This window comes from Polaribacter sp. PL03 (genome assembly GCF_033875165.1).
GTDB lineage: Bacteria > Bacteroidota > Bacteroidia > Flavobacteriales > Flavobacteriaceae > Polaribacter.
Genome location: NZ_JAWZSV010000002.1, coordinates 1 through 230,686, shown reverse-complemented (window position 1 = coordinate 230,686; position 230,686 = coordinate 1). Strand labels below are relative to the sequence as shown.

Below are 230,686 nucleotides of genomic sequence, written 5' to 3'. Positions count from 1 at the left end.
AAAATTTATGAAGAAATTAAATGAAGAGTTTGATGGCAAATTAACATTGGCAATCGAAATTTTTGAAGATAAAAACCCACGTAAATTCTTAGGACAATTAATTTCTAGTCAGCTAGATATCGATCGATTAGATTATTTAAAAAGAGATAGTTTTTACACAGGTGTTACAGAAGGTAACATTTCATCAGACAGGTTAATTGCTATGATGAATGTTAAAAATGATGAATTGGTTATTGAACAAAAAGGAATTTATTCTGTAGAGAACTTTTTAATTGCTCGAAGATTAATGTATTGGCAAGTATACTTACATAAAACAGGTTTAGTTGCAGAGAATATTTTAGTAAATGTCTTAAAAAGAGCCAAAGAATTAGCAGAAAAAGGAGTAGTGTTATATGCTAGTTCTGCTTTGTATTATTTCTTATACAAACAAATTTCTAAAGATAATTTTACAGATGAAACTTTAGAAATGTTTGCCAAATTAGATGATTACGACGTGTTTTCTGCAATAAAAGAATGGGTTAATCATGATGATAAAATTTTATCGCTTTTAGCAAAAATGATTGTTGATAGAAAATTATTAAGAATAGAGATTCAGCAAGGAGAATTTAAGCAGGGTTACATTAATAAAAAAAGAGAGAAAGCAATTAAGAAATTAAATATTACAGAAAAGGAAGTAGGTTATTTTGTTTTTCATCAAGAAATTAGCAATCAAGCTTATAATTTAAAAACACCAATTTATATTTTAAATAAGAAGGGTAAATTAAAAGATATTGCAAAAGCATCCGATCAATTAAACCTTCAAGCACTAACAATACCGGTTGTAAAAAACTTTATTTGTTATCCAAAGTAAGAAGAGATTAGAGAAAACGGTATAATTTTTATATTTTTGCCTTTGATGAAATTTAAAGCACAACAAATAGCAGATATTCTAGAAGGTGAAGTAGTTGGGAATCCTGATGAAGAAGTATCTAAACTTTCTAAGATAGAAGAAGGAGAAAAAGGATCTCTAACGTTTTTATCGAACCCAAAATATAATTCTTTTTTATATACAACAAATGCTTCTGTAGCAATTGTTAACAAGAGTTTTGTATTAGAAAAAGAGGTTAAAACTACATTAATAAAAGTAGATGATGCCTACAAATCTTTTTCTAAATTATTAGAATTCTATAACGAGGTTAAGAATAATAAAACAGGTAGAGAACAACCAAGTTTTATTTCTGAATCTTCTAAAATAGGTAAAGATGAATATATTGGTGCGTTCGCATATATTGGAGAAAATGTAAAAATAGGGAATAATGTAAAAATTTATCCGAATGCTTATATTGGAGACAATACAACTATAGATGATAACACCGTAATTTTTGCAGGCGTAAAAATATACTCTGATACACAAATAGGTAAAAACTGTAAGATTCATTCTGGTGCTATTATTGGTGCAGATGGTTTTGGTTTTGCGCCAGATGAAAACGGAGAATACAAGGCAATTCCTCAAATTGGAAATGTTATAATAGAAGATAATGTAGATATTGGTGCTGCTTCTACAATAGATAGAGCTACTTTAGGTTCTACTATTATTAGAAAAGGAGTTAAACTAGACAATCAAATACAAATTGCACACAATGTAGAGGTAGGTAGAAATACCGTTATCGCTTCGCAAACTGGTGTTTCTGGTTCTACAAAAATTGGTGAAAATTGTATGATTGGCGGGCAAGTAGGTGTTGCTGGTCATATAAAAATAGGTAATAACGTAAAAGTTTTAGGGCAAACGGGTGTTACCAAAAGTTTAAAAGATAATGAAATGGTTTATGGTACACCGGCATTAAATTCACGTGAGTTTAATAGAAGTTATGTGTATTTTAAGAATTTACCAAAAATAGCATCAAAGATTAATCAACTAGAAAAAGAGTTGAAGACTCAAATAAAAGAATAATGAGTAAGAAACAAAAGACAATACAAAAAGAGATCAGTTTATCTGGTGTAGGTTTACATACAGGAAATACTGTGACAATGACATTAAAACCAGCACCTATAAATCATGGTTTTGCTTTTAGCAGAATAGATTTAGAAGGTTCGCCAATAATAGGCGCAAAAGCAGAATATGTTGTTAATACACAAAGAGGAACAAATTTAGAGAAAAATGGTGTTCAAATTCAAACTTCAGAGCACGTTTTAGCTGCTGCTGTTGGTTTAGATATTGATAATCTTTTGATAGAAATAAATGCTTCAGAGCCTCCAATTATGGATGGTTCTTCTAAGTTTTTTGTTGAAGCTTTAGAAAAAGCAGGAATTGAAGAACAAGATGCAGATATTGAAGAATATGTTGTTAAAGAAATAATTTCTTACAGAGATGATGTTACTGGTAGCGAAATTATTTTAATGCCTTCAGATGAATATCAAGTAACAACTATGGTAGATTTTGGTACTAAAATATTAGGTACACAAAATGCTACTTTAGATAAAATGTCTGACTTTAAAGAGGAGATTGCAGATGCTAGAACATTCAGTTTTTTACATGAAATTGAAATGTTATTAGAAAACGATTTAATTAAAGGTGGAGATTTAAATAATGCAATTGTTTATGTAGACAAAGAATTGTCTGACAATACAATGCAGAAATTAAAGAAAGCTTTTAACAAAGATAATATAGCCGTAAAGTCTAATGGAATTTTAGATAACTTAACCTTACACTGGGCAAATGAAGCAGCAAGACATAAATTATTAGATGTTATTGGTGATTTAGCTTTGGTTGGTATTCGTATTAAAGGAAAAGTAATTGCTAACAAACCTGGGCATTTAATAAATACATTATTTGCAAAGAAATTAGCTAAAATTATTAAAGCAGAAAAAAGGAATAATGTTCCTTCTTACGATTTAAACTTACCACCACTATTAGATATTCATCAAATAATGGAAATTCTACCTCACAGACCACCATTTTTATTGGTAGATAGAATTATAGAACTTTCTGATACACATGTTGTTGGGATGAAAAATGTTACAATGAATGAAAATTTCTTTGTAGGTCATTTTCCAGGTGCACCAGTAATGCCAGGAGTTTTACAAGTAGAGGCAATGGCACAATGTGGTGGCGTTTTAGTTTTAAACACAGTTCCAGATCCCGAAAATTATTTAACATATTTCATGAAAATGGACAATGTTAAATTTAAACAAAAAGTTTTACCAGGAGATACTGTAATCTTTAAATGTGAGTTAATAACACCAATAAGAAGAGGGATTTGTCATATGCAAGCATACGCTTATGCGAATGGTAAATTAGTTGCAGAAGCAGAATTAATGGCTCAAATTGCTAGAAAAAAATAAAATATGAATCAACCCTTAGCGTATGTACATCCGCAAGCAAAAATAGCAAGAAATGTAGTAATAGAACCTTTTACTACAATACATAACAATGTAACTATTGGTTCTGGAACTTGGATTGGTTCTAACGTTACTATAATGGAAGGCGCTAGAATTGGTAAAAATTGTAGAATTTTTCCAGGTGCAGTAATTTCAGGAATTCCTCAAGATTTAAAGTTTGATGATGAAGAAACTACAGTAGAAATAGGAGATAATGTTACCATAAGAGAATGTGTAACTATAAACAGAGGAACATCAGACAGAATGAAAACCAAAATTGGTAACAACTGTCTTATAATGGCTTATTGCCATATTGCTCACGATTCTTTTGTGGGAGATAATTGTGTTTTTTCAAACAATACAACACTTGCTGGTCATGTTACAGTTGGAGACAATGTAGTTTTAGCTGGTATGGTAGCTATACACCAATTTGCTTCCGTAGGTAAACACGCTTTTGTAACTGGTGGTTCTTTGGTAAGAAAAGATGTGCCTCCTTATGTAAAAGCGGCAAGAGAGCCTTTATCTTATGTTGGTATTAATTCTGTAGGATTAAGAAGACGTGGTTATTCAACAGAAAAAATTAGAGAAATTCAGAATATATATAGAATTTTATTCCAAAAAAATTACAATTATACGCAAGCAATTGATATCATTGAAGCAGAAATGGAAGCAACTCCAGAAAGAGATGAAATAATTCAATTTATAAAAGATTCTCATAGAGGAATTATGAAAGGGTATTTTAACTCAAACTAATTTTTGAGTTAAAAAGAATATTTAAAACAAACGAATAGATTAATTATAATAAAATTATTATAATAAAAAATAAACACTAGAAATGGCAACAACATCAGATATTAGAAACGGATTGTGTATAAAATATAACAACGATATTTATAAAGTCGTAGAATTTTTACACGTAAAACCAGGAAAAGGACCTGCTTTTGTAAGAACAAAATTAAAAAGTGTTACCAATGGTAAAGTTGTTGATAATACATTTCCAGCTGGAAGAAAGATAGAAGATATTCGTGTAGAAACTCATAAATTTCAGTATTTATATAATGAAGGAGAAACGTATCACTTTATGAATGAGAAAGATTATTCTCAAATTCAACTACAAAAAAGTGCTTTAGATTCACCAGAATTAATGAAAGAAGGAGAAGTTGTAACTATTATAATTAACTCTGAAGATGATATGCCACTTTCTGTTGATTTACCAGCAAGTGTTATCTTAGAAGTTACGCATGCAGAACCTGGTGTAAAAGGTAATACTGCAACAAATGCAACAAAACCTGCAACTGTAGAAAGTGGTGCTATTGTTAATGTACCATTATTTATTAATGAAGGAGATAAAATTAAAGTAGAAACTACTAAAGGAACTTACCAAGAAAGAATAAAAGAATAAAGATTTGTAAGTCGTTTTCAATTTTAAATAGATTTTACTTATTAAAATTGAAAACGATATACAATCTAATAGTTAATAATGAAATTCAAGAATACACAAACACTTCAGCAAATTGCAAATCTAATAGATGTAGAATTTATTGGTGATGAAAATTTTAAAATTTCAGGAATTAATGAAATTCATGTTGTAGAACAAGGAGATATCGTTTTTGTAGATCATCCTAAATACTATGATAAAGCATTAAATTCTGCTGCAACAACAATTTTAATCAATAAGAAAGTAGATTGTCCGATAGGGAAAACTCTATTAATATCTAACGATCCTTTTCGCGATTTTAATAAAATAACAAAACATTATAACCCTTTTATTGCCTCTAAAGTTAGTATTTCTGAATCTGCAATAATTGGAGAAAATACAATTATACAACCAAATGTATTTATAGGAAATAATGTTTTAATTGGTAAAAATTGTGTAATTCACCCTAATGTTGCTATTTATGATAATGCTGTAATTGGTAATAATGTAATTATTCATGCAAATACAGTTTTAGGTGCAGATGCTTTTTATTATAAAAATAGACCAGAAGGCTTTGATAAATTAATTTCTGGAGGAAGAGTAGTTATAGAAGATAATGTAGATTTAGGAGCATCTTGTACTATAGATAAAGGTGTTACAGGAGATACAACTATTGGTAGAGGAACAAAGATAGACAATCAGGTTCATGTAGGTCATGATACTAAGATTGGCAAAAAATGTTTAATCGCTTCACAAACAGGTATTGCAGGTTGTGTAATTATTGAAGATGAGGTTACAATTTGGGGACAAGTTGGTACAAATAGTGGTATTACAATAGGAAAAGGAGCTGTAATTCTTGGGCAAACAGGTGTTACAAAATCTGTTGCAGGAGGAAAAAGTTATTTCGGAACTCCGGTTTCTGAAACAAGAGAAAAATTAAAAGAAATGGCAGAAATAAAACGTTTTTTGAAAGACAGAAAGAATTCTTAAAAAATTTTTTTAAAAACAATCAATAAACTATTTTTGCGTAACAAAATAAAATATCAAACCAATGAGTGTTTTAGTAAATAAGAATTCAAAAATTATAGTTCAAGGTTTTACAGGTAGTGAAGGTACTTTTCACGCAGGTCAAATGATTGATTATGGAACGAATGTTGTTGGAGGTGTAACTCCAGGAAAAGGAGGACAAGAGCATTTAGGAAAACCGGTTTTTAATACTGTATTAGAAGCTGTAGAAAAAGTAGCTGCAGATACTTCAATTATTTTTGTACCACCAGCTTTTGCTGCTGATGCAATAATGGAATCTGCTGATGCAGGAATTAAAGTTATTATCTGTATTACAGAAGGAATTCCTACTGCAGACATGGTAAAAGTGAAAGCTTATATAGATAATAGAGATTGTAGATTAATTGGCCCTAACTGCCCTGGTGTAATTACACCGGATGAAGCTAAAGTTGGTATTATGCCAGGTTTTATCTTTAAAAAAGGTAAAGTAGGTATTGTTTCTAAATCTGGAACATTAACATATGAAGCTGCAGACCAAGTTGTAAAACAAGGTTACGGAATTACTACTGCTATTGGTATTGGTGGAGATCCAATTATTGGAACTACTACAAAAGAAGCTGTTGAGTTATTAATGAATGACCCAGAAACTGAAGCAATTGTTATGATTGGTGAAATTGGTGGAAATTTAGAAGCTGAAGCTGCACAATGGATTAAAGCTGATGGAAACAGAAAACCAGTTGTTGGTTTTATTGCAGGACAAACTGCACCAGCAGGAAGAACAATGGGGCATGCAGGAGCAATTGTTGGTGGAGCTGATGATACAGCACAAGCAAAAATGAAAATTTTAGCAGAAAACGGAATTCACGTTGTGAGTTCACCAGCTAAAATTGGAGAAATGGTAGCAAAAGTTTTAGGTAAAAAATAAGAGGTTATTGGTAACTAAATAATCTTTTTATAAAATTGATTAATTTGTTATAAAACAGTAACAATAATATAGAATTCCCGTGAAAACGGGAATTTCTTTTTTATATTTGAATATCAACTAAATACTACAATATGAAATTATTAGAAAATAAATCAGCAATAATTACAGGAGCAACAAGAGGAATTGGTCGAGGAATAGCTGTTGAGTTTGCAAAACAAGGTGCAAACGTAGCTTTTACATATAGTTCTTCTGTAGATGCAGCAATTGCACTAGAAGAAGAATTGAAATCTTACGGAGTTTCAGCAAAAGGATATCAATCGAATGCAGCAAATTTTGATGCAGCACAAGAATTAGCAAAAGAAGTACATAAAGAGTTTGGAGCTATCGATATTTTAGTAAATAATGCAGGAATTACCAAAGACAACTTGTTAATGCGTATTTCTGAAGATGATTTTGATAAAGTTATTGAAGTAAATTTAAAATCTGTTTTTAACTTAACAAAAGCAGTAATAAGACCAATGATGAAACAACGCTCTGGTTCTATTATTAATATGAGTTCTGTTGTTGGTTTAAAAGGTAATGCAGGTCAATCTAATTATGCTGCTTCTAAAGCAGGTATTGTAGGTTTTTCTAAATCTGTAGCATTAGAATTAGGTTCTAGAAACATTAGAAGTAATGTAATTGCTCCTGGTTTTATAGAAACAGAAATGACAGCAAAATTAGATGAAGCAACTGTACAATCTTGGAGAGATGGAATTCCTTTAAAAAGAGGAGGACAACCAATAGATATTGCAAATGCTTGTGTATTTTTAGCATCTGACATGAGTGCTTATATTACAGGACAAACATTGTCTGTAGATGGTGGTATGTTGACATAGAATTAAACTTTATGAAAAAGTTATATAAATTATTATGGTCTCCATTTGTAATTCTAATCTTAATTTATGTACTTTTAATACAAGGTCTATTTTTACCATCACAATTACAATTCTATAGATTTTCTGATGAGTATTTCTATATTTATAAGTATGGCAAATTTATATCTAAAAGTTTATTGTATATAGCTTTTACGTTATCTTTATTTTATCCTTTAATAATATGGTTAAAGGAAAAAGAAAATTTTAGAAAAAAACAAATTCTTATATTCTTAGGAGTAATACCGGCATTATATTTTTGTCTTTTATTAATATTACCTTTTATTTTAAAAATATTTGAATATAGTAACTAATAAATATTAAAAACCTGTAACAATTAAACGTTGCAGGTTTTCTTTTTTTAGATTGTTATTTATATCTTTCACACAAATAAAAAAATAATTGCAAACAACAACCATCTTATACATTACAATAGCACTTCTACTAAGTGTTATAGTTGCTTATTTTCAATACTTTTTTAAAGTGAAGAGTAAAGCTAAAATTAATATATTACTTTTTACATTAAAGACATTTTCTTTATTTTTATTGATACTATTATTAATAAATCCGAAGATAAAAACAACAGAATTAGAAAATACTAAACCAACTTTATCTATTTTGGTAGATAATTCTAGTTCTATTCCTTTTTTTAAGGAATCTGAAAATATAAAAGAATTAGTTTATAAGTTGAAGAAAAACAGTGCTTTAACTAATAAATTTACTTTAGAAATCTTCAATTTTAGTAATAATTTAGATGTTTCAGATAGTTTATCTTTTATAGGTAACCAAACAAATATATATAAAGCACTTACAACTGTAAATAAGTTAAATAGCAATAAAAATGCACCCATTTTATTGTTAACAGATGGTAACCAAACCATAGGTAATGATTATGAATATATAAATTCTAAACAAGTAGTGTATCCAATTGTTTTTGGAGATACAACAAGATATAAAGATTTAAATGTTAGTCAGGTAAACGTAAACAAATACAGTTATATTAAAAATAAATTTCCTGTAGAAGTTATTTTAAATTATGATGGAAATGAAACTGTAACAACTAAATTTTCTGTTTTTAATAGAGGGAAAACAGTTTTTTCTAAAAAGTTACAGTTCTCTAAAGAAGAAAAATCTAAGATAATTACAACTAACCTTACATCAACAAAAGAAGGGGTTAATTATTATACTGCATCTATTCAGAAAATAAAAGATGAGAAAAATATAAGAAATAATAGTAAGAATTTTTCTGTAGAAGTTATTAATGAACAAACAAAAGTATTAATTCTTGCAGCTGTTTTACACCCAGATATTGGCGCGTTAAAGAAAGCAATAGAAAGTAATAAACAACGCTCTGTAGAAATTAAAAAATTTAATAATTTTAAAGATAAATTATCTGATTTTCAATTAATTATACTGTATCAACCAAACAACTCGTTTAAGTCTATTTTAAGCGAAATAAAACAATCTAATTCTAATTACTTATTGGTTTCTGGTGCAAGTACAGATTGGAATTTTATCAATAAAGAACAATTAGATTTCTCTAAAAAAGCGATCAATCAAACAGAGAATTACGGGGCAATTTACAATACTAATTTCTTAACTTTCTTACAGAAAGATATTGGCTATAATCAGTTTGCACCATTAAAAGACAAGTTTGGTGAAATTACTTTTACTAAAGATCATCAAAATTTATTGCTTCAAAATATAAACGGACTTGAAACACAACAACCTTTAATTTCTTTGTTAGAAAAAAATAATCAGAAAGTAGGTGTAATTTTTGGTGAAGGAATCTGGAAATGGAGAGCGTCTAGTTTCTTAAATACGAATTCGTTTCAAGATTTCGATCAGTTTATAGGTAATTTGGTTCAGTATATTTCTTCAAAGAAAAAAAGAAATCGTTTAGAGGTAAATAACGAAAATCTCTACCCAGCAAATTCTATTATTAACATATCTGCCTTTTATACAGATAAGAATTATCAATTTGATGCTAGAGCATCTTTAGAAATTCAGCTAACAAACAAGGCTACTAAAGAGGTTACTAAGCTTCCCTTGTCTCTAATAAATAATTCTTATCAAATTGAATTAGAAAACCTTTCTTCTGGTGAGTATAGCTTTAAGGTAAATGTTTTAGGTCAAAATATTTCGAAATATGGTAGTTTTAAAATAACAGCATATAAAATAGAAGAACAATTTACACATGCAAATGTAATTAAGCTTACAAAGCTAGCTAATAAAGCAGGAGGAAAGTTGTTTTATAAAAATGATTCAGAAAAACTAATTAAGAATTTACTTGATAATAAAAACTATTATACGGTTCAAAAAACAACTATTAAAGAGCAGAATTTAATAGATTGGAGATGGATTTTATTCTTTGTAGTCTCTTTATTTACTGCAGAATGGTTTATCAGAAAATATTATGGTAAGATTTAAAATAGCAATTGATTTTACTACAGATATCTTTTAAAAAGCATGAAATTTGGTTTAGAAATAAAAAAATATATTTATGAAATTTCACACTAGAAAATGGGTAAAACCAGAAGATTTAAATCCGAATGGGACTTTATTTGGCGGTAGATTATTGCAATGGATTGATGAAGAGTTGGGTATTTATGCAATTATTCAATTAGAGATTTCTAGAACTGTTACAAAATACATGTCTGAAATTGATTTTGTTAGTTCTGCTAAACAAGGTGATATTATTGAAATTGGTATGGATGTTATTGCTTTTGGAAACTCTTCTATTACTTTAAAATGTACTGTTAGAAATAAACTTACACACAAAATTATTATTGAAATAGATAAAATTGTAATGGTTTCTTTAGATGAAGAAGGAAACCCTAAAAAACACGGTAAAACGAAAGTAGAATATGTTAAAGATAGATTAAAGTCTTAATAATTTTTAGTTTGTAATTTTCCTTACAGATCATTGTAGAAAAAAATAGACCTTTTATTAGTTATCTATTGATTGATAAACTATTACAGGTACATTTAGCAGATGTTATAGTTTAATTCTTAATAGTGAATTTCTAAGTAATTCTAATAGAAAATTATTAAAACTGCTGATTCGTAAAATTTTATAGGTTAATTTTTATATAGAACATGTTACTTTAGAGTTAGAAATGGCTAATGAAGATTGTACCTATATAGATTGTGTTTCCTAAACTTAAATTGTAAATTTGAATGAATTTAAATAGATAAAAAAATGGCAAATAATCAAATGGATATAAAGTTTCCAAAAGGTGGAGTTTTCTTTATAATATTAGCAGTAGCAGTTTTAATTTTATTTTCTAAATCTACAGTAACAATTGGTCCTGGAGAAGGAGGTGTTATTTTTGAAACTTTAGGAGATGGTATTAATACAGAGAAAACATATGGAGAAGGTTTTCATATTGTTGCACCTTGGAATCGAATGATTGTAAGAAAGGTTCGTCAGCAATCTATTTCAGATGAAATGAATGTACTTTCTGTTAATGGATTAGAGGTTAAAGTAAACGGAACAATTTGGTATGAGCCAGAATTGGCTAATTTAGGTTCTTTGATTAAAACAAAAGGAGAAGATTATGAACGTGAATTATTAGATCCTGCAATTAATGCAGCAGCAAGAAGTGTTGTTGGTCGTTATACGCCAGAACAATTGTATTCTAGTAAAAGAGATGTAATTGAACAAGAAATTTTAGACGAAGTAACTAAGTTGTTAGAAGGTCAATATTTAACTGTTAAGAAAGTTTTAGTAGAAGACGTTAAACTTCCACCAACTATTAAACAAGCAATTGAAAGAAAATTAAAGCAAGAACAAGAATCTTTAGAGTATGAATTTAGATTAGTTACAGCTTCAAAAGAGGCAGAAAAAGTAATTATAGACGCTAAAGGTAAAGCGGAATCTAACCGTATTTTAAGTGCATCTTTAACAGATAAGATTCTTCAAGATAAAGGTATCGAAGCTACGGTTAAGTTGTCTGAATCTTCTAATAGTAAAGTTATTATTATTGGTTCTGGTAAATCTGGAATGCCAATTATCTTAGGTAATCAATAAGAAATTATCTTCTTATAATTTTAAAAAAAATCCAACTGATGTTGGATTTTTTTTTGTGAAATATTTTAAGGGATTTAGCCAAAGTTATGTTAAACAAAAAAACAATTGTAACTTATTATAGATGTTGTCGTCTTATGGTTATAGAAGTAATTATAAATAGCTAGTAAAGGATTATGATCTAATTTATTATAACAATTCTAGTGTGAAGTTTATTTAGAAAATAGATATAGAAAAAAAGACTCAAGTAATTAAGAAAAAGTATAATTATACCTGCACAACAACTGTATTTATAATTGTATTTAGTTAGTTTTTAATAGTTGATTAAGGTCAGAAGCGTAATGTTTCTGACCTTTTTCATTATAAAACTTAATTCTTTACAGGAATTTTATCACGATCTATCTTACCTTTCTTTAATGCTTTGTAATTTTCGTAACAATCTAAAACAGCTTCTATCATTTGTAAATCAGATGCTTTTTTGATAAAATAATCAGAGTAGCTACAATCTGTAAGTAATTCAGAAAGTTCTTGTCTATCCATGTCTAGATATTCCATCATTACTTCTCTATCAAATTTACCTGCAAGCATTTTACGCAAATCATCTTCTGTTTTTAATTTTTGAAGTTTCTTTAACTGTTTAGGTTTGTTACCAAAAAGATTGTATAAGAAATCTACTGGCTGAAACAATGCTGCAATAGGAGAGGAGAAGTCTTTAGCTTTAGGTTTACCAATTTCATAAGTTTGTGGTAAGCCATTAATGTGTATTCTTGTAAACCTGTCTTTAGGAACTTGTTTTACATCTATTTCTAAAACACCAATTAGTTTAGTAGATCTAATAACAACTTCTTTAATATTTTGCGGTTTTTCATATAAGGCAATTTCTAGCTCGTTTCCTTTTAATAAATCGTTTGTTATTTTTAATTTAATAGAAGAATACCCTAAATAAGAAACTAAAATTGTATCATTTACTTTTGTTGCTAGTTCGAAAAAACCTTTATCGTTTGTAATGGTTCCAGAAACTGTGTTTAAATTTAATACATGCGCTGCACTTAGAACACTTTTATTTTCTGCATGAATAATTTGCCCTTTTAAAATTTTAGTACGTAAAGTATCTATCTGAGAGAACGTGCTTAAAGAGGCAAATAAGCACAAAATAATTATTAATTTTTGCATGTTGCAAAAATAATGATAATCTTATATAGTTTGGTTAATTATTTGTGAAAGAAGTTAAAATAATAAAAAGTGCGCACGAGAAGAGTCGAACTTCCACTTTCTTGCGAAAACAACCCCCTCAAGGTTGCGCGTCTACCAATTTCGCCACGTGCGCTAATGTTATAAAAATAAAAAAAGCTAAGCGTAAGCTTAGCTTTTTTGTGACCGGGCTGGGGCTCGAACCCAGGACCCTCTCCTTAAAAGGGAGATGCTCTACCAACTGAGCTACCAGGTCTTTTTCTTAAATCGATTGCAAATATACTATCAAACATTGGAACTATTAGCATAAAAATGATTTTTTTTTATCGATATTTGTAAAAAAATAAAAAACATGCAAATTATACTCTTAGGTTATATGGCTTCAGGAAAATCTACCATAGGTAAACAGGTTTCTAAAAAGCTGTGTATGAATTTTATAGACTTAGACGATTACATTTCGGAAAGAGAAAACATGAGTGTTTCAGAAATATTTAAAATTAAAGGAGAAATTTATTTTAGACGAATTGAGAACACATATTTGCAAGAAATTCTAAGTTTTGAAGAAGGTTTTGTACTTTCTTTAGGTGGGGGAACGCCATGTTATGCAAATAATATGGAATTAATAAATAGTTCTAAAGCAAAATCTATTTACATAAAAGCAAGTATTAAAACTTTAGTAACTAGAATAATTGAAGAAAAGAGTAAAAGACCTTTAGTTGCTAATTTAGAAAATGAAAAAATAACAGAATTTGTAGCAAAACATCTTTTTGAAAGAAGGTTTTTCTATGAGCAAGCTTCAATTACTCTTAATACGGACAATAAAACACTAGATGAGATTCTTCTAGAATTAGAAAACAAATTAGATTAAATAAGCGATTGCATCTTTTTCGTTAAACTCTACTTGTACATGTTCTTTTATAGATGTTGACAAAGAGATACCTTTAAAATCTGCTTTTACAGGGTATTTTTTATGGTTTCTGTTTACTAAGACTGCTGTTTTAAATCTTTTTAGAGGAACATCTAAGAAATGTTTAATTCCGTATATTAAGGTAGTACCAGAATTTAGAACATCATCTACTAAAACTAATGGTTTGTTTTTATACTCGTCTACAGAAATAGAGGTTGTTATTGGTAATAATGGTTTTTTCTTATTAATAACAACTTCACAAAGGGTAACCTTTATAGTTGAAATATCTTCTAACACTTCGGCTATTCTTTTAGAAAAAGTATAACCGTTACCAACTATACCTGCAATAATTACTTCTTTTTCAGAACTATTGTTTTCGTAAATTTGGTATGCTATTCTTTTAATCTTTTGATTTATTTGAATATTATTTAATATTATATTGTTTTCTGCAATCATAAATCTTCGGTTGTATCGTCTTGATAATTATCTATATCTCTTCTGTCTTTTTTGGTTGGTCTACCAATACCTTTTTTTCTGTAATAATCTTTCGCATATTTTAAGAGTTCTGTCTTTTCAAACTCTTCTTTAGGCGTTACATCTTTTCTGTATTGATCTACCAATTTGGCACCAACTCTACTTTCTGGTAAACTTAAAGCTTTTATTTGATAATTAATTTGGTTTTTTCTAACCACTATTAATTCTCCACCAAAAATTTCTTTAGATGGTTTTACGCTTTTAGCATCCATCTTAACTTGTCCTTTTTTACAGGCTGTTGTTGCTATTGTTCTCGTTTTAAAAACGCGAATACACCACAAATATTTATCTATTCTCATAAAAAAAGTTAAAATATAATGTTTGTCTTTTTACAAAGGTATAAAAATGGTAAATTGCAGCCTTAAATTTTAAGATTATAATGAATAAAATAAAAAATATTTTTTTACTTCTTTTTTTAGGAGTCGCTGTAATGTATTCTTGTGATGATGATTCTTCTGGTTTTGTAAATCCGTTTGCAGATATTAATTATGAAGAATTAGCTATCTCAGATAATGATTCTCTAGTTAAATTTTTAAAAAACAATTACTATGATGAATCTTTAGATTCTGTAAAAACGTTAGTCTCTGGTAAAACTTCATTATTTGATGATAAAGATAATTTAAAATCTCTAACGGTAATAGATAATGACATAGAACACACATTATATGTATATAGTAGAGAAGAAGGGAAGCCTGTGCCAACAAAAGAGAGTCCTACGGTAATGGATTCTATTTACGTTAAGTATTCTGGACAAGCAATATTAAACACAACACTTCAAACTACTAATTTCGATTCAAATGAAGTTGGTGTTTGGTTTACTTTAAATGCTGTTATTAAAGGATGGACTCATGGTTTTACCGAATTAAAAGGAGGTGAATTAAAGAAAGAGGCAAATGGAGATGTTTTTAACGGACCAATTACCTATTTAAACACAGGTAAAGGTATTTTATTTATTCCTTCTGGTTTGGCTTACCCATCTAGTAATACAAATAACTTTACAAGTAATCTTGTAAATACAAATTTAATGTTTTACATCGAATTATTAGATTTAGTAGAAGATACAGATCATGATAACGACGGTACACCTTCTATAAATGAAGATGCAGATGGCGATGGCGATCCAACAAATGATTTTAGTGACAATAGTAATCCTACTTTACCAGATTATTTAAATCCTAACATTAAGTAGAAACATAATTATATTTATATTAAAAAAGGCTCTTGAGAAATCAAGAGCCTTTTTAGTTTAACTAGATCTATTTTTAGATAGATTGATAACAACTAACATTGGAATTTATTTATAGTGCTGTTAAACGCTGCCAAAATACTTATTATAAGTAATTGAAAGATTATAACTGAATTAAACTTTTAATTTTTTTACTTTAATTTTAACTATAATATCTATGAAGGTATTATAAGAAAGACTGCTGGTTGTAGGTTTTCTATAATCATATCATTTTAGCGCTTCTAAGCAATTTAAAACAGATTAACAAATCCTTATTTAATAGTAATAATTCTAACAAAAAAAGACTCTTGATTTCTCAAGAGCCTTTTTATATTAAATAGTTTATTTTCTTACAATTTTAAAGAAAGACCAAATATTATTTGGTTTGTTCTATTATCTACAGTTAATCCATTTACAAATTTTGCTTCTGTATTAGATAAACCTCTTTCCCAACGAACATCTACACCAACTCTTCCTAATTCTATTCCAACTCCCATTTGAAGTCCAACAGAAAACTTATCAAAATCATCTGTTGTTACATCATTAAATTCGAAATCATCTTCTAAAATATATTGAAACGATGGACCAATAAAAGCATTAGCAACACCTAAAAATTTCTTTCCAATTAAAACAGGAACATCAATTTTCTTAAATTCATAGTCTGAAGTTACATTTTGAGTATTTGTATATTCATTTTTTACTTGTGTATATACTAATTCTGGTCTTAAATATAAACCAACTATTGGTATTTTACCACGAAACCATAAACCTGCATGAAAACCAGATTTAGATTCCCCACCTTTAATTACATCACCTCCTGTTGAAGAAAATGTTGCATCACCATTATTATTGTAGTTTATACCACCTTTTACACCAAAATCTATTTGTGCATTTGATGTCTGGCTAAAAGCAAATGCCAAACACATTACTAAAATTACTTTTTTCATCCTTTTTTTTATTTAAAATTAATATTAAAAACTATCTAAAGATTTAAACGAAATTATTTTCTAGAAATTACTTTTTTAACAGCTTTTACAACTGCAGCAGCATCTAAACCATATTTTGCCATTAATTGTTCTGGTGTTCCAGATTCTCCAAAAGTATCATCTGTTGCAACAAATTCTTGCGGAGTAGGAACGTTTAATGCTAATGTTCTAGAAACACTTTCACCTAAACCACCTAATTTGTTGTGCTCTTCAGCAGTAACAACACAACCTGTTTTAGCTACAGATTTTAAGATAATATCTTCGTCTAAAGGCTTAATTGTATGAATATTTATAACTTCTACAGAAATACCTTCTGCTTCTAATTGTTCTGCAGCTTGTAAAGATTCCCAAACTAAATGCCCAGTAGCAACAATAGTTACATCTGTACCTTCTGTTAATTGAATTCCTTTACCAATTTCAAACTTTTCATCTGCCGGCATAAAAACAGGCACTTTTGGTCTACCAAAACGTAAGTATACAGGACCATCAAAATCTGCAATTGCAATAGTTGCAGCTTTTGTTTGGTTATAATCACATGTATTAATTACCGTCATACCAGGTAACATTTTCATTAAACCAATATCTTCTAATATTTGATGTGTTGCACCATCTTCACCTAAAGTAACACCAGCATGAGATGCACAAATTTTTACGTTTTTACCAGAATAAGCAACAGATTGACGAATTTGATCGTAAACTCTTCCTGTAGAGAAGTTTGCAAAAGTTCCTGTAAAAGGAATTTTACCTCCAATTGTTAAACCAGCAGCAATACTAATCATATTTGCTTCTGCAATACCAATCTGGAAAAATCTTTCTGGATTTTCTTTTATAAATTGATCCATTTTTAAAGAACCAATTAAATCTGCACATAAAGCAACCACATTTGGGTTAGTTCTACCTAATTCTGTTAGACCGTCACCAAAACCTGAACGTGTATCTTTTTTTTCTGTGTACGTGTATTTTTTCATTATAAAGTTGTAAGATGTTGTGTTGTAAATTTCCGTAAAAATAAACTTTTATTTCTCTTAAGAAAAGAAAAGAGAGCATAGAAGTTAGACTTTTTAACATAATATATCTAATACCTATATATTACTTAGATAATTAAAGGTTTTTAGAGGTTCATTAACTCTTTGTAAAGTTTATGAACAGGCAAGCCAACTACATTAAAATAGCTTCCTTCTATGTTTTCTATTCCAATATAACCAATCCATTCTTGTATACCATAAGCGCCAGCCTTATCAAATGGTTTATAATTATTAATGTAATAATTAATTTCATCATTAGAAAGTTCTTTAAAAGTAACGGTTGTTATATCGTTTATAATTTTTTGAAAAGAATTATTTTTAATCGATATCGAAGTAATTACTTCATGTTTTTTACCTGAAAGTGCTTTTAACATGTTAAAAGCATCTTTAGCATCCTTTGGTTTTCCTAATGCTTTGTTTTCTAACCAAACAATAGTATCCGAAGTAATTAAGATATCTTTTTCTTGTAAATCTTTAAAAGCTTTCGATTTTAAATCAGCTAAAAAATCTGTTATTTCTGCACCTTTTAATTCTTTTGGATATATTTCTTCGATTTCTTTTAATTTAATTGAAAAATCGATATCTAAATCTTTAAAGAACTGTTGCCTTCTTGGAGAACCAGAAGCTAAAATAATATTAAATGATTTTAATTTTTGTTTTAACATTTGTGTTAGTTTTTCATTTAAAAACAGACAAATTTAATGATAAATATAAAATAGACTTTAATAATTTTGTTAGAATACGATATGAGTTCAAATTTGAATCGTTTACGCAAATGAAATAATAGAAATATTGTTAATTTTACAATAGAAATTTTAATTATTAATTAATAAATGCAAGAGATTATGAATATTAACTTTGAATACCACAATGTAAACGCTAGTAAAAGATTAGAAGAATTTGCAAAAGAGAAACTAGAGAGCTTATATACTAAATTTCAAATAATTATTAGAGCAGATGTTTTCTTTAAAACAGAAAATACATCTTCAGATGAAACAGGAATGATTTGTAATATTCGATTAAGTGTTCCAGGACCAAGATTATTTGCAGAAGCAAGCAATAGTAATTTTAAAACTTCTATTACAGAGTCTATAAATGATTTAGAAAAACAATTAACAAAGAAAAAAGGAAAATTGGCTAACCATTAAAACCTATTTCATAAGATTATAATTTTAAAAAAAAACAGAAAGAAAATGCAGAAAGAATATTTACTACAAAAATTTAATAATATTACAGATTTACCATTACAAAATAGAGTAGTAATGGCGCCAATGACAAGAAGTCGTGCAGATAATAAAGGAAACATACCTACAGATAATTTACAAGGTTTGTATTATGAACAAAGAGCTTCTGCAGGTTTAATTATTACAGAAGGTTCGCAAGTTTCTAAGCAGGCAGTTGGTTACATTAATACGCCTGGTATTTATAGTAAAGAACAAGTACAAGGCTGGAAAAAAGTAACAGAAAGAGTGCATAATAAAGGAGGTAAAATTTACATACAACTGTGGCATGTAGGTAGAATTTCCCATCCAGATTTTCATGATGGCCATTTACCTTTGGCTCCTTCTGCTATTAATGCAAATGTAAAAGTATTTACGCCTGAAGGCCAAAAAGATACTGTTACACCTAAAGAAATGACTAAAAAAGATATTCAGCAAACAATTTTAGATTTTAAAAATGCAGCTGAAAATGCGGTTGAAGCTGGTTTTGATGGTGTAGAAATTCATTCTTCTAACGGATATTTATTTCATCAATTTTTCAATAAAACATCAAACACAAGAACTGATGAATATGGAGGAAGTATTGAGAATAGAGCTCGCTTTTTCTTCGAAGTTTTAGATGCAATGAAAGAAGTTATTCCAGAGCATAAAATAGGAGCACGCTTCAATCCGTCTTTAAACGGAATTTTTGGAATGGAAATAACTGAAGAATCAATTCCTACGTTCGAGTATATTTTAGAGAAATTAAACAGTTATAATTTAGCATATGTTCACCTTTCTGAACCATTTACAGATGTTTCTAATGTTGCGTATGCTGTAAAAGATGTAGCAAAACATTTTAGACAAATTTATAATGGTACTTTAATGATAAATGCAGGGTTTAATGAAGAATCTGGGAATAAAATTATAGAAGAAGGTTATGCAGATTTAGTTGCTTTTGGTAAACTATTCATTTCTAATCCAGATTTAGTAGAACGTTTTAATCAGAATACAGCCTTAGCAGAATGGGACAACGATACGTTTTATACAACCGGTTCTAAGGGATATACAGATTATAAAAAAGATACCGTAGATTTAAGTGAATTAAAAGAATAATTTTAAACAAAAACCTTACAGAATGATAAAGCCAAGAGAAAAAGCACCTGAATTAACAATAAAGTTAGTAAACGACGCAAAATGGAGTTTACAAGATCAAAAACCAGAGAATTTTACATTAATTTTTTTTTACAGAGGTAAACATTGCCCAGTTTGTCAAAAGCAATTAGAGCAACTGCAAAAAAAGATTGGAGATTTTAAGGAACGTGGCGTTAATCTTATTGCAATAAGTGCCAATACAGAAGAGATAGCAAAAGAAACTTATAAAGAGTGGAATATTGAAGATTTACCTATTGGTTATGGTTTAACCATCGAAGAGGCTAGGAAATGGGGTTTGTTTATTTCTAATGGTATTAGCGATAAAGAACCAAATCAATTTACAGAACCAGGTTTGTTTTTAATTGATAAAGAAGGTAAAGTTTATTGGGAATCTATACAATCGATGCCTTTTGGTAGACCGCTTTTAAATGATGTTTTAAATGGAATAGATTATATTCTAAAAGCTGGTTATCCTGCAAGAGGTGAAGCTTAAAAATTAAAAAACTTCCAATTAAAAATTGGAAGTTTTTTTTATTAGTAACAATAAAGAGAATAGTTTATTTTTGATTTAAGCATTAACCAAATAAAAAAATAGAAGTGCAAATTAAACGAGTAATAAAAGATTTTCCTAGTTTATTAAAAAAAACAGGAAGTAATTGGTTAGATAGCAATCCTTTCGAGCTAAGTGCTATTGTTGCGTATTATGCAATTTTATCTTTGCCAGCACTTGTTGTAATTATTCTTAATTTGGTAGGTAATATTTGGGGAAGAGAAATTGTACAAGGAGAAATGTTAGATGAAATAACTAAAGCTGTAGGCGTACAAACAGCAGAATCTATTCGTTTAATGATGCTAGATAGAGGAGATGAAACAGTATCTGTATTTACTACAATTATTGGTTTTAGTACACTTTTATATGGTGCTACTGGTGTTTTTCATCAATTACAACTCGCTTTTGATAAGATTTGGAAAGTACCTGAAAATAAAAATACAAACGGATTCTTACAAATGGTTTTTGCTAGAATTAAAAGTTTTGGTTTTATACTAATTATTGGTTTTTTATTATTGATTAGTTTTGTTTTAACAGCATTAATTAGTGCTTTTAGTAATCGAATTGAGAAATTTGTACCCGACAATTTATTTGAATACATTTTTATAATAGATTTTTTAATGTCTATCCTTTTTATTTATATTTTGTTTGCAGCGATGTTTAAATACCTGCCAAGTAAAACTGTTCGTTGGCGAGCAGTTAAAGTAGGGGCAGCAGTAACAGCTGTTTTATTTGTAATTGGTAAATATTTAATGGCTTGGTATTTTAATGAAATGGATCCTGGTTCTACATACGGAGCAGCTGGTTCTGTAATTTTAATTATGCTTTGGGTTTCATATTCTAGTTTAATTCTATTTTTTGGTGCTCATTTTACCAAGGTATATTCAGATGTATATCTAATTGAAAAGAAGTAATAAGTAGAATGTTTTACATATTAATTTATTAGTTTTTAAAACTATTATTTTATTAAGAACCTCTTTTTGCATCTTTAATATAGTGCTGTTTTTATTAATTTAATGAAAACAACTACAATTCTTTAACAATTTTATACAATACAGCTCAAGTCTGACTATCTTTGTAGATTATTAAAAAATAAAAGAAATTCCAAAGTAATGGCAAATCATATAAAAGGACAAGAAGAAATACTACAAAAACTGAATATTAGTCAGTTAAATCCTATGCAAGAGGAAGCTATTGCTACGATAAAGAAAAATGTTAATACTATTTTATTATCGCCAACAGGAACAGGAAAAACCTTAGCTTTTGCTTTGCCTTTATTAAATTTCTTAGACCCTAACATCGATGAAATTCAGGCATTAATTCTGGTACCATCAAGAGAATTAGCAATTCAGATAGAACAAGTAATACGTTCTATGGGTTCTGGTTATAAAGTAAATGCTGTTTATGGAGGTAGACCAATGTCTAAAGATAAAATAGAATTAAAACATTTGCCAGCAATTTTAATTGGAACTCCAGGAAGAATTTCAGATCATTTTGCTAATGAGAGATTTTCTAAAGATCATATTAAAACTTTAATTTTAGATGAATTTGATAAGTCTTTAGAGGTTGGTTTCGAATATGAAATGAGAGGTGTTATTAATCAATTAATCTCTTTAAATAAAAGAATATTAACGTCTGCAACACAAGGTGTTGAGATTCCAGATTTTGTAAGATTAGATAAGCCAAATACTGTTAATTATTTAAAAGCAACTACTTCTAAATTACAAATTAAAACAGTTGTTTCTCCTGCAAAAAATAAACTGAATACGTTATTGCATTTACTAAATCATTTAGGTAACCAACAAGGAATTATTTTTTGTAACCTAAAAGATACTATTAATAATGTTAGTGCTTTCTTAGAAAGTAAAAACATTAAACATGGTAATTTTAGTGGAGGAATGGAACAGAAAGATAGAGAACGTTCTTTAATTAAATTTAGAAACGGTACCAATCAACTTTTAATTGCTACAGATTTAGCAGCTAGAGGAATAGATGTACCAGAAATGAAATATATTATTCATTATGAATTACCTAAAGAAGTAGAAGAGTTTACGCATAGAAATGGACGTACAGCAAGAGTTTCTGCAAAGGGAACAGCATATGTATTAAAATGGAAAGAAGAGCGTTTACCAGACTTTATGAAGCATGCAGATTTAGAGAACATTTCTAAGCAAGCAGATAGAAAACCTGTCTTCTGGGAAACTTTATTTATTTCTGGGGGTAGAAAAGATAAAATTTCAAAAGGTGATATTGCTGGTTTATTTATTAAACAAGGTAAATTAACAAAAGATCAGTTAGGAGATATAGAACTAAAACAAGATTGCGCATTTGTTGCAGTACCTGCTACTTTAGCAAAAGAATTAGAAGAAAAATTGAATAATTCTCGTCTAAAAAAGAAAAAAGTTAGAATTTATGGTGTGTAAATAATTATAATTCAGATAATTCCTACTTGTTTGGCTAGTAAAACCTAAATAAATGAGGATAATTAGAAGTTTTATGAGATTTATACTTGATTTCTAATTTATTGGAACCATCTTTGCAATATAATATTACAAATTAAATTATAATAAGATGAGTAAAGGTACAGTAAAGTTTTTCAATGAGTCTAAAGGATTTGGATTTATTACAGAAGAAGGAGTTGATAAAGATCATTTCGTTCACATTTCTGGATTAGTAGATGAAATCAGAGAAGGTGACCAAGTTGAATTTGACTTACAAGAAGGAAACAAAGGATTAAATGCAGTTAACGTAAAAGTTATCTAATATAAATTCATATTTTTCAAAAAAAGCCCATCTTTAAAAGATGGGCTTTTTTATTGCATATAATTTAAGGTTTGTTCCTGTTTTTTTGAATTTCTTTAATTGTTATAAATAAAACTTTTATTCATCAATAAAAAACATCTTATAAACCCAAATAATACTGCATATAAAAAACACAATAAATTAAAACAGTCATTATCTTTGCATAAAAATATTTTCATGTCAAAACAGTTTTCAGATTTAGGAATTAATAAAGAATTACAACAGAGTTTAGCAGATTTAAACATTGCAACACCAACTGAAATTCAAGAAAAAGTAATTCCTATTGTTTTAAATCAAAAAGAAGATGTTGTTGCATTAGCAAAAACAGGAACTGGTAAAACAGCTGCATTTGGTTTGCCACTGTTGCAATTAATTGATGTAGAAAACCCGGATATACAAGCAATAATCTTAGCACCAACAAGAGAGTTAGGGCAACAAATTTCTAGTAACTTAGAGTCATTTGCAAAACACAGTCCTAAAATATCTATAGCTACTATTTGTGGCGGAATACCTATTAAACCTCAGATAGACCGTTTAAAAGAAGCAACACATATTGTTGTTGCAACTCCAGGAAGATTAGCCGATTTAGTAAAAAGAGAAGCTGTTAATATTAAAAATATTTCTTACTTTATTTTAGATGAAGCAGATGAAATGGTAAGCGCTTTAAAAGAAGGTTTAGATAGTATTATTGCAGAAATTCCTAAAACTAGAAGAACGTTGCTTTTTACTGCAACAATGCCAGGAACTATTAAACAGTTGGTTCAGAATTATATGTCTAAACATGTAGTGCAAATTGAAGCAGATATGGCATCTGTTGGCCACCAAGGTATAGACCACAAATACGTTGTGGTAGAGCCAATAGAAAAGTTAGAAGTTTTATTACATTTTCTAAACTCTAAAGCAGGTGAAAGAGGTATTATTTTTTGTAAAACGAAAGCAGCTGTAAATAAATTAGCAAAAAACTTAGCAATTAATAAATTTTCTTCAGGTGCAATTCATGGTAGTTTAACGCAAGGTATTCGAGACCGTATAATGGGGCAATTTAGAGAAGGACATATAGATATTCTTGTAGCTACAGATTTAGCAGCACGTGGTATAGATGTTAAAGATCTTTCTTATGTTGTAAATTATCATTTACCAGATACGTATGATGCGTATGTGCATAGAAGTGGTAGAACTGCAAGGGCAGGAGCAAGCGGTTTATCTTTAACTATTATTCAGAAAGAAGAAAGACAAGATATTGGCGATTTTGAAAAAGCATTAGATATTCGTTTTGAGGCTTTTAAAAAGGCAGATGCTAAAAGTATTGAAGAAAGTAATGGATTAATTTGGGCGAATAAGATTTTTAAAACGAAGCCAAATCGTACCGTTTCAGAAGATTTTAAATCTCAAATAAAAACCATTTTTCATCATTTAACAAAAGAAGAATTAGTAGATAAAATATTAGCTAATTATTTAGCGAGTACAAAAGCTACTAATACAAGTTCTGATGTTATAAAAAAGAAGAAAAAGAAATAGTGCTATTATTTTATGAGCGATAAAAAAACAAATGAGGAAGTAGCATCTTGTATTGCTACAATTCAGAAATTATTGGAAGATACCAATCAACTTTTTGAATTACCGGAAGCGCAAAGAGTGTCGCTTTTTAAAGTAGCAGGAGAGTTGTCTAGACCAAATCGTGATGAATTTCAACGACGAAGAAAAGATGCTAAAAAAGCTGCTAAACGTAAGCAAATAGAAAGCGATAAGCATGCCAGAAAATCTACAGGAATTCGTTCTGCCAGAGAAGCTAAATTATTTGTTGCGCCTAAATTACTTGCTGCAGCTTCAATTTCTTCTGAAGATACACCTGAATTAGAATCATCGAGAAATTGCTATGTTTGTAAAGCTGTTTTTACAAAATTGCATCATTTTTATGATACAATGTGTACAGATTGTGGAGACTTAAATTATGCGAAACGTTTTCAAACGACAGATTTAAAAGATCAGGTTGCTGTAATTACAGGATCTCGTTTAAAAATAGGATATCATATAACATTAATGTTATTACGTTCTGGGGCAACAGTTGTTGCAACCACACGCTTTCCTGCAGATTCTGCTATTCGTTTTTCTAAAGAAGAAGACTATAAAGATTGGAACCATCGTTTGCATATACATGGTTTAGATTTAAGACATATACCAAGTGTAGAGATTTTTTGTAATTATATAGAACAAAAATACAATAGATTAGATATTCTAATTAATAACGCTGCACAAACTGTAAGAAGACCTTCAGGTTTTTATTTCCATTTAATGGAAAATGAGAAGAAACCAATAGATCAATTACCACTATTAGCACAGACTTTATTAAAAGAACATGCAGATTGTTTGGTAGAACTATCTAATTTAAGTGTTTCTACTTCAAAAACAAGTAAAAATAATGTATTGCCTGTTACTTGGCACGGACCAGAACCAGGAATTGGTTTAAGAAATTCTGCTGAGTTATCTCAAATACCGTATAGTTTTGATAATTCTTTGCAGACGGCAGAAGTTTTTCCTGAAGGAGAATTAGATGCAGATTTACAACAAGTAGATTTAAGAAAAACAAATAGTTGGCGTTTAAGATTAGGTGAAATTGAAACGACTGAAATGGTAGAAGTACAGCTAGTAAATGCTGTAGCTCCTTTTGTTCTGTGTAATCGTTTGTCTAATTTAATGATGAAAGAAAATACGGGTAAAAAACATATTATTAATGTTACTGCTATGGAAGGTAAGTTTCATCGATTTAAGAAAGTAGACAGACATCCTCATACTAATATGGCAAAAGCTGCTTTAAATATGTTAACACATACTTCTGCTTCTACATTTGCTAAATCTGGTATTTATATGAATGCAGTTGATACAGGTTGGGTTACAGATGAAGACCCTGCTGAGTTATCTAAATCGAAAGTAGAAGTGCATGATTTTCAGCCACCATTAGATATTGTAGATGGTGCAGCAAGAGTTATGGATCCTTTAATTGATGGTATTAATACAGGTAAACATTGGTCTGGTAAATTTTTAAAAGATTATTTTCCAATAGATTGGTAAAAATTAGATAGAATTCACATAAAATAAAAAGCCCATCTAAAAGATGGGCTTTTTTTATTTAAAGTATAAGTTTTATTTACTCTGCTTATTTAGTAAACCTCCTTTGGCACTATCAACAGTAATTGTAAATTTAGAATTCCCCTTAACAATCCAACGAACTTTTACAACACCACTTCCAGGAATATTATTAACTCTCATTTTAGATGGGTTTACTTTTTGCTCTTCAGTAACATTAAAATCAGCATCTGTTACCAACATACCAGCCACTACTTTTACACCAGAGATACTTACAAAATCGGGTCTTGTAATTTTGTATTTTAAATCTTGACTAGCATGAGTTGGCATTAATCTGTCGTTTTTAATTGTTACAGTTATTTCCTTTAATCCACCACCCATTTTCTTTTCAGAAATATCTGAAATAGATAAATTAGGCATGTGATGTGCATGATAAAATGTAAATGCCATATTTCTATGAGCTTCTTCTTCTAACATAAAACCAGGTGTAGCTCTACCAAAATTCTTCTTAAAGCCACCAACTTCTATTTTACCATATGTAGGATGGTCAAATTCTTGCCAAGGTGTAAAAGCATCTCCCATTAACAATTCTTTATCAAAATCATAAGTTTGGTTTCTATCTCTTCCTTTCTTTTTATAATAAGCAAACGGAGTGAAAATTTCGTTCGTAAAAGTGTAAATTCCTCTACTACCATAAAACCAATCTAACTCACCACCAAAAACAGAATATAAATCTTTGTAAACAGTTAAATAACGATAACCTGGTAACATTTTTTCTCCTTTTTTACCAATTGCATCATATATTCTAATGTCTTGTCTGTTGTATGTTGCAAGGTCTTCTTGTGCACCAGGACCACGTAATATCATTCCGCCAGAGTTATGAAAACTTTGTGCTCCAGAAATGTTTGGGTGTGCTAAAACAAAATCTGCTACAGCTCTGGTTTCTGGTAAAGAAAAAGGATGTCTGTATGCGCCACGTTGTACATAATCTGGTTGCCATTTCCAACCCCAATCTCTATTTGGGTCATAATAACCATGTGTATCTTCATTTATTCTTCCATCACCATCATTGTCAATTCCTTCGTTTCCTAAATACTCGTAACGTTGGGTTGTTACTATATCATCTGGCCCAATAATAATCATCTTTCTTGGGTCTAAAGGATCTACAATATAGTTTCCGTCATCATTTTTTCTACGCATTCTTGTAATAGAACCATCGCCATTAATATCATCATAACCATCTTCATCAAACTTTCCGTCTCTATCATCATCTAAAGCAATCATACCAGATCTTGGACTACTACCTGTATTTGGCTCTTTCATGTAGTCGTTTCTAGCATCAGGATTTATTGTTGGTACAATGTAGAAAACACGATCATTTAACATATTTGTAATATAATCGTTATTGTTAAAGTTTTCTGTTAAATACCAAGCTGTATAGATACTAATTTCTCCTCCTTGTATTTCATTAGAATGAATGTTTCCATCTAAATAAAATCCAGGTTTTCTATCAGCTTTTCCTTCTTTGTAATTGGTAACAGCAAGCATCCAAATATCTTTTCCTTTTGCAGATTTACCAATAGATTGTCTTTTTACTAAATTAGGATGTGCATCTGCAATTTTTTTACCTAATGCAGCTAATCCTTCCGAAGTATAATATCTATTAAATGAAATTTGAACTTTTGGGTTATGTGGTGTTCCTGCTGCTCTAAATATTTCTGAGCTATTTTGTGCACCAATTGCTAACGGAAATAAAAATAGTAGCAACAATGATTTTAATATATTTATATTGGTTTTCATTTTTTCTAATTTTTATTTTAATTTTATTGTTGCTGTGTCTATACCTGTATGAGAAGTTCCTGCTTCTATACCAACACTTCCATTTCCTTTAATTAACCAAGAGAATTTTTTAGTACTATCTCCATCAATACTATTTACCAAAGTAATTTCTCTACCACTTATAATTTGCTGATTTTTATTTAGAGTAACGGCAACTTTAATTTTTCTTAACCATCTAGATTTTTTACCCATGGCTGTATGTGTTGGTAATAAACCACTGTTGTGTACGTCTACAGAAATTCTTGTTATTCCATTTCCTACAGCTTCTGAAGTTAAATTTTGTAGCGTAATATTTGGTTGCATTTTAGCCAATTCTAAGATAAAATCTGTGTGCTTTTTACTAATTTCGGTAACCATCTGATAAGGTGGATTAATCATTTTATAAGGTGCAATTCCACCAATTTCTACTTTCTGATTTGGGAAATCTGGGTGATTTACTTGTTTCCAAGTTACAAATGCATTGCTAATATTTTCTTTTTCTGCCCAGTTTAAATAATTTGCAACATTATTTTTTGAAGCTTTCTTTGTAGAATCTTTTACTTGAGGAACCCACCAACCAGGAGTAGACAAGGCTAGTTTACCAAAGTGAAAATAAGACCATTCAAAAAAGCTACCACCTTTTCCTTTAGAACTAGGTGCATCTTTTGTTTTTGTAATTGTATTGTATTTATCTGATAAAAATTTATTTAAAGCAGCATCTTCTTTTAAAATACTACTTACAACTCTCTTTTTTGCGCCAGAAGCATTATATTTTACAGGAGTAGAAAGGTTGTTTTCTGGGCCTAAAGTTACAATTGCAAAAATATTCCATTGGTCATATAAGAAAGCTAATAAATCTCTATGCTCTTTTTCTGAAACAGGATGTTCTCCTGCACCAGCCGTAAAATATTTATAGTTGTAACTAAAGTTTTTGTTAAATAAAATTCCGCCTTTTCCATCTTCATTAAATAGACCATCTTTATCATTATCTATTCCTTCAGAAAAAAGTTTATAAGTACCTTTTTCTCCTTTATTATTATCTGCTTTAACAAGCACTCTTTCATCTTCTTTTAATTTTGTGTAGTCTCCTGTAATATCTTCTACACGCATCATTGTAATTAAACCATCTTTATTTAAATCATCAAAAGGGTCTTCATTTACTTCTCCATCTCTATCATCATCTGTATTTTTAGCATTACCATTATTATAATGTTTTAATGACGAAAAGTAGTTTTCTGTAGCATTAGGGCTCATGTTTGGGAAAATATAGAAAGTAGTATTTTCTAAAACATCTGCATGCTCTTTTAATATGTTTTCAGCAATATTAACAGCCATTTCTGGTCCTAGAATATGAGAACCATCTACACCACTTACAATTGCTATTGCTGGTTTATTCTTAGCCTCTCCTTTAGATAATGTTAAAGCCCAAATTTTGTGACCTCCAATTGTTGTAGTTAATTCTTCTAGTTTACTGTTAGAGGAATTTGCTCGTTGTAAGCTTTTAATTTTTTGTGTGAGTTTGCTGTAATTACTATAATCGGATTGTGCCGAAATTTGTAGTGAGGTAAAGCAAATAGTTATCCCTATAAAAAAGAGAAGTGCTCGTTTTTTATTAAACATAATAGTTAAGTTTGGTTAATTTAAATAATTATGTTTAAAGATATAGAATTCTCTATATAAACAGATGTTTACTTAAGTTAAGATGAAAACATTAGGTTTTCTTTAACATATTTTAACTTTAAGATTACATTTTTTACTAATAATGAATCTTAAAGTTAATACATGTACCAAATTATGTTTAGGAAAATCTATTTTTTAAGGAATAGCTTATAAATAAGTTATTTTTTTATAACAACAGGTTTCAATTTTATAAAACCTAAGAAATCTAAAACTCTTATAATTAAATAAGTAACATCTACTTCATGCCATTTTACACCAAAGTTAGCGCTACTAGCATGTTTATGATGATTGTTATGATAACCTTCACCCATCATTAAAAAATCGAAATGAAATAGATTTTTACTCGTATTTGTCATTTTATAATTTACATAACCATAAATATGACCAAACCAATTAATAATTACTCCGTGAATTGGAGCCATTAAAAGAGCAACTGGTAATAAAACCCATTGCCATAAAGCTGTTGTAAAATATGCAAAGAATACAATGTAAAAAGTTATCCAAAGAATTCTAGAAAAACGAGAACTTGCAAAAGCATCAAAGCTTTTCCATTGTGGTACATTTTTAGTGAATTTTGCATCTACAGCAATATTTTGATCATTTATGTCTTGATAAATCGTTTTTGTTTTCCACATCATAGCAAATAAATTAGCATCATATGAAGGAGAATGAGGATCTTTTTCTGTGTCTGTATATGCATGGTGCATTCGATGCATAATACCATAACCATAAGCACTTAAGTAACTAGAACCTTGAAAAAACCAAGTTAAAATAAAAGTAATACGCTCCATTGTTTTAGACATTGTAAAAACTTGATGAGCAGCGTAACGGTGTAGAAAGAAAGATTGAAAGAACAAACCTCCATACCAAAGCACCAAAACAAATATAATTATAATCATTTATTTTTTTTACAAAGATAATTCGATATCGAGTATTAAACAATGAACCCAAGTCAATAAAACAACTGTTATAAACGTTTTCTAATTCTACTTAATGCTTGTGCAGTAACACCAATATAAGAGCTAATATATTTTAAAGGAATTATTTTTATAAGCTCTGGACGTTCTTTAAATAATTTTAAATAACGTTCTTCTGCAGTAAGATTTAATAAGTTTTGTTCTCGCTTAGATTTTATAAGAAAAAGACGTTCTGCAGTTAATCTACCTATTAAATTTCCTATTTGAGTTGTTTTGTAAACCTCTTGTAAATCTTTATAACTAATACTTAAAAGACTTGTTTCTGTAAGAGTTTGTAATTGATATAAAGACGGTTTCTGAGTTAAGAAAGAATCGTATGCGCTTATAAATTGATCTTCGAAACTAAAACCAAAAGTAATTTCTTTATCTGGGTTTTCTTTTGGAATATATAATCTTACTACACCAGATTCTATAAAAGAAATATGGTTTTCTACTTCGTTAATTTTTAAAAAAATAGTTTTTTTTGGAATTGTACGACGCAGTAATTTAGAACTAAAAAAATTCCAATCGCTTTTAGAAATGGCAGCTATTTGATCTATGTATGTTTTTATTTGCTCCAATTTTTTTGTTTCATATAATTGAAGTGCTAAGATATGATTTTGATAAAGGAAGTTGTTAATCATTTACATATAAAAGCATTCTTTTTTTAATATTTTAAACTTCGCTATTTTATTGTTTTACATAAGAATATCAATAATTAAAAGAATTAAATATGATAAATTATAGTAATTTTGCGGCAAAATTAAAACCATGAAAATATTTAAATGTGGTCATTGTAATTTCGCTATTTATTTCGAAAACTTAACATGCGAAAATTGCGGACATTTATCCGGTTATAGAGACGTAGATCGTAAAATGTTAACGTTTGCTCCTCATAAAGAAACATTAGTTTCAGATAGAGAGAAAGTTGAATATAAATATTGTAAAAACAAAGAGTTTGATGTTTGTAATTGGGTAATTAAAAAAGATTCTACAGAAGAATATTGTAGTGCATGTGTATTAAATAGAACAATACCTAATCTTTCAAATTCAGATTCAGATAATTTTGAGAATTGGCAAAATTTAGAAGTTGCTAAGCATCGTTTAATTTATCAGCTTCAAAAATTAGGTTTAGCTTTACCTAGTAAATTAGATGATGAAGAAGGTTTGTGTTTCGATTTTGTTGCTAGAAAAAACAATCCTAAATTAATGACAGGGCATGCAAATGGTGTTATTACAATCTTAATTAGTGAAGGAAACTCTGTATTAAGAGAGAAAGCTAGAAAGCAAATGAAAGAACCTTACAGAACTCTTGTAGGGCATTTAAGGCATGAAGTTGGTCATTATTTTTGGAACCAATTGGTAAGAGATAATCCAATTGTTTTATCAGAATTTAGAGCTATTTTTGGTAATGAAGACTTAGATTATGGAGAATCTTTAAAGACTTACTACAAAAATGGTTCACCAGAGAATTGGCAAGAAAATTTTATTAGCGAATACGCAACCTCTCATCCATGGGAAGATTGGGCAGAAACTTGGGCACATTATTTACATATTATGGATATGGTTGAAACAGCTTTCTTTTTTAGATTGAATGTAAAACCAGCCGTAAATAAAAAAGCATTAAAAACAAAAGTTTCATTTGATCCTTATACTAAAGAAAATTTTGATGTAATTGTTCAAAAATGTGTTCCTTTATCTTTTGCTGTAAATAGTATTAATAGAGCAATGGGAGTTCCAGATGTATACCCGTTTGTAATTTCACCTGCTATTATCGAAAAATTAAGATTTATTCACAAACTTCTTTTGCCAAAACGATAGAATTTTTTGTTTTAATTACTAATGCTATAAAATTTATAATGTTAAGTGAATATTTTAATAAAAGTCTATTTTTATTAAAATATTCTCACTAATTTGGTAAGTGTAATTTATATTTACTAAAAATTAAGATTTGAAAAAAACTAATCATTTACCACTATTTTCCTCATATGAGTTTGATCCTAAATTTTATGACGAACTTTTTGATAAGGACAATGAATTAAGAAGCATATATAAAACGTTATTTGATATTTTTGGAACTTTTTCTGTTGATGAATTTAACCGTTTAAACAAACAGGCAAAAGATTCTTTTTTTAATTTAGGAATTACGTTTCAGGTTTATGGAGAAAAAGAAGTGAAAGAACAAATTTTTCCTTTTGATTTATTTCCTAGAATTATAAACAATAAAGAATGGTCTACTATAGAAAAAGGTGTTCTGCAGAGAAGTAAGGCTTTAAATCATTTTCTTTGGGATATTTATCATGATCAAAAAATAATTAAACAAGGTATAGTTCCTTTAGACTTAATAAATTCTTCTGTTAATTTTTTACCAGAAATGAAAGGTTTAAATCCGCCAGGTAATATATACAATCATATTTCTGGTACAGATTTAATAAAACATTCAGATGGTAAATACTATGTTTTAGAAGATAATATAAGATGTCCTTCTGGGGTCAGCTATGTTGTTGGAAATAGAAATGCAGTAAAACATGCTCTTTTTGGTGTTTTTAATCAGTATAACACACATACGGTTGTAGATTACGGTTCTAAATTATTAGAAACTATGGAATCTGTAAAACCACAAGGTGTAGATGCACCAGTTTGTGTAATTATTACACCAGGAGTTTATAACTCTGCTTATTACGAGCACTCTTTCTTAGCAAAAGAAATGGGTATTGTATTGGTGGAAGGTAGAGATTTATTTGTAGAAAATGGTTTTGTGTATATGAGAACTATTTATGGCCCAGAAAAAGTAGATGTAATCTATAGACGAGTAGATGATTTATTTATAGATCCGTTAGTGTTTAGAAAAGATTCTCTTTTAGGTGTTCCTGGTTTATTTTCTGTTTATCAAAAAGGTAATGTTACCTTGGTAAATGCTCCTGGTACAGGTGTTGCAGATGATAAAGCTGTTTATACTTATATGCCAGAAATTATTAAATATTACTTAGACGAAGATCCTATTTTAAGCAATGTGCAAACTTATCATTGTAGTAGAGAAAAGGAAATGAGTTTTGTTTTAGAAAATATAGATAAGTTAGTAATTAAGCCGGTTGATGAATCTGGTGGTTATGGAATTTCTATAGGAAATAAACTTACAAAAGCAGAAATAGAAGTAGTTAAGAAAACAATTAAAGCAGAACCAAGAAAATACATTGCACAACCAATAATGTCTTTATCTACACATCCTACATACATAGATGACCAAGAATCTTTTGAATCTAGACATGTAGATTTAAGAACCTTTACTTTATTAGGTAAAGATGATAACGATTTTGTTTTAAAAGGAGGGCTTTCTAGAGTTGCTCTTAAAAAAGGTAATTTAGTTGTAAACTCTTCTCAAGGTGGAGGATCAAAAGATACTTGGGTTTTAAAAAAATAGAAAATATATGTTAGCAAGAGTAGCCAATAACCTTTTTTGGATGGGAAGATACATTGAAAGAACAGAGCATTTAGCCCGTTTCTTAAATGTAAATTATTTTTCTTCTTTAGATGCACCAGATGAATTATCGCAGTCTAGACAATTTGTACTTAGATCTATAATGTACATGACCGCAAATGATATTACTGAAGCAGATATTACGCTAGATGAAGAAGAAGTTTTATATAATGTTGGTTTAAATTTAGAAAAACCATATTCTATTATTAACTCTTTTATAAATACACATGAAAATGCAAGATGTGCTAGAGATTTAATTTCAACAGAACTTTTTGAGAATATCAATAGAATTAACCATACAATTAAAGCGTACTCTGTAGATAGTTTTGTTAAAAGCGGATTGTATGATTTTACAACCTTGGTTACAAAATCTTCTTCAGAAATTAGAAGTAAAATTCAATCAACACTTTTACATGATGAAGTTTATGCAATAATTATGTTAGGTGTAAACCTAGAAAGGGCAATACAAGTTGCAAGAATTATTAATACAAAAGTAAGTGATGTTTCTGCTGCAAAAGCAAAAGAAGGTGATTCTACTGTTAGTAATTATCAATGGACAACTTTATTAAAATGTGTTTCTACTTATGATATGATGCGTCGTTATTATAAAAAAGCACCTTCAAGAAAAAATACTTTAGAGTTTGTTATTTTAAATGATAGATGCCCAAGATCTATTAAAAGTAGTTTAAATCAAATTTATAAATACATTTCTATTATTTCAAAAAATAAAGACATACCAACTGATTCTGCTGCATTTTTAATTAGTAAAATGAAATCTGAATTTGAGTATAAATTAATTGAAGATATAGAAGTTGACTTAGAAGAATTTACAGCCGATTTAATTAAAAAATTAGTATTAATTGCAGAAAAAATAGAAGACAACTATTTTAATATTTCTGATGCGGTTAAGAAACAACCCGAAATACAAAAACAAACACAAAAACAAAGTAAAAAATAAACTTTAAGATTGAGATTGAGATTGAGATTGAGATTGAGATTGATTTTGAATTGGAAATGTTTTTGCAGGTCTTAAGTCTACAGAGACATCCATTTCATTTTTTCCCATACTAAATATAACTCCTTTTAAAGGTGGTACATCATAATAATCTCTTCCATGAGCAACAACAATATGTTGGTTTTTTGGAATTTGATTATTTGTTGGGTCAAAATCTACCCAACCATACGTGGGTATATAAACAGAAAACCAAGCATGCGAAGCATCTGTTCCTATTAATTTTTCTTTTCCTTTAGGAGGTAAAGTTTCAATATAACCACTAACATATCTTGCTGGTAAACCCATAGAACGAACACAAGCAATAGCTATTTGTGCAAAATCTTGACAAACACCTTTTTTTGCAGTCATAACTTCTTTTAACGGTGTTGCTATGTTTGTAAAACCAGGTACAAAATCGAAGTCTGTAAAAATGCGCTGCATTAATTCATAAGAAGCTTCATATAAAGATCTTTCTGGTTGAAATGAAACAGCAGCATATTCTTTTATTTCTTCACTTATATTAGAAATAAGTGGAGATGATAATACATATTGCCTTACATCTATAATTTCTAATTCCGTACTTTTTAAATGTTTTATAGTTTCTTCGATAGTTACTTTTTTACCTTCAGAAAAATCAACTTCATTAATTTGCAAGCTGTAATCTCTAGAAACTTTACTTCTAGCAATAACTATTAATTCTTCATGATGCTGCTGTATAGAAAAACGGGTTACAGAATTACCAAAGAAATCTAACCTTTCAGAAATATCTGTAGGAGTAGGTGATATTTCTAAACGATACTCTAAAAGCTCTTGCCCTGGGAAATTTTTAGGTTTTATGGTTGTAATATTATGACAAAATGAAGCACCATTTTCGTACGAATATTTAGTTTTATGCCAAAGGTCGAAAATCATATTAATTAGAAATATTTCTGTTTACCAACTGTTTTTGTGGTTGAGAATGGTTAAAGTAAGTATCTGAAATTGATAAAGAAGTTATATGTAATAAATCACTTAAATCTGATAGTAAATTATCTAGTTTTTTACGCATGTTAGATTCTAAATCGACTACCAACATCTCTTTTAAATCTAAACTTTCAATTTTATTAATAACTGCCATAATATTATCTTGACAAACAGTCATTTCAGAATTTTCATTTGTATTTGGTAATTTATCAATATCTTTTTTTAATCTATGCATTTGGTAGGTTAAAGATCTTGAATACTCTTTATCTAAAATTAATAAATTAACTACGTTTTCTACACTTAAATAAGATTTATAACTATATCTATAAATATTTAAACTTTCATGACTATTTAACAAAGATTCTAAAACTTCATATGTTAATTCTTCATCATAATTTACAATTAATAAAGCTCTAAATTTTTCAATAGACATTGCACTAATTTCTATTTGTAAACCAATAAAGTAGAGTAGAAGCCCTTGTCTTACCAATATGCTTTCTTCTATAAGTGCCATAAAAGCAATAAGCCTTGTAATAATTTTATCAAAATAACTAGTTAAACTATAAATTGTATGACTTTCTTCTTCTTTTAATTTTTTAACATGTTTTTGAATTCCATCAAAAACACGCCACATATCTTTAGACCATAAATTTCTTAAAGAATAATAAGAATTATTAAAGCTTTGCATAGATTGTGCAAAACCACCAATTTTAGTTACGTCTAGAATAAGACTTTCCATCTCTTTTAATGGATTTTTTAGTGCTTTTTCTTCGTTTTCTCCTGTAAAACCAGGAAATGTAGATGTTATCTTTGTTATGGATTGATAAAGTATTTTTAATTTTTTAGAATCAGTTTTTTTGTCTTCAAAAGGTACATTAGTCATCTGGTTTAAAACCATTCTTAAATACCTTGCTGTCATTAAAGTTCTTCCTAAATATCTACCAGACCAGAATAAGTTTTCTGCAGTGTTACTAGGAACATCGTTTATATTTATTGAAGAATTAGAACTTGTATTATTCCAAGAGTAGTTTTGTAAGCTAGATTGAGGTTCATTATTAACAACCCAAAAATCTTTACTAGTTCCACCACGTTGATTTGACACAAATAATTCTTCTCTTTCTGGTGCAACTCTAACCAAGCCACCAGGCATTACGCTATAACCATCTTCTTTAGCGATAGAAAATGTACGACATAAAATCTTACGAGGTTCTAATTTATCATCAACAAAATTTGGCGCTGTAGAAAAAGATATTTTATCTTGAGCAACAAATTTATATGGATTTTCAAGAATTTCTTTTTTAAGGTTTTTAAGAGCTTCTTTGCTTAAAAACTCACAAAAATAAATGTGTTCTCTTTGAGATCTATCTATTCTTTTAACAACAAAAGAAGGTAAATCTGCCAAAACATGTTTTCTTTCTTTTTCTTGGCCACACCACCAAGAAGCAATTTGTGGTAGTATTAATTTTTCGTTTAGAAAATATTTACAAATATTTTCCATAAAAGGAACTAAAGCTGGGTTTTCTAAAACACCGCTTCCTATAGGATTAACAATAGTAACGTTCTGTAAACGAACAACTTCTAATAAACCAGCAACGCCTAAATAAGAGTCTTCTCTTAATTCTAATGGATCCATAAATACGTCGTCGATACGTCTTAAAATAACATCTACTTGTTTTAGACCTTTTAAAGATTTTAGCCAAACTTTACCATTTCTAACAACTAAATCATTTCCTTTTACAAGAGGATATCCTAAAAAAGAGGATAGGTAAGAGTGTTCAAAATAAGTTTCGTTGTGCGGCCCTGGAGTTAAAATTACAACCATTGGGTTTTCTACATTTGTAGGTGCAGCATTTAATAATAACTTGTTAAAGTCATTAAAAAAGTTAGAAGGTTGAGATACATTAATATTCGTATATAATTCTGGTATAATTTTACTTGTAGAAAATCTATTTTCTAAAGCATAACCCATGCCAGAAGGTGCTTGTGTTCTGTCATTTACAACCCACATTCTACCATCTGGCCCTCTTGCTAAATCTGCAGCATAAATTAAAAGTTGCTTAGAAGTTTTATATTTTATTTGATCACAAGAACGTAAAAAACCACTGTGAGCATAAATAACTTCTGGAGGAATAATACCGTTTTTAAGCAATTTCTTTTCTCCGTATAAATCTTTTAAAATAAGATTTAAAACTTCAGATCTTTGTTGAATTCCTTTTTCAACTATATCCCATTCTTTCTTTTGAATTATAAAAGGAACAATATTAAGATCCCAAGGTCTATTTAAACCTTTAGGATCATTATATACATTATAAGTAACACCATTTTCTGCTAAAAGCCAATTAATGTCTACTTGTTTCGATGCTAACTTTTTAGCATCGATTTTTAATAAGTTTTGTAATAAGACTTTCCAATCTTCTTTAATATCCATTTTAGGAGAAAGTAACTCATCATAGTTATCAGACTCTAAAAAATAATTTTCAAATAATTTCTTTGTTATGGCTTCCATCTAATGAGCAACGTCACTCTTTATTTTTTTCGTAAATCTAATGTGTAAGGAAACTCGAAGTTAATAGGTAATTCTTTGTATGTAAACTTTTTAGAACTACCTTTTTGTTCAACATTTCTTGTAGGATTATCTACGTCTAAGTTTATATTTTCTATCGGATTAATTTCACCTTGTGTATGACCAAATTCCCAGAAACGATTTATTCTTCTTGATTCTGCTTCATAACCATTTATAGGATATGCGTCATAAGATCTACCACCTGGATGTGCTACAAAATAAGTACAACCACCAATAGAGCGCTTGTTCCATGTATCTACAATATCAAAAACCAATGGTGTGTCTACAGGAATTGTTGGGTGTAGGGCAGAATATGGATCCCATGCTTTGTAACGTATACCAGCAACGTATTCTCCTTTTACTCCTGTATTTTTTAATTGAACTTTTACGCCATTACAAGTTAATACAAACCTTTCTTCTGTAAAGTTAGAAACTTTTACTTGTAACCTTTCTAATGAAGAATCTACATATCTAGCAGTTCCTCCACCAGTCATTTCTTCACCTAAAACATTCCAAGGTTCTATTCCTGCACGTAATTCTAAATGTACATTGTTAATCTCTACCATTCCGTGTAACGGAAATCTAAATTCAAAAAATGGATTAAACCAATCTTCTTGAAAATCGTAACCCGCTTTGTTAAGTTGAGAAACAATATCTTTAATATCTTCTCTTACATAGTGTTCTATTAGAAATTTATCATGTAATTCTGTTCCCCAACGCACAAGATTATGTTCGTATGGTTTTTTCCAGAACCAAGAAACTAAAGTTCTTACCAATAACATTTGTACTAAACTCATTTTTGGGTGAGGAGGCATGTCAAAACCACGAAGTTCTAAAATACCTAACCTTCCAGTAGAAGAATCTGGTGAGTACAATTTATCGATACAAAATTCTGCTCGATGTGTATTACCTGTTAAATCTGTTAATAAATGTCTAAAAAGTCTATCTGTTAACCAAAAAGGAACTTCGCCATCTTTAGGAATTTGACTGAAAGCTATTTCTAATTCGTATAAATTATCCATACGAGCTTCATCTATCCTTGGAGCCTGACTTGTAGGTCCTACAAAAGAACCAGAAAATAAATATGTTAATCCTGGGTGATGTTGCCAAAAAGTTAATAAACTTCTTAGTAAACTTGGTTTACGTAAAAGTGGACTATCAGCAGGTGATGTTCCTCCTAATGTTACATGATTTCCTCCACCAGTTCCTGTATGTTTACCGTCTAACATAAACTTTTCTGTACCTAGCCTAGAGAGTTTTGCTTGTTCATAAAAGGTAAACGTATTTTTACATAAATCTGTCCAATTAGTAACAGGATGCACATTTACTTCAATAACCCCTGGATCTGGAGTAATCTTTAAAGATTCTAGCCTATTATCTTTTGGTGGGTCGTAACCTTCCATAATAACAGGAACATCTAGTTCTTTGGCTGTAAACTCAATTGCAGCAATTAACTCTAGAAAGGTTTCTGCTGTTTCTAAAGGTGGCAAAAACAAATACAATTTACCATCTCTTATTTCTGTACAAATTGCAGTTCTAACAAAATAATTTGGTTGGTTTTTATCCAATCCATTATCCAAATAATCTTTATGCCTATTTTTTACTATATTTTTAAAACTTGGTAGGCGTTTCTTTTTAGAGAATAAATCTGGTTCGTATACAGGAAAAACTTCTGATTCTGGTTTTTCTAATAAAGAACTAAGAGGTAACCTTAAACCCATTGGAGAATTTCCTGGAGTTAAGAATAAATGTTGTCTTCTAAAAGACCATTCGCTAGTAAACCATTTGCCTTCTGTATTGTTTAAAGGCAGTAAATGCCCAACAGGAGTAGAAGTACCGTTTTCTAAAATATCTTTTAGTTTATTTTTTACCAAAGAATTGTCTTTATCTTTAGTAGGATCTATATCTATTGGTAAATTACCTTGTTCCCATAAAAAATAGAAAGCATCTTCGAAACCGGGTATTATATGTTGTGTAGAAACACCTAAATATTTAGTTAGAGTTTCTAAAAATAATTTATCTGTATTTGGTGGTACCACAAAATCATCTGCAAAAGTTGCTAGATACTTTTTATTAAACCAAATTGGTCTGCCATCTTTTCTCCAACAAATTTCTATTTGCCACCTTGGTAAAGGTTCACCAGGATACCATTTTCCTTGTGCGTGATGCAAAACAGCACCATTACCAAACTTATCATATAGTCTTTGAGATAAATCTTTTGCAAGCTTTTGTTTGTGTGGGCCATCTGCAGCAGTATTCCATTCCGGAGACTCTAAATCATCTACCGAAATAAATGTAGGTTCGCCTCCCATAGTTAAACGAACATCGTTTTTTTGTAACTGTTTTTCTACTTTATGCCCTAACTTATCAATATCTAACCATTGTTCTTCAGTATATGGTTTTGTAACTCTTGGCGATTCAAAAATTCTTGTAACAGAGTTTTCAAAAAAGAATTCTGTTTCACATTTATCTGTCATTCCAGAAACTGGTGCAGCACTTTCAAAAGAAGGTGTACAAGCTAACGGAATATGACCTTCACCAGCTAATAAACCAGAAGTTGCATCAAAACCAATCCAACCTGCACCTGGTAAATAAACTTCTGCCCAAGCATGTAAATCTGTAAAATCTTCTGCAGGACCAGAAGGACCGTCTAAAGATTTTTCATCTGACTTTAATTGAACTAAATAACCAGAAACAAAACGAGCACCAAAACCTAAATGACGTAACGTTTGTACAAACAACCAAGCATAATCTCTACAAGAACCATTTTTTTGCTGTAATGTTTCTTCACAAGTTTGAACACCAGGGTCCATTCTAATGTTATAATTTAAATATTCATAAATTTTCTGATTGATATCAATTAGAAAATAAATGGTTTTTCTAGGCGTGTAATCTAATGTTTTTATAAAGTTTTTTAATAGTTTTCCTTTATCTGTAATTTCTAAATATGGCTGTAATTCTTTTTTAATAATATCTGTGTATACAAAAGGAAATTCCTCTGCATACTCTTCAATAAAAAAATCAAACGGATTTATGGTCTTTAAATCTGCAATAATTTCTACATCTATAGACAGTTCATCTGTTTTCTCTGGAAAAACTAAACGTGCAACATAGTTTCCAAAAGGATCTTGCTGCCAATTAAAAAACTGGTTTTCTGGAGTTATTTTTATGGAATAAGATTCTATTGGTGTTCTAGAATGAGGTGCAGGTCTTAATCTAAAAATATGAGGAGACAAAGATACTTTACGATCATATTTATAAGTAGTCTTATGAGAAATTACAATTTTTAATGCCATAGGTTTTCATATTATTTGTCAGTAATTTTATTACTAAAATAACCACAAGGAGTAATTACAAACTTAGCTTTTTTAATTACTAAATAGAATTAAAAGGTATAAAAAAAGTATTGATAAATCAAATTTTATTATAATATTCGTTTTATCATATTTAAAATATCAATTTAACATTTTTTAGACTTTATTAAATTGTTATTAATGATTAAATTTAGATTTAATCTTATAGATAGAAGATAATTACACTTGTTTTCGATCTACATAAAGTTAAAATATTAAAATAGAGGTTGCGTACTACTTTTTATGAATTAGAAGCATATAAAATTAAAAAAACACCAATCATAATTCCTGCTAAAGGAACTAATTTTTTGCGTTTGTTTTTCTCTTTAAAAACAATACCTCCAATAACTACCGCAATTATTAATTGACTCCTTTTTATAGCAGATAGTAACATAATTAAAGCATCTGGATCCTGTAGTGCTTTAAAGTAAAAATAATCTGCTGTTTGTAAAAGAAACCCAACAGCAACAATAGTCCAACGAAATTTAAAAGCTTTTCGTTTTGCTGCATTAGGAAACCAAGTAATCGATAAAATTACCAATAATATTAAGACTGTATACCAACAAAACCAAAATTGTAAGGTTTGTGGATTTAATTCTAAACTCTGAATTAAAAACTTATCATACAAACCACTCGAAGCACCTAAGAATGTTGCACCAATAATAGCAAAAACCCATTTATTACGTTTAAAATTAATACCTTCTTTTTTACCTATTTTAGAATATAAAATAACTGAGAAAATAATAAGAAAAAAACCAATCCATTGTAAAAAATTGGGTTGTTCTTTATAAATTAAAATAGCACCAATAAAAGTAAAAAATGGTCCTGCAGAACGAATAGGAGCAACAATAGTTATTGGTAAATGTTTTAAAGCTTGGTATGCTAAAACCCAAGAAGCGGCCATTATCATCGATTTTATAAATATAAAACCATGTGTTTCCCAAGGAATAGGTGTAATGTAAAAACCGATTTCTTTTGTGTATTCAGGAAAATAAATTGAACCAATAAAAAAGGGTAATAAAAGTAAAAAACCAGAGAGTATTGTACCTAAAAGTACAGGGAAAACTTCATTTCCTTGTACTGCGTGTTTCTTACATAAATTGTGTAATCCTAAAAAAAGTGCGGCCAATAAGCCTAAATACATCCACATGGCGCGAATATAGTTTTTTAAGACATTCTGTAATTATAAAATGATATGATTTTTGAAGCATTTAATATAAAATGTAATTTCTTTTAAACAAAAAAAGGGTTGTCTATAAATAGACAACCCTTTTTAAATTATTTAAATTTAAATTATTTTAAACTCTCTAATAATTTTTCTGCTACTAATTCAGATGAAGCAGGGTTTTGACCTGTAATTAAATTACCATCTTGAATTGCATATGCAGCCCAATCTTCTTTTTTAGAATAAATTCCGCCATTTTTGGTAAGCATGTCTTCTACTAAAAACGGAACTACAGATGTTAAACCAACAGCATCTTCTTCTGTGTTTGTAAAACCTGTTACTTTTTTTCCTGTTACTAAAGGCGTTCCATCTGCATTTTTAACATTTTTTAAAGCAGCTGGTGCATGACATACAAAAGCAACTGGCTTGTCTTGATTATTAAATTTTTCTATTAATGAAATAGAAGTTGCATCATTAGCTAAATCCCATAATGGTCCATGTCCACCAGGATAGAAAACTGCATCAAAATCATCTGCATTTATATCAGATAATTTCTTTGTATTTGCAATTTTTGCTTTAGCATCTGCATCTTTATTGTAACGATCTGTTGCTTCTGTTGCAGCATCCGGTGCATCACTACTTGGGTCTATAGGGGCAGCGCCACCTTTAGGAGAAGCAATTGTAATGGTTGCTCCTTTATCTAATAAAGTATAATATGGGTTTGCAAATTCTTCTACCCAAAAACCTGTTTTTTTTCCTGTATCTCCTAATTTATCGTGAGATGTTAATACAAATAATACGTTCATTTTTTTTGTTTTAATTAATTCTTTTTTTTCTTCTGAAACTTTTTCTGAAGATACTTCTTTTTTTGATTCTTTACAACTTGATGCTGTAACAATTGTAAGCGCTAAGGCTATTATTTTTGTGATTTTCATATATTTAATTAGTAAGCCATTTTTACTATTTTCTCTACTTTTTCTGGTGTTAAATTTTGGTGTTCTCCTAAACCTAACCAACCTCTATCTGTAAAACGTTGTGCTATCTTTTCTGCGGTTCCTTCATATTCTTTCGTATAATCAGATAGTTTAGTATCGATACCTAATTCATGAAAGAAATCTACTGTTTTTTCGATAGCAGCGTATGCTTTGTCATCTATACTTCCATCAGTAATATTCCAAATACGTTCTCCATATTGAGCTAACTTTTCTTTTTTAGCTTCAAAATTATATTTGTAATGACTTGGTGCAATTACTGCTAAAGTGCGCGCATGATCTATACCAAATAAAGCAGTTAATTCATGTCCCATTGCGTGTACTGCCCAATCTCCAGGAACTCCTTTTTGTATCAATCCGTTTAAAGCCATTGTACAACTCCACATAAAGTTTGCAGTAGCATCATAATCTGTAGGGTCTTTTAATACTTTAGGAGCAACTTCTATAATGGTTTGTAAAATGCTTTCAGCAAAACGATCTTGTAATAACCCGTTAACTGGGTACGTCATATATTGCTCTAAGACGTGCGTAAAAGAATCCATTAATCCGTTTGCCAATTGGCGTTGTGGTATAGAACTAATTACTTGTGGATCTAATATTGAAAATACAGGAAATAAACCTGGACCACCCATTGCTAATTTCTCTTTAGTTTCTGCTCTTGTTATTACGGCACCAGAATTCATTTCAGATCCTGTTGCAGGCAATGTTAAAACAGTAGCAAAAGGCATTCCTTTTTCTGTTCTAATATTTTTAGTTAAGATATCCCAAGGTGTTTCACCATCATATACTGCAGCAGCAGATAAAAATTTAGTTCCGTCTATAACAGAACCACCACCAACAGCTAATAAATAAGTAATACCTTCTTCTTTAATAACATCTAAAGCTTCAATTAGGGTTGCGTATTCTGGGTTTGCAGGAATCCCTCCAAACTCTACAACTTCATAAGCTGTTAAAGCTTTTTTTACTTGTTCGTAAATTCCGTTTTTCTTAATACTACCACCGCCATACAATAATAATATTTTGGCTTCTTTAGGAATTTCTGTTTCTATTTGTTTAATTGTATCCTTTCCAAAAATAATTTTGGTTGGGTTTTTTAATTCAAAATTGTTCATTTTTTTCTCTTTAAATTTTAACGATCATTTTTCCTTTGTTTTTACCTTCAAATAAGTCGATAAAAGCATTAGGGATATTATCGAAACCATCTACAATAGTTTCTGTGTACTTTAATTTTCCATCTGCTAACCAACCAGATAAATGTTGCATTGCTTCAGGAAATTTATCAGCATAATTAGAAATAATAAAACCCTGCATTAAGGCACTATTTTTAACTAAAAAGGGCTGTACACTTAAGCTTGTAGGTAATTCTGTATTGTTATAAACAGAGATTGCACCACAAATTATCATTCTAGCAAAACGATTAATATTAAATAAAACTGCATCAGATACTGGTCCACCAACATTATCGAAATAAATATCTACACCATTTGGCGCTGCTTTTTTAATATCAGCATTTATATCTTTACTTGTATTGTAATTAATACCAGCATCGAAACCAAACTTGGTTTTAAGCATTTCTATTTTTTCATCTGTACCAGCAATTCCAATAACTCTAAGTCCTAGTATTTTTGCTATTTGCCCAACAACAGAACCTACAGCACCAGCAGCACCAGAAATAACAATAGTTTCTCCTGCAACAGGTTTACCAATTTGGTGTAAACCTAAATAAGCAGTTAAACCAGTCATACCTAAAACACCTAAATACGTACTTAAAGGAGCTTTAGAACCATCTACTTTTAAAAGTCCTTCTCCATTAGAAACTTGTTTTGTTTGCCATGATAACATTCCAGAAACAAAATCACCTTCTTTAAAATTATCATTTTTAGATTCTAAAACCTTTGCAATAACGCCAGATTGTACTGGTTTATTTAATTCAAAAGAAGGAATATATGATTTAGCATCACTCATTCGTCCTCTTAAATAAGGATCTACAGAAACATATGCTGCCTCTAAAAGAACTTCTCCTTTATTAATTGTAATTTCTGTGTTTTCTGTTTTAAATTCAAAATTTGAAACAGTTGGTTTCCCTACAGGTCTATTATTTAATACTATAGTTTTAATCATAATTTTTTATTTATTCGATTACTGTAACTAAGTCTTTCATTGGTTTTCTAACTTTTACTAAATTAACTAACCAATCTTTGTCATCTGCTCTGTAACCTAATGGTAATAATACTGCACTACGTAATCCTTTTTCTTTTAAACCTAAGATTTCATCAACTGCACTAGGATCAAAACCTTCTAGAGGAGTTGCATCTACACCTTCATAAGCTGCTGCAATTATAGCATGAGCAAAAGCTATGTATGCTTGTTTAGCTGCATGATTAAAGTTCTCTTCAGCATCTTTTTGAGGATATGTATTTAGTAACATTTGACGGTAATCTTCCCAACCTTCATTTTTAAACCCACGAATTTCGTTTGTTAAATCGAACATATAATTAATACGTTCTGGCGTATATGTGTCCCAAGCAGCAAAAACTAGTAAGTGAGAACAGTCTGTTATTACAGATTGATTCCAAGCAATAGGTCTAATTTTTTCTTTTATTTCTTGATTTTTAACTACAAAAATCTCAAAAGGTTGTAAACCACTAGAAGTAGCAGCTAAACGTGCAGCTTCTAAAATTCTCTCAATTTTATCTTCAGCTACAACTTTACCATTCATTGCTTTTGCAGCATATCTCCAATTTAATTTATCTAATAATTCCATGTTTTCAAATTTATTTTTTAATGTTAATGCATCACTTTTATACTGTTCCACGCAGATTGATATGCTTCTTCTATATGTGTTTTGTCTAGTTTAAATGTGCCTCTTTTCTCTGACATCATTAAGAATGATAAAGGGTTTATTGAATAAGCGTACAACAAATAATCTGACATTGGCTTTATAATTCCTTCTTCTATTCCACGAAACCAAAGATCGAGTAGGGGTTGTAAATGTTTAATTCCTTCTTGTCTACTTGGTTCGTCGATCATTGGAGTATTATCACATTGTGCTAAAAACATTGCATTTTCACATTCTTTTAGCTTAAAATTTGCAATCCTTTTCCAAATTAATTCAAACCCATCTTCTACAGACATAGTAGCATCATAAGTTTCAAAAGCATAATCTGTATATTTTGCCTTAACATCTATATATGTCTTGTTTACTAAATCTTGCTTGTTTTCAAAATACAAATAGATAGTTGCTGGAGATACATTTGCCATTTTCGCTATTTTACTCATAGGAGTTGCGTGGAAACCGTTATTGTTTACCAGTTCGATAGTAGCTTTAATTAATGCATTTCTTTTATCTATACTTTTCTGAAGCTTCGCCATATTTTTTTATTCTGATGCAAAGATATAATAAAAAATGAATGTTCATTCTTTTTTAACAGAACTTTATATTTATTTAAAACATTGAAGTAGGAGTTAGTACAAAATCCTAGTAATTTTTAAAATTGTAATTATAAATTAATTGAAAAATAGTGTCTAATGTTTTGGTATAGATGTTTTTAATTAAAATTTAAAATTGGGTAAGTCTAGTGAAAACTCCTTTTTTTATTATCTAAAGAATATATATATATATTTCGTTTAGATTTGTGAAATCAATTTTAAAATAACAAAACATGACAGGTAGTATCCTTTTTCAAGCCATTATATTTTTAGCGGGTGCTATATTATGTGTCTCAATAGCTAAAAAATTAGGCCTAAGTTCTGTTCTTGGATATTTATTAGCAGGTGTATTAATTGGTCCTTATGCTTTAGGTTTTATAGGTGAAGAAGGGCAAGATATTATGCATTTTGCAGAATTTGGAGTTGTAGTAATGCTATTTTTAATAGGACTAGAGATCGAGCCAAAGAATTTTTGGAACATGCGAAAAACCATTGTAGGATTGGGAGGAATACAAGTTGCAGGAACCATGTTACTTTCTTATTTTTTATTCACTTTATTGGGTTATGATTGGAAGGTATCACTAGTAATATCTATGGCAGTTGCATTATCATCTACAGCAATTGCACTACAAACAATAAAAGAAAAAGGATTAATGGATACCAATTTTGGTACATCTGCATTTTCTATTTTATTGTTTCAAGATATTATTGTAATTTTTATGATTGGTGCAATACCTTTAATGTCTAATTCTAGAGAAGTTACTACTAAAGAAAGTACTCTAAATTCTACAAATTTATTAGATAGTTTACCATTAGGTTTTCAAACACTTGCTATTATTTTATCTGTTGTTTTAATTATAGTTGCAGGTAAATATTTAATAGTACCTATGTTAAGAAAAGTAGCAAAAACAGATGTAAGAGAGCTGTTAATTGCTGCTGCTTTTTTAATAGTTTTTGGAATTTCATTTATTATGGAATATGTTGGTTTAAGTCCGGCATTAGGTGCTTTTTTAGGCGGAGTAGTATTGTCTAATAGTGAGTTTAAACATGAGTTAGAAAGTACATTAGAACCTTTTAAAAACCTAATGTTAGGTTTATTTTTTATGGCAGTTGGTGCTTCCATTAATTTTATTGTTATAGCAAATAATCCGTTTACTATTGGTGGTGTTTTAATTGCTATTGTAGTTATAAAGGCTCTTGTATTGTTTATTGCAGGTCGTATTTTTAATTTAAAATTAGATCAAAATTTATTACTAACATTTAGTTTAGCACAAATAGGAGAGTTTGCATTTGTATTGCTATCCTTTGCTTTTCAATCTAATATTTTAGAACAAAAAGAACTAGATATGATGTTGGTTATAACAGCATTAACAATGGCACTTACACCTATAATTGGCTTGTTAAATGAACGCTTAATTCTTCCTAATTTAGGTACTAAAGAGTCTATTAAAAGGCCGATGGATCATATTGCAAAATCTCAGAAAATTATATTAGTAGGATTTGGTCATTTTGGAAGCACTATTGGGCGCTTCTTAAGATCTCATGGAGTAGAGGCTACCATTTTAGATCATGATTCTAATAGGGTAGACTTTCTAAGAAAAATGGGGTTTGAAGTGTATTACGGTGATGCTACACGTTTAGATTTATTAGAATCTGCAGGAATTGCAGAAGCTAAAATAATTATTTGTGCAACGAACAAATTGTCTGTATCAAAAGAAATTAATAAAATAATTAAAGCTAAATACCCACACGTAGAACTTATGATTAGGGCAAAAGATAGGTACGATGCTTATGAGTTATTAAACCTTGGTTTAGAAAATATTTATAGAGAATCTTTAGAAACTTCTTTAACATTAGCAAAAGATGTTTTGGGCAAAATTGGTTTTAAAAAAGAGACCTTAACTCAACAGGTTAAGAATTTTATAAAATATGATGAGGAAAGTTTAAGACGTTTGGCATCTGAACCAGAAAGGAATGAAACTTATATTTTTAAAGCACGTAAAGAATTAGAACAACAAGAAAAATTCTTAAACGAAGATTTTAAAAGAGGTTTGGTAGAGTTTGACGAACATTCTGATTGTAAAAATATTAAATAGGTCTATTTACAAATATTACACGGTTAAGAATATATTATTACTCTAGTTGTTAATTACATGCTTCAGAAAAAGTAAAATTATATAGTTAAAGCACGGTTTAGATGCAGAAACCATTGCGTTAAATTATTATTTAGATCACAAAGCAAAATTGTAACTAACAAATACAATAGTATTACTTCAAAAAATAAATACCAACGGAGTCCTTTTACTTACTGATGTAGTATGTTTTTTCTTATTTTAATTAAAATGTATGGCGTTGTTCATCTATAGAAGAAGCGCTTAACAGTTTATTAAATTCTTTAATAATATCAAAATTCTTAGTAATTTCTTCGGAAACTCCAATACCAGAAATACCAGTTTCTAAAATAACTTTCACATCTTTTGTTGTAATGCCTCCAGCTCCTAAAATTGGGGTTTCTGTTTTTAGAACATCTAAAATTGCTTTAAAACCGTTTAAACCTAATGTAGTAGGTAAATTATCTTTAGTAGCAGAAACTCTAAAAGGACTTAAGCTAATATAATCGACCTCTTTACCAAGTAAAGTTTCACAATCTTGTAAAGTATTCGCAGTACCACCAATAATTTGCCAAGTATACAAATGCTTTCTAGCTGTTATTGGGCATGCATCTAATTGCCCTAAGTGTACACCATCTGCTTTTACTTCTCTGGCTATTTTATAATCGTCATTTATAATTAAACGAGTTTGAAAGTAAGATGTAATTTCTCTTGCCTCTTTAGCTATTTTTAAATATTTTTTTTCAGAAACATTTTTTAAACGCAATTGTACTAATTCTGCACCTGCAGAACATGCTTTCTGAATGTTTTCTATATGCTCTTTAGGAGAATTTCCTTGAGAAATATAATGTAATTTAGGTATCATGATGTGTTCTTTTTTAATAGTAAATTATAGCTATATTTTAAGTATAAATCTATAAAATCTTTAAATAGCAACTGTTCTAGAATATTGCATAAACTGAGATTCTAAACGTTTAAGAATAGGATGATTTGTTTCTGAGTACACCACATATTGACATTTATGAAGACTCTGTGTAACAGCCATAAGTGCTGTATATGAAGTTGTTTTAGATAAAAAAGCTGCATCATCGATACTAAGAATTTTTAACTGAGTGGTATTAACACCTTCTAATAAAAGTAATTTATTCATTGTTACAGGTGTAGAAATAAGAATATCAGCACCTTCAAATATTTCCGATTTTAAAACATCTATATGTAATTTATCATCACACATATAAACACGTAAAGAAGAATGTCTTGTGTATTTTAAAAATAGATCAGATAATTCTATTACTTTTTCTCTATTCTCTACTAAAACAATAGCTCTTGGTGCAACACCAACTTCTTCACATTTTAATTTTTGTAAAGTTGTAATTAAAAGTGTTGTAGATTTACCGGCATTTTCTGGAGCAACACAAAATAGATTCGCACCACTTTTTATTACAGGAATACTAGCTTTTTGAAATGGAGTAGGAGCTGTAATTTCGTGAGATTCTAACTTTTCTAATATATGTGAGTGTAATTTTTTAAAAGGCATAGGAAATAGTAAGATAATTGATACTTAATTTTTAATATTAAAGGCAAATATACAACTAAATAGGCGTACTTAATTTTCTATTAGTACTAGTAATCAATTTTTAATTATCAGAAATAATTAGATGTATTTTATTAAAAAATATTGAATTTATTATTAATTATATTCCCTTATATTTTCCATGTGAAACTAATTTTTATTCCTTTTTTCTCTTCAGATTCTAGTGAGATTACACCATGATTTTCTGCTATTATTTTCTTAACAATTGCAAGACCAATACCAGTACTTTCCACATCGTTTTCATTGATGTCTAACTGACTAAACATTTTAAAAATCTTATGGTGGTATTTCTCATCTATACCTGGGCCATTATCCTTAACCGAAAATAAATACTCTTTAGATTTTTTAGACACTAAAATATCTATTACAGCTCGTTCTTTATCGTTGTGCTTAATAGAATTACTTATTAGATTTTGAAAAGCATGTTCTAATTCAATTTTATTCGCATAAATTTCTAAATCTTCTTTAGGAACATTAATTGTACTTTTATTTTGATGATCTACAATATTTATAACATCTTTTAGCAACTCATTTAAGCTAAACAATTCTTTATTTTTATTTCCTCTTGCAATTTTAGAATACTTTAAAAGTCCATTTATTAAAGCATCCATTTTCGAAACTACATTTTTTAATAATTTTAAATGATTTTTAGTTTCATTGTCTAAAGTAGCTTTAAGATCTTCTTCAATAAAAGAAGCCAATGCATGCACAGCAACAAGTGGCGATTTTAAATCGTGAGACACAATATGATTAAAATCATCTAATTCTGTGTTGTAATTTTCTAACAGTTTTAAATTCCCTTCTAATTCTAAATTAACACTAGACAATTGATTTGATTTTATAGAAATCTCTTTTTTCTGTTGTAAAGCTAGTTCTTTAGAATTTTCTAGTTCTTTAAATGAATTAGAAAAACGAGTCATTAAAAGCATAGAAAGTAGAAGAAAAACTAATACATATCCAAAGTTTACGTAAATTATTGCGTATCCATTTTTTTCTAAAAAGAAAAAGATATGAACATAGAAAATAATTGACCCTAATAGCATACTTACTAATAACAAAAGAGACTCATAGCGCTTAACAAGTACTGCCTTAATAATTACAAAGGTTATGTAACTAAAGTTAATAACCATACATATTAGAAAAGGTAAAAGTAACTTCGTAAAATAAGGTGGTGGCAGAAAAATATCTAGAAGACCAAGTAAAGAAAAACTATAAATTATAATTTTTGTGTAGTTTTTGTGAATAAAATTAGTGAAAATATTTTTGAAAAATAGACTAGCAGACACTCCGGAAATAAATAATGATAGGTATTCTATTTTTGTTAAAATAATCCAATTTACAGAAGGAAAAATTTCTGTTAAAGGTGCATATCTATCACTTAAAGCCATGTAAGATAGAGAGATACAAAGTGTTGCAAAGTAGAGTACTGCTTGGTCTTTATTCCAATAAAAAATAAAGAAAAACAGAAAGAATACTCCTATAAAGCCAATACAACCAATAAAAATCATGTCGGCAATTATTCTTTTAGATTTAATGTTGTAAAGATGATAGCTAGTACCTAATATTAGAGGCTCATTAATACCACCTTTATTATGGTAAAAATTTGAAACCTGAATAACAATTTCAAAATCAGTTTCATTCGTATTTAAAGGAATAATTTGTGAAAACCTTCTGTGTTGTGTTGTTGATTTTAACTTACTAACACGACCAATTTCTGATATAAACTCACCATTTATCCATAATTTAGAAGAAGAATATGCTGCAGGAATGTATAAAGAAACATGTGGCCTTTCTTTTGTAATAGAAATCTTTTTTCGATAAGTCGCATAACCAAAAGAAGGTAATTTATTACTGTTAGAAAGTTTGAATTGAGTCCAATTATTAAGTGAAACTAAAGCAAAAGACTTATGTTTAGTAAAATTATTAGGTGCTATTAACTCATTCCAATAAAACTCCCAATTAGTATCTAATTTTATTTCTGTTTCGTTATTAATAGTAGTGTTTTTAATATCTATTGGTGTAACATTCTTCTTTTCTTGCTCGAAACCATATGAAGCAACATTTAAAAAGAACAATACAAGAAAACAACATATCGTTTTTACATGCTTGTAGTAAAATGGCCTACTATTAGTTAGTGATAGTTTTGTATGTAATTTTGTTTTCATATTTAAGAAATCTAATGTAGGCATAATAACCCTCATTTTCTTTAATTGCAATTATATAACATAATTATCATTGATAAATAATTATTTTTTAGGGAGCAAACATATTAAATCCATCTTAAAATATTTTTATTATAAGAAATTAGTTCATTTTTATTTTTAAAAAATGAACTAATTCATTTTTATTATATTCGTGAAAAAAAAACAAAAAAAAATGAGAAAATTAGTACTCTATTTATTCTTACTATCATTTATTTCAGTTTCTTCTCAGGAGATTTCAGAAAATGATAAAAATGCACTTCTTGCTCTATACAATACAACAGATGGTGCAAATTGGGCAACTCCTTGGGATCTTAATGCAGATCCAACTACTTGGTATGGAGTTGTTACAGCTGTTTATTTTCCTTCGGGAGGAACAGGAGCAGAAAGACATATAGATGAAATAAATCTATCTAATAACAATTTAGTAGGTACAATTCCTGTAGAATTAGGTAATTTAAAAAGTCTTAATAAGTTAGATCTTTCAAACAATAAAATTACAGGAACTATTCCAGGAGTTTTAGGGAATGCAAACGATTTAAATTATTTATACCTTCAGAATAACCAATTAAGTGGAGATATACCTGTTGCTCTTTTTACATTAAATGAAAGACATTTTGTAGAAATTAATTTAAGTTATAATAAACTTACAGGAACATTACCAGTAGAAATAGGTAATTCTATTGCTAATGTAGGTGAAGTTAATGTTTCTAATAACCTTTTAACAGATTTACCAAATTACACTTTTGTTACATTATTTAGAATTAAAACTTTAGATATTAGTAATAATAACCTTTATTTTTCTGTTTTTGGTAGAGTAGTTTCTTTTAATAAAATTGCTAAAATTTTAGAAGATAATGTAGATAATTTAACTTACGAAACTCAGAATCCTATTAATAATATTGAAGATGTTATTATCTTAGAAGGTGAGAATACTACATTAACAACTTCTGGCTTAACACATGTAAGTAATACGTACCAATGGTATTATAACAATGTAATTATAGCAGGTGCTACAGGCATGTCTTATGATATTGTAAATGCATCACTTGCAAACTCTGGTAACTACACTTGTAAAATTAATAATGTAGATGTACCTAATTTAACTGTAGATAGAAATGTAATAACTGTAAAAGTAATTAATGAAAGAAACTCTTTAATTGCAATTTACAATGCTCTTGATGGTGCAAATTGGACCAATAAATGGGACTTAAACGCAGATATAAGTACCTGGTATGGTATTACATTAAATAGTGCAAATAGAGTAGTAGGTATCGATTTATCTCGTAATAACCTTTCTGGTGAATTACCAGATGAAACTTGGAATTTTTTAATGTTAGAAATATTAAACCTTACAAATAATAGATTCTTAGCTGGTACTTTATCTGCAAATATTAAATATTTTACCAATTTAAAAAAAATAGATATTGTTAATACTGAATTGTCTGGTAATTTTCCTTCAGAAATTTTTGCTATTACACCTTTAGAAATTTTAAAAATAGGTGATGATTTTACAGGTAGTTTAGTTGGGATAGAAAATCTTATAAATCTAAAAGAAATATCTATTAATGAAAGTTTATTTGATATACTTCCAGAAGGTTTTTGGTTAATACCAGGACTTGAAAAAATTTTAATAGTAACTCCTGCAAGTAATCTTATTGCATATAATATACCAGCTACTATAAATCAACTTACTTCATTAATTTCTTTAAATATTCATGGTAATAGTTCAACAGCTATACCTGCAGAAATTACAGAATTACCAAACCTTAAAACGTTATCTATTTCTGGTGTAATAACGGGTGAAATACCTACTAATATTGGTAATTTAACAAAGTTAGATTATTTATCTCTTAATGGTTCAAATAGTAGTGGTTTAACAGGGGAAATACCTACAAGTATAACAAACTTAGTAAACCTTAGAGTTTTATCTCTTAATAAAAATGAGTTAACAGGTGAAATACCTTCTCAAATAGGAAATTTAATAAAATTAACCACATTTGTTTTAAATAATAATAAACTTTCTGGGGCTATTCCTAAAAGTATAGGGCAATTAACCAATCTAAAAACTGCATGGTTAATGGATAATGAATTTTCTGGCGTTTTACCCGCAGAAATAGCAGGTTGTATTGCTTTAGAAAGACTGTTGCTTTATAATAATAAACTAGAAGGCAATATACCTAGCACAATAGGTGGTTTACAATCTTTAGATTACTTAAGTCTTCAGAATAATAAATTTACTGGTACTATACCAAACAGTATTACTTCTATAGCTACATTAGAAAAATTATATTTAGGAAGTAATAATTTTTCGGGAGTATTACCAGATTTTACAGTTTTAAACTTAAATACTTTAGATATTAGAAATAACTCATTTGTTTTCGAAGATTTCGAAAATATGTTTTCTTCTTATAATGCTAATATAGCTTCTTTTAGATATTCGCCTCAAGCTTATTTAGATACAGAAGAAACAATATCTAATACTGTAGGAGAAGAAATTACATTTACTGTAATGGGAACACAAAGCAGTAATAATTTATACAGTTGGTATAAAAATAATATATTGATAGACGGAGCTACAGAAAGCACATACACAATATCTAATGTAAGTTCTGAAGACATAGGTGAATATACATGTAGAATAGCTAATAGTATTATTACCGATTTAATATTGATAAAAAATAAAATAACTTTAGATGTAACTTTAGGTGAAGAAGATTTTAAAATTGCAGGTATTAAAGCATATCCTAATCCTACAAAAGGAAATCTTGTTTTATCTTTAGGTGCTATTAGTGGCGAAAACATAATTGCTTCTGTATTTGAATTAACAGGAAAACTTATTATTAAACAAAAAAATATAACAGACAACCAGACGTTAGATTTAACAAGTTTAAAAAGCGGAACCTATATTCTTAAGCTTACATCTAATGCAAAAACATATGTATCTAAAATTGTAAAACAATAACATTTACTATAAGACACTATTTAACAAAAAAAAGCCCTGACTTATCAGGGCTTTTTTTTGTAATAAAAAATAATTATATTTTCTTGTTAGCACCTTCAAACTGGTAAGTAACACCTAAGTTAATTCCGAAAGAAGAATAAGGTACTTTTTGTGATAATTTCTTTGAAATATCTGTATTCGTATTAGATAAATTATCTACATAAGTAGTTTCTTTTACAAAACCTGCAGGCAAATTATCTAAAGAATAAAAACCACTAGCAGTAACTGTTCCGTTAGGTAAAACTACATCTGTATTAAATGCTGTAATTTCAGAATCTTTTCTTTTTAAGCTAATTCCGTAATATTCTGCTTCAACAAAAAGAGAGAAATTTGCATCTAAATCGTATTTGTAACCAAGAGCACCAACAAAACCTAAAGGAAAATGACCATGGTAATCTTCTACATAATTTGTTTCTGAATAAGAACCTAACGGTACACCTAACGCATCTGCTTCAGCTTGCGAAAAAACAGACTTTCTAAATACAACAGCTTCTGTTTTTCCACCAATTTTTAATAAGGCACCAAAACGGCCATAAATATTATTAGTAAAACGATATACCATTGAAGCAGAGGCACCAAAAGCACGAGCTCTAGCAATAGCATCAACATTCATACTTGGTATATTAACCTCAGAAACTGTTTTATCTGCACCTCTTAAATAACCAACTGCTACATCTAAACCAAACGATTCATTAAAAAAATAGGTACCTCTTACTTGAATGTTAGCACCTTCACCATAACTACCATAGCTGTTTTCAGTTTCAGATACATTAACTTTTTCTCCTAATTTCATTCCGGCGCTGCTTAATGCATATCCTGTACTAACGGAAACTTGAACTTGCCCGAAAGAAACGGAACTTATTAAAATAGTTGTAAATACTGCGATTAAATGTTTCATAATTTATTAATTTTAAGTTGTTTATTTATATAAGAAAGATTGAACTTTGTTTTTTCTAATCAGGTTGCTTAGAGAGATTAAATGTAGCCGTTTAGAATATAAAAAAACATAATTTATTCAATAAAATTAGTACACTTTTTCAGGTTCCTTTTTTAGCCTTTTTTAGCCTTTTTTATTCTTTTTTTGATTAAAAAAAATCAAAGGTACATGCTTTTTATATAACTATTTCACCTTTTATGAAATTGATAAATTAACAGTAGGGTAAAAGGTTTAAAACCAATTCGTAAGATTTTATAACCAATAAATTAAAACCTTAATTTAATTATAAAACTTAAAATTAAAATGTATTATTTTAAAGAAAAAAACGACTATTATTTAACAGAGAACTATTACATTTAAATATCTAATTGTTTTATAAAGAATACAATACATTTATGAAAAATCTACATACATTATATTCTATATTAGACCTTGCATTGGTGTCTAAAGATCATACATTAAAGGAAACTTATAATAACGCTCTGCAATTAGCACAAAACGCAGAAACATTTGGCTATACACGTTATTGGTTAGCAGAGCATCATAATTCACCCAACATAGCTAGTAGTGCTACTTCTGTATTAATGGGGTATGTTGCATCTGGTACAAATACTCTTCGTATAGGTTCTGGCGGTATTATGTTACCAAACCATTCACCTTTAATTATAGCAGAACAATTTGGTACGTTAGCATCTATATATCCTAATAGAATAGATTTAGGCTTAGGTAGAGCTCCAGGAACAGACAGGGAAACAGCAGAAGCTATACGGTCTAATTTTATGGAAGCGGCTCAATCTTTTCCTAACGAATTAGACAAAATTCAGCAATATTTTTCTAAAGAAAATGCATTTTCAAAAGTACGTGCTACAGTTGCAGAAGGAGTAGAGGTACCTATTTATATATTAGGTTCTAGCACAGATAGTGCTCATTTAGCAGCAAAAAAAGGATTGCCTTATGCATTTGCAAGTCATTTTGCAACAACTCATTTATTGGAAGCCATAGAAATTTATCGCCAAGAATTTAAACCTTCAAACGATTTTAAAAAACCGTATGTAATGGCTGGTGTAAATATAATTATAGCAGATACAGATGAAGAAGCACAACGTTTATCTACCTCTTTAATACGCATGATTGTTGGCATATTTACTGGTAAACGAGATTTCGTACAACCGCCAACTGATATGACTAATGATCTTAAAGAGGTTTTGCAAAATCCACAAATACATCAAATGCTAAAATATTCTTTTATAGGAAGTAAAGCTACAGTTAAAGCTCAAGTAAAAGATTTTATAGAACTAACAAAAGCAGATGAACTTATTGCTGTTGCTAATATTTATGACGGTAAAGAAAAAATACGCTCTTTTGAATTATTTTCTGAAATTATGAAAGAATTAAATCCTATTTCATAATACCTATTAGTTGCTTTATAGTTGATTGAACCATATAATTAAAAAAAAATATATAATATTTTTAGGACATTTATGAAAACTTTGTATATTCGCAATCCTTTACAAAAAGGGTTGCTTTTTATATGAAAAGCCAAAGTAGTTAATTCGTTTGGTTATAGTAGTAGATTAGCTTGTTCATTGAAATAGTAAATAAAAGGGGAGATACTCAAGCGGCCAACGAGGACGGACTGTAACTCCGTTGACTACGTCTTCGCAGGTTCGAATCCTGCTCTCCCCACAATTTACTTTTTTGATTTCTAAAATGAATTAAATTTCTTTATAATTCATTCAATAAAACCCAAACACAGAAATTCTTATTTTAGTTTTTACTATAAAACTACGATCTTATTTTTATAAGAATTTCAACAGCTTATTTTATTCTTAAAAAAGTCAATTTCATAAAACTTAGATTACAAAGTGTTCTTAAAACTAAAATTATTCTATAAATAATGAATAAAGTAGAAGTAATTATGAGAGAAAATGTGCAGTTATGTACGCTCACAAAAAGCCAAAATTGATTTAGTCTAATTGTATAAAAATTAGTATCTATTTTAAGTACTTAGTGATATCTAGCAATTTTTATAGTATTGAAGCATTAAAAAGAAACTTCCTCTATTTTTTTAGTAAATTAGATTAAAATTCATAAAAAATGAGCCAGTTTTATAAAAAAATTATTTATTTATTAATTATAGTTTGTTTACCATTTTGTTTAAATGCCCAGTCTGTATTGTATGTTTATGGAGACGTTTCTGCAGATGGAAAGATTCCTTCTGGAGAACAAGAACCTTTTCATCAAATGAGATTGAATGATACCGATATTTTAGGTATGAGTCAATTTTTAGAAGCATTAGAAGAAGTTAATTTAGATGTAAGAGAAATTTATGATCAGGAATTAATATTAAATTCAAAAACTTTAAAAACAGTTGATGTTTTAATTTTAGCATCTAACCAACGTGTGTTTTCTAAAGAAGAAGCAGAAGTTGTAAGGGTTTGGGTTAAAAAAGGTGGTGGTTTGGTTGTTTGGTCAGACAGTGGTTTTGGTGGAGAATATAAACTTGTTGGAGTTGATAACCCAACGGGTAGAATTTCTGATAATAGTATAACAGAACAGTTTGGAATGCATTTTTTAACAGATAATGGTGCAGGAAATTACTTAGTACAAAATTATACTGAAGATCATTTTTTAAACAATTTTAATAAAAATGGTGGAATTCGTTTTAGAGGTGAAGGGGTTAGTTTTATTAGAATCTCTAAACCTGCTAAAATGTTAGCGAATGCGCAAGATGGTGGTTTAGTAGGAAAACTTATAGTGATTCCGAATTTAGCAAATTTGCAAAAGATGTTATTTCAAAAAGGTTAAGCATTGCAAAAATAGATTTAAGTGTTGATGAATTTTTACCTGAAAGTAAAAGTTTTCGAACAGGACTTGATGAAGGAAAAGCGAAAGCAAAAAAGAAAGCTAAAGAAAAATACCCAAATCCAAAAGGGACTCAAATTAATGATTATGTAGCTAAATACGGTAGAGCAATATATTTTAGAGAAAGAGGTAATAAAACTAATATACCTGTCTTCTCTGGTTTTGAAACTCTAGTAGATATTTCTACAGGAGTTATTAGAAATTTATTGACTCCTGTTTATTTTATGTACGAAAAGGAACGTGCAAACTCAAGTTCAAATTCCATAAAAGAAATACCACCTACAATTCAAAGGGATATAATTCTAAATAGGAGTGAAACATTTTGGGAAAAGATAAAAGATATAGATTCTGAAATAGAGAATTGTCCTGAAGAATTAGGAGAAAAAATAAATAATTTCTTTAATCAATTAATTATTTATTTAAAAAAGAGAATTAAAAACGAAGACATATCTGAACCAAGAGCTTTAAATTTTATAATTTCGAAAATCTCCTCTATTACTGATGAAGAGCAAAAACAAATTGATGAAATAATAAATGCTTGTTTAAGAAGTACATTGTTATACAAAAGAATGGTAGGTCATAAATCGACTGGAGTTAGATTACCTTTGTATGTTCCAAATAGAATGATGTTACCAATACATGGGTTAGATTCTCATGGTCAATATTCCCATTTTCCAATCCCTGCAAAAGCTTTTTTAGATGCTGCAATAAGTAATAAAGAAATTCCATTTTTTGCGGATGAAAATGAAGAAATTAATAATCAACTTGAATTACTTTTATAATGGAAAATAAAACTTTAATAACAGTTTTAGGTTGGGAAGATAGATTTATTTCAGGAACTGAAATAATTCTAAATGAAAATAATATTCAAAAAATTGTATTAATCTCATTTACAGATTATGCTGAAATGAATATTAAAAACAAATCTACTTTCCTTGAAAAAGTGAAAGATTTAAATATTGAAATTGAAGAAATTGAATTAAACTATTCTGATTCAATAAAAAATTGGAAAACTTTTGATGCTTATTTTGAAAAACATACTCGCACTAGTGATATTTTATTAAATATTACTACAATGCCACGTGAAACAATTTGGGCTTAATTGTTCTTTCTAAAAAAAGCACATAGTAGTATCAATTATATATATTTTAAGCCTAAAAAATATTGTGATACTTGGTTAACTAAGAATCATAAAACCCCACGTTTATTATTTAAACATTCAGGTATTTTTGACTTAAATAAAAATCTTGTTTTATTTATAATTACAGGGTTTGATGATGGTCGTTTAAGTTCTCTTATAGAATATTACGAACCGTCAAAGGTAGTCGTATTAAATCAGGTAGGAAATCAATTTGATAATGAAGAAAGGAATAACGGCTCTAATAAAGATATTTTTCTAAATTTAAATCATGAAAAAATAGAATTTGATAGCTATGATGTTACAAATGCTTCAGATATTTTAAATAAAAAAATTAAGGAATATAAAGATTGTAATATAATTATATCTTCACAGGGGCCTAAACTTTCTTCTCTTAGTACTTATAAAAACTACCTTTTAAATAATAATATTGCTTTAGCTTATGTTTCTGCTAGAGATTTTAATGATAAGTATTCTATTGGTATTGATGAAAATTATATATCTGGAAGTTTTGATTTTAATATAGAGTAAACGTGAAAATAAAAAAAATCCTAGTATCAGAACTAAAAAACTTTGATTTAGAATTAATTCCCAAACAAAATGGGAGGGAAGGAGTAGATTTTTTAATTGGAGAAAACCAATTATATCTACAATCTATTGATTTAGATACTTTACAACGAAATATTAAAATTAAAAAACAAGATTTAGGAGAACTAAAAGACAACTTGTTTGTAGCTTTAGTTTTAGTAATAGATAAAGAACCGAAGGTTTTTTATTTAATTCCTTCAAAAGTTTTACTACAATCAAACAGTAAAATTTTCATCGAAAATAATGTTAGTTTAATGCCAAGTTTATCAAATTGGGAGATTAAAGTTTCTACTAATAATATCCCAGAATTAGTAAAATATACTATAGAAAATATGATTGATAAACTTAAAGTTTAGATTATTATGTTAAATAGACTAACACGTATTTACCCAGATGAAGCGTTGGCAAATGGCCTAATATAAATTTGGTAAAACAATAGGCGAATGAGCGTAATATTTTAGAGAATTAGCAATAAATAATATTGATAATCAAAAAGTTAAAACCATTACAAAGTAAACTTAATCTGTTACAATTTATTCTAAAATATAACAATTGAGCCGTAATTGTTTCCAAATTTATATGTGAGCCTTGATTTTTTTGTTTCTTTTTTTATCAAGAAAAAAAGATAATAATTAACTCTTAATACTAACAATTTCTAATTCCAATTCTAAATTTCATTAAATTCTAAAAACCAGAAAATGTTATACAAATGCAATATTAGAACAAGTGCATAGAATTTTATTTTTACTCACTTTATTAATTAATTCTTACGATTTTAAAGGAGTTCGTGAATCTCGTAAAAACTCAATTTCATAAAATTTATGCTCTTGTGGAAAGTTGACGAAAATTTTATTGGAAAAAAAATACAACGAGAACTTAATTTATACTACAACTTTTGAAGAACTCTAAAAATTTGCTTTTGTGCGGCTGCAAGCGTTGGAAAATTGTGTTTAGAAAAATTACTGCGTAGCATAATTATTTATAAAAAACAATCGAGCGTTTTTTGCAAGAGGCAATTTAACATAATGACGAATTATAGCTACAAATTATTATAGTTCGAATGTTTGTTAGAATAACGTATTTAAAAAATGTTATTGAATAATACCAAATACGAGATTCTACGGAATTATAATTGAGACTTGTTGACGAATGTTAAAACACCCCCAAACGAATGTTTATTTAGCTTTCAAAATTTTCTGGGATATTTTACATAATAGAGAATTATAGCTATCAAATAAATCTAGAAGTTAATTAGCCGTAATTTCTTTTAACATAATATCTATCGATATAAACCTAAAGGTGTTATATCTGATATTATGATTAAATAGCCGTAAAAACGGCTATACAGAAATTACTATATAAATGTATTATAATTTATATTATGTTAAATAGAATATTACAAAGCATACTCCTTACATGCTTTGTGTATAATAATTATAATCTTTAAGAACAACATCTATAAATTCGTTATCGGTTTTATGCACAGATTTAATGTCTGTAACTTCTAATATTTTAGAGCGAAGTTTAATTAATGTTTTAAAATCATTATTCTTTTTGGCAATATGAAAAGTACTTTTAATAATACGAGCATCATTGTCAGACAATCTTATAACATTTGGGTATGTTGGTTTGTATACATTAGAAATGTTTTCTAGAATTGTATCAGAAAATTTAGCAGCATCTTTTAAATAAATTACAACGGTGTTTGCGATTATATCTCCAAAACGCTGACTTTTATTTGTAAAAATAATTAATAAAAAACCAATTAGCTTACCTGCAACAAATGCTAATCCTAATAAAAAATCTTGATTATTAGAATCTACAGAATAAATATAAACACCAATTAAGACAACCAAGTTAAAATCTACAATACGTAGAAACCAACGCATTACATAATCTGTAATAGATGGTTTAAAACCATCTTCATTAATAACTTTAATGTTAACTAATTTTTTACCTAAAGTTTGTCCGCCTAATAAAATTTCAGAATATAAAGAGTAAAATGTAACCGGAATTAAAACAAGAATACCAACGGCTTTAATAGTCCAATTATCACCAGAAAAAAGGCGTTCTACAGCCTGAAAATCAAATACATAATATACAAAATATAAGTATGCGAATTTAATAATGTTATCTAAGAAAAATGCTAACAAACGTTGCCCAATATTGGCAACCGTAAAATTAATGTTTACATTTTGTGCTGTTTTTATTTGGAGTGTTTTCATGCAATGGTTAAATTCGCTCTTAATGAGAGAGGTCGCTTTTATAAAGCAAAATAAAGAAAAATGGCTCGAATTTGAACAAGTAATTTCAAATAAAAAGAAAAAAAGTCCAGATGAGATAGCCAACTTGCATATAAAAATCATGAATGATTTGGTATATGCACAAACCTATTACCCTAAAAGTAAGGTTACTACCTATCTAAACAAGCTTGCCAAAAGTAGTTTCGACACTGTTTATGACGCTAAAAGAAGAGATCAAAATATTTTATTATACTTCTTTTTTGATCAAGTACCACTACTCGCCTATCAATACAGAAAATACATCTATTTATCATTTGTTTTCTTTTTCATCTGCTTTTTCATCGGTTTGTTATCTACTTTTAATGATGAAACCTTCGCAAGACAAATTCTAGGAAACGAATATGTAGATCTCACTTTAGAAAATATAGAAAGTGGCGATGCCATGGCAATTTATAAAGGTGGTAGCAATTGGGGAACTTTTATTGGTATTTATAATAATAACCAAAGAGTTGGTTTAAATATGTTTCTTTCTGGTTTGTTTTTAGGTATTGGAACTGGCTTTTATATTATAACAAACGGAATTATGGTTGCCGTTTTTCAAGCATTTTTCTATCAACAAAATAGTTTTTTCGATAGTTTAAAAGGAATATGGATTCATGGAACTTATGAAATTTTTGGTATGATTATAGAAGCTGCTACAGGTTATATAATTGGCGCAAGTATTTTGTTTCCAGGAACTTTAAAACGTTTAGAATCTTTTACAAAAGGAGTTAAAGATGCTTTTTATATCTTTATAAGTACCATTCCTTTTACCATTGCAGCAGCTTTTTTAGAAGGTTATGTAACAAGGTTTTCTAATACAATGCCAACCATTATTTGTTTTGCAATTATACTATTTAGTTTAGTGTCTATTGGTTATTACTATTTAATTTTGCCTTTTAAAGTGGCTAGAAAACACCAATTGCGTTAATGAAAAAACTACTTGTACTTTTTATAATAACACAATTTACACTGTTTACTAATGCACAAGAAATTGTCTTAGATAGTGTACCTGCATTAAAAGATACTACCAAATATATTAAGACTTTAGATTATGCTGTAAAACGCACTTTTAAAGAAGATTTAAAATCGAGATATTCTGAAGAAGATTTTATATATACAGAAGAAGATGCACCAGAAGAAATTAAAGAATCACCTGCAGATTTAAGTTTTCTTAAAGGGTTTGCTTCTTTTATGATGCTAATTTTCCCGTATTTATTAGGTGCTTTTATTGTATTTATTATTCTGAAATTAGCTTTAGGAGCAGAAATTGGTTTTTGGAACTTTAATAAAACCCAAAAGAAGGTTGCAGAGAAACTCGTTTACGAAGATGAAGATATTCATGAAGTAGATTTAGAAACGCTATTACAACAAGCTATTTTAGATAAGAACTATAGATTGGCGGTTCGGTATTCTTATTTATTAACTTTAAAAGAACTATCTAATAAAAAACTAATTGATTATCATAAAGATAAAACGAATTCAGAATATAAGTTCGAGTTAGAAAAAGGAACGATTAGAGATAATTTCTCTTATCTTTCTTATATCTACACATATGTTTGGTACGGCGAATTTCCTATTGATAGTAGCGAGTTTAGTAGAATTAAAGAAACCTATTCATCATTTAAAAACATGTTAAAGAAATGATGAAACTTCAAAATATATTAAAAACAATTCTTGTACTATCTATTGTAATTTTTACTAGTTGTAATAAAACAGATTGGGTAGAAAATTATAAAGAAAAAGAGAAAAGTCCGTTTGGAACTTATATTATTTCAAATGAAGCAGAATCGTTATTTAAAGATCAAAAAATAACAGTTTTAAAAGAAAATTTCTATGATTATTCATTATTTAATATAGATTCTACTAAGACAAATAATTACATTCTAATAAAAAATGCTGCTTATAAGCAAACTGCAGCTGGTACAGCAGAACTATTGGAATTTGTAAAACACGGTAATTCTGCGTTTATAGCCTTAAATTTCTTCAAAGAAAATTTTAAAGAAGAATTAGAGTTTACTACAAATAATTTAGATGAAAATAAATCTTCTGTTGCAGAATTAAAAAAACTAAAAGGAACGTTTTATTTAAAACAAACAGATTTTGGTAACAAAACCTATAGTTTCGATAGAAACATTCGTAGAAACTACTTTTTACAATACAATAAAAATAAAACCATTGTTTTGGGAACAACTAAAATAGACGGAGAAGAAGTACCTAATTTTATTAAAATATACCATGGTAAAGGCGCTTTTTACTTACATACAAACCCTGTTGTTTTTACCAATTACTATTTGTTAAATAATAAGGAAGCGTATGTAGAGAACCTTCTCTCCTATCTTCCAAAAGATAATGTTCTTTGGGATGTTCATATAAAAACAAGTAAATATTCTAATGAGAATAACAAGAAACCATCTATCTTTAAATTCTTTCTACAACACAAAACCTTAACTTGGTTTTTATTTGTTTCGTTAGCCGGTTTACTGTTATTTATGCTTTTTAACGCACGTAGAAAACAACGCGCAATTCCTATTATAGTTCCTTTAAAAAATACTACAGTAGCATTTACACAAACCATATCTAATTTGTATTTAAGTGAAGCAGATCATAAGAATTTAGTTGATAAAAAAATCGCTTATTTCTTAGAGAAAGTCCGTTCTAGATATTTAATAGAAACCTCTAATTTAAATGCAGCTTTTATGGAGAAATTGGCTGCTAAATCTGGTAACGAAGTTCAGAAAACAAAATATTTAGTAAATACAATTATTGCTTTAAATAAGAAGGTAGAATGTTCTGAAGAAGAGTTGATTGTATTACATAAAATGATAGAAAATTTCTTAAAAAAATAACTATGGAGACACCAAATATAGAAAACATAAACAACGAAAAAACAACAGATAAAATAGCGTTTGAAAACAGAATAGATTTGTCTGAATTACAAGAGAATGTATTTAAAATTAAAGCGCAATTAAGAAAGGTTATTGTTGGGCAAAAAGACATGTTAGACTTGTTAATTGTAGCATTGCTTTCAGACGGTCATGTTTTAATTGAAGGTGTTCCTGGAGTTGCAAAAACCATTACAGCAAAGCTATTATCTAAAACAATTGCTGCAGATTTTAGTAGAATTCAGTTTACACCAGATTTAATGCCTTCAGATATATTAGGTACTTCTGTTTACAACTTACAAACATCTGAGTTTGAATTTAAAAAAGGACCCATTTTTTCTAACATGATTCTTATTGATGAAATTAACAGAGCACCAGCTAAAACACAAGCTGCTTTGTTTGAAGTTATGGAAGAAAAACAAGTTACTATAGATGGTAAAACGTATAAAATGACAGAGCCTTTTATGGTTTTGGCTACTCAAAACCCAATTGAGCAAGAAGGAACATACCGTTTACCAGAAGCACAATTAGATCGTTTTCTATTTAAAATAAACGTAGCATACCCAAATGCAGAAGAAGAATTTGAAATTATATTAAAAGAACAAGCATTAAACAACACAACAAAATCTAGTAAAGTAGAAACGGTTATTTCTGCTGCTAAGATTATTGAGTTTAGAAATTTAGTAAATCAGATTGCAATTGAAGAAAACTTATTAAAATACATTGCAAATATTGTAGTAAATACACGTACTAATTCGTTTTTATATTTAGGTGCTTCACCAAGAGCAAGTATTGCAATTCTTAATGCTTCTAAGGCATTTGCAGCAATAGATGGTAGAGATTTTGTTACGCCAGAAGACATTAAAAGAGCAACAATACCAGTATTACAACATCGAGTAATTGTTACGCCAGAAAGAGAAATGGAAGGTTTAGGTAGTAAACAAATTATAGAACAAATTATAGAAGCTGTAGAAATACCTAGATAATTTAGAAACATAGGCAACAACTTAAACAAACAACTATTTTAATAAATTTACTTACTTGAAACACTTTTACAAAACTCTTTTTTTAAATAATCGTTTTTTCTACTTTATAGCAACTGTAGCTGTATTGTTTGTGGTTGGTTTCTTTGTTCCTATCTTTTTTGAAGTTTCTAAAGTGTTATTATTTATAGTTTCAATATTGGTTTTTGTAGATATATTTCTTTTATACAATACAAAAAAAGGCATTTCTTTAGAAAGAGTGCTACCAGAAAGATTATCTAATGGAGACATTAATAAAGTAACATTAACAATTAAAAATAACTACTCATTTACCAACCATTTATCTATTATAGAAGAGCTTCCTTTTCAGTTTCAAAAGAGAAATTTTATTTTTCCTTTGGTGATTGCATCAAAAGAAGAAAAGAATATTTATTACGACTTAAAACCATCTGAAAGAGGTATTTATAGTTTTGGTAACAGTAATGTATATGTAAACTCTCCGCTTCAATTAGCTACTAAAAAGTATGTTTTAGGAGAAGAAAAAGAATTAAAATGCTACCCTTCTTTTTTAAAATTAAGAGAATTCGATTTTAAAGCTTTTACAAATGATGCTATTTCTTACGGATCTAAAAAAGTACGTAGAATAGGACATTCTTTAGAATTTGAACAGATTAAAGAATATGTTTCTGGTGATGACATTAGAACTTTAAATTGGAAAGCTACTGCGAAGAGAAACCAATTAATGGTAAACCAATATGTAGAAGAAAAATCGCAACCCGTTTATAGTATTATAGACAAAGGGCGTGCAATGCAAATGCAATTTAACGAGTTAAGTTTGTTAGATTATACAATAAACGCAACATTGGCAATTAGCAACATTATTCTTAGAAAACAAGACAAAGCAGGCATGTTGTCTTTTTCTAAAAACTTAGAAGATTGGGTTGTTGCAGAAAAGCGAAATTCTCAAATGAGTTTAATTTCTGAAGCTTTATATAACTTAAAAACAGATTTTTACGAATCAGATTTTAGTACGTTGTACGCTGTAATAAAAAGAAAAATTACACATAGAAGTTTGTTAATAATTTATACAAATTTCGAAACTATGGATGGTTTAAATAGGCAACTCTCCTACTTACGTGCCTTAGCTAAAAATCATTTAGTATTGGTTGTTTTCTTTAAAAACACAGAGTTACAATCTTTAATAAATACAAAAGCAGATAATATTCAAGATGTGTATGACAGTATTATTGCTGAAAAGTTTATGTACGAGAAAATAAGTATTGTAAATGAATTAAAAAAATACGGAATTCAATCTGTTCTTACTTCTCCAGAGAATCTTACAGGAGATACAATAAATAAATATTTAGAATTAAAGTCTAGAGGTTTGTTTTAAAAATTACTATTTTCACAAAAAAAACTATGAACTGGTACATTCACTGTATAAAAAATTACGCCAATTTTTCTGGTCGCGCAAGAAGAAGAGAATATTGGCTTTTCTTATTATTTAATTTTATAATCTTTTTAATTTTAGGGTTTATTGGCGAATTTATTAATGAATATACAGAAACAAACGAAGGTTTTATCTTAGTAGGAATTTACGGCTTGTTTATAATTATACCACATTTAGCATGTGTAGTTAGAAGATTGCATGATATAAATAAGTCTGGTGGTTATTGGTTTGTCCGTTTTATTCCCTTTATTGGATCTATTTGGTTGTTAATATTATTAGTAGAAAATAGCTGGGACGGACAAAATAAATATGGTTTAAATCCTAAAGAACCTTATGGTAAAGAAGAAATAGATGCAATAGGAAGAGAATAAAATCTCCTAATTTAATAAACTTAATAATTCAATAAATATTTAGGTTTAAATCTAGACGATAGTTCTATTCTTTTAATTATTTTCGCGGGACTATTAACAAATTAAACAAAAAAAAATGAATTGGTATTTAAAAGTAATTAAAGAACATTACGCAGACTTTAACGGTAGAGCAAGAAGAGAAGAATATTGGATGTTTACTTTATTCAATTTTATATTTTCTATAGTAATCTCTCTTATTTTTACAGGTATTGGGTTTGCAATAGATGTTCCTGCAATAGCAGCAATTACCTACGTTTATACTTTAGCCCTATTAATACCAAGTTTAGCTGTTCTTGTAAGAAGGTTACATGATGTTGGTAAAAGTGGTTGGTTTTTCTTAATTTCACTTATCCCATTAATAGGACCTATTTATATATTGGTCTTATTATGTACTGATAGTGAAAACGGAACAAACAAATGGGGAGATAACCCAAAAGCACCAAGTAATAGAGAAATAGATGCAATAGGAAAAGAGTAATTTTTCTATTATAATATTATATAAAAAGGACTACAAATTGTAGTCCTTTTTTTTTATTTAAAAAACGAATATTTACATAGATTTATAGCCTAAAAAACTACTTTTGCCCAATGGAAATTAAGCAAAAAACGGAATTAGAATTTATTATAGTAATGGCTTCTTTAATGTCTTTAGTAGCACTATCTATAGATGCATTATTACCAGCCATTACAGATATAGGTCATTCTATAAACGTTCTAGATTCAAAAGACAATCAGTTATTAATTACTATGATTTTTTTAGGATTGGGTGTTGGTCAATTAATTTCTGGCCCATTATCTGATAGTTTTGGAAGGAAACCAGTTATTTATGGTGGTTTTGTTGTTTTTGTACTAGCAAGTTTAATATGTGTATTTTCTACTAATTTAGAAATGATGATTTTTGGTAGAATATTACAAGGAATTGGTCTTTCTGCACCAAGAACTATAAGTATTGCAATGGTAAGAGATCGTTTTAGTGGTAATTATATGGCCAAAGTAATGTCTTTTGTAGTTGCAATTTTTATCTTAGTTCCTGTTGTGGCACCTGCAATAGGTAAAATTATGTTAGATTCTTATGGCTGGAAATCTATTTTCTACAGTCAGTTAATATTTGGTCTTTTTGTAATGATTTGGTTATGGAAAAGGCAACCAGAAACGTTAAAACCAGAAAACAGAAAGAAGCTAAAAATGTCTCTTTTTATTGAAGGAATTAAAGAATTTGTAAAACATAAAAACGCCATTGTTTTTACTTTATTCTCTGGGTTTATTACAGGTTCTTTTATGGTTTATTTAAGTGCTAGTCAACAAATATTCGAGCAGCAATACGACTTAAAAGAAGAGTTTCCTTTTATTTTTGCTGCACTTGCAATTGGTGTTGGTTTTGCTACTTTTTTAAACGGAACTTTAGTTGTAAAATTAGGTATGTTTAAATTGGTAAAGATTTTTACAATTATTTTTACGTTAATTCCTATTGCGTATATCTTTTTATATGCAGGAGAAAGCAACCCAAATATTTATATTTTAATTACTTTTTTCTGGTTGCAGTTTTTTGCAATTGGCTTTTTATTTGGTAACACAAGAGCATTAGCAATGGAACCAATTGGCCATATTGCAGGTGTAGGTGCTGCAATTAATGGTTTTATTTCTACAATTATGGCTGTACCAATAGCAACTTATATTGGTGGTTTTTTAGATAAAACCGCTTTACCTCTATTTGTTGGTTTTTTTATATGTGGTGTAATTGCTTTAGGTTTAATTCAGTATTTAAACTTTTCTAACAAGAAAAAAGTAGCCTAAAAGCACTAGTTTACTTAGCGGTTTCTTTCATTATTTCCCATTCTCCACGATAAGAAATATTTGTTCTATGGCTGCTACTTACACTTAAATTACTTTTATTACTTGCATACAAAGTTAGTACAACATTATAACTTTCATCCTTTGCTTTTAGAACGTATTTTAAAATGTAAGCGGCTTTTTTAGAGTTGAATACTTTTTCGACACTATCTGCGCTACCTTCAAACTTTATACCTCCATCAGAATTATAACCTCTAGAAAGTTGTTGTTGGCCATAATATGGTAAATCTATATGAATACTATCTTTATTAATTCTAAAAAAATTAGAATTCCCCATTAAGTTAATATTACCAGAAGAACTTCCTGGAGGCAATAATGCTTCTAAACCTCTTACATTATTATTTAAAGCTAAAGGTTGCGCCCAATTAAAGGTTGCTTCAATTAAATTAGAATCAATTTTTTCTTTTAAACTGTTTATTTCTGATGTAGTTAATGCCTTTTTAGTAGTTGCACAACTCATAAAAATCACTAAAAAACTTAAAATTATTATTCTCATACTTTTTTATTTTACTGATAATTAACACTATAAATTTACGAAATTCACTTTAAAAATCTTTTAAAGATATTACAAATTAAATAGTATTTTTGAAATCTAAAAAATAGAAATGAGTATGCAAGTCGTTTTTGAAGATGAATACCTATTATGTGTGAGTAAACCAAACAATATGTTGGTGCATCATGCACATCATTCTAGAAATGTTGCAGATGAAACTTCGCTTTTGCAATTAATACAAGAAGAAAAAGGAATTAAAGCATATCCTATTCATCGATTAGATAGAAAAACATCTGGTATTATTTTATTAGCAAAAGACACAAGCTATGTTTCTAAGTTTCAGGAGTTGTTTACCAATAATGAAATTGAAAAAACTTATTACGGAGTTGTAAGAGGTTTTTCACCAGAAGCAAAAACAATAGATTCTCCTGTTAAAGGACGAGATGCAAACGTACACAAAGAAGCTTTAACATATTTAAAAACATTAGCGCAAGTTACCTTAGATGTTCCTGTAAAACCTTATGATTCTTCTCGTTACAGTTTGGTAGAAATGAAACCAAAAACAGGTAGAATGCATCAATTAAGAGTTCATACAAATAAAATTAGTCATCCTTTAATTGGTGATGCTAAATACGGTGATAAAAACCATGATGTAATGTTCGATGAAAATTTTGGATGGAAAAACATGTTCTTACATGCAGGTAAATTAGAATTTAAACATCCTTTCTCTGAAGAAGAATTGGTCTTAAAAGCGAACTTCCCAGAAGATTGGATCTCTTTATTTAAAGAATTTTCGTGGAAAAATCCTTTGCTACAGTAAGTCTCTTTATTAAAATTTTTTATTGCTCAATAGAAAGAGAATCAAACGCAATTAATTCACCAGCCTCAAAAGTTGGTGTAACTTCAATTGGGTTGCAGCAAACCTCACAGTCTTCTATGTAGGTTTGTTGGCGCACGCTTGCATCTAAAATCATTGAAATATCTTCCCAACAATGTGGGCATTGAAAAAAATGTTCTTGTTCCATTATATGTTTACATTATAAATACCATCAATAAACTGATACTAGATACTAAAATAAGGAATTTTCAGAATTAAAAGAACACTTATTGCGTATATATAAATTACATTTTACTAACTTTTCTTTTTAAGATTGATTCTTAATGCAATAGCATTTATTAATTGTTAATTTTTTATTGAAATAATAAAAATGACAAGAACCCTTCGTTTCTTTAGATTAGAAAATAGAAATTAATTTCTACGATGTTTTAAATATCTCTGTAATTAATTTGAAAAACGGATAAAACTAGAATTTGTAAAAAATATATTTTTAAGCTCATTAAATTTATAATTCAAACAAAATAGATTTCTAAATAGTTAAATCCATAAAAAAAATCCTTATCATTTTATTGATAAGGATTTTTTTTATGCTATTGTAAGTCTTAAATACTACAATTCTTTAAAAATTGCATGCATCATTCTCTTTTTATCATTAATGCTTTCTTCTAAAGCAATCATCGTTTCTGTTCTGTTTACACCAGGAATATCATCTATTGCATAAATAATGTCTTTTGCATCATTAGTTCCTTTTGCTCTTACTTTACAAAAAATATTGTATTTACCGGCAGTTACATAAGCTACAGTTACGTTTGGTATACCTCTTAAATTCTCTATAACACTCTGTGTCATAGATGTTTTTTCTAAATAAACACCTACATGAGCTATAAAAGAATAACCCATTTTTTCATAGTTTAATGTTAGTGTAGAACCTTGAATAATGCCTTCGTCCTCCATCTTTTTTACACGAACGTGAATTGTACCTGCAGATACTAATAATTGTTTCGCAATATCTGTAAAAGGTGTTCTCGCATTCTCTATTAAGACGTCTAGAATTTGATGGTCGATTTCGTCTAGGATAAATTTTTTCATTATTTATATATTATTCAATTATATCTGCAAATTTATGATTTTAATTTAAGAAAACAATAATAAAAATGAGAAATATCCAATGTTTTTAACTTTCGAAAACGATTTCGTGGAGCCCAAATTTGTTTTTTAAGCTTTCTTCTTCAATTTTAACCAAAGTTGAAACTAGATTATCCATAATCACTTCATCTTTAAATTGATAAGCAATATCATTTTTAGAGTCGGAATATCTATGAATAATATCATAAAAAGCTTTGTCATTATTAGGTATTAAAAAATAGTCTTTATAAGATGTAAAATCTGTGTTTTTTGCTATGTAATAGATCCCTTGCAGAATCGAGAAGAAAGTATATTTTCTAGATTCTTCTCTTATGTAGTCTTCTGGGTAATGGCCAGATTCTATTAAGATCGTATTATAACCTAATTTCTGAAAATTATCTCCGGTTGCTGTTGGGTAAAATTCATCTGTATATCTACCAACATGGTTTGGTATTACGTTTTGTAACATTGCATTCATGGCAATAATTACATTCATTGTTTCTTTTCTACCAGTTGTTAAAGCTCTAGTAACTTCTTCCGAAGGTGCTAAAAAAGAAATGGTGGCTGTATTTTTTGTGTTTTCTACATTAAAAATAGTTCTTTGGTCGTGTAGGTTAAAACAAAACTGCGGATTAAAATCTTCTAAAACACTTCTTAGTAATTTACTTTCTTTTGCTTTTCTATCTACAGCATCTCTATTTAAATCAATATTATTTCCATTTACTCTTGTGTACACTTCTGCTCCATCAGGATTTAGCATTGGTATAAAAACAAGTGTACAGTTTTCTAAAACGGACTTTAACTCTTCTTTAGTTGAATTTAAGAAACAATTAAAAAGATCAAATAAAGCTCTTGTACCTGTACTTTCGTTACCGTGCATTTGAGACCATAGTAAAATTTTCTTTTTTCCTGAACCAATTTTTAATTGATATATAGGTGTTTCTTGTTCAGAAGATCCTATTTGAGTCACATTAAAAACGTCTTCGTATTTCTTAAATAAATTTTTAATGTCTTTAAAGCGAATCCATTTTCCAGAAAGGGAGGTTTCTTTTTCTTGCTTAAAAATTGTTTCTAAAAAATCTATAGTTAGTAAACTCATAATTGGTGGTTATATAATCTGCCGTAAAAATAAACGAATCACATTTGTAATCAAACTAAAATGTTACAAATGTAAATTTTGGTTTTATTACAATTGTAAACAGTTGCTTTTTCATTTTACATTACTTTTGTAAACAAACAAAAAACAAGTGTTTACTTTCCTAAATAGATAGTTCACTCAGTATAAGTACACTCTATAATACGATATTAATAACTTGTATTTAAGTGACTTAACTTAGTTTTATTAAAGTGTTACTTTATACTATTTTACAGTGAATTAAATTAAAATAAGATTTAACATTGTAGTTAAAATGATAAGTTTTACATTTGTAAAACAGTAAGTTGTTACAATGATAAACAGTGAAGATTTTACAAACAGGCTTAAGAAATTGATGGAACACCATCAACTTTCGGCATCTACCTTTGCAGATAAAGTAGGTGTGCAACGCTCTAGCATTTCTCATATTCTATCTGGCAGAAATAAACCAAGCTTAGATTTTATATTAAAAGTAACTTCAGAATTTAAAGATGTAGACATTCATTGGTTACTAAAAGGAAAAGGTGTTTTTCCTAAAGTAGCTGTTTCAAAAGAAAATACCACTTCTTCTACTCCATCTTTATTTAATGGTAATTCAGAAAACGTAGGAAAAAAAATACAACGTATTGTAGTTTTTTATTCTGATGGCACTTTCGATGAATATCAGAAATAAAAAAAAACAAGTTTAAAAACAAAGTTTTCTTTTTTACCTTAAACTTATTTAAATAATATATTTTAGTATTTATGAATAAAATAGATATTCGAACCGTAAATGTTACGCAATATTTACAACCTTTAAGAGAAGGTGGTTCTTTACCAGCAATTGTAAAAGCAGATGATGGCTTTTTATATGTGTTAAAATTTAGAGGAGCAGGACAAGGAAAAAAAGCATTAATTGCAGAATTTATTGGAGGCGAACTGGCAAGAGCTATAAAGTTAAATGTACCAGAATTGGTATTTATGAATTTAGACGATTCATTTAGCAAAACAGAACCAGATGAAGAAATTCAAGATTTACTAAAATTTAGCGTTGGCTTAAACTTAGGGTTGCATTTTTTATCTAGTGCAATAACATACGATCCTTTGGTTTCTAAAGTAGACTCTTTAACCGCATCTAAAGTTGTAATTTTAGATAGCCTAATTAGTAATATCGATAGAACTGCAAAAAACACTAATTTACTAAACTGGAATAATGAATTGTGGGTTATTGATAATGGTGCAAGTTTGTACTTTCATCATAATTGGCAAACTTGGGAAAATCATTTAACAAGAACCTTTCCTTTAATAAAAGACCATGTGCTTTTACCAAAGGCAACTATGCTAACAGAAGCTTCCGAAGAAATAAAACAACTTGTAAATATTAATGTTATTACAGAAATTGTAGCAAATATTCCGGAAGACTGGTTATTAAGCGAAGGAGATGTTTTGTCACCAAAAGAAATGCGTGCTGCCTATATTGCTTTTTTAAATGCAAAACTTTCTAAGATAGACCAATTAGTTAAAGAAGCTGAAGATGCAAGATAAATACACATTCGAATACGCAATTATTAGAGTTGTGCCAAAAGTAGAACGAGAAGAGTTTTTTAATGTTGGTGTAATCTTGTTTTCTAAACGAAAGAAATATTTAGATATTAAATACCACATAAATGCAGATAAACTAAAAGCACTTGCACCAGATATAGAAGTAGAAAGTCTAAAGAACTATTTACATGCTTGGAAATTAGTTTGCGACGGAAAAGCTGCTGGAGGAAAAATTGGAGAATTAGAAATTTCTGATCGTTTTAGATGGCTTGCAGCTTGTAGAAGTACGATTATACAAAGTTCTAAAACACATCCTGGTATTTGTGAAAACCCAGAAAATGAATTAGATGATATTTTTAAAAAGTATGTTTTGTAAGAAACATACTTTTTAACTTTAAGCGAAACTCTTAACTCCTAAAAATCCTTTTATTAAACCTACTTCTTGTGTTGTTTTAGGAACTTTAAAATTAAAATATTTGTGTAAAGGAATTTCAAAACCTTTATAATTTAAGTAATTATTTAAAGCCGTATTTAAACCTTCGCTATATAAATGATGCTCTGCTCCTGTTGGATCTTCATGATACAAATCATTTTCTGCAAATCCTTTAAACTCTGGTCCTATAATATTAATTTCAAACTCGTCTGGGTTTTTACCTACAGGACTATGACTTGTGCATGCAAATTGATGCCAAAAAGCAGATTGAATACAATTATTCTGAAATAACTGACGCACAACTTCTAAAGAATCGATGGTTTCTTGCGCTGTTTCCGTAGGAAAACCAAACATTAAATACGCATGCACCATAATATTTTCATCTGCAAAAGCCTTAGTAACTCTTGCAACTTGTGCAATATCTACTCCTTTTTTCATTTTAGCCAACAACCTGTCTGATGCAACTTCTAAACCACCTGTAACTGCAATACAACCAGATTTAGATAACAAAGAACATAACTCTGGTGTAAATGTTTTTTCGAATCTGATGTTGGTCCACCAAGTAATATAGACTTTGCGTTCCATCAATTTATTAGCCAATGCTCGTAGCATTTTTGGTGGCGCAGCTTCATCTACAAAATGAAAACCTGTAACTCCGGTTTCTGAAATTATTTTTTCAATTTTATTAACTAAATCGTCTGCTGTGGTATTCTCGTAATTACTAATATAATCTAATGTAACATCGCAAAAAGAACATTGTTTCCAATAACAACCATGAGAAATGGTGAGTTTATTCCATTTACCATCAGACCACATTCTGTGCATCGGATTCATTACATCTAAAAAAGATAAATATTTTTCCGTTGGCAAACCAATATAACTTGGCGCGGGTAAATTTTTATGATGAAAAATGGTATTCGGAATTTTATTAGCATACACAACCTTATTATCTCTACAGATATAAGTTCTTTCTAACTTGTCCTCTCCTATTTTTCCTGCAATAAATTCGGTAATTCTTAACAACGGACCTTCGCCATCATCTAAAGTTATAAAATCTACAAAATCGAAAATTCTAGGATCAGACAAACGTCTTAATTCTGTGTTGCAATAACCACCGCCCATTCCTATTTTAATGGCAGGATAATTTTGTTTTATAAATTGCGCACATCGCAACGCAGAAAATAAATTACCAGGAAAAGGAACCGTAAAACAAACTAAATCATAATTATCTTGCTGTATTTTCTCGTCTAACAAATACAGCATTTCATCTTCTATTAACGTAGTTTCGAATTGCAAGCATTCGTCTAACTCATCGAAACTAGAAGCTGCTCTACCAATTTGTTCTGCATAGCGTGTAAAAGAGAAAAATTCATCTACATTTAAATTTATAAAATCGCCCAGTTCTTCTACAAACAACGTAGCAATATGTTTGGCTTTGTCTAAAATACCTAGTTTACCAAATTCTGTTGTTAAATCTTTGTCTAATTTAATACGTCTATGTCCGTGTGGTAAATAATCTTTATGCACAATTTGATACGCAGCCGTAACTTCTTGTACACGTAAATAACTCATTACAGAATCTACCTTATTTATATAGTCTTCTCTTTGGCTCCAAACCAAAGGCAATTCTTTATTACCAAGCATTTCTGCTTGCTTAAAAATAGCGTCTATAAATTCTTTTGTAAATACCGCAGTAAACAACTCGATACTTAAATCCATTTGCGTTGCAATTACATCTTTAGAATCTAAAAACCCTTTAATATATGCAGTTGCAGGGTACGCAGTATTTAATTGTGTAAATGGTGGTGTTATTAAAAGGGTGTTTATAGACATAAAATTTTGTAAAGTGCAAAGATGCGTTTTTATTCTAATGTATAGAAAGGTTAAAATGGATATCATTTAAAATTATTCTGTGAAGAAAAACAGATTTTCTTCTTATTAGAACCGTTTTAAAGCTTTGCTTATTATTATAATACAACACCAATTACTGAAACCCGTAAACTTAAAAGGCTGTTTATTTATACGTTTGTTTTTGTGGTTTAAATGGTAGGTTAAGCCTTTGTGAAATAATGATGGATATATTAAAAAAGAGTAGTTTTATTATTGATTTTTTAGCACAAAAAAACTAACTTCGCTAACCTTTGATATAAAAAGACTTTAATTTAACACACAAACGTTTTCCTCTCCAATAATGAAATCGAATTTGGTATACCAAAAAGGATTAAAGTACAATTAATATCAGGCGATAATTAATGTTATGATCAATTAATAAAAAGGATATGAAAGAACAAATACAAAGAAATTTTAAAGATTTTCATGATAAAATTAGAATTAAAGATTTAGATCGTGAAGAAGAAAGCAATAAAATACTCCGTGAAAAAAGAGATATATTATTAAAAGATATTAAAACTTATTTTGATAAAAAAAACAAAGACTTAGATACTCAAGAACAGATAAAATACGAATGGTTTAATCAAGGAAGTTACGCTATGTATACAGGTGTAAAACCTCTTGATGATAGTGACTTTGATATTGATGTTGCCATAGTGCTTGATATTAATAAAGAAAACTATTCTAATCCAACAACTGTGAAAAAGTGGATATTTGAAGCGTTGGACACAAAAATTAATAGAACAGTTTTATGGAAGAAACCTTGCATTACTGTTCAATATACAAAAGCAGGTGAAGAAAAATACCATGTAGATTTTGCTATTTATGCAGGAAATAATGATGATAATAAATATTATTTAGCAAAAGGAAAAGAAACATCCATATCAGATGAGAAAAAATGGGATGAATCCTCTCCAAAAGAACTTAAAGACTCAATTAACAATAGATTTGAAGGTTCGGAAGAGAAAAAACAATTTAAAAGGGTTATAAAATATTTAAAAAGATGGAAAGAGGAGAACTTTAAAAGCGAAAACAGCGGTACAGGTAAACCAACTGGGATTGCTTTAACTGCATTAATATATAAACACTTCACTCCATTTGTAAAGGATCACTTCACTAATACACCGGAAGTAAATGACTTAAGCGCGTTACTTAATTCAGTAAGTCACATTATTAATTCTAATATATGGTCAGAGATTGAAATACACTTACCTGTACCTCCATATAATAACCTATTTTCAGAAATGACTTCTATCCAAATGGAGAAGTTCAAAGAGAAATTAACTACTTTAAAAAATAAACTAGAAGAGGCTCAAGAAAATATAGATCCCCACGAAGCTAGTAAATTAATTCAAAAAGTTTTAGGAAGTGACTTTCCAATAATTGAAAAAGAAAAAATTTCTGTAAGATCCTCAATGCCAGCAATGACAAGTTCTGGAGAATCTGCTTAAATGAAAACGCAGAAAATAATTCAGTATTTGAACTCTATTGAGTTTATTTCAAATATTAAAAAAATTAATACCTCTATAAAGCAAGATAGAGGTGTCAATTTTTTATTTACGTTTAGTATGGACTTTCAGAATAAGGAAGAAAAGTTCTACATCGGGTTTCAGTCAAATTTCCCATTAAGTAAACCAATCATATTTCTTGAGACTTATAATCAATTTGGTTTTATACCACATATTGACCCAGATGGTTATGTTTGTTATGCTCATGATGAAGGGTTAGTTCTTGATTTTAATAATCCAAAAGGGATTATTAAAAGTAGTATTGAACGAGCAACTTTAACTTTAATGGATGGAATTCAAGGGAAAAATAATGATAATTTTTTCAATGAATTTGATAATTACTTATTAGCAAACAAATACACAAAAGAAAATATTTTATCATTTATAGAGATTTCCAAAGGAGTAAAAAAAATAGGCACCTATAAATTAAAAGATAAAATGCTTTTATGTGAAAGTAAAAATAAACTCAAACAATATAATCTAAAAGGCTTATTAAATTATAATAATGAGAAACTTGAAGAATTACCCCCTTTTTTATTTGCTCACATTGATTCACCTATAAAACCTCATGATTTTGACAAAAAATGGTATAAAAATGAGTTTATAGATATAATTGAATCTAGGTTATCAAAAGTAGAAAAAATAGAATTGAAAAGGTTAATGTTTAATCTAAAAACTACTCATATAATATTGCATTTTCAAGCTCCAAATCTAAGTAATTGCTTAATTGGATTTAATATTAAAACAAAAGGACTTAAAAAAAGTTTAGATCCCATTGAAATTGATATTTATCCTATATCAAGAATTGATTTAAACTATGTTAATTTACGAGGTGGTGGCTTTGAAAATATTAATAATAAAAAAGTACTTTTAATAGGATGTGGATCTGTAGGTGGATTTATTGCGCATAAATTAGTAAAGTCAGGTGTTGCTAATATAACTTTAGTTGATCATGATAAATTTGACTTAGATAATATTAATAGACATATTTTAGGACTTAATTCAATTGATAAAATAAAAGTAGAAGCATTAAAAGAATTTATTGAAGATTCTGTTATTACATTAAAAATCTCAACAATCAACAGCAAGATAGAAGAGGCTATCAATACAAAAAAGATTAAACTGAAAGACTATGATTTGATAATATCAGCAACTGGTAATCCTACAGTTAACTTATGGTTAAATGATTTGATAATTAAGACTTGTAACAAACCACTTATTATAACATGGGTTGAACCTTATGGTATTGGTGGTCATAGTATTTTACTGAATAATCAAAAAAAAGGTTGTTATCGCTGTTTAATGGATCAAAAAACAAATCATAATCGTGCTGCATTTTATTCTGTGGGGCAATCATTTATTAAAAGCTTAACGAGTTGTTCAAGTGTATTTACCCCTTATGGAGTATTGGATGCAGAAGAATCAGCTATCAATTGTGTTAAATTAGCTTTATCAATTCTTTTAGGAAATGAGAAAGATAATCCTATTATGTCCTGGAAAGGAGATAATAAATCATTTACAGATAATAACTATATTTTATCCCAAAGATATAATTTAAGTCATGAGGATTTGTATAAAGAAAAGTATACGTATAAAAATAAAAGATGTCTAACATGTGCAAAGCTATAAGATTTAAGCTACCGAATAATGAAATACTTCAAATTAATGGAGATGTTATAAAGAAGCTCTCATCATTTAAGCAAATAGAGTCAAAAAGCACTGAAGCAGGAGGTATTTTATTAGGTAGAATAATAAAAGAAACTAATCATTTAATTATCGACGAATTAACAATTCCATCTCATAATGATGTTAGAAAAAGGTTCTATTTTAAAAGGAATAAAAATTCACACCAAGAAATAGTTGATATCAGGTGGTTAGAATCTGATAAAACTGAAAATTATTTTGGAGAATGGCATACTCATGCTGAGGATATCCCAATTCCATCTTCTGTAGATAAAAATGACTGGAGAAGACGTGTCAAAGAAGATAAATTATTTCTGTTTTTTTTGATTTCAATTATTGTTGGTAGAAAAAATATTGGTGTTTGGTTAACAGATAAAAATAAAAAAACAGTTAAATTAAGAAAAATAAATGTGGGAATTTAAATATAAAGAACTTGAATTTAAGTGGCTAGGGATTGGGTTGTATAATAGGTTTTGTTATGGTTTATTTACTCTAGGTTCAACTTTAGTTGTAGATAGATTTACATTTAATTGGTGGTATTTATTAAATTTTGATTTTATATCTGACAATCTAAAATTGAAATATGGTCAAGTTGATGGTATTGATGAACTAATTATAGGTTTAATCTTCATCGTCCTTTCCATTATATTTTTTTTATTTAAGAAAAAGTATGAATTATGGTACAAAACAAAATATCCATGCAATTTGATTGCTATAAAGCAACAAGGATTACAAGCAAATAGTTTTCCTGATTTTAATAAAAAAATAGCTGGTAAAGATTTTAGAAACTCTATAATTCACCCTATTTTGATTAATGAAATTGATTTAGATAAGAATAAAGAATATCAAAAAGCACTTACTAATCAAGATTCTATAATCTCAGATATTTTAAACTTAAAAGATTCTCTCATAAATCACGAACTTGCCTATTGGGGCATTACAAGAATTCCTTTAGCATATCGTTTAGGTGTAAAATTAAGTGACACTCAAACAATATATGTATTTGATTACAACAGAGAAAGTCAAAAGTGGAATCAATTATCTTATTCATGGTTAAAAAATAAAATAATAAGGCCTAAAAAATTTACAATTAACACATCAAATATTTTTAACAATTCATCTCAGAATTTAATAATATCGATAAGTACTACTTTTAATGTGTCTATAGATGAATGCTTAAAAGTTGTTCCTAACTATTATAAATTTTATAACTTGTTTTTATTTAATATTGGTAATGGAAAAAGAGATCGTTTTAAAACTATTAGCGAAATAAATTTACTTTCAGAACAATACAGAAAGTTGATGGATGAAATTTCAACAGATTCTAATATAAAAACAATTCATTTATTCTATGCTGGTCCCAACTCATTAGCTTTCAAATTTGGTTCTGTTTATTCAGAATCTATTCATCCAAATATAATAGTTTATAATTATAATAGAAATGATAACCCATGTTATTCTTGGGGATATAATGTTAGTAAAAATATGATAGTAGGTTCTTAAAGTGACCTAATAATCTAATATAGATACTAAAATTCAATTTTTAAACAATAGATTTATAAAAATTTACATTTTGAATTACTGAAAAAATGAAAAATATAAGAAAATATATTTATGATATAAAATATTAAAATTATAATAGTTCACAGCAATAACAAAATGAGAAACTACCTACAAACCTTTGGCATTTTAACAGAAAAAGAAATCGACATTTTTGAAAGTAAGGTTCAGAAAAGCAATTAAAAAACATTCATCTGAAATAGAATGACAAAAAAACAAACAAAACGAATACTCAGAATAATATTTATTGTTGTAAGTATATCTTCTTTGTGGTTTGTACCATGGACTTTGGTAAAAGCTTGGGTATTGCCACTACCTGATACTGTTGAAGAACAAGTAAATATGGCAATTGATTATGGTTTTGATGGAATGATTGTTTATGTGGACGAAGCAGGTAAACCGCCAGCATTTTATACAAGTGGTTGGAAAGACCGAAAAAACAAAATACCTACCAACCCGCAAGCCTTATTCAATATTGGCAGTATCAGTAAGCTATATGTTGCCGTTGCTATCACTAAATTAGTTAAAGACAAACATTTATCTTTAGATAAAACGCTCGCTGATTACTTTCCAGAACTTGTGGGTAGAATTGAAAATGCAGAAAAAATTACTGTGAGGTTAATGATACAACATCGCAGTGGTATTCCTAATTATACGGATTATGGTTATTGGGATAACCCAACAAAAAGTAGTAAAGAAACCCTTGAATTGGCACTTGATTTGCCAGCTAATTTTGAGCCAGGTGAAGCTTATGGTTATTCAAATACGAATTATCTATTGCTTCGAAAACTCATGGACAAGGTCTTAGGTTATAGTCGCAACCAATATATTAAGGAGAAAATTTTAACACCACTCGAGCTAAACAATACATACAATTCCCTTAATGAAGTAAATATAGATGATATTATGAGTGGCTATCATGTTGGCTATGAATACGATTTAAAAGCGGAATATGGTGGAATGTTTGCTACTGCAGAAGATGTTGGCATTTTTTTAAGAGCACTAAACAATGGTTCTGTGTTTAATGAAGGTGAACAAGAAATCTATTCTTCAATTTATGTGTACAAACATTCTGGTTGGGTTCTTGGATATCAGAGTTTTTCTGAATATCATGAAGATATTGATACTGTTGTTGTTCTGTTTAATAACACAACAGATTCTAAACTATATAAATGGAATTTGGCAGAAATTATATATAACCGAATCGTAAAAATAATTAGAAAGACAAAAAACGCACAACAATCTTTATAGTTAATGACTAAAGTGTTAAATCTGAAGTTCAGTTCTTTTTTTTAAAATTCTGTAATAAACTGAAAGTTTCGACTCTTTAAAACGCCACTAACCATAGAATAACCTTTATCGAGTCCATATAAAACAAACATCCAACATTTTTACACAATGCTAGATGTTTGCTTTTAATCAACTTTGGTTTTTCTAAAAAAGATTTTTGATTATAAATTCTTTGAATTAAAAACAGAAATTAATTAGCTAAGATTATGGTAAATTTGTAAACTAATTATCATAAATAATAATAATAATAATAAATTCAGTTTGCATATAATATAGAAAATACGAGAATTAATTGTTGTAAATGAATAAGGCCTTCTAGTACTTGTTCACTAATTTTCTTATAATAAATTCTAGCCATTAACAAAAAAAATGAAAAACTACCTACAGACATTTGGTATTTTAACCGAAGACGAAATCGATCTTTTTGAAAGTAAGGTTCAGAAAAAGCAATTAAAAAAAGGTGATTTTTTCATTAAAGAAGGTCAAACATCTAAAGAAGTCGCATTTGTAGTTTCTGGTTTGTTCAGGTCGTTTTATTACACTTCATCAGAAGAAGAAGTTACCTATTGTTTTACTTTTTCTAATTCATTTGTTAGCGCCTACTCTTCTTTCTTGTCTCAAACAAAAACTATTGAAAATATTCAGGCATTAACAGCTATAGAATTATTAACGATATCTAGAGAAGAAATTTTACTATTAGAGAAATCGAGTACCAATTGGCTAAAATTTTTTAAATTAATTACAGAACAAGAATACATTAAAATGGAAAAAAGAGTTTTCTTGTTGCAAAAAGAATCCGCAGAAGAAAAATATAAAGATTTACTTATAAATCAGCCAGAATATTTACAAGCAATACCTTTAAACTTTTTGTCTTCCTATTTAGGCATTACCCAAAGACATTTAAGCAGAATAAGAAAGTCAATTACGAATTAGAGACATATGTCCTTTTAAAAAAGTACAGAAGTATTGTTCTTTGCACAAAACAAAGAACAATTATGAAACAAGTACTAATAATAAATGGACATCCTGATAAAGAGAGTTTTAATTATGCATTATCAGAAGCTTATCTAAAAGGAGTAAGTAAAACAAATGCTATAATTTCTAAAATTAACATTGCAGAATTAGAGTTTAATCCTAATTTGCAATTTGGGTATCGCAAACGAATGGAATTGGAGCCTGATTTAGTTTTAGCCATCGAAAAAATTAAAAAAGCAGATCATATTGTTTGGGTGTTTCCAATGTGGTGGTATGGATATCCTGCACTTATGAAAGGCTTTATAGACAGAATATTTTTACCATCAATTACATATTTACCTATTGCCGGAAAAGCATTACCCGAAAAACTACTGAAAGGAAAATCTGCACGATTAATTATTACCGCAGATACACCAAAATGGTATGATTTTCTGGTTATGAAAAGTCCGGCAATAAACCAGTTAAAAAGCGGAACACTAAAATTTTGTGGAATAAACCCTGTAAAAACAACATATATAGCTTCAATAAAAAATTCAACTTCTGCTTTTAGAGCAAAGTGGTTAAATAAAGTAACCTTGTTAGGCGAAAGCGTTAAATAACTATTGTCAATACCGTATATAATTTATAGCTTACTTCTCGCCTAGTCCAAAAAAACTTGCTAATCTATCTTAAAAAATCAGCAACTAATAAAACAAACATCCAACATTTTTATACAATGCTGGATGTTTGCTTTTAATCAACTTTGGTTTTTCTAAAAAAGCACTCTCTTAATTCGAATAAGAATTCAGTTTTTAAGTTTTAATATTTCTTTCACATAAAACAGTATTATAAATATTTACATTTGAAATATTAGTAAAAACTAATTACAGCAAACAATGAAAAACCTAAGAGAACAAACAGATGCTAAAATTGCATCAGGAAGAAAAAATAATCCTGATTTTATGAATGGTGTTGATGCTATTATTGAGGAAGCAAAAGCTTTTCAGAAAGGAAAAAATGCCCTAAAAATTGGTAAAAAAGCACCAGATTTTGAGTTGCCAAATGCCGAAGGAAAATTAATTTCTTTAAAATCGTTATTAGATAATGGTCCTCTTGTGGTTACATTTTATCGTGGAGATTGGTGTCCGTATTGCAACTTACAATTAAGAGCATTACAAGCTAGATTAAGTGAAATAAATGCTTTAGGTGCTACATTAGTTGCTATTAGTCCGCAAGTACCAGACGGCTCATTAACAAAAAGTGAGATTAGTGAAATGGATTTTATAGTATTATCAGATCAAGACGCAAAAGTAGCAACAGCATACGGTGTAGCTTTTGAAGTGCCAGAGTTTTTAGCAGAACACATGCGTGTAGATCGTAAGCTAGATTTAGAAAAAATAAATAATGGAAATGGCAGTGTATTACCAATTCCGGCTACATTTATATTGGGTCGTAATGGCGTTGTTACTTGGAATTACGTAAATGTTGATTATAGAATACGTTCTGAACCAGAAGAGATTATTGAGGCTATAAAAAAACTAGCTTAAGTATAAAATTAAGAAAAAAAGCTTTCAGTATTTTAGACAATTCTGGAGGCTCGTTTTTTTTTAAAATTTTTGATCTTTAAAAACGATTCCTCTTTAGCTGCTAAAAAATGAGTTTCTGAATTACAGCATTTTAATTATTCTTATTATTTTTAAACCTTTTTCTTCTTTTTATACCAGCGTATTGTTAAACTCTATGAAATAGTATTTGCTATTGTTTCAATAACACCTAAAGCAGCTCTTTCTCCAGAAATCATAGCAGCATTTAAAGAACCGTTTAATTGCACATCACCTGCTAAAAACACATTGGTTGTTAAGCGAGTTTCCGACGGTAACATTTCATATTGCAAGTTGTTAAGCTTAGGTAATGCATTCGAAATTTTATAAAGTTTTATAAAAACACCTGCATCGATATTGCAATATTCTTTTAGTTCTTTTCTTACTTGTTCTACAAGCTTCTCTTCTAAAATATTTTTAGAATCGATAACGGTTACAGACAATAATTCTTTATTTGTTTTTGTATCCGTTTTTAAACTTGTGTGGTAAAAAATGTTATTTATTAAAGTATCTCCTTTAGGAATAAGACCAATTAACTTCTTAGAAATCACTCTCTTTTCTGTTTCGAAGTAAAGCGTGTTACAAGATTTCCATTTAGTTGCTTGGTTTTTTAAGTTTGAAATTAAATGACTAGCATTTGCAGTAACTATTGTAAAATTACTTTCTAATTTTTCTCCAGTACTAAGAGTAACTATTCCGTCTTTTATTGATGCTACTTCTGTATTAAATAGAAAAGTAGTGTTTTTTAAATTTTGCTGTAATTGGTTTGGTATTGCCTGTATACCTTTTTTTGGAATTGCTGCATCACCTTCACCAAACATTTTATAGACAAACTCGAACATTCTACTAGAGGTTGCTAATTCTATTTCAAGAAAAATACCACTAAAAAAAGGTTGAAAGAAATCTGAAATCATTTCATTAGAAAAACCATAATCTTTTAAATACGAATATGTAGTTTGTTCTTTCTCTGTAAAAATATCTGAAATCTTTTTTTTCTTCAAATAACTATTCAGCTTTAATATTTTAAGCTTATCCGAATAGTTACCTATTCCAGAAAATAATGTAGAAAAAAGTAAAGAAAAATCTCTTAAAGGATCTCCAATTATTTTTTGTTCTTTGTTTTTAAAAATTGAAGCTCCTGGCAAAAAACGTTGTAATTGCAACGTTTTAAAATCGAGGTATTTTTGAGCCGCAGGATATGCAGTTAACAAAACTTGAAAACCATGATCTAATTGAAATCCATTTACAATATCTGTCTTTACTCTTCCACCAACTGTATCTGTAGCTTCTATAATAACAGGTGAAAATCCATTATTTTCTAAAACTCTAGCAGCTACAAGACCACTAACACCAGCACCAACAATATGTATTTTATACTCTTTATTAATCATGTATTTTACTTTTAATCCTTATATAAAAGATATCACCATCAAATTTACATTAATACTTGTATAAAAAAAAGACTTAAAATATAATTTTAAGTCTTTTTAAGAATTGAAAAATGGTATTTAAAATTAGATTTAATCTATAAATTCATATTCAAACTCCCACCCTTTTTGTGTTTTTTTCTTATCAGATAAAAACCAAACCAATACATCATTTGTATTAGAAATAACTACTGGTGGCTTAGAATTTCCACTAAATTTAGCAAATATGTTTTTAGGTATTAAGCTTTTACCATCTGCTAAGTAAACATAATCAACATTTCCCTGTGTATTCATCTTAATAAAATTGAACTTAATTTTTTTCCCTTTAGGTGCTGTAATTTGCCATTTACAAGAAGATTTATTACTATAGTTATTGGTTTTACTACCATCACTAACGGTTCCTTTTTTATCATTTAGATAGGTAATATCTCTGCAATATAAAGTTGTAGAATCTATTATTTTTGCGGCATAAGAAATTGTAAATAGATCTTTCTTCTTAAGTTTGCCTAATGTCTTAATAGAAAATGTTTTATTTGGGATTAATATTTTTTCTGGTATTTTTTCAAACGAGTACTTTTTCCAAAGTGTATCTTTTAGAAAAATATGAAAACTTTTTTTAGATTTCTTTTTTACATGGTTAACATTTGGTTTTATAAAATAACCTTCTAAACTTACCAAAGAATTCACTTTTAATAATTGATTATTATTTTGATTCGTCCAAATTAAAGTTGCTTTAGATTTTGTAAAATCTTGATATTCTAAAGGTTTTTCTAATGCAATTAGCGCCCTTTTTACATTAACACTTCCTGCACCTAATAAACCCTTAAAATTAATATCTTTTGAATTTAATATGGCTGAATTAGTTAAAATTGTTTCACATTCTTCTGAAGTTAATAACGGATTTTTAGTTTTTAAAATAGCAATTACACCTGCTACTATTGCAGAAGAAGCAGAAGTTCCGTTTTCATGAAAATAAGCATTGTCTTTTGATGGATGTGCTCCTTTTACATAAACAGCAGGAGCCGTAACCACTATATTATCGCCATAATTAGCTTCTTTATATTTTTTTAAATTAGCACCAATTCCTGAAACAGCAATTACTTTATTAAAATTTGCAGGATATAGAACTTTGCGTTCATTAAAATTACCCGCTGCAGCAACAATAATTATACCTTTAGCATAAGCCTCTGCTATAATATTTTTTTCTTGCAAAGTAACATTACCACCACTCCAAGAAAGTGAAATAATATCTGCACCGTTATCTATAGCATACTTAATTCCTAAATACCCTTTTCTTATGGCACTATTAATAGCTTTATCTTCTAAAACCTTAATTGGCATAATTTCTACAAGGTTCTCTGCCTCTTTACCATAATGTAGTTTTACAATTTGGGTAATTATACTGGCAACCCAAGTTCCGTGATAAAAAATTGCTTCTTTACCAATTTTTATACTTACATCATTATCATTATCTGCTATATCCCAACCATAAGCATCATCTACATACCCATTACCATCATCGTCTAAAAAATTACCTGGTATTTCATTTTCTAACTTATGCAAAAATGGTTTGATAGATTTATGCGAAAGTGAAAAAGCATCATCTATTACTGCTACAGTAATTTTATGTAGCTTTTCTTTTTGTATTTTATTTTTTGGTATTTCTAACATATCAAAAGCCCATAAATCTGATAGATTTGTGGACTTTTGAGCAGTAATATTATTTATAATAAAAATACTATTAATAAAAATAAATACTATTATTTTTTTATTCATAAGTAATTGTATGGGTATGAGCTGGTATTATAATCGATTCATTACCAGATTTTTGTCCTAACCTAATATTAGACAAACCTGGACCAGAACCTTCGTGGACAGCTGTTCTACCTCTTAAATCTGGTAATCCAAATGTAGATCTACCATCTCCACCATAAGTAGTACCTATTAAAGAAAATAATGCTTGATATGAGCTAATAGGTAGTAGTTGCCCATCGCAAAACGCCCAACCTCTGGGAGCAAAGTTACCTGCAAAAATCATTATTTCTGCTATAAAAGGGTCAGCACTACTTCTACTAGGAAATATACCTTGCAAAGCAATTACATAATTTACAGCTAAATAAGGATCTCTAGATTGAACTTGTTGTGCTGCTATTGTATTTATTACAGGGCTTTTAGCAACCCAATTTGTACCATCATTTGTAATTAAATCACCATTACTTCCTGTTGGTAAAGCCAAATCATCTCCATCAACTCCTGCAGCCCCAGTATCTCCTGTTTCTCCTTTTACTCCTTGAATTCCAGCTACTCCAGTTTCACCTTTAATTCCTTGCATTCCTGTTGCTCCGGTATCTCCTTTGTCTCCAGTTTCACCTTTTAAACCTTGAGTTCCTGTTGCTCCAATATCTCCTTTGTCTCCAGTTTCACCTTTAATACCTTGAACTCCTGTTGCTCCAATATCTCCTTTGTCTCCAGTTTCACCTTTAATACCTTGAACTCCTGTTGCTCCAGTATCTCCTTTGTCTCCAGTTTCACCTTTTAAACCTTGTATTCCTGTTGCTCCAGTATCTCCTTTGTCACCAGTTTCACCTTTTAAACCTTGAGTTCCTGTTGCTCCGGTATCTCCTTTGTCACCAGTATCTCCTTTGTCACCAGTTTCACCTTTTAAACCTTGTATTCCTGTTGCTCCAGTATCTCCTTTGTCACCAGTTTCACCTTTTAAACCTTGAATTCCTATTGCTCCAGTATCTCCTTTCTCTCCAGTTTCACCCTTTAAACCTTGAATTCCTGTTGCTCCCGTATCTCCTTTGTCTCCAGTTTCACCTTTTAAACCTTGAGTTCCTGTTGCTCCAATATCTCCTTTGTCTCCAGTTTCACCTTTTAAACCTTGAGTTCCTGTTGCTCCAGTATCTCCTTTGTCTCCAGTTTCACCTTTTAAACCTTGAGTTCCTATTGCTCCAGTTTCACCCTTTAAACCTTGAGCTCCTGTTGCTCCGGTATCTCCTTTGTCTCCAGTTTCACCTTTTAAACCTTGCGTTCCTGTTGCTCCAGTATCTCCTTTGTCTCCAGTTTCACCTTTTAAACCTTGCGTTCCTGTTGCTCCGGTATCTCCTTTGTCTCCAGTTTCACCTTTAATTCCTTGAGCTCCTGTTTTAGAATCTCCAGAAGATAATGCATATAAAGCAAAAGGAACACTTAATAATTCGCTTGTCGCAATAACTGTATAATTAGAACCTCCGTCTATATCTATTTCAGATTTAATATAGAAAGGACCATTTGCCCAATTAATCTCTTTAAAAATAGTTGATGGATTATTACCGTTACCAATATTAACACTCATTAAACCATTCATGTTGGTGTCTATGGCATGTGTTTCTGAATAAACACTCGAACCAGATTCAGATCCTTGCAGAATACTAATCTGTAAACCTATTGGTAATTCTTTAATTAACTTATTATCTGCATCTCTTACAATAGCTTGGTAACCGATTTTATTAGGACTTTGACTAAATACATTTGCTGTAATTAAAAAGACTGTTAATAGAAAGTATATTTTTTTCATTTTTTAACTATTTTGAATATTTGAACTAAGTTTTGGTTGTTGATTATTTTTAAAAAATAAAATCCGATTGCTTTATTTTTCATTGAAATTAAAGAAAGTGAAGAATCAATAGTACTACTATCTACCATGGCTCCTTTAATATTATATAATTGATATTTTAGACTACCTTTTGTAAAGTTGTTCACTTTAATATTTAAAATATCTTTAGTAGGATTCGGAAAAGGTTGTATTAACTGAACAATGCTATTATTGTCTGCATTTAATACTTTAAAAACTTCATAAGGTTGTTGTATACTAGTAGAAATTGAAGATTTACCTGATGAAGATGTAACGTTATTTATTATTTGACCGACGGAATAACTTACTTGCCCGGTATTATTTTTACTTTCCCCATAGCTAGATAGCAATACATTTTGTGCAGATATATTAAATGCAAAAAAAAGTACCAACACAAGGGGATAAAAGTGCTTGTTACTGTAAAATTTGAGGTTCATTTTTAAATAGTTTTTTAATTATTATTAAGTTAGGTGCGCTAAAAATAATTAAAAAATCTACTCTAAAACTACTTATACTTAGTTAGTTAAAAAAAACAGGTATTTATACCTGCTTTTTTTTAACCTTATTTAATGATTTGTTAATACTTGTAAATTACAAGTAATACATTATTCTAAAAGCAGTGATTATTATGTTCTTAATATTTAAAAAGTTAAAGTATTCTTTCTAAATAGATATAAGTTTATGTGAAGAGATTATAATAAACCCATCATTCCTTCTTTTACAATTGCAATATTTCTTTCTTTATTAGAATTATCACTTTTTTCTTGATCTTTAATCATAGTTCTCATTAAATTAATAACCACTTTATCGAAACTGAATTTTTTGTATTGATTCCCTTTAGCTACCATATCCACTACCATATTCTGAACAGCTTCCATATTATTACTTTTAGAAATCATTGCAAAAGCTTTTTCATAAAGTGCCTTTGTTGGTCCTGCTCCAGATAAGAACATACCAGAAACCACACTTTTTGCTATAAAAGGCAATTCTGTTTCATCATTAGATTCAATAAAAATCTTTGTTAATGGCGTTGCTAATATTTTACGAACTTCGTCTGGCAATTCTTTAGATTTTTTTAAAGCCAAATCTTTATCTACATAGTACATAGCAACCAAAGATTTACCTAAGACTGCATAAGATTCACTTTCTAAACCTTTTACAAAAATCTCTTTTAATTCTGGATCTGTTAATTTCCCTAAAGTTTCAATAGCTGCAGCTTGTACCAATGTTTTTTTATCAGAATTTGCTACTTGCATAATTTTTCTAATCGCTTCTTTTTTAGTAGATTTATTAATTAAATCGATTTTTTCTAAAGCTAAAACTCTAATTTTAAAAGAAGAATCATTTAAAGCATCTACAACAGCATTAAAAGCATCTTTATCATCTTGTTTTTTAGCAACTTTTAGTAAAGCTTCTTTTCTGTGTGCGTAATGTTGGGCATTCCTTAATTGAAAAATATAATCACTTAATATTTTGTTTTCATTAATTTCTGCTAATAAAACACCATCTGCATTCACTTGAATTAAAGTAGGTTGTGTCTTAAAATCGAAAGTAAAAGAAGCATCATTATTTTCTACAAAAACCGTTTCTCTTCTTCTTTTATTTCCTTCGAAAATATCTAAAGTTATAGGGAATTGAAAATCTTCTGCTTGTAATTGCTGAATATTTACAGTTACTGTTTTTCTTAGTTTATTGTAATCGTAAGAAACATCTATTTTTGGGTGATTTGCACCAAAATACCATTGATTAAAAAACCAGTTTAAATCCTTACCTGTTACTTCTTCAAAAACTAAACGTAATTGATGCGCTTCTGCAGCTTTGTACTTATACTTATTAAGATATGTTTTTAAACTTATAAAAAAAGCCTCGTCACCAATATAATTTCGCAGCATATGTAAAATAGCACCACCTTTATTATAGCTAACCAAATCGAACATGTCTTCTTTATCTATGTAATTAAAACGAACCAACTTTTTATCAGATTCTTGCTCATCTAAATATAGTTTCACGTTCTCTGTCATGTGCATTTCTGCAGCTTCTTGTCCGTATTTATATTCTTGCCACAAATACTCGCTGTAATTGGCAAAAGATTCATTTAAAGTAAGATTAGACCAACTTTCTGAGGTTACTAAATCTCCAAACCAATGATGAAATAGTTCGTGAGCAATTGTGTTTTCATGTTTATTCTCATCTACTAACTGCCCTTTTGTTTGGTAAGCTTGTTCTCCATGCACAACTGCTGTTGTGTTCTCCATTGCACCAGAAACATAATCTCTAACAACAATTTGGCTGTATTTGTTCCAAGGAAATTCTACCCCTAATTTATCTGAAAAGAACTGCATCATTTCTGGGGTATTACCAAAAATATCTTTGGCATATTTTGCGTATTCTTTTTCTACATAATAATCTACTGCAATGTCTTTGTACGTGTCTTTAATAACTTCAAACTCACCAACACCTAAGAAGAATAAATAAGGTGCGTGTTTCTTATCCATTTTCCAATAATCTGTTCTATTTTCTCCGTTTTTAGTCTGGCTAATTAACGCTCCGTTAGAAAGTGTTATATATTTATTAGGAACCGTAATGTAAATTTCTTCTGTAGATTTTTGATTAGGAGCATCAATCGTAGGAAACCAACAACTGCTTCCCTCCGTTTCACCTTGTGTCCATATTTGTGTAGGTTTATTTTTGTCTGCTCCATCTGCATTTATAAAATACAAGCCTTTTGCAGAAGTAATTGCTGCACTACCTTGCTCTTTTACCTTTTCTGGTCTTGCAGTATATTTTATATAGACTGTAAATTCTTCTTCTTTAGTGTATTTCTTCGGAAGTTTTACTGTTACTTTATAATCATCATAATCAAAATCTAATTTGCTACCATTCAAAGAAATTTCATGAATCAACATCGATTTTGCATCTAGTATAAACTGATTGCTAGCATAGAAATAAGGTTTTGCAGTAACCCAAGCTTCACCATTTAATTGTTTTTTAGAAAAATTAAAATCTACTTTTAATTTTGTATGAATTAAAGTGTGTGTTTTTTCTCTTTCTGCTTTATAAATTAAGTTGTTTTGAGAAAAACCAACTGTGGTAATTGCTACAAATAGTATTAGGAACCAATTTTTAATCTTCATAAATAATGTTTTCTTCTAACTTCAAAAATACTAAATATGAAGATAGAACTTGTTAATGAGCAGTTAAATTCAAAAAACGTACCAAATACAGGTGTTAAAGAGATAAAATTAATAAAACAATTACTTTATTTATTAAAAAATAAAAATACTGAAGCTTCTAATACATGGTTTAAAAAATATAGAACCTGTGCTACTTACTTTCTAAGTCTTTTAAAATCCAATCTAATTCAGGATCTGTTTTACTTAATCGATCTTTTATAGTTGGCGTAATTTCTACATCTGGTTTAATACCATAACCATCTGGTTTTTGTTTATAGGGAGCCGCAAGATGCATAACACCAAATCTAATTTTAACTTTAGAATTTGATAATTCATGTTCTCGCATAAAACCCGCTACAGTTCCGTTATAAGAACCACCCGTTTCTTCACCAACAAAAAATGCGCGTTTGCTACCCTGCAAATGTGATGCTAATATAGCAGAAGCTGAATATGAATAACCATTAATTAAAACGTAAATTTTACCTTTAAAATTTAAAGGATTAGGTTGTTGCACTTTGGTTTTATAATTAAAATACAATTGTCCATTTTCTTTTTCTACTTTAAATGCTCTATAAAATGCTACAAAAGGTGAAGCGAACCCAACAATTATTTTAGAATATATTGTTGTAGTATTGGTCATAATAGCTTTTAATACCGGTATTCTAGTATTCACTTCGCTTCTAGTAAAAAATTGAAATTCTTTATCTGCTAAGTAAGAATACAAGTTATTAATTTCTAAAGCTCTACCACCACCATTATAACGTAGATCTATAATTAAAATTTGTGTTTTTTTATTAGCTAATTCTGTAAAGGTCTGTTTATAAAAATCTTTATAGTTTCCTTTAGAAAAGCTTCTAATCTTTATATATGCAACTGTTGTGTCTTTACCTATAAATTTTAAATTTCTATTGTAAGTTTTGTCTTCATAATTATAGCCATGAATTTTATTATACTTTCTTCTTTTTTTTCTTGCTATTTTTTTAGCCTTTTTCTCCTTTTTGTTCAGTTTAATTTTAACGGAATCTTTTTGTACATCAGTTCGTTTAATTCTTTTTCTTAAAACTTTTTTAAAGGTTTTGTTAAATAAGGAATCTTTAATTTTTAGCGTTAATTGAACACTATCTACCCTACCATTATTTTTTAAATATAATTTTTTAAAATGCTTACCAATTACTTTATCATAAAATGTAGTATTAAAGCCATCTGAAGAAAACGTTTTTCTATAATTTACAAGAATATCTGAAATACTTTCATTATTTATTTTTAGTACTTGTGCACCTAATAATAGGCTATCTGATTTTTGAACACCACTTATAAATATTTTTTTATTTAAAGATTCAAAACCTAATGTATTAAACTCATTTTTCTGTTTTACATAAAGTTTGCGCTCTTCTTTAGTTCTTTTTTTTTCTGGTGGATTAATACTAGTATGCCCATGCCCCATTTGCGCAATAATAGTTGCCGTTTTTCTATAGAATTCTCTACTGTTTAAAGGTTTGTTTATTGATTTTTTTAAACTATCAAACTTATAATCTAAAACCTCTTTACTTTTATATTGATATAATTTTGGATGGTATTTTTTGAGATCTAGATATAATTCATCAATATCTTTTCTTAAATCTTTTACAGCATGTAATTTAGAAATTTGTTCATTGTGTTTTTTAACACTAACACAAGAACTTATAGCAATAAAAAATAATATTGTTAATAATCTTAGTTTCATTACATTTTTTTCTAAAAATAACTAAAAAAGCCTCAACTTCTTTCGAAGTTGAGGCTTTTTCTATACTAAATGTAATTATTTTTTATTTATTAAACATTTTAGAAAACTGTTTTAAAGAAGCACTATCTGCATCAATATCTACACTATTTAACATTTGTATTATCTGTGCAGGATTCATATTTTCACCTAATAATCTTGCAACACCTACACCTGCTTTATCTCCATAGCCAAAAGCAATTACTTCATCTATAGAATCTGTATCTCCAGAATAAAACACTTTTACATTCATTCCTTTTGCCTTCATAGACATTAAACTCTTGTACGTATTATTATCTGCAAAAATAGCTTTAAGTTTTCCTTTTTCTAATTCATAAGTAGCTGTATTCTCTGCTGTTTTAGGTAAAAAGGCAACATTTATTTTCTTAATACTTTTTATGGTTTTCTTTACATCTTCAGAAACATCTGCTTTAGCAGAAAGTACAGAACCTACTGGTAAATCACCAGTATAAAAACCTTCTTTTCCACTTGTATCTACCAAATAACTTTGTAAAGATTTTTCATTTTTACATGAAGTTATCATTAAAACTAAAGTTAATATAGAAAGTATTTTGGTTAAATTTTTCATTTGGTTGGGTTTTAAAAAGCAGCGTCAGGTTTTAGAAAAAAAACCTGACGCTACAAGTTGTTACTTATTATTTTTTGGTAAAAGTATCTGCTAAATCAGACATTTTATTAATATCGATGTTTCCTGTTAAAGAAATAATCATCGCTTCAGATACTCCTTTCGTTCTTTTATCTATTCCTTTAATAAACATTAAAACTTCACTTACAAAATCTTTGTTTTTAGTAGATTTTACGTAAATTTTAATACGAGAATCGTCTTCTTTAATTCGCATTAATTGCGTTAAATTTTGTTTCTTGATAGATGAATTTACCATTGTTTCCATTTTGTTTGCAATCGATTTATCATCTGTAGAAAACATTTTAAACTCTTTTAAATCATTTACCATTTCAAAGACCTTCATTTCTTCGCTGTCTTTAAATTTTTCTGGACTAAATTTAGATAAAAGTTCGAAAGCATCTTTGGTAACAACTACCATATCTACTCCATCTAAATCTTCTAAAGAATCGAATAAAGACTGTGCGCTTGTTACCATCGGTGCAACAATAAACGCTATTAATAATACTATTTTTTTCATAATTTCTGTTTTACTTGGTTTTACTAATTTTTACTTGGTTTTATTTTAATATTTTGTTTACTGTATTTTCATACGTGTGTAAAGTTGCTACAGCTTGCTCTCCCTTTCTTAAATTGGTAGATAATAACTCTAAGCCTTTACTTACTTGTGCGTAAATTCTTTGCGCTTCTTTTCTTTGTAGATTCTTATCATACTGTTGTTTGCCTACAAATACGCTTACTAGTAATACTACAGATGCTGCTACAGATAACCATTTTAAGTTTCTTTTTTTAGATTTCTTAGGTTCTAACTTTAAGGTTTTTGTAAACGTTTCATCTTTTGCAATAGCAAAATAGTTAAACATACTTTCATATTCTTGCAAATGTGGTGCAACATTACCTTCTGTAAAATAGTTTTTCAAGGTTGTTTCTTCTTGCAAAGAAGTTTCTGCGTTTAAATATTTTTCTACTAATTTTTCTATGTTAGCTAACTCCATAGTTGTGTTTTTTAATTAATTGTTCTCTTATTGTTTTTCTTGCTCTAGATAATGCAACTCTCACTGCTGTTGGTTTCATATCTACCATTTTACAGATTTCATCAAAATCATATTGTTCAATATCTCTTAACTGAATAATAATTTTCTGTTGTTCTGGTAACTTTTCTATCAATAGGTGTACTTGGTTTACACTATCTCGATATTCAAGCTTCTTATCTAAAGACGTTTCTTTTTCTTGATAATTACTGTGTACTAAAGTTAAATTACTTGCTTGCTTAGATTTTAATCTATCATAACAATAATTTTTAGTCATTGTCATAGCAAATGCTTCAACATTTTTGTAATCAGCAATTTTTTCTTTGCTTCTCCACAATTTAAAAATCAGTTCTTGAGTAGCATCTTCAGCTTCTTCTGTAGAAACTAACAATCTTTTTGCTAATCTAAAGACCTTATCTTTAAATGGTAAAACAACTTTTAAAAAGTCTGACTGGTTCATTTTGGTTAGGTTGGTTAATTGTAAACCTTTTAATTTTTACTATTATATTATCGGGTTTACATTATTACGACGACCCACAATTTAATTTGTTACAATAGAATTTAAAAATAATACTATTTCTATTTATATTGCGTTAGATTTATTAAACAATTCTTATATTTTATAAATGAAAAACCTCTTAAAAGCTTCCTATATTGTTATTGTTGCTATTTTTTTAACACAATGTTCTAAAGAATACACTTTGCCAGAAAATTTAGTAGTACAAGATTTTGTTTGGAAAGGATTAAACGCATATTATTTACACCAAGATGAAATTGCAGATTTGTCTGACAGACGTTTTAATTCAGACCAAGAATTAAATGCATATTTAGGCGGTTTTGCAGATTCTGAAACCTTATTCTCTAATTTATTAATTTCTACGGATGAAAAATCGTCTTTATTAGAAGATTATTCAGACTTAAATGTAGAAATACCAAGAAGTGGTTTTTTAAACGGAATGGAATTTGGTATTATTGCTGAACCAGGAAGTACACAAAACATAATTGGTTATGTAAGTCATATTTTACCAAATTCTAATGCAACTTCAAAAAGTATACTTAGAGGTGAATTTTTTAACGCAGTAAATGGCGTTCAACTTACACAAACAAATTTTGAGGATTTGTTAATAAATGGTACAGATTCTTTTGATTTAACAATGGTAAATTTTAACGGAACAACAGTAACACCTACTACTAAAATTGTTTCTTTAGAAAAAGAAAATTACAGTTATGATACTGCCTTTTTAGAAAAAACCTTTCCTATTGGTACAGATAACATTGGTTATTTAATGTACAACAATAACTTGTCTAAGAGTTCAATAAATAATTTAAATAATACTTTTTTAAACTTTAAAAATCAATCTATTAACGAACTTGTTTTAGATTTAAGATATAGTATTTCTGGTGGTAGTTTTGCTAAAAACATAACCAACTTAGCGAGTATGATTACAGGTCAATTCTCTGACAATGTTTTTACAAAAGAAGAATGGAATTCTAAAGCACAACCTTGGTTTGAAGCAAATCAGCCAGATTCTTTAATTACAAAATTTCCTACAAAGTTAAATTCAACAACAGAGTTTAATAGTTTAAACTTAACAGATGTTTATATTATTTTAAACGGTAATAATTTTAGAGGTTCTTCTGCTATCGAATTATTAATTAATAGCCTAAAACCCTACATAAACGTGCATATTATTGGTGCAAAAACTACTGGTAATAACACAGGTTCTATAACTTTATACAATTCTGAAGATTATGATTTTCCGTTAAGAAATGAAACTCACACAGTAGCTTTACAACCAATTGTGTTAAGTTTCTATAATAAAGACGACCAAACATATGAAAACGGATTTACACCCAACATAACTCTTTGCCCAAATGAAGATATATTAGACTTAGGTATTTTAGGAGAACGTTCTGAACCAATATTAGATAGGGTTTTAGAATATGTTACCTCTAATAATACTGGTACAAATGTTGCATGTAACCCTAATAATTATACATTCTTATACAACTCTATTAATAATCAAAGAGAAGTTGATAAAGGAGTATTTATAGAACAAGATTTACCAAACACCAATTAATATGAAGAAATATATTTTAGCAAGTTTAATTTCAGTTTTATTTTTAACAGTTTCTTGTAGTAAAAACGAAAACGGTTTAAGTGAAGAATTTACGGTTACCACAAACGATGAAATTAATAATTTTATATGGAAAGGTTTAAACACCTATTATTTATGGCAAGCAGATGTGCCAAATTTAGCAGACAATAGGTTTAATGACTTAGAAGATTTGTACACCTTTTTTAGAAGTAATGCAACACCAGACGAAACATTTAATAGCTTACTAAATCAACCAGGAACTATAGACCGTTTTTCTTGGATAGTTGATGATTATGTTGCTTTAGAAAATTCTTTTCAAGGAATAAACTTAAGTACTGGTATGGAGTTTGGTTTGGTTAGATATACAAATAGCAGCACAAATATCTATGGTTATGTGCGTTATGTAATTCCAAATTCTAGCGCAGCAACACTAGGTATTACAAGAGGAATGTATTTTAACTCTGTAAACGGCACACAACTTACAGATAGTAATTTTAGAAACTTATTATTTAGTGATGCTACTACTCTTTCTATTGGAACTGCAGATTATAATGCAGGAAACCCAACTGCAAATAACACAACTATTAGTTTAAATAAAACAGAAGTTCAAGAAAACCCAATAGCAGATTCTAGAGTGATTAAAGATGGTACACAGAAAATAGGTTATTTAATGTATAATCAATTTTCTAGCTCTTTCGACCAAGAATTAAATGCAGTTTTTAATACTTTTAAAAATGAAGCAATAAACGATCTAATTATAGATTTACGATACAATGGTGGTGGTTCTACAAATACTGCAGGTTATTTAGGCAGTATGATAACTGGTCAATTTTCTGGGGAAATATATTCTAAAGAAGTATGGAATAGTAAAATTAATGATGCTTTTTCTGCTGATAATTTTATCAATAATTTCCCTACAACAATTGTAAAGACAGATAGCGATAACAACGTTACAGTTAATGAAGCAATAAACAGTTTAAATCTACAAAGAGTTTATTTTATTGTTTCAGGTAGTTCTGCTTCTGCTTCAGAATTAGTTATAAATGCATTAGATGCGCACATAGATGTAAAGGTTGTTGGAACAACAACTGTAGGAAAACAAGTTGGTTCTATAACATTATATGACTCAGATAATTTACAAAGAAGTGGTACTAATCTTAATACAAAGCACACCTATGCAATGCAGCCTTTAGTTTTAGAAATTAAGAATAAAGACGATAAAAATTACCCTAACGGAATTGTTCCTGGAACAAACTTTACAGGAATTAATTTAGCCGAAAATATTGGTAATTTAGGTGTTATAGGTGAAAGAACAGATCCTTTGTTAGATAGAACTTTAACGTATATTTCTACAGGAGCAAAAACATTTTCTAAGAAAGATAATTTTATAAAAACAGAAGAAGTCTTTAACTCTAAGTTAGCAACTCCAGCTGGTAATAATATGTATTCAGAATTAAGACAATAAAACTTTAACACTGTAAATAAAAAAAAAATCTAGCAAATGCTAGATTTTTTTTATGTTAAATATTTAAGTTCTGTGCTTCCTCGGCAGAATCTTCAATCTCTTTATCTGTAAGTACATCTGGTCTAAACTCACTCATTTTCTCTTCATCTTTAGATTTTGCATATTTAAAGCCAGATTTCCACCATTTCTTCATTAATTTTTCATCAAAAACTAATGAATTTGTAGTTAAAACGGTTGGCGTATAATACAAGTTCAATTTAATGTCTTTATTAGATGCAGCTAATTTACCAATAGTAATATTATGTCTTTCTACATGAACTAACATAAAATCCATTACATCAAACAATAAAGAAAAAGGATTTGTAGCTGGTAATTTATTAATCTGACTAACCTCTGTTTCTAAAATAATTGCATCTATTTCTGTTGCGCCTCTTAAAATAGCTTCTCTAATTGGTATTAAAGACCCAAAACCACCATCTGCATACTGGCAATGATCTTTTTCTAACAAACTCATAAAAGGTACATAATTACAAGAACCCCAAATCCAATCGCAAAAATCTTCATAAGTACAATCGTTTATAGACTTATATTCTATTTGGTTTGCGGTTAAATTAGAAACGGTAACCACTACTTCTTTATTCGTTTCTCTAATTTTAGAGTACATTTCTTTGGTAACATTTCTTTTAATTAAAGAACGTAAGTTTTTACTTTCTCCAAAAGTTTTTCGACCATTAAGAAAGTTCCAAAAAGTATTTAAATGATTAATACTTATTACTTTTTCTCCTGCAACTTTCTTTATTTTAAAAGGATTGTTACTAAAAATAGATTCCTGATCTACATTAGTGTACAATTCTTTCAATTCATCAATCATTCCTAAAGCCAAATGAGAAACCATTAAACTTCCTGTAGAAGTTCCTAAAAACAAATCATATTTTTTATTTTCGTTCTTCATTAGGTATTGTGCAACTCCGCCTGCAAATGCGCCTTTACTTCCACCACCAGAAATTACCAATGCTTTTTTCATTATTTATTATGATTTGTTTACTTTAGTCGCATAAAAATATCAAAAATGAAAAGAATAATCGTTATTATTTTTACTTTCCTTTTTTTAATCTCTTGTAAACAAGAATATCAACCAAGAAATATAGAAAAAATTACCATTAAAGAGTTTAAAGTAGATAGTTCTAGTATTAGAGCAATTGAAGCAGTAGACAACGAAAACCTCTTTTACGCAGGCTCTAACGGTAATATTGGTACAACAACAGACAACGGTATAACTTGGAGTACTTTAAATATTAGATACCAAGATTCAATAATTCCTAATTTTAGAAGTTTAGCTTTTAATGGCTCAGATTATTTTGCATTATCAATAGGAAACCCAGCTTTATTATATAAGATTTCTGAAGACGAAGCGACATTGCAATATATAGAAGAAGATGAAAAAGTTTTTTACGATGCACTTACTTTTTTTGATGATAATATGCATGGAATCGCTGTAGGAGATCCTACAGATGAATGTGCATCTATAATTATAACCGAAGATGGTGGAGAAACTTGGAATAAAATTCCGTGTGAAAATTTACCAGAAATAATAGAAGGCGAAGCTTTTTTTGCAGCAAGTAACACCAACATTAAAACAATAGGAAGTACTGTTTTTATTGCTTCTGGTGGTAGTAAAGCAAGAGTTTTAAAGTCTACAAATTATGGTAAAACTTGGCAAATTTTCGAGACTCCAATAATTCAAGGAAACGGACCACAAGGAATATATTCTATCGATTTTATTGATGATAAAAATGGTATTGCAATTGGTGGAGATTATTCTAAACCTTTAGAAAACAAAGCAAATAAAGCTATTACTACAGATGGTGGAAAAACTTGGATGTTGATAGCCAACAATGAAAACCCTAATTACAAAAGTTGTGTGCAATATGTACCAAATACAAACGGAAAAGAAGTTTTTGCTGTTGGTAAAACGGGTGTTTCTTTTTCTAATAATGGCGGATTAACTTGGACGGAAGTTTCTAAAGATAGTTATTACGCTATACAATTTATAGATAAAAATACTGCTTGGTTAAGCGGACATCAAAAAATAGGAAAACTTGAATTATAACAAAGTAATAAATAAGGTAATATTCGTTTTTATAGCATCTCTTCTACTTTATTCTTGTAATGAACAATCTACACTAAAAGAAGATTTTAATTGTAAGGAGAGCTTCTTTAACGACTTAAAAAAAGTAAAAGATGTAGAAAATAATTTTTCTATTAACTTACCAACAAGTTGGAAAACTAGTGTTTATACAGATGAAATACAATCTTCTATTTACACAGCAGATACTACAAAACAATTAACAAATGCCATTCTCTTAGATGTAAATTACATTTCTAATTCCATAGAAATTAACGATATTTTTAAACTAAAAATAGAGCACGAAAACTTATCTAATAAACTAATTCAAAAAAAAGCAAAAGAATTTACATTTCTAAATAAACCAAGTTACTATGTAATTTCCATTGGTAAAAAAGGAAAATTTAGATACAAATCTTTACAAATTTTCACGAATCTAAATAAAGAACAATCTTTAATTGTAAAAGCAGAAATTTACGGTGATTCTTTAGTTGACGAAAGACTTTGCAAAGCGATAACTTTAATAGAGAAAATTAAAATACAGCAATAATGATTGAGAAAAAACTTATAACCGATAGATTCTTAAAATACGTAACTATAGACACAGAGTCAGATCCTAACAATCCTGCTTTTCCTAGCACAGAAAAACAATGGAATTTAGCCAAAGTTTTAGTTGAAGATCTAAAAAATATAGGAATGCAAGATGTAGATTTAGATGAAAATTGCTACATCATGGCAACGTTACCAAGCAATATAGAACATAGAGTGCCAACAATTGGTTTTGTTGCGCACATAGATACAAGTCCAGATTTTACAGGAAAGAATGTAAAACCACAAATTGTAGAAAATTACCAAGGAAATGATATCATTTTAAATGAAGAAAAGAACATTATTCTTTCTCCAGATTATTTCGAAGATTTATTACAGTATAAAGGGCAAACTTTAATAACTACAGACGGTACAACGCTTTTAGGAGCAGATGATAAAGCTGGTGTTACAGAAATTGTAACTGCAATGGAGTATTTAATTCAGCACCCAGAAATAAAACACGGTAAAATTAGAATTTGTTTTACACCAGATGAAGAAGTTGGTAAGGGAGCACATAAATTCGATGTGAATAAATTTGATGCAGAATGGGCGTATACAATGGATGGAAGTCAGATTGGAGAATTAGAATATGAAAATTTTAATGCTGCAAGCGCTGTTGTAACTATTACAGGTAAAATTGTACATCCTGGTTATGCTAAAGGAAAAATGATAAATTCGATGCAAATTGCAAATGAGTTTATGAGCTCACTTCCGCAAGAAGAAGTGCCAGAAAAAACAACAGATTATGAAGGTTTCTTTCATTTACATGATATGAATGGAAATGTAGAGAAAACCGTTTTAGAATATATTATTAGAGATCATGATTTAGATTTATTCGAGAAGAGAAAATACTTAATGCAGAAAATTGCATTTGATTTTAATGAAAAGCTAGAGCAAAATTTAATTGAAGTAGAAATTAAAAATCAATACTTTAATATGAAAGAAAAAATTGTTCCGGTAATGCATATCGTAGATTTGGTAGAAGAAGTAATGAAAGAAATAGGTATTACGCCAGTTATAAAACCAATTCGAGGAGGAACAGATGGTTCTCAGTTATCATTTAAAGGTTTGCCTTGTCCTAATATTTTTGCTGGAGGACACAATTTTCATGGCCGTTTCGAGTATTTACCTGTAGAATCTATGATAAAAGCTACAGAAGTAATAGTAGGAATTGTTAAAAAAGTTACAGAAAAAAATGCATAAAAAAAAGTCTTCAGTAAACTGAAGACTAATTTCATAGCGTATGCTATTTGTAAATTACTAATAATAAAGCCCCTAATCTCTATTAAAAACGGTTTACAGTCGCAAATTTAATAAAATTTATTCATTAAACAGCAATTATTTAAGATAATTCAGGTTTTTTTCCTTTTATATTTTTAAAGAAGGCCTTAAACACTTTAAAATCTGCTTCTATACTGTCTGTTGTATAATAAGGTTCAGAAATTTTTATCTTTTTATTTTCAAAATCTAAAGTAGCCATAACTACTGGTACCTTTGCTCCTTTAGCAATATAATAGAAACCTGTTTTCCATTTTTCTACCTTCTTTCTAGTTCCTTCAGGAGAGATACCTAATCTAAACTCTTCTTTAGAATTAAAAACAGCTACAACAGCGTCTACCATATTATTACTTTGTGTTCTGTCTACTGGCGTTCCTCCTAACATTTTAAAAAAATACCCAAAAGGCCATTTAAAAAGAGAGCCTTTACCAATAAAATGAACCATAGTACCAGAAGACATTCTAGATAAAATTGCAATAGGAAAATCAATCCAACTTGTATGTGGTGCTGCTATAACAACATATTTTTTAGGTTGTTGCGGAAAATCGTTTTCCAGTTTCCAACCTAAAATAGTGTATAAAATAAATTTAGATATTGTTTTCAAAAATTTCTTTTAGTTAATTGTTTACAACAATATAATATAAATATTTTATGTTGTTTTTTAAAGTGATAAATTTAAACACTTAAATTGACATGATGACTGAAATAATTACATACTTATTAATTGCTATTGTATTCGCCTTAGTAGGCGTATTCATTGGAAAACTTTTGTCTAAATTAAATTTCGAAAAAGAAAAAACTCTTTTAGAGAAAGAAAAATCTACTTTAGAAGAGCGTGTAACCTTACTACAACAATCTAAAGATATCACAGAAAATAATTTTATAGAGTCTCAAAAAGAATTAAAAAATAATCAAGAAGAAAAAGAACGGTTAATTACTTCAAATACAAGGCAAGATTCAGAAATAAAAAATCTACAAATAAAGCTAACCGAAAATAAAGGTGAAGTTGAGAAATTAAATGAAAAATTCACAAAAGAATTTGAAAACTTGGCAAATAAAATTTTAGACGAAAAATCATCAAAATTCACACAACAAAACCAAGAAAACATAAAGAATATACTAAGTCCGTTACAAGAAAAAATTAAAGGATTTGAAGATAAAGTAGAAAAAACACACAAAGAAAGTATCGATTACCATGCAGCTTTACGTCAGCAAATAATTGGTTTAAAAGAATTAAACCAGCAAATGAGTAAAGAAACCTTAAATCTTACCAAAGCTTTAAAAGGCGATAATAAAATGCAAGGTAATTGGGGTGAATTAGTTTTAGAACGCGTCTTAGAAAAATCTGGTTTAGAGAAAGATAGAGAGTATTTTGTACAGCAAAGCTTTACGAATGATGAAGGGAAACGTGTGTTGCCAGATGTTGTAATTCACTTGCCAGATAATAAAAAAATGATTGTAGATTCTAAAGTTTCTTTAGTTGCTTACGAGCAATATATTAATGAAGAAGACGCTGTTTTAAAAGAAGGATTTTTAAAAGAACACGTAGCCTCTCTTAAAAGGCATGTTTCACAATTAAGTGATAAAAAATATGAAGACATTTACAAAATTGAATCTCCAGATTTTGTGCTTTTATTTATTCCTATAGAACCGGCTTTTGCAGTTGCCTTAAATTCTGACACCTATTTATATAATAAAGCTTTCGAAAAAAACATTGTAATTGTTACACCTTCTACCCTATTGGCAACACTACGTACAATAGATACAATGTGGAATAATGAAAAACAACAAAGAAATGCTTTAGAAATAGCAAGACAAGCGGGTGCTTTGTATGATAAGTTTCAGGGGCTTTTAAGTGATTTATTAGGAATAGGGAAGAAAATTGATGACAGTAAAAAAGAATATTCTAATGCAATGAATAAGTTGGTTGAAGGAAGAGGGAATATAATTACAAGTGTAGAGAAGTTAAAGAAAATGGGTGCAAAAGCTAAAAAATCGATTCCAGAAAATATTATAGAACGTGCAAATACAGATGATTAATTGCTAATGAGTTACTATTTATAGGGTTTTAGTTAATCTAAGATTGTCATATTTTTTAATTTTGATGTAATTATTAATCTTTAAAAATAAAAAATATGTCAGACATAAAACATGAAAGAGGATTACACCCACTAAAAGGAACTGTAAAAACTGGTTATAAAGACAAAGATAGTAGTAAAGACAGATTAAAAGGTGAAGACAAAGACATACTAAAAGATCAAGTACAAAGTGCTACTGATGATGATGGTGCTATTGCAGATAAAATTCAGAATTCTGAAAATAAGTAACAAGTATCTAATGAGTTAAAATTTTAATGGATACGATTAATACCTTATAAACTATCTCTTTAAATTTGTACTATTATTAACCAGTACTATTATAAGTACACAAACGAAATGATTATGAACAAGGATACAGCACAAGGGAATTGGAAACAGATTAAAGGAGAATTTAAAGAAAAATTTGGTAGTATTACCAATGATAAATCTACAGAAACAGAAGGATCTTTTGATAAGTTAGTTGGAGAAATTCAAGAAAAGTATGGGGAAACTCGTGAAGCAATTGAAAAAGAAGTAAAAAGTTGGTAAACAATTTTTATATAAAAATAAAAAAAAAGCATCAAGTTTTAACTTGATGCTTTTTTTTTATTTTTATTCTCGCAAGAATATAACATTTAAAACCACTGTGTGGTTTACATTACAAATAATCTTCTTGCACTCATCATATCAGAAACACGTTCACCTATTTCATGTAAAGCTTCTTCATTTTCTGCATTTTGTATTGCTTCATCAATAAAATTAACAACAGCAACCATATCTTCTTCTAATAAACCACGAGTTGTAATAGCAGCTGTACCAACACGAATTCCTGAAGTAACAAATGGTGACTTATCATCAAAAGGAACCATATTTTTATTTACAGTAATGTCTGCTTTTCCTAAAGCTATTTCTGCATCTTTACCAGAAATATTTTTATTACGTAAATCTATTAACATACAATGGTTGTCTGTACCACCAGATATAATATCATATCCTCTAGCAACAAATTCTTTTGCCATTGCAGCAGCATTTTCTTTTACTTGTAATTGATATTCTAAAAACTCATCTGTTAAAGCTTCACCAAAAGCAACTGCTTTAGCCGCAATAACATGCTCTAAAGGGCCACCTTGGTTTCCTGGAAAAACTGACGAATTAATTAAAGTAGACATCTTTTTAAGATTTCCGTTCTTTAATTTTAATCCAAAAGGATTTTCAAAATCTTTACCAATCATAATCATTCCTCCTCTTGGTCCACGTAAAGTTTTATGTGTTGTAGTAGTAACAATATGACAATGAGGTAATGGATCATTTAAAATTCCTTTGGCAATTAAACCAGCAGGATGAGAAATATCTGCCATTAAAATAGCTCCAACGCTATCTGCAATCTCTCTAAATTTTTCAAAATCGATATCTCTAGAATATGCAGAAGCACCAGCAATAATTAATTTTGGTTTGTGTGCTTTAGCTTGTTCTGCGACATGATCGTAATCTATTCTACCTGTTTCTCTAACAACACCATAAAAAACTGGGTTGTATAATTTACCAGAAAAGTTTACTGGAGAACCATGCGTTAAATGACCACCATGTGATAAATCGAAACCTAAAATAGTGTCTCCGGGATTTAAACAAGCTGCAAAAACAGCAGTATTTGCCTGAGAACCAGAATGTGGTTGTACATTTACATATTCTGCACCAAATAATTCTTTAGCTCTGTCTATTGCAATTTGCTCAATAACATCAACTACTTCACAACCTCCATAATATCTTTTACCAGGATATCCTTCAGCATATTTATTGGTTAAAATAGAACCTTGGGCTCTCATTACATCATCACTTACAAAGTTTTCTGAAGCGATTAATTCTAATCCATTTAACTGTCTTTCTTTTTCTTCCTGAATAAGGTCAAAAATTTGATTGTCTAATTGCATTGTTATTGTTTTGAGTAAGTATCAAAAGTAAGGAAAAAGCAACTCTTTTTAAATATCTTTTTCGTATATTTTACACAACTTATTAATATTTATACAATTCAAAAAAAAGCAGTGTTAAAAATAAGTTATTCGTTAAATTTCATTTTAACAATGGAAAAAAATTGCATAAATTTGAACAAAATAAAGATTTTAAAGAATGATCATAACAGCAAATAATCCGAATAGAAAATCATGGTTAAAAGTAGAGGAAGATTCAGATTTTCCAATACAAAATATTCCGTTTGGTGTTTTTATTACGAGAGATGATATTATTACAATAGGAAGTAGAATTGGAGATTTTGCTATAGATTTAGGCGCTTTTCATCAATTAGGTTATTTTGAAGGAATTCCTTTAACAGAAGACATATTCTTACAAGATAATTTAAATGATTTTATTGCAGATGGTAGAAAAACATGGCGTTTAGTAAGAAATAGAATTGCAGAAATTTTTGATGTAACCAACGGATCTTTGCGTGACAATGCAAACCATAAAGATAAAGTTATCTTTAGAATGGAGGAAGTAGAAATGTTGTTACCTGTTTCTGTAGGAGATTATACAGATTTTTATGCAAGTAAAGAACATGCTACAAATGTAGGTTCTCTATTTAGAGACCCAGAAAATGCATTATTACCAAACTGGTTGCACATACCTATTGGTTACCATGGTAGAAGTTCTTCAATTATACCTTCTGGTACACCAATAAGAAGACCTTTAGGGCAAACAAAACCTTCTGAAGGAAGTAATACGCCAAATTTTGGACCTTCAAAACTAATAGATTTTGAATTAGAAATGGCTTTTATTACAACAGATGCTAATGTTTTAGGAGACAGAATTCCTATTGATGAAACAGAAGAATATATTTTTGGTTTGGTACAATTTAACGATTGGTCTGCAAGAGATATTCAAGCTTGGGAATATGTGCCTTTAGGTCCGTTTTTAGGAAAAAACTTTGCCTCTACAATTTCACCTTGGATTGTAACTTTAGATGCTTTAGAGCCTTTTAGAACAGACAACCCAAAACAAGTACACGAGCCTCTACCCTATTTAAAACAAACAGGAAAAGGAAGTTATGATATTAAATTACAAGTAGGAATTCAACCAGAAAACGGTGAAGAAACTGTGGTTGCAAACTCTAACTTTAAATATATGTATTGGACTATGGCGCAACAATTAGCACACCATACTGTAAATGGTTGTCCTGTAGAAGCTGGAGATATGATGGGTTCTGGTACAATTTCTGGGCCAACAAAAGATAGTTTTGGTTCTATGCTAGAATTAACATGGCGAGGACAAAACCCAATTACTTTAAAAGACGGAACAACACGTAAATTTATTAATGATAATGATACTGTAATTATGCGTGCACATTGTAAAAATGATAATGTTCGTATTGGTTTTGGAGAGTGTGTTGGTAAAGTTTTACCTGCTAAATAACTTTTATTAAACCAATTCTACAGAAGTCGTTTTTTTAATAAAATATTTTAAACCTCATTTTTTTATTAAAAATGAGGTTTTATTTTTTTATCAGTAAATTTAGTAAAAATTATCAGTAAATAATCTTATCAAAAAAATTGAAAGAAAAACTTAAACAAATAGAATTATTTCTAAGAAGTTCTAATTTCGATAGAGGAATTCGAATTGGTACTGCAATTGCTGTTCCCTTTGCTTTGCTCTACTTTTTGGGTTATTTTGAATTTGCTCCTGCAGTTGTAGTTGGTGCTTTTTTAAACTCTCCTGGAGATGTTCCTGGAAGTATAAAACGTAAAGTAAATGCAATATTAATTAGTATTGTTTTAACAATGTTAATTACAGCAATTATACTGTTTGCAAAACCGTATTTACTTCTTTTAATAATTGTACTTGTAATTATTTCTTTTTTTGTTTCACTTATTTCAGTTTATGGTTTTAGAGCTTCTTTAGTTTCCTTTTCTGGTTTGTTAGCAATGGTTTTAGCATTTGCTATTAAGAAAGAAACCACAACAGATATTCTAATTCAGGTTGGTTTAATGGGTATTGGTGGACTCTGGTATTTACTTGTTTCTTTAATTTTTCAAAAATTAGCTCCTAAAAAAGATCAAAATCAATTATTATCAGACTCTTTATTGCTTATTGGAAAATACCTAAAATTAAGAGCTAAGTTATTAACCAAAAAAACCAAAAGAGATACAATTCTTAAAGAAACGTTTGTACTTCAAAATTTAATTAATGAAAAACACGAGACACTAAGAGAGGTTTTACTTACCGCACGTAAACGTTCTGGAAGATCTCGTTACGAAGAAAAACAGCTATTAATATTTGTTTCTTCTATTAAGATTTTCGAATTAATTGAAGCCAAACATCTAGATTATAAAATGATTGATGGAATCTTTGGAAAACACAAAGAATTCTTAAAAGGTGCAAAAAAGTTGAATAAAGTTATGGGAAATCATCTTATACTTTTATCAGAGTTATTAATTCAGAATGCCAAAATACCAAATAAAAATATTTTATTAAATGCATTAGAAAAAGCAAATGAGTCTATTTCTAATTATGTAGAAGTTGTAAAACTACCAAAAGCAAGAGAAGGCGCTTTGGTTTTAAAAAACCTATACGATTACCAAGAACAATTATTAGAAGAAATTAGAATTATTAGAAGAGTAATGGCAAATGTACATGATGCTTCTAAATTTTCTTTAAAAAGAGAAGATTCTAGTCAGTTTTTAACGCTTCAAGAATATAGATTAAATGTACTTTTTCAAAACTTTAGTTTAAAGTCTACTATTTTTAGACATTCTGTAAGGTTAACAATTGCCTTATTAAGTGCTTATTTGCTTGGTTATTTCTTAGAAATACAAAATACTTATTGGATTTTACTTACTGTAATTGTAATAATGAGACCAAGTTATGGCCTTACTAAAGAAAGGTCTAAAGATCGTATTTTAGGCACGCTTATTGGCGCATCCATTGCTGTTGCTATTGTACTCGTTACGCAAAATGTTTATGTATATGGTGTATTGGCTTATACATCGTTAATTTTTGCTTTTTCTTTAATTCAGCAAAACTATAAATCTGCTGCTGCTTTAGTTACAATAAGTATCATATTTGTATACTCTTTAATAAACCCTAATGCATTTGAAGTAATACAATATAGAGTTTTAGATACTATTATTGGTGCTGTTATTGCAGTGGTAGCTAATTATTTAATCTTACCAAGTTGGGAAGTAAATAACTTAAAAAAAGTAATATTAAATGCTTTAAAGATGAATAAAAAATATCTTTTAGCAACTCAAGAACTATATCAAGACCCTACAATAAATAAACTGCAATACAACTTGGCTAGAAAAGAAACTTTTTTAGCCATAAGTAATTTAAATGCATCATTTCAAAGACTAACTCAAGACCCTAAATCTAAACAAAAAGAGTTTCAATTAATTTATGAAATAGTAACTTTAAACCAGACAATGGTTTCTGCAATTGCTTCTATTGGTAACTTTATAATTAACCATAAAACTACTGCTGCTTCAGAAGAATTTAATTTATTAATTCATAAAATAGCCAATTCTTTACAAGTTGCTTGCAATAATTTATGCGCTTCAGAATCTGAAAAAGAATTTATTGAAGAAACTATTAATAACGCAGAACATAAGTTATTAAATACCTACCAAGAACTTTCTAATTTACGTGATAAAAATATTGAAAAAGGAAATACAGAATTAGATACAGAAACACTTCATGGGTTGCAAGAAGCTTACTTAATATCTAATCATATTAGCTGGTTAAAATCTCTTTCTGAAAGCTTAGAAAAAGCAACGGAACGCTACAATAATTCTGTTATAGAAGACATTTAAGTGTGTTTTTAATTAACTTTATTATAATGATTTTTAAAACTTTATGCAGAAAAATTAATTAAAAAACGCGTAAAAACAGTTCATAATATATATCTAAAAAATACTCGAAAATTTTTTTTTATTTTAAAAAACTAATCGTTTTTTTATCTAATTTTGTTATTATAAAATGGTCTATTTTAAAAAACCATTACAATTAAAATGATACAAAATATAGAAAACATTGAGCTTCATTATTTAACTCTAAACGATTATAAACAGTTAAAAGAAGCAATGATTGAGGCATATTCTAGTATGCCAGACTCTTATTGGAAAGAAGATCAAATAAAATCTTTAATCGATAAATTTCCTGAAGGTCAAGTTGTTATTAAAATTAATGGAGAATTAGCAGGTTGTGCACTTTCTATAATTTTAGATTATGATAGTTTTGATGATGAACATACCTATAAAGAAATAACAGGTGCTTTTACGTTTGATACGCATGATAAAGATGGCGATATTTTATACGGTATAGATGTATTTATTAAATCTGAATATAGAGGTTTACGTTTAGGTAGAAGATTGTATGATTATAGAAAAGAATTAACAGAAAAACTAAATTTAAGAGGTATTGCATTTGGAGGAAGAATTCCTAATTATCATAAATTTGCAGCTACATTATCTCCTAAAGAATATATAGAAAAAGTAAAACGCAAAGAAATTCATGATCCTGTTTTAAATTTTCAAATTTCAAATGATTTTCACCCTTCAAAAATTTTAAAAGGGTATTTAGAAGGTGATGAAAACTCTGGTGAATTTGCCGTTTTATTAGAATGGGATAATATTTACTACGAAAAGAAATCTAAAAAAGCAGCAAGTAATAAAACAGTTGTGCGTTTAGGTTTAATTCAGTGGCAAATGCGTTTGTACAAAGATTTAGAAGAATTAATGGAACAAGCAGAGTTTTTTGTTGATTCCGTTTCTGCTTATCGTTCAGATTTTGCGTTGTTTCCAGAGTTTTTTAACGCACCATTAATGGCTGCTTATAATCATTTACCAGAATCACAAGCAATTAGAGAATTAGCAAAGTTTACGCCAGAAATTGTACAACGATTCTCTAAACTAGCTATTAGTTACAACATTAATATTATTACTGGTAGTATGCCAGAAATTAAAGATGAATTACTTTATAATGTTGGTTATATCTGTAAAAGAGATGGTACTTTAGAACGTTATGAAAAACTACACGTTACACCAAATGAAGCGAGAGTTTGGGGTTTACAAGGTGGTAATCAATTAAAAACATTCGATACAGATTGTGGTAAAATTGGTGTGTTAATTTGTTACGATTCAGAGTTTCCAGAATTAAGTAGATTGTTAGCAGATGAAGGAATGGATATTTTGTTTATTCCGTTTTTAACGGATACACAAAACGGCTATTCTAGAGTTAGACATTGTGCGCAAGCAAGAGCTATAGAAAACGAATGTTATGTTGCCATTGCTGGTAGTGTTGGTAATTTACCAAAAGTAAATAATATGGACATACAGTATGCACAATCGATGGTTTTTACACCTTGTGATTTTTCTTTTCCTGCGAACGGAATTAAAGCGGAAGCAACTACAAATACAGAAATGATTTTAATTGCAGATGTTGATTTAGATTTATTGAAAGATTTAAATAAATTTGGATCTGTTAGAAACCTAAAAGATAGAAGAAAAGATATTTTCGAATTGCGTAAAAAATAATGCCGTTATAATAAAATAAAAAAGCTCCGAAATTCGGAGCTTTTTTTGTTTAAAATCTATTTAATTTTCATCTTCAATATCATTTACATCAAAATCATCATTATCTTCAAAAAACTCTTCATCTTCTGCATATTCTTCCATCGCGTTTTCTAAACGATCACTAATTTTAACTAAATAAATAGTTTCTTCAGTTTTAACTTCAACAGCTTTTACGGTTTCTCCTTTAGCATTTTTAAAGGAAATAACATCGCTATAATCATATCCATCAGGATATTTTTCAATTAACATATCTAATATGTCAGTTGTTAGTTTTGCATATTCTACGATTACTCTTTTCATATTAATAGTTTTTTTTACTAATACGGTGTTGTACGTTTTTATTATTCAAGTTAAAATACTTAAAATCAACTTTTCTACAAAAACATTTGCAATGTTACATTTCCAGTAAATAAGCAAAAATTAAAGGAGCAACAATAGTTGCATCACTTTCTATGATAAATTTTGGCGTATCAATGTCTAATTTTCCCCAAGTAATTTTCTCATTAGGTACAGCACCAGAATAAGAACCATAACTTGTTGTAGAATCAGAAATTTGACAGAAATAACTCCAAAATGGAGTATCTGTTCTTTCCATATCTTGGTATAACATTGGTACCACACAAATAGGGAAATCTCCAGCTATTCCTCCTCCTATTTGAAAAAAGCCAATTCCGTTATTCGCATTATTTGTATACCAATCTGCAAGAAACGTCATGTATTCGATACCAGATTTTACTGTAGAAGCTTGTAATTCTCCTTTCATAACATAAGATGCAAAAATGTTTCCCATAGTAGAATCTTCCCAACCAGGACAAATTATTGGTAGGTTTTTTTCTGCAGCAGCATACATCCAAGAATCTTTTATATCTATCTCATAATATTGTTCTAAAACACCAGATAACAATAATTTATACATGTATTCATGAGGTAAAAAACGCTCTCCATTAGCTTCAGCATCTTTCCATATTTTTACAATATGTTCTTGTATTCTTCTAAAAGCTTCTTCTTCTGGAATACAAGTGTCTGTAACTCTATTTAGGCCTTGTTCTAACAAATCCCATTCGTCTTGTGGAGTTAAATCTCTGTAATTAGGAACTCTTTTATAATGAGAATGTGCAACTAAATTCATTACATCTTCTTCTAAATTGGCACCTGTACAAGAAATAATATGCACTTTATCTTGACGAATCATTTCTGCAAAAATCTTACCTAATTCAGCTGTACTCATTGCACCAGCTAAAGAAACTAACATTTTATTTCCTTTATTTAATTGGTCTTCATACCCTTTTGCAGCATCTACTAAAGAAGCAGCATTAAAGTGTAAGAAGTATTTTTCTATGAATTCTGAAATTGGTTTTTGATTAGTATTCATCTTCATCATTTTTAAATTTAGCTAATTTGCTAAAAGAGTTTTCTTTTTTATTATCATCACCATTGTCATACGAATCTTCATTAGAAGCAAACTTATAACTTAACATTTTATAGAATAATTTAGCTGCTAAAAAATCAGATGATTTTTCATTTTTATTTGGGCATAATTCAACCATATCAAAACCAACCACATTTTTTTCTTTAAAAACTTGTTTTAAAAATTCTAATGTTTCATAATAAAACAATCCTCCAGGTTCTGGTGTTCCTGTAGAAGGCATAATTGAAGGATCTAACGCGTCTAAATCAAACGTAATAAATACATTTTCTGTTAATTGATCTACTACATCATCCATCCAATCTTCATTTACAGCCATATCATGCGCAAAGAAAACTTTGTCTGTATTCATATTTCTTTTTTCTGAAATATCCATACTTCTAATACCAACTTGCACCAAGTTTGTATTTTGATTTGCTTCGTAAACAGCACAAGCATGGTTGCATTTAGAACCTTCGTATTCTTTTCTTAAATCTGCGTGGGCATCTATATGTAATACAGATAAATTATCGAAACGTTCGTTAAAGGCTCTAATTGTACCAATAGAAACTGAATGTTCACCACCAAAAACAGTAACAAATTTATTTCTGTTAATGTATTTTTTAGTTATTTGATGTACTTCCTCTACCATAGCTTCTGGCGAAGAATTTTCTGTAATTGCATCTGCAAGAAAAATTCCTTCTTTGTAAACTTCAGAATCTGTTTCTATATCATACAATTCCATGTTTTCTGAAGCATCTAAAAATGCTTCAGGACCTTTGTCTGCTCCTTTTTGCCAAGTAGTCGTTCCGTCATAAGGAACAGGTATAATTACAATTTTAGATGTTGATAGGTTTCCAAATTCTTCTGGAATTCCTGCGTATGTTTTCTTTGTGTTCATTTTATATTTTGTGTTTTAAAAACACTATTTTTTTATTGTTCAGATTAATTAGTACCCTAAAATTGAAAGTAATTCACTACTTTTTTGTTGTTCTTTAAAAACTTTAAAAGTTAGTTCTCCGTTTTCATCTCTATCGATTAGTAAATGTTTTGGATGCGGAATTAAACAATGTTGCAAACCACCAAAACCACCAATAGATTCTTGATACGCGCCGGTATTAAAAAAACCAATATATAATGGATTGTTTTTTTCATAAACAGGCAAATAAATTCCGTTTATATGTTGTTCAGAGTTATAATAGTCATCACTATCACAAGTTAAACCACCTAATAAAACACGTTCATATTGTTTATTCCATTTATTAAGTGGCAACATTATAAAGCGTTTATTTATTGCCCAAGAATCTGGTAACGTTGTTATAAATGAAGAGTTTATCATATTCCAACGTTCTCTGTCATTTTGTTTTTTCTGATACAAAATCTCATAAATTGCTGCTCCAGATTCTCCAACAGTAAAACTACCAAACTCTGTAAAAATATTTGGTACATCCACTCCTGCTTCATCACAAGCTTGCTTTATTTGATTGATAATTTCATCAATCATATATTGATAATCGTACTCAAAAGCCAGTGAGTTCTTTATAGGAAAACCACCACCAATATTTAAACTATCTAAAGTAGGGCACACTTTTTTAAGGTTAATGTAAACATTTAAACATTTCATCAATTCGTTCCAATAATACGCATTGTCTTTAATACCTGTATTGATAAAAAAATGCAACATTTTTAAATCTACTTGTGTATTTTCTGCAATTTCACGCTCATAAAAAGAAACAATATTTTTATATCCAATTCCTAATCTAGATGTATAAAACTCGAATTTAGGTTCTTCTTCAGAAGCAATTCTAATACCTACTTTAAATGGTTTAGAAGTTTCCTTTTGTAACAAAGGTAATTCTTCATAATTATCTATAATAGGAATTACATTTTTATGACCAGAGTTAATTAAACCAGCAATATTTTTAATGTATTGATCGCGTTTAAAACCATTACAAATAACAAACGTATTGTCTTTTATTTTACCCTCTTTCTTTAAATTATTTACAATATCTATATCGAAGGCAGAAGAAGTTTCTATATGAATGTCGTTTTTTAAAGCTTCATTTAAAACATGTTTAAAATGAGAACTTTTAGTACAATAACTATAAAAATAATCTCCTTTATAGTTGTGTTTTTCTATACTATTTTTAAACCAGCCTTTTGCTTTATTTATGTTTTCTGATATTTTTGGTAAGTACGTAAATTTTAACGGAGCGCCATATTTAGCAGTTAATTCCATTAAATTAATTCCGTGCCAAAACAATTTATTATTTTCTGTTTTAAATTCTTCTTGTGGGAAATCAAACGTTTGTTCGATTAAATCGATATATTTTGTGTTCACTTTTTTTTTTAAATTATGTGTATGATAAATCTGTCTAAACTAGAACATTAGAATGTTTTAGGATAGAAATAGTAACCTTTAAAAAAGGGAATTTATCACTGTAATATTTGCAAGTAAACAACATGCAACTTTGAGAAAAGCTGCAATTCTGGAAGAATTGAGAATGGAGATACCTTAATTTTTTCGTTACATTTCCAAAATGCTATATAACTATCATTCTCCGATTGAGAGCTATATCCGAAATAAGAAAAACTAAACATTTTACTTAAATAAGTTAAACAAATGTATATTATTTTTGAATATAAAAAACAAAAGTAAAAAAAAAATCACTTTTTTTTATTTAATCATTTTTCCCTTTAAAAATAGACTGTAGAGACTGTTATAAAAATGTTTTAGAAGAAAATAAAAAAAATAAAGCCCTTTTTAAACATTTAATTCTGTCTAAAAAGGGCTTAAAAGGTAAAAATGGTATGTAAATAAAAAAAGCGCTGAAATTTCAGAGCTTTTAATTATAATTTATTCTTCAATTGGTGGATGGCCATGAATTTCTTCGAAGTCTTCATCAAAATTTGTTCTTAAATAAGCGTTTAATTTCTTTCTGTAATCATCTTTTAACCACGTTACAAAATTGTGTGTACTTTTAGAAATACATTTTGCATATCTATTAATTCTATCATCTATCTCCTCACCTATTAATTTTGCTAAAATTAAAGCATCAAAAACATCTTCACTGTTTTCAATACACATTTTTGCATGATGTATAATAGATTTTTCTAAGACTCTTTTAGAAGATTCACCAGCTTTAATAGTATCTATATATACTTTTTTCATATCGAAATAAGTATCTGTAGATTTTTCGAATTGGTTTTTAATATCCGCAGGAAGTTCATATCTAAATGTGCTCTCTATCTCTTCATCAGAAAGAATTGCATCTAAATAATAATCTGGCGCTCTAAACATTTTTTGCCAATCTAAATCTGCTCCCCAAGGACCAAATCTATGAAAGTTGTTACCAAGATCGATTACTTCAAACGTTTTTTTGTCACCAAAAATACGAGATCCACGGCCAATCATTTGGTAATATAGTGTTAGAGATTTTGTTGCTCTATTTAATATAATAGCCTCAATACTTGGCTCATCAAAACCAGTAGTTAAGATACTTACAGAACTAATTATTGCATTTGGTGTTTTATGAAACCATTTTAAAATAAGTTCTCTTTCTTTTTTTGTGTTGGTATTATCTAAATGCGCGATAGGATAACCTGCCTTTTTAAAAGCATGAAATACTTGTATAGAAGTATTAATACCGTTGTTAAAAATTAAAGTCTTTTTACCTTTTGCAGTTTCTTCATATGCACTTACCAATTTGGTAAGCATATCTGTATTCATGTATAAATCTTCCGAAGATTTTACAGTATAATCTCCATTTGCACCAACTTCTAAAGAAGTTAACCCAACATTATAAGAATACATATTAGCTTGTGCTAAATAACCACTTTCAATTAAATGATGAATTGGCTCTCCAACAAAAAGCTCTTGGTAATTCTCATACATTGGTAATTTAATGTTAGAACTTAAAGGCGTTGCAGTAACACCTAATACAAAAGCATCATCAAAAAACTTAAATATTTTTGTAAAAGAATTGTAGTGAGCCTCATCAACAATTACCAAACCAATATCAGAAATATCTAATTTATCATCTGTTAACCTATTTTTTAAGGTTTCTACCATGGCAACAAAACAACTAAAATCTTCTTGGTCGTCTAGTTTAGCGGTACTATTAATAATTTTATTATCTACACCAAACTCGTTTAGCATCCTAGAAGTCTGCTTACTTAGCTCAATTCTATGCGTTAATACTAAAACTTTCTTTTTAAAAGTTTCGATATAACGTCTTACAATTTCAGAAAATATTACTGTTTTTCCACCACCTGTTGGTAATTGATATAATAAATGATAATCTTTAGGTGCAGTTTCAAAACGATTAAAAATCTCTTGAAGTGCATCTTTCTGATATCCGTATAACTCTTTACCTACTTTTACTTGTGGAGTGTTTGTTTCTGACAAAATTTTAAAAATTTTAAGCTACAAAAGTAAGACTTAAAATAGGTTATTCCCAAATTAAAACTATATAAATCTCGATAAGTTTGTTTGAGTAATATCATAATGTGCTGCATCGTATACAGAAACACCATTTCTAACCGCAATAAGTTGTGGAGATTGGTGCATTACTTGAAACTTATAGCCTACTTCATCAGAGATATTACGATAATTCAATAAATCTAAATAATACACCTTTAAACCCTTATGTTCTTCTGTAAAAAGTTTCTCGAACTGCTTAATAACCATACTACTAATTCCGCATCTTGTAGAGTGTTTAAAAATTAAAACAGCCTCTGTATTAGATTCGTTTTTAATAGTTTCTAATTGTTCTAAAGACGTTAATGGAAGCCAGTTTAAGTGTGACTTTTTTTCTGGTTTAGATTCTTTATCACTTTTACCTCCAAACATACTATTAAATATACCCATTTCTTGTTTTTTATTCTTTGTCGCTACAAATATAAGAAACTTTCATCAGTCAAAAAGTCAGTATTAAAACTATTTTTAAAGACAAAATGACCGATTAACTAACTATTTATCAATTGGTATTAAATTTGTACTTACGTTAGAAAATAAAAAAAACGAAAATGAACTTTAATAATTATACCACTAAATCGCAAGAGACCATACAAATGGCGCAACAGATTGCGCAAGGTTTTGGTCATAATCAAATAGAGAACGAACACATTTTTAAAGCTTTAACACAAGTAGATGAAAATGTACTGCCTTTCTTATTGAAGAAATTAAATATAAATACTGTTGTTTTAGAGCAGATATTAGATAAACAATTAGAAAGCTTACCTAAAGTTTCTGGAGCAGAACTAATGCTTTCTAGAGAAGCAAATAAAACATTAACAGAAGCTAGTGTTATTGCTAGAAAAATGAACGATGATTATGTTTCAATCGAACATTTAATAGTAGCAATTTTTAAATCGAAAAGTAATATTGCACAGGTTTTAAAAGACCAAGGTGTTACAGAAAAGCACTTACAAGCTGCAATAGACGAATTAAGAAAAGGAGAAAGAGTTACTTCACAAAGTCAAGAAGAAACCTATAATTCTTTAAACAAATATGCTAAAAACCTAAACAAATTAGCAGAAGACGGCAAATTAGATCCTGTTATTGGTCGAGATGAAGAAATTAGACGTTTGCTTCAGATTTTATCTAGAAGAACCAAAAACAACCCTATTTTAGTAGGAGAACCAGGAACGGGTAAAACCGCTATTGCAGAAGGTTTAGCGCATAGAATTGTAGATGGTGATGTACCAGAAAATCTAAAAGATAAATTAATTTTTTCTTTAGATATGGGTGCATTAATTGCTGGAGCAAAATACAAAGGAGAGTTCGAAGAACGCTTAAAATCTGTTATCAAAGAAGTTACAAGCTCAGATGGTGATATTGTACTTTTTATTGATGAAATTCACACACTTGTTGGTGCTGGAGGTGGAAATGGAGCAATGGATGCTGCTAATATTTTAAAACCAGCTTTAGCTCGTGGAGAATTGCGTGCAATTGGAGCAACTACTTTAGATGAATATCAGAAATATTTTGAAAAAGACAAAGCTTTAGAAAGACGTTTTCAAAAAGTACAAGTAAATGAGCCAGATACAGAAAGTGCCATTTCTATTTTAAGAGGAATTAAAGATAAATATGAAACACACCACAAGGTTCGTATTAAAGATGAGGCAATTATTGGAGCTGTAGAATTATCGCAACGTTATATAACCAATAGGTTTTTACCAGATAAAGCGATTGATTTAATGGATGAAGCAATGGCAAAACTGCGTATGGAGATTAACTCTAAACCAGAAGAGTTAGATGTTTTAGACAGAAAGGTAATGCAGTTAGAAATAGAAATTGAAGCCATTAAAAGAGAAAATGACGAAACAAAGTTAAAATCTTTAAGATCTGATTTAGCAAACCTAAAGGAAGAGCGTAATGAGATGAATGCTAAATGGAAATCTGAAAAAGAAGTTGTAGATAATATTCAGAATTCAAAAGCAACTATAGAAGACTTAAAAATTGAAGCAGAGAAAGCAGAACGTGATGGAGATTATGGTAAAGTTGCTGAAATTAGATATGGGAAAATTAAAAAGGCTCAAGAAGATTTAGAAGCTTTTCAGAAAGTATTGGAAGAAAATCAATCTGAAAAATCTTTAATAAAAGAAGAAGTAACGTACGATGATATTGCAGAAGTTGTTGCAAAATGGACCGGAGTTCCGGTAACTAAAATGATACAGTCTGAACGTGAAAAGTTGCTGAAATTAGAACTACAACTACATAAAAGAGTTGTAGGTCAAGAAGAAGCAATTGTTGCCGTTTCAGATGCCGTAAGACGCTCTAGAGCTGGTTTACAGAACCCAAACAAACCAATTGGTAGTTTCTTGTTCTTAGGTACAACTGGTGTTGGTAAAACAGAATTAGCAAAAGCGTTAGCAGAATATCTTTTTGATGATGAAAACGCGATGACCAGAATAGATATGAGTGAGTATCAAGAGAAACATGCTGTAAGCAGATTAGTTGGTGCGCCTCCTGGTTATGTTGGGTATGATGAAGGTGGCCAATTAACAGAAGCTGTTAGAAGAAGACCTTATTCTGTGGTTCTTTTAGATGAAATTGAAAAAGCACACCCAGATACGTTTAATGTATTGTTGCAGGTGTTAGATGAAGGAAGATTAACGGATAACAAAGGACGAGTTGCTGATTTTAAAAATACGATTATAATTATGACCTCTAATTTGGGAAGTCATATTATTCAAGAAAAATTTAGAGATCCAAAAACAGATTTAGATGCTGTTACAGAGTTGGCTAAAATTGAAGTTTTAGCCTTATTAAAACAATCTGTTAGACCTGAGTTTTTAAATAGAATTGATGATGTAATTATGTTTACACCTTTAAAAGAGAGTGATATCTTTAAAATTGTAAAATTACAAATAGATTATTTAAAGAAAATGATTGGCAAACAAGATATAACTTTAGATGCTACAGATGAAGCTATTAAATATCTAGCAAAAAAAGGATATCAGCCAGAATTTGGTGCAAGACCCGTAAAGAGAGTTATTCAAAAAGAAGTTTTAAACATGCTTTCTAAAGAGATTTTATCTGGTGAAATAACAACAGATAGTATAATTCTAATAGATTGCTTTGATGATAAATTGGTTTTTAGAAATCAGTCTGATTTAATAGAGAATGTATAGTTTTTAAGTTTGGTTAGTTAATAGTTAGTTAGGAAGAAGTGATACTGTAAAGGTGTCACTTTTTCTTTTTTGTTTATATTCGTGCCATAAATAATACATTATGAAAAAATATTTCTTCCTTTTTGTTTTTGCTTTTAGTTTATTAAGTTCTTGTACTTCAGAAGAAACGACAACGTATTACTTAATTCGTCATGCAGAAAAAGATAGATCTGATAAAACAAATAGAAATCCGGATTTAAATAAAAACGGACAAGAAAGAGCAAAAAAATGGGCAGAAAGATTTAAAAATGTACAGTTTGACGCTATTTACTCTACAAAATACAATAGAACAATGCAAACTGCTACTCCTACTGCAGAAAGTAAAGGTTTAGAAATTCTGAATTACAATCCTAGTAAAATGTATGATTCTATTTTTAAAATAGACACAAAAGGAAAAACAATTTTAGTTGTTGGCCATAGTAATACTACTCCGGTTTTTGCAAATAAAATTCTAGGAGAAAAAAAGTATGAAAACATGGACGACCATAATAACGCTAGCTTATATATTGTTACTATTTCTAAAGATAAAAAAACAAGTAGTATAGAGACTGTAAATTAACACCAAATCTATTAAAACGAATAGCTTAGGCAAGCAAGTTTAGCCCTGATTGTAGCAATTGTTTGAGCTCTTTTTTATTCTTTTTTCTGAATAAAAAAAGCGAGTGCGAAAAGCAGGAAATAGCTTCTAAAAAGATTACTCTAATATCTTAACTTCAATATTTTTTAAGACAATTTCAGATAGTTTTTTAAGCTGATTATTTTCAAAGGCTTTATCTATATTAACTAAAGAAATATCTTTGTTTAAAGGCTTGTAATTATGGTAATCTACAAAGCGAATTCCGTTTTTTACGCATTGTTCTTTTAGAACTCTAAAACGTTTTCCTCCATTATTTGTATGGTAAGAATAAGCAAGATAATCTACTAAAAAATCGTTTTTACCAACCCAATAAATAAAAACATCTTCGAAGTCTTCTCCTCCTCCATTTTCAGAAAAAGTTACTTCTATTTTGTAGTAGTCTTTTCCTTTAATTGTTGATGATTTTAGTAGTTTTTTATTTACTGCTTTGTCATTTAAACCAAATGGTAATACAGAAAAATAATGTACAGAATTTATCGAGTTACTATATTTAGAAACCATTGTATCTGCAACCTTAACTTCTTGTGCGTTTATTAATCTTTCATAACCGTTATTTGTTACTACTTCGTCAATTGCTATAGAATCTTTAATAATATTTCTAAAAAGTTTAAAACTTCCGTTTTTTCTAGTTGCATGATAGTTTTTGTCTCTAAAATTAAAGCTAATTTCTGAATTTGCTACTTTATCCGCACCAGAATAATCTATTGTTTTGTCTATAATTTGTTGCGCAGTTAATTGTTTTTCAGAAGGTTTGCATGAAATTAATAGAAGTAATAAAAAGACGCTTAAATATCTCATTTGATTTTGTTTCTGTTATTGTAATAGAAATCAAAATTACATTTCTTTGCCCAAAGTAAAAATGTATCTTTGTTAAAATTATTTAAAATAAAATCAGTCTATGGCTGTTCAGAAAAACATTAATATAAAAAATAAGAAAGCTCGTTTCGAATTTGAAATTCTAGACAAATATGTTGCTGGAATTCAGTTAACTGGAACGGAAATAAAATCTATACGCTTAAGTCAGGCTAGAATTACAGAGAGTTTCTGTGAATTTAATGATGGTGGCGAATTGTTTATTGTAAATATGTATATACAAGAATACATGTTTGGCTCTCACTTTAATCATAAACCTAAAAGTGAACGTAGGTTATTGATGAATAAACGCGAATTGCGTAGTCTAAAAAAAGATGTAGAAGCTAAAGGTAATACTATTGTGCCACTACGTTTGTTTATTAATGATAGAGGTTTTGCTAAACTAGAACTTGCGCTTGCAAAAGGAAAGCAAACACATGATAAACGAGAAGTTATAAAAGACAGAGATAATAAGCGTGATTTAGCTAGAATTAAAAAGAATTTTAACTAAAATGTTTTCTTTTTTAAAACTGATTCGTTACAAAAACCTTCTAATGGTTTTATTAACGATGGTTTTAACGAAATATGCATTGGTGAATTCTATTTTTTTTAGCAATATTAGTTTTAAAAACTACACCTTAATTCATACAACTTACCAAGGTGTAACTTTAACTCATTACTTATTTAGCATACTCGCTTTCAGTATTTTACTAATTACTACGGGTGGTTATATTGTTAATGATATTTTTGATATTTATACAGATAAAATAAACAAGCCCACTAAGGTTATTATTGGTACTTCTATTTCTATAAAAAAAGGATGGATTCTTTACGCTATAACTACTTTTTTAGGCTTATTATTTGGACTTTACATATCATTTATAACAAATAATTACGAATATTCTTTCATATTTATTGGAACCATTTTAGCGTTATTTATATATTCTAAATTCTTAAAAAAAACACTATTAATTGGCAATTTACTAATTGCAATTCTTTTGGGCTTAGTTATTTTTACAACAATACTTTTTAATGAACCTAAACCAAATAGTAGTAATATTATTGAAGCGATAAGCAACTTTGGTACAAGTACTTATTTATTTATTACCATGTTTACCTATATAATATTCTCTGTATTAACCACTTTTATTAGAGAAATTATAAAAGATATTGAAGATATTAATGGAGATTTAAAAATAAAAGCAAAAACACTACCAATTCTATTTGGCAGAAAAAGAGCTTCTAATATCGCTTTTTTCTTTAGCTGTATTTTACTTTTGTTCTTATTAATAGTATTGCAGTCTTTAAAAAATGAAACACTCTTTTTAGCTTACGGTATTATTTTAATTCTTTTACCACTACTCTATTTCATGTATAAACTATGGTTTTCTGAAAGTAAAAAAGACTTTTCTAAATTAAGTGATTTAATGAAAATTATTATGCTTTTCGGAATATTATCTATGTCTTTATTTTTATCTAAATAAAAGGATATTTAGTTAAAATACAATACATTAAACCTACTTACTTAATTAAAAAGTTTAAATTTTTAAAACTATAAAAAGCATTCTATAACACTTAAGGTTTTACAGATTGATTAACTTTTACCTTCGCTATTCTTTTACGAGATGTAATAAAATAAACACCAGATAACAAAACCATAGAAGCAACAATAGATTGCGTAGTTAAAACTTCATCTAGAAAATACCATCCTAAAAGCATTGCAACAATTGGGTTCACATAAGCAGATGTAGATACTTTTTCTGTAGACACCTCTTTTAGTAAATAATTAAATGCTGTAAAAGCAATTATACTTCCAAAAACAACTAATACAACCATAGAAAGTTGCACTTTTTGTGGCCACTCTAAAGGAGAAATCATTGTTTCATTAAATGAGAAACTCATAATTAATAATAAAAGCCCCGCAAATAACATTTGATACCCAGTTGTTATAAAGAAATTTTTAGGTAAATCTGCTTTAGACACAAATACACCTCCGTAACTCCAACTTAAAACACAGGTTAAAATCATAAAAATACCAAGTAAACTACCTTCTGAAGTAGTTATAGATTGCTGACTAACTAATAAATACATACCTACTAATCCTAAACCAACGCCAATTATAGATTGTTTTTGCATTGGTTTTCTATCTATAAGCCTAAGTAGTATTAAAACAAATAAAGGTTGTGTAGAGGCTAATAAGGCCGCAAAACCACTATCTAAATACTTTAGAGCCCAAACAAAAACACCGTTTCCATACACCAAAAAGAAAAAACCAGAAATACAGCAATTAATTAATTGTTTCTTAGAAATTCTAAGATTTAATTTCATAAATTTTGCAATAATCATAATTAATACACCAGCCACTAAAAAACGAATAGACGCCATAAAAAATGCAGGCAAATAAGTAACTGCTATTTTATTGAATAAATAGGTAGAACCCCAAACAATGTAAATTGTAAAAAAAGATAATACTATTAGTAATTTTGAATTTTTCAAGTCGTTTGATTTTATAGTCAAAGATAGATATAGAAAAGTTTAAAATAAAATTTCAAATTAACCTATTTAACAATTATTTTAATGCGATATTAAATGGTAAATGCTTAAACCTCATAAGTCTAAACTTATGAGGTTTTGGTTTAAAAACCGTTATCAAGCTAACTACTTTTCTTCTTCCGTTTTGTTGTTGATAAAATCAATATCTCTTGTGTTTTTTTGAACAGTAATTGCACCAAATAAGCTCAATAAGAAAGATATTCCGTAAAATCCTTTTTCACTTAAAAGCAAATCTGCATTTCTAAGACCTATAATTAATAATAGTATTGCTGCAATAACAACCACCCAACTTATACCATAATACATTTCACTTACCTTAATCTCTTCTGCTTTATCTCTTACTGCTTTTTGTAGAGAAATTACGGCATAAATTCCCATTAAAAGAATAGAAAAATAATATCCTTTTTCATTTAGCTCCATAGAAGCATTCCATAAACCAATACAGTAAGAAACCAGACCAATCATTAAAACTCCCCAAGAAGCACCTATATAAGCCGAAGTTGGCTTGTAATTAGACTCATTACTTACTTTTCTTTTTTTACTTACTTTTTTAGTTTCTTCATCTATAGAAGACGTTGTTTGATAATTCATAATATTTAGTTTAATAATTATGATACAAATTTGCGGTTCTTTTAAAGTTTTTAAAATTCATTTTTTAAAAATTACTGACGATATAATATATAATAAACATACTATTTAGTATTATTAAGTTAAATTTACAATCTATTTACTGACGATATAATGATAAATTTAAAAGAGATATTAAGCACTTTTACTAATGAACAACAACAAGATTTTCTACTATATCTTGATAAAAAAAATAAAAGGAAAGACGCAAAAGACTGTTTATTAGTAAAACTTATACTATCAGATAATTTATCTTCTTCAGAAATTTCTAACATACTCTACAGAAAACAGAATAAGCCTGCATTACATGCTTTAAGAAAAAGATTATTTCAGTCTTTAATAGATTTTACTGCAAATATGAGTATGAAAGAAGAAAACTCAATAGACATAAAGTTGATAAAATATATTCTTTCTGCTAGAAATTTTCTCCAAAAAGGACAAGTTAAAGTTGGGTATCAAGTTTTAGATAAAACAATAATTATAGCCAATGAACATCAACTTTTTTCTATCTTAAATGAAATTTATCATACTAAAATTCAGTTTGCTCATTTAAATAAAAGCTTAAACCTACATCGTTTAATTATTGATTTTAAGGAAAATCAGCAACAATTATTATTAGAAGATAATTTAAACATAACCTATGCACAGATTAGAAAATCTCTAGTAGATTATCAACAAAACAAATCTAATTTAGATATAAAACAACTTATTGAAAATGTATTAGAGGAACATCAGATTACAATATCAGACTCTTTATCATTTAAATCATTGTATCAAATTATTCAAATTACAAGTATATCATCAGCTCAAAAGTTTGATTACTATAATATTGAACCATTTATTATAAACACTTACCAGGTTATTAAAAATCATACTTCTAAAGAAAAGCAACTATACTACCACATAGAAGTACTATACCTTATTGCCAATGTTCTTTTTAGAAATAAAAAGTTTAATATATCGCTACAATATTTAGATTTAATGCAGTTTTATATGAATGAAAAAAGACAAAAATACTATTCAGATTTTGCTTCTAAACATGATTTATTACTTGCCTTAAACCTTAATTACTCTAAAAATCAAGAGAATGCAATTACTTTATTACAGCCTTATATAGATAAAAAAAACATAGATACCATTGCTCAATTAGATATTGCACTCTCATTAATAGTTTTTTATTATCAGCATAAATCTTTAGATAAAGCTCAAAAGATATTTTCACAATTTTACCATACAGATAAGTGGTACATTGAAAAAGCAGGAATTGTTTGGACAATTAAAAAGAACTTAATTGAAATCTTATTACAAATAGATTTAGGTAATATAGATTTGGTTGATTCTAGATTACAAAGTTTTAAAAGAAACTACTTTACAAACTTATCTGAAATTAATGAAGAAAGAGTAATTACCTATTTAAAGCTTGTAGAAATCTATTACAGAAACCCAGACATAGCAACTTCAAAAGAATTTAAAGAGAAGGTAGAAAGATCTTTTAGTTGGATTGATACAAAAAAAGAAGATGTATTTATGATAAGCTTCTTTGCTTGGTTAAAAGCAAAAATGACCAAACAAGATATATATTTAATCACTTTAAATCTTATTAATAATTAATCTTTTTTTAATAATCTATATTCCCAAAAAAATACTTGGCATAATAGTTGAGCTGATTTTATTTTTATTGAAACTTAAAAATTGTATTATGAAACATATTACCTTGATAACGTTACTTATTTTAACTTCCTTTCTTTACAATTGTAGTAAAGATAATGATGAAATAGACGTTAGATATACTTTAAAAGATTTACAAAAACTACATGCAAATAGTTCTAAAAAATGGGTAATTGAAAGTTTTTTTCAAAATTATGAAACGAACTCATTAAGTGAATTTAACGATTGTTACACAGATGATGAATTCACTTTTTTTTATAATAAAGACGAAGCAAAAGCTTCACTTGGCAATATTTCTTGTTTCTATAATACCCCTACAGATCAGCAAGCTACCTTAACTTATCAATTTTATGAAGATATTGGTAAAGTTTACTTAAATGTTAGTAGAGGAGAAAATTTTAATGATAAATTTAGAACACGTTTTTTTATACTTGAATTAGAAGAACTTAGTGAAGATAGAATGGTTTTTACAAGTGGCGAAGCACCTAATTACGGAAAAACTATAATTTTCAAATCGTCCTTATAATTTTTACTTCTGTCTTTTCTTTAACTCTGTTTCTATATCTTTTAATGTAAAACCTTTAGCTTGCAACAACATTAAGTAATGGAAAAGCAAATCTGCAGATTCATATAAAAATAATTCATCATTATTATCCATCGCTTCAATAACAGTTTCAACTGCTTCCTCTCCTACTTTCTGGGCAATTTTGTTAATGCCTTTATCAAATAAACTTGCTACATAAGATTTTTTAGTGTCTTTGTTCGCAACTCTTTCTGTTATAACATCTTCTAAAGTACTAAAGAAACCGTAATTCTGCTTATTTTCTTCGTTCCAGCAAGTATCTGAACCTTTATGACATGTTGGTCCATTTGGGTTTACAGAAACTAACAACGTATCGTTATCGCAATCTAGTTTTATATCTACTAAATTCAATACATTTCCGCTTTCTTCACCTTTTGTCCACAAACGTTTTTTAGTTCTAGAGAAAAAAGTAACTAATTTTGTTTCTTGCGTTTTTGCAAACGCTTCTTCATTCATATACCCCAACATTAACACATTTTTTGTAGTTGCGTCTTGAATGATTGCCGGTACTAAACCGTCGTTATTTTTATTGAAATCTATTGTCATTATTTTAATTTTAACTCCATTTTTACATCAGCAGACTCAAAATGTGTATCTACTATTTCTATATGCTTAAAACCTAACTTTTCGTATAACCTTAAAGCACTTTCTAATTTACTACTCGATTCTAATGTAATTGTTTTTACATTTTTCTTAATACAAATATCAATACAAGTTTGCATTAATTTCCTACCAATTCCCAAACCTTTATATCCATCTACAACACCTAACTTTAAAATTTCAAAGGTATTATCATTAACAGGAATTAAACTAATTGTTCCAATAATTTTTGAATCTAAATGTGCTAAAAAAATAACACTTCCTTTCTCTAAAAATTTTTGAGGATTATCTAATAAATCATCATCTGCTTTTTCATACAAATTATGTTTATGAAGCCAATTTAAAGAAATCTCTTTAAACTCTTTATGATATTTATCTTCATATTTTTTAATTTGTAATTCCGTCATCATTTATATTCTTTAAAACTAAAGTCTAACAGGAATATTATTCTCTTTTAACTCTTGTTTAAGTTCTAAAATTGGTATTTCTCCAAAATGAAAAACACTCGCTGCTAAAGCTGCATCCGATTTTCCAATTTCGAAAGTATCTATAAAATGTTGAACCGTTCCTGCACCACCAGAAGCAATTATTGGTATATTTAATTCTGTAGATAATTTTGCCAAAGCTTCATTTGCAAAACCAGCCTTTGTACCATCATTATTCATAGAAGTAAACAAAATTTCTCCTGCGCCACGTTTTTCTACTTCTTTTGCCCAATCGAACAAATTTAATTCAGTAGGAATTGTTCCTCCTGCCAAATGTACAATCCATTCGCCATCAATTTGTTTTGCATCAATTGCAACTACAACACATTGGTTTCCGAATTTTTCTGCCAATTCATTCACCAATTCTGGTCTTTTTATAGCAGATGAATTTATAGAAACTTTATCTGCACCAGATTTTAACAACAAATCTACATCTGCAATAGATGAAATTCCTCCACCAACTGTAAACGGAATATTAACTTGCTCAGCAACCTTTAAAACCATCTCTAACATGGTTTTTCTGCCTTCTAATGTTGCAGAAATATCTAGAAACACCAATTCATCGGCTCCTAAATCTGCATATTGTTTTGCTAAAACCACAGGATCGCCTGCATCTATTAAATTTACGAAATTAACACCTTTTACAGTTCTTCCGTTTTTAATATCTAAGCAAGGTATTATTCTTTTTGTTAACATCTTATTTGCTAATTATAAAGTTTTCTAATTGTTTTAAACTAATTTTATTTTCATAGATTGCTTTTCCAATAATAACACCTTCACAACCATTTTCTGCTAATTTAGGCAATTCATTAAAAGTAGAAATTCCACCAGAAGCAATTAGTTTAACGTTTTTTACTTCGGATAAAATCTGTTGATAAATTTCGAAACTTGGTCCTTGTAACATACCATCTTTAGAAATATCAGTACAAATTACATACTGTATTCCTTTTTGTTGATAATTAGAAATAAAAGGAATTAATTCTAATGTACTTTCTTCTTGCCAACCATTTGTTGCAATCTTTCCTCCTGAATTATCAGGATAAAAATCTGCTCCTAAAATAATTTTTTCTGAACCATATTTAGCAATCCAGCTTTCAAAAATTTCGCTATTTTTTACAGCAATACTTCCTCCAGTTATTTGATTAGCACCAGAATTAAATGCAATTTCTAAATCTTTATCAGATTTTAAACCACCACCAAAATCAATTTTTAAATTAGTTTTAGAAGCTATTTGTTCTAATACTTTATGATTTATAATTTTACTAGCTTTTGCACCGTCTAAGTCTACTACATGCAAATATTCAATACCTGCGGCTTCAAATTCTTTAGCAACTTCTAACGGATTTTCATTATAAATTTTCTTTGTGTTATAATCTCCTTTTGTTAAACGAACACATTTTCCGTCGATAATGTCTATAGCTGGTATTATTCTCATTTTTTAAGCTTTTTCACTTTTAGCTAACAATTAGCTAAAAGTATATTTTATTGTAATTATTTATTTAATGCTGTAACTTGAATTTCAATTTTCATACGAGAATCATACAATCCTGCAGAAAACATAGTTGCAGCAGGTCTTATATCACCTAAATATTTTTTTAATACAGGCCAACATTTTTTAAAGTCTGAGGCAACTGGCAAAATATATGTTACTCGTACAATTTTATTCATACTAGTACCTGCTTGTTCTAAAACTTCTTCTATATTTTTAAAACATTGTTCTGTTTGGTTAACAACATCTTCTGCAATAGTCATTGTATTATAATTAAAACCTGTTGTTCCAGAAACAAAAACCCAATCTCCTTCAATTACTGCTCTAGAATAACCCATTTCATTTTCAAACGAAGAACCAGAACTTATTAATTGCCTTGCCATAGATTAATTAAAGGTTTAAAAAGTTTTGTAAAATTTTTGCTCCTTCTACACCACTCTTTTCTGGGTGAAATTGTACTCCGTAAAAATTATCTTTTTTTAAAGCTGATGCATATTCAAATTCATAGTCTGTTGTTGCAATTGCTTCACTACAATTTTCAGCATAAAAACTATGTACCAAATACATAAATTCTTTATTGTTAATTCCTTTAAATAAATCAGATTTTAAATCAGAAATTACATTCCAACCCATTTGTGGAACTTTAACTGCATTCGAAAACTTCTTTATAGCAACATTAAAAATTCCAAGTCCTTTTGTATTTCCTTCTGCAGACGAATTACACATTAGTTGCATTCCTAAACAGATACCTAAAACTGGTTGTTTTAATGTTGGTATTACTTTATCTAAGCCACTTTCTTGTAGCATTTTCATAGCAGAACTTGCTTCTCCAACTCCAGGGAAAATTATTTTATCAGCAGCTCTTATTTCATCAATATTATTTGATAAAACTGCATCCACGCCTAAGCGTTTAAATGCAAACTGAATGCTTTTAATATTACCTGCTCCGTAATCTATAATTACTACTTTCATTTTTATGCTTTTGGCTTTTAACTATTAGTAAATAACTAACAGCATAAAGCTATTTTATAACACTCCTTTTGTAGATGGTAAAAACATCTTATTAGCATCTCTTTTTACAGCCATTTTCATCGCTTTTGCAAAAGCTTTAAAAATCCCTTCAATTTTATGATGCTCGTTTGCGCCTTCTGCTTTAATGTTTAAATTACATTTAGCGCCATCTGTAAACGACTTAAATAAATGTAAAAACATTTCTGTTGGCATATCACCAACCATTTCTCGTTTAAAATCTGCATCCCAAACCAACCAAGGTCTTCCTCCAAAATCTACTGCCGCTTGCGCTAAACAATCATCCATTGGCAAACAGAAACCATAACGTTCTATACCTAATTTATTACCTAATGCTTTATGAAATAATTCACCCAAAGCAATCATAGTATCTTCTATTGTGTGATGTTCATCAACTTCTAAATCTCCATCAACTTTTACCGTTAAATCCATTGCACCATGACGACCAATTTGATCTAACATATGATCGAAAAACTTAACACCTGTAGAAATATCATTTTTACCAGAACCGTCTAAATTTAGTTTGATATAAATTTTTGTTTCGTTGGTATTTCTTGTAATTTCTGAAACTCTATCTTCTAGCTTCAAAAACTCATAAATTGCTTTCCAATCTGTACTTGTTAACGCAATACAATCTAAAATCTCTTGTTTAGATGTTTCAATTTCATCAGCTCCTAATTCAGAATCTTCAGATAAAAATATCCCTTTAGATCCTAAGTTTTTAGCCAATTCCATATCTGTAATTCTATCTCCCAAAACAAACGAATTCTCTAAATCATATTCTTTAGAAAAATACTTGGTTAACAAACCTGTTCTTGGTTTACGGGTTTCAGCATTTTCATGCGGAAAAGTTTTATCTATATGAACTTCTGTAAAAATAACACCTTCTTTCTCGAAAGCAGACATTACTTTATTTTGAGCAGGCCAAAAAGTATCTTCTGGAAAACTATCTGTACCTAAACCATCTTGGTTGGTAACCATAACCAATTCATAATCCAACTCATTAGCAATTTTTGCCATATATTGAAAAACTTTTGGATAAAATTCTAACTTTTCTAAACTATCTAGTTGATAATCTACAGGTGGTTCTAAAACTAAAGTTCCGTCTCTGTCTATAAATAATACTTTTTTCATCTTAAATTTCTTTTAAAACTTGCAACAACTTTTTATTCTCTCTTTCTGTTCCAATAGTAAATCGCAAACAATTTTCACACAAAGGTTGTGTTGTTCTGTTTCTAATTACAATTCCTTTTTTAATTAACTGATTGTAGCGTTTTGTAGCATCGTCTACTTTTACTAGAACAAAATTACAATCTGTAGGATAAATTGTATTTATAAAATTTACTTCTTTTAAAGATTCTAATAACAAATCTCTTTGATTCATTATTTCTGAAACTTCCTTTTTAACTTCATCAATTTTAAGTAAACGTTCTAATGCTTTTTGCTGCGTTAATTCGTTTACGTTATATGGTGGTTTTATGTTATTTAAAACTGCTATGACTTCTACGGAAGCATAACAAACACCCAATCTAATTCCTGCTAAACCATAGGCTTTAGACAACGTTTGTGTAATTACTAAATTAGGAAATTCTTCTAATTTTTCTATCCAACTTTTTTGTTCAGAAAAGTCGATATAAGCTTCATCTATAACAACTAATCCTTTAAAGCTATTCAATAATTTTTCTATACTTTCTGATGAAAAACTATTTCCTGAAGGATTGTTTGGAGAACATAAAAACAATATTTTACTGTTTGTATTTACAGCTTCTAAAATATGCTCTACTTTTGGTTGAAAATCTTCTGTAAGTAAAACTCTTTTATTTTCTATTGCATTAATATTTGCCAAAACATCATACATACCATACGTTGGTGGCAATGTGATAATGTTATCTTTATTAGGTTCACAAAAAGCTCTAAAAATTAAATCTAAAACTTCGTCACTACCATTTCCTAAAAGAATGTTTTCTTTAGCAACTCCTTTTATTTCAGATAATAAATCTTTTACATTGTTTTGCTGCGGATCTGGATATCTATTTACACCATTTTCGAAAGGATTTTCATTAGCATCTAAGAAAATCATTTCGTCTGTAGTTACATCTTTATACTCATCTCGTGCAGAAGAGTATGGTTTTAGAGACTTAATATTTTCTCTAATTAGATTATTTAAATTGAATTTAGTTTTCATAATAAAACCTCTCGATTGCGCTCGAGGAGACATTTAATATATTATTTTAAATCTTTTAAACGAATTGAAACTGCATTTTTATGTGCGTCTAATCCTTCTGCTGCTGCCATTAATTCAATAGAGCTTCCTATTGTTTTAATACCTTCTTTAGATATTTTCTGAAAAGTAATACTCTTAGTAAAACTATCTAAATTTACCCCAGAATACGATTTAGAAAATCCGTTTGTAGGTAATGTATGATTCGTTCCAGAAGCATAATCTCCTGCACTTTCTGGCGTATAATTACCAATAAAAACAGAACCTGCATTTTCTATATTATCTATATAAAAATCATTATTACTTGTACAAACAATAAAGTGTTCGGGACCATATTCATTAATTAATTCTAATGCTATCTCATCGTTTTCTACAAAAATAGATTTCGAATTATTAATTGCTTTTTGTGCAATCGTAACTCTTGGTAAAACTAAAATTTGTTTTTCAATTTCTTTTTCTACTTCTGTAATTAATTCTTTTGATGTTGATACCAAAATAACCTGACTATCTGCACCGTGTTCTGCCTGACTTAATAAGTCTGATGCAACATAGCTCGCATTTGCAGAATCGTCTGCAACTACTAATAATTCACTTGGGCCAGCTGGCATATCTATAGCAACACCATGTTTTGTAGACAATTGTTTTGCAACTGTTACAAACTGATTTCCTGGACCAAATATTTTATAAACTTGCGGTATAGTCTCTGTACCAAACGTGTAACTTGCAATTGCCTGTATTCCACCAACTTTAATAATTTTTGTAACACCACAAAGATTTGCAGTATACAAAATTGCTGGGTGAATTTTTCCTTCTTTATTAGGCGGAGAGCACAACACAATCTCTTTACAACCTGCTATTTGTGCAGGAATTGCTAACATTAAAACTGTTGAAAACAATGGTGCTGTTCCTCCAGGAATATATAAACCTACTTTTTGAATAGGTCTTTTTTCTTGCCAACATTCTACTCCATTTACTGTTTCTACAAAAACTTTTTCTGTTTTTTGAGCTACATGAAACTTCGTTATGTTTTCTTTTGCTAGATTAATTGCTGCCTTTAATTCATTAGAAACTAAATCGATTGCTTCTTTTATTTCATTAATAGAAACAATATTGCTTTCTAAAGAAACACCATCAAATTTTTGAGTGTATTTATTTACAGCTGTATCTCCATTTTTTTGAATATCAGCAAAAACTTCGTTCACAATACTTTCGATATCATCAACTGTTTTTGTTGGTCTTTCTAAGATTTTATTCCAATCTTTTTTTGATGGATTTAGAATTGTTTTCATTTACAATACCATTTTTTCAATAGGGCAAACTAAAATACCTTCTGCTCCATTTTCCTTTAAGCCGTCTATAATTTCCCAAAACTGATTTTTAGAAATTACTGTGTGTACAGAACTCCAACCTTTTTCTGCTAGAGGTAAAACTGTAGGACTTCTCATACCTGGTAATAAATTTAGAATAGCATCTAACTTATCATTTGGTGCGTTTAGTAAAACGTATTTAGAATCTTGTCCTTTTAAAACAGATTGAATTCTAAATTGAATTTTATTTAAAATTGCTTTTCTTTCTTCAGAAATCTTAGGAGAAACAGCTAAAACTGCTTCAGACTTAAATAAAACTTCTATTTCTTTTAAACCGTTTTTAAACAAAGTACTTCCACTAGAAACAATATCACAAATTCCGTCTGCTAAACCAATATTTGGTGCAATTTCTACAGAACCATTAATAGTGTGTAACTGTGCATCTATATTTTGTTCTTTTAAAAACTTCTTTACTGTTTCTGGGTATGAAGTTGCAATTCTTTTACCTGCTAAATCTTTAAGAGAATTTGCTTCAGATTCTTTAGGTACAGCTATAGAAACTTTACATTTAGAGAAACCTAAACGCTCTACAAATTCTAAATCACTTCCTTTTTCAATTAGAACATTTTCACCAATAATAGCGGCATCTACTACTCCATCTCTTAAGTACTGTGGAATGTCTCCGTTTCTTAAATAAAAAACTTCTACCGGAAAATTTCTTGCGGATGCTTTTAGTTGATCTTTACCATTGTCTATAGATATACCAATGTCTTTTAAGATTCTCATTGAATCTTCATTTAATCTTCCTGACTTCTGTACTGCAATTCTTAAATTACTCATTTTTTGTTTTGTTTGATGCTTGAGCAAATACGGTTTAAAATTAAAAAACCCGTTTGATTTGCTCAAACGGGTTTCTAAATATTTTGATTTTATTCAATACACTTTTAGATCGCTTGACTGCAATTGTAAAAATGATGATGATGTAATTGAATAAAATTCATGTCTTTGTTTCTTATATGCAAATATCTTAATTTTATTTAATGTAATCCAAACAAAAACTATAAAATTTTAATAGAACTTCAAAATTTATCAATTTCTTAGTATTTGTTAGATTTTTAACTTTTAAACTAAAAAAAAACCAAACACGAATGTTTGGTTTCTTAAATTATAAATTAAGTAAAAATTACATCATAGAGGCTGCAATCTTTTTATAAGTACCATTTTCTAACAACTCTCTAATTGCAGAAAAAGCAGTAATAGTTTCATCTATATCTTCTTGCGTATGTGTTGCTGTTGGTATTAATCTTAAAATAATTAATCCTTTAGGTATTACAGGGTACACAACAATAGAACAGAAAATACCATGATTTTCTCTTAAATCATTTACCATTGCCATTGCTTCAGGAATATCTCCTTTTAAAAATACAGGCGTTATACATGTTTGCGTAGTTCCTAAATCGAAACCGGCATTACGTAAACCAGATTGAAGATTTCTTGTGTTTTCCCACAATTTTTCTTTTAATTCTGGCATTGTACGTAACATATCTAAACGTTTTAAAGCACCTTTAACCATTGCCATTGGCAAAGATTTAGCAAACGTTTGAGAACGCATGTTGTACTGTAAAAACTGAATTACATCTTTATTTCCTGCTAAAAAAGCACCAAAACCTGCCATAGATTTTGCAAAAGTTGCAAAATATACATCAATATCATCTTGAACTCCTTGCTCAAAACCAGTTCCTTTTCCGTCTTTACCTAACGTTCCAAAACCATGAGCATCGTCTACTAATAATCTAAAATTATATTCTTTTTTAAAAGCTACAATTTCTTTTAAACGTCCTTGTTCTCCACGCATTCCAAAAACTCCTTCAGAAATAACTAAAATTCCTCCACCAGTTTTTTCTGCCATTTTAGCGGCACGTTTAATATTTTTTTCAAAACTTTCCATATCGTTATGACGATATACAAAACGCTTTCCAGAATGTAAACGAACACCATCTATAATACAAGCATGTGTATCCATATCATAAACAATAATATCGTTTTTTGTAACCAAAGCGTCTATTGCAGACATTATACCTTGGTAACCAAAATTTAATAAATATGCTTTCTCTTTATCTACAAATTCTGCACACTCTACTTCTAATTGTTCGTGTAAAGGTGTATGACCAGACATCATTCTTGCACCCATTGGGTAAGCCATACCATGTTCTAAGGCTGCTTCTCCATCAACTTTTAATACTTCTGGATGGTTTGCTAAACCTAAATAATCATTTATACTCCAAGTAACTACTTTTTTTCCGTTGAAAGACATTCTATTAGAAATAGGGCCTTCTAACTTAGGGAACACGTAATATCCTTCTGCTTTATCTGCCCATTTACCTAATGGACCTTTATCTTTTACTATTCTATCAAATAAATCTGTCGTCATTTTACCTTCTGTTTTTACAATTTGCAAAGTTAACGAATTTTAACAGTTTATGCAATTGAGTATTAATGTAGAATACATATGAGTTTTTTAGTCTAAAAAACCTTGTTCTTGCATCCAAGAATCACTGTAAATTTTGTTCATATATCTAGAACCATGATCTGGAAAAATAACCACAACAAAACTATCTTCATCAAAGAAATTCATTGCAGCGTATTGTCTAGTTGCTTGAATTACAGCACCACTTGTATACCCACAAAATAAACCTTCTTTTTTTACAATTTCTCTTGCTGCTAATGCAGATTCTTTATCAGATACTTTTTCGTAGACATCAATTACATCAAAATCTGTAGCTGTTGGAATTAATGTTTTTCCTAAACCTTCTATTTTGTATGGTTTAATTTCATTTGTATCAAACTCACCAGTTTCATGGAATTTTTTAAGTACAGATCCTATTGCATCTACACCTAAAATTTTAATAGCAGGATTTTGTTCTTTTAAATATTTACCTGCACCAGAAATTGTTCCTCCAGTTCCACTTGCAGCAACCAAGTGCGTTATTTTACCACCTGTTTGTTCCCAAATTTCTGGTCCTGTGGTTCTGTAATGTGCTTCAATATTTAATTCATTAAAATATTGATTGATATAAACAGAGTTCTTTGTTTTTCTATGTATAATTTTTGCTACTTCGTAATAAGATCTTGGGTCTTCTGGCGCCACATTTGCTGGACAAACATGTACTTCTGCACCCATCGTTTTAAGTAAATCTATTTTATCTTGTGAAGATTTATCGCTTACTGCTAAAATACATTTGTATCCTTTTACTAAGCTAATCATTGCTAAACTAAAACCGGTATTACCAGAAGTAGTTTCTACAATAGTTGCTCCTTTTTTAAGAATTCCTTTCTTTTCTGCATCATTAATAATATGCAAAGCAATTCTATCTTTTGCAGAATGACCAGGATTAAATGCCTCTATTTTAGCAAAATAAGATCCTTTTAATTTCTTTGTAATTTTATTAAGTCTTATTAGCGGTGTTTCTCCTACTAATTCTAAGATACTATTGTTAATTCCGTTATTTTTTGTCATTCTAATACATATATAAAACGTCATTACAATAGTAAGACGAAATAATCTTATCTTAAAAAGATTGCTTCTTTACACTTGTAATGACGCTTAATAGTCTTTTTATCGACTGCAAAAGTACATTATCGTTTTGAAATATAAAATTGATTTTATAGCTTAATTAAATCTGCATCTATTTTGTTCTCTAATGCTAATAAAAACGTATAATCTTTAGCTGTTTCTTTTAATGCATCGAATCTACCAGAAGCACCTCCATGACCAGCTTCCATATTTGTTCTTAATAACAATATATTACCATCTGTTTTTAACTCTCTTAATTTAGCAACCCATTTTGCTGGCTCCCAATATTGTACTTGAGAATCATGAAAACCTGTAGTTACTAATATATTAGGATACGCTTTAGATGCTACTTGATCATACGGTGAATACGATTTTATATAATCGTAATATTCTTTATCATTTGGGTTTCCCCACTCGTCATACTCTCCTGTTGTTAAAGGAATAGAATCGTCTAACATTGTAGAAATTACATCTACAAAAGGAACAGCTGCTATAATTCCGTTATATAATTCCGGATTCATATTAACAATCGCTCCCATTAATAAACCTCCTGCAGAACCTCCCATTGCATATAAATGCTTCTCTGAAGTATATTTGTTTTCTATTAAATATTTAGAACAATCTATAAAGTCTGTAAAAGTGTTTTTCTTTTGTAACATCTTACCATCTTCATACCAGTTTCTACCTAAATACTCGCTCCCTCGAATATGTGCTAAAGCATAGACAAAACCTCTGTCTAATAAACTTAAACGTGTTGTAGAAAAACCGTCTGGAATTGTATAACCGTAAGAACCGTATGCATATTGTAACAATGGTGTATGCTCATCTAACTTTGTATCTTTATGATACACCAAAGAAATAGCTATCTTTTTTCCATCTCTTGCTGTAGCCCAAACACGTTTACTTATGTAGTTTTCTTTATTAAATTTACCTCCTAAAACTTCTTGTTCTTTTTTAATTTCTTTCGATTTATCACTCATGTTAAAATCGATAATCGAAGCTGGTGTTGTCATCGAATTATATGCATAACGAATAACATGTGTATCAAAATCTGGATTTGAATATACACCAACAGAATATGTTTCTTCATCAAAAGGCAAGTAATAATCAGCAGAATTGTCCCAACGTTTTATTCTAACTTTATTTAATCCGTTTGTACGTTCTTCTAAAACTAAATATTCTTTAAATATTGAAAAATCTTCTAATAACGTATCTTCTCTATGCGGAATTACATCTACCCAATTTTCTTTCTCTGTATTAGAAACAGGGGTTTTCATCAATTTAAAATTGATGGCATTGTCTTTATTTGTAAGTAAATAAAAGTCGTCTCCAAAATGAGAAACACTATATTCTAAATCTCTTTCACGAGCTTGTAACATTGTAAACTCTCCTGTAGGATTGTCTGCATCTAAATATTGAGCTTCTGTAGAAACAGTACTATGAGAACCTATAATAATATATTTATCTGATTTCGATTTTGTTACATAAGTACCAAAAGTTTCATCTTTTTCATGAAAAACTTCAATATCTTCTGAAGTTGGTGTTCCTAAAACATGTCTAAAAATCTTCTCGCTTCTTAATGTATGTGGATCTTTCTTTGTATAAAAAATAGTCTTGTTATCGTTTGCCCAAACAGAACCACCAGTAGTGTTCTCTATAATGTCTTTATAAATTTCACCAGTTTCTAGATTCTTAATTCTTAAAAAATACTGTCTTCTACTAATTGTATCTGTCGCGTAAACTGCTAATTTATTATCGTTCGAAATATTTAAGCCACCTAATTGAAAATAATCGAAATCTTTAGCCAACTCATTTACATTAAACATTATTTGTTCTTCTGCTTCTAAATTGTCTTTTTTTCTACTATAAATAGGATATTGCATTCCTTTTTCGAAACGCGTAATATAAAAATAACCATTGTCTTTATATGGCACAGAAGAATCATCTTCTTTAATTCTGCCTTTCATTTCTTCGAACAAATTCTCGTCAAAATTCTTAGAAAACGCTGTTACTTTATCGTGATATGCATTTTCCTCTTCTAAGTATTTAACTACTTTTTTCGTTTGATCATCTTTAACGTCACCAAGTTTTTGTTCATCAGACAAACGCATCCAAAAATAGTTATCTATTCTTACATCTCCGTGTTTTTCTAATTTTGTTGGTTGTTTCTCTGCAATAGGTGCTTTCGCATCTGTATTCTTCATGGTTTCATTTTTACAAGCGGTTGCAAAAATAAGACATAAAATGATGGTTGTAGTAAATAATTTTCTCATTTTTAGTTGATTTAAGTATCATTACAATTTACTAAATTTGCAACCAACTTAATTTTTAAAATAAAAAAACATGTTTGGAGACTTATCTGGAATGATGAATAAATTAAAAGATGCGCAACAAGAAGTTGAAAAAACAAAAACAAGATTAAATTCTGTTTTAATTGATGAAGCTTCTGCAGACAATAAAATTAAAATCACATTAACAGCAAATAGAGAAATAAAAAATATTTCTATTCACAATTCTTTACTTACAGACGCAGAAGAATTAGAAGATTTTTTAATTATTACCTTAAATAAAGCAATTGCAAAAGCATCTAAAATTAACGAAGATGAAATGGCTGCTGCTGCAAAAACAAATATGCCAAATATACCAGGAATGGATATGTTTAAATAACGTAACTATTTTTATTACAATTTACTAAAACTCATTTGAGTTAGTTTTAACATTATTTAAACTAAGATACCTCTTGCAAAAGAGGTATTTTTGCATTATAAATATAATATTGATTATGATAGAAGAAAAAAAGAAATCATCTTTAGGAAAGAAAATACTTAAATGGACTGTTTCTATTTTTTTAGTTTTATTAATTGCATTAATTTCTATACCCTTTTTATTTAAAGATAAAATTGTAGAAATGGTTGCTAAAACAGTTAATAATAACATAAATGCAACAGTAACTTTTAAAGATACAGATTTAAGTTTATTAAGAAATTTTCCTTTAGCTAGCCTAAAAGTAAATAATCTTGTAATCGCTAATAAAGCACCTTTTTTAGGAGATACTTTATTTAATTCAGAAGAATTAAATTTAAAACTAAATATTACAGAGCTTTTTAAAAGTTCAACAGAAACCTTAGAAATTAATAGTATTACTGTAGCTAAAGGTGCGTTAAACATCATCTTTAATAAGGATAATCTTGGTAATTATGATATTGCTAAGAAAAGCAATACTGCAGCAGAAACTTCAGAAAACTCATTATCTCTAGCTATAAAAGAGTACGAATTAGAAGATGTAGATTTTAGTTATTTTGATAAAAACTCTCAAATAAAATTAGCAATTGACAGCATTTATCACACTGGTAAAGGTAACTTCGAAAAAGACATTTTAGATTTAGATACAGAATCTACTGCTAAAGTTTCTTTAGATATGGACAACGTAAATTATCTAAAGGATGTAAATGTAAAATTAGATGCCGTTTTAGGAATCGACCTAAAAAACTCGAAATACACATTTAAAGAAAATACTGGTTACATTAACCAATTACCTTTAGAGTTTAATGGTTTTATTCAATTAGTAGAAGAAAATCAGTTATATGACATGACGTTTAAAACGCCAACTTCTTCATTTAAAAACTTACTTGCCTTATTACCAAAACAATATGCAGGAAATTTAAACACCATAAAAACAGAAGGAAATTTTGACTTAAAAGGAATTGTTAAAGGAACACTTTCTAAAACTACAATACCAACTTTAGACATTTCTTTTATCTCTAAAAATGCCATGTTTAAATATGCAGATTTACCAAAAGCTGTAAATAATATAAATATCGATGCCAATATTATTAACAAAACAGGTTTAATTAAAGATACATACGTTGCTATTAACAACACTTCTTTTAAGATAGATAAAGATGTTTTTAGTGCAAGTGGTAAGGTTGCAAATCTAACAGAAAATGCTAAAATAAATATAGAAGCTAAAGGAAGCATCAACTTAGATAATATTAGCAAAGTCTACCCTATTGCTTTAGAAAACGAATTAGAAGGTATTTTAAAAGCAGATGTTATTACAAATTTTGATATGAATTCTATTGAAAAAGGAAACTATCAAAACATAAAAAATAAAGGAAACATTACCGTTTCTAACTTTAAATATAAAGGAGATGATGTTGCTAATCCGTTTTTTATTGATAAAACTTCCGTTACATTCAACACAAATACCATAAAACTAGAAGAATTTAATGCAAAAACAGGTTCTTCAGATTTGGCAATTCAAGGAAATCTAGAAAACTTTTATGGCTTCTTGTTTAAAGACCAGAAATTAAAAGGAAACTTCAATCTAAATTCTAATACCTTTAAAGTAGACGATTTTTTAGCAAAAAGCAATACTACAGCTAAAACACAAGAATCTTCTAGCTTAAAAATTCCTGCTTTTTTAGACATTACCTTAAATACAAAAGCAAAGAAAGTAATTTACGACAATATTAATCTTACAAACGTTTCTGGTAGTGTTTTAATTAAAGATGAAACAGTAAACTTAAAAGACTTAAAGTCAAATATTTTTGGTGGTAATATAGGCTTTAACGGAGTTGTTTCTACTAAAGGAGCAAAATCTAAATTTAATATGGATTTGAATCTAAAAGAACTAAACATTGCAGATTCTTTTAGTAATCTAGAAATGTTAAAAGCCATTGCTCCTATTGCAAAAACTATAGAAGGTAAAATAAATTCTACCATTAAAGTTTCGGGAAATTTAGGGGATGATATGACGCCAGATTTAAAATCTATTTCAGGAGATTTATTAGGTCAATTATTAAATACCAAACTAAAACCTAGTAATTCTAAAATGCTAAGTTTACTAGGTTCTAAAGTAGATTTTTTAGATGTTAGTAAACTAAATTTAAATGAAGTAAGTGCTTTGTTTACTTTTAATAATGGTGAAGTAAGTCTAAAACCTTTTAACCTTAACTATAATGATATTGGTATAAAAATTGGAGGTAAACATGGTTTCGATAATACAATGAATTATAATATTACTTTCGATGTTCCTGTAAAATATTTAGGAAGTACAGTTACAACTGCTTTAGCAAAACTAACACCAAAAGATGCTGCAGAAGTAAAAAGCATTCCTGTAAACGGAACACTAACAGGTAGTTTTTCTAGCCCTAACTTCTCTTCTAACATTAAAAATGCAACAGCAGATTTAATGAAAAACATTATAGAAAAGCAAAAACAGAGCTTAATAAACCAAGGAAAAGATAAATTAAAAGATTTACTTTCTAATGGAACTAAAAAAGATTCTACAAAAACAAACGACAAAACTAAAGACAAAATAAAAAATGTTTTAGGTGGTTTATTTGGTAAGAAAAAGGATACGACTAAGCAAAAATAAACTCAGTTTAAAGAGAAAAAAAAACGGAAGCAAATTGCTTCCGTTTTTTTTTGCTGTAATAATTTTTATTTACGATGAAGCAACCAAACCAATAATACCAACAACTGCAGCTAAAATATAAATAGATAAAATTATAATAGTAAAGACTCCTATAAATTTATAATGAGATTTTAACATTTCGAAAGCCTTTGCTAAAACATCATTATCCTTAGATATTAATGCTTTTTTCATTTTTACAGAAAACTGATATAAATAATAGATTGGAAAAATGTAAATAAGACCACAAACTAAATAAAACCCAGTCATCATTCCACCAACATTAAAAGGCATTGCTTGTGTTTGCGGTAAATTTTCATAAAGTGCACCAATAAAGAAACTACCAACAAGCATTAAACCTGTAAAAATAAAGCCCATTATAGATAAAAACTTACACCATTTAGCTGTTTCTTTTAAAAAACTTCTAGAAGCTCCGTTTAAAGTTAATTCTTCTAATTCTGTAATTGCATTTTGCATAGTAATTTATTTTGTTAGTTAAGAATCTCAAAAATAGTCAATTTTAAATTTTAACAAAAAAGAAAGCCACAAATAATAAAATTTGTGACTTTGTAAATATATAATTTATATAATGTTATTTCTAAAACTCAGAAATTGTGTTTTTAATAATCGCAATACAATCCATTAATTGCTCCTCTGTCATTACTAAAGGTGGCGCAAAGCGAATAATGTTACCATGTGTTGGTTTTGCAAGTAAACCGTTGTCACGTAATTTCATACAAATATCCCAAGCAGTAGAACTGTCTTCAGAATCATTTATTAAAATAGCATTTAACAACCCTTTACCTCTAACAGATTCTACTAAATGATTGTTTTCACAAAATTCAGTTAATTCTGCTCTAAAAATAGCTCCTAATCTATCTGCGTTTATTGCTAATTTTTCATCTGCAACAACCTCTAAAGCCGCCATTGCAACAGCTGCAGAAATAGGATTTCCACCAAATGTAGAACCATGGTTTCCAGGGCCAATTACATTCATAACAGCATCATTTGCTAAAACAGCAGAAACAGGATATACTCCTCCACTTAAAGCTTTTCCTAAAATTAAAACATCTGGTTTAACTTCTGGTGTACCAGAACAGTTTTTCTCTGGGCAAGAACAGTTACCACAAGTAGCTAATAAACGTCCCGTTCTAGCAATACCAGTTTGTACTTCATCTGCAATAAATAACACATTATGGTCTGCACACATCTTTTTTGCAGCAGCTAAATAACCATCCGAAGGTACAAAAACACCCGCTTCACCTTGTATTGGTTCCACTAAAAATGCAGCAATATTATTACTGCTTTCTAAAGTTTCTTGTAATTGCTGTAAATTATCATACTCAATTTTAATAAATCCTTTAGTGTATGGACCAAAATTCTTTCTAGCTACAGGATCATTAGAAAATGAAATAATAGTAGTAGTTCTACCATGAAAGTTGTTTTCACAAACAATTATTTCAGCTTTATTTTCATCAATACCTTTTACTTCATACGCCCATTTTCTGGCAATTTTTAAAGCTGTTTCTACAGCTTCAGCACCCGTATTCATTGGTAAAAGCTTATCAAAACCAAAAAGTTCTGTTGCATACTTCTCATACTTTCCTAACATGTCATTATAAAATGCACGCGAAGTAAGCGTTAAGGTTTTTGCTTGCTCTACCATTGCATCTACAATTCTAGGATGACAATGCCCTTGGTTTACTGCAGAATAAGCAGACAAGAAATCGTAATATTTTTTTCCTTCAACATCCCAAACATATACACCTTCACCTTTACTCAAAACCACAGGAAGTGGATGATAGTTATGTGCACCATGTTTACTCTCTAATTCTATCGCTTGTTGCGATGTAAGTTTGTCTAAAACAGCCATTTTTTTCGTTTTAAATGTTTATAATTAAATAACCATTCCTGTTCTACCTTTATCCTTTCAGTAAAAACTGAAAATTCAGCGTGGGAAAGAAATCATCCCCGAAGTTTTACAAAAGTACTAAAATAAAAACTTGAAATAAAAATTATTTGTGCGTTCCCAAAAGGTCGCGCTTTCACTACTCGCTTTTTTCGTACCTCAAAAGAGCTCAAACAAACCGTTCTATCGCTAACGCAAATGGCAAACTAGAAAGACCGTAAACTTAAATTCAATATCAGCAAATCTATCAATATCTTTTCCTAATTTTGCAAATCAAAATAATAAGAAATGCCACGTAGAGAACGAAACAAATTTGTAAAGAAAAATCAAGTTTTAGAATTAAAAATTGAAGATTACGCTTTTGGAGGAAAAGGAATTGCAAGAATCCATTCAGAAGAAGGTAGTTTTGTAATCTTTGTACCTAATACTTTACCTGGTCAATTGGTAAAAGCACAAATAAGTAAGTCTAGTAAAAACTATGCAGAAGCTAAGTTAATAGATGTTTTAGAGCCTTCAGAAGACGAAATTGAAGTTCCTTACCAAGACATTCCTGGTGCACCATACATTCAATTACCCATAGAATTACAACATAAATATAAAAAAGAAAGTACTTTAACACTATTTAAAAAAATAGGTAAAGTAGAAAATATAGAAGATTTATTTGACGAATTTGTAACCTCGCCAAACGTGTTTCATTATAGAAATAAAATGGAATATGGTTTCTCTGCAATTGGTTATGATAGAGTTACAAAAAGAGACAAAGACGAATTTACGTTAGGTTTTAAGAGACGTGGCGTTTGGTGGATGGGAGATAATTTAGAGAAAGACTCTGGTTTGTTTGATAAACAAATGGAAGACAATCTAAAAAACATTAGACAATACTGTATAGAAACAGGTTTAGAACCTTGGCACGGACCCAAAAAGACAGGTTTCTTTAGGTATTTTGTTGTTAGAAAATCTTTTAAAACAGACGAGTTACTTTGTAACCTTGTTACTACTTCACCAGAATTAGAAAATTTCGATTTAAATAAATTTGCAAACTTTTTAAAAGATATTTTCGGAGATCGTTTAGCAGGTTTATTACATACAATTAACGACGAGACTGGCGATAGAACTATTGCAACAGCTGGTAGTTTAGATCTAGTGTATGGTAAAGATAAAATTGTAGAAGAATTATTAGGTTTAAATTTTGAAATTAGCATGAAAAGCTTTTTTCAAACCAACCCAAAATGTGCAGAAAAATTATACGATAAAGTTGTAGAGTACGTTTTAGAAGATAAAACCAAAGTAGACAATACTGTTGTAATGGATTTATTCTGCGGTACAGGAACTATCGGACAAATTGTTGCTTCTAAATCTGAAAACGCAAAAATTGTTGGTGTAGACATTGTTGCATCTGCAATTGAAGACGCAGAGAAGAATGCTAAAAGAAATAATATAGATGGTTTAAAATTCTTTGCTGCAGATGTGGGGAAGTTTTTAAGTGCACACCCAGAATATGAGAATAAAATTAAAACTATTATTTTAGATCCTGCAAGAGCAGGAATTGCACCAAAAACCTTGCAAAAGATAATAAACCTTAAAGCAGACAGAATGGTGTACGTTTCTTGTAACCCTGCAACACAAGCAAGAGATACAGAATTGTTGGCTGAGGCAGGTTATACTATTAAAAAGATTAGTTTAGTAGACCAGTTTCCACATACAAGCCATATTGAGACGGTTGTTTTATTTGAGAAGAATTAAACTCAATTTAACATCATTTTAATTAAAGTTTATTTCAATAATTATATATTTAAAAATTAAATCCTATTACCTTGAAAACAATAAAATTATCTGAAACAGCAATCGAGAAGAAGTTAGAAAAACTTATAGATTGGGAATATTATGACAATGCATTACATACAGATTTCGAGTTCGATAACTTTAAAGATTGTATGTCTGCAATGAACAGAATAGCATTTGAATGTGAGGCTTTAAATCATCACCCAGAATGGACAAATATATACAATACGCTAGATATTACATTAACAACGCATGATGCAGATGGTGTAACAGAATTAGATTTTAAATTAGCAACTGCAATTAATAAAATTGTAGAAGTTGAAGAAGAAGACTAATTCAATAAAAAAAATCTAATTCTTATATTTAACTTGTGAAAAAAATTATTCTATTACTTCTTATATCTGTAGCTATCTTTTCCGCATGCGAAAAAGATGATTTCTGTACACAAAACCCTGTTACATCAAAACTAATTATTACTTTTTATGATGAAACAAACAGAGAAACATCAAAAAATGTACAGTTTCTTTCTGTTTGGTCTGGTACCAAAGATACAATAGCACAATACACAAGTGTAACCTTAGATAGTATCGCCATTCCTTTAAACTCTTTAACGTCTGAAACTGTTTATACTTTAAAGAAAAATGCAACAGGTGGTGCTAAAATAGATAATGAAATTGCAACTTTTACTATAAAGTATAACACAACAGAAGAATATGTTTCTAGATCTTGTGGTTTTAAAGTGCTTTTTAACAATGTAGAGTTTTCTTCTAGCGCAAGTTCTTGGATAACAGATTTTACACCTACTACTATTACTAATTTAAATAATCAAACAACAGCACATGTACAAATATTTCATTAGCATTTGTTTGATTTTTGTTTTTGCTGAAAGTTTTTCTCAAGAACAAAAAAAAGACACAATTATTAATATTGAAAAAGATTCTACTATTTTTAAAACGAATTACGGTTTACGTTTAGGAATAGATATTAGCAAACCAATAAAAGCTTCCTTTGATGGTACTTATAGTGGTTTTGAAATTGTTGGAGATTATAGAATAAAGAAAAACTTATATTTAGCTGCAGAAGTTGGTTATGAGGAAGAAATAAGTGACGAAGATTATACGAACTCTACCTCTAAAGGTAGCTACATTCGTTTAGGTGTAAATTATAATGCCTATAAAAATTGGTTAGATATGAATAACGAAATTTTTGTAGGTTATAGATATGGTTTTAGTCTATTTGATCAAACTTTAAACAATTATACACCTAATGTTTCAGACGCAGAAAACGGTAATTATTTTCTTGCAGACCTTAATTCAGCTACTATTACTTCTTCTAATTTAAATGCACATTGGTCTGAATTTATGTTAGGAATAAAAGCAGAAACATTAAAAAATTTCTATGTTAGTTTTAGCGTTTCTTATAAAGTTTTAATGAGTGTTAAAGAACCAGAAGATTTTAAAACATTATTCTCTCCTGGGTTTAATCGAATTTTTGAAACAAATACTGGTTTCGGCTTCAATTATACCTTAACTTACCTAATTCCGTTTTCAAAAAAATAAAATCAGTTAGTTAATTACTCTTTTTTTAGTAACTTTAACCTCTGTTTTTAATAAAAAACTAAAACAATGAATAAAATACCAAGTGTAAACTTAGCAGACTTTTTATCTAATGATAAAAATAGAAAGCAAAAATTTATAGATGAAATTGGTCACGCTTATGAAAACATAGGTTTTGTGGCTTTAAAAGGGCATTTTTTAGATGATAAATTAGTGTCTGACTTATATAGTGAAATTAAGAACTTTTTTGATTTACCAGTTGAAACAAAAGAGAAATATGAAATACCAGGTATTGGTGGGCAAAGAGGTTATGTTTCTTTTGGTAAAGAGTCTGCAAAAGGCAAAAAAGAAGGAGATTTAAAAGAGTTTTGGCATTTTGGGCAATATGTAGAAGATGATGTAGAAAGAGCCAAAGAATACCCAGAAAACGTACTTGTTAAAGAATTGCCAAAGTTTAATGAGGTTGGTAAACAAACGTATAAAATGTTAGAAAAAACGGCTAAATATGTATTGCGTTCTTTAGCATTGCATTTAAATTTAGACGAAACGTATTTCGATAATTATATTAAAAACGGAAATAGTATTTTACGTCCTATACATTACCCACCAATTGAAACAGAACCTAAAGGCGCAGAAAGAGCTGCAGCTCATGGAGACATTAACTTAATTACTTTGTTAATGGGTGCTCAAGGAAAAGGTTTACAAGTACAAAACCATAATGGAGATTGGATTGATGCTATGGCAGAACCAGATGAGTTAATGATTAATGTTGGAGATATGTTGTCTAGACATAGTAACAATAAATTAAAATCTACTATTCATAGAGTCGTGAATCCGCCAAAAGAAATGTGGGGAACTTCTCGTTATTCAATTCCGTTTTTTATGCACCCAATATCAGAAATGAAATTAGATGTTTTAGAAGATTGTATCGATGCTGAAAATCCAAAACAATTTGAAGATATTACCGCAGGTGAATTTTTAGACCAACGTTTAAAAGAATTAGGCCTTAAAAAATAAGTATTCGATTTACAGTAGTAGTTTCAAATTAAAAAATGAATAGAATACTGCTACTATAAATTGCAAACGATAAACAATGGATTTTAAAGATCAATTAAAAAACTTATTTCCAGAACATGAGGAAAAAATTGAACCAGTAAAGGAGAAATCTAATATTTGGTTACAAGAAGATCCTATAATCTGTAAATATGAAAAACGAAAAGGAAAACCAATTACTATTTTAGAAGGTTATACTGGTGCAACCTCCGATTTTAAAATTTTAGCAAAAGAAATTAAAACCAAACTTTCTGTTGGTGGTAGTTTTAAAGATGATAAAATTATTATTCAAGGAGATTACAGAGATAAAATAATGACTATGCTTAAAGACAAAGGTTTTAAAGTAAAAAGAGTTGGTGGTTAAAAAATATAAATATGAGTATACAACAATCTGAATTAATTTTAAATCCTGATGGTAGCATTTATCACTTGAATTTAAAACCTGAAAATATAGCGAACGATATTATTTTTGTTGGCGACCAAGATAGAGTAGATAAAATTACAGACCGTTTTGATTCTGTTGAATTTACAACACAAAAAAGAGAATTTAAAACCTCTACTGGTATTTATAAAGGCAAAAGATTATCTGTAATTTCTACAGGTATTGGGCCAGATAACATAGATATTGTTTTAAATGAACTAGATGCTCTTGTAAATATCGATTTAAAAACAAGACAATCAAAAAAAGAGTTAACAGCTTTAAATATTGTAAGAATTGGTACTTCTGGTTCTTTACAAAAAGATATTCCTGTAGATTCTTTTTTAATGAGTTCACATGCCTTAGACTTAAATGGTATGCTTCACTCCTATCAAATTGAAGAAATTTCTAATGAAGAAATTGAAAATGCATTTGTAAAACATACTAATTGGAGTACTAAGAAATCAAACCCTATTTTAATTGAAAATAGCAGTGAATTAGCACAAAAATTAGATTCAGAAAAAATATTTAAAGGAATTACTGCTACAGCTGGTGGTTTTTACGGACCACAAGGAAGAGTTTTACGTCTACCTCTACAAGATGCAGATATTAATAATAAAATAGATTCTTTTAATTTTAACGGAAATAGAATTACCAATTTAGAAATGGAAACTTCTGCTATTTATGGTTTATCAAAACTTTTAGGGCACAACGCAGTTTCTATGAATGCAATTATAGCAAATAGAGCAAATGGTACTTTTAGTGAAGATTACCAAAAAGTTGTAGAAGACTTAATTGAGTATTCGTTAAACAAATTAGCCGAATAAATGACAAATTTAAGAGTTGGTGGTGTACCAGAACACTTTAACTATCCTTGGTATTTAACATTAAAAAATAAAGAATACACAAAAGAAAACATCAATTTACGTTGGCAAGATTTCCCTGGCGGAACTGGTGCTATGTGTAAAGCACTTCGTTCTGGTGAAGTTGATGTTGCTATTGTTTTAACAGAAGGTATTATTAAAGACATTGCTGCAGGAAATCCTTCTAAAATAGTACAAACCTTTGTAGAAACTCCTTTAATATGGGGTATTCATGTGGGGCATAAATCTAAATTTAAAACAATTAAAGATTTAGAACACGCTACAATTGCAATTAGTAGATTTGGTTCTGGTTCTCATTTAATGGCTATTGTAAATGCTTTTAACCAAGGTTGGAATGTAGAAAACTTAAAATTTAAAGTAATAGGTAATTTACAAGGTGGTATAGATGCACTAACAAACGGAGAAGCAGATTATTTTATGTGGGAGCATTTTACAACAAAACCTCTGGTAGACAATGGTACTTTTAGAAGGGTTGAAGATTGCCCAACACCTTGGCCTTGTTTTGTTATAGCTGTTAGAAATGAAGTTTTAGAAAATAATTATAACGAAGTAAAAAAAGTCTTAAGCATTATAAATGCACAAACTAGAGATTTTAAAAATATTAAAAATATTGATGAAATTCTAGCTAAAAGGTACGAACAGAAGTTAGAAGACATTCAAAAATGGTTAAAAATTACCGAGTGGAATGATGGAGAACCTATAACAGAAAACTTAATTACACAAATACAAAATAAAATGGTTCGTTTTAACGTTATAGAAGAGAAGAAAAAATCGAGTGAGTTCATAAAAAATATGTACATTTAAGCCTTTAAAAACCTTACCAATGAAAAAAGTAGTATTTGTTGCAATTTGTATCGTAGGAATTATTTGTTTTTCTTCTTGTAGAAGTACCTCTAAATCGTGTGGTTTAGCAGATACCTCAACAACCAACCAAACAACATTAAAACAGATAGAGCTATTATAATCTTTCTGTTTCTTAATTTCAAATTCAATGAATCCGCTTTTAAGCGGATTTTTTTATGCTTTATAAATAACTGTTAGACATAACATTAAAATTACTTTAACCAAACTTTTTCATAAGATTTACCTTACCAACTTTTAATAATTACTTTACCATAACAAAACAATAAGCTTGTAAGTTTGAGAAACTAATTAAAACATGCTTTTGTTTTTACTTCTTTTTAAAAATCAAATTTTTAGCTTAATAACTAAAAATAGTATCATTTATAGAAAATTTAAAGACAACGCACCTTTTACTTTTCAAAATGAAAAAACACAAGAAACGTAAGTTAGATTATGTTGTAATATCAGATGTACACTTAGGTACTTATGGTTGTAAAGCAACAGAATTATTAAACTATTTAAAAACAATAGAGCCTAAAGTATTAATTCTAAATGGTGATATTATTGATATTTGGCAGTTTAACAAACGTTATTTTCCTAAAGCTCATATGAGCGTAATTAAACACATTACCTCTCTCCTATCTAAAGGAACAGAAGTATATTATATTACAGGAAACCATGATGAAATGTTGCGAAAATTTAAAGGATTTCAATTAGGGAACTTTAAAATTCTAAACAAATTAATAGTAACTATTGATAATAAAAAAGCATGGATATTTCATGGAGATGTATTTGATGTTACTATGAAACACTCTAAATGGTTAGCCAAATTAGGTGGCAAAGGCTACGATTTATTAATTTTAATAAACACCTTTATAAATTGGATAAGTAAGCTTCTAGGATATGGAAAATTATCACTTTCTAAAAAAATAAAAAACAGTGTAAAAAGTGCTGTTAAATTTATCAATCATTTTGAAGAAATAGCGTCTGAAATTGCAATAGACAATAAATACGATTATGTTATTTGTGGGCATATTCATCAACCAGAAATAAGAGAAATTTCAAATGCAAAAGGTAAAACTACATATTTAAATTCTGGTGATTGGATAGAGAATTTAACTGCATTAGAATATGAAAATAAACAATGGAGTTTGTATGAATATGCTAAAGATGATATTGCAAAAAGTTCAAATAAAGAATTAAGTAAAAAAGAATTAAAAGCTTTACAAAAAGAAGAATCTAATAATTTTATTTTTGATGAGTTCTTAAAAGAATTCGAAATTCAAAAACCTTTAAAATAGTTTTTATGAAAATATTATATGCTATTCAAGGTACAGGTAACGGGCATTTAACAAGAGCTAAAGAGATTATACCTTTATTACAAGAAAAAGGAGAACTAGATATTTTAGTTAGCGGAAACGAAAACAATTTAGAGTTAGGTTTCGAAGTTACTTATAATTTAAAAGGTTTAAATTTTACGTTTGGTAAAAACGGAGGAATTGATTTTTATACAAGTTATAAAAAGATGAAACTTGGTCGTTTTTATAAAGAAATTAAAAACTTACCAATAAAAAATTACGATTTAGTTATAAATGATTTTGAACCTATTTCTGCTTGGGCAGCAAAACTACATAATATTAATATTATTTCTTTAAGCCATCAAAATGCAGTGTTAGACAAAGCGTCTCCAAAAACTGGTAAATTTAACATAGAAAAACTAATTCTAAAGTATTATGCGCCTGCAAAAGAGCGATTTGGCTTTCATTTTAGTAGTTATAGTTCTACTATATTTACACCTATTATTCGACAGAAAATAAGACAAAAAAGAACTATTAATAAAGGGCACATTACTGTTTATTTACCGGCATATCATCATGATAAAATAATTAAAATACTTTCTAAAATACCAATAGTAAAATGGCATATTTTCTCAAAAAACACTACGAAATTAATATTTCAAAAAAACATTACCATTTTTCCTGTAAGTGAATTCGACTTTATAAAAAGTATGGCTTCTTCTAGTGGTGTTCTTTGTGGTGCTGGTTTTGAAACACCGGCAGAAGCTTTGTTTTTAAATAAAAGGCTAATGGTAATACCTATGAAAAATCAATATGAACAACAATGCAACGCATTAGCATTAAAAGAAATGGGAGTACATACTCTAAGTAAATTAAGTAGAAAACAAGTTCCAAAAATTGCAAAATGGATACATTCGGAAACTACAATAAAAGTAAGTTATGAAGATACTACAGAAGATATTTTAGATGCTCTTTTATTACCTTTTTATAAAGAACCTATATTACCTACCATTTTATCGTAGCTTTATCTATTTCTGTTAAAAAATTATTAGTTTTAGAAAAATGTTTACTGCCAAACCAACCTCTCCAAGCACCTAAAGGAGAAGGATGAGGAGCTCTATATACCGTGTGTTTATTTAAATCTATAAGTTGTGTTTTACTTTCTGCAAATTTTCCCCAAAGTAAAAAAACAACATTTTCTTTTTTTGTAGATATTTGTTTAATAATAGCATCTGTAAAAGTTTCCCACCCTTTTTTCTGATGACTACCTGCTTCGTGAGCTCTTACCGTTAATGTTGCATTCAATAATAAAACTCCTTGTTTTGCCCACCTTTCTAGATTACCGCTTTCTGGTATTTCTTGATCTAAATCTGTAGCAATCTCTTTAAAAATATTTTTTAATGATGGAGGATGTTTTACTTCGTCTTTTACCGAAAAACACAATCCGTTTGCTTGATTTACATCATGATAAGGATCTTGACCAATAATTACCACTTTTAAATCTTCTATAGAACAAAAATTAAACGCCGCAAAAATATCTTCTTGTTTAGGAAAACATTGGTGAGTTTTATATTCAGAATCTACAAAACTTGCTAACTCTTTAAAATAAGGTTTCTCAAATTCTGATTGTAATATTACTTTCCACGATTTAGAAATATACTTTTCCATCTTAATATCAATTTAATAATTTCATCAAAGGTATTTAATTTAATCAGAAGCAACTTTGCTTTAATCAATCATTTGTTGCAAGCTGTAAGAGAAGTTTAAAATTTAAAACAGGGTTACTTTTAAGTGTGTTTTTCCTTAAAAAAAACAGTGTTTTCCCTCTATACTTTTAGAAGTGGTAAAACTAACTTTGAATAACTTTAAATAATAATTATGAAAAAAAACTATTTATTCTATCGACTAAAAAAACTTTGCCAAAGTAAAGGCATTGTTTTAGCCATACTATTTATGGCCGCTTTTAGCACAAAAGCACAAACCAATGTTTCTAATACTGTTACAATTGGTAACCACAATATGTACAAATCTGCCTCTGTAGATTCTATTAAAACTGGTGCTTTATTTAATTATAAACTCCATTTAACAGTTTATGGAGATGGTAGTACAATAACTCTTTCAGATCAATTACCACCTTTTATAGAGTTGGTAAATGGCGTTGGAAACATTCAAGTTACTCCTGCAGGTTTTAATCCTAATGCTACCATTAATAATACAAATTTAGTTTCTGTCGTTTTAACTGCTCCTTCAAATGGAAGTAGTACTTCTGTAGAGGTTATTATACCTGTTCGTTTTAAAGGAGGTATTACACCAGATTGCACAGTTGCAAGTAATTCTGCTTCTATGTCAATTAATGATCAATCAGTTACTACAGCACCAATAGACGTAGAAGCAATAGCAAAACTAAACTGGGAAATAAAAAAACAAATAATAGCACCTACACAAAAGGATGCTGCTGGTAACTGGGTAATAACACCAGGAGGAACAGCAAGATTTCGAATTGCAATAGTAGAAAAACATCCTAGTGAAAATATTGGTGTTTTAAATTTAAACAGCTTACAAATTATAGAAATACCACAACCTTTAAATGCTACAATTAGTATTGCTAGTGTATTTGGTAATAATAATATAGTACCAGGAGATTTTACTCAAAATGGGAATACATTTACTTTAAGTACTAATAGATTTTTAGATGCAACAAAACCTAACAGTTCTCTTTATTTAGACCTAAATATAACCTACCCAAGTAATGCTGCTATTGGAACCTGTTTTGGTAATGTAGCAGAAGTTACAGCAAATTATGCCGCATGTAATACTAATGGCGTTTTTACAGATAGCAGCCCTGTTGGTGTTAATGCACCTTGTGTTACTGTTGTTGCAAGTATTGGTAGTAACTATAATACTTATTTTTATAAAGGGTTAGTAATGCCAAATAAAACTGTAGGTTGTACTGGTGAATATTTTATTCATTTTCAAAATAATTCTACAACTGGTGAAATAGTACAAAATTTCAATATTTTAGATAATATTCCTTCTAATATTACTGTAAATTCTATTAGTTGGCAAACTAATCAGCAGCAAACAGGTAATTATATTTTAAATAGTACATCTACCAATATTACTACAACTAATGGTTCTGTTGGTACTATTCCTAATTCGCTAAGTTCTATTAATTTTAACCTTGCCTCTAATTTAAATAGTGGTAAATATTTTAGAATTAAAATAGGCTTTACAGTTAATAGTAATATTGCCGTTGGTACAACTATTTCTAATACAGCAACAGTTACTGGTAATTTTATTAACAATAATACTGTAATTAATAAAACTAGTACTAACGAATTTGTTGTAGAAGCAGGTAAACCTAAAATTTATGTAGGTAAAGAAGTTTGCTTAGGAGATAATAAGTTTTATAACCCTGGAGACATTGTTAGGTATAAATTATCTATTATAAATTATGGTTCAGATGCTTTAAATAACGTAGTTATATCAGATGTTTTAGATCCTAATTTTACCTATGTTGGTAACCCTAGTTATTATTCTAGTACAGCACCAACAAATAATTTAGGCTGTAACCCAGCAATATCTGGTAATCTTAATAGTTGGGGTGTTAATTTAACCACACCAAACCCTACAGCTTCTGCTACTGGTACTAACTTAGAATGGACAATACCATCTATAGGACCAAATTGTAATTCTTTGGCATGGTTTCATCCTAGTATTACTTATGCAAATAATAATAACGGGTATGAAAAAAATTATATAGAGTTTGATGTTAAAATTAATGAAAATGCACCTCCTGGTTTATACAATAATAATTTTACAGTAAATGGAGATGAGATTAGTAATGCAGTTACGTCTAACAATTCTAGAGTTAATGTAAAAGAGTTGGCTGGTATTTCTACTATTAAATTACAAAGTTTAGATAATGGTACAACTTGGACTAACTCTTCTATAACTCCTAATGTTTTACCTGGTCAGAATATTTTATATCGTTTAAATATTAAAAACCTTGGTAATCTAGAATTTAAAGATTTGGTAATTACAGATGCTTTACCAAACGTAACCTATACCTCTGGTTCAGAAACCATTTCAGTTTCTACAAATAACGGTGGTCCTTTTATTAATAATACAACAGATTTCACAGCAACAGTATCTAGTAATAGTACAATTGTTATTTCTTCTATTACTGGTTTTCTATTTGTAAATGGAGATGAGATTAACATAGATATACCTACTAATGTAAAAACAGATGCGCAAATAAATAGTACTATTTGTAATACTTTTAATTTAACAGGAGTAGATTATTTAAACAGAGGCGCACCTATTAATTTATCTCCCGCAAATGTTTGTGCAATTGTTAAAGATAATTGTCCTGGAGTTGACAATGCAGACCAAGTAGATACAGATGGCGATGGTATTGGTGATGCGTGTGATAATTGTTCTACGATAAACAATCCTAACCAAATAGATACCAATGGAAATGGAATTGGTGACGCTTGTGAGCCAATTATAGATGAAGATTGTTTTACTTTTGATAGCTATTTTAATAAAGAAAATTGGATAAATAATAGTTTACAAGATGTTTATTTTGAAGAAGACAAAGAACATCAAACATACATTTCATTTGTAAATAGCCAAAAAGAATCTAGTCTTATAAACAATAATGATTTCTCTGGTGATTGGATTAAAAAATACCCAGGTAATTGTATGTGTTTCGATTTTAAAATCAAATACAAAGATCCAAAAAGTAGTACAATTGGTACAGCACCTAAATTAGCTATTTATACTGGTCAACAAATATCTTCAATAACTCAAATAAATACAAGATTAAGAGCTGTATTTGTTGGTAATAGCGCAAACCAAACGTTACCAAATAATGTATGGAATAACTATTGCTTGCCAATATATGAGGCTAGTAACAACACAGTACCAAGTAATAGTTATGGTGGTTGGCAATTATTTAATGCAAATAGTACAACGCTATTAACCGGAACTGCTGCTGTAAATGCATGGAATCAATTAATTATTGGAGTAACAGGTATTGTATTTGATTCTGAATATGATGGTACAAATTCTGAAATTATTAGTTTAGACAACTTTTGTGCATCGGAATGTGAACCTCCTTGTACAGGTAGAGAAGACACGGATAAAGATGGTATACCAGATAAATGTGATAATTGTCCTGATGAATACAATCCTGATCAAAAAGATACAGATGGTGATGGTATTGGTGATGTGTGTGACCCAGATTGTATTAAAGGTGAAGGACCAGATAGAGATAAAGACGGTATTCCTGATGCTTGTGATAATTGCCCTACAAAGTATAATCCTGATCAAAAAGATACAGATGGTGATGGTATAGGTGATGCTTGTGACCCAGATTGTGAAGGTGGAGAAGATAGAGATAAAGATGGAATTCCAGATTTATGTGATAACTGTCCAGATAAATACAATCCAGATCAAAAAGACACAGATGGTGATGGAATTGGTGATGCTTGTACAGATGATGGTTGTACAGGGGAAGATTCTGATAAAGATGGTATTCCTGACGAGTGTGATAATTGCCCAAATACATTTAATCCAGATCAAATAGACACAGATGGAGATGGTATTGGTGATGCGTGTGATAATTGTAAAGAAATTTCAAACCCAGATCAATTAGACACAGACCAAGATGGTTTAGGAGATGTTTGTGACCCAACTCCATGTGGAGATAAAGATTCTGATGGAGATGGTATAGGTGATTTATGTGATAATTGTCCTAATACTTATAACCCAGATCAATTAGATAGCAATAATAATGGTATAGGTGATGTTTGTGACGATCCAATAGACACATGTGGCGATATAGATACTGATGGTGATGGTGTTTTTGATGATTGTGACAATTGTATTAAAACTGAAAATCCAGATCAATTAGACACGGATGGAGATGGTATTGGTGATGTATGTGACCCTACTCCTTGTGGTACTGAGGATAAAGACAATGATGGAATTCCAGATTTATGTGATAACTGTCCAGAAATTTCAAATCCGAACCAAGAAGATACAGATGGTGATGGAATTGGAGATGCGTGCGAACCTTGTATTACAGATTCTGATGGAGATGGTATATTGAACAATGTAGATAATTGTCCTAATAATGCCAATCCGAATCAAGAAGATTCTGATAACGATGGTATTGGCGATGTATGTGACCCTATAATTGACTTTACTGTTGGTCCGTTTATTTGGACAGATTTTACATTCGAAGTAATTGAAAATACTGGTGTTATAATAGATGATTATGACTTTAATATTGGTTCAGATTTTGTTACAGACTTTACTATCAATTTAGTGTATGCAGATATTGTATTTGATACTGAACAAGATCCTAAAACAACTTCTAAAGTTTCTTTAAATCCTTTAAAAAGTGAAATTTCTCATAAGGACATGGAATTGAAAAATCCTGTTTATGGAAACGAAAATAAAGGAAACTCTATTTTTAATGAAGTTTCTTGGTTCTCTAAAGACGGTGTAAGTTTAAAAGAAAAACAAAACTTTAAACTATCTTTTAATTTACCTCATTTTAAAGACTGTGCAGATTGTAACTATATAGCTACCTTATATTTTAAAGTATCTATTAAAGATAAATATGGTAATTATAAAGAAGATCTTATTTTAAGAGAAGTAAAAGTTAAAGCTGGTAAAGTTCTAGCTACTTCTAATGAGAACTTAAAAACATCATTTTTGATTTATCCAAATCCTGTAAAAGAATATTTAAACATATTTACAGAACAAAAAGGAAATAGTGTTTTATATGATATTAATGGTAAAGAAATAAAACGTTTTATTATTAATAATGGAGACAATAGAATAAATTTAAGTAATTTATCTAAAGGAATTTACATTCTAAAAACAACAGGAGATAGTTTTAAAAAGACCTCTAAGATTGTTATAGAATAAGAAATTATATATAAATTTTAATCACTAAAGCTCCATGTTATTATAACATGGAGCTTTTTTTATACTATAATATAAAAGTGGCTATTATTTTTTGTTATGTGTTTTCCCTTAATAAAAAAGAGTGTTTTTCCTCTATACATTTCTAAACGGTAAAATTAACTTTGAAAAACTATAAACTAAAATTATGAAACTAAAACTACTTGCAATTGTCTTCACTTTTATATCTAGTGGCATCTTGTGTCAAAATGTAGTAATACCAAGCTATGAATTTAAACAAGTTTTGTTAAACTACTCACCTTCTATTGATATTAATAACGATAACCAAATTTCATTTATAGAAGCTTTGGCTGTTACTACATTAGATGTTTCTTATTATCAAGAATCTATAATGAATGATCCTATGGATCCTTTCGGAGGTGGTGGTACTATTGGTATTTCAAATTTCACAGGTATTGAAGCTTTTAAAAATTTAACCTCATTAACATGTAAACAAAACGATTTAACAAGTTTAGATGTTTCTGCATTAACAAAACTAACTTATTTAGATTGTTCTTCTAATATTAATCAAATGGGCAGTATTAATAATAGTGGTATTTCTAGCCTTATACTTCCCAACAGTGGAACTTTACAAACTTTAATTTTTAATGAAAATTACATAACATCATTAGATCTTACAAATCAAACTGCTTTAACTAATATAAATGGATCAAGTAACTCTTTAACTAGTATAAACTTAACAAATACAAACGCTTTAGAAGTCTTAAATGTAAATTATAATTATAGTTTAACCACTTTAGATTTATCTAATCATATAAATCTTAATACATTAAAAGCAGACAATTGTACTTTAAGTAATTTAAACCTAAATAATACACCACAATTAAAAACACTTAATTGTAAACAAAACCTATTAGTTACTTTAGACACATCAACTAGTATAGCTCTACAAACTTTAAAGTGTTATCAAAATAAAATAAGTTCTTTAGATCTAACGAATAATATTAATTTAATTTCAGTAGCTACAAATAACAATTTACTAACTAATTTACAGTTACCAAATACTACAACACTAACTAACTTATTATGTCAAAATAACAAATTAACAAATTTAGATACATCGATTGCTACAGAACTTGTAACACTTAACTCAAGCTCAAATTTATTAACAAATCTAACATTACCAGTTACAAGTACCTTGTTAACAATAGAAACAACATCTAATAAACTTACAACATTAAATACAACTAACGTTACTGGGTTAATAACTCTAAAGGCTTTTAATAACCTTTTAACTAGTTTAACATTACCAAATTCTATTACTTTAAAAACTTTAGAAATTCATAACAACCAATTAGCTGTTATTAATTTAGCTCCACAAACTGGTTTGGTAACTGTAAACATAGGTAATAATCTTTTACCTTTATTAGATGTATCTCAAAATTTAAGCTTACAAACATTACGTTGTGATAATAATCAATTAGCATCTTTAAATACCTTATCTAACACTTCTTTAAATTACTTAAGTTGCTCAAATAACTTATTAACTGATATCAATACAACAACTACAAATACGTTAACTAGTTTATATTGCTCTGGAAATTTACTAACAGAATTAGATTTATCTAGTTTTTCTAATTTGAGTGCAATTTATTGTAACAATAATTTATTAACATCTTTAAATCTTAAAAATGGAAATTCTAATTCTTTAAGATACTATTCTAGCATCTTTTCTGGTACAACAACTTTTAATGCTAAAAATAATGCTAACCTAGATGCTATTTGTGTAGACGATGCATTAGTAGCTGCTGGAAACTTAACTAATGGAATAGATTCAAATACAAACTTCACACAATATTGTTCTTTTGTTCCTGTAAATTCTAATACAATAACAGGTACTATATCTTACGATTTTAATAATGATGGTTGCGATGCTACAGATACAAAATCTGTTAATACAAGAATTAATAGCGCAAGTACAAATGTAAGTGCTTCTTCTTTTAGTTCTTCAGATGGTTCTTACACAATATATATTAATGATACAGATGTAAATACAGAAATCATTCCTAATTTTCCTTCTTTCTTTTCTGTAACTCCAAACACAAAAACAACCAATTTTACAGGTTCTGGCAATACAGAAGTAATCGATTTTTGTATTACAGCAAATCAAGTTGTAAATGATGTGAAAATTACAGTAATACCAACTACAGAAGCTAGACCTGGTTTTGATACTTCTGTAAGAGTTTATTATGAAAACATAGGTTCTAGTACTTTATCTGGTACAGTAGATTTAGCCTTTCCAGATAATCAACTTAGTTTTCTAAATGCAAGTATTGTTCCTGATGCACAAACAAGTACATTATTAACTTGGAACTATACGAACTTACTTCCTTTTGATAAAGGTTATATAGATGTAATTTTTAACATCAACACACCTGTTGCTGCAACAAATCCTGTAAACGGAGGTGATTTAATAGTATATACAAGTAATATTACTAGTTCAGATACAGATGTTAACCCAACGGATAATACAAGTACGTTTACAGAAATAGTAGTAAATTCTTATGACCCTAATGATATTGTTTGTTTTGAAGGAGATTATATAGATGCTATCGAAGTTCCTAATTTTTTAAATTATAGAGTTCGTTTTCAAAATACAGGAACCGCTTCTGCTATAAATATTGTTGTGAAAAATGAATTAGATGCAGATTTAGATTGGTCTACTTTTACCCCTGTTTCTGCAAGCCATAATTATAGAACTTCTATAGAAGAAGGTAATAAAGTTGAATTTATTTTTGAAAACATTCATTTAGCAGATAGTTTATCTAATGAACCCGAAAGTCATGGTTGGGTTTTCTTCAAAATAAAACCAAAAAGTACTTTTAGCTTAAGCGATGTTGCAGAAAATACTTCTTATATTTATTTTGATTATAATGCTCCAATAATAACAAACACTGCAACAACCCAATTAACTAGAATTGCTTCCTTAACAACCACTACTGCAAATAACATTACCCAAACTAGCGCAGATTTGGCAGGTAATATTTCTACCAATGGTGGTGCATTAGTTACAGAAAGAGGAATTGTATATACAATAACCAGTAATAATGGTAACCCAGAAATTGATGGAACCGATGTTATAAAATTAAATAACGGAACAGGTATTGGAGCTTTTAGTAATTCTATAACCAATTTAATACCAAATACACAATACTCATTTAAATCTTATGCTATAAACTCTGCAGGTATTAATTATGGTAATTTAGAAACTTTTACAACCAATGCACTTATAGTACCAACTATAAATTTTACAGATATTTCAAAAACTTATGGAGATTCAGATTTTCTATTAAGTGCTACTTCAGATTCTACAGGCGAAATTATTTATACCATAGAAGGTAACGCAAACGGAACTTCAATAATTGGCACAAATAACAACCTTATAAACATTGGCGATGCTGCAACAATAACAATTAGAGCCACTACAACAGAAAATAATATGTATGCTCATGGTTCTAAAGACATTACTTTAACAATTAATAAAGCTAATTTAACAGTTACTGCAGATAGTTTTTCACGAATTTACGGAGATGCAAACCCAACATATACATTCCAATATTCTGGTTTTGTAAACGGAGAAGATGTAACTATTTTAGATGAAGAACCAATAATTTCTTCTGTTGCTACACAAAATTCTAATATTGGTTCTTATGATATATTGTTTACTAATGGTGCAGACAACAACTATTCTTTAATTTTTATAAATGGAAATTTAAGTGTTAGCAAAAGGTTAATAAGTATTTTAGCAGATAATGTAACAAAATCTATAGGAGATTCAGACCCAAACTTAACCTATCATATTACCAGTGGTGCTTTAGTAAATGGAGATGTTTTTACTGGAAATATCAACAGAGTTTCAGGAGAAACACTAGGTACCTATGCTATACAAAAAGGCACTTTATTTGTTAGTAATAATTATTTAGAAACTTTTACAGAAGGTATTTTTACTATTTCTTCAACGGCAGGTTTAGCTTCCGATTTTCTTGATAAAAACCTAACAATATATCCTAATCCTGTTAGAGATATATTAGTAATAAAAGTAAATAATAACATTATTGTAAACAAATTTAGCCTTTATAATGTACAAGGTAAAATCATAAAAAATGTAATCCTTAAACAAAAAACAAATATTTCTAATTTGCCAACAGGCATATATTTTATTAAGATTGAAACAGATAAAGGAATTGGCATTAAAAAAATAATTAAACTGTAAAACCTTTTCTAAAACTTCATAAAGTTACTAATTTAATCTCCGTTTAGTAATTATTGTTAGAGCTTATACTATTAGCAAAGTATAAGCTCTTAACATTTATAAAAACACAAAAAAACAACTTTTTTAACTTCATAAACTTCATACTTTAAGTCTTCAAAAAATAACTTCTTTTGAAAAGATGTTTATATTAAAAAGAACAATAAAAAAAGAGTGCTTGTTTCTAAAACCAAACGAAAAGAATTTATAAATTTGCTATAACTAAAAAACCTTATTGTTGAGCACTAATATTTCAGAAAAAACATTACAAGATTTAGAGTTTTCTACCGTTTTACAGCATGTTGCAGAACATTGTATTTCTGGTTTAGGAAAAGAAAGCGTACGAGAAATTCAGCCAATAGAAAGCAGAAAACAGCTTTTTACAGAGTTGTATTTGGTAAATGAATACCTATCTTCTTTTCAAAGTGAGAATAGAATACCAAATCATGGCTATGATAATGTTACAGAAAGTGTAAAACGACTTGCTATAGAAAATAGTTTTATAGAAACAGAAGCTTTTTTAAAAATTGCAACTACTTCTTTAACAGTAAATGAATTAATTAAGTTTTTCAAGAAATTTAAAGTGCAGTTCCCTACATTTTTCGAACTTTCTCAAAAAATAGAATTCACTACTTATGTAGATGATGAAATTAAGAAAATTATCGATATTTCTGGTGAAGTTAAAAATAACGCGTCTTCTACTTTAAAACAAATTAGAAGAGATATTAATAATATTCGTGGTAAAATTGGTGCTAGCTTTTCTAGTGCTCTCTCCTCTTCTATTTCCTCTGGTTATTTAGATGATATTAAAGAAACAGTAGTAGATAATCAGCGTGTTTTAGCAGTTTCTGCTATGTACAGAAGAAAAGTTGCTGGTAGTTTATTAGGTGCTTCTAAATCTGGTAACATAGTTTATATTGCACCACAAGCAACATTAGCATATAGCAGAGAGTTTCAGAATTTGGTATATGAAGAAAAACAAGAAGTAATTAAAATATTACGTGCTTTAGCAGAAACTATTCGTCCTTTTACACCACTTTTAGAGGAATATTTAGCCTTTTTAGTACACACAGATGTAATTGGTGCAAAAGCAAAATACGCGCGAGAAATGAACGCTATTTTGCCAAAAATAACAAAAGAGAAGAGAATTTATTTTAAAGATGCTGTACACCCTATTTTATGGCGAAAAAATAATGCCCAAAAAGTAAAAACAATTTCACAGTCTATAGAGTTAAACGAGAAACAACAAATTATAGTTATTTCTGGCCCAAATGCTGGTGGAAAAAGTATTACGTTAAAAACGATTGGTTTATTGCAGTTAATGCTACAAAGTGGAGTTTTAATTCCGGTAGATGAACGCAGTCAAACCTATATTTTTGATACTATTTTAACAGATATTGGAGATAACCAATCGATAGAAAACCAATTAAGCACCTATAGTTATCGTTTAAAAAACATGCGTAATTTTTTACGCAGATGTGGGGAAAGTACCTTGTTTTTAATTGATGAATTTGGTACGGGATCTGACCCCGAATTAGGTGGTGCTTTGGCAGAAATCTTCTTAGAAGAATTTTACAATAAAAAAGCGTTTGGTATTATTACAACCCACTACTCTAACTTAAAAGTATTGGCAAACGAATTAGAAAATGTTACCAATGCAAATATGCAGTTCGATGAGCGTTCTTTAGAACCTTTATATAAATTGTTTATTGGGCAAGCTGGTAGTTCTTTTACCTTTGAAGTTGCTCAAAAAAATGGAATTCCGTTTAGTTTGATAAATAAAGCAAAAAAACGGGTAGATACAGAAAAAGTACGTTTAGATAAAACTATTTCTAGACTTCAAAAGGAAAGAACAAAACTACAAAGAAACTCAGATAATTTAGAAAAACAGAAATCTAAAGGACAAGAGCATTTAGAAAGCTTACAGGAGAAAGAAGATAAAATACAGTCTAAACTAGCTGGTTTTCAAGAATTGTATGATAATAACCAAAGAATGCTTTCTTTGGGAAGAAAAATTAACGAGTTTCTAAACAAATACTTTCAGAATAATAACAAGAAAGAGTTAAATACTAACTTTAATAAATGGGTTGTGGATGAAAAGGTAAAATATGCCAAGAAAAATCCTATAAACCCCAAAACAAAATCTCAGAAACAAAAAGCTAAAGTTGTTGAAAAACAAATGCAAGAGGTAATTAAAAAAGTAGAAAAAGAGGTTTTGCAAAAGGTTGTAGAGGTTAGAAAAGAAAAGAAAATTGCTGATGTTAAAATAGCAGAGGAAAAAGCAGCTTACAATTATCAAATTAACGACAGAGTGCGTATTAAAGATTCTAATTCTGTAGGTACAATAGATAAAATAGACAAGAAAAGTGTAACTATAAATTACGGAATTTTTACTACAAAAACATCTGTAAATAATTTAGAATTGGTAGAAAAAGTTAAAAAATAGTTTATAGATAATAGTGGAAAACATAAGTAGGTACAAGAATAATTTTATAAGGAATTAAATTAACATTCAATTAAAGAAAAGTAAAACCTAAATTATGCCATAAAAAAAAATAGAGAAGTAAAACTTCCCTATTTTTTTTTATATATTTAAAAGTATTCTTAAATTATACTTTAGTCAAAATCCAAAGTTGTACTTCTTCTGCAGCACGCCAATTTGCATTTCGTTTGGTTTTATCCGAAGAAGTCTTTACAGTTTTCTTTAAACATTTTTCTAATTTAAAACGAATTCCTTTCGCCAATTCTTTTTCAATTGGGTGTTCTTTAGAAACATTTGTAATTTCTGCTAAATTAGAAAATAAGATAACCAATTTTCCGTCTTTAGATAATCTATTATTTGCTTCAGCAAAAAACTTAGGAAATAAATTTTTATTATAATAAATAGCTTCATCTATATTTTCTACACTAGTATGTGCTGGTAACCAAGGTGGATTAAAAACAATTAATTCTGTTTCTTTTTCTATGTTGCCAAAAAGGTTTCCATAGATTAGATCGATTTTACGAGACAATTTTGTGTCTCCCATAAACTCTTTTAAACCAACAATTGCATTTGGGTTTGTATCTGTACCAAAAACTTTCTGAAAACCATGTTGTATCATCTGAAAAGAAAGTACACCACTACCAATACCAATATCTATTGCCGTTTTTTTAGCACCATCGTAACGTTTTAACCAATTATCGAACAATATTAAATGATCGAAACGTGTAGGGAAATAAGTACCATAAAAAGGATGTATTTTATTTCTTAAAACAGGTACCTTAATTCCGTTTTTATACCATTGCCACGCACTATTAAGCCCTTGTACTTGTGGAAACGTTAAGAAAAAACTATTATTATCTGGATATAGTTTTTCTAACCAACCAATACTAGGTGCTTTTTTTAAAGCAACTTCTTGTTTTTTAATCTTTACTAAAATCTGATTAGACAATTGATGGTATTCTGCTCTATATGCACGTTGTTCTGAAAACGTTTTATTTGGTAATCTATTTTTTAAATGCTTGTGCAACTCTTTTAAAAGTAACATTCCATTGCTATAAAATTCAGTAATTAAAACAGATTTACCTTCTTTCATTGCGTAAATTGTTTCTCTTACATCTGTTGTACTTTCAAACTTAATTAAGTCATCTCCAGGAATAGCTGGTGTTGGTATATTTATTTGTATATCAGAATTCATCTATTAACTTTATATTATAACGTTTTGCAAACTAATGAGACTTGCAAAATCGTGTGTTTAAAATAAGCTTAAAAGTATTTAGTAGCAAATAATACATTAAGTTCTTTGCTTGTTTTAGCTTTTAAATTAGAGAACTTAGCTAAAATGCTATAAATTCGCTAAAACCGGCGAAACTATCTCTTTAAATAATATACTAAATACTATTTTGCAAAGATACTTTTAAAAACCTATTAAATTGGCTATTCAAGTAAATAGCATCAATTTATAGGAATCATTTCTTTACTTCTCAAAATCTCAATATTTTAAACTAAATTTTATAGAATCAATAAAAATAGTGAAAGAAGTTTTTTAAGGGTTTAAATTGAGTTTTTTATTCAGATATTTGTTTTAAGAATACTTATTTACACAACAAAATGATTAAAAACGCTGTTTTAGAACAACTTCATAATTCACTTTCTGGAGATGTACTTTTCGATAATTTACATAAAACTTTATATGCTACAGACGCTTCTGTGTATCGTAAAATTCCTTTAGCAGTTGCTTTTCCAAAGGATAAAAAAGACTTAATAACTTTAATTGACTTTGCTACAAAAAATAAGATTACTTTAATACCAAGAACTGCCGGAACTTCTTTAGCGGGACAATGTGTTGGAGACGGACTTGTAGTAGATGTTTCGAAACATTTTACCAATATTATTGCTTTTGATGAAAAAGCAAAGACAATTTCCCTACAACCAGGTATTGTTAGAGATTCTTTAAATGTTTATTTAAAACCTTTTGGTTTGTTTTTCGGACCAAATACATCTACTTCTAACCGATGTATGATGGGCGGAATGGTTGGTAATAATTCATCTGGTAGTACTTCTATAAAATACGGAGTTACACGTGATAAAGTATTAGAAATTGATGCTATTTTAAGTGATGGAAGCACTGCAGTTTTTAAAGAAATATCTTCGGCAGATTTCATTAAAAAAACAAAAGAAAACACAAAGGAAGGAAAAATATACAAAAGTCTTTTTGATGAACTCTCTATTGTTGAGAATCAGGAAGAAATAAAAAATGAATTCCCTAAAGAAAGTATTCATAGAAGATGCACCGGTTATGCGGTTGATGAGTTGTTAAAATCAGATTTATTCGGTGGAACTTCAAAAACTATAAATGTTGCAAAACTATTAGCAGGAAGTGAAGGTACATTGGCTTTTTCTACGTCTATCACCTTACAATTAGATGCTTTACCTCCAAAGGAAAGTATTATGGTTTGTACCCATTTTAAGAGTGTAAACGAAAGTTTAAATGCTACTGTAATTGGTATGAATCACAATTTATATAATTGTGAATTGATGGATAAAACCATTTTAGATTGTACTAAAAACAATAGAGAATTGGCAAAAAACAGGTTCTTTTTACAAGGAGATCCAGAAGCTGTTTTAATGTTAGAAGTTTCTGCAAACACTATTGAAGAAACAGAGATTTTAGCAGATAAATTAATTGCAGATTTAGAAAAAAACAATTTCGGATATCATCATCCTAAAGTATACGGAGCAGATATTGCTAAAGTGCATTATTTACGTAAAGCAGGTTTAGGTGCTTTGGGTAATATTGTGGGAGATAATAAAGCAGTTGCTTGTATAGAAGATACTGCAGTTGCTTTAGAGGATCTGCCAAATTATATTGAGGAATTCACTCAAATTATGGCTAAATACAAGCAAAATGCAGTCTATTATGCACATGCTGGCGCTGGTGAATTACATTTACGTCCCATTTTGAATTTAAAGAAGCAAGAAGACGTTGTTTTATTTAGAAAAATTACCACCGAAACGGCTGAGTTAGTTAAAAAATATAAAGGTTCTTTTTCTGGTGAACACGGAGACGGAATTGTGCGTGCAGAGTTTATTCCTTTAATGATTGGTGATAAAAACTACCAGTTATTAAGACGAGTTAAAAAGGCTTTTGACCCAAACAATGTTTTTAACCAAGGAAAAATTACAGATGCTTTTTCTATGGATAAAAATCTTCGATATGAAATTGATAGAAAAGAGCCTGAAATTAAAACCATTCAAGATTTTTCTGATAGTGAAGGAATTTTAAAACTTGCAGAAAAATGTAATGGCACCGGAGATTGTAGAAAACCAGTAGAAGCTGGCGGAACGATGTGCCCTAGTTACAGAGCTACCAAAGACGAAAAAGACACTACAAGAGCAAGGGCAAATACTTTACGTGAATTCTTAACAAATTCAACAGAAGCAAATAAATTTAATCATAAAGAATTAAAACAAGTTTTCGATCTATGTTTAAGCTGTAAGGCTTGTGCTACAGAATGCCCAAGTAATGTAGATATTGCAACAATGAAAGCAGAGTTTTTATATCAATATCAAGAAGCAAACGGATATTCTTTTAGAAATAAAATGTTTGCAAATAATGCCAAGTACAATAAATTAGGAAGTATAGCGCCTTCGATTACAAACTTTTTTACCAATTCTACACTAGCTAAAAAGGTTTTAGGAGTTGCGGTAGAACGTTCAGTGCCTAAATTAGCGAATCAGACTTTAGAAAGTTGGTTAAAGAAACACTTTGTTGCTTCTATTACAGTTGAAAAGCCTAAAAAAGCAGTTTATTTATTTAATGATGAATTTACTAATTTTTACGATGCTGAAATTGGACAAGATGCTGTTATTTTACTTGAAAAATTAGGTTACGAAGTAAAAACAGTAAAACATGATGAAAGCGGAAGAAGTCATATTTCTAAAGGTTTCTTAAAAGAAGCCAAAGCAATTTGTAACAATAATGTTGCAATTTTTAAAGATATTATTACAGATGAAACTCCTTTAATAGGTATAGAACCTTCTGCTATTTTAGGTTTTAGAGATGAATATATTCGTTTAGCTGATGATAAAGCATCTGCAGAAAAAATTGCGAAAAATAGTTTTACTTTTGAAGAGTTTTTGGCAAAAGAATTAGAAAAAGGAAATGTAAACAGTTCTCAATTTACCTCGGAAGCTAAGACTTTAAAAATTCACGGACATTGTCATCAAAAAGCATTGTCTAGTACGCATGCTAGTTTTCAAATTTTAAATATTCCAACAAATTACTCGGTAACTATTATCAATTCTGGTTGTTGCGGAATGGCAGGTTCTTTTGGATATGAAAAAGAACACTATAAAGTTTCTATGCAAGTTGGAGAAGATACTTTATTTCCAAAAATAAGAAACACACCAAAAGAAACCCAAATTGTGGCTGCAGGAACAAGTTGTAGACATCAAATTTTTGATGGAACAAAACGTATAGCAAAACATCCAATAACTATATTAAAAGAAGCATTAGTATAATGGCAAAATACAAAGCAAACTCAGACCGATACAATAAAATGAACTACAGAAGAACAGGAAATAGCGGTTTGCTTTTACCTGAACTTTCGTTGGGTTTATGGCATAATTTTGGTGAAAATGATGATTTTGACAATGCAAGAGACTTATTAAAATGTGCGTTCGATAACGGAATTACACATTTTGATTTAGCCAATAATTATGGCCCTCCTTATGGTTCTGCTGAAACTACATTTGGAAAAATTTTAAAAAAAGATTTCAAAAAATATAGAGATGAAATCATAATTTCATCGAAAGCCGGTTATGATATGTGGGAAGGTCCTTATGGAAATTTTGGGTCTAAGAAATATTTAGTTTCAAGTTTAGACCAAAGTTTAAAAAGAATGAAGTTAGATTATGTAGATATTTTTTATCACCACAGACCAGATAACGACACGCCTTTAGCGGAAACTATGGGTGCTTTAGATTTAATAGTAAAACAAGGAAAAGCATTGTATGTTGGTCTTTCTAATTACAGACCAGAAAGAGCAAAAGAAGCTTTTAAAATATTAAAAGATTTAGGAACACCTTGTTTAATTCATCAACCAAGATATAGTTTATTTGACCGTTGGATTGAAAATGGATTGTTAGATTTATTAGGAAATTCTGGAGTTGGAGCCATTTGTTTTTCTCCTCTGGCACAAGGAATGCTAACCGATAAATACATAAACGGACTGCCAAAAGATTCGAGAGCTGTAAAAGATGGTCGTTATTTAAAGTCGAATAAAGTAATGGAAATGCTACCTCAAATTAAAGCATTAAATAAAGTTGCTAAAAGTAGAAATCAGAATTTAGCTCAAATGGCCATTTCTTGGATCTTAAAAGATGATAGAATTACTTCTGTTCTTATTGGAGCTAGTAAGACTTCTCAAATTTTAGATAGTATAAAAGCTATAGAAAACACTAAGTTTTCTGAGGCTGAAATAATTAAAATAGATGCAATTTTAAAAAACACGTAGTTATACCCTAAGATAATCCAAAAATAATTCTTATATTTAAGTACTTAAAAAAATTACTTTGATATTTAGAAAGAAAAATTCCCTCCTCTTTTTCTTAATATTTTCGATGATTAGTATTTTTACATGTGCTCAAAACGCAGTAAATGTTTCTTTTCACCAAGACTTAAAATTATTAGTTTTTGGTGATAAAATAGGAAATGATGCAGGCACATTAAATTACATAATTCGTACAAAATATGAAGCTAGAGAACAAAAAATAGGCTATTTTATACATGGTTTAGAATACGAAAAAGCTATGTTAAAAGACCAATATTCTAGATTTGGTGGGTTTACTGGCTTTACCTTTACAACTCTTTTCGACAGTAAAAACATTCATATAACTCCTACTATAGGAGCTGGATCTATACACAGAACGGGTAAAAATATGTTTAGTTGGTCTGCTTCCTTACAAATAGAATATTTAATTAGCAATCGCGTAAGAATTAGTGCGTTAAATCAAATTACACAAAGAACAGATTTAAAGTTACTTTACAACGATTTACAACATCGCTATAGTTTTTTTATAGGTCTAGAAGTAAATTTATTTAAGATTAAAAAACGTTAAGAACTCCAAAACTCACGTTTCTTATTTAATTCTTCTTCTTGTTCTGTAAGTTCTTCTAATTCTTTAACAGATAAAACTTTTAAGAAAGAAGGGTGCTGCTCAATAGCAAATTCAATTTTAGTAACAATGTCTGAAATTTCGTCATTTTCATAGTCAATTTCTAACGGCTCTTTAATAACCATAGATTGTAAGACATTACGTTTTTTAATACTTAATCCTTTTTTATCAAAAGAACGTCTAAAACCATCTATAACAATTGGTACTACAACGGGTTTACATGTTTTAATAATATGAGCTGTTCCTCTTCTAATTGGCTTAAAAGGTGTTGTTGTTCCTTGAGGAAATGTAATTACCCAACCATCTTTTATTGCTTTTTGAATATTAGAAATATCAGAATTTTTAACTTGCCTGTTAACATTTTTACCAGCACTACGCCATGTTCTATCTATAGAAACAGAACCTGCATAAGCAAATATTTTAGGTAACAAACCAGATTTCATAGTTTCACCAGCAGCAACAAAATAAATATTTAATTTTGGGTGCCAAATGTAACCAACATTCTTAATAGAATCATCTCTACCGCTTAAAGAAGCGTTAAATACATGAAACATCGCTGCTACATCTGCAAAATATGTTTGATGATTCGAGATAAATAATACATTTTTATCTGGTAAATTTCTTAAAATCTCAGATCCTTCAATCTGTAAATTATTAAACTTACGATATCTTCCGTGAGAGATTAATCCAAAAATTCTAATAATCATCTTTTTTAAAAATAAAATATGACCAAAAGGATTTCTTTTAAATAAAGGCATTATTAGTTATGTTTAAGTACTTGATTAAAAACAAATTTACAAAAGAAATCACAAAAATTAATACTTTAAAAGTTCTTTAATTTCTGATAGCATCATTGCCGTTGCCCCCCAAACAACATAACCATTTAGTTTAAAGCACGGTACATCTACATTAGTCATGTAAGAAGTGGTTAAATTCACAGTAGATAAAGAAGTTTCATTCAATAAATCTTCTACTAAAACTTCTATTGTTGTTTCAACCTCATAATTAGTTATAAATGTAGGTTTTTCATCAACAAAACCAATAAAAGGAGTTGCTAAAAAATTACTTGGCGGAATGTAAACATCTGTTAATTCTCTAATAATTTCTACTTTTTTTGGTATCACACCAACTTCTTCAAAAGCTTCTCTTAATGCTGTTTCTTCTAAGTTTTTATCCGTTTTATCATTTTTTCCACCTGGAAAACTTATTTGTGCAGAATGTGTGCCTTTGTAGCTTGCTCTTTCAGTTAATACAAACATAGCCTCCTCTTTTTCATTAGGATAAAAAAGAGCTAAAACAGCGGCTTTTCTAGGGTTATTCGCTTTTATTTTGTCTGTATCATATTTTAAACGTAATTCTGGTGCTAATCTAAATTGTGCACTTAAACCACCTAATTCCTTTGTTTTAAATGATGCTATTTTGTTTTTAAATTGATTAAATTTCACCTGAAAAGAGTATTTTTAGCTAAATTATTGAATTCTAAACAAAATCTATATTTTTTGGCAAGAATTTTGAATAAGATATAGTATGAATAATAAATACAAAAAATTAGTAGCAAGTATTGTCTTAGATGTTATTGGCCTTATTCCAGTTCCGTTTTTAGATGTTATTTGGGCACCTTTATCTGGTTACATTATGACCAAAATGTACAAGGGAAAAGAAGGTAAAGTAGCAGGTATTGTCTCTTTTTTAGAAGAAATTCTTCCTTTAGATATTATACCAACATTTACAATAATGTGGGTTTATAGCTATGTAATAAACAAAAGGAAAAATGAAGAATTAATAGAAAACTAATCTTCCTTATTAAACAAAAAACCCAAACCTAATCTACTTAAGAATTTTTTCTCGAAAGCCCAGAAAAACTTAAACTGACCAAAAACCCAACCAATAATAGGTAGAGTAAGTTGATAAATAGGGAATATAAGTAAAATTCTTAAAGGCCAATAAATAAAACCAGAAATGGTTTCTGGGTTTAATCCTAAAAAATTAGTAATAGGTTTTGCAACCCAAGTAGCAAAAGAACCGTTAATTGCAAAAACTATAAAAATGGCAATTATAGACCAGTTATTTTCTATACCCCAACGTTGTTTTAATTTTTCCATAAAAATCTAAGCTACTTTTTTTGATTTTCTCAACATTAAATAAACTCCAATTAATACTAACGGAATACTTAAAACTTGCCCAGTATTTAAAGGACTAAAAATCCATTCTTCTCCTCTTTTTTGTACTTGTGGTTCTTTTAAAAATTCTATTACAAAACGTAAAGACCAAAGAACAACCATAAATAAACCAAAAAGGAAACCAATTTGCTGTTTCTTGTTTGTTTTCCAATATAAATGCCACATTACAAAAAACAAGGCCAAATAACTAAAGGCTTCATATAATTGCGTTGGGTGTCTTGCGGCAGTTTCTCCTGCAGCTTTAAAGATTACACCAAAACTAGAACCGGTTTCTTTTCCGTAAATTTCTGAATTAAAAAAGTTACCAAAACGTATAAAAAAACCTGCAAGAGCAACCATTATAGCTAATCTATCTAAAATAAACAACCAAGGTTTCTGTAAATGCTTCTTTGCATAAAAATACATTGCAATAGGAATACCAATTGCTGCACCATGACTTGCAAAACCAGTAAAACCTGTAAACTTCCAGCCTTCAGCAGATTTTTTGAATGGTAGAAATATCTCTAATAGGTTATTCTGATAATAATCCCAACTATAAAAAAAGACATCTCCTAAACGCATTCCTATTAACATAGAAAGAAAAACGTACATAAATAATGGATCCATTTTTTCTACAGGAATTTTATCTTCTATATAGATTTTTTTCATGAAACGCAAGCCTAACAAGAATGCGGCTACAAACATTAAACTATACCAACGAATTACAAAAAAACCTAAATCTATTCCTAAAGAAGGATTCCACTCTATTGCTAAAAAACTCATATTATTTATTGAATAATTAAATGATTCAAAAATTATTTATAACTTTAATTATATTTATTTTTTCTTTTCTGGTACAGGATCATAACCACTTCCGCCCCAAGGATGACAACTAAATATCCTTTTTAAAGCCAACCAACCACCAGAAAACAAACCATGTTTTTGTAATGCTTCTATGGTATAATGAGAGCATGTTGGACTGTATCTGCAAGTTGCCGGTGTAAAAGGCGAAATTGCAGTTTGATAAAAACGAACCAACAGAATAAACGGATATGATATTATTTTTTTCAATCTAACTTACTGAAAATGTTGTACCATCTTTACCGTCTTTTAATTGAATTCCTAATGCAATTAACTCATCTCTAATTTGATCTGACAACGACCAATCTTTATTTTCTCTAGCTTCTTTTCTTAGCTTAATTAACAACGCTACTACTCCATTTATTTTTTCTGAATTGTCTTTAGAATTTTCATTCATCAAACCTAAAACATCAAAAACCATAGCATTTAAAGTTTCTTTAAGAATTGCTAAGTCATCTGCAGTTAAACTTGCTTTTTCCTCTTTTATCTGATTGATAACTTTTACTGCTTCAAATAAATGAGAAACTAAAATTGGTGTGTTAAAATCGTCATTCATTGCTGCGTAACAATTGGCTGTCCAATCTTTAACACTAAAAGTAGATGTTTTACTAGCTTCTATTTTATCTAAAAAATTAACCGCTTCCATCAATTTAGCATGTCCTTTTTCAGATGCTTCTAAAGCTTCACCAGAAAAATCTAAAATACTTCTATAATTAGCTTGCATGTTAAAGAAACGAACCACACTTGCAGAAAATGCTTTAGGTAAAATATCATTCTCACCAGATAAAATTTCATTAGGTAAAATAAAATTCCCTGTAGATTTTGCCATTCGCTGGCCATTTAAAGAAAGCATGTTTGTATGCATCCAATAATTAACAGGAGTTACACCACTACATGTTTTAGACTGTGCTATTTCACATTCGTGATGTGGAAATTTTAAATCCATTCCACCACCATGAATATCAAAACTTTCTCCAAGGTATTTTGTACTCATTACAGAACATTCTAGATGCCAACCAGGAAAACCATCACTCCAAGGAGAAGGCCAACGCATAATATGGCGCTCATCTGCTTTTTTCCAAAGTGCAAAATCTTGTGGGTTTTTCTTGTCTGATTGCCCGTCTAAAGTTCTTGTATTGTGTAATAAATCTTCTACTTTTCTTCCTGAAAGGATTCCGTAGTTTTCTTTTTCATTATACTTATGTACATCAAAATAAACAGAACCATTTACTTCGTACCCAAAACCTTTTTCGATGATTTCTTTAATCATTTCAATTTGCTCAACAATATGACCGGTTGCTGTAGGTTCTATACTTGGTGGTAAAAAATTATAGTTTTTAAGTACATTATGAAAATCTACAGTATAACGCTGTACAACTTCCATTGGTTCAATTTGCTCTAAACGTGCTTTTACAGCTATTTTATCTTCACCTTCTTCTGCATCATTTTCTAAATGACCAGCGTCTGTAATATTACGTACATAACGTACTTTATAACCTAAATGTAGTAAATATCTATATACAACATCGAAAAACATAAAAGTTCTTACGTTTCCTAGATGTGCATTACTATATACAGTTGGGCCGCAAACATACATGCCTACGTAACCTTCTGTTATTGGTTTAAAATCCTCTTTCTTTTTAGATAGAGAATTATATACTTTCAATTGATTTTCTTTGTAGCGTTCCATTAAAAAAGTGCATTATTACAGCCGATAAAGATAGGCACTTTAAAAAGAATAGAGAAATGGAATTTGAGTGAAGTTTCCTTAAAAAAGAGTTAATAAAATTACTTAATTATAATACTGCTATATTCTCCTTTAACTTTTAAAAGATTTTTAGTAGTCTCTAAATTTTTAAAATCTTTAGAACGTAGGTTATTTAAATTAACTTTATTTACATTGTAAGTAATTTTAGAAGGCACATTGCCAAAGCTTAAGACTGCTTCAGAATTACTTAAGTTTAAAGTGAATTCACCAAAATTATCACTAAAACTATCTACTTTAAGCTTACCAAACTTATCTAAAATACTTACATTATTATATATTTTTAGTAACTCTATGTTAGATGAATTATTACTAATAATAGTATTTGTAACTGATGCTATTTTAGCATCAGTTACATTATTTAAGAATAAAGTACACGCATTTAAACTGTTAATAGTTACTGGCGAATAAGCAACAGTAAGCCTACCTCCTAGCAAATCATTTGCTTTAAATGTGCCATATTCTACATTACCAGAAGCTACTGTGTCTGGTAATATTACTTTACAATGGCGTGTATTTAAGTTAAATGTGGCTCCTTTAGGAACTTTAATTTCTATTCTCTTTTTAATTTTAACTTTTTTACCATTAATAGTAAGGTCGTTTGTTTTTCCTCTAAAACTAAAATTCATGTTTTTTAAAACTTCTTTAGCTTTTAACAGACCTATTCTAATTTGCTCTGTATCTATATTTTTAATTTGAAGTCTCGCCTCTTCTAAAGCATTTTTAATTTGTTGTTTATTAATACTTTTCATTTGTTTTCTAGAGTTTTCTAAATCCTTTTTAACTCTTAAACCTGTCTTTTTAAGATCTTTTTTTATAACAAGATACTTTTTGCTTTTTTTGAATTTATCCCATTCCTTTTTAGATTTTATAATGATATGTTCATCATCATTATGATATTCAAAAGTGTATTTACCTTCTTTTACCATTTTCTCTTCAATAGAGTCTAAAGAATCAAAATCGAAGTCAAAATTCATATCTGGTATTTCGATAGCATCAAAATCTGGCATTTCTATTTCTGGTATTACCATATTAAAGTTCATGTTATCAAAAAATACAATATCATTTTTTAATTGAGAAAAATTACCGCCTTTAGAAGTAATACTTACTTTTTTATTATTTCCTAAAGCTTCAAAATTCCATTTTTCGAAATACTCTTCTGCTTCTCTTTTAGAGAATCCTTCTATTTCTATATAAGCTTCTACTTGTACTTCATTTTTTGACCAAGTAGTTACATTTATATCTGAATTTGATGCATTTATTACAATTTCTACATCTTTATTTACTTTAAAATTCTCTGTAAATTTTTTATCAAACTTTTGCGCAAAAGCTGTTCCTAAGAAACAGATTGCAATACCAGTAAAAACTTTTTTATATAATTTGTGTTTCATTTTGTGTTTTGTTTAAATTTTTAAGTTGTTTTAATTGCTTTTTTAAGCGTTTTAGCAACTGTAAGCGTAATTGTAAATTACGTATTAATGCATCTATTGTTGCATCATTAACCCCGTTTTCATTGAGCTCTAGCGTTAATGACTTGTATTCTTCTGTTAATTCTGTTATTTTAATTAAATAATTATCTATTATTTCTTTGTTTCCGTCTGTCATTTCTAACTGACTAATTTCTAAACTAATACTATTCTTATAATACTTTTCTATGGTTTCAAATTCTGGTGAAACACTACCTAAACTAATTTCTTTAACTTCTTTTACTGGTATTTCTATATTTTCTGTTGGATAAAACTTGACTCCCAAACTAATAAGTAAAACTACAGACGCTGCAATAGAAAGCCATTTAAAATTTTTCTTTTTAGGTTTTTGTTGATGTAATTCCTTTTCTAACAAAGCCTCAAATTTATTGAAATGATTTGCAGATAATTCTATTTTATTTTCTTTAAAATCCTTTACAGAATCTCTAATATCTTGCTGCATAACTAGTGTCTTTAAGCTGTTCTTTTAATACATTTTTCCCTCTTAATAATTGAGTTCTAGAGGTGTTTTCTGTAATGTTTAATATTTCAGAAATTTCTTGATGATCATAGCCTTCTAATAAATATAAGGTTAAAACTAACCGGTACTTTTCTTTTAGATTATAAATTTCAGCTACAATTTCATCGACCAAAATAGTGCTCTCAACACTCCAATCATCTTCTTCTTCTATTGCTACAACCTCTTCATTTATAGAAACCAATTCTAATTTATTTTTCTTTAATTGATCTATACTTTGGTTAATTACTATTTTTTTTAACCAAGCACCAAAAGCAACTTCATTTTTATATGAATCGATATTTTTAAAAGCCTTAATAAAAGCGTCTTGCATAACATCTTCTGCCAGAAACCTGTCTTTTACATATCTATTTGCAACCAACAACATTGCATTGCAATACAAATTATACAATTGCATTTGCGACTTTGCACAATTGTTTTTGCATAAATTAATTATAGGTTGATGTAATTGTTTGGTTGGCTTCATTACTTCTTTCTTACTCTAAAGACGATACATTTTTCGAAGTGTTGCAAAAATTGTAAAAATTTATCTTTAAATTTACATATTAACTTTTACAATGAATAAAAAACCTTCTGCATTACACGAAAAAGATGGCGTTTCACAACCAGAAACTACTAGTAAATCTTCTGCGGAAAAAATAAAATTAAGTAGAGCGAAACAAAACTCTGTTAATGAGTTTGTAACTAGAATATTAAAAGGAAATATTACTTTTTTAAGTAAAGCAATTACCTTAGTTGAGAGCACGAATGCAAAACATCAACAAAAGGCAAATGAAATCTTAGACTCTTGTTTACCATATGCAAATAACGCTATAAGAATTGGTATTACTGGTGTTCCAGGAGTTGGAAAAAGTACTTTCATAGAAACTTTTGGTAAACACCTAACTTCTTTAGGAAGAAAAGTTGCCGTTTTAGCTGTAGACCCAAGTAGCTCTGTAAATAAAGGGTCTATTTTAGGCGATAAAACAAGAATGGAAGAATTGGTAACTGATAAAAATGCATTTATTAGACCTTCTCCTTCTGGTACTTCTTTAGGCGGTGTTGCTCAAAAAACTAGAGAAAGTATTATTCTTTGTGAAGCTGCTGGTTTCGATACTATTATTATTGAAACAGTTGGTGTTGGTCAATCTGAAACCGTAGTACACTCTATGGTAGATTTTTTTTTATTATTGAAGTTAGCCGGCGCAGGAGATGAACTACAAGGAATAAAACGCGGAATTATAGAAATGGCAGATGCTATTGTTATTAATAAAGCCGATGGAGAAAACAAACAAAATGCAAAAATTGCCAAAGTAGAATTTAACAGAGCATTACATTTGTATCCTTTAAAAGATAGTAAATGGCAACCAAAAGTATTAACAGCAAGTGCTTTACATAACTCAGGAATTTTAGAAATAGATAAAATGATTACAGAATACATTTCTTTAACTAAAGAGAATTCTTATTTTAGCAAGAAAAGAAATGAACAAAACAAATTTTGGTTATTATCTACAATAGAACAGCAACTTAAGGCTAATTTTTATCAGAATATAAAAGTTAAAAATGCTTTAGAAAAAGAAATTCTAAACCTAGAAAACGGAAAAACAACACCTTTTAATGCAGCAAAACGTTTGTTAGATTTATAATAATTTAGCTTGTTACAACATCTATTAATAGATAACTTCGCAAAAGAGTTTTAAAAAGAAAACTTTTCTATAAAATCTATTTTATTTACCATAAAAAAACAGCTTCACATGAAACTAAAAATCTTAACAATTACTCTTAGTATTTTACTTTTTAGTTGTAATGAAAAGAAAGAGATTAGTTCTATAAACAGAGAAAACTGGGGAAAAAGAACTATTAATATTAGCAATAAAGATTCTTTAGAATATGGTAAATCTTACCTTTCTATTTATTCGCAAATCTACAGTATGTCTGAACATAAAAAGCACAATCTTACTGCTATGATAAGTTTAAGAAATACAAGTGATTTAGATTCTATTTATATTTTAAAAGCAGAATATTTTGACACGCATGGTAAATCAATTAGAAAATATTTTGACTTTCCTATTTTCTTAGCACCAATGGAAACTACAGAAATAATTATTGATGAAATTGATGTTTCTGGCGGAACAGGTTCTAATTTTATTTTCGAATGGAAAATTCCTAAAAACGCTTCTGAACCTTTATTTGAAGGTGTTATGACTTCTACAATGGGCCAACAAGGTTTATCTTTTACAACACAAGCAAAAAGAATTAAATAAATATGATAGAAATTTTAACTAAAATATTTTTCATTTTTGCTGTAATAGATCCTATAGGTTCTATACCCGTTTATTTAGAAGCTACAAAAGAATTAGATTTAAAACACAAAAAGAAAGTTGCTTTAAGAGCTAGCATAATTGCTTTTTTAATTCTTTTATTTTTTATTGTTATTGGGCAATTAATTTTAGAAGGAATGTCTGTTTCGTTAGATGCTTTTCAAATTTCTGGAGGTGTTATATTATTCCTTTTTGCCCTAACAATGGTTTTTGGAGACGGTAAACCTGAGCAAGAAAAAAAAGGAATTACAGATTACAAACACGTAACTATTTTTCCTATTGCAATACCTTCTATTGCTTCTCCTGGTGCAATTATGGGTGTTGTTTTAATGACAGATAATCATATTTATTCTATACAACAACAAGCTATAACAACTGGTTTAGTTTTAGTAGTTATAGGAATTACTTGCTTAATTCTCTTAACGGCTAACCATCTACAAAAAAGAATTGGTAATTACGGAATTACTGTTATTAGTAAAATTATGGGATTAATTCTTGCTGCTTATGCTGTACAAAGTATTTTAAGCGGAATTAGTAGTTATTTTACTAAATAATTTAAGCTTCTATACCTTATTATATAAAATTAAAATGCCTGTTACATAACGTAACAGGCATTTCATCCAACTAAAATCAACCAAAACAAACATGGTTAAGATTTTTATATATTTTAAAATGTATAGCTAATACTCGCTTTTGCAAAAAATGGTGTTCCTGGTGTAAAATGAATTTCTTCTACTGAATTAGGTTCATTTTGTAATCTAGATTCTGTTGCAAATTGAGTTTCATTCCAAGAAACATCAAAAATATTTTCTATTGCAATACCTAAAGTAATATCGTTCATTTTATAATTGATGTTAAAATCTGCTATAAAATAACCTTCTGCAACAATCGAATTATCTTCATTTGCAGGTCTATCGTCTATATATCTATATTGTAAACCTCCAGAAAAATTACCTAAATTAGAAACAGACAAACCACCAACCATTGTAAAATCTGGTGCTAAAGGAATGTAATCTTCTCCACTAATGTTTTCTAAACTTCTTGCTTTTGTATAATTTAAATCTGTATTAAAATACAACCAATCTGTAAATTGATATCTAACACCAAGATCAAATCCAAAACGCTCAGATTCACCAGAAGGTTCTACAATACCAGCATCACCAACATAAACAAACTCTTCTTCAGATAATAAATACCAAACTGCTGTACTTAAAACCATGTTTTTAGTAGGTTTCCAGATATTACCAAAATCTAAACCATAAGCCTTAGGTAATATTTTATCTGCATTTTGTTGTAAAACCACCCTTGTATCATTAGAATGGAAACCAATACCAGATTTTATAAACCATTGTAAATTATCGTTTTGTGAATATAAAAAATTCAACTTTGGGGTCGCAATTATTTTACTTTTAGTTAAGGTTTCAAAATTTGTTTTTAAAGCATCATTATAAATAAATTTAAAATAATCTAAACGAACTGCTGGCGAAATTTTAAATTTCCCTAATTCAAATTCAGAATTAAAAAACGCATACATATTTGTTTGTTTTACGTCTCCTAATTGTATTCTTTCAATAACTTCTTTTCTGTTTTTTGTGTGTGAAAGTTCGATATCATTTATTAAATCATAACGAAAACCTGCTCCTTTTGTAAATTTAGCCTCTACATCTCCAAATTCTTTATTTGAAATTATTTGTGCATTTGCTCCAAAAATATCTCTATTTTCAAATTGTTTAATTTGATCTCCGTTAATAGGATCTTCTAAAAAGAATGTAAAATTAGAAAACAATTCAAAATTATACTTAGAATAAAAAACATTGGTTTTTAATATTGATTCTTCTGATAATGTTTTATTTAATTGAATATTAAAATTTGTTCTAGAAGTAGTCCCTCCTTCTGTATCATCTATTGCTCCAAATCTATTTATATTCCCGTTTTTAACCTCTCTTTCTGGTATTTGTCCGGATGCGTCCCAACTACTTGTAAAATGCGATGCTGTTAAACTAACTCTATCTGTTCCATTAATAAAAGTATTATACTTACCAAAAAGGTTTACTCTATTAAAGTTTTGAGGAGACTCGAAAGGACCGTCATTAGAAATATATTCTATAGCAACATAGGCGTCTTCATCTTTCTTGTTTTCTAAAAGATTAAACATACCCAACGTTCTTAAAGAGTTAAATTGCCCTACTTCTAAAGAAACTTTGTTTTTCTGAATACTGTTTTTAGTCGAAAAATTAACATAACCAGCTGTATTAAAATCACCTTGATTTGAATAATAAGGTCCTTTACCAAAATCTATTTTTTGAATAGTTTCTGGAATCATAAAGTGCAAATCGCTATATCCTTGCCCATGTGCATGAGAAACCATATTAATAGGCATTCCGTCTACAGAAAGCGTAATATCTGTACCGTGATCTATATCGAAACCACGTAAAAATATCTGTTCTGCTTTACCGCCTCCTGCATGTTGTCCAATAATTAAACCAGGTACTTTTCTTAAAATTTCTTGAGAATTATTAACAGGATTCACCTGTAAATCTATCTTAGAAATTGTTTGCAAAGCATTTATTTCTTTACGTAAAACAAGTTCTTCTAATTGAAATATCTTAGTTTCTAAGAGAATTACAAAGTCTTTAAAATTAGCTTTAGTAAGAATAATTTCTTGCTTTTGAAACCCCAAAATACCTATTTGAATTGTATTTCCTATTTTTGAATTGGCGACTTTAAAATTTCCATTTAAATCTGTGTGAGTATGCGAATTAGAACTTACATTAAAAACATATGCGTTTTCAATTGGTCTATTAAATACATCTAAAACACGTCCTTTAAAATCCTGACTAGACGTTTGTAAACTAGCTACAAAAAGAATAAATAGTATGAATTTATTTTTCATTTTTATTTTTTTTGGAGAATTTAAATATTTTTAATTTCACTTTCTGTTAAAGGCCCTAATTCATATATACTTTCAATTAAATCTTCTTTTAATTTAATAGCATCTTCTATTCTACCATTTGCTTTTAAAATATAAGCAGTATGTAATAATGCTTCAGGTTCAAAGGTTTTGTTAATTACATGTTTTTTAGAAATTTCTAAAGCCTTTTCTTTTTGTCCGTTTTTTAAATATGACCAAGCTAATAAATCATAAGACTGTGCTGTTGGTCTTTCAGAAACTTCTTGTGCTGCAATTTCTAAAGCTTTAGAACTTTTAGTAGCGTCATCTGCATATAGTAAAACATCATATTTATGATACATTACTCCGTAATTTTTATCAGAAACTTTTACTAAATATTTCTTTATTTCTTTTTCTTTTTCTTCTAAATTCCCCATAAACTCTAAAATCTCTGCTTTTAACAAATGGTAATCTGGTGCTTTATTCTCTTTTGTTACTGTTTCTAAAATTCTTAATGCTTCTTGTGGGTTTCTTTCATAAGAATACACAATCCAAGCAATTCCTTTTTTTGCATAACTATCGTTAGCATTTAATTTTAAGGCTTTTATATATGAATTATAAGAATCTTTAATTCTACCTGCATGTCCGTAATAATCTGCAAGATTTGTATAATTCCATTGAATTAAAGTCTTATTATTAGAAGATTTTGCAATTTCTAAAGAAGCCTCTAAGTACTCTATAGCTTTATTTAAGTTGCCAATATGATCATTATATTTAGAAATTCTAAGTAAATAATCGAAGCTTTTAAAATTCTTAACTTTAGATAAATATTTTTCTGTTTCTTCTAAATTTCCTAGTTCTAGATTTACATCAATTAACATAAATTGTGTTTGTTGTAAGTCTTGCCCGTTAATCTCTGCTTTTTTAAGTAATTTTAGCGATTCTTTAAATCTATGTTGAGAGATATAATTTCTAGATAAACTTCTTAAATAACCAGCGTTATTATAACTTGTTTTCTCATTTGCTAATACTAAGTTATGTTCTGCTTCTTTAAGTGATTCTATTTCTCCCGTAAGTTTAAAAATAGCATTATTTGCAGATGCTAATTTTACGTAATAAGGATATTGATTTGGTGTTTTCTCTAATTTTTGCTTCCAAAAATTAAAATCTTTTTGAATATTTTCTAAAGATGTATTTTCTGAACTTATTAAAAATTCGTTATAATCTTTAGTGTTTGTTATTTGTTTGTTTGTTGATGTTTTGCAACTTGTTGCGATAGAAAAAGTTACAAATAATAAAAATAGTTGGAAATATTTCATTGCTTGTATTTTAAGATGGTTAAATAACTGACGTATCTTTTAAAAAAAATACGTCAGAAAAAATAAAAAGGAAAATAGTATTAAACACTGGCATAAATTCCCCCAAAAATATGCCAGGTTTAAAAAACTTCTACCAAGGTGAAGCTAAATAAGGAAAGCTTGTTAAAAACTCTTTATCATTTGCATCTACATTATCATTAGATAAAGTTGGGTTTTCAGTAAAGTCTTCTCCACCAAAAATTAACAACAATTCTACTGTAATAACATCATCTGTTAAAGCTCTACCAGTTAATACATTTGTACCGTCATAGAAAGTTGTTGTGCCATCTAAAGAAACATTTAATACATCTGTTGCTAGTAAACCTGTAAAAGAAGCAGCATCTAAACCTAAAGCATTTTTGTCACCCGCATTTGCATAAGCAGGACTTAAACCTGTTAAATTTGCTTCGAACATTGCTTGAAACTTAGCGTTTTGTTCTGAAGGAATTGTACTATTAAATTCATCTTTACTAGAAGAAGAAACAAATACAGTATTTACTGCTGGTCTTCCCATTTGATCTTTTTGCACATAAGTTCCAGAAAAATCTGTTGTTATTGAAGCAATATCGTTGTCATTATCGTTACAACTTACCAATACTATTGAAGACATTAATAACGCTGCTGTATATTTTATAAAATTTGTTTTCATGATATTTTGTTTTAAAGTTTGTTAATTATTGTTTTACTTTTGCTTCTACCCAAGTATTAATTGTACCAGAAGTACCAACTAAACTTTTAGGAACTTCTACAACTATAGATAATACATTAGAACCTGCAAATGTATCTGCTCCAGGATTATTAAAACCAGGTGCTGTTCCTCCAACAACTTCTCCATATCTAGCAAAGTCCATAAAGAAAGGATCATCTCTTGGTCCTGCAAACATTTTCATTCCAGAATTATTAGTTCCTATAACAGCATTTGAACCATAAGCAGTAATTGCAACTTCTCCTTTTATAGAAGACATCGTAGAAATATTACTATTTTTCCCTGTAGATAATGGCCCTATTGGTCCAAAGAAATACATCTTACCATCTTTTGGTATTGCTTGAATAACTAAATCTTCTACATTATCTCCATCTGTATCAATATTAAATTCGACTAATACATTTTCATCGAAAACAGTTGTACTTGTTGCAGTAGGACTTAATAAACCTTGCACATTAGCAACAAAAACCAAATTATCTGTATCTTCTGCTTGAAAAGCATAAAAATCTGTAATGTCTGCAGAAGTTCCTGCTGCTGCTGGAGCATCTATATGATCTGCTGCTACTGTAATTAAACCGATAATTCCAAGAATTACAGTTCCTAATAAAATTTTACTTTTTTTCATTTTGTGAGTTTTTAGTTTATATTTAATTGAATCTCACACATACTTACGAGAAGATTTAAAGTACGGTTTTAAAAAAGGTTGTTTTTTTTTGATTTTATTTTAAAACCCTTGTAAATACTGATAAAATTGAATGAAAAATTTTTAAAACAAATAAAAAATTGTAGTATTGTAATAGAAAAACAAGCTAAATTTTGAGTGATTCTATAAAAAAACCTTCTTGGAAAGAAAAACTTCATGAAATTATCTATGAAGCAGATACTAAACAAGGTAAATTCTTTGACGTAATTTTACTAATAGCAATTCTAGCAAGTATATTGTTAGTAATGCTAGAAAGTGTAGAAAGCTTTGATAATGAATACCATACTTTATTAAATATAGGAGAATGGATTATTACCATCTTTTTCTCTATTGAATACGTTCTTCGTATTGTCTCTATAAAAAAACCTTTTAAATATATTTTTAGTTTCTACGGCATAATAGATTTGCTATCTACAATTCCTAAGTATCTTTCATTTATATTAATAGGTTCTCATAACCTTGTTGCACTTAGAGCTTTAAGACTATTAAGAGTCTTTAGAATCTTAAAATTAGGGCGTTATGTTGGTGCTTCTAACAAATTACTATTAGCACTAAATGCAAGTAAGGCTAAAATTGCAGTCTTCTTATTTTTTGTTTCAATTGTTTGCGTTATTTTAGGAACTGTAATGTACATGATAGAAGGTGCAGAAAACGGGTTTACAAACATCCCTAAAAGTATTTATTGGGCAATTGTAACTTTAACGACTGTTGGTTTTGGTGACATTGCGCCACAAACACCTTTAGGGCAATTAATAGCAAGTGTAATAATGATTTTAGGGTATTCTATTATTGCTATACCTACTGGTATTGTAAGTTCTGAAATGACAAAAACAGATGCAGAAATAGACACAAACACCCAATCTTGCCCAACTTGCTTAAAAGAAAAACATACAAAAGGTGCTACTTTTTGTCATAACTGCGGAAGTATTTTAAACTAAATGAAGAATTCTAAAAACACCTTAATTACCATAGTTGGTCCTACTGCTATTGGTAAAACAGCCTTAAGTATAAAATTAGCCAACGCTTTTAATGCAAGTATTATTTCTTGCGATTCTAGACAGTTTTTTAAGGAAATGACAATAGGAACCGCAGTTCCAGAACCAGAAGAACTAGCTGCTGCTAAACATTATTTTATTCAAAATAGAAGTATTTTTGAAGCTTATAATGTTGGCGAATTTGAAAGAGATGCTTTAGAAAAACTAGAAGAACTCTTTACAGAAAACCCTGTTCAAATAATGGTTGGTGGTAGCGGTTTATATGTAGATGCTGTTTTAAAGGGTTTAGATTATTTTCCGGATGTTGATGCTAAAATAAGAGAAGAACTAACTTTAAAGCTAGAAAAAGAAGGAATTGAAGTTCTTCAAGAACAATTAAAAAAGTTAGATTTAGAGACTTATAATACAATTGCAATAGACAATCCGCATAGAATTATGAGAGCTTTAGAAGTTTGTATTAGTTCTGGTATTCCTTATTCAACATTTAAAAATAAACCTAAAAAACCAAGAAATTTTAATGTAATAAAAGTTGGTTTAAACGCAGATAGAGAAATTATTTACAACCGTATTAACCAACGTGTAGATATAATGATTGCTAATGGTTTGCTAGAAGAAGCTAAAAGCCTTTATACTCATAAAACATTAAATGCGCTGCAAACTGTTGGTTACAGAGAGTTATTTTCTTTTTTCGACACTATATTTACTAAAGAATTTGCTATTTCAGAAATTAAAAAAAATACAAGGCGTTTTGCTAAAAGACAACTAACTTGGTTTAAAAGAGATGAGGAAACTTTATGGTTCGATTATTTAACTGCTTTCGAAACCATTAAAAATACAATCAGTAAAAAAATAAATTAAGATGAAGGATAAATTTTCTACCTTATTAAGTAAAGTTTATAATTTAAAAAATAAGATAGCTTTCTTTCCTTCTATTATAGCCTTGGCTGGTGTTATTTTTGCTTATATAATGATGTTTGCAGAAAACCAAGGTATTTCTGCTTACTTACAAGAGTTTCTGCCAGAATTAGTAATTAATGATGAAGAAACGGCTAGAACAATTTTAGCTACTTTTATTGCAGGCTTAACCTCTATAATGGTTTTTAGTTTCTCTATGGTTATGATTTTATTAAACCAAGCTTCTAGCAACTTCTCACCAAGATTATTACCCGGTTTAATTTCTAATCGAAGACATCAAATAGTTTTAGGAATTTATTTATTCACTATAATTTATTGCATTTTTATATTAGTTTTTATAGAACCCAAAGGGCAAGCGTACCAACTTCCTGGTTTTTCGGTTTTACTTTCTATTGTTTTTATGATTAGCTCATTGGCTTCTTTTATCTACTTTATTCACTCTATATCACAAGAAATTCAAATAAATAATATTTTACTGAAGATTTATGTGTCTGCAGAAAAAAAATTAGTACAATTAATTAATGATGAAGAAAAAGCAAATAACGAAGTAATTGACACCAAAAAATGGGTTCATCATAATACAAAATGTACTGGCTATTTTAAATTATTATCTTTAGATAACTTGATAGATTTAGCACATAAAAATAATTTTAAATTAGAGGTATTAGCAGATAAAGGTTCTTATTGCAGCGAAGATGCTGTTTTATTTAAAACCAATATTGCAGTTAATAAAGATCTTTTAGATAAAATACATGCAAACTTTAGTTTTTCTAAAGGACAATTAATAGATGATAATTATTTACTTGCTTTTAAGCAAATTACAGAAGTAGCTGTAAAATCTATGTCGCCAGGAATAAATGACCCAGGAACAGCAATAAATGCTATCGATTATCTTTCTGAATTATTAATACTTAGAGTTCAGAAAAAAAATATTGAGGTTACACAAAAAGACAATGTTACCTTGGTACTTGTAAATTTTTTAAAGTTTGAAGATTTATTATACCCTATTATGGCGTCTTTAAGAACTTATTGCTCGCATGATATTGTTATTGTTTTAAAACTTTTAACTTGTTTAAAAAACGTAGAAAAGAAATCTAAATTTGAAGAATACAATACAATTATTAACACAGAAATCAGTAATTTATTAGCTGATGCAAATACAAACATTACTAATATTGAAGATTTAAAAAGATTAGAAAACATGAATTCTATGAAGTAAATAAGGAGTTAACCTTGTTATTAAAATAGAAATTTCATTAAACAAATCGCTTTTATATCTTTGTCTCACTAAATTTAAATTATGAAATTAAAAATTACAGTATTATTTATTGCTTTTGTTAGCACATTATCTATTGCACAAACAAAAGTTGGTACCATTGATAGTGAATATATTATCAACTATATGCCAGAAACGAAAGTGGTTATTAAAATGACCCAAAAATATGGTGCAAAATTAGACTCTTCGTTTAGTATTAAAGTTGATGATTTTAAAGCTAAGCTAGATGATTACAAGAGTAAAGAAAATGCAATGGGAGATTTAGAGAAAAAAACTATTCAGGCAGAATTAGGTGCTATAGATCAAGACATAAAAAAGTATCAAAAAAACGGAAATACTTTAATGGGTTTAAAAAGAGACGAATTAATGCGTCCTTTATACAAGAAATTAAACAATGCTATTGAAGCTGTTTCTAAAGCAAATGGATATACTCAAATATTAACTACAACAGGTAATCAGTTTGCTTATATGGATAATAAATTTGATATTACAGATTTAGTAATTAAAAAATTAGGGATTACAATTCCTGAACCAAAAAAGTAAATTACAAATAACAACATAAAAAAAGCCTTACATTAAATGTAAGGCTTTTTTTATGTTTAGAAAGTTAATTAGTTATTCAAATTCTTTCATTTCTTCATCATAAAACACACCTGCTTTATCCATTAAATCTGCTAACTCTGTAGCAATATCTTCTTCATTTTCTCCTGTTAAATCTTCAAACCATTCTATTTCATCATCTTTTAGATTAATCATAAAACGAGGAAATTCTGTATGCAATACAAAAATATCTTCTGGAGATTTACTGTTGTCTGCTAATAAAAATTTTGGTAATTCCATTGTATAATAAAGTTCTTTGTTTTTTTTTATTTAAAAATGTTATTCAGTAATAAAGGAAAACAACTAAATAAAAAGTTTTTAATTTATTTTTTTAATTTATTCTTGCTAATACGTTTTGCTCTAATGTAAAGAATTAATACCACTAAAATTGCTGTTGCAGCACCAATTAATAGCATACTTCTATTCGATAATGTAATTTCTAAAAAAGTCATAGTTTTTTGTTTTTTAATATTTCACTAAAAAAGTTATTCCTTTTAAACAATATGTTTAAGATTGTTTTCTTTCTCTTTAATGAGCTTTAAAGTTAAGGAATTAAATCGAATGAATAATAAAACTGAAGCTGTTGTTAAACCTGCTAACAAACCTAGCCAAATACCAAAACTACCATACATTTCTTCTTTTCCGAAATAATAAGAAACAGGAAAACCAACAACCCAATAAGAAACAAAGGTTAAAATAGTTGGTACTTTTACATCTTGTAAACCTCTTAGAGCTCCTAACATTACTACTTGTATACTATCTGAAATTTGAAAGAAAGCTGCAGCTAATAATAAGTTTCCTGCAATCGTCATCACTTCCATATTATCTTTATAATTTGCTGTATCACTTAAATCTACATATAAGTTTGGTAGACTTTTATGGAAAATAAAAAATAACAAAGCAAAGAAAACAGCTAATAGAATACCTAATAAAAAGATAGAAAAAGCTATTCTACGTAATTCTTTATAATTTTGTAATCCTTTTTGGTTTCCTACCCTAATCATAGAAGCAACACTTAAACCCATGGCAACCATAAATGTCATAGAAGACAAGTTTAATGCTATTTGGTTTGCTGCTTGCGGATTTTTACCTAACAAACCACTTAACCAAATTGCTGAAGTAAAAATAGCTACTTCAAAAAACATTTGCATCGCACTTAAAGAACCTAAATTTACAATTCTTTTAATCATTAGAAAATCTAAAACAAAGAACTTTATATTTTTAACAATAGCACTAGAACGTTCTTTATAACGTAACAATGCCCACAGATAAATTACCATTACAACTCTAGAAACCAATGTACCATAAGCAGCACCAACCATTCCCATTTCTGGAAAACCAAATTTCCCGAAAATTAAAAGGTAATTTAAAATTACGTTTATAATATTTGCTATTAAGGTAGCATACATTGGGTATTTCGTCATCGACATTCCATCACTAAACTGCTTAATCGCTTGAAAAATTATTAACGGAATTAATGAAAAGGCAACCAAATCTAAATACGGAATTGCCAATTCGACCACTTCCTCTGGTTGTTGCATTAAATACATTAATGGTTTAGAAAAGAAAACCAATAAAAACAATAAAATACCTAAAGCTGTACACAAAAACAACCCATGTTTATAAGTAGATTTAGCTTGTTCAAAATTATTTGAAGAATCTGCTTCTGCTATTAATGGTGTAATTGCTGTAGAAAAACCTATACCAATAGACATTGCAATAAACATAAAACTGTTACCTAAAGATACAGCTGCTAATTCTGCCGTACCCAATTGACCAACCATAATATTATCTATAAAACTTACAAATGTATGTCCTAACATTCCTAACATTACAGGCGCAGCAAGTTTCCAATTGTATTTAAATTCAGATGTATATTGTGCTATATTCACTTATAATTTCTTTTAAAGACTGCAAAAATACAATTAGTAATTAGATAAGTTAATAGCTATTCTGTAAAATAAAAGTACAAAAAAAGCCACTCGTTTAAAAGTGACTTTTTAATTACAATAATTATTGTTTTTTCTACATTGCTGGCTTTGGTAACAAAACAGCATCTATTACATGAATAACACCATTAGATTGGTTTACATTAGCAATTGTAACTTTTGCTTTACCTCCATTTTCATCAGAAATATAAACCTCTTTTCCTTTCATCCAAGCAGTAATAACACCACCACTTACTGTTTTAATTACTGCTTTTCCATTTCCTTTTTTTATCAACTTAACAAGATCTTTTGCATTCCATTTACCAGCAACAACATGGTATTTTAAAATTGATTGTAATTTCATCTTATTTTCTTCCATTAATAGAGTACTTACTGTTCCTTCAGGCAACATATCGAAAGCCTTATTGGTTGGAGCAAAAACTGTAAAAGGACCTTCACTAGATAAAACACTTACTAAATCTGCTGCCTTTACTGCAGCTACCAAAGTTGTATGGTCTTTAGAGTTTATTGCATTTTCTACAATGTTTTTAGAGGGATACATTTCTGCGCCACCAACCATTTTAGTTTTTTGAGCAAAAAAAGACTGACCTAAAAATAATGCAAATACGAATACTGATGTTTTAATAAAATTTGATTTCTTCATAATATATAATTTTAATGATTATTAATTTTGTTTCAACCACACTTACGCAATTTTTTAAGTCTTGGTTTTATGAAATCATTAAAAAAATATATTTTAGAAAAAAATAAACTAATTATTTCTTATGATTAAGAGTTTATAATTACTCAAATAATTTAATTATTCTTACTTTTGATTTTTAATTAAAACTAAATAAAATGGCAAATATAACTTTAAAAGGAAATGCAATAAATACAATAGGAAATTTACCAGAAGTTGGTTCTAAAGCTTCTAATTTCTCATTAACAACAGTAGAATTAGGTAACAAATCTTTATCAGATTTTTCTGGTAAAAAAGTAATCTTAAACATTTTTCCATCTGTAGATACAGGAACTTGTGCTACATCTGTAAGAGAGTTTAACAAAAAAGCTTCTGAATTAGAAAACACAGTTGTTCTTTGTATTTCTAAAGATTTGCCTTTTGCTCAAGCTCGTTTTTGTGGTGCTGAAGGAATAGATAACGTAATTATGCTGTCTGATTTTGCAACAGGAAGTTTTGGTAAAGATTATAACTTAGATATTTCTAACGGACCACTAGCCCACTTGCACTCTAGAGCTGTTATTGTTTTAGATGAAAAAGGAACAGTTACTTATACAGAACAAGTTTCAGACATAGTTAATGAACCTAATTATGAAGCTGCATTAAAAGCTATCTAATTACATGAAAAACCCAAATGACAGTTTTGTTAGAGGAAGAATACGCAGTTTAAAGTTTGCTTTTAGAGGAACTTGGTTGCTATTAACTACAGAAGATAGTATTAAAGTACAAGTTGGTGTTGCAGTTATTGCAACAATTTTAGGCTTTTACTTTAATATTTCTAATGTAGAATGGATGCTTCAATTTTTAGCAATAGGAATGGTTTTGGTTGCAGAATCATTAAATACTGCTGTAGAAAAAGTTGCAGATTTTGTGCACCCAGATTTTCATGTAAAAATAGGTTTTATAAAAGACATTGCTGCTGGTGCACCAACATTTGCAGGAATAATCTCTTTAATAATTGCTGGCATCATTTACATTCCAAAAATCAATTTACTATTTTAGCGTAACTTACTTTAAAAACACGATACATACTTAATGGCTAAAAGAAAACCTAGCACAAAAAAGACTACAGAAACATCTGAAATTAAACCAAGTATTTTTGCTTTTTTAAAAACAAAACAAGCACAAACAATTTTTGGCATTTTTCTAATGTTGTTTTCACTTTTTTTATGCATCGCATTTATTTCTTTCTTTTTTAATTGGCAAGAAGATCAAAGTACACTAGATCAATTATCTAACAGAGCCGTAAAAAGCAATAATTTATTAGGAAAAATAGGCGCTAATTTAAGTCACTTTTTTATTTATAAAGGTTTTGGTATTGCAGCATTTGTAATCTCATTTCAATTATTTTTAACAGGACTAAATGTTTTATTACAAAGAAAATTATCTAAAATAATTATTTCTTGGAATTGGGGCTTAATAGCCATGGTTCTAGTTTCTATAACTTTAGGTTTTTTACATCAAAAATTTGCTTTACTTTCTGGTATTGTTGGCTTCGAAATTAACAGTTACTTGCAAGATTTTATAGGAAAAACAGGCCTTTCTATATTATTAGTCTTTTTATTTTTAGCATACATTGTTATTCGTTATAAAGTAACTTTCGATTTATTTATAGAACAAATAAGACAAAAAAGAGCAGCAAGATTAGAAAAAGAAGATGCAGAACCTTTATTAGAGACAGAAGAAGACACTACTTTAGAAGAAATTAAAAAGGTTGTTGCAACAAAAACTGTCTTAGAAAAAACTTCTGAAACAATTTCTTTAACTTCAGATAAAAAAGAGAAATCAGAATTTGAAAAATCTGTAGTAAACTTAAAACCTACAATTTCTAAACATTCAGACACAACAACTAAAAAAGAAGAGATTAAATTAACTGTTGAAGATAAAATAACACCTGTTTTAAAAACAGAAGTGTTGGTTGAAGAGGAAAAAGAAGTAGAAATTGATGTAGAGGAAATTGAAGAAGAAAAAAGTGTAGCAGAAAATTTATCAGATAAATTAGTAAAAGATTTTGGTGAATTTGATCCTACCTTAGAATTGGCTAATTTTAAGTTTCCTACCTTCAATTTATTAAAACAATACAACGAAACAATTTCTATAGACCCAGAAGAATTAGAGGCAAATAAAGATAGAATTGTAGAGACTTTAAAAAATTACAAAATTGGTATTGCAGAAATTAAAGCAACTGTAGGACCAACAATTACTTTGTATGAAATTGTACCAGAAGCAGGAATTAGAATCTCTAAAATTAAAAATCTAGAAGATGATATTGCACTTTCTTTGTCTGCTTTAGGAATTAGAATTATTGCACCAATTCCTGGAAAAGGAACCATTGGTATTGAAGTGCCAAATAAAAAATCTACTATTGTTTCTATGCATTCTGTTATTTCTTCAAAGAAATTTCAAGAATCGGATATGGAATTACCAATTGCTTTGGGAAAAACCATTTCTAATGAAACATTTGTAGTTGATCTTGCTAAAATGCCTCACTTATTAATGGCTGGAGCAACAGGACAAGGTAAATCTGTTGGTTTAAATGCAGTTTTAACATCACTATTATATAAAAAACATCCTGCTGAAGTAAAATTCATATTAGTAGATCCTAAGAAAGTAGAATTAACATTATTTAATAAAATTGAACGTCATTATTTAGCAAAATTACCAGACGTAGAAGAAGCAATTATTACAGATACAACAAAGGTTGTACATACTTTAAATTCTCTTTGTATAGAAATGGACAACCGTTACGATTTGCTTAAAGCCGCAATGGTTCGTAATATAAAGGAATACAATACTAAATTTAAAGCACGTAAATTAAATCCTAATGACGGGCATCAATTTTTACCATATATTGTTTTAGTTATTGATGAATTTGCAGATTTAATAATGACAGCTGGTAAAGAAGTAGAAACACCAATTGCACGTTTAGCACAACTTGCCAGAGCTATTGGTATTCACTTAATAGTAGCAACACAAAGACCTTCTGTAAATGTAATTACAGGTATAATTAAAGCCAATTTCCCTGCAAGAATTGCATTTAGAGTTACTTCTAAAATAGATTCTAGAACAATTTTAGATGCAGGTGGAGCAGATCAATTAATTGGTCGTGGAGATTTACTTTATACTGCAGGTAATAATTTAAATAGAATACAATGTGCGTTTGTAGATACACCAGAAGTTGAAAAAATTACAGACTTTATTGGTTCTCAAAAAGCGTATGCAGAAGCTTATTTATTACCAGAATATGTAGATGATGAAAGTGGCACAACTATTGATATTGACATTGCAGATAGAGACAAACTCTTTAGAGATGCTGCAGAAATAATTGTTACAGCTCAACAAGGTTCTGCTTCTTTATTGCAAAGAAAATTGAAATTAGGATACAATAGAGCTGGTAGATTAATAGATCAGTTAGAAGCTGCAGGTATTGTTGGTGGTTTTGAAGGTAGTAAAGCAAGACAGGTTTTAGTGCCAGATTTTGTAGCTTTAGATCAATTATTAGAAAACGAAAAAAAAGTATAATCTCTTTTAAATAAGAGTTGACAAGTATTAAATTATGAAGAAAATAGGAATCTTATTTTTAAGTCTTTTTATAACTACAATGGCATTTTCACAAAGTGATGCTAAAGCAAAATCTTTATTAGACGAAGTATCTACTAAAATGGGTGCTTATAAAAACATGTACATTGGTTTTAGCCAAACTCTAAGTAATGAAGATGCTGGTATAAAAGAAGGAGATGAACCACCAATTAGAGGTGAAATTAACTTACAAGGAGAAAAATACAGTCTAAATTATTTAGGAAATCAGTTTATTTATGATGGTAAAAAATTATACGTAATTAATCATGATGAAAAAGAAATATCTGTTTCAGACAGCGATTTAAGTGGTGATGATGGTTTTATTTATCCATCTAAACTATTAACCTTTTATAAAGAAGGATATAACTTAGAAATGGGAGATTTAAAGAATATTAAAGGTAGAAACATACAGTTTGTAACTTTAAACCCAATAGATAGTAATTCTGAAATTGTAAAGGTAGAATTAGGTATAGATGCAAAGACAAAGCATATTTACAAACTAATACAAACAGGTGCAAACGCATCTAAAACTACATTTACAATTACTAAATTTAAAAAGAATGAAGATTTATCTGCAAGTTTCTTCTCTTTTAATAAAGCAAAATATTTAAGTCAGAAATACACAATAGACTAATTTTTCAATTAACAGAAAATTAGTAGCATATTTATATTTAAGAAACTACTTTTGCTTCAATGAAAATTTTAGATAAATACATCTTAAAAACATTCCTTGTACCCTTTGCAGCTACATTTTTAATTGTTTTGTTTGTTTTGGTAATGCAGTTACTTTGGCAAACTTTTGAAAGTATAGCGGGTAAAGGTATTAGTGTAACTTTTATTTTAAAGTTTTTATACTATACATCTCTTAGTATAGTGCCACAAGCATTACCAATTGCAGTTTTACTATCATCTATTATGGCCTTAGGTGCTTTAGGTGAAAACTATGAGTTTGCAGCTGCTAAATCTGCAGGAATTTCATTACAACGTTTGGTAAGACCGCTTATATTTTTAACACTAATTTTAAGTGGTATCAATTTTATTTTTTTAAATAACATTTTTCCATATGCTATTTTTAAACAGCAAAATCTATACTACAATATAAAAAAGAAAAAACCAGCATTAGCTTTAGTTCCTGGGAGTTTTAATAGCGATTTACCTAATTATCAAATTAAGTTTGACGAAAAGTATGGTGAAGAAAAAAACCTATTAAAAAATGTATTAATTTATGATTTAAGTTCTAGACATGGAAACCAAAAAGTAATAACTGCAGATAGAGGAAAAATTATTTCTGAAGAAGGAAGTAGATACATGACCTTTATTCTTTACGATGGTTATTATTATGAAGATCACACGAAATCTACAACATCACGTTCTAAAAAAGATAAAATGCCTGCTTCACAAGCAACATTTAAAGAATATGAATTTAATATTGATATTTCTGATATTGTTGGTGATGGTGAATTAGACCAAGAAAGAATTAAGAATAATTTTAAGATGCTAAAATTAGAGCAGCTTAATGACACAATACCTGTTTTAAAAAATTCCTATAACGAACTACTTTTATCTAGAACAAAAAGTATATCATCTATAGCTAAATCGAATCAACTATACAAATATGCCGATTCTATAAAAGCAGAAAATATAGATGCTACAAATATATTAGCAAACTTTTCTCTAAAGGATAAGATTAGTATTTTAAATGGATCAAAATTAAAAATAAATAGTGCTGTTACTAATGTTAAGAACAATATAAAAAGTATTAAATGGAAAAGAAAGACATTAAACTTCTTCGATTCTGAATACTATGGTAGAATTGCATTATCTCTTTCTTGCTTAATTTTATTCTTTATAGGAGCTCCTTTAGGTTCTATTATTAGAAAAGGTGGTTTTGGTTTACCTATGATTCTAGCAATTGCTATTTACGTTCTTTATTTCTTCGGAAATACTATGGGAAAAAACCTAGCAGAAGAAAGTTCAATTTCTTCTTTATTAGGTTCTTGGATATCTGCATTGTTTATGATACCATTAGGTATATTCTTAACAAGAAGAGCAACAAAAGACAAAGGTTTATTTAATGTAGATGCAATTCTAAACCCAATTAAAAATTTCTTTTTAAAATTTAAGTCTAAAAAAGACATATAAAATTATGACCTCTTTATCAAACAAAAAAAATACACAACTTAACAATATTGCAGATGCAATTGAAGATGTAAGAAACGGAAAAGTAATTATTGTAGTTGACGATGAAAACAGAGAAAATGAAGGAGATTTTTTAGCTGCAGCTGAAAAAGCAACTCCAGAAATGATTAATTTTATGGCAACTCATGGCCGTGGATTAATATGTGCACCGTTAACCGAAAAACGTTGTAAGGAATTAGATTTAGGTATGATGGTTCACAACAACACAGATCCTATGGAAACTGCCTTTACCGTTTCTGTAGATTTACGTGGTAAAGGTGTAACTACAGGTATTTCTGCTGCAGACAGAGCATTAACAATGCAGGCTCTAGTAAATAAAGATACAAAACCTTTCGATTTAGCAAGACCAGGACATATTTTTCCTTTAAAAGCTAAAGAAGGTGGTGTTTTAAGAAGAACAGGTCATACAGAAGCTGCAATTGACTTTGCACGTTTAGCTGGTTTAGAACCTGCAGGAGTTATTGTAGAAATAATGAATGAAGATGGTACTATGGCTCGTCTACCACAACTTCTAGAAGTTGCAAAAAAGTTTGATATTAAAATAGTTTCTATAGAAGATTTAGTTGCTTATAGAATGGAGCATGATTCTTTAATTGAAAAGAAAGATGATTTTAATATAATTACTCGTTTTGGGGAATTTAGATTAAGAGCATACGAACAAACAACCAATAAACAAATTCATATTGCTTTAACAAAAGGTTCTTGGTCTAAAGAAGAAGGTATTTTAACACGTGTAAATTCTACTTTAGTAAATAATGATATTCTTGGTACGTTAACAAATAATGCAGACAAGAAATTAGATCAAATGTTTCAGGTTATTAATGATGAAGGAAAAGGTGCAATTCTTTTTGTTAATCAAGAAAACCAATCTCAAAACTTATTACAGAGATTAAGTATTCTAAAAGAAAATCAAGAACATGGAGAAATAAAAGCACCAGAAATTAAATTAGATAATAAAGATTTTGGTATTGGTGCTCAAATTTTACACGATTTAAATATTAGTAAATTAAAATTAATTACAAATTCTCAACAAACCAAAAGAGTTGGTATTATTGGTTATGGTTTAGAAATTGTAGATTATGTAACTTATTAATTATACTTTATATTAGTCTATTAATAGCTATCTTTTTCTTTGTTCGGTATTTTAACGGAACAAAGAAAAGAAGCTTTAGGCAACAAAAATCTACTTACTTTAAACGTAAGTTTTAACAGTTTACTACTTCTCCACTTTCTAACTCAATTGGCTGTGTATTCTGTTTAAATAATCTTGCAGTAAATTTACCTTGAAGCGTTATTTTATCTCCTTCTACAGATAACCAACTTCCTTCTCGCAAACCTAAAACAGCTGTATCATTAAAAACATGAAATTCTTTTATTCGAGTTTCTCTAGTTTCTCCCATATGTTTAGAGCCATCAATAGGATCTAAATAATGCGCATTTATATTAAAAGGAATACATCCTAAAGTTGTAAAACTTGGCGGATATACAATTGGCATATCATTCGTATTCATCATATTCACTCCACAAATATTACTCCCTGCACTTGTGCCTAAATAAGGAGTTCCTATCTCTAAAACATCTTTTAAAACGGTTAGAATATCATTTTTATATATTTGATTTACCAACTCAAATGTATTTCCACCACCGGTAAAAATTGCTTCAGCATTTAAAATAGCTTCTTTTGCATCTTCATACTCATGAATTCCTTTTACATCAATATTTATTTTTGTAAAAGCTTTCTTTGCTATGCTTGTATAGGCATCATAAGAAATACCACCTGGTCTTGCATAAGGTATAAAAAGAAGTGTCTTTACATCTTTAAAATGCTCTTGTAAAATTGGTAATAAATACTCTAAATAACCGCTTCCAAAAACCGTTGAAGTACTAGCAATAATCATTTTTTTCATACCTCAAAAATACTAAAATTGTTTTACAAAATTCACTTTAACAAAATTTTACAATACTGTTAATACATTTTTAAGAAGCACTTTGTATTTCTTTGTAACATGAGATATTTAATACTCTTAATACTACTTCTTTCATTTAGTAAATCGATACTATCTCAAGAAAAAAGAAAATTAATAAATGGTGAAGTAAAGCTAGATAGTTTACCTATTTATGATGTTCATATTGTTAATTTAAAAACTAAAATAGGAACCATATCTAATAGTTTGGGTGAATTTGATTTACCCATAAAAATAGGCGACAGCATTTCTATATCTCACCTAAACCTTCAAAATAAAATAATAACAATTACTAAAAAGCATTTGGTTTCTTTAAAACTAACAATTGTTTTAAAAGAACAAACAACAACTCTTAAAGAGTTTACCTTAGAAAAAGGAAGAAGTATCTTCGAAGAAGATAAAGATATCTTTACTTATAGCGGTCCGCCTGTAAATGCGAATACCTTAAACCTACCGTATGCAAATACAAAAGCCAAAGTAGATAAAACAATTTTTAAACTGAGTTCTGGTGCTGTTGTTAGCTTAGATAATTTAATGGGTTTTCTTAACGGAAGTAACAAAAGAGAAAAGGTTTTAAAGAAAATAAGGTTAGAAGATGACCGTCTATTAAAGATTAGAAAATACTTTACAGACGATTTTTTTATTACAGATTTACAGATTCAAGAAGCGCATATAAATTCATTTTTAAATTCCTGTATGAAACGAAATATTATATACCTTTTTAATAAAAAAGATAATTTAACTTTAACAACTGTTTTACTAAGCGAAAGTAGATCTTTTCCGCAAAAAGAGAACTCTGTTATAAAGCTTGCTTTAAAAAAGAACTGATTTTAACAACATTTTACAATTCTGTTAATAGAGTTTTAAGAAGTGGTTCTGTTTTCTTTGTAAAAAATCAACCGCATGAAAAAAACATTACTTATTATTCTTTTTATTATTTCTTTCTCTTCATATTCACAAAAAAAAAGTTTTTTCTTCGGAAAAATTATCGATTCTAGTTTAGTTGTAAAAGACGCACACATTATTAATATAAAAACAAATAAAGGTACTTTTTCTAATGATAATGGTGTTTTTAAAATTTCTGCAAATGAAAACGATAGCTTACAAATAACTTCTATAGGTTATAAAACTAGGTTTATAAAGGTAAAATCGTTTCATCTTAGAGAAAAAGAGAATCTAATTTTTATAAAAGAACAAACATATAATTTAAAAGAAATTGTTTTAAAAAGAACAGAATTAACTGGTTCTCTATCTTTAGACATTAAAAAAACACCTAAAAATTATAAAGAAGAAGCTGTAGAAAAACTGTTATTAGATCTTAAAAACATGGATTATTCTGCAATTTCTAAAATGCCTCTTAATGCTAAAGAAATGCATTTAACAAAACCTACTGCTACAAACTTACCTGGTACATTTGTTGGTTTGGGTATTTCTATTGGAGGTAAATCTTCTATAAATGAACAAAAACCGTCTTTAAACAAATTAGAAGAAGAGCAAGAAGTTGCTATTAAAATATACAGTTTATTAGGTGAAAACTTCTTTTTAAAAGAACTAAAAATACCCAAAGAAAAATACAATAACTTTCTAATTTATTGTTCTTTTAAAGGAACTACAGAACTTTATAAAAACAACAATATCTTAAAACTTATAAAAGTATTAAAAGAAGAAAGTATTGGCTACCTTAAATTGTAAACATCTTTTAACACAAGTTTATCAAATAATATGGTAATTTTAAAAAATCTAATTCCGAAATTTGTAGGTAACAACCTTAACTGTATGATAAAAAAAATACTTTTATTAATCCTTTTTAGTACTGCCACATTTACTAGCTTTACGCAAGAAAGTAGGGCTTTAGTTAGTGGTAAAATAACAGATTCTTTAAATACGGTTAAGAATGCGAATATTATCAATATAAAAACGAATCAAGGTACATTTTCATCTGACAATGGTGAGTTTAGAATTTTTGTAAAAGATGGCGATTCCTTAAGAATATCTTCTATACAACACATTACAAAGTTTATTCTTATAAAAAGAAAAGATATAAATAATAAAGTTTTAAATATAAAATTAGCTTACAATACTGTTGTTTTAGATACTTTCGAGCTAAAAAGACACAATTTATCTGGTAGATTAGGTATAGATTCTAAAAATGTACCAAATAATAAAAAAGATTCTCTGCTAAGAAATCTTATGGATTTTTCTGATATTGATATGACGGTTGTTGCACCAGATGACCATATAGACAAAATGAAACCACCTATAGTTAATACAGATCCAACAGCTAGATTTGCTGGTGCAGGTGGCGCTTTTTCAATGCCTTTTAAAGATTCTGAACGTTTATGGGCTTTAAGAAAAAAGTTAGCTAGAAAAAAAGCCTTTCCATATAAAATATTATCCGAATTAGGTGAAAAGTTCTTTTTTGAAAAGCTAAAAATACCTGTAGATAATTATTTTCATTTCCTAGAATATTGCAATCCCCTTGGTATAGAAAATTTACATAAAGACAAAAAGATTTTAGATATTATTAAAATTTTTCAATCTGAAAGTAAAACATACTTAGAAATTATAAAAAATGAGTAATTTGGCTCAGTAATTGTTTTTACAACTATATGAAATTTAAAAAAACCTATTTATTACTTTTAGTAATACCACTTCTCTCCTTCTCTGCTCATAAATACTATTTGAGCTTAACACAGATAAAGTTTAAGGAAGAAACAAAATCTGTACAGATAATTATAAATGTTTTTATAGATGATATTGAAACCGCTTTAAATAAAGATTATAATATAGATTTACAGCTTACAACAACTAAAGAATTAAAAGATAATGATGTTTATTTTGAGAAGTATTTAAGAAATAAACTTCAATTTAAAATTAATAATTCTGCCCAAGAATATAACTACATTGGTAAAGAATATGAAGGCGATTTAGTTTATTTTTATTTAGAAATAGAAAACATTGCACAAATTTCTTCTATAGAAGTTTCTAATAAAATACTAATGAAACACTTTCCACAACAAGAAAACTTAATAAAATCTAAAGTGGGTAAAAAGAATAAAAGCGTTTTACTTTCTAAAGATAATTATAAAGAAACATTAACTTATTAAAATTAATACTAACCAATACAAACTTCAAAATATGAAAAAATTAGGTGTACTAATCCTTTCAATGCTATTTGTAACCATTGCAACTTTTGGTCAACAAACCAAAACAAAACAAGGGCATACAAATGAAAACAAATTTAAGCAACTAAAAGAGCTGTTGCCAACACCAAATTTACAAAGAACTGCTTCTGGTGCGCCAGGTTTAAAATACACGCAGCAGAAAGTAGATTATAATATGGATATTGTTCTAGATGATGAAAATACTAGAATATACGGTAATGAAACAATTACATATCACAACAATTCTGATGATACCTTAGAATATTTATGGGTACAATTAGACCAAAACATGAGAGCTGCAGACTCTAAAACACCAGACATTCAATCTAGTAGAATACCTAATAAAACATCTAAAACAAGATTTAATAAATCTTATATGGATGCTGCTTTTGATGGTGGTTTTAAAATTGAAAGTGTTAAAAATATAGACGATAGTAATTTATCTTATACTGTTAACCAAACAATGATGCGTATTAATTTAGCGCAACCTTTGGCTTCTGGAGAAAAGTTTCAATTCAAAATAAAATGGTGGTATAATATTAACAACCACAGAACAGATGGTGGTAGATCTGGTTACGAGCATTTTCCTAAAGATGGAAACAACAACTATGTAATTGCGCAGTTTTACCCAAGATTATGTGTCTATGATAATGTAGAAGGTTGGCAAAATGATCAGTTTTGGGGAAGAAGTGAATTTGCTTTAGAATTTGGAGATTTTACAGTAAATATTACTACACCAGAAGATCATATGTTAGGTGCAACAGGAGTTTTAAAAAATGAACGTGAAGTTTTAACTAAAAACGAGTTAAAAAGATTAGAAAAAGCTAAGACAACTTTCGATAACCCTGTTGTTATTAGAACACAAGATGAAGCAGTAAAAATTGAAAAAAGTAAATCTAAGAAAACAAAAACTTGGAAATTTTACGCAGAAAATGTGCGTGATTATGCATTTGCAACATCAAGAAAATTTATTTGGGATGCAATGGCTGTAGATATTAATGGTAAAACTGTAATGGCATATTCTTTATATTCTAAAGAAGCGAATCCTTTATATGGCGATCACTCTACAAGAGCAGTTGCACAAACTTTAAAAACATATTCTAGATATACGTTCGATTACCCTTACCACAAAGCAATTTCTGTAGACGGTCAAATGGGTATGGAATATCCTCAGATTTGTTTTAATCCTGGAAGACCAAATGCAGATGGTACGTATTCTGATAGAGTAAAATATAGAATGATAAAAGTAACCATTCATGAAGTTGGACATAACTTTTTTCCAATGATTGTAAATTCTGATGAAAGACAATGGACTTGGATGGATGAAGGTTTAAACTCTTACATGGAAATGTTAGCAGAATTAGATTATGACAAAGATTTTCCTATAACAAGAGGATATCCAAAAAATATTGTTGGGTATATGTCTGGCGATCAATCTAGAATTGCACCAATAATGTCTAAAGGAGACAACGTATATAGTTTTGGTAACAATGCTTACGGTAAACCTGCAACTGCTTTATGGATTTTAAGAGAAACAATAATGGGTAAAGAATTATTTGACCATGCTTTTAAAACATATTCTAAAAGATGGAAATTTAAACACCCATCTCCTGCAGATTTCTTTAGAACAATGGAAGATGCTTCTGGTATAGATTTAGATTGGTTTTGGAGAGGTTGGTTTTACTCTACAGATGTAACAGATATTGGTATTGAAGGTGTTAGAAAATTTTATGCAACAGACAACAATAAAGAAACTATAGATTTTATTGAAGACAAAAGTGCTGGTTTAAAAATTACAAAACCTAAATCTTCTAATTCTAAATATTTCTATGAAATTACATTTAACAAACCAGGTGGTTTGGTAATGCCTATTATTGTAGAATATACGTATGATGACGGTTCAAAAGAGAAAAAAACATATCCTGCTCAAATTTGGAGATATAATGACCAACAAGTTACAAAAGCAGTACATTCAGACAAGCAGATAACTAAAATTGTAATAGATCCAGATTTAGAAACTGCAGATGTAGACGTGTCTAACAATAGTTTTCCTAAAGAAAAGAAAGACAAATTTAGCAAGTTTAAAACAAAAATGAAAAACTAAATTTTAGTTTTCAATTTTTTATAAAGCGATGTAAATTAATTTTTACATCGCTTTTTTATATAAAGATTTGTTAAAATTTTAACAACAATTAACAAAACTGCTCATATATGCGTAATTTAGTCGGCATAATTAATTCAAACAAAACAACATGAAAAAACTTTCTTTACTAGTATTTTCACTTTTCTTTATCAGTTTTGCAACAATAGCGCAAGAAGGAGTTAAAGAAAAGAAGAAAACACAACAAGGGCACACAGACCAAAACAAATTCCGACAGATGAAGGATGTTTTGGCTACACCAAATGACCAACATGCGGCTTCAGGAGCGCCAGGTCACCAGTACACACAACAAAAAGTAGATTATGTAATGGACATTCGTTTAGACGAAAGTGCTAACAAAATTTACGGTGATGAAGAAATTACTTACCACAACAATTCTAAAGATCATTTAGAATACTTATGGGTTCAGTTAGACCAAAACATGAGAGCAGATGATTCTAAAACTCCATTAGCAAAATCTAATAGTGCTGCAGCATTTGTTACGCCAGATAACTTTAAAAGTTCTTATATGGAACAAAAGAAAGGTTTTGGTTTTAATGTAACAAAGGTAGAAAGTAATGGTAGCCCATTATCTCATACGATTAACAGAACTATGATGCGTATTAATTTACCACAAGCATTAGCTCCTGGTAAATCATTCGAATTTAGAATACAGTGGAACTATTTAATTAATGATATTAATAAAGATGGTGGTCGTTCTGGTTTAGAGTCTTTTAAAGACGGAAACAACAACTATACAATTGCACAATTTTTTCCAAGATTAGCAGTATATAATAATGTTGAAGGATGGCAAAATATGCAATTCTGGGGTCGTTCTGAATTTGCTTTAGAATTTGGAGACTATGAAGTAAACTTAACAGTTCCTTCAGATCACATTATAGAAGCTACTGGTTCTTTACAAAACGAAAAAGATGTTCTTACAAAAACACAACGTAAACGTTTAGAAAAAGCAAGAACTAGTTTCGACAAACCTGTAATTATTGTAACGCAAGAAGAAGCTGAAAAAGCTGAAAAAGGACGTGCAACAGGTACAAAAACTTGGACATTTAAAGCTAATAGAGTTCGTGATTTTGCTTTTGCAACTTCTAGAAAATATATCTGGGATGCAATGGCAGTTAACGTAAACGGTAAAACTGTTATGGCTACTTCTTTATATCCTAAAGAAGGAAACCCATTATGGGAAGAGCACTCTACAAGAGCTGTAGCTACAACTCTTATCGAATATTCTAAATTAACATTCGATTACCCTTACCCTAAAGCTGTTTCTGTTCATTCAGAAAGACAAGGAATGGAATACCCAATGATTTGTTTCAACTTTGGTAGACCAAATGAAGACGGTACATATTCTGATAGAACTAAAAAAGGAATGTTAGGAGTTATTATTCATGAAGTTGGACATAACTTTTTTCCAATGATTGTAAATTCTGATGAAAGACAATGGACTTGGATGGATGAAGGTTTAAACTCTTTTGTTGAAATTTTAGCTGAAGATGTGTATGATGCAGAATTATTTGCTTCAAACCCAGCAAAAGAAATTACAAGATATATGGGTGGAGATCAATCTAATATTTCTCCTATTATGTCTCAAGGAGATTACGTAAAACAATTTGGTCCAAATGCATACTCTAAACCAGCTGCTGGTTTATATATGTTAAGAAAAACAATTATGGGGCCAGAATTATTTGACCATGCATTTAGAACATATTCTAAACGTTGGATGTTTAAACACCCAACGCCAGAAGATTTCTTTAGAACTATGCAAGACGCATCTGGTATGGATTTAGATTGGTTTTTTAGAGGTTGGTTCTACACAACAGACGTATCTGATATTGGTATTAAAAGCGTGAAGCCTTTATACTTAACAGATAAAGAAAGCGAAAGAGTTACCAAATTAAAAGAACAGTACAAGTCTTACTTCGATAACTTAGGTGATTTAGTTTTTATTACTGATAAAAAAGAAGATGCAAACGCAAATGCAATGAGTAAATATGCTGATGGAAAAGAAGTTCCTGCATTTATTTATTCTGTAGAATTTGAAAAACCAGGAGGTTTAGTAATGCCAATTATTGTTGAATTAACATATATTGATGGTACTACAAAAAGAGAAACTTTTCCTGCACAAATTTGGATGAGTAGTGATACTACTGCTAAAAGAGTGTTTGCTTCATCTAAAGAAGTAAAAAGCATTGTAGTTGATCCAGATTTTGAAACTGCAGATGTAGATACATCTAATAACAGCTGGCCTAAAAAAGAAGGTAGCAAGTTTAATGACTTTAAAAACAAAAAGAAAAACTAAACTCTTTTCTTTAAGAATAAAAAAAGCCTCGTTTACAAATTGTAAACGAGGCTTTTTAATTGTAATATATTTAAATTTTACTCACCAGAATAACTCACAAAATTTCTTGGCGTTTCATACAATGTAATTTCTAAATCTAAATTAGATGGTAATAATTTTCTTAATTTATTATACGTAACAACAGATATATTCTCTGCTGTAGGATTTAAATCTTTAAATTCTGGAACTTCTAAATTCAAGTTTTTATGGTCAAAACAATCTTCTATCTCTGTTTTAATATGATTTCTTAAAATACCTAAATCATAAACATAACCTGTTTCATTATCTATTTCTCCAGTTAAAGAAACAATTAAATCATAATTATGCCCATGAAAATTTGGGTTGCTACATTTACTAAAAACTTCAAAGTTTTTTTCATCACTCCAGTCTTTTCGATACAATCTATGTGCAGCATTAAAATGCGCTTTTCTATGAACTGTTACTTTAGGCATGTGTTAGTTTTTCGTAAGATTTATCAAAAATAATTTTAAACCACTCTGTATAAATAGATGGATTTTCTGCAATGTCTTTCTTTACATTTTCTAAAGTCATCCATTTATAACTCTCAACTTCTTCTTTATTAATGTTTGGTACATCGTCATAACGACCAATCATTACATGATCTAGTTCATGTTCTGTTAAGCCATTATCAAAAGGCGCTTTATAAATAAAAGAAAAAACCTCTTTTACCTCTGTAACAAAGCCCATTTCTTCTTGTAGTCTTCTTCTACCCGCTTCTACATTACTTTCGCCATCTCTTTGGTGAGAACAACAAGTATTAGTCCATAATAAAGGGGAATGATATTTAGAAGCTGCTCTTTGTTGCAGCATTAATTCTCCTTTTTCATTAAAAATAAAAACTGAAAAAGCTCTGTGTAATAAGGCTTTCTCATGTGCTTCAATTTTTTCCATCAAACCAATTGGCTTGTCATTTACATCTACTAATATAACTTGTTCTTCCATTATTACAAAAATAAGAAATCAATTATCAATTATTAGCGAAAAATGATTAAAAACTATCAAATTTATCTATTCTTTTATTTTGATGATTTATCTTTGATACTTCAAAATAGCTTCTTTTTTTATGAAAACTTCAACAAAACTTCTTTTATTGGTCATTTTTCTATCCTTTTATCAATGTAAAGAGGAAAAAAAATCAACCTTAAAAACGAAAGAAACTTTAAAAAAAGAAAAAAAAAATGATGCTAAAAAAGCATTAGAAAAAAAAGTATTAAAACCTTGGGACAGTTTAAATAAAGAGAATGTTGAAGCATTTTTTACTGAATACGGAAAGCAAAACAACGAAACCAAAGTAATTATTAAAACAGAATTTGGCGATATCAAACTACGTTTATACAATGATGTTCCTATTCATAGAGCTAATTTTATCTTTTTAACTAAACTAAAATACTTTAACACTACTGTTATTTATAGAGTTGCTAAAAACTTTGTTATACAAGGTGGCAATTCCGATGAAACTTACACAAAAAAACAGCGAAGGTTGTACGGTAATTATTTGCTAAAACCTGAGTTTAGAAATAACAGAAAGCATAAGTACGGCGCTTTAGCAGCAGCTAGACAATGGGAAAAGAATCCTAATAAATTATCGAATCCGTTTGAGTTTTACATTGTTCATAGTAGAAATGGTGCACATCACCTAAACAATCAACATACCGTTTTTGGCGAAGTTATTTCTGGTTTTAATACTATGGATAAGATTTCTAAAGTAAAAGTTGGTGTAGATCAATGGCCTGTAGAAGATATAAAAATGACGATTGAAATTTTAGATTAACTAGCTATTTTTCTTAAGAATCACCTTTAAGCTACCATAAAATAAGAATTGTAAAAAACTATAAAATAGATGTCTAAAACTTTTAACAGATTTAAGACGTATATACCTATATTTAATCATAAATTATAGAATAAAACCTATCTTTGCACCTCAATTTTTGTAGATGAACTTTTTAAAGGAAATTAAACGTAGAAGAACTTTCGGTATTATTTCGCATCCAGATGCAGGTAAAACAACACTAACAGAAAAACTACTACTTTTTGGTGGAGCAATTCAAGAAGCTGGTGCCGTAAAAAACAATAAAATTAAGAAGGGCGCAACTTCAGATTTCATGGAAATTGAACGTCAGCGTGGAATTTCTGTTGCTACTTCTGTTTTAGCATTTATATACAAAGACAAAAAAATAAATATTTTAGATACTCCTGGTCACAAAGATTTTGCAGAAGATACTTTTAGAACTTTAACTGCTGTAGATAGTGTTATTGTTGTAATTGATGTTGCAAAAGGTGTAGAACCACAAACTGAAAAGTTAGTGGAAGTTTGTAGAATGAGAAGCATACCTATGCTTGTTTTTATTAATAAATTAGATAGAGAAGGTAAAGATGCTTTTGATTTATTAGATGAAGTTGAACAAAAATTAGGCTTAAGAGTTACTCCTATGAGTTTTCCTATTGGTATGGGATATGATTTCAAAGGAATTTATAATATTTGGGAAAAGAAATTAAATCTTTTTTCTGGTGATAATAAAACAACAATTTCAGACGGAATTGAATTTGACGATTTGTCTAACCCAGAATTAGATAAAATTGTTGGGGAGAAAGCTGCAGAAACTTTACGTGAAGAAATAGAATTAATAGATGAAGTATATCCGCCTTTTAACCAAGAAGAATATTTAAGTGGTCATTTACAACCAGTATTTTTTGGTTCTGCGTTAAATAACTTTGGTGTAAAAGAATTATTAGAAGCATTTATAGAAATTGCGCCTTCACCACAACCAAAGAAAGCAGAAGAACGTTTGGTAGATTCTAAAGAAGAAAAACTAACTGGTTTTGTTTTTAAGATTCATGCAAACATGGATCCTAAACACAGAGATAGATTAGCTTTTATAAAAATAGTTTCAGGAACTTTTAAAAGAAACTCTCCTTATTTACACGTTAGAACGGGTAAAAAAGTAAAATTTTCTAGTCCGAATGCCTTTTTTGCAGAAAAGAAAGAAATTGTAGACGAATCTTTCCCTGGAGATATTGTTGGTATTCATGATACCGGAAACTTTAAAATTGGTGATACTTTAACTGAAGGAGAAATATTAAACTTTAAAGGAATTCCTAGTTTCTCTCCAGAACATTTCCGTTACGTAAATAACGCAGACCCAATGAAATCTAAACAATTATACAAAGGTTTAGACCAATTAATGGATGAAGGTGTTGCACAATTATTTACATTAGAAATGAATGGTAGACGTGTTGTAGGAACAGTTGGTGCTTTACAATACGAAGTTATACAATATCGTTTAGAACATGAATATGGTGCAAAATGCACCTATGAAAACTTACATGTACACAAAGCTTGTTGGGTAGAACCAGAAAACCAAAAAAGTGATGAATTTAAAGAATTTAAACGTGTTAAACAACGTTACTTAGCTAAGGACAAACAAGGCCAATTAGTGTTTTTAGCAGATTCTGAATTTACTATTCAAATGACACAAAATAAATATCCTTCTGTAAAATTGCATTTTACAAGTGAATTTAAAAAGTAAGATATGAATAAAATTCTATTTTTATTAATTGTTCTACTAAGTTTTAATAGTTTTTCTCAAGATTTTAATTTAGATAATTTAAAAGGGAAAGAATTAAGAAACAGTATTCGTTTAAATTATATTTTAATAGATCAACCAGATAGAACTTATACTTATAGTGATGGTAGTACCTATAAATTAGACCCAACTATGGGTTTATTTGGTTTGAGTTATAATATTCCTTTAAATGATTGGCTGTACACTGGTGCTGGTTTTCATGGAGCTGTTTATGGAGATCAAGGAGGTTTATTTACGTTAGGTGTTAATTTAGGAGTGAATAAACAACTTTATAAAAATTTATATTTTGATGCCAACATCCATTTTGGTGGTGGAGGTGGTTTTAGAAGTTTGGTAAATGGCGGTGGAATTTTATATCCAAATGCTGGTTTACAATATAAAACTGATAATTTTGCCTTCGGTATTCAATATGGTTATGTAAATTTCTTTACTGGAGTTCAAAAAGGAGATAATATTTCTTTCTTTGTAGAAATTCCAACTACCATTAGAGCTGCTTCCTACAAAGATGCAGCCGAAAAATTTGAAGTTAATAATAATTCAGAAGATGAATTTTGGAAAAAACCCGCTGTAAAAAGTGTACAACAAATAACTTTTGATTATCTTTTTCCTATTGGTAACACCAGAAATGATGGAATTGGAAACTTTAACAACACAACCCCAATTACGCAAACATTAAGTTTAATCGGTTTTGAATATCAACGATATTTAACAAAAAGCACTTTTGCTTACGCACATGTAGATGCTATGTATGGTGGTTTAAGAGCTGGTTTTATGGATGTTTTTATTGGTATTGGTAAAAACTTTGTAGAAACAAAATATGTAAATTTATTTGCAAAAGTTGGTATTGGAGCTGCAGGAGGTAGAGTTTTTCCTGAAGGTGGTTTAACAATGTACCCAAGTTTAGGCGCAGATGTAAAAGTTACCAAAAAAATTGGAGTAAGCCTTCATGGAGGTTATCATAGATCTGTTGGGGGAACTTTTGAAGCTTACACTGCTGGTTTTAGTTTAAAATATTATGGATTAAGTGGAGGAACAAAAGATCCTTATTCACCAGAAAAAATTAAACAAATAAAAACTCAAGGTGTTCAAATAGGCTTTCAAAATCAAACGTATTTTGATGTTGCCATTCTTGATAAACCCGATAATGATTTACAACTTATAGCAGTAAAAATTAATTACGATATTAACAAACGTTTTTATGTAGCTGGTGAAGCTTCATTTGCCTATTTAGGTGGTGCAGGTGGTTATGCTCATGGAATTTTTGGATTAGGAATAAAATCAAACAAATTTTTGAACGATAATTTTTCATTATTTGCAGAAGCTGCAGGTGGTGTTGCTGGTGGTGGAGGTGTAGATTCTGGAGAAGGAGTTTTAGTGAGACCAACTATTGGCATCAATTATCATGTAACAGATGATTTATCTTTTCATGCTTCTGGAGGGCAAATGTGGTCTCCGTTTGGTAACGTAAACTCATCAAATATAAATATTGGTTTATCTTACGGTTTATCAATTTTAAATGCTAAAAAATAAAATGATTCTGAATTCGTTCAGTAATCCTATAAAATTAAGTAAAACGATTAAATAATAAAAAATGAATAACGGAATCTACGCAAAATTCACCACTGCAAAAGGTGAGATTTTAGTACAATTAGAACACGAAAAAACTCCTGGAACTGTTGGTAATTTTGTTGCTTTAACAGAAGGTAATTTAGAAAATGCTGTAAAAGACCAAGGAACTCCTTATTATAACGGATTAAAATTCCACAGAGTAATTCCAGATTTTATGGTTCAAGGTGGTTGCCCACAAGGATCGGGAACAGGAAACCCAGGTTATAAATTTGATGATGAATTTCATTCAGACTTAAAACATGATGCACCAGGAAAATTAGCTATGGCTAATTCTGGACCAGCAACAAACGGTAGCCAATTTTATATTACCCACGTTCCTACTCCATGGTTAGATGGTAAACATACCGTTTTTGGTTCTGTAATAGAAGGACAAGATGTTGTAGATGCAATTGCGCAAGGAGACGAATTAACTTCTGTAGAAATTATTAGAGTTGGTGCAGATGCAGAAGCTTTTAATGCTGTAGAATCTTTTAGAACTTTCGAAGGATCTAGAGAAAAGCGTGAAGCAGACGAAATAGCAAAACAAAAAGAATTATTAGATTCTGTTGCAAAAGGATATGACGAAACTGCAAGTGGTTTACGTTACCAAATTTTACAAAAAGGAGCTGGAAAAAAAGCGACAAAAGGAGCTGGAGTTTCTGTACATTATAAAGGTCAATTATTAGATGGTACTGTTTTCGATTCTTCTTATAAAAGAAAAGAACCAATCGATTTTAATGTTGGTTTAGGTCAGGTTATTGCAGGTTGGGATGAAGGAATTCAATTATTACAAGTGGGAGATAAAGCTCGTTTTGTAATTCCATCTAACTTAGCTTATGGTTCTGCAGGAGCTGGAGGAGTAATTCCACCAGATGCAACACTTATTTTTGATGTTGAATTAATGGGTGTAAAGTAAATTTATTTCCTTTAAAAATATTAAACCTCAAAACTATAATAAGTTTTGAGGTTTTTTTGTTTTAGTAAAAAACTTTTTAATTTAGCATAATCAATTAAAACAACAGCGTACTATGAATGATAAAATTTCTTTAAAGGATGCCATTTCAATTGGAATTGGAGGAATGGTTGGTGGTGGTATTTTTGCAGTTCTTGGTCTTGCAGTTTCTTTAGCAAAAGGAGGCACGCCAATTGCTTTTCTGTTAGCTGGTATAATTGCTTTATTAACTGCATATTCATATGCGAAACTTTCTAAAAAATATCCAGAAAATGGCGGAACCGTTAAATTTATACATCAACAATATGGAAATGGTGTTTTTGCAGGCGGAATTAACAATTTACTTTGGGTAAGTTATATTGTAATGTTAGCACTTTATGCCTCTGCTTTTGGTTCTTATTGTGCACAATTATTTTCTATTACTAGTGAAAAAAGTATTGATGTAAGAATATTTCAAACATTAATAATAGTAGGTGCTTTAATAATTAATTATCTAAGTGTAACTTTAGTTAGTAGAATTGAATCTATTGCTGTAATTATAAAACTTTTAATTTTAATTGCCTTTATAGCTCTCGGTTTTTACGGCTTTACAAAATACCCAGACAATTTAGAACAACTTTCTCCTACTAATTGGGAAAGTCCTTTACTATTACTTTCTGGTGGTATGGTTATCTTTGTAGCTTACGAAGGTTTCGAATTAATTGCCAATTCTATTTCCGATTTAAAAGACAAAGAAAAAAATACTGAAAAGGCTTATTTTGGTGCTGTAGGATTTGTAGTAATTTTATATATCTTAATTGCAATTGTTACCGTAGGTTCTTTACCTTTTAACCAAATTGCAAATGCAGAAGATTATGTTTTAGCAAAAGCTGCAGAACCAATCTTAGGTAAAATAGGATTTACAATTATTACAATAACTGCTTTAATTTCTACATTTTCTGCTATAAATGCTACTATTTTAGGTAGTGGTAGAGTAAATTATGATATTGCTAAGGATAATGAATTACCTCAATGTTTTTGTCATATTCTGTGGGGCAAACCTATTGGTTTATTAATTACTGCTGTTTTATCTATAGCATTGGTTAATTTGTTTGACTTAAAAAGCATCTCTACTGCGGGAAGTGTTGGCTTTTTATTAATATTTAGTATTGTAAACTTTATAGCTTATAAAAAACACAAAGAATTACAATCTAAAAAATGGATTCATTTTCTCGCATTTATATTCTGTTTTTTCGCTTTTCTTGTTTTAATTATTCAACAATACACAAATAATAAAACAGGAGTTATAATCTCTTTGAGTATTATTATTATTTGTTTTATTCTAGAATGGCTCTATAAAAAAGTAAATTAAAAAAAATAAAAAACTATTGTTAATAAAAAAGCGCTCGAAATCGAGCGCTTTTTAAAATATGTACAGTAGTTAAAATATTAGATGTTTTTTGCTAACCAGTCTCCTACTTCTTTTGTTCCATAAGATTTTCCTCCATCTGCTAAGTCTTCAGTTACAAAACCTGCATCTAAAGCACTATTTACAGCTGCTCTAATTGCTTTACCTTCTTCGTGTAAACCAAAATTTTCAAACATCATTGCTGCAGATAAAACGGTAGCCATTGGGTTTGCAATATTTAAGCCTGTTGCTTGTGGATAAGAACCGTGTATTGGTTCGAATAAAGCATTTTCTGTACCTACAGATGCACTTGGCATTAATCCCATAGAACCAGAAATTACAGAAGCTTCATCTGTTAAAATATCTCCGAATAAGTTTTCTGTAATTAATACATCGTAACTGTTTGGCCATTGAACTAAACGCATTGCAACTGCATCTACAAATTCATAAGAAACAGTAACTTCTGGATAATCTTTTTCCATTGCTTGTACCGTTTCTCTCCATAAACGAGAAGTTTCTAAAACGTTTGCTTTATCTACACAACATAATTTCTTAGAACGTGTCATTGCCAATTCAAAACCTTTAACAGCTAATCTTTGTACTTCTGCTCTTGTATATACACAATTATCAAATGCCGTTTCTCCTCCATCTCTTCTACCTTTTTCGCCAAAGTAAATTCCTCCAGTTAATTCACGTAAAAAAACCAAATCTGTTCCTTCTATTCTTTCTCTTTTTAAGGGAGATTTATCTAACAAAGAAGGAAAGGTAAACGTTGGTCTTACATTTGCAAATAAGCCTAATTTTTTACGCATTTTTAACAACCCTTGCTCTGGACGAACCGTTGCAGAAGGATCATTATCATATTTAGGATGCCCAATTGCACCAAATAAAACAGCATCTGAAGCTACACAAATATCATGTGTTGCATCTGGATAAGGCTCACCAACTGCATCTATTGCAGCAGCACCTGTTAAAGCTGGTTTCCAAGTAATTTGGTGGTTAAATTTCTTTGCAATTGCATCAGATACTTTTACTGCTTGGTCAATTACTTCAGGTCCTATTCCGTCTCCTGCTAATAATGCGATATTTAATTTCATGTGTTTAATTTTTATTGAATGATTAAAAGATTAAATAGTTCAATCTTTTAACTTTAAATTTTTAAATAATATTAAGCATTTTCTCTGTAGCTTTAATTGCAGATACTGTTTGATCTGAATCTAAACCACGAGTTATAAATTCTTTTTCTTCTAATTTCCAAGTAATAATTGTTTCACACAAAGCATCAGAATTACTTCCTGGTGGAATTCTCACAGCATAATCAATTAACTTTGGTAACTCTTTTTTACTATGTGTTTTATACAACTTCTTTAAAGCGTTCATAAACGCATCAAATTGTCCGTCTCCTTGGGCATGTTCCTCATAAATAATACCTTCAACCTTTAATTTAATTGTGGTTGATGGTTTCATTCCTTTTGCGTGACCTAAAACATAATTTTCTACAACAACACGTCTTTCAATAGTATTACTGTCTAAAACATCAGAAATAATATAAGGTAAATCTTCTTGCGAAACCACTTCTTTCTTGTCTCCAAGCTCAATTATTCTTTGCGTTACTTTCTTAAGGTCTTCATCATTTAAACTCAACCCTAAATCTTGTAAGTTCTTCTGAATATTTGCTTTACCAGATGTTTTTCCTAAAGCATACTTCCGTTTTCTTCCAAAACGCTCTGGCATTAAATCATTAAAATAAAGATTATTTTTATTATCTCCGTCTGCATGAATTCCAGCAGTTTGTGTAAAAACATTTGCGCCTACAACAGGTTTATTAACTGGAATTCTAAAACCTGAAAATGTTTCTACAAGCTTACTTACTTTATTTAATGCTTTTTCATTTACAGTTATTTTAACATCCTTTAGAAAATCATTAATAACCGCAATAACACTTGCCATTGGTGCATTTCCTGCACGTTCTCCCATTCCGTTTATGGTTAAATGCAAGCCGTTTGCACCTGCTTTTATAGCTTCCATAACATTGGCAACACCTAAATCATAATCATTATGACCATGAAAATCGAAATGCGTTGTGGGATATTTTTCTCTAACTTCAGAAATAAATTTATACGTTTCATCGTGTGTTAAAATACCTAATGTATCTGGTAATAAAACACGTTCTATATTTAGAGCTATTAAGAAATCTAAATATTCGAAAACATATTCTTTAGAATTGCGCATTCCGTTAGACCAATCTTCTAAATACACATTGGTTTTTATATCATGCGCAGCAGCTAACTTAACAGTTGCTTTAATATCTGCAAAATGTTGTGCTGGTGTTTTTTTAAGTTGGTGTGTTAAATGGTTTAAAGATCCTTTGGTTAATAAATTCTGAACTTTTGCGCCAGATTCGATCATCCAATCGATAGATTTCCCTCCATCAACAAATGTTAATACTTCAATTTTATCTAAAAAATTATTTTTAGAAGCCCAAGAAGTTATCTTTTTAACAGCTTCTAATTCACCTTCAGAAACTCTTGCAGATGCTATTTCTAAACGATCTACTTTTAATTCTTCAAGTAATAATTTTGCGATTGTTAATTTTTCGGAAACTGAAAACGACACTCCTGATGTTTGTTCTCCATCACGCAGTGTCGTATCCATTATTTCTATCTTTCTCTTCGTCATTTAATCAACTTTGAAAAATAAATTGTTTATTGTTTGTATTATTATTTAAGCTTGTCATTTCGATTTCTAACTATTTTGTCATTTCGCCTTTAGAAGAAATCTCATTACGTTAAAACCTAATTTATAAAACTTTATGTGATTTCTCCCTTTGCTCGAAAAGACAAAACTAGGTGTAATCAATTGTTATATTATTTATTACAACAATCTAAAATGGTCTTGTCTGTGCAAAAGCAGTAATCTCGTTTTCGATATTTTTTAAGTAATCTATATCATCAAAACCATTTAACATATTGTCTTTTTTGTAGGTATTAATTACAAAAGATTCCGACTCACCAGTAGCAACTAATGTTACTTTTTGCTTTGGTAAATCAACATTTATTTCTGTTTTGGGATCTGCCATAATAGCTGCAAATAATGTATCTGCAAATTCAGCCGAAACTTGTACCGGTAAAACACCTACATTTAAACAGTTATTTTTAAAAATATCTGCAAATGCAGAAGAGATTACACAACGTAAACCAAAATCGTATACAGACCAAGCTGCGTGCTCTCTAGAAGAACCAGAACCAAAATTTCTACCACCAACTAAGATTTTAGAACCGGCATAAATTTCTTTATTTAAAGGAAAATCTGCTTTTGGTGTTCCGTCTTGATTATATCTCCAATCACGAAAAAAGTTAATATCAAAATCTTTACGTTCAGTTGCCTTTAAGAAACGAGCAGGAATTATTTGATCTGTATCTACATTCTCTGTAGGTAATGGATATGCTGTACTTGTTAGTACGTCAAATTTATCGTAAGCCATGTTTTTTTTATTAAGCGTTAGCGTTTAAAATTGTTCTTGGATCTGTAACAACTCCTTGCACTGCAGATGCTGCAGCAACTAAAGGTGATGCTAATAATGTTCTAGATCCTGGTCCTTGCCTTCCTTCGAAGTTTCTGTTTGATGTTGAAACTGATAGTTTTCCTGAAGGAATTTTATCATCATTCATTGCCAAACAAGCTGAACAACCTGGTTCTCTTAAAACAAAACCTGCATCTGTAATAATTTTATCTAAACCTTCTGCTTTTATTTGATCTACCACTTTATGTGAACCTGGTACTAACCAAGCAGTAACATTTGGTGCTTTTTGTCTTCCTTTTACAATAGAACAAAAACCTCTAAAATCTTCTATACGTCCGTTTGTACAAGAACCTAAGAAAACAAAATCAATTTCTTTACCAATCATAGAATCGCCCTCGTTAAAAGACATATATCCTAAAGATTTTCTGTACGTATCTACTCCACCTTCTAAACTTTCTGCGGTAGGAATTGATTTTGTTACGCCCATTCCCATTCCTGGGTTTGTACCATAGGTAATCATTGGTTCAATATCAGATGCTTCGTAATTAAATTCTACATCAAATTCTGCATCTTCTTCTGTATATAACGTTTCCCAATATTTCATGGCTTTGTCCCAATCTGCTCCTTTCGGAGTTTGAGCTCTACCTTTTAAATATTCGTATGTTTTTGCATCTGGAGCAATCATACCACCACGTGCTCCCATCTCAATAGATAAGTTACACACAGTCATACGACCTTCCATCGACATGTCTTCAAAAACATCTCCCGCATATTCAACAAAAAAACCTGTTGCACCAGAAGTTGTTTGTTTTGCAATTATGTATAAAGCAACATCTTTTGCAGTTACTCCTAAACCTAATTTTCCGTTTACGTTAATACGCATTGCTTTGGGTTTTGGTTGCATAATACATTGTGTAGACAACACCATTTCTACTTCTGAAGTACCAATACCAAAGGCAATAGCACCAAAAGCACCATGAGTTGATGTGTGAGAATCTCCACAAACAATAGTTGCACCTGGTAATGTAATTCCGTTCTCTGGACCTACAACATGCACAATTCCGTTGTTTTTATCACCTAAACCCCAATGAGAAATACCGTGCTTTTTTGCATTGTTTTCTAAAGCATCTAACTGATTTGCAGATAAAGGATCTGCTACAGGTAAATGTTGATTTATAGTTGGTGTGTTGTGATCTGCTGTTGCGAATGTACGCGCAGGATAAACAACACTGTTTCCTCTACTTTCTAGACCTAAGAAGGCTACAGGACTTGTTACTTCGTGGATAAAATGACGGTCTATAAAAAACACATCTGGTCCGTCTTTAACCTGACGAACAACGTGTGAATCCCATACTTTGTCAAATAATGTATTTGCCATTTTTATATTCTTTAATTATTCAAATTATAATCAGTTACCAAAAATAAGGTTTTAATTGTCTTTTGCTTCTATTTATATATGTTCTTGTATTATTTCTAACTGTTAAAGAAAGTTTTAAAATACTGATTAACAATATTTTAAATTGTTTAAAAATACGATGTCTATTAATTTTGTAGGTTAATAATTTAGAAAATAAAACAAATAGCCTACAGGATAATTAACCTCTGTTAATAACTTTAAGTAGTTGTTTTAAAACTTAATATAAAGGACTCCTAAATTTTTAGTAATTTTATAAAATAAATTCTTCCTATTTGCTATGAAAGGATTTTAAAATAAAAACATACTTTTATATTCTTATTACTCCTTTATGGAGGGATATGAAGAAGAAAAGTATTTATATAAATAAGTTGTAAACAATTTAAGAAAAATGTCGAAAAGCATTCATATTACAAGAAAGAATTTTAAAGGTTTAACAAAAGTTGAACTTGACGAACAAGCTCAAGACCCAAATTCTGAATTAAGTGAATGGGCGAAAAAAAGTTCGATAAAAAAAGAGGTCAAAAAGAAACGAAAAAATGAAGAAAACCACTAAATACGGAATTTTAATTTTTAGTGTAATAATACTAATAGGCTTTGCTCTAAAAAGGAATATTACTCACGAACAATTTGACTCTGAAAAATGGAAAAACTGGACGGAAACTGAACAAAAAATGTCAATGCGTTGGGATATGATGAATAGTTTGCGAAAAACTCACGAACTGAAAGGGAAAACGGAAATTGAAATAATTGAATTATTGGGGATTCCAGAAAATAAATATATCTCTGAATTTAGTTACTATTTAGGAATGGCTAAACACGGAATTGACACAGGACATTTGACAATATATTTTGACCAAAACAAAAATGTATCGAGAATTAAAGTTCATAGAGGATAATATAAATGCTGTATTTTAGAATTGTATTTTTCGTTTTGTTTTTATTAGAATTGAGATTTTTAAATTTCAAGTTCAAACGAGATAAATATATTTGGATTGGAATAATATTAGTGTTTAGTTACATTGGCTATTTTTTCTTCTTAAATTATAAAAGGAGATTAATTATCAAGAGAAAATTCCACCCGAATTTTAATAAAATCGATAATGAAATTGAATAAAAAACTGTTTACAACACCGTATATAATTTATTGCTGGCTTCTCGCCTACTTACGAAAGTCCTCGCGGACTTTCTTGGTCGGTAATTATTTACTAAATTAGTTGCTTGAAACACGCAACAAACCATATACAACAACGTTATGTGCAAGCTGAAAAAAAAATCCGAACTATGATTAAACATTGTTTTATAACCCTAATATTTCTTTTCAACCTGAACATTATTTTAGGACAAACGGAAATAAAAGTTCCTGAATTCGATGATAGTTATAGCAAAAGCGTGAAAATTCTTGAAAACGGAAATACCGATATAGACTATAAATTATTCAGAGAAAGTTTCATAGAAAGCAAACAGTTTAAAATTGCGTCAGAAAAAAGTACCGAATTTAGCGAATTGACAAAAACTATGTATAAGCAAATGTCGGAATCTGAATTTGATAGCGTGATATCTACAACAAAAAAAATGTTGAGTATTGATTATACAAATATGACAGCACATAAAGTATTAAGACAAACTTACAAAATTGTTGGAGACACAATAAACGCAGAAAAATATAAGACAATTCAATTCGGACTTTTAAAATCAATAGTAAATAATGGCGACGGAAAATCCTGCGAAAATGGTTGGTCTGTAATACAAGTTTCGGAAGAGTATTTTATTTTAAATATGCTTGGAGTTAAATTAAGTAAACAGAACGTAGATAATAATGGTGGAATTTGTGACCGAATGGAAGTTACTGATGAAAATGGAGAAGAAAAGACTTATTTTTTTGAGATAAGTAATGTTTTTAAAGGTCGAGAAAATTTAAAGCGGAAATAAAGCCTGCACATAACACCGTGTATAATTAATGGCTTGGTTATCGCCTACTTACGAAAATCCTCGCGGATTTTCTATTCCGTTTTTATTTGCTAAATTAGGTGCTTAAACACGCCACTAATCATACACAACAACGTTGTAGGTAATTTAAAAAAAATGAGGATAATGAATTTAAAAGTATCAAATGTGAATTTCACTAATGAATTCAATTGGTTATTTAAATTGGTCGATTTTGAAAAAAACGAATTTTTAATTATGGATGATTATTTCTATAAAAGCAATAATCTTAAATCACCAATATCTCGAATTCATATAGACACATTAGACATCGGTCAGACTGTAAATTGTCATTATAAGATAATAAACGAAACCAAAATAGTTACTTCTTTCATTTAAGAATGCGAACAAAAATGAATTTTAAACAAAAAAACTAATTTAAAAAAATGAAAAATAAAATTTTATTCACAATATTCTTTTTATTTATTGGAACAAATATTAACGCACAAAAAGCGGATTTAATTTCTGGAAAATGGATTTTTAAAAAAGCATTGAACAAAGAAGTTGACGAAGCTGGAATGGCTTTTATGAAAGCTGAAGTAATAGATAAGTGGAAATTTGTATTTAAACCAAATGGTGAGTTTGAGACTTATATGATGAGGGAAAAAGCAACAGGAAAATGGAAATTAAGTTCAGACTCTAAAAACATAATCTTAACAGGAATTGAAGGTGGTTTAAAAGAATTTAAAATTTTAAAATCATCAAAAGACGAATTAATACTGAAATTAGGACTTGGGGAATTCTTATTAAAAAAGATATTGGAATAAAAACTACCTACAACACCGTATAAACTTTATTGCTGGGTTTAGCTCACTTGGGAAATTCCTCCGAAATTTCGCCTTCGTACTTTATTTACTAAATTCACTGCTTAAACAACGCAACAAAGCTTATACAACAACGTTATATTTCATTGCTCAAAAATCCAAAAATGCGGAATTGAAACTCTGAAAAACAAAAAAACTGAATATT

Annotated in this window: 208 protein-coding genes, 3 tRNA genes and 1 pseudogene (1 of these 212 cut by a window edge); 118 read left to right on the top strand and 94 right to left on the bottom strand. The window is 29.0% G+C overall.

The window, feature by feature from the left end:
• From SHK09_RS04285 to SHK09_RS04235, 11 genes are all read left to right on the top strand, one after another.
• Nucleotides 1–850, top strand: the 3' portion of a protein-coding gene (locus SHK09_RS04285; protein WP_319809542.1) for an HD domain-containing protein. It extends 374 nt beyond the left edge of the window; only the last 850 of its 1,224 coding nucleotides appear in the window; the start codon falls outside the window, past its left edge; its stop codon occupies nt 848–850.
• 45 nt (nt 851–895) lie between these two features.
• Nucleotides 896–1,930, top strand: a complete 1,035-nt coding sequence (lpxD, locus tag SHK09_RS04280; protein ID WP_319809541.1) for a UDP-3-O-(3-hydroxymyristoyl)glucosamine N-acyltransferase — start codon at nt 896–898, stop codon at nt 1,928–1,930.
• Nucleotides 1,930–3,321, top strand: coding sequence for a bifunctional UDP-3-O-[3-hydroxymyristoyl] N-acetylglucosamine deacetylase/3-hydroxyacyl-ACP dehydratase (locus SHK09_RS04275; RefSeq protein WP_319809540.1), 1,392 nt, complete (start codon nt 1,930–1,932; stop codon nt 3,319–3,321). Before lpxD ends, SHK09_RS04275 begins: the two co-directional genes overlap by 1 nt.
• A gap of 3 nt (nt 3,322–3,324) precedes the next feature.
• On the top strand, nt 3,325–4,110 hold the full coding sequence (gene lpxA, locus SHK09_RS04270; protein ID WP_319809539.1) for an acyl-ACP--UDP-N-acetylglucosamine O-acyltransferase: 786 nt from the start codon (nt 3,325–3,327) through the stop codon (nt 4,108–4,110).
• An 82-nt stretch (nt 4,111–4,192) separates the two neighbouring features.
• Nucleotides 4,193–4,759, top strand: coding sequence for an elongation factor P (gene efp / locus SHK09_RS04265; protein ID WP_319809538.1), 567 nt, complete (start codon nt 4,193–4,195; stop codon nt 4,757–4,759).
• 78 nt (nt 4,760–4,837) lie between these two features.
• Nucleotides 4,838–5,764, top strand: coding sequence for a UDP-3-O-(3-hydroxymyristoyl)glucosamine N-acyltransferase (locus SHK09_RS04260; RefSeq protein WP_319809537.1), 927 nt, complete (start codon nt 4,838–4,840; stop codon nt 5,762–5,764).
• Nucleotides 5,765–5,825: 61 nt separating this feature from the next.
• Complete coding sequence (gene sucD / locus SHK09_RS04255; RefSeq protein WP_319809536.1) at nt 5,826–6,704, top strand: succinate--CoA ligase subunit alpha; 879 nt, start codon at nt 5,826–5,828, stop codon at nt 6,702–6,704.
• 131 nt (nt 6,705–6,835) lie between these two features.
• Nucleotides 6,836–7,582: a 3-oxoacyl-[acyl-carrier-protein] reductase gene (gene fabG / locus SHK09_RS04250; RefSeq protein ID WP_319809535.1), complete on the top strand. Its 747-nt coding sequence runs from the start codon at nt 6,836–6,838 to the stop codon at nt 7,580–7,582.
• A gap of 438 nt (nt 7,583–8,020) precedes the next feature.
• On the top strand, nt 8,021–10,048 hold the full coding sequence (locus SHK09_RS04245) for a VWA domain-containing protein (RefSeq protein WP_319809534.1): 2,028 nt from the start codon (nt 8,021–8,023) through the stop codon (nt 10,046–10,048).
• A 73-nt stretch (nt 10,049–10,121) separates the two neighbouring features.
• A complete protein-coding gene (locus SHK09_RS04240) occupies nt 10,122–10,511 on the top strand; it encodes an acyl-CoA thioesterase (protein ID WP_319809533.1) in 390 nt (129 codons plus the stop codon).
• Between the two features lie 309 nt (nt 10,512–10,820).
• Nucleotides 10,821–11,651, top strand: a complete 831-nt coding sequence (locus SHK09_RS04235; RefSeq protein WP_319809532.1) for a prohibitin family protein — start codon at nt 10,821–10,823, stop codon at nt 11,649–11,651.
• Between the two features lie 366 nt (nt 11,652–12,017).
• On the opposite strand, the gene SHK09_RS04230 is transcribed toward SHK09_RS04235, so the two are convergent.
• From SHK09_RS04230 to SHK09_RS04220, 3 genes are all read right to left on the bottom strand, one after another.
• Nucleotides 12,018–12,821 (bottom strand): carboxypeptidase-like regulatory domain-containing protein, encoded by an 804-nt coding sequence (locus SHK09_RS04230; protein WP_319809531.1) that lies wholly within the window; start codon nt 12,819–12,821, stop codon nt 12,018–12,020.
• A gap of 70 nt (nt 12,822–12,891) precedes the next feature.
• Nucleotides 12,892–12,975, bottom strand: a tRNA-Leu gene (locus SHK09_RS04225).
• A 47-nt stretch (nt 12,976–13,022) separates the two neighbouring features.
• A tRNA-Lys gene (locus tag SHK09_RS04220) sits at nt 13,023–13,095 on the bottom strand.
• Nucleotides 13,096–13,191: 96 nt separating this feature from the next.
• Here SHK09_RS04220 and SHK09_RS04215 point away from each other — a divergent pair.
• Nucleotides 13,192–13,707 carry a shikimate kinase gene (locus tag SHK09_RS04215; protein ID WP_319809530.1) on the top strand — a complete coding sequence of 172 codons (516 nt, stop codon included), beginning with the start codon at nt 13,192–13,194 and terminating at the stop codon, nt 13,705–13,707.
• Here the strand turns inward: SHK09_RS04215 and SHK09_RS04210 are convergent.
• Nucleotides 13,699–14,202: a phosphoribosyltransferase family protein gene (locus SHK09_RS04210; RefSeq protein WP_319809529.1), complete on the bottom strand. Its 504-nt coding sequence runs from the start codon at nt 14,200–14,202 to the stop codon at nt 13,699–13,701. The two genes, SHK09_RS04215 and SHK09_RS04210, sit on opposite strands and share 9 nt — an antisense overlap.
• Nucleotides 14,199–14,579, bottom strand: coding sequence for an RNA-binding S4 domain-containing protein (locus SHK09_RS04205; RefSeq protein WP_319809528.1), 381 nt, complete (start codon nt 14,577–14,579; stop codon nt 14,199–14,201). Before SHK09_RS04205 ends, SHK09_RS04210 begins: the two co-directional genes overlap by 4 nt.
• 80 nt (nt 14,580–14,659) lie before the next feature.
• Between SHK09_RS04205 and SHK09_RS04200 the strand changes: the two genes are divergently transcribed.
• Nucleotides 14,660–15,469 carry a peptidylprolyl isomerase gene (locus SHK09_RS04200; protein WP_319809527.1) on the top strand — a complete coding sequence of 270 codons (810 nt, stop codon included), beginning with the start codon at nt 14,660–14,662 and terminating at the stop codon, nt 15,467–15,469.
• A 386-nt stretch (nt 15,470–15,855) separates the two neighbouring features.
• On the opposite strand, the gene SHK09_RS04195 is transcribed toward SHK09_RS04200, so the two are convergent.
• The 3 genes from SHK09_RS04195 to SHK09_RS04185 all read right to left on the bottom strand — a co-directional run bounded on the left by SHK09_RS04195 (nt 15,856) and on the right by SHK09_RS04185 (nt 18,181).
• The gene (locus SHK09_RS04195) at nt 15,856–16,452 is read right to left on the bottom strand and encodes a porin family protein (protein WP_319809526.1); all 597 of its coding nucleotides are present in this window, start codon (nt 16,450–16,452) and stop codon (nt 15,856–15,858) included.
• Nucleotides 16,453–16,505: 53 nt separating this feature from the next.
• The gene (locus SHK09_RS04190; protein WP_319809525.1) at nt 16,506–17,459 is read right to left on the bottom strand and encodes a transketolase family protein; all 954 of its coding nucleotides are present in this window, start codon (nt 17,457–17,459) and stop codon (nt 16,506–16,508) included.
• Nucleotides 17,460–17,602: 143 nt separating this feature from the next.
• Nucleotides 17,603–18,181: a Maf-like protein gene (locus SHK09_RS04185; protein ID WP_319809524.1), complete on the bottom strand. Its 579-nt coding sequence runs from the start codon at nt 18,179–18,181 to the stop codon at nt 17,603–17,605.
• A 180-nt stretch (nt 18,182–18,361) separates the two neighbouring features.
• On the opposite strand from SHK09_RS04185, the gene hpf reads away from it, so the two are divergent.
• From hpf to SHK09_RS04145, 8 genes are all read left to right on the top strand, one after another.
• Complete coding sequence (hpf, locus tag SHK09_RS04180) at nt 18,362–18,664, top strand: ribosome hibernation-promoting factor, HPF/YfiA family (RefSeq protein WP_319809523.1); 303 nt, start codon at nt 18,362–18,364, stop codon at nt 18,662–18,664.
• A 45-nt stretch (nt 18,665–18,709) separates the two neighbouring features.
• Nucleotides 18,710–19,831, top strand: coding sequence for an alkene reductase (locus tag SHK09_RS04175; RefSeq protein ID WP_319809522.1), 1,122 nt, complete (start codon nt 18,710–18,712; stop codon nt 19,829–19,831).
• 22 nt (nt 19,832–19,853) lie between these two features.
• Nucleotides 19,854–20,363 (top strand): peroxiredoxin-like family protein, encoded by a 510-nt coding sequence (locus SHK09_RS04170; RefSeq protein ID WP_319809521.1) that lies wholly within the window; start codon nt 19,854–19,856, stop codon nt 20,361–20,363.
• Between the two features lie 104 nt (nt 20,364–20,467).
• Nucleotides 20,468–21,334 carry a YihY/virulence factor BrkB family protein gene (locus tag SHK09_RS04165; protein WP_319809520.1) on the top strand — a complete coding sequence of 289 codons (867 nt, stop codon included), beginning with the start codon at nt 20,468–20,470 and terminating at the stop codon, nt 21,332–21,334.
• A 198-nt stretch (nt 21,335–21,532) separates the two neighbouring features.
• Nucleotides 21,533–22,843 carry a DEAD/DEAH box helicase gene (locus SHK09_RS04160; RefSeq protein WP_319809519.1) on the top strand — a complete coding sequence of 437 codons (1,311 nt, stop codon included), beginning with the start codon at nt 21,533–21,535 and terminating at the stop codon, nt 22,841–22,843.
• 148 nt (nt 22,844–22,991) lie between these two features.
• On the top strand, nt 22,992–23,183 hold the full coding sequence (locus tag SHK09_RS04155) for a cold-shock protein (RefSeq protein ID WP_004570569.1): 192 nt from the start codon (nt 22,992–22,994) through the stop codon (nt 23,181–23,183).
• A gap of 216 nt (nt 23,184–23,399) precedes the next feature.
• Nucleotides 23,400–24,740, top strand: a complete 1,341-nt coding sequence (locus SHK09_RS04150) for a DEAD/DEAH box helicase (protein ID WP_319809518.1) — start codon at nt 23,400–23,402, stop codon at nt 24,738–24,740.
• Between the two features lie 12 nt (nt 24,741–24,752).
• Nucleotides 24,753–26,291: an SDR family oxidoreductase gene (locus SHK09_RS04145; RefSeq protein WP_319809517.1), complete on the top strand. Its 1,539-nt coding sequence runs from the start codon at nt 24,753–24,755 to the stop codon at nt 26,289–26,291.
• A 72-nt stretch (nt 26,292–26,363) separates the two neighbouring features.
• Here the strand turns inward: SHK09_RS04145 and SHK09_RS04140 are convergent, their stop codons facing one another.
• The 4 genes from SHK09_RS04140 to SHK09_RS04125 all read right to left on the bottom strand — a co-directional run bounded on the left by SHK09_RS04140 (nt 26,364) and on the right by SHK09_RS04125 (nt 31,341).
• Nucleotides 26,364–28,106 (bottom strand): M14 family metallopeptidase, encoded by a 1,743-nt coding sequence (locus tag SHK09_RS04140; RefSeq protein ID WP_319809516.1) that lies wholly within the window; start codon nt 28,104–28,106, stop codon nt 26,364–26,366.
• Nucleotides 28,107–28,118: 12 nt separating this feature from the next.
• Nucleotides 28,119–29,744 (bottom strand): M14 family metallopeptidase, encoded by a 1,626-nt coding sequence (locus tag SHK09_RS04135; protein WP_319809515.1) that lies wholly within the window; start codon nt 29,742–29,744, stop codon nt 28,119–28,121.
• A gap of 218 nt (nt 29,745–29,962) precedes the next feature.
• Nucleotides 29,963–30,703: an acyl-CoA desaturase gene (locus SHK09_RS04130; RefSeq protein ID WP_319809514.1), complete on the bottom strand. Its 741-nt coding sequence runs from the start codon at nt 30,701–30,703 to the stop codon at nt 29,963–29,965.
• A 68-nt stretch (nt 30,704–30,771) separates the two neighbouring features.
• Nucleotides 30,772–31,341: a Crp/Fnr family transcriptional regulator gene (locus tag SHK09_RS04125; protein ID WP_319809513.1), complete on the bottom strand. Its 570-nt coding sequence runs from the start codon at nt 31,339–31,341 to the stop codon at nt 30,772–30,774.
• 190 nt (nt 31,342–31,531) lie between these two features.
• On the opposite strand from SHK09_RS04125, the gene SHK09_RS04120 reads away from it, so the two are divergent.
• The 3 genes from SHK09_RS04120 to SHK09_RS04110 all read left to right on the top strand — a co-directional run bounded on the left by SHK09_RS04120 (nt 31,532) and on the right by SHK09_RS04110 (nt 35,196).
• Nucleotides 31,532–32,581 carry a putative zinc-binding metallopeptidase gene (locus tag SHK09_RS04120; RefSeq protein ID WP_319809512.1) on the top strand — a complete coding sequence of 350 codons (1,050 nt, stop codon included), beginning with the start codon at nt 31,532–31,534 and terminating at the stop codon, nt 32,579–32,581.
• Between the two features lie 130 nt (nt 32,582–32,711).
• Complete coding sequence (locus SHK09_RS04115) at nt 32,712–34,181, top strand: circularly permuted type 2 ATP-grasp protein (protein WP_319809511.1); 1,470 nt, start codon at nt 32,712–32,714, stop codon at nt 34,179–34,181.
• A gap of 7 nt (nt 34,182–34,188) precedes the next feature.
• Complete coding sequence (locus SHK09_RS04110) at nt 34,189–35,196, top strand: alpha-E domain-containing protein (RefSeq protein ID WP_319809510.1); 1,008 nt, start codon at nt 34,189–34,191, stop codon at nt 35,194–35,196.
• A gap of 3 nt (nt 35,197–35,199) precedes the next feature.
• On the opposite strand, the gene SHK09_RS04105 is transcribed toward SHK09_RS04110, so the two are convergent.
• The 9 genes from SHK09_RS04105 to SHK09_RS04065 form a co-directional block, all read right to left on the bottom strand.
• Entirely contained in the window at nt 35,200–36,144 is a 945-nt protein-coding gene (locus tag SHK09_RS04105) for a transglutaminase family protein (protein ID WP_319809509.1), read from the bottom strand.
• A 1-nt stretch (nt 36,145) separates the two neighbouring features.
• Nucleotides 36,146–38,701 (bottom strand): circularly permuted type 2 ATP-grasp protein, encoded by a 2,556-nt coding sequence (locus SHK09_RS04100; RefSeq protein WP_319809508.1) that lies wholly within the window; start codon nt 38,699–38,701, stop codon nt 36,146–36,148.
• A 20-nt stretch (nt 38,702–38,721) separates the two neighbouring features.
• Nucleotides 38,722–42,054 carry a transglutaminase family protein gene (locus SHK09_RS04095; RefSeq protein ID WP_319809507.1) on the bottom strand — a complete coding sequence of 1,111 codons (3,333 nt, stop codon included), beginning with the start codon at nt 42,052–42,054 and terminating at the stop codon, nt 38,722–38,724.
• A gap of 298 nt (nt 42,055–42,352) precedes the next feature.
• A complete protein-coding gene (locus SHK09_RS04090) occupies nt 42,353–43,261 on the bottom strand; it encodes an EamA family transporter (protein WP_319809506.1) in 909 nt (302 codons plus the stop codon).
• Nucleotides 43,262–43,404: 143 nt separating this feature from the next.
• Nucleotides 43,405–44,211: a type 1 glutamine amidotransferase domain-containing protein gene (locus tag SHK09_RS04085; protein ID WP_319809505.1), complete on the bottom strand. Its 807-nt coding sequence runs from the start codon at nt 44,209–44,211 to the stop codon at nt 43,405–43,407.
• Nucleotides 44,212–44,219: 8 nt separating this feature from the next.
• Nucleotides 44,220–45,380: an iron-containing alcohol dehydrogenase gene (locus SHK09_RS04080; protein WP_319809504.1), complete on the bottom strand. Its 1,161-nt coding sequence runs from the start codon at nt 45,378–45,380 to the stop codon at nt 44,220–44,222.
• Nucleotides 45,381–45,390: 10 nt separating this feature from the next.
• Nucleotides 45,391–46,389, bottom strand: coding sequence for an NADP-dependent oxidoreductase (locus SHK09_RS04075; protein WP_319809503.1), 999 nt, complete (start codon nt 46,387–46,389; stop codon nt 45,391–45,393).
• A 10-nt stretch (nt 46,390–46,399) separates the two neighbouring features.
• Nucleotides 46,400–47,032 carry a nitroreductase family protein gene (locus SHK09_RS04070; protein WP_319809502.1) on the bottom strand — a complete coding sequence of 211 codons (633 nt, stop codon included), beginning with the start codon at nt 47,030–47,032 and terminating at the stop codon, nt 46,400–46,402.
• 23 nt (nt 47,033–47,055) lie between these two features.
• Nucleotides 47,056–47,640, bottom strand: coding sequence for a TetR/AcrR family transcriptional regulator (locus tag SHK09_RS04065; protein ID WP_319809501.1), 585 nt, complete (start codon nt 47,638–47,640; stop codon nt 47,056–47,058).
• 290 nt (nt 47,641–47,930) lie between these two features.
• Between SHK09_RS04065 and SHK09_RS04060 the strand changes: the two genes are divergently transcribed.
• Nucleotides 47,931–49,793, top strand: coding sequence for a monovalent cation:proton antiporter-2 (CPA2) family protein (locus tag SHK09_RS04060; protein WP_319809500.1), 1,863 nt, complete (start codon nt 47,931–47,933; stop codon nt 49,791–49,793).
• 241 nt (nt 49,794–50,034) lie between these two features.
• On the opposite strand, the gene SHK09_RS04055 is transcribed toward SHK09_RS04060, so the two are convergent.
• From SHK09_RS04055 to SHK09_RS04045, 3 genes are all read right to left on the bottom strand, one after another.
• Nucleotides 50,035–50,673 (bottom strand): thiamine phosphate synthase, encoded by a 639-nt coding sequence (locus tag SHK09_RS04055; protein WP_319809499.1) that lies wholly within the window; start codon nt 50,671–50,673, stop codon nt 50,035–50,037.
• 60 nt (nt 50,674–50,733) lie between these two features.
• On the bottom strand, nt 50,734–51,345 hold the full coding sequence (locus SHK09_RS04050; protein ID WP_319809498.1) for a DEAD/DEAH box helicase: 612 nt from the start codon (nt 51,343–51,345) through the stop codon (nt 50,734–50,736).
• 167 nt (nt 51,346–51,512) lie between these two features.
• The gene (locus SHK09_RS04045) at nt 51,513–53,567 is read right to left on the bottom strand and encodes an ATP-binding protein (RefSeq protein WP_319809497.1); all 2,055 of its coding nucleotides are present in this window, start codon (nt 53,565–53,567) and stop codon (nt 51,513–51,515) included.
• A gap of 211 nt (nt 53,568–53,778) precedes the next feature.
• Here SHK09_RS04045 and SHK09_RS04040 point away from each other — a divergent pair, with 211 nt between their 5' ends.
• Nucleotides 53,779–56,568: a T9SS type A sorting domain-containing protein gene (locus SHK09_RS04040; RefSeq protein ID WP_319809496.1), complete on the top strand. Its 2,790-nt coding sequence runs from the start codon at nt 53,779–53,781 to the stop codon at nt 56,566–56,568.
• A 73-nt stretch (nt 56,569–56,641) separates the two neighbouring features.
• On the opposite strand, the gene SHK09_RS04035 is transcribed toward SHK09_RS04040, so the two are convergent.
• On the bottom strand, nt 56,642–57,505 hold the full coding sequence (locus tag SHK09_RS04035) for an outer membrane beta-barrel protein (protein WP_319809495.1): 864 nt from the start codon (nt 57,503–57,505) through the stop codon (nt 56,642–56,644).
• Nucleotides 57,506–57,939: 434 nt separating this feature from the next.
• Between SHK09_RS04035 and SHK09_RS04030 the strand changes: the two genes are divergently transcribed.
• The 7 genes from SHK09_RS04030 (at nt 57,940) to SHK09_RS04000 (ending at nt 62,491) form a co-directional block, all read left to right on the top strand.
• Entirely contained in the window at nt 57,940–58,953 is a 1,014-nt protein-coding gene (locus tag SHK09_RS04030; protein ID WP_319809494.1) for an LLM class flavin-dependent oxidoreductase, read from the top strand.
• A 195-nt stretch (nt 58,954–59,148) separates the two neighbouring features.
• Nucleotides 59,149–59,230: transfer RNA gene (locus tag SHK09_RS04025), tRNA-Tyr, on the top strand.
• A gap of 411 nt (nt 59,231–59,641) precedes the next feature.
• Nucleotides 59,642–60,352, top strand: a complete 711-nt coding sequence (locus SHK09_RS04020; RefSeq protein ID WP_319809493.1) for a hypothetical protein — start codon at nt 59,642–59,644, stop codon at nt 60,350–60,352.
• Between the two features lie 281 nt (nt 60,353–60,633).
• Nucleotides 60,634–61,191 carry a hypothetical protein gene (locus SHK09_RS04015; RefSeq protein WP_319809492.1) on the top strand — a complete coding sequence of 186 codons (558 nt, stop codon included), beginning with the start codon at nt 60,634–60,636 and terminating at the stop codon, nt 61,189–61,191.
• On the top strand, nt 61,191–61,511 hold the full coding sequence (locus SHK09_RS04010; protein WP_319809491.1) for a hypothetical protein: 321 nt from the start codon (nt 61,191–61,193) through the stop codon (nt 61,509–61,511). The genes SHK09_RS04015 and SHK09_RS04010 overlap by 1 nt, the downstream gene beginning before the upstream one ends.
• Nucleotides 61,512–62,078 (top strand): hypothetical protein, encoded by a 567-nt coding sequence (locus SHK09_RS04005; protein WP_319809490.1) that lies wholly within the window; start codon nt 61,512–61,514, stop codon nt 62,076–62,078.
• A gap of 2 nt (nt 62,079–62,080) precedes the next feature.
• Complete coding sequence (locus SHK09_RS04000) at nt 62,081–62,491, top strand: hypothetical protein (RefSeq protein ID WP_319809489.1); 411 nt, start codon at nt 62,081–62,083, stop codon at nt 62,489–62,491.
• A gap of 1,056 nt (nt 62,492–63,547) precedes the next feature.
• On the opposite strand, the gene SHK09_RS03995 is transcribed toward SHK09_RS04000, so the two are convergent.
• Nucleotides 63,548–64,360 carry an RDD family protein gene (locus tag SHK09_RS03995; RefSeq protein WP_319809488.1) on the bottom strand — a complete coding sequence of 271 codons (813 nt, stop codon included), beginning with the start codon at nt 64,358–64,360 and terminating at the stop codon, nt 63,548–63,550.
• A gap of 22 nt (nt 64,361–64,382) precedes the next feature.
• Here SHK09_RS03995 and SHK09_RS03990 point away from each other — a divergent pair, with 22 nt between their 5' ends.
• The 8 genes from SHK09_RS03990 to SHK09_RS03955 all read left to right on the top strand — a co-directional run bounded on the left by SHK09_RS03990 (nt 64,383) and on the right by SHK09_RS03955 (nt 71,939).
• The gene (locus tag SHK09_RS03990; RefSeq protein WP_319809487.1) at nt 64,383–65,348 is read left to right on the top strand and encodes a stage II sporulation protein M; all 966 of its coding nucleotides are present in this window, start codon (nt 64,383–64,385) and stop codon (nt 65,346–65,348) included.
• Entirely contained in the window at nt 65,348–66,064 is a 717-nt protein-coding gene (locus SHK09_RS03985; RefSeq protein ID WP_319809486.1) for a hypothetical protein, read from the top strand. The genes SHK09_RS03990 and SHK09_RS03985 overlap by 1 nt, the downstream gene beginning before the upstream one ends.
• Nucleotides 66,061–67,266, top strand: coding sequence for a DUF4350 domain-containing protein (locus tag SHK09_RS03980; protein ID WP_319809485.1), 1,206 nt, complete (start codon nt 66,061–66,063; stop codon nt 67,264–67,266). The genes SHK09_RS03985 and SHK09_RS03980 overlap by 4 nt, the downstream gene beginning before the upstream one ends.
• Nucleotides 67,267–67,268: 2 nt before the next feature.
• Nucleotides 67,269–68,288 (top strand): MoxR family ATPase, encoded by a 1,020-nt coding sequence (locus tag SHK09_RS03975; RefSeq protein WP_319809484.1) that lies wholly within the window; start codon nt 67,269–67,271, stop codon nt 68,286–68,288.
• 55 nt (nt 68,289–68,343) lie between these two features.
• A complete protein-coding gene (locus SHK09_RS03970; protein WP_319809483.1) occupies nt 68,344–69,678 on the top strand; it encodes a DUF58 domain-containing protein in 1,335 nt (444 codons plus the stop codon).
• A 26-nt stretch (nt 69,679–69,704) separates the two neighbouring features.
• Complete coding sequence (locus SHK09_RS03965) at nt 69,705–70,106, top strand: DUF805 domain-containing protein (RefSeq protein ID WP_319809482.1); 402 nt, start codon at nt 69,705–69,707, stop codon at nt 70,104–70,106.
• Between the two features lie 115 nt (nt 70,107–70,221).
• Nucleotides 70,222–70,623 carry a DUF805 domain-containing protein gene (locus SHK09_RS03960; protein WP_319809481.1) on the top strand — a complete coding sequence of 134 codons (402 nt, stop codon included), beginning with the start codon at nt 70,222–70,224 and terminating at the stop codon, nt 70,621–70,623.
• Nucleotides 70,624–70,733: 110 nt separating this feature from the next.
• Nucleotides 70,734–71,939, top strand: a complete 1,206-nt coding sequence (locus SHK09_RS03955) for a multidrug effflux MFS transporter (RefSeq protein ID WP_319809480.1) — start codon at nt 70,734–70,736, stop codon at nt 71,937–71,939.
• A 10-nt stretch (nt 71,940–71,949) separates the two neighbouring features.
• Here the strand turns inward: SHK09_RS03955 and SHK09_RS03950 are convergent, their stop codons facing one another.
• Nucleotides 71,950–72,492 (bottom strand): DUF4251 domain-containing protein, encoded by a 543-nt coding sequence (locus SHK09_RS03950; RefSeq protein ID WP_319809479.1) that lies wholly within the window; start codon nt 72,490–72,492, stop codon nt 71,950–71,952.
• Between the two features lie 109 nt (nt 72,493–72,601).
• Between SHK09_RS03950 and SHK09_RS03945 the strand changes: the two genes are divergently transcribed.
• A complete protein-coding gene (locus tag SHK09_RS03945) occupies nt 72,602–73,309 on the top strand; it encodes a pseudouridine synthase (protein ID WP_319809478.1) in 708 nt (235 codons plus the stop codon).
• Between the two features lie 19 nt (nt 73,310–73,328).
• Here SHK09_RS03945 and SHK09_RS03940 read toward each other — a convergent pair whose 3' ends face one another.
• The 3 genes from SHK09_RS03940 to SHK09_RS03930 form a co-directional block, all read right to left on the bottom strand.
• Nucleotides 73,329–73,514, bottom strand: a complete 186-nt coding sequence (locus tag SHK09_RS03940) for a CPXCG motif-containing cysteine-rich protein (protein WP_319809477.1) — start codon at nt 73,512–73,514, stop codon at nt 73,329–73,331.
• 422 nt (nt 73,515–73,936) lie between these two features.
• On the bottom strand, nt 73,937–74,416 hold the full coding sequence (locus SHK09_RS03935; RefSeq protein WP_319809476.1) for an Lrp/AsnC family transcriptional regulator: 480 nt from the start codon (nt 74,414–74,416) through the stop codon (nt 73,937–73,939).
• 85 nt (nt 74,417–74,501) lie between these two features.
• Complete coding sequence (locus tag SHK09_RS03930) at nt 74,502–75,551, bottom strand: M14 family zinc carboxypeptidase (protein WP_319809475.1); 1,050 nt, start codon at nt 75,549–75,551, stop codon at nt 74,502–74,504.
• A gap of 349 nt (nt 75,552–75,900) precedes the next feature.
• Between SHK09_RS03930 and SHK09_RS03925 the strand changes: the two genes are divergently transcribed.
• The 3 genes from SHK09_RS03925 (at nt 75,901) to SHK09_RS03915 (ending at nt 77,484) form a co-directional block, all read left to right on the top strand.
• Entirely contained in the window at nt 75,901–76,260 is a 360-nt protein-coding gene (locus SHK09_RS03925) for a helix-turn-helix transcriptional regulator (protein WP_319809474.1), read from the top strand.
• Between the two features lie 71 nt (nt 76,261–76,331).
• Nucleotides 76,332–77,111 carry a HipA family kinase gene (locus SHK09_RS03920; RefSeq protein ID WP_319809473.1) on the top strand — a complete coding sequence of 260 codons (780 nt, stop codon included), beginning with the start codon at nt 76,332–76,334 and terminating at the stop codon, nt 77,109–77,111.
• The gene (locus tag SHK09_RS03915) at nt 77,101–77,484 is read left to right on the top strand and encodes a DUF3037 domain-containing protein (protein ID WP_319809472.1); all 384 of its coding nucleotides are present in this window, start codon (nt 77,101–77,103) and stop codon (nt 77,482–77,484) included. The genes SHK09_RS03920 and SHK09_RS03915 overlap by 11 nt, the downstream gene beginning before the upstream one ends.
• A gap of 18 nt (nt 77,485–77,502) precedes the next feature.
• Here SHK09_RS03915 and SHK09_RS03910 read toward each other — a convergent pair whose 3' ends face one another.
• Complete coding sequence (locus SHK09_RS03910) at nt 77,503–79,374, bottom strand: radical SAM protein (protein ID WP_319809471.1); 1,872 nt, start codon at nt 79,372–79,374, stop codon at nt 77,503–77,505.
• Nucleotides 79,375–79,820: 446 nt separating this feature from the next.
• On the opposite strand from SHK09_RS03910, the gene SHK09_RS03905 reads away from it, so the two are divergent.
• The 8 genes from SHK09_RS03905 (at nt 79,821) to SHK09_RS03870 (ending at nt 87,973) form a co-directional block, all read left to right on the top strand.
• Complete coding sequence (locus SHK09_RS03905) at nt 79,821–80,882, top strand: cyclic GMP-AMP synthase DncV-like nucleotidyltransferase (RefSeq protein ID WP_319809470.1); 1,062 nt, start codon at nt 79,821–79,823, stop codon at nt 80,880–80,882.
• Nucleotides 80,883–82,568: a ThiF family adenylyltransferase gene (locus tag SHK09_RS03900; protein WP_319809469.1), complete on the top strand. Its 1,686-nt coding sequence runs from the start codon at nt 80,883–80,885 to the stop codon at nt 82,566–82,568.
• The gene (locus SHK09_RS03895; RefSeq protein ID WP_319809468.1) at nt 82,544–83,044 is read left to right on the top strand and encodes a Mov34/MPN/PAD-1 family protein; all 501 of its coding nucleotides are present in this window, start codon (nt 82,544–82,546) and stop codon (nt 83,042–83,044) included. The genes SHK09_RS03900 and SHK09_RS03895 overlap by 25 nt, the downstream gene beginning before the upstream one ends.
• Complete coding sequence (locus SHK09_RS03890) at nt 83,031–84,125, top strand: SAVED domain-containing protein (RefSeq protein WP_319809467.1); 1,095 nt, start codon at nt 83,031–83,033, stop codon at nt 84,123–84,125. Before SHK09_RS03895 ends, SHK09_RS03890 begins: the two co-directional genes overlap by 14 nt.
• A gap of 261 nt (nt 84,126–84,386) precedes the next feature.
• Nucleotides 84,387–85,433 (top strand): serine hydrolase domain-containing protein, encoded by a 1,047-nt coding sequence (locus tag SHK09_RS03885; RefSeq protein WP_319809466.1) that lies wholly within the window; start codon nt 84,387–84,389, stop codon nt 85,431–85,433.
• Nucleotides 85,434–85,841: 408 nt separating this feature from the next.
• Entirely contained in the window at nt 85,842–86,405 is a 564-nt protein-coding gene (locus SHK09_RS03880; protein ID WP_319809465.1) for a Crp/Fnr family transcriptional regulator, read from the top strand.
• A 62-nt stretch (nt 86,406–86,467) separates the two neighbouring features.
• Nucleotides 86,468–87,046 (top strand): NAD(P)H-dependent oxidoreductase, encoded by a 579-nt coding sequence (locus SHK09_RS03875; protein ID WP_319809464.1) that lies wholly within the window; start codon nt 86,468–86,470, stop codon nt 87,044–87,046.
• Between the two features lie 276 nt (nt 87,047–87,322).
• A complete protein-coding gene (locus SHK09_RS03870; protein ID WP_319809463.1) occupies nt 87,323–87,973 on the top strand; it encodes a peroxiredoxin-like family protein in 651 nt (216 codons plus the stop codon).
• A 191-nt stretch (nt 87,974–88,164) separates the two neighbouring features.
• Here SHK09_RS03870 and SHK09_RS03865 read toward each other — a convergent pair whose 3' ends face one another.
• The 10 genes and pseudogenes from SHK09_RS03865 to SHK09_RS03820 form a co-directional block, all read right to left on the bottom strand.
• Entirely contained in the window at nt 88,165–89,418 is a 1,254-nt protein-coding gene (locus SHK09_RS03865; protein ID WP_319809462.1) for an NAD(P)/FAD-dependent oxidoreductase, read from the bottom strand.
• A gap of 129 nt (nt 89,419–89,547) precedes the next feature.
• A complete protein-coding gene (locus SHK09_RS03860; protein ID WP_319809461.1) occupies nt 89,548–91,230 on the bottom strand; it encodes a S8 family serine peptidase in 1,683 nt (560 codons plus the stop codon).
• Between the two features lie 7 nt (nt 91,231–91,237).
• A pseudogene (locus SHK09_RS03855) lies at nt 91,238–91,492 on the bottom strand (phage tail protein); the annotation flags it as partial.
• A 1,517-nt stretch (nt 91,493–93,009) separates the two neighbouring features.
• A complete protein-coding gene (locus SHK09_RS03850; protein ID WP_147112978.1) occupies nt 93,010–93,507 on the bottom strand; it encodes a T9SS type A sorting domain-containing protein in 498 nt (165 codons plus the stop codon).
• 255 nt (nt 93,508–93,762) lie between these two features.
• Nucleotides 93,763–96,204: a M1 family metallopeptidase gene (locus SHK09_RS03845; protein WP_319809460.1), complete on the bottom strand. Its 2,442-nt coding sequence runs from the start codon at nt 96,202–96,204 to the stop codon at nt 93,763–93,765.
• Nucleotides 96,205–96,394: 190 nt separating this feature from the next.
• Nucleotides 96,395–97,966, bottom strand: a complete 1,572-nt coding sequence (locus tag SHK09_RS03840; protein ID WP_319809459.1) for a S41 family peptidase — start codon at nt 97,964–97,966, stop codon at nt 96,395–96,397.
• 82 nt (nt 97,967–98,048) lie between these two features.
• Nucleotides 98,049–98,591, bottom strand: a complete 543-nt coding sequence (locus tag SHK09_RS03835) for a DUF4252 domain-containing protein (RefSeq protein WP_319809458.1) — start codon at nt 98,589–98,591, stop codon at nt 98,049–98,051.
• Between the two features lie 67 nt (nt 98,592–98,658).
• Nucleotides 98,659–99,165, bottom strand: coding sequence for a DUF4252 domain-containing protein (locus tag SHK09_RS03830; RefSeq protein ID WP_319809457.1), 507 nt, complete (start codon nt 99,163–99,165; stop codon nt 98,659–98,661).
• A 40-nt stretch (nt 99,166–99,205) separates the two neighbouring features.
• Entirely contained in the window at nt 99,206–99,640 is a 435-nt protein-coding gene (locus tag SHK09_RS03825) for a hypothetical protein (protein WP_319809456.1), read from the bottom strand.
• Nucleotides 99,627–100,136 carry an RNA polymerase sigma factor gene (locus SHK09_RS03820; protein ID WP_319809455.1) on the bottom strand — a complete coding sequence of 170 codons (510 nt, stop codon included), beginning with the start codon at nt 100,134–100,136 and terminating at the stop codon, nt 99,627–99,629. The genes SHK09_RS03825 and SHK09_RS03820 overlap by 14 nt, the downstream gene beginning before the upstream one ends.
• Before the next feature lie 166 nt (nt 100,137–100,302).
• On the opposite strand from SHK09_RS03820, the gene SHK09_RS03815 reads away from it, so the two are divergent.
• Both SHK09_RS03815 and SHK09_RS03810 read left to right on the top strand, forming a co-directional pair.
• The gene (locus SHK09_RS03815) at nt 100,303–101,757 is read left to right on the top strand and encodes a S41 family peptidase (protein ID WP_319809454.1); all 1,455 of its coding nucleotides are present in this window, start codon (nt 100,303–100,305) and stop codon (nt 101,755–101,757) included.
• Between the two features lies 1 nt (nt 101,758).
• Nucleotides 101,759–103,240, top strand: coding sequence for a S41 family peptidase (locus tag SHK09_RS03810; protein ID WP_319809453.1), 1,482 nt, complete (start codon nt 101,759–101,761; stop codon nt 103,238–103,240).
• Between the two features lie 55 nt (nt 103,241–103,295).
• Here SHK09_RS03810 and SHK09_RS03805 read toward each other — a convergent pair whose 3' ends face one another.
• Nucleotides 103,296–104,264: a patatin-like phospholipase family protein gene (locus SHK09_RS03805; protein WP_319809452.1), complete on the bottom strand. Its 969-nt coding sequence runs from the start codon at nt 104,262–104,264 to the stop codon at nt 103,296–103,298.
• Nucleotides 104,265–104,309: 45 nt separating this feature from the next.
• On the opposite strand from SHK09_RS03805, the gene SHK09_RS03800 reads away from it, so the two are divergent.
• Genes SHK09_RS03800 through pepT form a run of 3 tightly spaced genes read left to right on the top strand, consistent with a single transcriptional unit; the run spans nt 104,310 to nt 107,156 of the window.
• Nucleotides 104,310–105,350 carry an oxidoreductase gene (locus SHK09_RS03800; protein ID WP_319809451.1) on the top strand — a complete coding sequence of 347 codons (1,041 nt, stop codon included), beginning with the start codon at nt 104,310–104,312 and terminating at the stop codon, nt 105,348–105,350.
• Nucleotides 105,340–105,915, top strand: coding sequence for a hypothetical protein (locus SHK09_RS03795; protein ID WP_319809450.1), 576 nt, complete (start codon nt 105,340–105,342; stop codon nt 105,913–105,915). The genes SHK09_RS03800 and SHK09_RS03795 overlap by 11 nt, the downstream gene beginning before the upstream one ends.
• The gene (pepT, locus tag SHK09_RS03790) at nt 105,915–107,156 is read left to right on the top strand and encodes a peptidase T (protein WP_319809449.1); all 1,242 of its coding nucleotides are present in this window, start codon (nt 105,915–105,917) and stop codon (nt 107,154–107,156) included. Before SHK09_RS03795 ends, pepT begins: the two co-directional genes overlap by 1 nt.
• Before the next feature lie 139 nt (nt 107,157–107,295).
• Here pepT and SHK09_RS03785 read toward each other — a convergent pair whose 3' ends face one another.
• Nucleotides 107,296–107,835 carry a 1-acyl-sn-glycerol-3-phosphate acyltransferase gene (locus tag SHK09_RS03785; protein ID WP_319809448.1) on the bottom strand — a complete coding sequence of 180 codons (540 nt, stop codon included), beginning with the start codon at nt 107,833–107,835 and terminating at the stop codon, nt 107,296–107,298.
• Between the two features lie 92 nt (nt 107,836–107,927).
• On the opposite strand from SHK09_RS03785, the gene rmuC reads away from it, so the two are divergent.
• The 3 genes from rmuC to SHK09_RS03770 all read left to right on the top strand — a co-directional run bounded on the left by rmuC (nt 107,928) and on the right by SHK09_RS03770 (nt 109,858).
• Nucleotides 107,928–109,271: a DNA recombination protein RmuC gene (gene rmuC, locus SHK09_RS03780; RefSeq protein ID WP_319809900.1), complete on the top strand. Its 1,344-nt coding sequence runs from the start codon at nt 107,928–107,930 to the stop codon at nt 109,269–109,271.
• 95 nt (nt 109,272–109,366) lie between these two features.
• A complete protein-coding gene (locus SHK09_RS03775) occupies nt 109,367–109,558 on the top strand; it encodes a hypothetical protein (protein WP_319809447.1) in 192 nt (63 codons plus the stop codon).
• A gap of 114 nt (nt 109,559–109,672) precedes the next feature.
• Nucleotides 109,673–109,858, top strand: coding sequence for a CsbD family protein (locus SHK09_RS03770; protein ID WP_319809446.1), 186 nt, complete (start codon nt 109,673–109,675; stop codon nt 109,856–109,858).
• A 104-nt stretch (nt 109,859–109,962) separates the two neighbouring features.
• On the opposite strand, the gene glyA is transcribed toward SHK09_RS03770, so the two are convergent.
• Complete coding sequence (glyA, locus tag SHK09_RS03765) at nt 109,963–111,237, bottom strand: serine hydroxymethyltransferase (protein WP_319809445.1); 1,275 nt, start codon at nt 111,235–111,237, stop codon at nt 109,963–109,965.
• 196 nt (nt 111,238–111,433) lie between these two features.
• Here glyA and fahA point away from each other — a divergent pair, with 196 nt between their 5' ends.
• The 3 genes from fahA (at nt 111,434) to SHK09_RS03750 (ending at nt 116,826) form a co-directional block, all read left to right on the top strand.
• Nucleotides 111,434–112,711, top strand: a complete 1,278-nt coding sequence (fahA, locus tag SHK09_RS03760; RefSeq protein WP_319809444.1) for a fumarylacetoacetase — start codon at nt 111,434–111,436, stop codon at nt 112,709–112,711.
• A 137-nt stretch (nt 112,712–112,848) separates the two neighbouring features.
• Complete coding sequence (locus SHK09_RS03755) at nt 112,849–115,104, top strand: FUSC family protein (protein WP_319809443.1); 2,256 nt, start codon at nt 112,849–112,851, stop codon at nt 115,102–115,104.
• Between the two features lie 198 nt (nt 115,105–115,302).
• Entirely contained in the window at nt 115,303–116,826 is a 1,524-nt protein-coding gene (locus tag SHK09_RS03750; RefSeq protein WP_319809442.1) for a bifunctional GNAT family N-acetyltransferase/carbon-nitrogen hydrolase family protein, read from the top strand.
• A 60-nt stretch (nt 116,827–116,886) separates the two neighbouring features.
• Here the strand turns inward: SHK09_RS03750 and SHK09_RS03745 are convergent, their stop codons facing one another.
• The 6 genes from SHK09_RS03745 to ytxJ form a co-directional block, all read right to left on the bottom strand.
• Nucleotides 116,887–117,165: a hypothetical protein gene (locus tag SHK09_RS03745; RefSeq protein WP_319809441.1), complete on the bottom strand. Its 279-nt coding sequence runs from the start codon at nt 117,163–117,165 to the stop codon at nt 116,887–116,889.
• Nucleotides 117,166–117,259: 94 nt separating this feature from the next.
• Nucleotides 117,260–118,237: a deoxyhypusine synthase family protein gene (locus SHK09_RS03740; protein WP_319809440.1), complete on the bottom strand. Its 978-nt coding sequence runs from the start codon at nt 118,235–118,237 to the stop codon at nt 117,260–117,262.
• Nucleotides 118,227–119,171 (bottom strand): agmatinase, encoded by a 945-nt coding sequence (speB, locus tag SHK09_RS03735; RefSeq protein ID WP_319809439.1) that lies wholly within the window; start codon nt 119,169–119,171, stop codon nt 118,227–118,229. The genes SHK09_RS03740 and speB overlap by 11 nt, the downstream gene beginning before the upstream one ends.
• Before the next feature lie 48 nt (nt 119,172–119,219).
• Nucleotides 119,220–120,611 (bottom strand): arginine decarboxylase, encoded by a 1,392-nt coding sequence (locus SHK09_RS03730; protein ID WP_319809438.1) that lies wholly within the window; start codon nt 120,609–120,611, stop codon nt 119,220–119,222.
• 516 nt (nt 120,612–121,127) lie between these two features.
• Entirely contained in the window at nt 121,128–122,678 is a 1,551-nt protein-coding gene (locus tag SHK09_RS03725; RefSeq protein ID WP_319809437.1) for a DEAD/DEAH box helicase, read from the bottom strand.
• 60 nt (nt 122,679–122,738) lie between these two features.
• Nucleotides 122,739–123,140 (bottom strand): bacillithiol system redox-active protein YtxJ, encoded by a 402-nt coding sequence (ytxJ, locus tag SHK09_RS03720; RefSeq protein ID WP_319809436.1) that lies wholly within the window; start codon nt 123,138–123,140, stop codon nt 122,739–122,741.
• Between the two features lie 158 nt (nt 123,141–123,298).
• Here ytxJ and clpB point away from each other — a divergent pair, with 158 nt between their 5' ends.
• Both clpB and SHK09_RS03710 read left to right on the top strand, forming a co-directional pair.
• Nucleotides 123,299–125,908 carry an ATP-dependent chaperone ClpB gene (gene clpB / locus SHK09_RS03715; RefSeq protein ID WP_319809435.1) on the top strand — a complete coding sequence of 870 codons (2,610 nt, stop codon included), beginning with the start codon at nt 123,299–123,301 and terminating at the stop codon, nt 125,906–125,908.
• Between the two features lie 100 nt (nt 125,909–126,008).
• Complete coding sequence (locus SHK09_RS03710) at nt 126,009–126,506, top strand: phosphoglycerate mutase family protein (RefSeq protein WP_319809434.1); 498 nt, start codon at nt 126,009–126,011, stop codon at nt 126,504–126,506.
• A gap of 135 nt (nt 126,507–126,641) precedes the next feature.
• Here the strand turns inward: SHK09_RS03710 and SHK09_RS03705 are convergent, their stop codons facing one another.
• Nucleotides 126,642–127,382 (bottom strand): DUF6503 family protein, encoded by a 741-nt coding sequence (locus tag SHK09_RS03705; RefSeq protein ID WP_319809433.1) that lies wholly within the window; start codon nt 127,380–127,382, stop codon nt 126,642–126,644.
• 100 nt (nt 127,383–127,482) lie between these two features.
• On the opposite strand from SHK09_RS03705, the gene smpB reads away from it, so the two are divergent.
• Both smpB and SHK09_RS03695 read left to right on the top strand, forming a co-directional pair.
• Nucleotides 127,483–127,947: an SsrA-binding protein SmpB gene (smpB, locus tag SHK09_RS03700; RefSeq protein ID WP_319809432.1), complete on the top strand. Its 465-nt coding sequence runs from the start codon at nt 127,483–127,485 to the stop codon at nt 127,945–127,947.
• A 43-nt stretch (nt 127,948–127,990) separates the two neighbouring features.
• Nucleotides 127,991–128,920, top strand: a complete 930-nt coding sequence (locus SHK09_RS03695) for a geranylgeranylglycerol-phosphate geranylgeranyltransferase (RefSeq protein ID WP_319809431.1) — start codon at nt 127,991–127,993, stop codon at nt 128,918–128,920.
• Nucleotides 128,921–129,011: 91 nt separating this feature from the next.
• Here SHK09_RS03695 and SHK09_RS03690 read toward each other — a convergent pair whose 3' ends face one another.
• Both SHK09_RS03690 and yiaA read right to left on the bottom strand, forming a co-directional pair.
• Nucleotides 129,012–129,932: an EamA family transporter gene (locus SHK09_RS03690; protein ID WP_319809430.1), complete on the bottom strand. Its 921-nt coding sequence runs from the start codon at nt 129,930–129,932 to the stop codon at nt 129,012–129,014.
• A 162-nt stretch (nt 129,933–130,094) separates the two neighbouring features.
• A complete protein-coding gene (gene yiaA / locus SHK09_RS03685) occupies nt 130,095–130,580 on the bottom strand; it encodes an inner membrane protein YiaA (RefSeq protein WP_319809429.1) in 486 nt (161 codons plus the stop codon).
• A 150-nt stretch (nt 130,581–130,730) separates the two neighbouring features.
• On the opposite strand from yiaA, the gene SHK09_RS03680 reads away from it, so the two are divergent.
• Together SHK09_RS03680 and SHK09_RS03675 are read left to right on the top strand one after the other, a co-directional pair.
• Entirely contained in the window at nt 130,731–132,227 is a 1,497-nt protein-coding gene (locus SHK09_RS03680; RefSeq protein ID WP_319809428.1) for a hypothetical protein, read from the top strand.
• 88 nt (nt 132,228–132,315) lie between these two features.
• Nucleotides 132,316–132,810 carry a hypothetical protein gene (locus SHK09_RS03675; RefSeq protein ID WP_319809427.1) on the top strand — a complete coding sequence of 165 codons (495 nt, stop codon included), beginning with the start codon at nt 132,316–132,318 and terminating at the stop codon, nt 132,808–132,810.
• 3 nt (nt 132,811–132,813) lie between these two features.
• On the opposite strand, the gene hisIE is transcribed toward SHK09_RS03675, so the two are convergent.
• The 13 genes from hisIE to SHK09_RS03610 form a co-directional block, all read right to left on the bottom strand.
• On the bottom strand, nt 132,814–133,413 hold the full coding sequence (hisIE, locus tag SHK09_RS03670; protein ID WP_319809426.1) for a bifunctional phosphoribosyl-AMP cyclohydrolase/phosphoribosyl-ATP diphosphatase HisIE: 600 nt from the start codon (nt 133,411–133,413) through the stop codon (nt 132,814–132,816).
• The gene (locus tag SHK09_RS03665; protein WP_319809425.1) at nt 133,413–133,877 is read right to left on the bottom strand and encodes a GNAT family N-acetyltransferase; all 465 of its coding nucleotides are present in this window, start codon (nt 133,875–133,877) and stop codon (nt 133,413–133,415) included. The genes hisIE and SHK09_RS03665 overlap by 1 nt, the downstream gene beginning before the upstream one ends.
• A gap of 15 nt (nt 133,878–133,892) precedes the next feature.
• The gene (hisF, locus tag SHK09_RS03660) at nt 133,893–134,648 is read right to left on the bottom strand and encodes an imidazole glycerol phosphate synthase subunit HisF (RefSeq protein ID WP_319809424.1); all 756 of its coding nucleotides are present in this window, start codon (nt 134,646–134,648) and stop codon (nt 133,893–133,895) included.
• A gap of 1 nt (nt 134,649) precedes the next feature.
• Entirely contained in the window at nt 134,650–135,387 is a 738-nt protein-coding gene (gene hisA, locus SHK09_RS03655) for a 1-(5-phosphoribosyl)-5-[(5-phosphoribosylamino)methylideneamino]imidazole-4-carboxamide isomerase (RefSeq protein ID WP_319809423.1), read from the bottom strand.
• Between the two features lie 56 nt (nt 135,388–135,443).
• A complete protein-coding gene (locus SHK09_RS03650) occupies nt 135,444–135,824 on the bottom strand; it encodes a RidA family protein (protein ID WP_319809422.1) in 381 nt (126 codons plus the stop codon).
• Nucleotides 135,825–135,831: 7 nt separating this feature from the next.
• Nucleotides 135,832–136,413, bottom strand: coding sequence for an imidazole glycerol phosphate synthase subunit HisH (gene hisH / locus SHK09_RS03645; protein WP_319809421.1), 582 nt, complete (start codon nt 136,411–136,413; stop codon nt 135,832–135,834).
• A 54-nt stretch (nt 136,414–136,467) separates the two neighbouring features.
• Nucleotides 136,468–137,604 carry a bifunctional histidinol-phosphatase/imidazoleglycerol-phosphate dehydratase HisB gene (gene hisB, locus SHK09_RS03640; protein WP_319809420.1) on the bottom strand — a complete coding sequence of 379 codons (1,137 nt, stop codon included), beginning with the start codon at nt 137,602–137,604 and terminating at the stop codon, nt 136,468–136,470.
• Between the two features lies 1 nt (nt 137,605).
• On the bottom strand, nt 137,606–138,655 hold the full coding sequence (gene hisC / locus SHK09_RS03635; protein ID WP_319809419.1) for a histidinol-phosphate transaminase: 1,050 nt from the start codon (nt 138,653–138,655) through the stop codon (nt 137,606–137,608).
• Between the two features lie 41 nt (nt 138,656–138,696).
• Nucleotides 138,697–139,980, bottom strand: coding sequence for a histidinol dehydrogenase (hisD, locus tag SHK09_RS03630; protein WP_319809418.1), 1,284 nt, complete (start codon nt 139,978–139,980; stop codon nt 138,697–138,699).
• On the bottom strand, nt 139,981–140,838 hold the full coding sequence (gene hisG, locus SHK09_RS03625) for an ATP phosphoribosyltransferase (protein WP_319809417.1): 858 nt from the start codon (nt 140,836–140,838) through the stop codon (nt 139,981–139,983).
• A gap of 343 nt (nt 140,839–141,181) precedes the next feature.
• Nucleotides 141,182–142,429 carry a pyridoxal phosphate-dependent aminotransferase family protein gene (locus SHK09_RS03620; protein ID WP_319809899.1) on the bottom strand — a complete coding sequence of 416 codons (1,248 nt, stop codon included), beginning with the start codon at nt 142,427–142,429 and terminating at the stop codon, nt 141,182–141,184.
• An 87-nt stretch (nt 142,430–142,516) separates the two neighbouring features.
• Nucleotides 142,517–143,515: a PLP-dependent cysteine synthase family protein gene (locus SHK09_RS03615; protein ID WP_319809416.1), complete on the bottom strand. Its 999-nt coding sequence runs from the start codon at nt 143,513–143,515 to the stop codon at nt 142,517–142,519.
• A 146-nt stretch (nt 143,516–143,661) separates the two neighbouring features.
• A complete protein-coding gene (locus SHK09_RS03610; RefSeq protein ID WP_319809898.1) occupies nt 143,662–145,776 on the bottom strand; it encodes a S9 family peptidase in 2,115 nt (704 codons plus the stop codon).
• Between the two features lie 139 nt (nt 145,777–145,915).
• Here SHK09_RS03610 and SHK09_RS03605 point away from each other — a divergent pair, with 139 nt between their 5' ends.
• Together SHK09_RS03605 and SHK09_RS03600 are read left to right on the top strand one after the other, a co-directional pair.
• The gene (locus SHK09_RS03605; protein WP_319809415.1) at nt 145,916–146,239 is read left to right on the top strand and encodes a YbaB/EbfC family nucleoid-associated protein; all 324 of its coding nucleotides are present in this window, start codon (nt 145,916–145,918) and stop codon (nt 146,237–146,239) included.
• Between the two features lie 115 nt (nt 146,240–146,354).
• Nucleotides 146,355–148,952 (top strand): AsmA-like C-terminal region-containing protein, encoded by a 2,598-nt coding sequence (locus SHK09_RS03600; protein ID WP_319809414.1) that lies wholly within the window; start codon nt 146,355–146,357, stop codon nt 148,950–148,952.
• 69 nt (nt 148,953–149,021) lie between these two features.
• Here the strand turns inward: SHK09_RS03600 and SHK09_RS03595 are convergent, their stop codons facing one another.
• Nucleotides 149,022–149,465 carry a hypothetical protein gene (locus SHK09_RS03595; protein ID WP_319809413.1) on the bottom strand — a complete coding sequence of 148 codons (444 nt, stop codon included), beginning with the start codon at nt 149,463–149,465 and terminating at the stop codon, nt 149,022–149,024.
• A gap of 121 nt (nt 149,466–149,586) precedes the next feature.
• A complete protein-coding gene (gene rocD, locus SHK09_RS03590) occupies nt 149,587–150,861 on the bottom strand; it encodes an ornithine--oxo-acid transaminase (RefSeq protein ID WP_319809412.1) in 1,275 nt (424 codons plus the stop codon).
• A gap of 324 nt (nt 150,862–151,185) precedes the next feature.
• On the opposite strand from rocD, the gene rlmD reads away from it, so the two are divergent.
• The 11 genes from rlmD (at nt 151,186) to SHK09_RS03535 (ending at nt 159,753) form a co-directional block, all read left to right on the top strand.
• Nucleotides 151,186–152,640 carry a 23S rRNA (uracil(1939)-C(5))-methyltransferase RlmD gene (gene rlmD, locus SHK09_RS03585; RefSeq protein WP_319809411.1) on the top strand — a complete coding sequence of 485 codons (1,455 nt, stop codon included), beginning with the start codon at nt 151,186–151,188 and terminating at the stop codon, nt 152,638–152,640.
• A gap of 71 nt (nt 152,641–152,711) precedes the next feature.
• A complete protein-coding gene (locus SHK09_RS03580; RefSeq protein ID WP_413774270.1) occupies nt 152,712–153,014 on the top strand; it encodes a 4a-hydroxytetrahydrobiopterin dehydratase in 303 nt (100 codons plus the stop codon).
• 35 nt (nt 153,015–153,049) lie between these two features.
• On the top strand, nt 153,050–153,538 hold the full coding sequence (locus SHK09_RS03575) for a DUF6452 family protein (protein ID WP_319809410.1): 489 nt from the start codon (nt 153,050–153,052) through the stop codon (nt 153,536–153,538).
• A complete protein-coding gene (locus SHK09_RS03570; protein WP_319809409.1) occupies nt 153,519–154,238 on the top strand; it encodes a DUF6048 family protein in 720 nt (239 codons plus the stop codon). Before SHK09_RS03575 ends, SHK09_RS03570 begins: the two co-directional genes overlap by 20 nt.
• Before the next feature lie 66 nt (nt 154,239–154,304).
• A complete protein-coding gene (locus SHK09_RS03565; RefSeq protein ID WP_319809408.1) occupies nt 154,305–155,252 on the top strand; it encodes an isopenicillin N synthase family dioxygenase in 948 nt (315 codons plus the stop codon).
• 76 nt (nt 155,253–155,328) lie between these two features.
• Nucleotides 155,329–155,652: a translation initiation factor gene (locus SHK09_RS03560; RefSeq protein ID WP_319809407.1), complete on the top strand. Its 324-nt coding sequence runs from the start codon at nt 155,329–155,331 to the stop codon at nt 155,650–155,652.
• 11 nt (nt 155,653–155,663) lie between these two features.
• The gene (locus SHK09_RS03555; RefSeq protein ID WP_319809406.1) at nt 155,664–156,533 is read left to right on the top strand and encodes a nucleoside phosphorylase; all 870 of its coding nucleotides are present in this window, start codon (nt 155,664–155,666) and stop codon (nt 156,531–156,533) included.
• The gene (locus tag SHK09_RS03550) at nt 156,534–157,394 is read left to right on the top strand and encodes a substrate-binding domain-containing protein (RefSeq protein ID WP_319809405.1); all 861 of its coding nucleotides are present in this window, start codon (nt 156,534–156,536) and stop codon (nt 157,392–157,394) included.
• A 19-nt stretch (nt 157,395–157,413) separates the two neighbouring features.
• A complete protein-coding gene (locus tag SHK09_RS03545) occupies nt 157,414–157,554 on the top strand; it encodes a hypothetical protein (RefSeq protein WP_319809404.1) in 141 nt (46 codons plus the stop codon).
• Between the two features lie 301 nt (nt 157,555–157,855).
• A complete protein-coding gene (locus tag SHK09_RS03540; protein WP_319809403.1) occupies nt 157,856–158,734 on the top strand; it encodes a UDP-2,3-diacylglucosamine diphosphatase in 879 nt (292 codons plus the stop codon).
• 5 nt (nt 158,735–158,739) lie between these two features.
• A complete protein-coding gene (locus SHK09_RS03535; RefSeq protein WP_319809402.1) occupies nt 158,740–159,753 on the top strand; it encodes a glycosyltransferase family protein in 1,014 nt (337 codons plus the stop codon).
• On the opposite strand, the gene SHK09_RS03530 is transcribed toward SHK09_RS03535, so the two are convergent.
• Nucleotides 159,737–160,399 carry a uracil-DNA glycosylase gene (locus SHK09_RS03530; protein ID WP_319809401.1) on the bottom strand — a complete coding sequence of 221 codons (663 nt, stop codon included), beginning with the start codon at nt 160,397–160,399 and terminating at the stop codon, nt 159,737–159,739. The two genes, SHK09_RS03535 and SHK09_RS03530, sit on opposite strands and share 17 nt — an antisense overlap.
• Nucleotides 160,400–160,609: 210 nt before the next feature.
• Here SHK09_RS03530 and SHK09_RS03525 point away from each other — a divergent pair, with 210 nt between their 5' ends.
• The 3 genes from SHK09_RS03525 to SHK09_RS03515 all read left to right on the top strand — a co-directional run bounded on the left by SHK09_RS03525 (nt 160,610) and on the right by SHK09_RS03515 (nt 172,428).
• A complete protein-coding gene (locus SHK09_RS03525) occupies nt 160,610–165,676 on the top strand; it encodes a thrombospondin type 3 repeat-containing protein (RefSeq protein ID WP_319809400.1) in 5,067 nt (1,688 codons plus the stop codon).
• Between the two features lie 184 nt (nt 165,677–165,860).
• Entirely contained in the window at nt 165,861–169,946 is a 4,086-nt protein-coding gene (locus SHK09_RS03520; RefSeq protein ID WP_319809399.1) for an MBG domain-containing protein, read from the top strand.
• 274 nt (nt 169,947–170,220) lie between these two features.
• Entirely contained in the window at nt 170,221–172,428 is a 2,208-nt protein-coding gene (locus tag SHK09_RS03515) for an endonuclease MutS2 (protein WP_319809398.1), read from the top strand.
• Nucleotides 172,429–172,591: 163 nt separating this feature from the next.
• Here the strand turns inward: SHK09_RS03515 and SHK09_RS03510 are convergent, their stop codons facing one another.
• Nucleotides 172,592–173,659, bottom strand: a complete 1,068-nt coding sequence (locus tag SHK09_RS03510; protein ID WP_319809397.1) for a methyltransferase — start codon at nt 173,657–173,659, stop codon at nt 172,592–172,594.
• A gap of 413 nt (nt 173,660–174,072) precedes the next feature.
• Here SHK09_RS03510 and SHK09_RS03505 point away from each other — a divergent pair, with 413 nt between their 5' ends.
• From SHK09_RS03505 to SHK09_RS03495, 3 genes are all read left to right on the top strand, one after another.
• Complete coding sequence (locus SHK09_RS03505; protein WP_319809396.1) at nt 174,073–176,985, top strand: FAD-binding and (Fe-S)-binding domain-containing protein; 2,913 nt, start codon at nt 174,073–174,075, stop codon at nt 176,983–176,985.
• On the top strand, nt 176,985–177,980 hold the full coding sequence (locus SHK09_RS03500; protein WP_319809395.1) for an aldo/keto reductase: 996 nt from the start codon (nt 176,985–176,987) through the stop codon (nt 177,978–177,980). The genes SHK09_RS03505 and SHK09_RS03500 overlap by 1 nt, the downstream gene beginning before the upstream one ends.
• 106 nt (nt 177,981–178,086) lie before the next feature.
• A complete protein-coding gene (locus SHK09_RS03495; protein WP_319809394.1) occupies nt 178,087–178,584 on the top strand; it encodes a hypothetical protein in 498 nt (165 codons plus the stop codon).
• Here SHK09_RS03495 and SHK09_RS03490 read toward each other — a convergent pair.
• Together SHK09_RS03490 and SHK09_RS03485 are read right to left on the bottom strand one after the other, a co-directional pair.
• The gene (locus SHK09_RS03490; RefSeq protein ID WP_319809393.1) at nt 178,581–179,399 is read right to left on the bottom strand and encodes a lysophospholipid acyltransferase family protein; all 819 of its coding nucleotides are present in this window, start codon (nt 179,397–179,399) and stop codon (nt 178,581–178,583) included. The two genes, SHK09_RS03495 and SHK09_RS03490, sit on opposite strands and share 4 nt — an antisense overlap.
• Nucleotides 179,400–179,456: 57 nt before the next feature.
• A complete protein-coding gene (locus SHK09_RS03485) occupies nt 179,457–180,086 on the bottom strand; it encodes a CoA pyrophosphatase (protein ID WP_319809392.1) in 630 nt (209 codons plus the stop codon).
• A gap of 82 nt (nt 180,087–180,168) precedes the next feature.
• On the opposite strand from SHK09_RS03485, the gene SHK09_RS03480 reads away from it, so the two are divergent.
• The gene (locus SHK09_RS03480) at nt 180,169–180,435 is read left to right on the top strand and encodes a hypothetical protein (RefSeq protein ID WP_319809391.1); all 267 of its coding nucleotides are present in this window, start codon (nt 180,169–180,171) and stop codon (nt 180,433–180,435) included.
• Here SHK09_RS03480 and SHK09_RS03475 read toward each other — a convergent pair.
• The 7 genes from SHK09_RS03475 to SHK09_RS03445 all read right to left on the bottom strand — a co-directional run bounded on the left by SHK09_RS03475 (nt 180,432) and on the right by SHK09_RS03445 (nt 185,896).
• Complete coding sequence (locus SHK09_RS03475; protein WP_319809390.1) at nt 180,432–180,743, bottom strand: DUF6787 family protein; 312 nt, start codon at nt 180,741–180,743, stop codon at nt 180,432–180,434. The two genes, SHK09_RS03480 and SHK09_RS03475, sit on opposite strands and share 4 nt — an antisense overlap.
• Before the next feature lie 6 nt (nt 180,744–180,749).
• Entirely contained in the window at nt 180,750–181,583 is an 834-nt protein-coding gene (lgt, locus tag SHK09_RS03470; protein WP_319809389.1) for a prolipoprotein diacylglyceryl transferase, read from the bottom strand.
• A 54-nt stretch (nt 181,584–181,637) separates the two neighbouring features.
• Entirely contained in the window at nt 181,638–181,871 is a 234-nt protein-coding gene (gene yidD / locus SHK09_RS03465) for a membrane protein insertion efficiency factor YidD (RefSeq protein ID WP_319809388.1), read from the bottom strand.
• A 1-nt stretch (nt 181,872) separates the two neighbouring features.
• Nucleotides 181,873–183,351: a cysteine--tRNA ligase gene (cysS, locus tag SHK09_RS03460; protein WP_319809387.1), complete on the bottom strand. Its 1,479-nt coding sequence runs from the start codon at nt 183,349–183,351 to the stop codon at nt 181,873–181,875.
• A gap of 98 nt (nt 183,352–183,449) precedes the next feature.
• A complete protein-coding gene (locus SHK09_RS03455; RefSeq protein WP_319809386.1) occupies nt 183,450–184,817 on the bottom strand; it encodes a hypothetical protein in 1,368 nt (455 codons plus the stop codon).
• Nucleotides 184,798–185,355 (bottom strand): hypothetical protein, encoded by a 558-nt coding sequence (locus tag SHK09_RS03450; protein ID WP_319809385.1) that lies wholly within the window; start codon nt 185,353–185,355, stop codon nt 184,798–184,800. Before SHK09_RS03450 ends, SHK09_RS03455 begins: the two co-directional genes overlap by 20 nt.
• A complete protein-coding gene (locus SHK09_RS03445; protein WP_319809384.1) occupies nt 185,339–185,896 on the bottom strand; it encodes an RNA polymerase sigma factor in 558 nt (185 codons plus the stop codon). The genes SHK09_RS03450 and SHK09_RS03445 overlap by 17 nt, the downstream gene beginning before the upstream one ends.
• 91 nt (nt 185,897–185,987) lie before the next feature.
• Between SHK09_RS03445 and meaB the strand changes: the two genes are divergently transcribed.
• The 3 genes from meaB (at nt 185,988) to SHK09_RS03430 (ending at nt 188,284) form a co-directional block, all read left to right on the top strand.
• The gene (gene meaB / locus SHK09_RS03440; protein WP_319809383.1) at nt 185,988–187,055 is read left to right on the top strand and encodes a methylmalonyl Co-A mutase-associated GTPase MeaB; all 1,068 of its coding nucleotides are present in this window, start codon (nt 185,988–185,990) and stop codon (nt 187,053–187,055) included.
• Nucleotides 187,056–187,163: 108 nt separating this feature from the next.
• Complete coding sequence (locus tag SHK09_RS03435; RefSeq protein ID WP_319809382.1) at nt 187,164–187,673, top strand: DUF3124 domain-containing protein; 510 nt, start codon at nt 187,164–187,166, stop codon at nt 187,671–187,673.
• 2 nt (nt 187,674–187,675) lie between these two features.
• Complete coding sequence (locus SHK09_RS03430; RefSeq protein WP_319809381.1) at nt 187,676–188,284, top strand: MarC family protein; 609 nt, start codon at nt 187,676–187,678, stop codon at nt 188,282–188,284.
• Between the two features lie 113 nt (nt 188,285–188,397).
• Here the strand turns inward: SHK09_RS03430 and SHK09_RS03425 are convergent, their stop codons facing one another.
• The 4 genes from SHK09_RS03425 to SHK09_RS03410 form a co-directional block, all read right to left on the bottom strand.
• Nucleotides 188,398–190,623 carry a TonB-dependent receptor gene (locus SHK09_RS03425; RefSeq protein WP_319809380.1) on the bottom strand — a complete coding sequence of 742 codons (2,226 nt, stop codon included), beginning with the start codon at nt 190,621–190,623 and terminating at the stop codon, nt 188,398–188,400.
• A gap of 20 nt (nt 190,624–190,643) precedes the next feature.
• Nucleotides 190,644–191,939 (bottom strand): cell surface protein, encoded by a 1,296-nt coding sequence (locus tag SHK09_RS03420; RefSeq protein ID WP_319809379.1) that lies wholly within the window; start codon nt 191,937–191,939, stop codon nt 190,644–190,646.
• A gap of 130 nt (nt 191,940–192,069) precedes the next feature.
• The gene (locus tag SHK09_RS03415; RefSeq protein WP_319809378.1) at nt 192,070–192,627 is read right to left on the bottom strand and encodes a DUF4331 family protein; all 558 of its coding nucleotides are present in this window, start codon (nt 192,625–192,627) and stop codon (nt 192,070–192,072) included.
• A 25-nt stretch (nt 192,628–192,652) separates the two neighbouring features.
• On the bottom strand, nt 192,653–193,309 hold the full coding sequence (locus SHK09_RS03410; protein ID WP_319809377.1) for a DUF4331 family protein: 657 nt from the start codon (nt 193,307–193,309) through the stop codon (nt 192,653–192,655).
• Nucleotides 193,310–193,500: 191 nt separating this feature from the next.
• Between SHK09_RS03410 and SHK09_RS03405 the strand changes: the two genes are divergently transcribed.
• From SHK09_RS03405 to SHK09_RS03390, 4 genes are all read left to right on the top strand, one after another.
• Complete coding sequence (locus SHK09_RS03405; RefSeq protein ID WP_319809376.1) at nt 193,501–194,325, top strand: ion transporter; 825 nt, start codon at nt 193,501–193,503, stop codon at nt 194,323–194,325.
• Nucleotides 194,326–195,240 carry a tRNA (adenosine(37)-N6)-dimethylallyltransferase MiaA gene (miaA, locus tag SHK09_RS03400; RefSeq protein WP_319809375.1) on the top strand — a complete coding sequence of 305 codons (915 nt, stop codon included), beginning with the start codon at nt 194,326–194,328 and terminating at the stop codon, nt 195,238–195,240. It abuts the gene before it with no gap.
• 1 nt (nt 195,241) lies between these two features.
• Nucleotides 195,242–196,516, top strand: coding sequence for a DUF2254 domain-containing protein (locus SHK09_RS03395; RefSeq protein ID WP_319809374.1), 1,275 nt, complete (start codon nt 195,242–195,244; stop codon nt 196,514–196,516).
• An 81-nt stretch (nt 196,517–196,597) separates the two neighbouring features.
• Complete coding sequence (locus SHK09_RS03390) at nt 196,598–197,116, top strand: OmpH family outer membrane protein (RefSeq protein ID WP_319809373.1); 519 nt, start codon at nt 196,598–196,600, stop codon at nt 197,114–197,116.
• 72 nt (nt 197,117–197,188) lie between these two features.
• On the opposite strand, the gene SHK09_RS03385 is transcribed toward SHK09_RS03390, so the two are convergent.
• The 4 genes from SHK09_RS03385 to SHK09_RS03370 form a co-directional block, all read right to left on the bottom strand.
• Nucleotides 197,189–197,413, bottom strand: a complete 225-nt coding sequence (locus SHK09_RS03385) for a hypothetical protein (protein WP_319809372.1) — start codon at nt 197,411–197,413, stop codon at nt 197,189–197,191.
• Between the two features lie 83 nt (nt 197,414–197,496).
• On the bottom strand, nt 197,497–197,625 hold the full coding sequence (locus SHK09_RS03380; protein WP_319809371.1) for a hypothetical protein: 129 nt from the start codon (nt 197,623–197,625) through the stop codon (nt 197,497–197,499).
• A gap of 42 nt (nt 197,626–197,667) precedes the next feature.
• A complete protein-coding gene (locus SHK09_RS03375; RefSeq protein WP_319809370.1) occupies nt 197,668–199,065 on the bottom strand; it encodes an MATE family efflux transporter in 1,398 nt (465 codons plus the stop codon).
• Between the two features lie 133 nt (nt 199,066–199,198).
• Nucleotides 199,199–199,765, bottom strand: coding sequence for a fasciclin domain-containing protein (locus SHK09_RS03370; protein ID WP_319809369.1), 567 nt, complete (start codon nt 199,763–199,765; stop codon nt 199,199–199,201).
• A gap of 194 nt (nt 199,766–199,959) precedes the next feature.
• Here SHK09_RS03370 and tpx point away from each other — a divergent pair, with 194 nt between their 5' ends.
• From tpx to ribB, 6 genes are read left to right on the top strand one after another with little or no spacing between them, the layout of a single operon-like run.
• Nucleotides 199,960–200,457: a thiol peroxidase gene (gene tpx, locus SHK09_RS03365; RefSeq protein ID WP_319809368.1), complete on the top strand. Its 498-nt coding sequence runs from the start codon at nt 199,960–199,962 to the stop codon at nt 200,455–200,457.
• Nucleotides 200,458–200,461: 4 nt separating this feature from the next.
• Nucleotides 200,462–200,842 (top strand): diacylglycerol kinase family protein, encoded by a 381-nt coding sequence (locus SHK09_RS03360; protein ID WP_319809367.1) that lies wholly within the window; start codon nt 200,462–200,464, stop codon nt 200,840–200,842.
• A 33-nt stretch (nt 200,843–200,875) separates the two neighbouring features.
• Complete coding sequence (locus tag SHK09_RS03355; protein ID WP_319809366.1) at nt 200,876–203,362, top strand: DNA translocase FtsK; 2,487 nt, start codon at nt 200,876–200,878, stop codon at nt 203,360–203,362.
• Nucleotides 203,363–203,396: 34 nt separating this feature from the next.
• Nucleotides 203,397–204,053 carry an outer membrane lipoprotein carrier protein LolA gene (locus SHK09_RS03350; RefSeq protein ID WP_319809365.1) on the top strand — a complete coding sequence of 219 codons (657 nt, stop codon included), beginning with the start codon at nt 203,397–203,399 and terminating at the stop codon, nt 204,051–204,053.
• 59 nt (nt 204,054–204,112) lie between these two features.
• Nucleotides 204,113–205,561: an LptF/LptG family permease gene (locus tag SHK09_RS03345; protein ID WP_319809364.1), complete on the top strand. Its 1,449-nt coding sequence runs from the start codon at nt 204,113–204,115 to the stop codon at nt 205,559–205,561.
• A gap of 4 nt (nt 205,562–205,565) precedes the next feature.
• Complete coding sequence (gene ribB / locus SHK09_RS03340; RefSeq protein ID WP_319809363.1) at nt 205,566–206,711, top strand: 3,4-dihydroxy-2-butanone-4-phosphate synthase; 1,146 nt, start codon at nt 205,566–205,568, stop codon at nt 206,709–206,711.
• A 112-nt stretch (nt 206,712–206,823) separates the two neighbouring features.
• Here ribB and pepE read toward each other — a convergent pair whose 3' ends face one another.
• Nucleotides 206,824–207,525 carry a dipeptidase PepE gene (pepE, locus tag SHK09_RS03335; protein WP_319809362.1) on the bottom strand — a complete coding sequence of 234 codons (702 nt, stop codon included), beginning with the start codon at nt 207,523–207,525 and terminating at the stop codon, nt 206,824–206,826.
• A 99-nt stretch (nt 207,526–207,624) separates the two neighbouring features.
• Between pepE and SHK09_RS03330 the strand changes: the two genes are divergently transcribed.
• The 6 genes from SHK09_RS03330 to SHK09_RS03305 all read left to right on the top strand — a co-directional run bounded on the left by SHK09_RS03330 (nt 207,625) and on the right by SHK09_RS03305 (nt 215,203).
• Nucleotides 207,625–208,410: a hypothetical protein gene (locus SHK09_RS03330; RefSeq protein WP_319809361.1), complete on the top strand. Its 786-nt coding sequence runs from the start codon at nt 207,625–207,627 to the stop codon at nt 208,408–208,410.
• Nucleotides 208,411–208,485: 75 nt separating this feature from the next.
• On the top strand, nt 208,486–209,274 hold the full coding sequence (locus SHK09_RS03325) for a carboxypeptidase-like regulatory domain-containing protein (protein ID WP_319809360.1): 789 nt from the start codon (nt 208,486–208,488) through the stop codon (nt 209,272–209,274).
• 84 nt (nt 209,275–209,358) lie between these two features.
• Nucleotides 209,359–210,162, top strand: a complete 804-nt coding sequence (locus tag SHK09_RS03320; protein WP_319809359.1) for a hypothetical protein — start codon at nt 209,359–209,361, stop codon at nt 210,160–210,162.
• Between the two features lie 29 nt (nt 210,163–210,191).
• Nucleotides 210,192–210,689 carry a DUF6702 family protein gene (locus SHK09_RS03315; protein ID WP_319809358.1) on the top strand — a complete coding sequence of 166 codons (498 nt, stop codon included), beginning with the start codon at nt 210,192–210,194 and terminating at the stop codon, nt 210,687–210,689.
• Nucleotides 210,690–210,720: 31 nt separating this feature from the next.
• Nucleotides 210,721–212,850 (top strand): M1 family metallopeptidase, encoded by a 2,130-nt coding sequence (locus SHK09_RS03310; protein ID WP_319809357.1) that lies wholly within the window; start codon nt 210,721–210,723, stop codon nt 212,848–212,850.
• Between the two features lie 148 nt (nt 212,851–212,998).
• A complete protein-coding gene (locus SHK09_RS03305; protein ID WP_319809356.1) occupies nt 212,999–215,203 on the top strand; it encodes a M1 family metallopeptidase in 2,205 nt (734 codons plus the stop codon).
• A 77-nt stretch (nt 215,204–215,280) separates the two neighbouring features.
• Here SHK09_RS03305 and SHK09_RS03300 read toward each other — a convergent pair whose 3' ends face one another.
• Together SHK09_RS03300 and idi are read right to left on the bottom strand one after the other, a co-directional pair.
• On the bottom strand, nt 215,281–215,694 hold the full coding sequence (locus SHK09_RS03300) for a 6-pyruvoyl trahydropterin synthase family protein (protein ID WP_319809355.1): 414 nt from the start codon (nt 215,692–215,694) through the stop codon (nt 215,281–215,283).
• The gene (gene idi, locus SHK09_RS03295; RefSeq protein WP_319809354.1) at nt 215,687–216,205 is read right to left on the bottom strand and encodes an isopentenyl-diphosphate Delta-isomerase; all 519 of its coding nucleotides are present in this window, start codon (nt 216,203–216,205) and stop codon (nt 215,687–215,689) included. Before idi ends, SHK09_RS03300 begins: the two co-directional genes overlap by 8 nt.
• Nucleotides 216,206–216,326: 121 nt before the next feature.
• On the opposite strand from idi, the gene SHK09_RS03290 reads away from it, so the two are divergent.
• The 5 genes from SHK09_RS03290 (at nt 216,327) to SHK09_RS03270 (ending at nt 222,758) form a co-directional block, all read left to right on the top strand.
• Nucleotides 216,327–217,034, top strand: coding sequence for a peptidylprolyl isomerase (locus tag SHK09_RS03290; protein ID WP_319809353.1), 708 nt, complete (start codon nt 216,327–216,329; stop codon nt 217,032–217,034).
• Between the two features lie 163 nt (nt 217,035–217,197).
• Nucleotides 217,198–218,790 carry a peptide chain release factor 3 gene (locus tag SHK09_RS03285; protein WP_319809352.1) on the top strand — a complete coding sequence of 531 codons (1,593 nt, stop codon included), beginning with the start codon at nt 217,198–217,200 and terminating at the stop codon, nt 218,788–218,790.
• Nucleotides 218,791–218,793: 3 nt separating this feature from the next.
• Nucleotides 218,794–220,377: a hypothetical protein gene (locus SHK09_RS03280; protein ID WP_319809351.1), complete on the top strand. Its 1,584-nt coding sequence runs from the start codon at nt 218,794–218,796 to the stop codon at nt 220,375–220,377.
• 61 nt (nt 220,378–220,438) lie between these two features.
• Entirely contained in the window at nt 220,439–221,371 is a 933-nt protein-coding gene (locus tag SHK09_RS03275) for a peptidylprolyl isomerase (RefSeq protein WP_319809350.1), read from the top strand.
• Between the two features lie 112 nt (nt 221,372–221,483).
• The gene (locus SHK09_RS03270) at nt 221,484–222,758 is read left to right on the top strand and encodes an APC family permease (RefSeq protein ID WP_319809349.1); all 1,275 of its coding nucleotides are present in this window, start codon (nt 221,484–221,486) and stop codon (nt 222,756–222,758) included.
• Nucleotides 222,759–222,835: 77 nt separating this feature from the next.
• Here the strand turns inward: SHK09_RS03270 and leuB are convergent, their stop codons facing one another.
• From leuB to leuC, 4 genes are all read right to left on the bottom strand, one after another.
• Complete coding sequence (gene leuB / locus SHK09_RS03265; protein WP_319809348.1) at nt 222,836–223,891, bottom strand: 3-isopropylmalate dehydrogenase; 1,056 nt, start codon at nt 223,889–223,891, stop codon at nt 222,836–222,838.
• A 61-nt stretch (nt 223,892–223,952) separates the two neighbouring features.
• Nucleotides 223,953–225,473, bottom strand: a complete 1,521-nt coding sequence (locus tag SHK09_RS03260; RefSeq protein ID WP_319809347.1) for an alpha-isopropylmalate synthase regulatory domain-containing protein — start codon at nt 225,471–225,473, stop codon at nt 223,953–223,955.
• 205 nt (nt 225,474–225,678) lie between these two features.
• Complete coding sequence (gene leuD, locus SHK09_RS03255) at nt 225,679–226,278, bottom strand: 3-isopropylmalate dehydratase small subunit (RefSeq protein WP_319809346.1); 600 nt, start codon at nt 226,276–226,278, stop codon at nt 225,679–225,681.
• Nucleotides 226,279–226,288: 10 nt separating this feature from the next.
• Nucleotides 226,289–227,695 carry a 3-isopropylmalate dehydratase large subunit gene (gene leuC, locus SHK09_RS03250; RefSeq protein WP_319809345.1) on the bottom strand — a complete coding sequence of 469 codons (1,407 nt, stop codon included), beginning with the start codon at nt 227,693–227,695 and terminating at the stop codon, nt 226,289–226,291.
• A gap of 575 nt (nt 227,696–228,270) precedes the next feature.
• On the opposite strand from leuC, the gene SHK09_RS03245 reads away from it, so the two are divergent.
• The 4 genes from SHK09_RS03245 (at nt 228,271) to SHK09_RS03230 (ending at nt 230,484) form a co-directional block, all read left to right on the top strand.
• Nucleotides 228,271–228,630, top strand: coding sequence for a hypothetical protein (locus SHK09_RS03245; RefSeq protein ID WP_319809344.1), 360 nt, complete (start codon nt 228,271–228,273; stop codon nt 228,628–228,630).
• Between the two features lie 322 nt (nt 228,631–228,952).
• Nucleotides 228,953–229,663 carry a DUF4919 domain-containing protein gene (locus SHK09_RS03240; protein ID WP_319809343.1) on the top strand — a complete coding sequence of 237 codons (711 nt, stop codon included), beginning with the start codon at nt 228,953–228,955 and terminating at the stop codon, nt 229,661–229,663.
• A 153-nt stretch (nt 229,664–229,816) separates the two neighbouring features.
• Nucleotides 229,817–230,056, top strand: coding sequence for a hypothetical protein (locus SHK09_RS03235; RefSeq protein ID WP_319809342.1), 240 nt, complete (start codon nt 229,817–229,819; stop codon nt 230,054–230,056).
• A gap of 47 nt (nt 230,057–230,103) precedes the next feature.
• Nucleotides 230,104–230,484: a hypothetical protein gene (locus SHK09_RS03230; RefSeq protein ID WP_319809341.1), complete on the top strand. Its 381-nt coding sequence runs from the start codon at nt 230,104–230,106 to the stop codon at nt 230,482–230,484.
• Nucleotides 230,485–230,686: the final 202 nt, after the last annotated feature.

What these genes read in the sequence shown, in the direction of transcription:
- ribB (WP_319809363.1), top strand. Translation starts at nt 205,566, where the DNA reads ATGACCTCTTTATCAAACAAAAAAAATACACAACTTAACAATATTGCA.
- lgt (WP_319809389.1), bottom strand. Translation starts at nt 181,583, where the DNA reads ATGAGTTTTTTAGCAATAGAGTGGAATCCTTCTTTAGGAATAGATTTA.
- SHK09_RS03800 (WP_319809451.1), top strand. Translation starts at nt 104,310, where the DNA reads ATGAAAAGAATAATCGTTATTATTTTTACTTTCCTTTTTTTAATCTCT.
- SHK09_RS03845 (WP_319809460.1), bottom strand. Translation starts at nt 96,204, where the DNA reads ATGAAGATTAAAAATTGGTTCCTAATACTATTTGTAGCAATTACCACA.
- SHK09_RS03540 (WP_319809403.1), top strand. Translation starts at nt 157,856, where the DNA reads ATGAAAAAACACAAGAAACGTAAGTTAGATTATGTTGTAATATCAGAT.
- SHK09_RS04215 (WP_319809530.1), top strand. Translation starts at nt 13,192, where the DNA reads ATGCAAATTATACTCTTAGGTTATATGGCTTCAGGAAAATCTACCATA.
- fahA (WP_319809444.1), top strand. Translation starts at nt 111,434, where the DNA reads ATGATCATAACAGCAAATAATCCGAATAGAAAATCATGGTTAAAAGTA.
- rmuC (WP_319809900.1), top strand. Translation starts at nt 107,928, where the DNA reads ATGACTGAAATAATTACATACTTATTAATTGCTATTGTATTCGCCTTA.
- cysS (WP_319809387.1), bottom strand. Translation starts at nt 183,351, where the DNA reads ATGGAACGCTACAAAGAAAATCAATTGAAAGTATATAATTCTCTATCT.
- SHK09_RS04155 (WP_004570569.1), top strand. Translation starts at nt 22,992, where the DNA reads ATGAGTAAAGGTACAGTAAAGTTTTTCAATGAGTCTAAAGGATTTGGA.
- SHK09_RS03680 (WP_319809428.1), top strand. Translation starts at nt 130,731, where the DNA reads ATGATAAATTTAAAAGAGATATTAAGCACTTTTACTAATGAACAACAA.
- SHK09_RS03550 (WP_319809405.1), top strand. Translation starts at nt 156,534, where the DNA reads ATGACAAATTTAAGAGTTGGTGGTGTACCAGAACACTTTAACTATCCT.
- SHK09_RS03650 (WP_319809422.1), bottom strand. Translation starts at nt 135,824, where the DNA reads ATGGCAAGGCAATTAATAAGTTCTGGTTCTTCGTTTGAAAATGAAATG.
- SHK09_RS04135 (WP_319809515.1), bottom strand. Translation starts at nt 29,744, where the DNA reads ATGTTTAATAAAAAACGAGCACTTCTCTTTTTTATAGGGATAACTATT.
- SHK09_RS03975 (WP_319809484.1), top strand. Translation starts at nt 67,269, where the DNA reads ATGGAGACACCAAATATAGAAAACATAAACAACGAAAAAACAACAGAT.
- SHK09_RS03510 (WP_319809397.1), bottom strand. Translation starts at nt 173,659, where the DNA reads ATGAATTCTGATATACAAATAAATATACCAACACCAGCTATTCCTGGA.
- SHK09_RS03710 (WP_319809434.1), top strand. Translation starts at nt 126,009, where the DNA reads ATGAAAAAATATTTCTTCCTTTTTGTTTTTGCTTTTAGTTTATTAAGT.
- SHK09_RS03430 (WP_319809381.1), top strand. Translation starts at nt 187,676, where the DNA reads ATGATAGAAATTTTAACTAAAATATTTTTCATTTTTGCTGTAATAGAT.
- SHK09_RS03445 (WP_319809384.1), bottom strand. Translation starts at nt 185,896, where the DNA reads ATGAAGCCAACCAAACAATTACATCAACCTATAATTAATTTATGCAAA.
- SHK09_RS03705 (WP_319809433.1), bottom strand. Translation starts at nt 127,382, where the DNA reads ATGAGATATTTAAGCGTCTTTTTATTACTTCTATTAATTTCATGCAAA.
- SHK09_RS03330 (WP_319809361.1), top strand. Translation starts at nt 207,625, where the DNA reads ATGAGATATTTAATACTCTTAATACTACTTCTTTCATTTAGTAAATCG.
- SHK09_RS03665 (WP_319809425.1), bottom strand. Translation starts at nt 133,877, where the DNA reads ATGATGACGGAATTACAAATTAAAAAATATGAAGATAAATATCATAAA.
- SHK09_RS04105 (WP_319809509.1), bottom strand. Translation starts at nt 36,144, where the DNA reads ATGATTTTCGACCTTTGGCATAAAACTAAATATTCGTACGAAAATGGT.
- speB (WP_319809439.1), bottom strand. Translation starts at nt 119,171, where the DNA reads ATGAACACAAAGAAAACATACGCAGGAATTCCAGAAGAATTTGGAAAC.
- SHK09_RS03315 (WP_319809358.1), top strand. Translation starts at nt 210,192, where the DNA reads ATGAAATTTAAAAAAACCTATTTATTACTTTTAGTAATACCACTTCTC.
- SHK09_RS04260 (WP_319809537.1), top strand. Translation starts at nt 4,838, where the DNA reads ATGAAATTCAAGAATACACAAACACTTCAGCAAATTGCAAATCTAATA.
- meaB (WP_319809383.1), top strand. Translation starts at nt 185,988, where the DNA reads ATGAATAAAAAACCTTCTGCATTACACGAAAAAGATGGCGTTTCACAA.
- SHK09_RS03410 (WP_319809377.1), bottom strand. Translation starts at nt 193,309, where the DNA reads ATGAAAAAAAGTAAAATTTTATTAGGAACTGTAATTCTTGGAATTATC.
- SHK09_RS03320 (WP_319809359.1), top strand. Translation starts at nt 209,359, where the DNA reads ATGATAAAAAAAATACTTTTATTAATCCTTTTTAGTACTGCCACATTT.
- SHK09_RS03890 (WP_319809467.1), top strand. Translation starts at nt 83,031, where the DNA reads ATGTGGGAATTTAAATATAAAGAACTTGAATTTAAGTGGCTAGGGATT.
- pepT (WP_319809449.1), top strand. Translation starts at nt 105,915, where the DNA reads ATGATTGAGAAAAAACTTATAACCGATAGATTCTTAAAATACGTAACT.
- hisIE (WP_319809426.1), bottom strand. Translation starts at nt 133,413, where the DNA reads ATGACAATAGATTTCAATAAAAATAACGACGGTTTAGTACCGGCAATC.
- ytxJ (WP_319809436.1), bottom strand. Translation starts at nt 123,140, where the DNA reads ATGGGTATATTTAATAGTATGTTTGGAGGTAAAAGTGATAAAGAATCT.
- smpB (WP_319809432.1), top strand. Translation starts at nt 127,483, where the DNA reads ATGGCTGTTCAGAAAAACATTAATATAAAAAATAAGAAAGCTCGTTTC.
- SHK09_RS03615 (WP_319809416.1), bottom strand. Translation starts at nt 143,515, where the DNA reads ATGACAAAAAATAACGGAATTAACAATAGTATCTTAGAATTAGTAGGA.
- SHK09_RS03695 (WP_319809431.1), top strand. Translation starts at nt 127,991, where the DNA reads ATGGTTTTATTAACGATGGTTTTAACGAAATATGCATTGGTGAATTCT.
- SHK09_RS03545 (WP_319809404.1), top strand. Translation starts at nt 157,414, where the DNA reads ATGAAAAAAGTAGTATTTGTTGCAATTTGTATCGTAGGAATTATTTGT.
- efp (WP_319809538.1), top strand. Translation starts at nt 4,193, where the DNA reads ATGGCAACAACATCAGATATTAGAAACGGATTGTGTATAAAATATAAC.
- SHK09_RS03965 (WP_319809482.1), top strand. Translation starts at nt 69,705, where the DNA reads ATGAACTGGTACATTCACTGTATAAAAAATTACGCCAATTTTTCTGGT.
- SHK09_RS04230 (WP_319809531.1), bottom strand. Translation starts at nt 12,821, where the DNA reads ATGCAAAAATTAATAATTATTTTGTGCTTATTTGCCTCTTTAAGCACG.
- SHK09_RS03245 (WP_319809344.1), top strand. Translation starts at nt 228,271, where the DNA reads ATGAAGAAAACCACTAAATACGGAATTTTAATTTTTAGTGTAATAATA.
- rocD (WP_319809412.1), bottom strand. Translation starts at nt 150,861, where the DNA reads ATGGCTGTTTTAGACAAACTTACATCGCAACAAGCGATAGAATTAGAG.
- SHK09_RS03345 (WP_319809364.1), top strand. Translation starts at nt 204,113, where the DNA reads ATGAAAATTTTAGATAAATACATCTTAAAAACATTCCTTGTACCCTTT.
- SHK09_RS04160 (WP_319809519.1), top strand. Translation starts at nt 21,533, where the DNA reads ATGGCAAATCATATAAAAGGACAAGAAGAAATACTACAAAAACTGAAT.
- SHK09_RS04060 (WP_319809500.1), top strand. Translation starts at nt 47,931, where the DNA reads ATGACAGGTAGTATCCTTTTTCAAGCCATTATATTTTTAGCGGGTGCT.
- SHK09_RS03505 (WP_319809396.1), top strand. Translation starts at nt 174,073, where the DNA reads ATGATTAAAAACGCTGTTTTAGAACAACTTCATAATTCACTTTCTGGA.
- SHK09_RS03325 (WP_319809360.1), top strand. Translation starts at nt 208,486, where the DNA reads ATGAAAAAAACATTACTTATTATTCTTTTTATTATTTCTTTCTCTTCA.
- rlmD (WP_319809411.1), top strand. Translation starts at nt 151,186, where the DNA reads ATGCCACGTAGAGAACGAAACAAATTTGTAAAGAAAAATCAAGTTTTA.
- SHK09_RS03420 (WP_319809379.1), bottom strand. Translation starts at nt 191,939, where the DNA reads ATGAAATATTTCCAACTATTTTTATTATTTGTAACTTTTTCTATCGCA.
- SHK09_RS04110 (WP_319809510.1), top strand. Translation starts at nt 34,189, where the DNA reads ATGTTAGCAAGAGTAGCCAATAACCTTTTTTGGATGGGAAGATACATT.
- SHK09_RS04235 (WP_319809532.1), top strand. Translation starts at nt 10,821, where the DNA reads ATGGCAAATAATCAAATGGATATAAAGTTTCCAAAAGGTGGAGTTTTC.
- SHK09_RS03285 (WP_319809352.1), top strand. Translation starts at nt 217,198, where the DNA reads ATGAACTTTTTAAAGGAAATTAAACGTAGAAGAACTTTCGGTATTATT.
- SHK09_RS03555 (WP_319809406.1), top strand. Translation starts at nt 155,664, where the DNA reads ATGAGTATACAACAATCTGAATTAATTTTAAATCCTGATGGTAGCATT.
- leuC (WP_319809345.1), bottom strand. Translation starts at nt 227,695, where the DNA reads ATGGCAAATACATTATTTGACAAAGTATGGGATTCACACGTTGTTCGT.
- SHK09_RS03880 (WP_319809465.1), top strand. Translation starts at nt 85,842, where the DNA reads ATGAAAAACTACCTACAGACATTTGGTATTTTAACCGAAGACGAAATC.
- SHK09_RS03385 (WP_319809372.1), bottom strand. Translation starts at nt 197,413, where the DNA reads ATGGAATTACCAAAATTTTTATTAGCAGACAACAGTAAATCTCCAGAA.
- hisF (WP_319809424.1), bottom strand. Translation starts at nt 134,648, where the DNA reads ATGTTAACAAAAAGAATAATACCTTGCTTAGATATTAAAAACGGAAGA.
- SHK09_RS03870 (WP_319809463.1), top strand. Translation starts at nt 87,323, where the DNA reads ATGAAAAACCTAAGAGAACAAACAGATGCTAAAATTGCATCAGGAAGA.
- SHK09_RS03935 (WP_319809476.1), bottom strand. Translation starts at nt 74,416, where the DNA reads ATGAAAAAATTTATCCTAGACGAAATCGACCATCAAATTCTAGACGTC.
- SHK09_RS03840 (WP_319809459.1), bottom strand. Translation starts at nt 97,966, where the DNA reads ATGAAACTAAGATTATTAACAATATTATTTTTTATTGCTATAAGTTCT.
- SHK09_RS03925 (WP_319809474.1), top strand. Translation starts at nt 75,901, where the DNA reads ATGATAAACAGTGAAGATTTTACAAACAGGCTTAAGAAATTGATGGAA.
- SHK09_RS03395 (WP_319809374.1), top strand. Translation starts at nt 195,242, where the DNA reads ATGAAGGATAAATTTTCTACCTTATTAAGTAAAGTTTATAATTTAAAA.
- sucD (WP_319809536.1), top strand. Translation starts at nt 5,826, where the DNA reads ATGAGTGTTTTAGTAAATAAGAATTCAAAAATTATAGTTCAAGGTTTT.
- SHK09_RS03905 (WP_319809470.1), top strand. Translation starts at nt 79,821, where the DNA reads ATGAAAGAACAAATACAAAGAAATTTTAAAGATTTTCATGATAAAATT.
- hisG (WP_319809417.1), bottom strand. Translation starts at nt 140,838, where the DNA reads ATGAGTAATTTAAGAATTGCAGTACAGAAGTCAGGAAGATTAAATGAA.
- SHK09_RS04200 (WP_319809527.1), top strand. Translation starts at nt 14,660, where the DNA reads ATGAATAAAATAAAAAATATTTTTTTACTTCTTTTTTTAGGAGTCGCT.
- SHK09_RS03530 (WP_319809401.1), bottom strand. Translation starts at nt 160,399, where the DNA reads ATGGAAAAGTATATTTCTAAATCGTGGAAAGTAATATTACAATCAGAA.
- SHK09_RS04040 (WP_319809496.1), top strand. Translation starts at nt 53,779, where the DNA reads ATGAGAAAATTAGTACTCTATTTATTCTTACTATCATTTATTTCAGTT.
- SHK09_RS03350 (WP_319809365.1), top strand. Translation starts at nt 203,397, where the DNA reads ATGAAGAAAATAGGAATCTTATTTTTAAGTCTTTTTATAACTACAATG.
- SHK09_RS03945 (WP_319809478.1), top strand. Translation starts at nt 72,602, where the DNA reads ATGAGTATGCAAGTCGTTTTTGAAGATGAATACCTATTATGTGTGAGT.
- SHK09_RS03865 (WP_319809462.1), bottom strand. Translation starts at nt 89,418, where the DNA reads ATGATTAATAAAGAGTATAAAATACATATTGTTGGTGCTGGTGTTAGT.
- SHK09_RS03260 (WP_319809347.1), bottom strand. Translation starts at nt 225,473, where the DNA reads ATGACGAAGAGAAAGATAGAAATAATGGATACGACACTGCGTGATGGA.
- SHK09_RS04045 (WP_319809497.1), bottom strand. Translation starts at nt 53,567, where the DNA reads ATGAAAACAAAATTACATACAAAACTATCACTAACTAATAGTAGGCCA.
- SHK09_RS03535 (WP_319809402.1), top strand. Translation starts at nt 158,740, where the DNA reads ATGAAAATATTATATGCTATTCAAGGTACAGGTAACGGGCATTTAACA.
- SHK09_RS03595 (WP_319809413.1), bottom strand. Translation starts at nt 149,465, where the DNA reads ATGCAAAATGCAATTACAGAATTAGAAGAATTAACTTTAAACGGAGCT.
- SHK09_RS04140 (WP_319809516.1), bottom strand. Translation starts at nt 28,106, where the DNA reads ATGAAAACCAATATAAATATATTAAAATCATTGTTGCTACTATTTTTA.
- SHK09_RS04030 (WP_319809494.1), top strand. Translation starts at nt 57,940, where the DNA reads ATGAAAAATCTACATACATTATATTCTATATTAGACCTTGCATTGGTG.
- SHK09_RS03995 (WP_319809488.1), bottom strand. Translation starts at nt 64,360, where the DNA reads ATGAAAACACTCCAAATAAAAACAGCACAAAATGTAAACATTAATTTT.
- SHK09_RS03520 (WP_319809399.1), top strand. Translation starts at nt 165,861, where the DNA reads ATGAAACTAAAACTACTTGCAATTGTCTTCACTTTTATATCTAGTGGC.
- SHK09_RS03300 (WP_319809355.1), bottom strand. Translation starts at nt 215,694, where the DNA reads ATGCCTAAAGTAACAGTTCATAGAAAAGCGCATTTTAATGCTGCACAT.
- SHK09_RS03435 (WP_319809382.1), top strand. Translation starts at nt 187,164, where the DNA reads ATGAAACTAAAAATCTTAACAATTACTCTTAGTATTTTACTTTTTAGT.
- SHK09_RS03770 (WP_319809446.1), top strand. Translation starts at nt 109,673, where the DNA reads ATGAACAAGGATACAGCACAAGGGAATTGGAAACAGATTAAAGGAGAA.
- SHK09_RS04075 (WP_319809503.1), bottom strand. Translation starts at nt 46,389, where the DNA reads ATGATTAAAACTATAGTATTAAATAATAGACCTGTAGGGAAACCAACT.
- hpf (WP_319809523.1), top strand. Translation starts at nt 18,362, where the DNA reads ATGAATATTAACTTTGAATACCACAATGTAAACGCTAGTAAAAGATTA.
- SHK09_RS03275 (WP_319809350.1), top strand. Translation starts at nt 220,439, where the DNA reads ATGAATAACGGAATCTACGCAAAATTCACCACTGCAAAAGGTGAGATT.
- miaA (WP_319809375.1), top strand. Translation starts at nt 194,326, where the DNA reads ATGAAGAATTCTAAAAACACCTTAATTACCATAGTTGGTCCTACTGCT.
- SHK09_RS04015 (WP_319809492.1), top strand. Translation starts at nt 60,634, where the DNA reads ATGTACGAAAAGGAACGTGCAAACTCAAGTTCAAATTCCATAAAAGAA.
- SHK09_RS03355 (WP_319809366.1), top strand. Translation starts at nt 200,876, where the DNA reads ATGGCTAAAAGAAAACCTAGCACAAAAAAGACTACAGAAACATCTGAA.
- SHK09_RS03950 (WP_319809479.1), bottom strand. Translation starts at nt 72,492, where the DNA reads ATGAGAATAATAATTTTAAGTTTTTTAGTGATTTTTATGAGTTGTGCA.
- SHK09_RS03390 (WP_319809373.1), top strand. Translation starts at nt 196,598, where the DNA reads ATGAAATTAAAAATTACAGTATTATTTATTGCTTTTGTTAGCACATTA.
- pepE (WP_319809362.1), bottom strand. Translation starts at nt 207,525, where the DNA reads ATGAAAAAAATGATTATTGCTAGTACTTCAACGGTTTTTGGAAGCGGT.
- SHK09_RS03990 (WP_319809487.1), top strand. Translation starts at nt 64,383, where the DNA reads ATGAGAGAGGTCGCTTTTATAAAGCAAAATAAAGAAAAATGGCTCGAA.
- SHK09_RS03570 (WP_319809409.1), top strand. Translation starts at nt 153,519, where the DNA reads ATGTACAAATATTTCATTAGCATTTGTTTGATTTTTGTTTTTGCTGAA.
- SHK09_RS03425 (WP_319809380.1), bottom strand. Translation starts at nt 190,623, where the DNA reads ATGAAAAATAAATTCATACTATTTATTCTTTTTGTAGCTAGTTTACAA.
- SHK09_RS03305 (WP_319809356.1), top strand. Translation starts at nt 212,999, where the DNA reads ATGAAAAAACTTTCTTTACTAGTATTTTCACTTTTCTTTATCAGTTTT.
- SHK09_RS03230 (WP_319809341.1), top strand. Translation starts at nt 230,104, where the DNA reads ATGAAAAATAAAATTTTATTCACAATATTCTTTTTATTTATTGGAACA.
- SHK09_RS04020 (WP_319809493.1), top strand. Translation starts at nt 59,642, where the DNA reads ATGAGCCAGTTTTATAAAAAAATTATTTATTTATTAATTATAGTTTGT.
- SHK09_RS03820 (WP_319809455.1), bottom strand. Translation starts at nt 100,136, where the DNA reads ATGAACCAGTCAGACTTTTTAAAAGTTGTTTTACCATTTAAAGATAAG.
- SHK09_RS04055 (WP_319809499.1), bottom strand. Translation starts at nt 50,673, where the DNA reads ATGATACCTAAATTACATTATATTTCTCAAGGAAATTCTCCTAAAGAG.
- SHK09_RS03620 (WP_319809899.1), bottom strand. Translation starts at nt 142,429, where the DNA reads ATGACGACAGATTTATTTGATAGAATAGTAAAAGATAAAGGTCCATTA.
- SHK09_RS04095 (WP_319809507.1), bottom strand. Translation starts at nt 42,054, where the DNA reads ATGGCATTAAAAATTGTAATTTCTCATAAGACTACTTATAAATATGAT.
- SHK09_RS03450 (WP_319809385.1), bottom strand. Translation starts at nt 185,355, where the DNA reads ATGCAGCAAGATATTAGAGATTCTGTAAAGGATTTTAAAGAAAATAAA.
- SHK09_RS03610 (WP_319809898.1), bottom strand. Translation starts at nt 145,776, where the DNA reads ATGAAGAATACAGATGCGAAAGCACCTATTGCAGAGAAACAACCAACA.
- SHK09_RS03565 (WP_319809408.1), top strand. Translation starts at nt 154,305, where the DNA reads ATGAATAAAATACCAAGTGTAAACTTAGCAGACTTTTTATCTAATGAT.
- SHK09_RS03750 (WP_319809442.1), top strand. Translation starts at nt 115,303, where the DNA reads ATGATACAAAATATAGAAAACATTGAGCTTCATTATTTAACTCTAAAC.
- idi (WP_319809354.1), bottom strand. Translation starts at nt 216,205, where the DNA reads ATGGAAGAACAAGTTATATTAGTAGATGTAAATGACAAGCCAATTGGT.
- SHK09_RS03745 (WP_319809441.1), bottom strand. Translation starts at nt 117,165, where the DNA reads ATGAAAAGAGTAATCGTAGAATATGCAAAACTAACAACTGACATATTA.
- SHK09_RS04240 (WP_319809533.1), top strand. Translation starts at nt 10,122, where the DNA reads ATGAAATTTCACACTAGAAAATGGGTAAAACCAGAAGATTTAAATCCG.
- SHK09_RS04035 (WP_319809495.1), bottom strand. Translation starts at nt 57,505, where the DNA reads ATGAAACATTTAATCGCAGTATTTACAACTATTTTAATAAGTTCCGTT.
- SHK09_RS04190 (WP_319809525.1), bottom strand. Translation starts at nt 17,459, where the DNA reads ATGAAAAAATACACGTACACAGAAAAAAAAGATACACGTTCAGGTTTT.
- SHK09_RS03920 (WP_319809473.1), top strand. Translation starts at nt 76,332, where the DNA reads ATGAATAAAATAGATATTCGAACCGTAAATGTTACGCAATATTTACAA.
- SHK09_RS03940 (WP_319809477.1), bottom strand. Translation starts at nt 73,514, where the DNA reads ATGGAACAAGAACATTTTTTTCAATGCCCACATTGTTGGGAAGATATT.
- SHK09_RS03900 (WP_319809469.1), top strand. Translation starts at nt 80,883, where the DNA reads ATGAAAACGCAGAAAATAATTCAGTATTTGAACTCTATTGAGTTTATT.
- SHK09_RS03370 (WP_319809369.1), bottom strand. Translation starts at nt 199,765, where the DNA reads ATGAAGAAATCAAATTTTATTAAAACATCAGTATTCGTATTTGCATTA.
- SHK09_RS03310 (WP_319809357.1), top strand. Translation starts at nt 210,721, where the DNA reads ATGAAAAAATTAGGTGTACTAATCCTTTCAATGCTATTTGTAACCATT.
- SHK09_RS04085 (WP_319809505.1), bottom strand. Translation starts at nt 44,211, where the DNA reads ATGAAAATCACAAAAATAATAGCCTTAGCGCTTACAATTGTTACAGCA.
- SHK09_RS03455 (WP_319809386.1), bottom strand. Translation starts at nt 184,817, where the DNA reads ATGAAACACAAATTATATAAAAAAGTTTTTACTGGTATTGCAATCTGT.
- SHK09_RS04210 (WP_319809529.1), bottom strand. Translation starts at nt 14,202, where the DNA reads ATGATTGCAGAAAACAATATAATATTAAATAATATTCAAATAAATCAA.
- SHK09_RS04070 (WP_319809502.1), bottom strand. Translation starts at nt 47,032, where the DNA reads ATGGAATTATTAGATAAATTAAATTGGAGATATGCTGCAAAAGCAATG.
- SHK09_RS03885 (WP_319809466.1), top strand. Translation starts at nt 84,387, where the DNA reads ATGACAAAAAAACAAACAAAACGAATACTCAGAATAATATTTATTGTT.
- SHK09_RS03915 (WP_319809472.1), top strand. Translation starts at nt 77,101, where the DNA reads ATGCAAGATAAATACACATTCGAATACGCAATTATTAGAGTTGTGCCA.
- SHK09_RS03960 (WP_319809481.1), top strand. Translation starts at nt 70,222, where the DNA reads ATGAATTGGTATTTAAAAGTAATTAAAGAACATTACGCAGACTTTAAC.
- SHK09_RS03850 (WP_147112978.1), bottom strand. Translation starts at nt 93,507, where the DNA reads ATGAACCTCAAATTTTACAGTAACAAGCACTTTTATCCCCTTGTGTTG.
- leuB (WP_319809348.1), bottom strand. Translation starts at nt 223,891, where the DNA reads ATGAAATTAAATATCGCATTATTAGCAGGAGACGGAATAGGACCTGAA.
- SHK09_RS03825 (WP_319809456.1), bottom strand. Translation starts at nt 99,640, where the DNA reads ATGGAGTTAGCTAACATAGAAAAATTAGTAGAAAAATATTTAAACGCA.
- SHK09_RS03835 (WP_319809458.1), bottom strand. Translation starts at nt 98,591, where the DNA reads ATGAAAAATTTAACCAAAATACTTTCTATATTAACTTTAGTTTTAATG.
- lpxD (WP_319809541.1), top strand. Translation starts at nt 896, where the DNA reads ATGAAATTTAAAGCACAACAAATAGCAGATATTCTAGAAGGTGAAGTA.
- SHK09_RS03980 (WP_319809485.1), top strand. Translation starts at nt 66,061, where the DNA reads ATGATGAAACTTCAAAATATATTAAAAACAATTCTTGTACTATCTATT.
- SHK09_RS04130 (WP_319809514.1), bottom strand. Translation starts at nt 30,703, where the DNA reads ATGATTATAATTATATTTGTTTTGGTGCTTTGGTATGGAGGTTTGTTC.
- SHK09_RS03490 (WP_319809393.1), bottom strand. Translation starts at nt 179,399, where the DNA reads ATGCCTTTATTTAAAAGAAATCCTTTTGGTCATATTTTATTTTTAAAA.
- SHK09_RS04065 (WP_319809501.1), bottom strand. Translation starts at nt 47,640, where the DNA reads ATGGCGAAGCTTCAGAAAAGTATAGATAAAAGAAATGCATTAATTAAA.
- SHK09_RS03525 (WP_319809400.1), top strand. Translation starts at nt 160,610, where the DNA reads ATGAAAAAAAACTATTTATTCTATCGACTAAAAAAACTTTGCCAAAGT.
- clpB (WP_319809435.1), top strand. Translation starts at nt 123,299, where the DNA reads ATGAACTTTAATAATTATACCACTAAATCGCAAGAGACCATACAAATG.
- hisA (WP_319809423.1), bottom strand. Translation starts at nt 135,387, where the DNA reads ATGAGAATAATACCAGCTATAGACATTATCGACGGAAAATGTGTTCGT.
- SHK09_RS03830 (WP_319809457.1), bottom strand. Translation starts at nt 99,165, where the DNA reads ATGAAAAAAATAGTATTATTAATAGCGTTTATTGTTGCACCGATGGTA.
- SHK09_RS03895 (WP_319809468.1), top strand. Translation starts at nt 82,544, where the DNA reads ATGTCTAACATGTGCAAAGCTATAAGATTTAAGCTACCGAATAATGAA.
- SHK09_RS03360 (WP_319809367.1), top strand. Translation starts at nt 200,462, where the DNA reads ATGAAAAACCCAAATGACAGTTTTGTTAGAGGAAGAATACGCAGTTTA.
- SHK09_RS03415 (WP_319809378.1), bottom strand. Translation starts at nt 192,627, where the DNA reads ATGAAAACAAATTTTATAAAATATACAGCAGCGTTATTAATGTCTTCA.
- SHK09_RS04205 (WP_319809528.1), bottom strand. Translation starts at nt 14,579, where the DNA reads ATGAGAATAGATAAATATTTGTGGTGTATTCGCGTTTTTAAAACGAGA.
- SHK09_RS03740 (WP_319809440.1), bottom strand. Translation starts at nt 118,237, where the DNA reads ATGAATACTAATCAAAAACCAATTTCAGAATTCATAGAAAAATACTTC.
- SHK09_RS04175 (WP_319809522.1), top strand. Translation starts at nt 18,710, where the DNA reads ATGCAGAAAGAATATTTACTACAAAAATTTAATAATATTACAGATTTA.
- SHK09_RS03805 (WP_319809452.1), bottom strand. Translation starts at nt 104,264, where the DNA reads ATGAAAAAAGCATTGGTAATTTCTGGTGGTGGAAGTAAAGGCGCATTT.
- leuD (WP_319809346.1), bottom strand. Translation starts at nt 226,278, where the DNA reads ATGGCTTACGATAAATTTGACGTACTAACAAGTACAGCATATCCATTA.
- SHK09_RS03910 (WP_319809471.1), bottom strand. Translation starts at nt 79,374, where the DNA reads ATGTCTATAAACACCCTTTTAATAACACCACCATTTACACAATTAAAT.
- SHK09_RS03930 (WP_319809475.1), bottom strand. Translation starts at nt 75,551, where the DNA reads ATGAGTTTACTAACTATAGATTTTTTAGAAACAATTTTTAAGCAAGAA.
- SHK09_RS03235 (WP_319809342.1), top strand. Translation starts at nt 229,817, where the DNA reads ATGAGGATAATGAATTTAAAAGTATCAAATGTGAATTTCACTAATGAA.
- SHK09_RS03480 (WP_319809391.1), top strand. Translation starts at nt 180,169, where the DNA reads ATGAATAATAAATACAAAAAATTAGTAGCAAGTATTGTCTTAGATGTT.
- SHK09_RS04195 (WP_319809526.1), bottom strand. Translation starts at nt 16,452, where the DNA reads ATGAAAAAAGTAATTTTAGTAATGTGTTTGGCATTTGCTTTTAGCCAG.
- hisB (WP_319809420.1), bottom strand. Translation starts at nt 137,604, where the DNA reads ATGAAAAAAGTATTATTTATAGACAGAGACGGAACTTTAGTTTTAGAA.
- SHK09_RS03860 (WP_319809461.1), bottom strand. Translation starts at nt 91,230, where the DNA reads ATGAATAAAAAAATAATAGTATTTATTTTTATTAATAGTATTTTTATT.
- fabG (WP_319809535.1), top strand. Translation starts at nt 6,836, where the DNA reads ATGAAATTATTAGAAAATAAATCAGCAATAATTACAGGAGCAACAAGA.
- SHK09_RS03475 (WP_319809390.1), bottom strand. Translation starts at nt 180,743, where the DNA reads ATGGAAAAATTAAAACAACGTTGGGGTATAGAAAATAACTGGTCTATA.
- hisD (WP_319809418.1), bottom strand. Translation starts at nt 139,980, where the DNA reads ATGAAAACAATTCTAAATCCATCAAAAAAAGATTGGAATAAAATCTTA.
- SHK09_RS03605 (WP_319809415.1), top strand. Translation starts at nt 145,916, where the DNA reads ATGTTTGGAGACTTATCTGGAATGATGAATAAATTAAAAGATGCGCAA.
- SHK09_RS04150 (WP_319809518.1), top strand. Translation starts at nt 23,400, where the DNA reads ATGTCAAAACAGTTTTCAGATTTAGGAATTAATAAAGAATTACAACAG.
- SHK09_RS04185 (WP_319809524.1), bottom strand. Translation starts at nt 18,181, where the DNA reads ATGTTAAAACAAAAATTAAAATCATTTAATATTATTTTAGCTTCTGGT.
- hisC (WP_319809419.1), bottom strand. Translation starts at nt 138,655, where the DNA reads ATGAAAACTAAATTCAATTTAAATAATCTAATTAGAGAAAATATTAAG.
- SHK09_RS03290 (WP_319809353.1), top strand. Translation starts at nt 216,327, where the DNA reads ATGAAAACTTCAACAAAACTTCTTTTATTGGTCATTTTTCTATCCTTT.
- SHK09_RS03775 (WP_319809447.1), top strand. Translation starts at nt 109,367, where the DNA reads ATGTCAGACATAAAACATGAAAGAGGATTACACCCACTAAAAGGAACT.
- SHK09_RS03810 (WP_319809453.1), top strand. Translation starts at nt 101,759, where the DNA reads ATGAAGAAATATATTTTAGCAAGTTTAATTTCAGTTTTATTTTTAACA.
- SHK09_RS03280 (WP_319809351.1), top strand. Translation starts at nt 218,794, where the DNA reads ATGAATAAAATTCTATTTTTATTAATTGTTCTACTAAGTTTTAATAGT.
- SHK09_RS03500 (WP_319809395.1), top strand. Translation starts at nt 176,985, where the DNA reads ATGGCAAAATACAAAGCAAACTCAGACCGATACAATAAAATGAACTAC.
- lpxA (WP_319809539.1), top strand. Translation starts at nt 3,325, where the DNA reads ATGAATCAACCCTTAGCGTATGTACATCCGCAAGCAAAAATAGCAAGA.
- SHK09_RS04120 (WP_319809512.1), top strand. Translation starts at nt 31,532, where the DNA reads ATGAAAATATTTAAATGTGGTCATTGTAATTTCGCTATTTATTTCGAA.
- SHK09_RS03985 (WP_319809486.1), top strand. Translation starts at nt 65,348, where the DNA reads ATGAAAAAACTACTTGTACTTTTTATAATAACACAATTTACACTGTTT.
- hisH (WP_319809421.1), bottom strand. Translation starts at nt 136,413, where the DNA reads ATGAAAGTAGTAATTATAGATTACGGAGCAGGTAATATTAAAAGCATT.
- SHK09_RS03560 (WP_319809407.1), top strand. Translation starts at nt 155,329, where the DNA reads ATGGATTTTAAAGATCAATTAAAAAACTTATTTCCAGAACATGAGGAA.
- SHK09_RS03600 (WP_319809414.1), top strand. Translation starts at nt 146,355, where the DNA reads ATGATAGAAGAAAAAAAGAAATCATCTTTAGGAAAGAAAATACTTAAA.
- SHK09_RS04050 (WP_319809498.1), bottom strand. Translation starts at nt 51,345, where the DNA reads ATGCCTTTTAAAAAATTACACTCACATATATTAGAAAAGTTAGAATCT.
- SHK09_RS03875 (WP_319809464.1), top strand. Translation starts at nt 86,468, where the DNA reads ATGAAACAAGTACTAATAATAAATGGACATCCTGATAAAGAGAGTTTT.
- SHK09_RS04170 (WP_319809521.1), top strand. Translation starts at nt 19,854, where the DNA reads ATGATAAAGCCAAGAGAAAAAGCACCTGAATTAACAATAAAGTTAGTA.
- SHK09_RS04100 (WP_319809508.1), bottom strand. Translation starts at nt 38,701, where the DNA reads ATGGAAGCCATAACAAAGAAATTATTTGAAAATTATTTTTTAGAGTCT.
- yiaA (WP_319809429.1), bottom strand. Translation starts at nt 130,580, where the DNA reads ATGAATTATCAAACAACGTCTTCTATAGATGAAGAAACTAAAAAAGTA.
- SHK09_RS04010 (WP_319809491.1), top strand. Translation starts at nt 61,191, where the DNA reads ATGGAAAATAAAACTTTAATAACAGTTTTAGGTTGGGAAGATAGATTT.
- tpx (WP_319809368.1), top strand. Translation starts at nt 199,960, where the DNA reads ATGGCAAATATAACTTTAAAAGGAAATGCAATAAATACAATAGGAAAT.
- SHK09_RS03955 (WP_319809480.1), top strand. Translation starts at nt 70,734, where the DNA reads ATGGAAATTAAGCAAAAAACGGAATTAGAATTTATTATAGTAATGGCT.
- SHK09_RS04090 (WP_319809506.1), bottom strand. Translation starts at nt 43,261, where the DNA reads ATGTGGATGTATTTAGGCTTATTGGCCGCACTTTTTTTAGGATTACAC.
- SHK09_RS03270 (WP_319809349.1), top strand. Translation starts at nt 221,484, where the DNA reads ATGAATGATAAAATTTCTTTAAAGGATGCCATTTCAATTGGAATTGGA.
- SHK09_RS04145 (WP_319809517.1), top strand. Translation starts at nt 24,753, where the DNA reads ATGAGCGATAAAAAAACAAATGAGGAAGTAGCATCTTGTATTGCTACA.
- SHK09_RS03495 (WP_319809394.1), top strand. Translation starts at nt 178,087, where the DNA reads ATGATTAGTATTTTTACATGTGCTCAAAACGCAGTAAATGTTTCTTTT.
- SHK09_RS03380 (WP_319809371.1), bottom strand. Translation starts at nt 197,625, where the DNA reads ATGACTTTTTTAGAAATTACATTATCGAATAGAAGTATGCTATTAATT.
- SHK09_RS04080 (WP_319809504.1), bottom strand. Translation starts at nt 45,380, where the DNA reads ATGAACAATTTTGAATTAAAAAACCCAACCAAAATTATTTTTGGAAAG.
- SHK09_RS04275 (WP_319809540.1), top strand. Translation starts at nt 1,930, where the DNA reads ATGAGTAAGAAACAAAAGACAATACAAAAAGAGATCAGTTTATCTGGT.
- SHK09_RS03675 (WP_319809427.1), top strand. Translation starts at nt 132,316, where the DNA reads ATGAAACATATTACCTTGATAACGTTACTTATTTTAACTTCCTTTCTT.
- SHK09_RS03815 (WP_319809454.1), top strand. Translation starts at nt 100,303, where the DNA reads ATGAAAAACCTCTTAAAAGCTTCCTATATTGTTATTGTTGCTATTTTT.
- glyA (WP_319809445.1), bottom strand. Translation starts at nt 111,237, where the DNA reads ATGCAATTAGACAATCAAATTTTTGACCTTATTCAGGAAGAAAAAGAA.